This is a genomic window from Paenibacillus sp. HJGM_3 (assembly GCF_045062745.1).
GTDB lineage: Bacteria > Bacillota > Bacilli > Paenibacillales > NBRC-103111 > Paenibacillus_AA.
Genome location: NZ_JBJGED010000013.1, coordinates 1 through 189,544, shown reverse-complemented (window position 1 = coordinate 189,544; position 189,544 = coordinate 1). Strand labels below are relative to the sequence as shown.

The 189,544-nt window shown below is 55.6% G+C and carries 149 protein-coding genes, 1 pseudogene, 1 riboswitch and 1 other annotated feature; of the genes and pseudogenes, 26 read left to right on the top strand and 124 right to left on the bottom strand.

All coding sequences use genetic code 11. The annotated features are described in order from the left end of the window. The 20 genes from ACI5FR_RS16375 to ACI5FR_RS16280 form a co-directional block, all read right to left on the bottom strand. Positions 1-726 (bottom strand): hypothetical protein (locus ACI5FR_RS16375; RefSeq protein WP_405456113.1); only part of this gene is annotated, 726 nt, incomplete at its 3' end. 78 nt (positions 727-804) lie between these two features. Next, entirely contained in the window at positions 805-1,800 is a 996-nt protein-coding gene (locus ACI5FR_RS16370) for a glycoside hydrolase family 130 protein (protein ID WP_405456111.1), read from the bottom strand. 115 nt (positions 1,801-1,915) lie between these two features. Beyond that, entirely contained in the window at positions 1,916-2,611 is a 696-nt protein-coding gene (locus tag ACI5FR_RS16365) for a response regulator transcription factor (protein ID WP_405456109.1), read from the bottom strand. Beyond that, complete coding sequence (locus ACI5FR_RS16360; protein ID WP_405456106.1) at positions 2,608-4,092, bottom strand: sensor histidine kinase; 1,485 nt, start codon at positions 4,090-4,092, stop codon at positions 2,608-2,610. The genes ACI5FR_RS16365 and ACI5FR_RS16360 overlap by 4 nt, the downstream gene beginning before the upstream one ends. A gap of 12 nt (positions 4,093-4,104) precedes the next feature. Further along, positions 4,105-4,851 (bottom strand): ABC transporter permease subunit, encoded by a 747-nt coding sequence (locus ACI5FR_RS16355; RefSeq protein WP_405456104.1) that lies wholly within the window; start codon positions 4,849-4,851, stop codon positions 4,105-4,107. Then, positions 4,838-5,584: an ABC transporter ATP-binding protein gene (locus tag ACI5FR_RS16350; protein ID WP_405456102.1), complete on the bottom strand. Its 747-nt coding sequence runs from the start codon at positions 5,582-5,584 to the stop codon at positions 4,838-4,840. The genes ACI5FR_RS16355 and ACI5FR_RS16350 overlap by 14 nt, the downstream gene beginning before the upstream one ends. 84 nt (positions 5,585-5,668) lie before the next feature. After that, a complete protein-coding gene (locus ACI5FR_RS16345) occupies positions 5,669-6,577 on the bottom strand; it encodes a hypothetical protein (RefSeq protein WP_405456100.1) in 909 nt (302 codons plus the stop codon). A gap of 184 nt (positions 6,578-6,761) precedes the next feature. Beyond that, positions 6,762-7,583 (bottom strand): metallophosphoesterase family protein, encoded by an 822-nt coding sequence (locus ACI5FR_RS16340; protein WP_405456098.1) that lies wholly within the window; start codon positions 7,581-7,583, stop codon positions 6,762-6,764. A gap of 136 nt (positions 7,584-7,719) precedes the next feature. After that, the gene (locus tag ACI5FR_RS16335; protein ID WP_405456096.1) at positions 7,720-10,059 is read right to left on the bottom strand and encodes a glycoside hydrolase family 95 protein; all 2,340 of its coding nucleotides are present in this window, start codon (positions 10,057-10,059) and stop codon (positions 7,720-7,722) included. A 156-nt stretch (positions 10,060-10,215) separates the two neighbouring features. Then, positions 10,216-10,980, bottom strand: coding sequence for an SDR family NAD(P)-dependent oxidoreductase (locus tag ACI5FR_RS16330; protein ID WP_405456092.1), 765 nt, complete (start codon positions 10,978-10,980; stop codon positions 10,216-10,218). Positions 10,981-11,002: 22 nt separating this feature from the next. Next, a complete protein-coding gene (gene ilvD, locus ACI5FR_RS16325; RefSeq protein WP_405456090.1) occupies positions 11,003-12,724 on the bottom strand; it encodes a dihydroxy-acid dehydratase in 1,722 nt (573 codons plus the stop codon). Between the two features lie 169 nt (positions 12,725-12,893). Beyond that, positions 12,894-14,534, bottom strand: coding sequence for a glycoside hydrolase family 13 protein (locus tag ACI5FR_RS16320; protein WP_405456088.1), 1,641 nt, complete (start codon positions 14,532-14,534; stop codon positions 12,894-12,896). A 37-nt stretch (positions 14,535-14,571) separates the two neighbouring features. Next, a complete protein-coding gene (locus ACI5FR_RS16315; RefSeq protein WP_405456086.1) occupies positions 14,572-15,408 on the bottom strand; it encodes a carbohydrate ABC transporter permease in 837 nt (278 codons plus the stop codon). Continuing rightward, complete coding sequence (locus ACI5FR_RS16310; RefSeq protein WP_405456084.1) at positions 15,408-16,283, bottom strand: carbohydrate ABC transporter permease; 876 nt, start codon at positions 16,281-16,283, stop codon at positions 15,408-15,410. The genes ACI5FR_RS16315 and ACI5FR_RS16310 overlap by 1 nt, the downstream gene beginning before the upstream one ends. Positions 16,284-16,411: 128 nt before the next feature. Continuing rightward, positions 16,412-17,683: a sugar ABC transporter substrate-binding protein gene (locus tag ACI5FR_RS16305; RefSeq protein ID WP_405456081.1), complete on the bottom strand. Its 1,272-nt coding sequence runs from the start codon at positions 17,681-17,683 to the stop codon at positions 16,412-16,414. Between the two features lie 121 nt (positions 17,684-17,804). Next, positions 17,805-18,767, bottom strand: a complete 963-nt coding sequence (locus ACI5FR_RS16300; protein ID WP_405456079.1) for a LacI family DNA-binding transcriptional regulator — start codon at positions 18,765-18,767, stop codon at positions 17,805-17,807. A gap of 176 nt (positions 18,768-18,943) precedes the next feature. Continuing rightward, entirely contained in the window at positions 18,944-20,269 is a 1,326-nt protein-coding gene (locus ACI5FR_RS16295; protein ID WP_405456078.1) for a sulfatase family protein, read from the bottom strand. A 130-nt stretch (positions 20,270-20,399) separates the two neighbouring features. Beyond that, the gene (locus tag ACI5FR_RS16290) at positions 20,400-22,355 is read right to left on the bottom strand and encodes a hypothetical protein (RefSeq protein WP_405456077.1); all 1,956 of its coding nucleotides are present in this window, start codon (positions 22,353-22,355) and stop codon (positions 20,400-20,402) included. 17 nt (positions 22,356-22,372) lie between these two features. Next, positions 22,373-23,977, bottom strand: a complete 1,605-nt coding sequence (locus ACI5FR_RS16285) for an extracellular solute-binding protein (RefSeq protein WP_405456076.1) — start codon at positions 23,975-23,977, stop codon at positions 22,373-22,375. Between the two features lie 117 nt (positions 23,978-24,094). Next, positions 24,095-25,357, bottom strand: a complete 1,263-nt coding sequence (locus ACI5FR_RS16280; RefSeq protein WP_405456074.1) for a DegT/DnrJ/EryC1/StrS family aminotransferase — start codon at positions 25,355-25,357, stop codon at positions 24,095-24,097. Between the two features lie 157 nt (positions 25,358-25,514). Between ACI5FR_RS16280 and ACI5FR_RS16275 the strand changes: the two genes are divergently transcribed. Further along, on the top strand, positions 25,515-26,405 hold the full coding sequence (locus tag ACI5FR_RS16275) for a helix-turn-helix transcriptional regulator (RefSeq protein ID WP_405456072.1): 891 nt from the start codon (positions 25,515-25,517) through the stop codon (positions 26,403-26,405). A gap of 127 nt (positions 26,406-26,532) precedes the next feature. Here the strand turns inward: ACI5FR_RS16275 and ACI5FR_RS16270 are convergent, their stop codons facing one another. The 6 genes from ACI5FR_RS16270 to ACI5FR_RS16245 form a co-directional block, all read right to left on the bottom strand. Next, positions 26,533-26,847, bottom strand: coding sequence for a hypothetical protein (locus tag ACI5FR_RS16270; RefSeq protein WP_405456070.1), 315 nt, complete (start codon positions 26,845-26,847; stop codon positions 26,533-26,535). Between the two features lie 192 nt (positions 26,848-27,039). Continuing rightward, positions 27,040-28,740, bottom strand: a complete 1,701-nt coding sequence (locus ACI5FR_RS16265) for an extracellular solute-binding protein (RefSeq protein ID WP_405456068.1) — start codon at positions 28,738-28,740, stop codon at positions 27,040-27,042. 55 nt (positions 28,741-28,795) lie between these two features. Next, a complete protein-coding gene (locus ACI5FR_RS16260; RefSeq protein WP_405456066.1) occupies positions 28,796-29,413 on the bottom strand; it encodes a carbohydrate ABC transporter permease in 618 nt (205 codons plus the stop codon). A 289-nt stretch (positions 29,414-29,702) separates the two neighbouring features. Further along, entirely contained in the window at positions 29,703-30,686 is a 984-nt protein-coding gene (locus tag ACI5FR_RS16255; RefSeq protein ID WP_405456064.1) for an ABC transporter permease, read from the bottom strand. Between the two features lie 226 nt (positions 30,687-30,912). Continuing rightward, on the bottom strand, positions 30,913-33,624 hold the full coding sequence (locus tag ACI5FR_RS16250) for a discoidin domain-containing protein (protein WP_405456062.1): 2,712 nt from the start codon (positions 33,622-33,624) through the stop codon (positions 30,913-30,915). Between the two features lie 263 nt (positions 33,625-33,887). Further along, on the bottom strand, positions 33,888-34,700 hold the full coding sequence (locus ACI5FR_RS16245; RefSeq protein WP_405456060.1) for a phytanoyl-CoA dioxygenase family protein: 813 nt from the start codon (positions 34,698-34,700) through the stop codon (positions 33,888-33,890). 181 nt (positions 34,701-34,881) lie between these two features. Here ACI5FR_RS16245 and ACI5FR_RS16240 point away from each other — a divergent pair, with 181 nt between their 5' ends. Then, positions 34,882-35,739: a helix-turn-helix domain-containing protein gene (locus ACI5FR_RS16240; protein WP_405456058.1), complete on the top strand. Its 858-nt coding sequence runs from the start codon at positions 34,882-34,884 to the stop codon at positions 35,737-35,739. Between the two features lie 18 nt (positions 35,740-35,757). Here ACI5FR_RS16240 and ACI5FR_RS16235 read toward each other — a convergent pair whose 3' ends face one another. From ACI5FR_RS16235 to ACI5FR_RS16220, 4 genes are all read right to left on the bottom strand, one after another. Further along, positions 35,758-37,911: a Sip1-related alpha-galactosidase gene (locus tag ACI5FR_RS16235; RefSeq protein ID WP_405456057.1), complete on the bottom strand. Its 2,154-nt coding sequence runs from the start codon at positions 37,909-37,911 to the stop codon at positions 35,758-35,760. A gap of 30 nt (positions 37,912-37,941) precedes the next feature. Further along, complete coding sequence (locus ACI5FR_RS16230; RefSeq protein ID WP_405456055.1) at positions 37,942-38,382, bottom strand: enolase-like domain-containing protein; 441 nt, start codon at positions 38,380-38,382, stop codon at positions 37,942-37,944. Positions 38,383-38,489: 107 nt separating this feature from the next. Beyond that, positions 38,490-39,815 (bottom strand): alpha-galactosidase, encoded by a 1,326-nt coding sequence (gene melA / locus ACI5FR_RS16225; protein WP_405456053.1) that lies wholly within the window; start codon positions 39,813-39,815, stop codon positions 38,490-38,492. A gap of 200 nt (positions 39,816-40,015) precedes the next feature. Further along, positions 40,016-40,930, bottom strand: coding sequence for a phytanoyl-CoA dioxygenase family protein (locus ACI5FR_RS16220; protein ID WP_405456050.1), 915 nt, complete (start codon positions 40,928-40,930; stop codon positions 40,016-40,018). A gap of 302 nt (positions 40,931-41,232) precedes the next feature. On the opposite strand from ACI5FR_RS16220, the gene ACI5FR_RS16215 reads away from it, so the two are divergent. Then, the gene (locus ACI5FR_RS16215) at positions 41,233-42,114 is read left to right on the top strand and encodes a helix-turn-helix domain-containing protein (protein ID WP_405456048.1); all 882 of its coding nucleotides are present in this window, start codon (positions 41,233-41,235) and stop codon (positions 42,112-42,114) included. A 78-nt stretch (positions 42,115-42,192) separates the two neighbouring features. Here the strand turns inward: ACI5FR_RS16215 and ACI5FR_RS16210 are convergent, their stop codons facing one another. From ACI5FR_RS16210 to ACI5FR_RS16150, 13 genes are all read right to left on the bottom strand, one after another. Beyond that, positions 42,193-42,867, bottom strand: a complete 675-nt coding sequence (locus ACI5FR_RS16210) for a DUF4386 domain-containing protein (RefSeq protein ID WP_405456046.1) — start codon at positions 42,865-42,867, stop codon at positions 42,193-42,195. 224 nt (positions 42,868-43,091) lie between these two features. Beyond that, positions 43,092-44,801 (bottom strand): ABC transporter permease, encoded by a 1,710-nt coding sequence (locus ACI5FR_RS16205; RefSeq protein WP_405456044.1) that lies wholly within the window; start codon positions 44,799-44,801, stop codon positions 43,092-43,094. A gap of 17 nt (positions 44,802-44,818) precedes the next feature. Further along, positions 44,819-45,826 carry an ABC transporter ATP-binding protein gene (locus ACI5FR_RS16200; RefSeq protein ID WP_405456042.1) on the bottom strand — a complete coding sequence of 336 codons (1,008 nt, stop codon included), beginning with the start codon at positions 45,824-45,826 and terminating at the stop codon, positions 44,819-44,821. 93 nt (positions 45,827-45,919) lie between these two features. Further along, entirely contained in the window at positions 45,920-47,032 is a 1,113-nt protein-coding gene (locus tag ACI5FR_RS16195) for an extracellular solute-binding protein (protein WP_405456041.1), read from the bottom strand. 21 nt (positions 47,033-47,053) lie between these two features. Further along, positions 47,054-47,872, bottom strand: a complete 819-nt coding sequence (locus ACI5FR_RS16190; protein ID WP_405456039.1) for an MBL fold metallo-hydrolase — start codon at positions 47,870-47,872, stop codon at positions 47,054-47,056. A 21-nt stretch (positions 47,873-47,893) separates the two neighbouring features. Next, on the bottom strand, positions 47,894-49,039 hold the full coding sequence (locus ACI5FR_RS16185) for a GntR family transcriptional regulator (RefSeq protein WP_405456037.1): 1,146 nt from the start codon (positions 49,037-49,039) through the stop codon (positions 47,894-47,896). A gap of 298 nt (positions 49,040-49,337) precedes the next feature. Next, positions 49,338-50,039 (bottom strand): RNA polymerase sporulation sigma factor SigK, encoded by a 702-nt coding sequence (gene sigK / locus ACI5FR_RS16180; RefSeq protein ID WP_405456035.1) that lies wholly within the window; start codon positions 50,037-50,039, stop codon positions 49,338-49,340. 116 nt (positions 50,040-50,155) lie between these two features. Continuing rightward, positions 50,156-51,970: an ABC transporter ATP-binding protein gene (locus tag ACI5FR_RS16175; RefSeq protein WP_405456032.1), complete on the bottom strand. Its 1,815-nt coding sequence runs from the start codon at positions 51,968-51,970 to the stop codon at positions 50,156-50,158. Positions 51,971-51,981: 11 nt separating this feature from the next. Beyond that, complete coding sequence (locus tag ACI5FR_RS16170) at positions 51,982-52,791, bottom strand: hypothetical protein (protein WP_405456030.1); 810 nt, start codon at positions 52,789-52,791, stop codon at positions 51,982-51,984. Beyond that, positions 52,784-55,270 carry an FtsX-like permease family protein gene (locus tag ACI5FR_RS16165; RefSeq protein WP_405456029.1) on the bottom strand — a complete coding sequence of 829 codons (2,487 nt, stop codon included), beginning with the start codon at positions 55,268-55,270 and terminating at the stop codon, positions 52,784-52,786. Before ACI5FR_RS16165 ends, ACI5FR_RS16170 begins: the two co-directional genes overlap by 8 nt. Beyond that, a complete protein-coding gene (locus ACI5FR_RS16160; RefSeq protein ID WP_405456027.1) occupies positions 55,267-55,962 on the bottom strand; it encodes an ABC transporter ATP-binding protein in 696 nt (231 codons plus the stop codon). Before ACI5FR_RS16160 ends, ACI5FR_RS16165 begins: the two co-directional genes overlap by 4 nt. A 190-nt stretch (positions 55,963-56,152) precedes the next feature. Continuing rightward, positions 56,153-56,803, bottom strand: a complete 651-nt coding sequence (locus tag ACI5FR_RS16155; protein WP_405456025.1) for a response regulator transcription factor — start codon at positions 56,801-56,803, stop codon at positions 56,153-56,155. Continuing rightward, a complete protein-coding gene (locus ACI5FR_RS16150; RefSeq protein ID WP_405456023.1) occupies positions 56,800-58,983 on the bottom strand; it encodes a sensor histidine kinase in 2,184 nt (727 codons plus the stop codon). The genes ACI5FR_RS16155 and ACI5FR_RS16150 overlap by 4 nt, the downstream gene beginning before the upstream one ends. Positions 58,984-59,166: 183 nt before the next feature. Here ACI5FR_RS16150 and ACI5FR_RS16145 point away from each other — a divergent pair, with 183 nt between their 5' ends. Then, complete coding sequence (locus ACI5FR_RS16145; protein WP_405456021.1) at positions 59,167-60,297, top strand: class I mannose-6-phosphate isomerase; 1,131 nt, start codon at positions 59,167-59,169, stop codon at positions 60,295-60,297. An 11-nt stretch (positions 60,298-60,308) separates the two neighbouring features. Here the strand turns inward: ACI5FR_RS16145 and ACI5FR_RS16140 are convergent, their stop codons facing one another. Together ACI5FR_RS16140 and ACI5FR_RS16135 are read right to left on the bottom strand one after the other, a co-directional pair. After that, on the bottom strand, positions 60,309-61,145 hold the full coding sequence (locus ACI5FR_RS16140; protein WP_405456020.1) for an AraC family transcriptional regulator: 837 nt from the start codon (positions 61,143-61,145) through the stop codon (positions 60,309-60,311). A 19-nt stretch (positions 61,146-61,164) separates the two neighbouring features. Further along, a complete protein-coding gene (locus tag ACI5FR_RS16135) occupies positions 61,165-62,028 on the bottom strand; it encodes an AraC family transcriptional regulator (RefSeq protein WP_405456018.1) in 864 nt (287 codons plus the stop codon). A gap of 155 nt (positions 62,029-62,183) precedes the next feature. On the opposite strand from ACI5FR_RS16135, the gene ACI5FR_RS16130 reads away from it, so the two are divergent. After that, positions 62,184-64,859, top strand: coding sequence for an alpha-L-rhamnosidase (locus ACI5FR_RS16130; protein ID WP_405456017.1), 2,676 nt, complete (start codon positions 62,184-62,186; stop codon positions 64,857-64,859). 75 nt (positions 64,860-64,934) lie between these two features. Then, positions 64,935-65,700 (top strand): annotated as a pseudogene (locus ACI5FR_RS16125) (SDR family oxidoreductase). A 60-nt stretch (positions 65,701-65,760) separates the two neighbouring features. On the opposite strand, the gene recQ reads toward ACI5FR_RS16125, so the two are convergent. The 3 genes from recQ to ACI5FR_RS16110 form a co-directional block, all read right to left on the bottom strand. After that, complete coding sequence (recQ, locus tag ACI5FR_RS16120) at positions 65,761-67,575, bottom strand: DNA helicase RecQ (protein WP_405456015.1); 1,815 nt, start codon at positions 67,573-67,575, stop codon at positions 65,761-65,763. Positions 67,576-69,265: 1,690 nt separating this feature from the next. Next, a complete protein-coding gene (locus tag ACI5FR_RS16115) occupies positions 69,266-70,255 on the bottom strand; it encodes a Gfo/Idh/MocA family protein (RefSeq protein ID WP_405456013.1) in 990 nt (329 codons plus the stop codon). Then, the gene (locus tag ACI5FR_RS16110) at positions 70,252-71,244 is read right to left on the bottom strand and encodes a Gfo/Idh/MocA family protein (RefSeq protein WP_405456011.1); all 993 of its coding nucleotides are present in this window, start codon (positions 71,242-71,244) and stop codon (positions 70,252-70,254) included. Before ACI5FR_RS16110 ends, ACI5FR_RS16115 begins: the two co-directional genes overlap by 4 nt. Before the next feature lie 155 nt (positions 71,245-71,399). Here ACI5FR_RS16110 and ACI5FR_RS16105 point away from each other — a divergent pair, with 155 nt between their 5' ends. Further along, positions 71,400-72,278 (top strand): helix-turn-helix domain-containing protein, encoded by an 879-nt coding sequence (locus tag ACI5FR_RS16105; protein WP_405456008.1) that lies wholly within the window; start codon positions 71,400-71,402, stop codon positions 72,276-72,278. Between the two features lie 81 nt (positions 72,279-72,359). Here ACI5FR_RS16105 and ACI5FR_RS16100 read toward each other — a convergent pair whose 3' ends face one another. Genes ACI5FR_RS16100 through xylA form a run of 5 tightly spaced genes read right to left on the bottom strand, consistent with a single transcriptional unit; the run spans position 72,360 to position 78,228 of the window. After that, positions 72,360-73,478, bottom strand: coding sequence for a Gfo/Idh/MocA family protein (locus ACI5FR_RS16100; RefSeq protein WP_405456005.1), 1,119 nt, complete (start codon positions 73,476-73,478; stop codon positions 72,360-72,362). 32 nt (positions 73,479-73,510) lie between these two features. Next, positions 73,511-74,164, bottom strand: coding sequence for a ThuA domain-containing protein (locus ACI5FR_RS16095; protein WP_405456003.1), 654 nt, complete (start codon positions 74,162-74,164; stop codon positions 73,511-73,513). Between the two features lie 47 nt (positions 74,165-74,211). After that, positions 74,212-75,375: a Gfo/Idh/MocA family protein gene (locus tag ACI5FR_RS16090; protein ID WP_405456001.1), complete on the bottom strand. Its 1,164-nt coding sequence runs from the start codon at positions 75,373-75,375 to the stop codon at positions 74,212-74,214. Between the two features lie 31 nt (positions 75,376-75,406). After that, entirely contained in the window at positions 75,407-76,909 is a 1,503-nt protein-coding gene (xylB, locus tag ACI5FR_RS16085) for a xylulokinase (RefSeq protein WP_405455999.1), read from the bottom strand. Continuing rightward, positions 76,909-78,228 carry a xylose isomerase gene (gene xylA / locus ACI5FR_RS16080; protein WP_405455998.1) on the bottom strand — a complete coding sequence of 440 codons (1,320 nt, stop codon included), beginning with the start codon at positions 78,226-78,228 and terminating at the stop codon, positions 76,909-76,911. Before xylA ends, xylB begins: the two co-directional genes overlap by 1 nt. Before the next feature lie 180 nt (positions 78,229-78,408). On the opposite strand from xylA, the gene ACI5FR_RS16075 reads away from it, so the two are divergent. Beyond that, on the top strand, positions 78,409-79,569 hold the full coding sequence (locus tag ACI5FR_RS16075; RefSeq protein ID WP_405455996.1) for an ROK family protein: 1,161 nt from the start codon (positions 78,409-78,411) through the stop codon (positions 79,567-79,569). A gap of 62 nt (positions 79,570-79,631) precedes the next feature. Here the strand turns inward: ACI5FR_RS16075 and ACI5FR_RS16070 are convergent, their stop codons facing one another. The 11 genes from ACI5FR_RS16070 to ACI5FR_RS16020 form a co-directional block, all read right to left on the bottom strand. Then, a complete protein-coding gene (locus ACI5FR_RS16070; protein ID WP_405455994.1) occupies positions 79,632-82,730 on the bottom strand; it encodes a beta-xylosidase family glycoside hydrolase in 3,099 nt (1,032 codons plus the stop codon). Between the two features lie 182 nt (positions 82,731-82,912). Continuing rightward, the gene (locus ACI5FR_RS16065; RefSeq protein WP_405455992.1) at positions 82,913-88,138 is read right to left on the bottom strand and encodes an Ig-like domain-containing protein; all 5,226 of its coding nucleotides are present in this window, start codon (positions 88,136-88,138) and stop codon (positions 82,913-82,915) included. Between the two features lie 95 nt (positions 88,139-88,233). Then, the gene (locus ACI5FR_RS16060) at positions 88,234-89,340 is read right to left on the bottom strand and encodes a hypothetical protein (RefSeq protein ID WP_405455990.1); all 1,107 of its coding nucleotides are present in this window, start codon (positions 89,338-89,340) and stop codon (positions 88,234-88,236) included. A gap of 158 nt (positions 89,341-89,498) precedes the next feature. Next, entirely contained in the window at positions 89,499-92,045 is a 2,547-nt protein-coding gene (locus ACI5FR_RS16055; protein WP_405455988.1) for a hypothetical protein, read from the bottom strand. Positions 92,046-92,125: 80 nt separating this feature from the next. Further along, on the bottom strand, positions 92,126-93,811 hold the full coding sequence (locus tag ACI5FR_RS16050) for an extracellular solute-binding protein (protein WP_405455986.1): 1,686 nt from the start codon (positions 93,809-93,811) through the stop codon (positions 92,126-92,128). 38 nt (positions 93,812-93,849) lie between these two features. Further along, positions 93,850-94,731, bottom strand: coding sequence for a carbohydrate ABC transporter permease (locus tag ACI5FR_RS16045; RefSeq protein ID WP_405455983.1), 882 nt, complete (start codon positions 94,729-94,731; stop codon positions 93,850-93,852). A gap of 13 nt (positions 94,732-94,744) precedes the next feature. Further along, complete coding sequence (locus tag ACI5FR_RS16040; protein ID WP_405456126.1) at positions 94,745-95,605, bottom strand: ABC transporter permease; 861 nt, start codon at positions 95,603-95,605, stop codon at positions 94,745-94,747. A gap of 243 nt (positions 95,606-95,848) precedes the next feature. Further along, on the bottom strand, positions 95,849-97,396 hold the full coding sequence (locus ACI5FR_RS16035) for a response regulator transcription factor (protein ID WP_405455980.1): 1,548 nt from the start codon (positions 97,394-97,396) through the stop codon (positions 95,849-95,851). Then, positions 97,393-99,225, bottom strand: a complete 1,833-nt coding sequence (locus ACI5FR_RS16030; RefSeq protein ID WP_405455979.1) for a sensor histidine kinase — start codon at positions 99,223-99,225, stop codon at positions 97,393-97,395. Before ACI5FR_RS16030 ends, ACI5FR_RS16035 begins: the two co-directional genes overlap by 4 nt. 170 nt (positions 99,226-99,395) lie before the next feature. Then, a complete protein-coding gene (locus ACI5FR_RS16025; RefSeq protein ID WP_405455977.1) occupies positions 99,396-99,887 on the bottom strand; it encodes a GNAT family N-acetyltransferase in 492 nt (163 codons plus the stop codon). A gap of 25 nt (positions 99,888-99,912) precedes the next feature. Further along, positions 99,913-101,238 (bottom strand): Gfo/Idh/MocA family protein, encoded by a 1,326-nt coding sequence (locus ACI5FR_RS16020; protein WP_405455975.1) that lies wholly within the window; start codon positions 101,236-101,238, stop codon positions 99,913-99,915. Positions 101,239-101,380: 142 nt separating this feature from the next. Between ACI5FR_RS16020 and ACI5FR_RS16015 the strand changes: the two genes are divergently transcribed. Genes ACI5FR_RS16015 through ACI5FR_RS16005 form a run of 3 tightly spaced genes read left to right on the top strand, consistent with a single transcriptional unit; the run spans position 101,381 to position 105,030 of the window. Continuing rightward, positions 101,381-102,463 carry a GerAB/ArcD/ProY family transporter gene (locus ACI5FR_RS16015; protein WP_405455973.1) on the top strand — a complete coding sequence of 361 codons (1,083 nt, stop codon included), beginning with the start codon at positions 101,381-101,383 and terminating at the stop codon, positions 102,461-102,463. Further along, positions 102,456-103,874: a spore germination protein gene (locus tag ACI5FR_RS16010; RefSeq protein ID WP_405455971.1), complete on the top strand. Its 1,419-nt coding sequence runs from the start codon at positions 102,456-102,458 to the stop codon at positions 103,872-103,874. Before ACI5FR_RS16015 ends, ACI5FR_RS16010 begins: the two co-directional genes overlap by 8 nt. 1 nt (position 103,875) lies before the next feature. Then, positions 103,876-105,030: a Ger(x)C family spore germination protein gene (locus tag ACI5FR_RS16005; protein WP_405455969.1), complete on the top strand. Its 1,155-nt coding sequence runs from the start codon at positions 103,876-103,878 to the stop codon at positions 105,028-105,030. A 75-nt stretch (positions 105,031-105,105) separates the two neighbouring features. On the opposite strand, the gene ACI5FR_RS16000 is transcribed toward ACI5FR_RS16005, so the two are convergent. The 15 genes from ACI5FR_RS16000 to ACI5FR_RS15930 form a co-directional block, all read right to left on the bottom strand. After that, on the bottom strand, positions 105,106-106,059 hold the full coding sequence (locus ACI5FR_RS16000) for a YheC/YheD family protein (protein ID WP_405455966.1): 954 nt from the start codon (positions 106,057-106,059) through the stop codon (positions 105,106-105,108). A gap of 109 nt (positions 106,060-106,168) precedes the next feature. Beyond that, on the bottom strand, positions 106,169-107,986 hold the full coding sequence (locus ACI5FR_RS15995; RefSeq protein WP_405455965.1) for a peptidoglycan D,D-transpeptidase FtsI family protein: 1,818 nt from the start codon (positions 107,984-107,986) through the stop codon (positions 106,169-106,171). A gap of 177 nt (positions 107,987-108,163) precedes the next feature. Continuing rightward, positions 108,164-109,060 (bottom strand): carbon-nitrogen hydrolase family protein, encoded by an 897-nt coding sequence (locus tag ACI5FR_RS15990; protein WP_405455963.1) that lies wholly within the window; start codon positions 109,058-109,060, stop codon positions 108,164-108,166. Between the two features lie 3 nt (positions 109,061-109,063). Then, positions 109,064-114,250, bottom strand: coding sequence for a hypothetical protein (locus ACI5FR_RS15985; RefSeq protein WP_405455961.1), 5,187 nt, complete (start codon positions 114,248-114,250; stop codon positions 109,064-109,066). Between the two features lie 63 nt (positions 114,251-114,313). Beyond that, positions 114,314-115,207, bottom strand: coding sequence for a carbon-nitrogen hydrolase family protein (locus ACI5FR_RS15980; RefSeq protein WP_405455959.1), 894 nt, complete (start codon positions 115,205-115,207; stop codon positions 114,314-114,316). Then, positions 115,204-116,469: a DegT/DnrJ/EryC1/StrS family aminotransferase gene (locus ACI5FR_RS15975; RefSeq protein WP_405455957.1), complete on the bottom strand. Its 1,266-nt coding sequence runs from the start codon at positions 116,467-116,469 to the stop codon at positions 115,204-115,206. The genes ACI5FR_RS15980 and ACI5FR_RS15975 overlap by 4 nt, the downstream gene beginning before the upstream one ends. 52 nt (positions 116,470-116,521) lie before the next feature. Further along, positions 116,522-117,403 (bottom strand): carbohydrate ABC transporter permease, encoded by an 882-nt coding sequence (locus ACI5FR_RS15970; RefSeq protein WP_405455954.1) that lies wholly within the window; start codon positions 117,401-117,403, stop codon positions 116,522-116,524. 25 nt (positions 117,404-117,428) lie between these two features. Beyond that, a complete protein-coding gene (locus tag ACI5FR_RS15965) occupies positions 117,429-118,286 on the bottom strand; it encodes an ABC transporter permease (RefSeq protein ID WP_405456124.1) in 858 nt (285 codons plus the stop codon). Positions 118,287-118,412: 126 nt separating this feature from the next. Then, positions 118,413-120,092: a hypothetical protein gene (locus ACI5FR_RS15960; protein WP_405455951.1), complete on the bottom strand. Its 1,680-nt coding sequence runs from the start codon at positions 120,090-120,092 to the stop codon at positions 118,413-118,415. 37 nt (positions 120,093-120,129) lie between these two features. Beyond that, entirely contained in the window at positions 120,130-121,104 is a 975-nt protein-coding gene (locus ACI5FR_RS15955; RefSeq protein ID WP_405455949.1) for a polysaccharide deacetylase family protein, read from the bottom strand. A gap of 237 nt (positions 121,105-121,341) precedes the next feature. Next, the gene (locus ACI5FR_RS15950) at positions 121,342-121,935 is read right to left on the bottom strand and encodes a histidine phosphatase family protein (RefSeq protein WP_405455946.1); all 594 of its coding nucleotides are present in this window, start codon (positions 121,933-121,935) and stop codon (positions 121,342-121,344) included. A gap of 59 nt (positions 121,936-121,994) precedes the next feature. Continuing rightward, a complete protein-coding gene (locus ACI5FR_RS15945; RefSeq protein ID WP_405455943.1) occupies positions 121,995-123,410 on the bottom strand; it encodes an MBL fold metallo-hydrolase in 1,416 nt (471 codons plus the stop codon). A 34-nt stretch (positions 123,411-123,444) separates the two neighbouring features. Continuing rightward, a complete protein-coding gene (locus ACI5FR_RS15940) occupies positions 123,445-124,842 on the bottom strand; it encodes an FAD-dependent oxidoreductase (protein ID WP_405455940.1) in 1,398 nt (465 codons plus the stop codon). Between the two features lie 35 nt (positions 124,843-124,877). Next, complete coding sequence (locus ACI5FR_RS15935) at positions 124,878-125,726, bottom strand: sugar phosphate isomerase/epimerase family protein (protein ID WP_405456122.1); 849 nt, start codon at positions 125,724-125,726, stop codon at positions 124,878-124,880. 100 nt (positions 125,727-125,826) lie between these two features. Then, positions 125,827-127,113: an ABC transporter substrate-binding protein gene (locus tag ACI5FR_RS15930; RefSeq protein ID WP_405455938.1), complete on the bottom strand. Its 1,287-nt coding sequence runs from the start codon at positions 127,111-127,113 to the stop codon at positions 125,827-125,829. 283 nt (positions 127,114-127,396) lie between these two features. Between ACI5FR_RS15930 and ACI5FR_RS15925 the strand changes: the two genes are divergently transcribed. After that, positions 127,397-128,212, top strand: a complete 816-nt coding sequence (locus tag ACI5FR_RS15925; RefSeq protein ID WP_405455935.1) for an AraC family transcriptional regulator — start codon at positions 127,397-127,399, stop codon at positions 128,210-128,212. 147 nt (positions 128,213-128,359) lie between these two features. Here the strand turns inward: ACI5FR_RS15925 and ACI5FR_RS15920 are convergent, their stop codons facing one another. The 7 genes from ACI5FR_RS15920 to infC form a co-directional block, all read right to left on the bottom strand. Then, positions 128,360-129,553: a DegT/DnrJ/EryC1/StrS family aminotransferase gene (locus ACI5FR_RS15920; RefSeq protein ID WP_405455933.1), complete on the bottom strand. Its 1,194-nt coding sequence runs from the start codon at positions 129,551-129,553 to the stop codon at positions 128,360-128,362. After that, on the bottom strand, positions 129,550-131,304 hold the full coding sequence (locus tag ACI5FR_RS15915; RefSeq protein ID WP_405455930.1) for a carbon-nitrogen hydrolase family protein: 1,755 nt from the start codon (positions 131,302-131,304) through the stop codon (positions 129,550-129,552). Before ACI5FR_RS15915 ends, ACI5FR_RS15920 begins: the two co-directional genes overlap by 4 nt. A gap of 12 nt (positions 131,305-131,316) precedes the next feature. Further along, positions 131,317-132,240 carry a Gfo/Idh/MocA family protein gene (locus ACI5FR_RS15910; protein ID WP_405455927.1) on the bottom strand — a complete coding sequence of 308 codons (924 nt, stop codon included), beginning with the start codon at positions 132,238-132,240 and terminating at the stop codon, positions 131,317-131,319. Next, a complete protein-coding gene (locus ACI5FR_RS15905; RefSeq protein WP_405455924.1) occupies positions 132,234-133,808 on the bottom strand; it encodes a polysaccharide deacetylase family protein in 1,575 nt (524 codons plus the stop codon). Before ACI5FR_RS15905 ends, ACI5FR_RS15910 begins: the two co-directional genes overlap by 7 nt. Before the next feature lie 33 nt (positions 133,809-133,841). Beyond that, positions 133,842-134,837 carry a phosphotransferase enzyme family protein gene (locus tag ACI5FR_RS15900; RefSeq protein ID WP_405455921.1) on the bottom strand — a complete coding sequence of 332 codons (996 nt, stop codon included), beginning with the start codon at positions 134,835-134,837 and terminating at the stop codon, positions 133,842-133,844. A 141-nt stretch (positions 134,838-134,978) separates the two neighbouring features. Further along, the gene (locus ACI5FR_RS15895) at positions 134,979-135,815 is read right to left on the bottom strand and encodes a helix-turn-helix transcriptional regulator (protein WP_405455918.1); all 837 of its coding nucleotides are present in this window, start codon (positions 135,813-135,815) and stop codon (positions 134,979-134,981) included. A 234-nt stretch (positions 135,816-136,049) separates the two neighbouring features. Further along, positions 136,050-136,529: a translation initiation factor IF-3 gene (infC, locus tag ACI5FR_RS15890; RefSeq protein WP_405455915.1), complete on the bottom strand. Its 480-nt coding sequence runs from the start codon at positions 136,527-136,529 to the stop codon at positions 136,050-136,052. Between the two features lie 62 nt (positions 136,530-136,591). Between infC and ACI5FR_RS15885 the strand changes: the two genes are divergently transcribed. Together ACI5FR_RS15885 and ACI5FR_RS15880 are read left to right on the top strand one after the other, a co-directional pair. Beyond that, positions 136,592-136,900 (top strand): hypothetical protein, encoded by a 309-nt coding sequence (locus tag ACI5FR_RS15885; RefSeq protein WP_405455913.1) that lies wholly within the window; start codon positions 136,592-136,594, stop codon positions 136,898-136,900. A gap of 54 nt (positions 136,901-136,954) precedes the next feature. Continuing rightward, the gene (locus tag ACI5FR_RS15880; RefSeq protein ID WP_405455910.1) at positions 136,955-137,668 is read left to right on the top strand and encodes a YwaF family protein; all 714 of its coding nucleotides are present in this window, start codon (positions 136,955-136,957) and stop codon (positions 137,666-137,668) included. A 127-nt stretch (positions 137,669-137,795) separates the two neighbouring features. Here the strand turns inward: ACI5FR_RS15880 and ACI5FR_RS15875 are convergent, their stop codons facing one another. The 7 genes from ACI5FR_RS15875 to ACI5FR_RS15845 all read right to left on the bottom strand — a co-directional run bounded on the left by ACI5FR_RS15875 (position 137,796) and on the right by ACI5FR_RS15845 (position 142,313). After that, the gene (locus tag ACI5FR_RS15875; protein WP_405455907.1) at positions 137,796-138,608 is read right to left on the bottom strand and encodes an arsenite methyltransferase; all 813 of its coding nucleotides are present in this window, start codon (positions 138,606-138,608) and stop codon (positions 137,796-137,798) included. Between the two features lie 142 nt (positions 138,609-138,750). Continuing rightward, complete coding sequence (locus ACI5FR_RS15870) at positions 138,751-139,200, bottom strand: MarR family winged helix-turn-helix transcriptional regulator (RefSeq protein ID WP_405455904.1); 450 nt, start codon at positions 139,198-139,200, stop codon at positions 138,751-138,753. An 86-nt stretch (positions 139,201-139,286) separates the two neighbouring features. Continuing rightward, positions 139,287-139,547, bottom strand: coding sequence for a metal-sensitive transcriptional regulator (locus ACI5FR_RS15865; protein WP_405455902.1), 261 nt, complete (start codon positions 139,545-139,547; stop codon positions 139,287-139,289). Between the two features lie 73 nt (positions 139,548-139,620). Continuing rightward, a complete protein-coding gene (locus ACI5FR_RS15860; protein ID WP_405455900.1) occupies positions 139,621-140,100 on the bottom strand; it encodes a DsrE/DsrF/DrsH-like family protein in 480 nt (159 codons plus the stop codon). A 54-nt stretch (positions 140,101-140,154) separates the two neighbouring features. Next, positions 140,155-141,291, bottom strand: coding sequence for an MBL fold metallo-hydrolase (locus tag ACI5FR_RS15855; protein WP_405455898.1), 1,137 nt, complete (start codon positions 141,289-141,291; stop codon positions 140,155-140,157). A gap of 6 nt (positions 141,292-141,297) precedes the next feature. After that, entirely contained in the window at positions 141,298-141,873 is a 576-nt protein-coding gene (locus ACI5FR_RS15850) for a sulfurtransferase TusA family protein (protein ID WP_405455896.1), read from the bottom strand. Between the two features lie 221 nt (positions 141,874-142,094). Then, positions 142,095-142,313 (bottom strand): spore germination protein, encoded by a 219-nt coding sequence (locus tag ACI5FR_RS15845; protein ID WP_405455894.1) that lies wholly within the window; start codon positions 142,311-142,313, stop codon positions 142,095-142,097. A gap of 201 nt (positions 142,314-142,514) precedes the next feature. On the opposite strand from ACI5FR_RS15845, the gene ACI5FR_RS15840 reads away from it, so the two are divergent. Then, on the top strand, positions 142,515-142,853 hold the full coding sequence (locus ACI5FR_RS15840) for a hypothetical protein (protein WP_405455892.1): 339 nt from the start codon (positions 142,515-142,517) through the stop codon (positions 142,851-142,853). Between the two features lie 68 nt (positions 142,854-142,921). Here the strand turns inward: ACI5FR_RS15840 and arsC are convergent, their stop codons facing one another. The 3 genes from arsC to ACI5FR_RS15825 are packed head-to-tail and all read right to left on the bottom strand — an operon-like array spanning position 142,922 to position 145,092. Further along, on the bottom strand, positions 142,922-143,347 hold the full coding sequence (arsC, locus tag ACI5FR_RS15835) for an arsenate reductase (thioredoxin) (RefSeq protein WP_405455889.1): 426 nt from the start codon (positions 143,345-143,347) through the stop codon (positions 142,922-142,924). A gap of 2 nt (positions 143,348-143,349) precedes the next feature. Continuing rightward, the gene (locus ACI5FR_RS15830) at positions 143,350-144,753 is read right to left on the bottom strand and encodes an arsenic transporter (protein WP_405455887.1); all 1,404 of its coding nucleotides are present in this window, start codon (positions 144,751-144,753) and stop codon (positions 143,350-143,352) included. A 15-nt stretch (positions 144,754-144,768) separates the two neighbouring features. Then, a complete protein-coding gene (locus tag ACI5FR_RS15825; protein ID WP_405455885.1) occupies positions 144,769-145,092 on the bottom strand; it encodes an ArsR/SmtB family transcription factor in 324 nt (107 codons plus the stop codon). Positions 145,093-145,288: 196 nt separating this feature from the next. On the opposite strand from ACI5FR_RS15825, the gene ACI5FR_RS15820 reads away from it, so the two are divergent. The 3 genes from ACI5FR_RS15820 (at position 145,289) to ACI5FR_RS15810 (ending at position 148,375) form a co-directional block, all read left to right on the top strand. Then, positions 145,289-146,431 (top strand): sensor histidine kinase, encoded by a 1,143-nt coding sequence (locus ACI5FR_RS15820; RefSeq protein WP_405455883.1) that lies wholly within the window; start codon positions 145,289-145,291, stop codon positions 146,429-146,431. Positions 146,432-146,546: 115 nt separating this feature from the next. Continuing rightward, positions 146,547-147,239, top strand: a complete 693-nt coding sequence (locus ACI5FR_RS15815) for an SIMPL domain-containing protein (protein ID WP_405455881.1) — start codon at positions 146,547-146,549, stop codon at positions 147,237-147,239. Positions 147,240-147,496: 257 nt separating this feature from the next. Continuing rightward, positions 147,497-148,375, top strand: coding sequence for a metallophosphoesterase family protein (locus ACI5FR_RS15810; RefSeq protein ID WP_405455879.1), 879 nt, complete (start codon positions 147,497-147,499; stop codon positions 148,373-148,375). On the opposite strand, the gene ACI5FR_RS15805 is transcribed toward ACI5FR_RS15810, so the two are convergent. The 9 genes from ACI5FR_RS15805 to tyrS all read right to left on the bottom strand — a co-directional run bounded on the left by ACI5FR_RS15805 (position 148,358) and on the right by tyrS (position 157,979). Next, the gene (locus ACI5FR_RS15805; RefSeq protein ID WP_405455877.1) at positions 148,358-149,044 is read right to left on the bottom strand and encodes an aspartate/glutamate racemase family protein; all 687 of its coding nucleotides are present in this window, start codon (positions 149,042-149,044) and stop codon (positions 148,358-148,360) included. The two genes, ACI5FR_RS15810 and ACI5FR_RS15805, sit on opposite strands and share 18 nt — an antisense overlap. Continuing rightward, entirely contained in the window at positions 149,041-149,358 is a 318-nt protein-coding gene (locus tag ACI5FR_RS15800; RefSeq protein ID WP_405455875.1) for a hypothetical protein, read from the bottom strand. The genes ACI5FR_RS15805 and ACI5FR_RS15800 overlap by 4 nt, the downstream gene beginning before the upstream one ends. Before the next feature lie 16 nt (positions 149,359-149,374). Further along, a complete protein-coding gene (locus ACI5FR_RS15795; protein WP_405455873.1) occupies positions 149,375-151,150 on the bottom strand; it encodes an ABC transporter ATP-binding protein in 1,776 nt (591 codons plus the stop codon). A 127-nt stretch (positions 151,151-151,277) separates the two neighbouring features. Further along, entirely contained in the window at positions 151,278-152,492 is a 1,215-nt protein-coding gene (locus ACI5FR_RS15790; protein ID WP_405455871.1) for a KamA family radical SAM protein, read from the bottom strand. A 108-nt stretch (positions 152,493-152,600) separates the two neighbouring features. Next, positions 152,601-152,741, bottom strand: a riboswitch (cyclic di-AMP (ydaO/yuaA leader). A 101-nt stretch (positions 152,742-152,842) separates the two neighbouring features. After that, the gene (glnA, locus tag ACI5FR_RS15785) at positions 152,843-154,165 is read right to left on the bottom strand and encodes a type I glutamate--ammonia ligase (protein WP_405455869.1); all 1,323 of its coding nucleotides are present in this window, start codon (positions 154,163-154,165) and stop codon (positions 152,843-152,845) included. Between the two features lie 43 nt (positions 154,166-154,208). Next, entirely contained in the window at positions 154,209-154,931 is a 723-nt protein-coding gene (locus ACI5FR_RS15780) for an amino acid ABC transporter ATP-binding protein (RefSeq protein WP_405455867.1), read from the bottom strand. A 2-nt stretch (positions 154,932-154,933) separates the two neighbouring features. Beyond that, on the bottom strand, positions 154,934-155,608 hold the full coding sequence (locus ACI5FR_RS15775) for an amino acid ABC transporter permease (protein WP_405455865.1): 675 nt from the start codon (positions 155,606-155,608) through the stop codon (positions 154,934-154,936). A 45-nt stretch (positions 155,609-155,653) separates the two neighbouring features. Further along, positions 155,654-156,457, bottom strand: a complete 804-nt coding sequence (gene glnH / locus ACI5FR_RS15770; protein WP_405455864.1) for a glutamine ABC transporter substrate-binding protein GlnH — start codon at positions 156,455-156,457, stop codon at positions 155,654-155,656. Between the two features lie 256 nt (positions 156,458-156,713). Further along, positions 156,714-157,979 carry a tyrosine--tRNA ligase gene (tyrS, locus tag ACI5FR_RS15765; protein WP_405455862.1) on the bottom strand — a complete coding sequence of 422 codons (1,266 nt, stop codon included), beginning with the start codon at positions 157,977-157,979 and terminating at the stop codon, positions 156,714-156,716. A gap of 56 nt (positions 157,980-158,035) precedes the next feature. After that, positions 158,036-158,271: a binding site (T-box leader), on the bottom strand. 155 nt (positions 158,272-158,426) lie between these two features. Here tyrS and ACI5FR_RS15760 point away from each other — a divergent pair. From ACI5FR_RS15760 to ACI5FR_RS15745, 4 genes are all read left to right on the top strand, one after another. Next, positions 158,427-159,827 carry an extracellular solute-binding protein gene (locus ACI5FR_RS15760; RefSeq protein WP_405455860.1) on the top strand — a complete coding sequence of 467 codons (1,401 nt, stop codon included), beginning with the start codon at positions 158,427-158,429 and terminating at the stop codon, positions 159,825-159,827. A gap of 250 nt (positions 159,828-160,077) precedes the next feature. Then, a complete protein-coding gene (locus ACI5FR_RS15755; RefSeq protein WP_405455858.1) occupies positions 160,078-163,836 on the top strand; it encodes a hypothetical protein in 3,759 nt (1,252 codons plus the stop codon). A gap of 49 nt (positions 163,837-163,885) precedes the next feature. Beyond that, positions 163,886-165,472 (top strand): extracellular solute-binding protein, encoded by a 1,587-nt coding sequence (locus tag ACI5FR_RS15750; protein ID WP_405455855.1) that lies wholly within the window; start codon positions 163,886-163,888, stop codon positions 165,470-165,472. Positions 165,473-165,487: 15 nt separating this feature from the next. Then, a complete protein-coding gene (locus ACI5FR_RS15745; RefSeq protein WP_405455853.1) occupies positions 165,488-166,828 on the top strand; it encodes a hypothetical protein in 1,341 nt (446 codons plus the stop codon). 77 nt (positions 166,829-166,905) lie between these two features. On the opposite strand, the gene csaA is transcribed toward ACI5FR_RS15745, so the two are convergent. The 4 genes from csaA to ACI5FR_RS15725 all read right to left on the bottom strand — a co-directional run bounded on the left by csaA (position 166,906) and on the right by ACI5FR_RS15725 (position 168,584). Then, positions 166,906-167,235: a chaperone CsaA gene (gene csaA / locus ACI5FR_RS15740; RefSeq protein ID WP_405455850.1), complete on the bottom strand. Its 330-nt coding sequence runs from the start codon at positions 167,233-167,235 to the stop codon at positions 166,906-166,908. 27 nt (positions 167,236-167,262) lie between these two features. Next, positions 167,263-167,532, bottom strand: coding sequence for a YqkE family protein (locus ACI5FR_RS15735; protein ID WP_405455848.1), 270 nt, complete (start codon positions 167,530-167,532; stop codon positions 167,263-167,265). A 55-nt stretch (positions 167,533-167,587) separates the two neighbouring features. Beyond that, entirely contained in the window at positions 167,588-167,938 is a 351-nt protein-coding gene (locus ACI5FR_RS15730) for an MmcQ/YjbR family DNA-binding protein (RefSeq protein ID WP_405456120.1), read from the bottom strand. Between the two features lie 106 nt (positions 167,939-168,044). Beyond that, entirely contained in the window at positions 168,045-168,584 is a 540-nt protein-coding gene (locus ACI5FR_RS15725) for a hypothetical protein (RefSeq protein WP_405455846.1), read from the bottom strand. A 578-nt stretch (positions 168,585-169,162) separates the two neighbouring features. Between ACI5FR_RS15725 and ACI5FR_RS15720 the strand changes: the two genes are divergently transcribed. Continuing rightward, positions 169,163-171,496, top strand: coding sequence for a SpoIID/LytB domain-containing protein (locus tag ACI5FR_RS15720; protein ID WP_405455845.1), 2,334 nt, complete (start codon positions 169,163-169,165; stop codon positions 171,494-171,496). Between the two features lie 31 nt (positions 171,497-171,527). Here the strand turns inward: ACI5FR_RS15720 and ACI5FR_RS15715 are convergent, their stop codons facing one another. Next, entirely contained in the window at positions 171,528-172,532 is a 1,005-nt protein-coding gene (locus ACI5FR_RS15715) for a S41 family peptidase (protein WP_405455842.1), read from the bottom strand. Positions 172,533-172,665: 133 nt separating this feature from the next. Continuing rightward, positions 172,666-174,069: an FAD-dependent oxidoreductase gene (locus tag ACI5FR_RS15710; RefSeq protein WP_405455839.1), complete on the bottom strand. Its 1,404-nt coding sequence runs from the start codon at positions 174,067-174,069 to the stop codon at positions 172,666-172,668. A gap of 124 nt (positions 174,070-174,193) precedes the next feature. On the opposite strand from ACI5FR_RS15710, the gene ACI5FR_RS15705 reads away from it, so the two are divergent. Continuing rightward, positions 174,194-175,237 carry a LacI family DNA-binding transcriptional regulator gene (locus ACI5FR_RS15705; RefSeq protein ID WP_405455837.1) on the top strand — a complete coding sequence of 348 codons (1,044 nt, stop codon included), beginning with the start codon at positions 174,194-174,196 and terminating at the stop codon, positions 175,235-175,237. Positions 175,238-175,327: 90 nt separating this feature from the next. On the opposite strand, the gene ACI5FR_RS15700 is transcribed toward ACI5FR_RS15705, so the two are convergent. After that, a complete protein-coding gene (locus ACI5FR_RS15700) occupies positions 175,328-177,061 on the bottom strand; it encodes an AAA family ATPase (RefSeq protein ID WP_405455835.1) in 1,734 nt (577 codons plus the stop codon). Between the two features lie 163 nt (positions 177,062-177,224). Here ACI5FR_RS15700 and ACI5FR_RS15695 point away from each other — a divergent pair, with 163 nt between their 5' ends. Continuing rightward, on the top strand, positions 177,225-177,986 hold the full coding sequence (locus ACI5FR_RS15695) for a MerR family transcriptional regulator (protein WP_405455833.1): 762 nt from the start codon (positions 177,225-177,227) through the stop codon (positions 177,984-177,986). Between the two features lie 123 nt (positions 177,987-178,109). Here ACI5FR_RS15695 and ACI5FR_RS15690 read toward each other — a convergent pair whose 3' ends face one another. From ACI5FR_RS15690 to ACI5FR_RS15645, 10 genes are all read right to left on the bottom strand, one after another. Next, positions 178,110-178,799 (bottom strand): protein kinase family protein, encoded by a 690-nt coding sequence (locus tag ACI5FR_RS15690; RefSeq protein WP_405455830.1) that lies wholly within the window; start codon positions 178,797-178,799, stop codon positions 178,110-178,112. Positions 178,800-178,882: 83 nt separating this feature from the next. Beyond that, positions 178,883-180,244, bottom strand: a complete 1,362-nt coding sequence (locus ACI5FR_RS15685; protein WP_405455828.1) for a peptidase U32 family protein — start codon at positions 180,242-180,244, stop codon at positions 178,883-178,885. A gap of 28 nt (positions 180,245-180,272) precedes the next feature. Further along, the gene (locus ACI5FR_RS15680; RefSeq protein WP_405456118.1) at positions 180,273-181,169 is read right to left on the bottom strand and encodes a peptidase U32 family protein; all 897 of its coding nucleotides are present in this window, start codon (positions 181,167-181,169) and stop codon (positions 180,273-180,275) included. Positions 181,170-181,222: 53 nt separating this feature from the next. Beyond that, positions 181,223-182,296, bottom strand: coding sequence for an endolytic transglycosylase MltG (gene mltG / locus ACI5FR_RS15675; RefSeq protein ID WP_405455826.1), 1,074 nt, complete (start codon positions 182,294-182,296; stop codon positions 181,223-181,225). 93 nt (positions 182,297-182,389) lie between these two features. Beyond that, positions 182,390-182,695, bottom strand: a complete 306-nt coding sequence (locus tag ACI5FR_RS15670; protein ID WP_405455823.1) for a DUF1292 domain-containing protein — start codon at positions 182,693-182,695, stop codon at positions 182,390-182,392. Beyond that, positions 182,692-182,997 (bottom strand): DUF1292 domain-containing protein, encoded by a 306-nt coding sequence (locus ACI5FR_RS15665; RefSeq protein WP_405455822.1) that lies wholly within the window; start codon positions 182,995-182,997, stop codon positions 182,692-182,694. Before ACI5FR_RS15665 ends, ACI5FR_RS15670 begins: the two co-directional genes overlap by 4 nt. Before the next feature lie 8 nt (positions 182,998-183,005). Continuing rightward, entirely contained in the window at positions 183,006-183,422 is a 417-nt protein-coding gene (gene ruvX, locus ACI5FR_RS15660) for a Holliday junction resolvase RuvX (protein WP_405456116.1), read from the bottom strand. Next, positions 183,422-183,682 carry an IreB family regulatory phosphoprotein gene (locus ACI5FR_RS15655; protein WP_405455821.1) on the bottom strand — a complete coding sequence of 87 codons (261 nt, stop codon included), beginning with the start codon at positions 183,680-183,682 and terminating at the stop codon, positions 183,422-183,424. Before ACI5FR_RS15655 ends, ruvX begins: the two co-directional genes overlap by 1 nt. 100 nt (positions 183,683-183,782) lie before the next feature. Continuing rightward, positions 183,783-186,404: an alanine--tRNA ligase gene (gene alaS / locus ACI5FR_RS15650; RefSeq protein ID WP_405455819.1), complete on the bottom strand. Its 2,622-nt coding sequence runs from the start codon at positions 186,402-186,404 to the stop codon at positions 183,783-183,785. Positions 186,405-186,813: 409 nt separating this feature from the next. Further along, complete coding sequence (locus ACI5FR_RS15645) at positions 186,814-187,161, bottom strand: Hpt domain-containing protein (protein WP_405455818.1); 348 nt, start codon at positions 187,159-187,161, stop codon at positions 186,814-186,816. Between the two features lie 47 nt (positions 187,162-187,208). Between ACI5FR_RS15645 and ACI5FR_RS15640 the strand changes: the two genes are divergently transcribed. Then, positions 187,209-187,589: a response regulator gene (locus tag ACI5FR_RS15640; RefSeq protein WP_405455817.1), complete on the top strand. Its 381-nt coding sequence runs from the start codon at positions 187,209-187,211 to the stop codon at positions 187,587-187,589. Between the two features lie 26 nt (positions 187,590-187,615). Here the strand turns inward: ACI5FR_RS15640 and ACI5FR_RS15635 are convergent, their stop codons facing one another. Both ACI5FR_RS15635 and ACI5FR_RS15630 read right to left on the bottom strand, forming a co-directional pair. Beyond that, complete coding sequence (locus tag ACI5FR_RS15635) at positions 187,616-189,298, bottom strand: MDR family MFS transporter (RefSeq protein WP_405455815.1); 1,683 nt, start codon at positions 189,296-189,298, stop codon at positions 187,616-187,618. Then, positions 189,298-189,544 (bottom strand): MarR family winged helix-turn-helix transcriptional regulator (locus tag ACI5FR_RS15630; protein WP_405455812.1); only part of this gene is annotated, 247 nt, incomplete at its 5' end. The genes ACI5FR_RS15635 and ACI5FR_RS15630, both read right to left, overlap by 1 nt.

The following is a 189,544-nucleotide window of genomic DNA, read 5'->3' as shown; positions in this document are numbered from 1 at the left end:
CAGCAGCTTGTTGTTCTGGTCGTAAATATACGCCCCCGTCGTGCGCCCGGCCATCAGCGGATCGAGCGAACCCCCGAAAAATGTCTCGTCGAGGATCAGGATCATCATGCCGTACACCGTCTGCTGTTTGGTGGACTTGAGCCAGCGCGCCGCGACCAGGTTGCTCTTCTTTTTGGAAGGCTCCGACGAGTCCGTAATCTCCATGCGCCGCCAGACGATCTCCGCCGAGCCGGGCTTCATCTCCTGCTTGAGCTGCTCGTAGAATTCGGGGAATTGAATCTGAATCGATGCCGTGGATTGGTTGAAATAGACGTTCTGGCCTTGCAGGTCGACAATATAGAGGCCTCGGATCTGCGGCGACTCGTATTTCAGCGGGAACAGCACGGAAGTGAGCTCGCGCTCCAGCATGAAGTTCCGGTACGCTTCGCTCTCGCCCTGCGCCGGCGCGGCGTGCATGCTCTGCACGTACTGCTCCACCATCGGATGAAAAAACACGAAGTCGGTGATCCGGTAGATGTCCTGGATTTTGAAGCCGATCTGCTCCATCGTCTGCTCGCTCGTCTTCAAGTACTGCTTGCTGATCTCGCCTTCGAACAAGTTCAGGTTGATCCGATAGGACACATACCCGGTGACGAGGGAGCACACGATGATGATGATCGAGAGGCTCAGGATCAGCTTGACTTTGAAATGCTGATTGATGTAGCGGATGAGCGATGGATGCCTCATGGGGCCGGGATTCCTCCGATCTCCGATATGAAACGAAAGTAGAGAAGCCGCCTGTGCAGCTTCCCTATTCCCGCCTATTTACTTCGTCAAACACAGCCGGACCAGGTCGTCGACATGGGCGGTCGCCAAGCATTCTACCGTATCGGCCGCGCCATAATAGATCTTGACTTCGCCGTCGTCCTCCAGGATCATGCCGCCCGGGAAAATCACGTCGTTGCGGAAGCCGCCCTCCGTCTCGTAGCTAACCTCCGGCGCAAGCAGCGGCTCCCGGTACATGCCTACGATCTTGTACGGGTTGTCCGCGTCGAGCAGCATGATGCCCGCCGTGTAGCGCTTCCGCCAGAACGGCTCCCACCCGTTCTTGCCCCGGGCCGGATCGATGTCGACGGCATGGAACAACGTGAGCCAGCCGTAAGGCGTCTTGACCGGCGGAGCGGCCGGACCAAGCTTGTCGTTCGCGAACGGCACCTTCTCCAGGCCGAGCAGCAGTTCGGTGTTGCCCCAATATTTCAAATCCGGCGAGTCGGAAATCCAGATGTCGAAGCTGTCCCGGCCACCCTTGCCGTACACCGGGAACGGGCGCTCGAGCCGCACGTACTTGCCGCCGATCCGCTCGGGGAACAGCACCATGTTGCGGTTGTCCGGCGCCGACAGGCTTAGCACCTCGAAGCTCGAGAAATCGTCGGTCACCGCAATCCCGCCGCGAACGCCGTGCTTGGTGTCGACGGCGAAACAGAGGTAGCAGCGCCCGTCCATCACAGTTAGTCGCGGATCGTACGTGCGGATGATCTCGTCGTCCTCGATGCCGAAGGCCGGCTGGGGCTGCACGTCCCAATGCCTGCCGTCCTTGCTGAAGGCCAGCCCCATGTTGGTCGTGTTGTGCGGCAGCAGCGTCTCGTTCTCCACATCGCCGTAGTCGTTGCGAAACATCATGACGTATTGCCCTTCATACTTCGCAACACCGGCGTTGAACACGAGCGCCGGCTTATAAGGAACGTCGTTCGCCGTAAGCACCGGATTGCCGGTATAGCGGGTGACGACCGGGCTGGATGTCAGCGAGCCAATGAGAGTCATGGATGCGTCCTCCTCGATACCTTGTCTCCCTCATTGTAATCGGTTTCGGGATCGTCGACAGCTAGCAATAATTGAGAAACGGATAAAATCTTTAGATTTTGGCCGGTGCTGCACCCTACAATCGAAACCGATACCCGGCGCCCCAGACGGTCTCGATATATTGAGCATTCGCGGTATCGGTCTCGATTTTCTCTCGCAGCTTGCGGATGTGGACCGTGACGGTTTGGGCATCGCCCAGCGCATCCATGCCCCACACGCGCTCGAACAGCTGATCCTTGCTGAAGACATGATTCGGATGCAAGGCGAGGAAGTAGAGCAGCTCGAACTCCTTCGTCGTCAAGACGATCTCTTGGTCGTGCAAATAGACGCGCCGGGCGGTATAGTCGATATACAGGCCCCGGATGCGCACCTCGTCCTTCGATTGCTTGGACTCTTTGGCCCCCACCAGCCGCTCGTATCGCGCCAAGTGCGCTTTCACCCGAGCCACCAGCTCAACCGGCTTGAACGGCTTCGTGATGTAATCGTCCGCCCCCAGCCCCAGCCCACGAATCATATCGATGTCTTCTTTTTTGGCCGTCACCATCAGGATCGGGATATGGCGGGTCTCGCGAATTTTCCGGCACACCTCGAAGCCGCTAATCCCCGGGAGCATCACGTCGAGGATGATGAGGTCGTAGTCGCCGGTCAAGCCCAGCTCAAGCCCCTGTGTCCCGTCCGCCGCGATGTCCACATCGTAACCGTCGACCTGCAAATAATCCCGTTCCAATTCAGCAATAACCGTCTCGTCTTCCACGATCAAGATTCGCTTCATCCCGCATCACCAGCTTTATCAAGATTTAGTGGAAATCCGACCGTAATCGTGGTCCCTTCCCCTCTCGTACTGTCCGCGCGGATCCATCCGCCGTGCCCGTCCATAATCTGCTTGGCGATCGCAAGGCCGAGGCCGCTGCCGCCCGTGTGGCTATTCCTCGATTGCTCGGCCCGATAGAACCGTTCGAAGATGTGCGGCAGCGCCTCTTCCTCAATGCCCGGACCGTTGTCCGCAATCCGGACGACGACATATCCCTCCGACTCAAATGCGCGAAGACGGACGATTCGTTCGGGTCGATTCATATATTTCAGGCAATTGTCCACGATGTTGGAGAATACCCGCCGGCATTGATCGCGATCGATCGAAGCTTTCGCAATGGGCCTCAAGGTGATTTCCGATGAAAAGTGGACGCCTTGTTTGCTCAGATCAAAGTTCAATTCATCCGCCCAATCGGTCAAGAACGGCTTCATCTCGACGATTTCGAAATTGAACGGCAGCTTCTTCAAGTCCAGCCTCGAATACAGGAACAGCTCGTCGATCAGATGATCCATCTCCTGGGTCTTGGAGGAGATGATCGACAAGTAGCGCGCCCGTTTGTCCGGCGTATCCGCGATGCCGTCCCCCAGTCCGTCGACATAGCCTTGAATCGCCGTCAGCGGGGTCCGTAAGTCGTGGGAAATGTTCGAAATCAATTCTTTCCGGTTCTCCTCGTACTGGAGCTGAGTCTGGATGGAGAGCTGAAGCTGCTTGCGCATGCGCTCGAACGCCACGCTGAGCTGTCCGATCTCATCCTTCCCCGTCGCCTCGACCTGATAATCCAGATCTCCGGCCTCCAGTCGGGCCATGGCGTGCTTCAGCTTGTGCAGTGGTTTGATAATGCTTCTGGATACGAAATAAGTGAGCGTTGTGTGTGTCAAGATTAAGATGACGATGAGCGCCCCGAACAGCAGCGGGAAAAATTTTCGCGCAAACTGGGCGAACGGATCGAGCGAGGTCACTACGATGACGCTGCCTGGCGTCTGATCCGGATACGTAAACTCGTAATGCTGCAGCTGATACATCTTATTGCCCGATCGGATCGGCTCTTCCTCCTCCGCATGCCCGGAACGCTCGTAGGCGGGCAGCTCTGTCAGCAGCTGTTCCTGTTCCAGGGCAGGTGAAACGAATTGGATCGCTCCCCCTTTACGCACGATCAGGTTCGACTGAGCCTGCTGCAGCTCTTGATCCAGATCGGTCAAGTACGCGGTATCGGACAGCAGAGCCGGGTCCTTCTCGGTGCTCCGCTTCAATTCCTTCAGCAACCGCTCGCGACTGTGATTCTCGATAAATGGACGGTCCGCATCTTTCCAGTGTGTCTCGTGGATCATCTGGAAGTCGCCCCGGAATGCGGATAAGAGCAGCATGGCGGTGACGACCATCAGGACGACCGGGATGACGAGCATGGCCGCATAGGACAACAGGAGCTTGAGGCGTATGGACATGGAGATCGGCCCCTAACCTTCTTTTCGATCAAATATATAGTAACCGAGTGAAAAGAACAAGCCGCAGCACGAAAGCAGGAACAAGCCGGACGTCACTAGCTTCCCTGCGGATACGGTGCCGCTCAGCCACAACACGTGCCAGCCGGTGTAAGAAAAAGGGGAAAATGCCGAGACGGAGCCCACGAAGAAGGGAGCGATTTTGGCGGCAACATATAGAAAGATGGCGAAAACGATGAACCCGCCCGCACTGCGAAACCATTGGGAGACGAACACGAACAGTGCCGATAAAGCGAGCATGGCAAGGAAAGCGGCGGCATAGGCCAGCCCGATCTTAACCCACTCCGACAGGGGGATGGAAGATCCTGCGATGGCCTGAATGAGAAGCGTCACGATGCCCAGCACGGCTAGCTGCGCCGCGATTCCCGCTCCGAGTGCAGCGACCTTGCTCAGGAACACTTGAAGCCGCGTATTCGGACGCAAAAACGCGAGCTTCAGCGTTCGCGAGGCGACCTCGTTCGGGAATAGGTCCGCGGTCGTGCTGATGATGAAGAGCGGCAGCCAGAAGGCAGCGTAGAGACTGAGCATTTGAACCGGGAACGAGCCGCTGATCGCCATCAGACCCAAGTAGGGCTGAAGCCGGCTCAAGCCTAGGGCGAGCAGCACGGGCAGCAGCGCCGACACTAGGATGAATGCCGCCCCTTTCTTGCGGTATACCATCAACCACACTTCATTAACGAAACCGGCTCTAAACGATTGCACGGGTCTGCCCCTCCCTCGCGGCCTGCAGTTGGCCGATATAATATTGTTCCAGCGACTCGTTCATCTGCAGCAGCTGCTCGACGTACCCTTCCTTCCGCAATGTGCCTTCGACGACGATGCCGACCCGGTTGCACAGCTGCTCCAGCTCATGAATCATGTGGCTGGAAATGAGGAAGGTCGTACCCTGCTCTTCGGAGAGCCGCGCGATCAGCCGGCGGAACATAACCGTCCCTTCGATATCGAGGCCGTTCGTCGGTTCATCGAGAATGACCAATCTCGGACTCGGCAGGATGGCGGCGGCCAGCGCCAGCTTCATCTTCATCCCAGTGGAATACTGCTTGATCCGCTCGCGGCGCACATGGCTCAGCCCTACCAGCTCCAGTACTTCCTCAATACGGGAAGCCGTCACGTGAGGATGGAACCGGGCCACCAGCTGCAAATATTGGGAGCCGTGAAGGAAATCATGGAAATCGGCGGATTCGATCATGCAGCCTACATGGCGCATCCCGCGCTCGAATTCCTCGGCGAGGTCGGCCCCGAATAGGCGGACCGTCCCTTGATCCGGCCGGATCAAGCCGGTGACCAGCTTGAGGAACGTCGTTTTCCCCGCACCGTTCGGTCCGAGCAATCCATATACGTCACCCTCATAGAGCTCCAGGCTTATGTCCCGGATCCCCCGCTGATTGCGATACACCTTCGATAGCTGCTGCGTTGCCAAGATTGGATGGTTCATGCCTTATCCCTCCATGCGGAATGGGCAACGGATGAGCCAGGGTGCGTAGGCCCATCCGTTGGCCGGTTTTGTTGCTTGTTCTGTCTAGTGCTGGAATTTGCGGACGCGTTCGCGTTCTTGTTGGATCGTTTGCACCTGTTGCCCGGCTAGATCGATCGTATCCGGCGTCGTCTTGTTGAAGTTCGACAGGTCGGCTTGCACGTGCAGCGTCACTTGGTGCGCTGTGCCTTGATCGTCCTTGCCCGACACCGTAATGTCGGCTTCCTGATGCTCGATGTAATTGTCCGCGTTAATATGAGCCTTCACGGCGACCTTCTCGATCTTGATGTCCTGCGACAGCTGCGGTGCGGCGTCCTTCAGCGCGTCGTGATTGAACGGAATGTCCGCCTGATCATTCTGGTGCATGGCTCGGTGATCCGCCTGTGCGGCATGCTTGATCGCGATCGGCGCAATCGCATTGATGACGGCCGGGATTTGCGCGTTATCCAATTGGACCGCAATGTCCTTCGAGCCGTCGCTCTGCGTATCGACGGTCACATAGTTCTTCAAGTTCCCGACCAAGGCGTCGATGACGGTCTCGGCTTGCTGGGACATGTCGGCGCCGTCATGTCCTTTGTGCTTGAAGGGATGATCCTGGTTGTCGGGGTGGACATAGTAGACGTCGCTTGCGCTTGATTTCACCACGGTGCCTTCCGCTTGCTTGGCGAATCGGATCGATTGCGGCGTGCCGTTCGCGCTGACTTCCGCTTGGCCGCTGGCGGCCTCGTCCTTGGCGACCTTGAAGCTTCCGCTCGCCTGGACGAGCACGTTCCCGTTGTCGCGGAGGGAACCTGCCGCTTGGACCGTGGCGCTTTGCGCCGATTTTGTCGTTTTGAGCGCCGATTTGTACGCCTCGTAGCCGGAACTTCCGGCCAAGGCGCTGAAGCCGGTCGCGATCATCACGACGCTGCTCACGCCGATGGCGCTGCCTAATACTAGCCATTTCTTCTTCATACGCTGCCTCCTATACGAGTTGATGTGTTACACGCTTTATGTTAGGCGCTAAAAATAAACCCCTTGTGAACGATCGATTAAAACTTTCTTAAATCGCTTTATTCAATAGAAAAAACCGTCCGGGAATGCCCGAACGGCTGCTTAAGAACTATTAGGTTCATGCCAAGCCAAATAGGCGGATTGGCTAGAGCGGGATCTCCAGCTCGTGGTCCGAAAGTTCGCCATGTGCATCGGCGACCGGGGCGAAGCCTTTCATCCGCGTGTTGAATCCGGCGATATGCTGCGCGAGCTTGGGGTCGTTCATGTGCCGAAGCTCAGTACGGAACTTACCTTGCGCCAACTCTACGATGCGCACCGCAGGCACGTCAAGGCAGGCGGCCGTCTGGATATAATGCCAGCCGTCTCTCGCGACGATCGAATTCGCGTGGTTGTGGCCGCAGAAGTAGAAGCCCGGTCCCTTCTTCCGGTTCAGAACCGCCTGGATCGGATAATCCGGGTGAATCGACAGCTTGTCGAGCGTCGAGCGCCGTGTTGTATCGTATACCGGATGATGGGCGAAGACGAGTACCGGCTTGTCGCCAGCCTGCTCGAGCTCGTTCTGCAGCCATTCGATCTGCTCGGCGTCGATCTCCCCGCCCCAGTCGTCCTTGACCATCTCCTTGGTCGTATCGAGAAAGAGGAGCAGCGCTTCCTCCGTCTCGATACGGCTATATCGCTGTCCGCCCGTTATGCCCAGAATTTCGGCCTTCGGAATCGAATACGTATCATGGTTGCCCAGGACATGAATGAACCGGCGTCCGCTGCCGCCGATCTGTCCGGTTATGTGCCCGAGCTCTTCCGGCAAGCCTTCATGCGTCAAATCGCCTAAAGAAATATGGTACTCGCCCTCTTCCGCCAGGAACCGTTCCAGCATGCTCGCATATGCGTTGTCCCGCGCTGCCACCATGTCTGACGTGCCTTGCTCCATGCGGGAATAATGAAAATCTCCAAGTAAAATCAGTCTCATCCTTGCGCCTCCTCGACAAGCAAGCCTATACTCTTCATCGTCCCGGCCAAGTTAAGGGATTGGTCTTAGAATAAAGGGCTAGTATTAAGTGAGTATCAAGCTTATGTTAAGATCTTGTGGATTCCGATTTCCGATTCTAGAGCAAGCGGATGACGACCGAGTCCGCTACGAAGAATGTATACCGGTTGCCGCCGTACTCGGCCGGCACCGCTTCGCCCCGGGCGTCGCGGATGTCCAGCGGCGCCTCGCTGTATACGGCGCAAGCCCGTCCGCCCGCATCGGCGGTCAGGCGGGCATGCGCCAGCTTGCCGTCGGCCCAGTCGAGGTCGACGGTGAACCCGCCGCGGGCGCGCAGTCCCCGGACGACGCCCGCGCTCCATGCCGGCGGCAGCGCCGGCAGGAAGCGGAGCTCCTCGAGATGCGACTGCAGGAGCATCTCCGCGATCGCGGCCGCGCCGCCGAAGTTCGCGTCGATCTGGAACGGCGGATGATCGCCGAACAGATTCGGATGCACCGCCTTGCGCAGCAGCGTCTGCAGGCTGGCGTGCGCATGGGCGCCGTCGCCGAGCCGCGCCCAGAAGTTGGCGATCCACGCCTGGCTCCAGCCGGTGTGGCCGCCCCCGTGCGCCAGGCGCCGCTCCAGCGTGCGCCGTGCCGCCTGCCCCAGCTCCGGCATGCGGTGCGAGGCGATCTGCTCGCCCGGGTGCAGGGCGAACAGATGCGAGATGTGGCGGTGGCCCGGATCGACCTCTTCGTAGTCGACCGCCCACTCCATGATGTGGCCGTGCCGCCCGATTTGCGGCTGCGGCAGCCGGCTGCGCGCGCTCGCCCACTCCAGCCGCAGCGGCTCGTCCGTCTTGAGCTGCTCGGCCGCCTCTATGCAAGCGCCGAAGAGCGCGTACAGGATTTGCGCATCCATGGAAGGGCCGGCGCAGATGACGCTGATCTGGCCGCTCGTCGACACGTACTTGTTCTCCGGCGAGAGCGACGGCGATGTGATCAGCCTGCCGTCCTCGTCCTCGATCAAGTAGTCGAGGAAGAATAGCGCGGCCTCGCGAAGCACGGGATACGCCCGGTCGCGCAGGAACGCTTCGTTCCGGTTGTAGCGGTAATGCTCCCACAGATGGAGCGCCGTCCAGGCGCCGCCCATCGGCCAGAAGATCGAGGTCGGGACCGCTCCGAACAAGCCGGTCTCCGCCCACACGTTCGACAGGAGGTGGGCGACGAAGCCTCGCGCGCCGTACATCGTCTGCGCGGTGCTCCGCCCGTTCGCCGCCAATCGCTCGACGAAGTCGAACAGCGGCTCATGGCACTCGGCCAAGTTGCCGACCTCGGCGATCCAATAGTTCATCTGTAGATTGATGTTCAGATGGAAGTCGCTCTCCCACGGCGGGGTGAAGCTTTCGTTCCAGATGCCCTGCAGATTGGCGGGCAGACTGCCCGGACGCGAGCTCGCCATGAGCAAGTAGCGCCCGTACTGGAAGAACAGCGCTTCCAGCCCGGGATCGCCTTCGTCCGACTCGCGATACTGCTTTAGCCGCTGTGAGGTGGGCGGCTGCTCCTTGTCTTGCGTTGCCGATTGGGCCGAATCGGCGGCCGGCGCGAGCTGCAGCGAGACGCGGTCGAACAAGGCGCGGTGATCGCGCTCGTGCGCCGCCTTCAGCCGCTCGAACGGCTGTCCGGCGGCCGCTTCGGCCTGCCGCTCCGCTTCCGCCATCGGGTCCTCGCAGCGGAACGACGTCTGCGCCGCCACGACGAGCGTCACCGCGCTCGCCCCGGTGACGGACATGAAGTTGCCGATCGTCTCCGAGCGGCCGCCCTCGACGACAGCCTGCAGCACGGCCGCGTAGCGGACGCCGTCCGGCCCGCACTGCCCCCGCATCGTCAGCACACGGCCGCCCACTCCTTCGATCTCGCCTTCGAACGGACGCCGGTTGAACCGGGCCGTGAAGGAGAGGGCGCCCGGCTCTGATGCGGTCAAGCGCACGACGAGCGCGTGGTCGACCGCGCTTGCGAACAGCTCGCGGCGGTACCGCACGCCGCCCGCCACATACTCCACCGTCGCCACGCCGGTGGCCAGCTCGAGCTCGCGGCGATAGTCCGTCGCCGTCGCCGCGTGGTCGAACCGCAGGACCAGATCGCCGAGCGGCTGGTACGGACCGAAGTAGTGGGGCGCGTTCGTCATCGACACGAGCGCGAGCCGCTCGGCCTCCTGCACCCGGCCTTCCCGCAGCAGCCGGCGGATGGCGCCCAGCTGCTCGATCGCGGCCGGGTTGTCGCGCTCCCGCGGTCCCCCGTACCAGACCGAGTCTTCATTCAGCTGCAACCGCTCGGTCTGGATGCCGCCGAATACCATGCCGCCGAGCCGGCCGTTGCCGAGCGGGAACGCTTCCGTCCAGGTGCCCGCCGGACGCTCTTCTAACAATCTATTCATATTCGCAGTCGTCGTATTCGCAGCAGTCGTCGATTTCCCCATTTCACTCTCACTCCTATCCTATAGTGCTCGCGCATTCTAAGAATTCGACCTCATTATAGGAGATCGGGCACCATAGCGAAAGTGGGAAACTTACGTTTTAATGTTGTTCATTTACGATTATGATTATGGGCCCCTTCCACAGTTAGGAAATGTCCTCTAGTGCATCACCCAGCCGCCGTCGACGTTGAGCGTCTGCCCGGTCATGAAGTCGCTCTCGGGCGACGCCAAGTACAGGAACGCGCCGACCATGTCGGCCGGCAGCTGCCGGCGCGGGATCGACTGCTCCCGCTCCAAGTACACGCGCGTCGCCTCCCGCTCCGCCAGGTCCGGCATGTCGAGCAGCTCCTGCTCGGTCATGACTGCTCCTGGGGAGATGGCGTTGACGGTGATGCCGAATTCGCCGACCTCGCGGGCGAGCGCGCGGGTGAAGCCTATGACGGCCCCTTTGGACGCCACATAATGGACGAACCCTTTTTGACCGCGGAAGAAAGTAACGGACGTAACATTAACGATCTTCCCGTACCCACGCTCTTTCATATAAGGGAACACCGCCTTGCTCGTCAGGAAACACGATTTGGCGTTCACCGCCTGCACGTGGTCCCACTCGTCGCCGGTCAGCTCGAACCACGGCTTGCGCGGATAGATGCCCGCATTGTTGACGAGGATGTCCACGCCGCCCCAAGCCTCGTTCACGGCGCGAATCATTGCCTCCACTTGATCCTCCCGGCTGACATCCCCATAGACCGTCATCGCCTTGCCCCCGCCCGCTTCGATGCGTGCAGCGACTTCAGCCGCCTTGTCCGGGCTTCCGATATAATTGATCGCTACCTTGGCGCCTTCCGCCGCGTATGCAAGACATACTTCTCGCCCGATTCCCGTTGATCCGCCCGTCACGAGCGCTACTTTATTGGTTAACCGCATCCCGTCGCCCCTCCTCGTCCTCTCAAGACATCGAACCGCCGAGCAGAGCCGGCTTTGCCAATCGCGTATACTGCCCGAGCGCGCCGGCGTGCCGAATAGACGGCGGAGACCAGCGGGACCGGCGCTCCGCCAAGATCGCGGCGATCTCCGCCTCCGAGCGCGCCTCGCCTCCTGTGCCGACGACATCCAGCCTTCGCGTCGGAATGTCGATGCGCACCGTATCGCCCTCTTCGACGAAGGCGATCGGGCCGCCGTCCAGCGCCTCCGGGCACAAGTAGCCGATGCACGGGCCGCGCGTCGCTCCGGAGAACCGGCCGTCGGTCACGAGCGCCGTCGTCTTCGACAACACCGGGTCCGAAGCGATGAGCTCGGACATGAAGAACATCTCCGGCATCCCAACGGCCCGCGGGCCTTGGTAGCGGATGACGACGACGTCGCCGGGCGAGAGCTTGCCGCCGATGAGCGCTTCGACCGCCGACTGCTCGTCGTCGAACACGCGGGCGGGCCCTTCGTGCACCATCATCTCCTCGACGACCGCCGATTTCTTGACCGTCGCGCCCTGCGGAGCGAGATTGCCGGTGAGAAGCGCGGTCGAGCCTTCCTGCTTCAGCGGCTTGTTGAACGGATAGATGACGTCGCGTTTGTTCAGCTTGTAATTGGCGAGGAACATCTCGGCATAGTTCGGCATCTCGCTCTTGTCGAACTGCTCGAGATTGTCCCTCACCGTATGGCCGGTCACGGTCATGCAATCGAGATGCAGGACGCTCTTCAGCTCCTTCATGACCATCGGCACGCCGCCCGCGTACCAGAACAGCTCCGTCGGGTATTTGCCCGCCGTCTTCGTATCGACGAGCACGGGGATCTCCCGGTGGATCCGGTCGAACAGTTCGGCGTCGATCGAGATGCCCGCTTCCCCTGCGATCGCGATCAGGTGCATGACGGCGTTAAGTGAGCCGCCGATCGCGGAGTGCACCATGATCGCGTTCTCGAACGCTTCCCGCGTCAAGATGCGCGACGGCGTCAAATCCAGCTCGCGCAGCTTCATCACCTGCTGGCCGGCGGCACGGGCCATGCGCCGGATCTCGGCGTTCGTCGCCGGGATGAGCGCCGACCACGGCAGCGCAAGACCTAGCGCCTCCGCCATCACCTGCATCGTAGCGGCCGTGCCCATATATTGGCACGCGCCGCAGGTCGGGCAGCAGGAGCGCTGGAAGGCGAGGAACTGCTCCTTCTTCATCTTTTGCTCCTGCACCTCCACGCTCATGTGCCACAGCTCTTCGTTCGACTTGAGGCACGGTCCGGCGCCCATCGCACCTCCCGGCACGTGCAGCGCCGGTATATTGAGGCGGGCGATCGCCATCAGGTGGGCCGGTACCGCCTTATCTCCGGCAGAGCTCAGCACCATCGCATCGAACGGAGTCGCGAGCGTGTGGATCTCCACCATCGAGGCGATGAAATCGCGCGAAGCGAGCGAATAGTGCATGCCCGCATGGGCTTGGGCAATGCCGTCGCAAATGTCGGTCGTCGTATAGACCGCCGGCTTGCCCCCCGCCTGCAGCACGCCCTTCTCCATCTCCGCCACGAGCTCCCCAAGGTGATAGGAGCTCGGATGGCTGGAGCCGTTCGTGCTCTCCACGAGCACCTGTACTTTGTCGAGATCCGCCACCGTCCAGTCCATCGACATGCGCAGCGCGTCGCCTTCGAAGCTCATTTTCCTTACTTTTTGGCTTTGCAGCTTATCCATTGGCGGTACAGTCCTCTCCGGTATTGTAACAATCGCAATGATTGCCATAAGTCAACACCGTCAGTATAAAACACATCTCCGCGATTGTCTACAATCTTAATGTTAATCCAGAATACAAAAGCTCCCGGACCCGTCCGAGAGCTTTTGCATGATCGATTCGATTTGTAAACTAGGAACTTATATGATATACGAGCGCCTCAAAAGGTCTTAACCGGCGAGGCAATCCTTGATCGTTCGTTTCAAGCTCCGACTCGGAATAGTTGCCCAAAATCCGTTGTTCCGCTATTAGATGGGCCGGCAATACGAGCTCATGGAACTCGTCGGATTGATTCAATACGATGAGCCAGCACGTTTGCTCCCACTTCCGGATGTAGGCGTAAACATGAACGTCATCCGGCAGCAAATCTTCATAGTCGCCGTAAACCATGACCGGATTGGCCTTACGGAGTGCAATCAGCTTTTGATAATAAGCATAGATGGAGTCCGGGTCGTTCCTCGACTGCTCGACATTGATTTCCTTGAAATTCGGGTTTACCCGGATCCAAGGAACACCGGAAGTAAATCCAGCATTCGGCGAGTCGTCCCACTGCATGGGCGTACGCGAATTATCCCTGCTTAGCGGGCGCAGCATGTCCAGAACGCGTTCCGGATCGTTCCCTTTCCCCGCCAGCTCCTCATATCTGTTCTTCATCGCAATATCGTGGTAATCCTCGATTCGGTCGAACCGAACTCCGGTCATGCCGATTTCTTCCCCTTGATAAATATACGGCGTTCCCGGCAGCGTGTGGATCAAGGTTGCCAACAGCTTCGCCGATTGGAGCCGATACTCGCGGTCATTGCCGTAACGGCTCACTTGCCGAGTATGATCGTGGTTGTTCAGGAAGTGGGAGTTCCAGCCTTTTCCGTAAAAGGCGTTATGCCACTTTCGTTGTATGCATTTGTACCGCAGCATATCCCAAGAGGGCATTTCATCCGCAATTTCAAAATGAAACAGGGACTGCAGCTCGTTTCGGTCCTCTGAAACGTATTTCAAGCCTTCTTCAGGGTCTACGAAGGCTACCTCGCCAACCGTCATCACGTCATAGTGGCGGAATACCCGCTCATTCATTTCTTGCAAATACTCATGAACCCCCGGATTATTGGTCAAATACCGAATGTCCTCCGGATTGTCCGCATTCGGATAAGAGGCCGGTTTGGCCAGCAGGGCGATGGCGTCCAGACGGAAACCGTCAATGCCTTTATCGAGCCAAAAGCGCATCATCCGGTAAATTTCATTCCTCAGCTCCGGGTTTTCCCAGTTCAGATCGGGCTGCTCCGCGGCAAAGGAATGGAAGTAATACTGGCCGGTACGCTCATCCCATTCCCAGGTCGACGGGGAGAAATACGAGCGCCAATTGTTCGGCGGTTCGTGCGGATCGTCGCCGCGCCAAATGTACCAGTCCCTCTTGGGATTGTCCCGGGAGGAGCGGGATTCGACAAACCAGGGATGCAGGTTCGACGTATGGTTCACGACCAGATCCATGATGAGCTTCATGCCCCGCCGATGGACCTCCGAGAGCAGCTTCTCCCAATCGTCCATCGTCCCGGCTTTATTCATGATTGTGGTGAAGTCCGAAATATCGTACCCGTTATCTTTATCCGGGGATTCGTAACAAGGATTGAGCCAGATGGCGTCTACGCCCAGGCTTTGAATGTAGTCCAATTTCTCGATCACACCTATTAAATCGCCAAACCCGTCGCCATTCGAATCAAAGAAGCTTCTCCAGTAAACTTGATACACAACAACTTCTTTCCACCATGCTCTTTTCATTTCCTTCCACCTTTAGCCCATCATTTCTCGTGATGTGTTATTTTACCGCTCCCGCTGCTATGCCCTTGATAATATATTTTTGCGCCAACGCGTAAAACACCACTACCGGTATGATCGTGAGCGTCAGGCCGGCCATAGCCAGATTCCACTCAATGGTAAATTCTCCGAAGAAGTAGAACGTGGACAGCGGAATCGTGCGCAATGTTTTGTCGGATAGCGTCAGAGACGGCAGCAAGTAATCGTTCCACAACGAGATCACGTTCAGAATGGCAATCGTGATCGTGATCGTCTTGAGCATCGGGAACACGATTCGCCAGAACAAGCCGAATTTGCTGCACCCGTCCAGCGTAGCGGCTTCCTCCAGCGCAACCGGAATCGACTTGATGAAGCCGTGATACAGGAACACCGCCATGCTGGCGTGGAAGCCTACGTTCATATAGATTAATCCCCCGTGCGTATTCAGCATGGGAATGTGCAGATGCGAGCGAATCCAGTCCATGACCTGCATGAGCGGCATCATTAGCGTCTGGAACGGAATGAGCATCGTCGCAACAAACGTCATGAAGATGATTTTGCTCAAACGATTGTCTGTTCGGACCAGCATCCAGGCCGTCATGGAAGCCAGAACGACCACCAGCAGTACCGACAAAGCGGTTACGTATAACGAATTGCCGAAGGCCGTCCAGAAGTTCATCTTTTCCATCGCTTTCGCAAAGTACCCGAACCCGAAGGAGGAAGGCAGCGCTAGTACATTCTCATACATCTCCGCGCGGGTTTTGAACGAGTTGACCACCATGATATAGATCGGAGACAGGAACAGAAGCGCAAGAGCAACAAGCAAGATTTCGGACAACAGTCTGCCTGTTTTTCTCATTACATTTGCACCTCTCTCTTCTTCGTGATGGCGACCTGGGTCAACGTGAGGCACGCAACAATAAGGAAGAAGACGATCGCTTTCGCCTGACCGAGACCGTAGTGTCCGTACCCGAAGATTTCATTAAAAATATTCATGGCGAACATTTCCGTTGCATTGCTCGGACCGCCTTTGGTTAGCGACAAGTTGACGTCATAAATTTTGAATGCGCCGGAAAGCGTCATAAACAAGCAAATGGTGAATGCGGGCATGAGCAGCGGAAAAACAATGCGGGTAAGCCGCTGCCGCAGATTCGCTCCGTCCACCTTGGCGGCTTCCAACAATTCGTCCGGTATTCCTTGAATGCCGGCGATGTAGATAATCATCGTATACCCCGCCATTTGCCAGGTAAAGACAACGACCATGGCATAAAGCGCGAATTGCGGATTTAGCAGCCAGTTGAAGAAAATAGATTCAAAGCCCGTTTTCTCGCCGACATATTTCATGACATCCGTAAACACAAATTGCCAAATGTAGCCGAGGATCAAGCCCCCGATCAGATTCGGCATGAAGAACAACGTTCGCGCGGTGTTGCTCACCCTGAGCTTCGTAGTGACGAGCAGAGAAAAAGCAACGCCCAGCACGTTCACGGCCAGAAGAGCCAGTACGGTGAACTTGATCGTATGCCAGGCCGATGTTAGAAAACGTTCATCCTGGAACAGCTGAACGTAGTTGTCCATACCGACGAACACCTTCGGATTGGCCGGGATGCCGTCCCATTTGACGAAAGAATAATAAATCCCGATGACAAAGGGGATAATGACAACGGTTGTAAAGACAAAAACAAGCGGCACTGTAAATAAGGCGAACCAAGCCTTATCTTTTGTTTTTTTCATACCCCATCCCTCTCTCCGCTGAAATCCAGCCTTGAGTCCCAAACAAAAACGAAAGCCCAACGCTCAATGGTTGCCACGTCGGAGCTCGGGCTTTCGTTTCATTCATCTTATAGGCTGCGCATTTTTGTTTATTTTGCGGCTTTCGCCCACGCGGCGTCGAGTTTTTCCAGCAATTGCTGGCCGGTCATGTCTTTCTTCAGGAAATATTCCTGTGCTGCCGGAGCCAGATCGTTGACGACAATGTTGGCCGGGAAGAGTGGATGGGTCCATGGAATCGTTTGCCCGCTCTTCGTCGCTTCGAATACCACCTTGGACAGTGGATCGAGTTCATTGGCTTCCATATTCGTCATCGCCGGAATGAACTTAAACTCTTTTACGATGGCGTTCTTGCCGGAATCGCTGGTGAACAGCCAATTCAAGAATGCGCTGGCAGCCTTGATTTCATCAGGGCTCGCTTTGGAGTTGATCACCCAGTCGCTTGCTACGCCTACGGCAATTTTTTTGTTGCCCATCAGCGGAAACGCCATCATGCCGAGCTTGGGATCCATACTCTTGTAGTCCTTGAGCATCCCATAGCTCCAGTTGCCCTGGTGAACCATAGCCGTTTTCCCGGTTGCAAAATCGCCCATCTGGGTATCATATTTGACTTCCATCGGGTTTTTGCTGTTCGCTTTGATCACATCGAGAAACTTCGCCAGTTCCTGGAATTCCTTCGTAGTCGCCATCTTGACTTCGCCTTTATTCAATTTATCAATAAAAGCTTGAGGATCTTGCTGCAAGGCAAACGGAGTATTCAGGATGTGTCCGATCAGGAAGAAAGCTTCTTGAGACAAGCTGAGCGGGTTCTTTCCGTCAGCTTTCAGCTTCTCCATCGTACTGGTGAACGAAGCCAGGTCAGTCACGTTCTTCGGGTCAACCAAATCTTTATTGTATACCAGACCGAAGCCCTCTACGCCATATGGAATCCCGACGACTTTGCCGTCGACCTTCAATGCCATGTTAGGGGCAACAAACTTCGTATACGGTTCATTGCTCAAGTCGTAGAAGTACGATTTCAATTTCTCCGCGGTAGGTCCCGGACTCGTGCTGAATATAGTCGGGCCTTGGTTCGCAGTCAGCTTCGCTTGAAGCTGTGTCAGGTAAGCGTCGCCTGCAGAGCCCCACACTTCCACTTCGTTGCCGGTTTCTGATGTGTACTTCTTAGCCAGCGCTTCCAGCGGTCCGGCAATTTCGACCTTGGATTGGAAAATGGAAATTTTCTTCAGCTTTTGCGTTGCCCCCGGGGAACCCGGAGCCGGCGACGAACCGGAGGTGCTGCCATTCGAGGACCCACAGCCTGCCATAACGGCGATCAGTGCCGTTGCCGTTAATAAACCGACAATTTTTTTTACTTGTCTCAAGTTTACCCCTCCCTATATAGTAAAACGCTTACAGCATCATCATATTGCGTTTACTCCAAAAAGTCAATAAAAACCGAACATTATTCAGTAAAATGGACAAGTATTTACTTGGCATTTTTACTTATTTTACTGTCCTTCTCCATTTGATGGCCGCACTAAGCTTGAACGGTTCTTTCTTGGCTGTCCCATGGATCATTTCGAGCAGCTCTTTGGCGGCCAAATACCCGCTTTCATACCGCGGAATCGAAATGGTCGTCAAGCCTGCCATCGCCGCTGCATCAGAGTCATCGAAACCTGTAACGGATATATCGTCCGGCACTCTGATGTTGTGTTCTTCCAATGCCTTGATCGCCCCGATGGCCATGTTGTCATTCGCACAAACGAGCACATCGGGCAAATCATTGCTCAAAATCATGATTTTAGCAGCCTGATAGCCGCTCTTCTCGCGATAATTGCCATGAAAATACTGTTTCCGATCGAATGCAATTCCATTGTTTAGCAAGGTGTCGGTTAGCCCGGAAAACCGCTCTTTATTATCCAATGTCTCCAATCCGCCGATATATCCGTACCGTTTAAATCCCTTATCTACCAGCGCCTGCACCAATTCGCACATGGCGGGATAATTGTCGACGAGAACACTTTTCGTATTGGCGGTTTCATTGTCGATCAGTCTGTCCATCAGGACGATTGGAAATTCGGGCTTCGCAACCGAGACGATATAAGGGTCCGTTATGTTTCCATCCAGACTGATGCAACCGCTCGCAAAATGACTGTTCATAAAATTGCCGCTCGATTTGTTCGTGCAAATAATCAAATCATACCCGTTTTCCGTCAGGCAATCGCTCATTCCGTGAATGATTTTCATATAAAAATCCCGGTCAAAGTCGCTGAAATTAAAGATGACCGTTTTGGCTTTGTCTGTTTTCCCGGTTTTACCGGATGCATGGGTGTACCCGTACTCCGAACAAATTTGCAAAACGCGTTCCCTCGTGGCCTGCCCTACATTCTTGCGTCCATTCAGAACGTTGGAGACTGTAGAAACGGATACATTGGCAAGCTTCGCGATGTCTTTCAGTCCTATCATAATTGCCACTCCCCCAATGTTTATATATTTTACTATAACACGGTTTTGTGCAGCTCAAAATAGGATTTAGTAAATTACAAAGTAAAACAGTAAAAAATCCATAAAAAAAGACCGCGAGGCAGAGTATTCCCCACCTTGCGGTCTTTCTTCTGGTACCTTATGGTAATCATTATAACTTATTCGGGATCCTCGAAATCCGTCTCATTCGGTTCCAAACAGTCCAGCCTGTTCACTTTGGCACCAGGAGGTTTCGGCACCTTGCCTTTCAACAACGGATCTCGTGTCTCTTCCATCCAGCCGTCCAATCTTCGACTCAGCTCATTCCCGATCTCCCTATATGCGGGGTTTCCGATCAAGTTTTGCCTTTCATTCGGATCGAGCGCCAAATCAAAGAGCATCACCCGGTCCAGTTCATTGGCGAGCAGCCCGTGTTCTACGACATGCTCCTTGCTCAGGCCCGCATCGATATTGGCCGGAACAACCGAGTCATGTTCATCATAGCGACGGATGAGCTTGTAACGCTCCGTACGAATGCATCTCTTCGGTTCATAGGCTGCATGAAACGTTACCTCGCTGAAGATTTCGTCGCGAATTTTCTCCGACTCTCCGTTCAGAATCGGCAGCATCGAACGTCCTTCCAGCCACCCCGGCTTATCCAGGCCGATAAGATCGCACAAGGTTGGAAATACATCCAGATGAGAGACCAAGGCATCCGTCGCTTCCCCTTGCCGCTTCAGCCCGGGGTAACGCATGATCAAGGAAACCCCGATGCCGGCATCGTATAAACTGCATTTCATGAACGGAAATGCAATTCCGTGGTCGGTTGTGAAAAATACAAAGGTGTCCTTGTCCAACCCGCTTTGCCGCAAAGCGTCCAGAACGACCCCGACACATTCATCCATAACCTTCGCCGAGGCTGTGAATTCGGCCATGTCTTCCCGGTTTCGCGCGTTATCGGCCAGCGGGGACGGCGGGACGACGTATTGAGGTTTAACGTCTCCCAGATTTTTATTGAACGGTCGATGCGTATGCCTCATGCCGAATGATAGAAAGAAAGGCCGGTCGGATGGGCTGCGGGACAAAATAAACTCGGCTGCATTCTTAGAATTCGCGCGATCTTCAAGATCCGCCTGATCCGGACCGCCGGGGAAATGCTCCGTGAGTACTCGATCATAACACTTCTCGAAAATCACCTCCCCTTCATGACTCATCCCGCTAAGAGCCGTTTCATAGCCATTCTGTCTCAAGAATGCGCCCAAATGCCTCGACGGGTCCTTCATGGCGAATCCTCGGTGAGCCAGTCCGATCATGCCGTTCGTATGCGGACACATGCCGGTTAGCAGGGATGTGCGGCTAGGCGAACAGGTCGGACCCGCGCAATAGGCATGCCGGAACAGCAAACCTTCTTCGGAAAAGGCTTGCAGGTTTGGCGTTGGGACCGCGTGGCCGTATGGCTGGATGTAACGCCCGGTATCGTGCGTATGCATGTAAACGATATTCATCTTCCGTTTACCTCCTTTTTACCGGCATTATACCACAGCCTCCGTCACCACAAAAAGAAACTGCCATCGCTCTGCCCTTTGCAGAGCGATGGCAACCCATGCTCACCGCTAACCTTTTTAGAACCTATGATTAAAGCGTGTATCGCAACAAACGGGCGCCGCCGTCTGTGAAATATAGACGTTTCCTGTCGTCCTCCGCCAGAAGGAAGAACACTTCGCCCCGCTCCAATACCGTCACCTTTTTGTCAATCGGATGGATTCGGAACAACAACCCGGCACGTGATGTTCCATAAATGAATCCGTCGGATCCGGCCAACAGATAGGCGTCACGCCAAATCGCTCCTGTGACATACCGGATTTCTGGCAAGGCGTGCTCATACCACTCAAAGCTGCTTGTATGTGGATTGTACGCAAAAAGGAATCCCTCCGCGATACCCCAGACCAGCCCGTCAGGTCCGAGCGTGATCGCGGTGATCGCCGTAAATCCCCGCACCGGCAACGGGATCAACTCCGAGATCCCGCTTCTCGTGTCGTAAACGAATAACGGAGCCTCCGTCTCGCAAGGCTTGATCCCCAATCCGCCCCAGATCGATGTCCCTGCATACACTTTGCCGTCCAAGTACACGAGAGACAGAAGACTGAGGTTTCCGGCCGGCGATTCCAACACTTCCCTCTCGCCTGTAGCCGGATCGTATAGAGTCAAGGCTCCCCCAAGCTTACCGTAACTCGCTACGGTGCCGAAAAACAGTTTTCCGTCTCCGGCGGCGATTCCGAATGGGCGGTCCTGCCCATTCTCCTTCAAGGAGAACAGAAGTTTGGGATTCGTACCGTCCGCATCGGACCAAGGACGGGAAGGATCCACTTCGTAAATTCTTGCACCCGGATAAACGCCAAAATACAATTTATCCCCGAACGAGCAAATCCCTTCCGCTTGCCCCAGGCCCTTGAATTGTTTGTTTTCGGCGGTTTCCGGATTGAGCATGCCCATGCCCCCGACCAAATATCCGCTGGAATAAAGAAGACCGTCCGGGCCGATAAGGATACTGTTGATATTAGTCGGAGCGCCTTTCATATCCAATTCCGTAATATCCGCGAAGTGCTTCTCCGGATTGTATCGCACCATACAAGTAATGCCCCGGATATAATTGATTCCGATGAGCGTCATGCCGGGATACCGGGATTGATCGTCCAGCCTCTCCCACATCATGTACAAAGGGCAGATCTTAAGATCGAGTTCAAGATTTCGGATCGTCCCCTGTTCTATATCATAACGGTGCAGCACCGAGCCGACGGTGAAATAAACACAGCCGTCATACAAAGGAGAAACGCCGAATGACTGCACTTTGGGGATCGTTTGCTCGAGCGTCAAGCGGTTATCGGCCGCATTGTCATTCTCCTGAAACACCATTAGGTCCATGGAGCCCAGTTTCCGTACGAACAGCTTTCCGCCCTCGATCTGAATATCATGGACAAACGTATTGTCGGGATCCTCCGGAAGCAAATTTTCCGACTGCCCCGTCTTATGATCGTAGCGGACAAGATGGGCATGAGACCCGATTCCCAAATACGTAATCGAATGCTCCACGTCGTGATGCATCGTTCTTACATAATCTTCTTGGTCTCGTACCGGATCGCTTGGAAAAACCTTGAATCCGTTCTGTGGAGAATACTCGAAAAAACAGGCCCCATTGTAGGTGCCTCCATAAACAACTCCATCCGCTCCCGCCGACAAGCAGAATACGTAAGTTTCGCCTTTGACGGCTACACCCAGGTCCATCACGAAGCCGCTTCCCGGCACGTATCGGTACAAGTGACCGGTTGCGGTCGAACCGATATACACGGACCCGTCGGTCGCGGTAGTCGCCGCCCAGGACGAGATTCCTCCGGGGATCGGCAGCATCTCCAATACGTTGCCGGAGTTGATGTCAATACAGGCCAAATGAGCATTCGCCCCGTAAGCTCCATCCATTACGGCATAAAGGATATGACGATCATCCCGTGTAATTCCGCGGGTCGCCGAGTGCAGAGTTGCGTTCCAAACCTGAACGCCCAGTTCCGTCAGTCGCTTTGTTGTGTCCGATGTCATTTGCTTACCTCTCTTTTTTAGTTCCAGCCTTCTTTTGCATCCTTCATTTTAATGCCGGCGTTCATTTCTTTAATGATCTGCTCGCCGCCCTTCGCTTTCCACTCCTCTACCATTTTGTCCCAATCCGAGACCGGACGCTGGCCGGCAATCATCTTAGTCTGCTCGTCAATGAGATACTGGTTCAAATCTGCGCCTTTCGTCTGTTCCGTTTCCGAGAAGGCCGTATAGTTCGGGGAAGCGTAATATTTTAAACTGCTATACGATTTGGAGATGCCTTCTACTAAGGTTTTCAACGGTCCCTTATAGCTGTCTCCATATTTGATCTCCGTATCGGTATTAGGCCATGCAATGCCATCCGGCATATAGACAAGCGGATACTTTCCTTGGACCGCAGCATCTTTTTTCACGACCGGTTTGCCGTCCACCATATCGTAAGCTTGGCCTACATTCCCCATCAGCCAGTCATATTCAGCATTTTTGTCGTTCCTCTTGTCATCCGTAACGAATGTGCGGCCGGCTTCAACAAGGTCCAGCATGCGTTTCACTTTGCCCTTGTCCTTTCCCGCTTCCGCCGAGACGACCAGGAAGCTTAAGAATCCGCGGCCCGACAGCATGCCCTGCGAACCGTCCGGAGCTTTGAACTGCTCCAAGTGAACGAACTTGGCTTCAGGACTCAGCTGCATCAGTCCATCCATATAGGCTTGGGACATACCGCGAGGCGTGCCTATGAAAATACCGGCTTTGCCGGAATAAAACTCTTTGTTCGTGTTGGCCCAATCAATCGACGCAAAATCGCGTGTAAGGGCGTTTTCTTTGTACAGGTCCGCAAACAGCTGAATCATTTCCTTGCGGCCCGGTCCGATCATTCCAGGTATAAAGCGGCCTTGGGCATCCTTATGATACCACGCACCCGGATCCCAGTAGGCGCCCTGTGCGAACGTTGGGGCAATACCCTTTCCCAGCGCTAATCCGTATGTATCGTTTTTTCCGTTTTTGTCGGGGTCGTTTTTCGTGAAGGCGATCGCAACCTTTTTCAACTCCTCATAGCTTGTAGGCACTTGCAGGCCTAGATTATCAAGCCAATCCTTACGAATAACGGTAGTAAAACCGAACTTGGGGTAATAAGAAGGAATGGCATACAACTTCCCGTTTACGCGGAATTGATCGAGCACATACTTTGGAATCCGTTTAAGCGACGGATATTGGTCGATATACTCATCGAGCGCAAGGAAGGCTCCCTGCTTTACAAATTTGCTGTACTTGCCTGACAGGTCGCCGGCCGTGAAATATAACAGATCAGGCACAGATCCGGACGCGAGCAATGCGGTAAGTTTCTCATCGTACGTACCTTGCGGAATCAAATTGATTTTGTAATCGATATTGAATTTTTCATTGATCATTTGGACGCCCCGTCCGTCTGCCGGCGGCAAATCCCCGGAACCGCTTTTCATAATGGAAATCGTATGCTTTTTCGTCTTGTCGTCTAAGGCTTGCGTCGGTGCAGGCGTATCGGAGTTTTTCTTCGGTTCCGTGTCTTGAGTCGTTCCCGATGAACACCCGATTGTTCCTGCTGCCAATAAAGCTGCAATCGTAGCACTGATTAACACTTTGTTTCGAATCATGTTTCGAGAATCCCTCCATCCGTTTAATTACAAGTAACCATCACGAGCCTTCTTAACCCTTGATCGATCCGATCATCACCCCCTTTGCAAAATGCTTTTACAGAATTGGATCTGTTTCTAGTCCGCTTTGAAAGCGTGTTCGATTTTCTCGAATGCGGTTACAACGTCTGCCATTTCTTCATCCCCCCAGCTTTCGAAGAGGATCAGATTAAACTGCACATCTGTCGCTGCTACCGCATTAGGACAATCAAATTTACGTGCCGAATCTCCTTTATACTCGGGAGCTCTCCAAGGATACCCGCTTGTTCCAAATACGCTTCGGTTCTTAAACCAATCCATTTCATGCGGCATTGCACGATACTTGGGAGTGATCGGAATCCCTTCCGCGAGCAGCGCTTTGCAGTAAGTGTCCTTATCGCATGCAAGCTTCCCCGGGTTAATGGCAAGACGCCACCACCAATAGGAAGCCTCGGCGCCAGGAAGCTGCGGAGGTACGACAACGGTTTGCAAACCACTCAACCGCTCTGTTAATGTCTCCACAATCTGACGACGCTTGTCCACGATGCCCGGCAGCTTCTTCAATTGCTCACGGCCGATCACGGCGGCAAGATCGCTCATGTTAAAGTTAAGCGATGCCGTAATATTGCTTGATCCGGATGGGAGTCCGAACGGTTTGCCTCTGTCGGCGGTTTGCCTTACGCGCCAATATAGTTCTTCGTTCTTGGTGAAGACTAACCCGCCCTGACCGCCTGTGCTGTGGTGCTTCCCGGACATCGTGGAGAAGGCGGCGATATCGCCGAACGACCCGACCAGCTTGCCGTTCATTTTGGCCCCGTGCGCTTGGGCACAATCTTCAATGACCGGAACGTTGTATTTTTTCCCGACTTCTACTATAGCTTCGATATCTGCAGGCTCCCCGCCAATATGCGCAACTAGAATAGCACTAGTTAAGGGGGTGATCATTTTCTCAATTTGATTCGAATCCGTGTTATAACGACCCGGTGCGGAGTCCGCCACTACCGGAATACAGTTTAGCAAGGCGATCGGCATCATCCCGCCCGGATCGGTAATCGGGCTCACAATCACCTCGGTGAAAGGCTCCAAGTTCAAGGCACGAAGCGCTACATAAACGGCAGTCGTTCCTGAATTGACCGCATCGGCATACCCCCCGCCCATGTATTCCGCAAATTCCTTGCAGTAGGCCGTTTCTTGAACACCGTTATAGCCGAGCCCAGCACCGCGGGTAATGGCTTCATCGAGATAGGCAATAATGGCTTCCTTCTCCTCCGTACCAACATGCTGCCTGCTCGGAAACGGAGCCACTTTCACCTTCGGTCCACCGTTCATGGCCAAATGCTCCAAACTGCTTCTTTTTTTCAACAGTCCTTCCTCCTCTCTCGTCGCAACCTTCATGTAAACCGATACTAATGGAATAACAATCGGGCGATTGGCCAATTTTCCGAAATGTCTGGTCATTAAATCTAAGCGGTATAGATCTACTGGAATCTTGTGATATAGTGGAAGAAAGTACGGAGTGATGGAGCGATTTGCTATGTCCCCTTTCCCCACCCTGCAGGACTATTATCAACTGGCACACTTTCCCAAAGGCGTCCTGCCCCTTTATGTCTGCGAATCGATTCTCAAGTATAATTACTCTTACCATCATCATGAATTTGCCGAGATTTCCCTGACATTGGAGGGCACCGCGCAAGGCTTTATCAATGGCGTGATGCATCCTATTGCACCTGGTACCTTTTCGTTTCTTATGCCCTACGACATCCATGCCCTGGAACAATCCCAAGCATCCGGAATCAGAAAATACAGCTGTATGTTCGATATGTCCTTGTTGAACGCTTCCGAATTCAACGATCTCGGCAAATGGCTCGTCAACCTTGGTCAATCGATGTCCCACCATTATGTTCTGGATCCGGTCAGCTTCGAAAATGTAAAATCCATATTCAAAGTACTGCTCCATGAATTCGCTCAGGATGGAATCGAAAAAAATCACTTCCTCAAGCTCAAGCTCTTCGAACTCATCATGAATTTCATCCGCTGCCACACGGAATTACATAGGGCAGGCAACATTCAGCCCGTCGAGAACCCGGAATGGAAGATCATCGAGTATGTTCATGTCCACTTCCTTAATGAGTCCCTCTCGCTTAAACAGCTTTCGACGGTTTTCGGAATCAGCGAGTATTTGATCAGTAAAGCCTTTAAACAATTGCTGAACCGCAGCTTCATAGAATATTTACACAACCTCAGAGTCCGGCGGGCGTGCAGTCTGCTGACTTGCTTGGAAATGCCCGTTATTGACGTTGCTTATGAAGTAGGCTTTCAATCCCTCCGCACCTTCACCCGAGTATTCAAGGATCAGATGGGAATTACAGCCACGGAGTACCGGGCTAAAGTGCTGCATCGCGACTCCTGAACGTCGGGTACATACTAAGGGCTGTTCCATACGGACTCATCAAGATGAGTTTCGCGCAGGAACAGCCCCTTTTGATTTTTCCTTGACTATGGGTTCGATCTAGTAATCAATGCCCGAATATCGGTAATCAACACTGAGAAATTAAGAGCTGCTGCAAAGCAGGATTATGAATTTGCCCCTCCGCTGCATATCGTTTCACCAGCTGAATCACGGACTGAATGGACGTTTCTACAACAAGATTGAATTGGACTTCCGTCTTGTTGCCAGCTATGTCGGTCACCGTGACGTGAATCCAATGCGGACCCAGCTTACCGGCCCAATCCAGCCATGCGCCTTCCGTATACGGATTTCCATCCACGGTAATAGAGCTGCTTGCCACTCCCGACAAACGATCCAGCTTTTGCAAAGTTATGGAATACGTGTTCCGGGTTTTCCTTCGCATCCTCCGCACCTACCCTTGCGGGCTAAGCACTATGCGTCTCCTATGTACTTCCCGCCACCTCGCGGCGTACTGGAGACTTTCACGCCTTAGTCGATTGCGCTGCCAAGCACACAAAAAGCAGGGTATGCAATCGTCACGATTGCATACCCTGCTAAACAAAATTCAAAATATTAGTTACCGGCTTTTGAGACATTATTTACCTATCGCTTTATCGTACACATCCGTATATTCCTTCCAGGCCTTATTCATCGCATCCACTACTTTTGGCAAACCGGCTTTATCCATTTGAGCTTTGTAATCGTCCCATTGTTTGTTAAATTCATCTAGCGATTTGGCATAAATGATTTTCGGCGATTCCTTCAGCCATATCGATTGTACCTTGGCATTCTCGCTCTTTATTTCATCCGGCACGGAAAGCGTTGCGACATAGCCGGGAATGAATTCTACTTTAGGCAGGAAATCCGCCCATAATTCCTTCCCATATTTGGAAAGTACCTCTTTCGTCATCTCGTCATAATTTTTATTTACGGAATCGCGCGTAACCGTGGCTGCGTAATCGCCATCTCCTAATTTGACGCCGGCGCTCATAGCGAATGTCGCTCCGACAAATGGGGTATACATTTCTTTCCAAACAATGTTGGGATCCGCATTCATCTGTGCCTGATAGTCCGCTTTTACTTGACGTTTGCCATTTACGACTTCATAATGCTTTCCTTCAATTCCCCAGTTGAGCAAGATTTGCCCTTCATCGGAGAACAAATAGTCGTAAAGCTGGATAACGCGTTCCGGATGCTTGGATTTGCTGGAAACAACCCAACTCCATCCGACTCTTGTAGGTGTAACCGAATTAATATGATTTTCTTTCATATTTTCCTCAAACGTAATCGGCAGCGGGGCAAACATTTTATCCAGTTTGCCGGAGGCACGGATCGTATTGTTGCTGCCAGGCAGAAACCAGGAAGGAAAAAAGCCGGCTAAGACGCGATTTTCCGCCAATTTCGTAACCGATGCGTCCTGAGTCATCGTGAAATATTCCGGGTCGAGCATACCGCTCATTTGCAGCTTGTTCAAAAATGCATAATATTTTTTATTGCTGTCCGATACGAGGTTACTGCTGACCACGCCGTTATCGACACGCAAGCCGATCCCACCGTTGCCGACCTCCTGATTTCCGGAAGCTGCGAGGGACGGGGCGTTCAAAATCATTTGCCCTTCATTTCCGCCTATCCCTGACCATGCAATCTGCGATTTGCCGTCGGCGGATGTCGGATGCGCCTTATAATATTTCTGCAATACGTCGAACAGCTGATCCAACGTTTTGATTTGCGGATAACCGGCTTCTTTCAATACATCATAACGAATTGCGAATGACCCTTGCGCGTTTGCAATCGTTTCTGAGACCGGATTTGGCGAGTAAATCGAATAAATATGTCCGTCCTTCGGATCTTTCAGTAAATTATAATATTTCCCGAATTGCTTCTTGATGTTCGGCCCGTATTTGTCGATCAAGCCTTCAAGTGGAATGATCGCCCCCGCCTGCGCATATTTGTCAAGCTGCGTCGTTTTTTGAATGACGAAGCCGTCTTCGGGATACCCTTTCGATGCCAGCCAAAGGTCGAACTTTTGGTTGCGGTCGCCGGTAACCGGATCTTTCACCACCATCGTGACTCCTGTTTTTTCCGCAATTTTCTTCCAGACCGGGTTGTCTTGAACAAAAGTGGAATACAAACCCGACAACTCAAGCGTAATCGGCGATTTGTCTACCGCAGGTGTCGCTGCTGCCGGAGCCGGGCTATTCGTCGGAGAAGCCGCCTCATTGTTATTCTTGGAGCACCCGATTACCCCGCTAATGGCAAGCATAGAGATGACCATCAAGCTTACTGCTTTTTTCATCTAAACACCCTTTCCATTGTTTTTGGATATATCAAAGGATGGATTCCGTTTGATATCAGCCTTTGATCGAGCCGAGAGTAAAGCCTTTAATAAAGTACCTTTGCATAAACGGATAAACGAACAGGATCGGAACCGTAACGATGATGATCAAAGCGGCCCGAATCGATTGCGGGGAAATGGTTTTCAGCAGTTGCTCGTCAATATTGCCGGATGCTTCCGCTTTCATGCCTTCAATCGACTGCGTCAATATTTTTTGCAGCTGAAACTGGAGTGTCGTCAAGCGATTGCTGTTATTGAACAAATAATTATCGAACCATGCGTTCCACTGTTGAACGGCAATAAACAGCGTAATGGTAGCCAGGACAGGCAAGCTGACAAACACGATAATCCGAAAAAGCACTTGAAAATCCGTCGCTCCGTCAATCTGTGCCGACTCGATCAACCCATCCGGCAGTTGTTCGATGTAGCTGCGGACGATAATGACATTAAATGCGCTGATAAGGGTTGGAAGAATATACACAAAGAACGTATTCATCAGATGTAAGTTCGAGATCAACAAGTAATACGGGATAATGCCGCCGTTGATATATATACTGACAACAAGAATCGTATTGATCGTCTTTCGAAGCACGAAGTTCCTTCGGCTGAGCGCATAAGCAACCATCGTCGTCATAAAAAGGGAAAGACTTGTACCGATAACAGTTCTGGATATGGAAACAAATGTCGCCTGAAGCAACGTCTTGTCTTGAAAAATGATTTGATAATTAAGCCAGGTGAACTTTCTAGGAAAAAAATAAATGCCCCCGCGCAATGCATCCGCGGATTCATTCAACGATATGGCGAGCAAGTTGACGAAAGGGTATAATGTAAGCGCTCCCAATACAATCAAAAATATGTAGTTGCAAATAACGAACAGCACGGAGCCAAAACCGACGCTGCCTCTCATCTATATCCTTCCTCTCTCAGATGACTCTGGACTGGCCCATTCGCTTCGAAATCGCATTGACAATCAGTACGAGCGTGACGCTGACGACCGATTTGAAAATGCTGATGGCGGCCCCGTAAGAATAATCGCCAAGCTTGAAAGCGTAATTCAGTGCATAAAGATCAAGCACCTGCGAGTACTCGATGGTCAGATTGTTGCCCAGCAGCATTTGCATTTCATATCCGCTGTTTATGAGCGACCCTGTTGCCAAGATTAGCAGGATCATCGCGGTGGGCATGATGCCTGGTATCGAAATATGCCACATTTTGGAAAATCGGCTTGCCCCGTCCACTTCCGCCGCCTCATACAATTCCGGACTTATTCCCGACAAAACCGCGAGATAAATAATACTGCTCCAGCCAACCTCTTTCCATAGCCCGACTAAAGTATTGATCACCCAATACCAGTTCCCTTTGGACAGATAGAAGATCGGCTCGTCGATAATACCCATCCAAATCAAGAGATCATTGAGCAATCCATGGTCTGGGGATAACATGACCGTCACGATACTGGCAACGACGACCATCGATACGAAGTGCGGCAAGTATGTAATCGTCTGGATTGTCCGTTTGAACAGCATCAAGCGCACTTCATTCAGCAGCAGCGCGAGACCGATAGCGCAAACGAAGCCGAAAATCAAACTCATGGCGCTCATCGCAAGCGTGTTGCGCAGCACCTGATAAAATTCATCGTCCTGAAATAATTTACGGAACTGATACAGCCCGACCCACGGACTATCGAGCAACCCCTTCACGATTGAATATTTCTTGAATGCCATCAGCCATCCCCAAAGCGGTCCATATGAGAACACAACCACGGAAACAAAAGGTAAAGCCATCAATAAAAGCTGTCGTTGCTTTTTCCACAGCGCCCATTTACTTTTTTGGAGCCCTGCTTGCTTGACTTTAGGATAGGCGCCGTACTCTTCTGAAATGCCGTGTTGAATTTCGATGTAGTTCACCCCGCTTATGTGATCCGTTCGATAGATTACTCATTCATTGTACCCAAGAGGGGCGGAAGCAGAAATGGATTAGATTCTTGAACACATGCACGATCTTGCGATTCATTCACAAACTGGAAATCCGGATACCCTTGGTGCAAATCCGTATGCGCCAAGCGATGCGAGAGGCGGGGCTTGCCGCACCCGCCCGCTCGATCGAGACATCGGCTTAATCAAATTCTCGCTATCAATAACCGCCAAAGATGACATTGTCGACATAAACGTCATCGCCAACCGGGACAGTTCCTCCGCTTGTAAATTTAATTCCGTTCAGCTTCTGTACGTTCGCCGGATTGGCATACATACCTGCCGTTCCTATCCAGGTATCGTTCACATAAACGTTAGCGGCCGTGCGATTGGCTTCCACTCGAATTTTGTTCCATGCGTTTAACGCAACGGTGTTCACGCCGGCAATTGGGACCCAAGCGGATCCATTGTAATAATGGACGCTTCCGTCCGAAAATACGCCCAAGTGATAGACCGATGCAGTGCCTGATGTAACCTGCCCCAAGATGTCGAACAGAAAACTGCTCGCAAGTGCAGCTGGGGATAACTGGAACTCCAAGACCTTACTGTCGGCTGCATCCCCGTACTTGCTTACCGCCGCTATGGCGGTTGCGGAATTGTCATTCAGGTGCAGCGACTTCGTACCGGCAAAAGCTCTGTCCGTCGAAACGAAGGCGGTCAGGCTCGCATCCTGATAGCCTGCTGGCACAGTACCGACCGTTCCGTTTTCAAACGTATCGGTCGTCGAGTTGAACTCCCGGAACGAAACGTCGTCTACATAGAAAGTGTCTCCCGTCGTCCCCGTTCCTCCGCTTGCAAACGTATAACCATCGAGCTTCAATACATTGGCAGCCGGCACGTAGGTAGTTATAGTCCCTTTCAGCAAATCATTGACATACAAGCTTGCAGTCGTCAATTTGGCATCGAGGCGAACTTTGCTCCATGTATTAAGCGGAATCGTACCCGCGGTTCCGGCAAGGAGGTTCCATGCAGATCCATTATGGTACGACAAGCTGCCGTCCGTGCCAACCAACAGATGATAAATCGTTGTGGTGCCTGACGTGACTTGGCCCAAGACGTCGAAGAGGATTCCGGTCGAGATGGCGCTTGGATTTACGTAGAACTCCAGCGTTTTGCTCAGCGTGGCGTCGCTAACGATTTTCGTCGCTCTTGCCATTGCATCCGTACTGTTGTCATCCAACCGCAGCGACCTTCTGCTTTCATAGCCGAAACCGGCCACCATCGCAAGCGACAAGTTCGTATAGCCTTGGGGCCCGAGCGAATCGTTCTCGAACGTATCGTCCGCCGAGTAGAGCTCGATTTCGTTTAATGCGCTGCCCGCTCCCGGGCTTGTGCTTTCGAATTTCACGTAGCGGGCGGTAATCGGTACGCCGAACGTCGTGTACTCCATAGCATAATGCGTTTTGTTGGTGAACGTTTTAACCGGATCGCCCCAGTGAACGTTGTCCTGCGAGAAATAGATGTTGGCCGATTCGGCATACCCGGTTTTCAGGCTGACCCCCAGATTGGAGAGCTTGTAGTTTTTCTGAAGATCGATCGTGAATGTAGCGGTACCTGCCGTATTGTCCTTGAACGCGCTGGCCCAATAATTCGTGCTGCCGTCGAATGCCGCTTCCACCCTGGCTTCCGGGTGCGCCGCGTCCGTCAGGTTCATATTGGTGGCGACGGAGATTTTCCCCTGCTCGTATTTCTTTTTCAAATCGATTTTATTGAGCGGATTCCGCACAATGTCGATCGTCTTTTTCCATATGCTGAACGGATTCGGACTTGGAAACGGGGTCAAATCATAGTTCCAGCTCGCGCCGGTGTCGCCGACCTGAATCAGGCGGTTTGTATCCAGGACGGCGATTCCCGTGTTGTCGCTGGACGTAGCCGTATAGGTCGTTGTCATATTCGTCCAGGTGGTTCCATTGCCGTCCTCGGACACCAATATTTTGTTGTCCGGACGTCCGTAGCTCAGCACGAGAATGCCGTTCGGCATCAGCAGGAGAGCGGGATCGACACTATAAATATTGCTGTCCGGTTGACCGGGAAGCTTGACCGGGGTCGACCAGTTAGCGCCGTTGTCGTTGGAGCGGCTTTGGTAGAGCGGATATCTGGTGTTGCCGACCCGCATGACTGCAAGCAACGTACCGTCGGCGCAGCGGACGATGCTCGTTTCATCGAAGCCTTCAAACGCTGTGTCAGTCGTAACGTACAAATTCGGATTATAGGCTATGGTCGTAATAATATTCCAATTCACTCCGCCGTCCGTCGACTTGGCCAGAACGGAGCGGCTTTTCGTATCGCCTACATACTTGCCGTACAACGGCGCCAGCAACGAACCGTCATTCAGCTCAATGATTCCCCTGTGGAATTTCAGCCAATCAATTTGACTGCCCGAAGTCACAGTGCCTGTTAGCGGCACTACCCCGTCCGGCTGCTCCCAATTAACGCCGTCATTAGTGGAAGTGAAATACGTTGACGTCACTTGATACGGGTTGCCGGATACCGGAAAGGTATCGAATCGGACTGAGACAATGGAGCCATCCCGCTTCTTGATCATGTTCATGGTTTGGAGATCCTGGATAACGGTGGGAAACGTTTGTCCGCCGTCCGTCGAAACCCGGACTGCGTCAATGGACGGTCCCTGGGGAGGATCGGTATTCCTGGCGAAGGAAACGAAAACCTTCTTGACAATTTTGCCGTTTACGAGCGAATCGATCGAGTAGGCGTGAGGGAAGCTGCGAACTTGATTCCCGGTAGCTTGCTCGATTGTTGTCGCGCTGCTCGCATTGACGCTCAACACTTCACCTGAAGCGCTTACATAAGATGCAAACAATAAAGACGAGAGCAGCAGCGAAAGCCAAGCAAGAAATCCTTTTTTGTTCATTTCTACACGTTCCTTTCAATATGATTTATTGTGCCGATCTTTGCTGCACACCTCTGGAAGAACGAATCACCTCCTGCAGCTGAACTGCCTTGACGGCTAAGTAATCTGATCCGCCAAAGTTAATTCTATTTTAATTCATCAAAAAATCATTTAAATGAACGAGATTACTTTTCTCATACATGATCTTGCAAAAATGAAAAAAAGCCCCTGTAACCCAGGAGCTTGGAACTTGTTTGAGCCTGCTTCGAAAAAAAACGGGGAGCTCAGTGTGCTTCCCCGACGAGCGCCGTGCCGCATGGACCGGCATTGTCATTGCCTTCCCGCGATACTCTCTCGCCAGTGCGGGTATATAAATCCATATTAATGTGACGGCCAATTTTGAGTGTCGATTCCCCCACATAGTGGCAAATAAACGACCGGCGAAACCGATCGGAGGTTGCGTTCGGAAACGACCCGTGGATAGTGCTTCCATTGAAAAACAATACATCGCCCGGTTGCATAGTTACTGCAACAATAACCGCTCCTTCAGGGAGATCCACTTCTTCGTTGACAAAAGATTTCGTCAAATCAGCCTCATGCGGGCATTGAATTTCCAGCGTATTCGTTCTCGGAACGACGACCAACCCCCCGTTGCTTTCGTCGGTAGCATCGAGCGCCACCCAAGCGGCAATACAGGTTCCCGGCTCTACCCGCAAATAGTAGTTATCCTGATGCAGCGCCTGGCCTCGCGCTCCCGGAGGCTTGAAGTACATCATGCTTTGTGCGGCCAGCGGCTCTTCGCCAAATAAACCGCCGAGCACATGCATCACCCTTGGATGCAGCATATATTTATGCGCAACGGCGCTTTTGCGATGCGGATATAAAATACGGGGATACATGATGAGCGGATCGACTTGAGCGCCTGGAACCGAATTGATTTGTCCTTGAGGCCGCATCTGTTCATTCAGTCCCATCATTTCCTGCAGCAATTCCTCGACTTCTTCTTGACGAAGCAGCTGTCTGGCAACGAGATAACCTTCTCGCGCAAACTTTTCCTGTTCTTCCAATGATAGCTTCTTTACCGTCTGTTCATCCATCTTTCCAGTACCACCTTTCCCTCTGTTAAGTCAATTGTAGCTTAGTGAAATATGGCCGGGAATGGATTGGTTTCTTGGTTCCATGCATTATCTTGCAAATTATCTGAAATGGGCTTTTACCGCAGTCCGACCTTCGTGCTATAATCGGTTTGAACTTTCCGGATGAAAGATGGATTTGCTGATGAACCATTTTGAATTAGTCTCTATGCCGCCTGCAGATACGATCGGCAAGCTGCCGGATTATTTTTTCCCGCCTTATATAACGCTTGCCCACATGTTCCACGCTCCGAGGGGATGGTTGGTTCGCGACCGGGAATTGACTCAGTTCGTGCTGCAATATGTAGTTGACGGCTTTGCCTATTATCCGGTTGCCGGCCGGCATTACGAGACGCGGCGCGGGGATTTGTTGTTCCATCGTCCGCATGAGCGTCACTCTATCCTCCCAGTGGACGAGGTTCCTTATGTATGCATCTCTATTGTGTTTCATTTCGGTATGCAGCCGTTCCCTTATGACGATCTGTTCCGCGGAAATCATTTGCTCGGCAACTATGCCGACCATCCGGTCGATAAAATGCTCGCTCAGCTTGTCAGCCATTATCGCCAACCCGGACTCCTTCATCAAATCCTCTGCCAAGGGCTGCTGATGCAAATTTTTGCCGAAGCGGCGCGGTGGAACGAGAATGATGACGCCCGGTCGAGCAGCCATTCGCTCAATATTCCCAAGCTGGTGCTTGTAAAGAATTATCTTCATGACCATTTCAACCGCGACGTCCAAATCAAGGAGCTGGAGCAAGTGTCGGGTCTCAGCAGGAATTACCTCCTCGCTCTATTCCGCAAGCATGTAGGCATGTCGCCAAAGCAGTACTTGACGCGGCTTCGCGTCAACAAGGCGAAGGAGCTGGCCATTCAAAGCAACTATACCGTCAGCGAAATTGCCGAACGCGTCGGTTATTCGGACGTGCAGACCTTTGGCCGAATGTTCAAGAAAAAAACCGGGCAAACCTTAACCCAGTTTTGTTCCAATCTGGTTTATTCCTAGCTGATGATTCGCATCCGGTCATGTTTTATCGCACTTGATCGTGATGCAGGTTTCGCCTCTCTTGGCGGAACAATCGATCCGATATACGTTGTTAACGGTTCCGTCATCAAGCTTTTCAACACTAACCCGCTTACGGTCGATGCTTGCGCGAATCGGCTGCCGCACAGAAACGAACAAGAAGACCCCCCCGTCCCGAAGCCTGACCTTCACCGTACCATTGCTTTGGCGAACTTCCAGAACGGCATGACAGGCGACCAGTTTATCCATGAGACCGATCGCCGTAAAATCGCCGGTATCAGGCACCATAAGGAACAGCTTCGTTTCTTTTGAAGCAAGCCTTACCGTCATACGCTCATCGGCAGTCATGCGGCGCACCGTTTTCGCCAAGGCGTCGAATAGAAAAAACGATTGTCCGGCAAGATCGGGAATATCGACGGGCCCGACATCGCCTTCCACTATCTCCTCTCCATCATAAATGTGAAACGCGGCGATCACTCCGCTCCCGCCCGCCTTGTTCCATATTTTTAACGGCAAAGGCGTTTGCACCGGGTTGACGGTCAGACAGTCCTCCGTCGGCTGGCCGACCCCGTCGCATCGGATAATGCGCCCGTCATGGTAGATCAACGGGCGAACGAGATCGGGTTTCGTCTTTCCCGGTCCGTCGCTGAAGTAGAGCGGTCCGCCGCTCACGGCGCGCAGCACCGCATGCTGTGCAGAATCGTGATGTTCGGTCCAGAACATATCCCAATCACACCAATAGAAGGGCCCATGATAAAACGAGTTATACGCATTTTGCAGCGCATGCTCGCCGAAGCCGTTCGCCAGCTTGGGAAGAAAATCGTTGCTGCTGCGGGATACGGATGTGACGCTGCGATTCCACACATTTTCGGTTGCCATGCCCATGCAATTGATCGCGCTTCCTCCAAAATGCAGGGCAATTGACGCTTCCAGCCCGCCATGAACGGATTCGGCCGATTTAACGATCGATTGATCGCCGCCAATGTAGCCATGAAGCGAGCTTTGATTGTCCACCTTGACAAAATCGATCCCTTGCCGCTTCAGTCGGGAATGCCATTCCCGCCAAAAGGCGAAGCTTTTCCCTGCGTCGGGATCCGGAACCAGCAGGCCCTTCCGCGTCCTATGCAAATACTGGCCGTATTCCTTGTTAATGACGCTGTCCGGATCGATCCCGTTCCAGTATCCGGCAATATTTTGCCATGCGCCGACCCAGCGAACGCCGCATTCTTGCTTCAAACGGCGGACGGTTTGCCCCAAATCTCCGGGAAATTTGTCCGGGTCGGCCGCGAACGAACAAAGCTTTTTATCACGCGCGTCCGACCAGCCGTCATCGATCATGACCCAGAGCACCGGCAGTTCCATTGCTTTGAACTCCGCAACCTTCCTCGTTACTGCCTCTTCGTTGATGTCGCTGTAGAAGGCGTCCCAACTGCACCACCCCAAGTATTCCATGATCTCGGGATAAGCTTTCTCCGCTCGAGGCGTCCCGCCGCTCTCGCGTATGTTATAACCTTCCCGAACGGCATCGGCAGCCAGCCGATACGGATTCTCGTCCGCTCCAAGCACGAAGGCACAAGTGCGGATGCGCTCGTGACCCGCCTCAAGAGCGGAGACAAGAATGGACATTCCCTGATCCGTTCCGGCCAAATCCGTTCGGTACTTTCCATTGCACAAGGGGAGAAGGTAGCCGTATCCGCCGTCCGTTTTCCATAACAATGCTTGCGTTCGGGACGGGAGCTTGCGGATATCCAGTTCGAAATGGGGGCGCGTCCACCATTCCTTGTGCCTGGCAATCGCCATCAGCCCGCGTAGTCCTTCGATTCCTCCGATCGTCAGGCGGATCCCGGCTTCAGCCGCAAAATTGCGCTGCGTGTGATAGGCGGATAAGTTACGGATCTGTGCATCGACAGATACGGTCAATAAGCGGCCCGAGCCCGACATTCGCAGCTCGGCTCCGATATCACCGCTTTCATCTTCATAATGCAACCGGTATTCGACGATAGCCTCCGCAAGCGGGGTCACTTCCGTCGTTTTCAGCTTAAGCGCAATTTCACCTTCGACGTCGATAACCGCTGTGACTGCAAGACCGCGAAGAGAAACTGCCGGCGTACCCTGATACTGTATAGACGCTGTAGCCTTATGGAACAAGAACACATCAATGCTCTCCTTTGAAATTGGATTGGGTCAACCTGCCAATTTCATACGGCTTTCGTTTTCTCGAAGAAATGTTCCGGCGACCTTGGACCGCGATACCAACCGTTGGCATAGCACCGCAGATTTGTCGTGGCACCGCCCGCCTAACAATTTGTAAAGCGGCTGATTCACCGCCTTTCCCATAATATCCCAGAAAGCCGTTTCGATGGCGGCAAGCGCCGAGCCTTGAATTTGCCCACCGTCCGAATACACATCGCGAAGTAGTTTCAACCCGATCGTTTCCACATCGAACGGACTCGTCCCGATAACCAAATGCTTCAACTCGTGAATGGCCGCTTCCACGGTTTTGGCAAATCCGTTTAACGTCCCTTCCCCGAGCCCGATGATCCCTTCGTCGGTATCCATCTGAACGAACAACCAATTTTTCCACGGATTTCCTAGAATATAAGTTCGAATATCGGTAATCTTCATTTCGTTTCCACCCTTTCGCAAAGTTCTTGAAAAGAGCCGAGATCCCGGAAAGTCTGGATGGACGCCCCTTCGTCCTTCGAATGAAATCGAGAGATACACTTACTGGTTCATGACATATGCTTAAACTGCGGAAGCCAATCCTCGTTTGCTTTGAACATGTCATCCACCATTTGTTTGATCTCATGCAAGCTTAGAACCGCGGATGTCAGAGGATCATGGCAGATGGCATGAAATATTTTGCGCGGATCGCCTGACAGGGATCCTTCCACGGCGAGCTGCTCGCATTGGGCGTTAATTCCGTTCAGAATGGCCAGCTGAGGCGGAAGTGTTCCGACATGGTTCGGCTCCAGACCGCTCTTCGAGGCTAATATCGGCACTTCGACGCAGGAGTCCTCCGGCAGGTTTTCGATATAGCCGCGATTCAGAATATTTCCGTTAAATTTGAACATCGTACCGTCGCCGAGTATCGCGTTAAAGATGTCCGCCGCATACTCGTGTCCCCGGCTAATATCGATCGATTCCCGATCAAGCCATTTCAGAATTTCGTCCTTCCACGTATCCTTTCTTTCCAAATAATGATTTAAAATAAAAGCATGTTTTCCGGGGTTCCAGCTTGTGCCGATATCGCAATATTTTTGCAATAAATCGGGTCTTTTTCGAAACCAGGCGTTATATTCGGAATTGTGGCCGCTCGATTCCGTCACATAGTAATCGAGATGCAAAAACATTTCGTTCCGGACGGGCTCCTCGTTGTAAACTTCCTTACGGGACAATATGGCGTCGCGGATTAACGGGACGGCATCCTTGCCTTTCCACTTGTACTCGAGGAACCAGGCCTGATGATTGATACCGCCGCATAAATAAGTGATTTCATTCATCGGCGCGCCGATCCAGCCGGCCAGCATTTTGGCTGTGCCCTGCACGCTGTGGCATAAACCCGTTACATTAACATTGGTATAGCTCTGCATCGCTCCGCACAAAATCGTCATCGGGTTCGTGTAATTTAAAAAGACCGCATCCGGGCAATACCTTTCAATATCCCGGCAAATATCCAGCATAACGGGGATAGTTCGGAGCGCTCTGAATATGCCCGCCGGTCCCCTGGTATCACCGACGTTAATATCGACCCCGTATTTCATCGGAATTTCAATATCATGCCGCCATACGTCCACACTCCCGGAAAGGATGGTGCAAATGACACCGTCTGCATGCAGAAGCGCCTCTTTTCGGTCTTGTGTTGCGATTACCTTGGCAGGGTATTTGCCGGCCTCAACGATTTTGTCCACCGCCTGCTTGATAAATGATAGCCGTTCGGCGTCAATATCCATCAGCGCAATAGTACTGTCTGCAAATGCGGGAAACGATAAAATGTCACAAACCAATTTCCTTGTAAAAGCGAAACTGCCCGCGCCGATAAATGCAAATTTTGTCATATTGGAAACCTCCTAGTTTATCATAGCCCCTCGGCATTCGCGGTTGCTGCATAAGACTTTTTGAACTGCCCCGATCCCCCAGCGGAAAGGCGATCCGGTGTTGCGTCCGTCTTTGTAAACATCGTTGTATCGTCTGTCTATCATCGAACATTCCCTCACAATCGCTGTTAGTCTCTGGACGGCCCTTCATTTCGTGTGAGCTACCGTCGCCAAAACATTTGGTGCGGGTAGCGGAACGTATCCGGCTTGCGCACGCTGGAGACGGCATGGGCGCCTGTCGGACGATACTCGAACGACGTTTCATGCTGAGCGTAAGGCGCCTGCTTCCGTCGCTCGATGCATTCCAGCAGCACCTGCTGCTTGAACGGCAAATATTCGAGCGTGTGCGGGCCCCACTGGGCTTCGACCTCTCCCGGACGGAACTCGTAATAGATGGTGCGGCGAAGCGGATTGCCGTCGCCGTCCGGCGAGCCATGCAGCACGAGAGTATTATGGAAGATGACGTCTCCCGACTTCATCGGCACCGGAGTGGCATCCGACGTATCGAACCTCGGACGGCGGCAACGCTCGAGAGCTTCCTCCTGTGTCCACAAATTGCTGCCGGGGATGACCCACAGGCATGTTTTCAGATCGGCGTCGTCCAAATAAAAATCGACGTTGAAAATCGGGCGAGGATCGGTGCAGCCGTTAATGACTCCACCGTCGCGATGCCACGGCACGATAATGCCCTCGTTCGGCGCTTTCAGCACCATCGAATCCCACGTCGGAATGAAATTGTTGCCCTGCAGCTTCTCGACGGAACGCAAAATAAACGGATGACCGAGCAGTACCTTCATCGGATCGCTTTTGTCAATGACGTATTCGATCCGTCTGATCACTTTCTGACCGGTTTTGACGCCTGTGCCGTACGCGTAATCCGGGTCGTCTTCTACGCCCGCCACTCCTTTATCGTACTGCTTCGTCATTTCGTCCTGCACCAGCCTCAGTTCCTCGCCGACAAGCACGTTGCGGATGACGAGAAACCCGTTGTCGAGAAAAAACTGCGCTTGCTCGTCGGTCAGGCATGCCTGCTTAAGCGCATCCACATCCGGCATTTTTACGTTTTGCACTGCCATTTGATCAGCTCTCCCCAACGCATCATTTTTGCAAATCGGCCGATTTCAGCTTTAGTATAAGAGAAGCGTATGCGAAAGTAAGTAGCTTAAAGTAACAATGATGTTTCCGATTTCACTTTTCTGCCAAGCCTATAAGCGTTCCCTGTTGATCTCATGCAAGCTCGAGTGCTGCATGTCCAGGAATGAATACTACTTCGGGCAAGAAGTCAAACTCATACACAATCTTGCAATGCATTACGAGAATGATATTGACGGTCGCAAAAGAGTAGCGCTAAAATTTTTTAAGGGGGGGGATAGACAAGATGAACGATTATTTACACCGTTTCGAGAAAGAGACGGAGTCGCCGCTGCACGGCGTTTTGCTGGCCAGCCAGTTCCAAAGGGGATATGGATACTGTGGGCATCGATCCGCGGGAACCAAAGATTGGCTTCTCATTTATACCATTTCGGGTGAAGGGGAGTTTCGGGTTACAAAGGAGGTCATAACTTGCCGAGCAGGCGACGTCGTGATTCTTTCTCCCGGCATTCCGCATCATTATGCTTCAGCCAAAGACAGCCTTTGGGAGATTCAGTGGGTACATTTCGTTCCGCTGCCGGAATGGAACGAGTGGCTTCACTTGCCTAGAACGGCTGAAAAATTGATCAACCTCCATGTGAAAGACAACCAAACGAGGCAAAGAATACAGGTCGCCTTTCAAAAACTGATTTATGACAGCACTCATAAAGAAATGATGCACCACCAATTGGCGATGAACGCATTGTCCGAAATACTGATCCTGCTTTATCGCGAACACTTGATCATGTACGTCCCTGCTGTGGATGAAAGAATTGATCGGGTCGTGAAATACATTGCCGAAAAATTGCACGAGCAGCATTCGTTGGAGCAGCTCTCCAATCAGTTCGGATTGTCCGTCTCTCATCTATGCCATCTGTACAAGGAGCAGCTTGGTGAAACCGTCATGGGCTCCTTGCTTCGAATGCGTCTCGAGAAGGCGGCGAAGCTTCTGGAATTATCCGGGCGTCAGGTGAAGGATATCAGCTATGAAGTCGGCTTCGAGTCCCCCTATTACTTCTCCAGACAGTTCACATCCCGCTACGGAATGAGTCCGACCGCATATCGCGAAAAAGTGCTTAGACTGCCCCTGTGTCAGAATAGTTGTCGTACCCCTCATCAGGAATTATAGTGTGGAACTAAGAGGCTGAGGTGGAGAACGATGGCTAGAAATAGGGACGGACTCAAGCAAAAGGTATTGGTACGGATTTCATTCCTGTACCGCCCGATTGAATCCTTTAACGATTAGCCATATAGCCAAAACCAATTGTTGAAAGGCTATTGGAATGTTCAACATCATGTAAGTTGCATCCAGACCGATGAAGCGAATCATAAATAATAAGCTTGCCAATATGGACAATGTAGATCCAATAAGACCCCAAACAGACAACCAACGCGGAACTAGTTTTGTTTGGTAAAATATGCAGTTAAACAAGAGCATAGCCAAAACAAATGCCAGTGTGATGGCCACATGGTTCGCCAAATCACGTGCTGCCTGTAACAATCCACCTATGGTCTGAAAATACGATACATCCAGAGTTCCAAATTTTTCAAATTCGTAACTTAATGTCAATAGCAACAGAAGAATGATTACCCCAATAATAATGAATACACCCGCAATAGTGCCGAAAGCAACTGATCCAAGAGCTAAACCTTTATTATGCTTACTTAAAATCGGATACATCGAAATCGGAATACCAACGTATGCAACAACCATTAACAACTGAAAACATGCTCCTATTAGTACCTGATTTTCATTTGTAGAAGCCTTGACAAGGTAGTCTGCTCCATCTATAACAGGAACAACACTAAATATACCTGCAACCATCCCGGCTATTAATAACACTCCAGTAATTACTGCAGACCTTCTACCGTTTGATGGCATATTTAACCTCCCCTGTAATACCTACCTTTTGTAATAAAATAGCAGGAAAAGGGAAGATAAAATAGCTACTTTAGTATGGTTAGGCCAAAAGCCGACTGTTGTAGCGATGACACCATTCCATCGTTGAACGGGCATCAAACGACACAAACCCATCTCCGGTTATGCCGAAGATGGGTTTGATTCATTGTGTTATCATCAGTGCCGACGATATCGATTAACTAAGATTAAGATTTACTCTTTCTTCCATAAACGAAATATAACGTGATACTGGACATGATCATCAAAACTACGGAATAGACCAAGGTTAAGGCTTTCGTATCTGCCAAAGCCTGCGCATCCGTACTGTTCTTAATCACAATACCAAGCGGCTGGTACAGCGGATGATAGAGGAATACGGCCAAATCGTAATCCGCCAAAATTCCGTTGAAATTCAACGCAAGAACCGCAAGCGTTGAGGGAAGTATGATGGGTAGCAATACCTTCCTGAACGTATGGAAGGACTTGGCGCCCAAATTTTTCGCCGCATCCTCCAGGTTGCTGTCTAAGCTGAAGAAGGACGCTTTCACCATTCGCAGGGTGAACGGAATGTGGACGATCACATAGGCCAGAAACAGCATCCAGACCGTTCCCACTAAAATGGAGTTCCAAATGATCAGTCTTGGTGTGTTAAAGGTGACGATAAGCCCGATTGCGATTAAAGTGGAAGGCAGCATCCAAGGAATCAGCAGCGCATACTCCAAGGCAAAGGTCCATTTATTCTTAAACTTATGCAAAATTCGAGACGCGGCCAAAGCCAGAGCTACAACGGTTATCGATGCGGCAGCGGCATACAGAATACTCACAAGGTAAGGCTTGAACGCCGACATTTTGGAAAACACTTGAATGTAATTGCTCAAGGAGAAGCTATTCGAGTCCAGCGTTGCTGTAGATATGCTGTGTGCATCCGTGAATGAAAAGACCACAATAAGAACGACCGGAATGAGATAAAGGAGAAACAGGAAGTACGCCAGAACATGTGCGCCAATATTGCCAAGCTTATTGTTGATCTTCTGCTTGACCAGTTCCGACTTTACCTTGGAAACGGACATGAAGTTGCCTTTCCGTTCAAACCGGATCATGATGGTCAACAGAATTAAAGTAGCGAGACCGAGAATGAGCGCCAGCAGTGCAGCCAGGTCTCTTGATGCCACACTGTTCGAGAAGGTTAGAATCATCGGCGTGATCGTCTGGAACTCTCTTCCGCCCAAGATCAAGGGAGCGGACGTTGCGGCGAGACCGGTCAGAAAGATCAGAATCGTGAGAGCAAACATCGTAGGCTTCAAAACCGGAAGAACAACCCGCCATAAAATGTAAAAGGTAGAAGCCCCCATATTTTTCGCCGCTTCTACGGTTTGAAAATCGATTTTCCGAATCGCATTGCTGAGAAACAGGACATGGTTGGACGTACAGGCAAAGGTCATGACGAATAGTACGGCCCAGTAGCCATGAAACCAGGTCGTGTCAAAGGACGGAAACAGACTGGCGAGAAGCTTGGTCATGAAACCGTTCTCCCCATATACGAATTTATAGCCGGACACTAGTACGACGCCGCTATAGATTAGGGTAGAGCAATAGCCAAGCCTTAATACCTTTGCACCCTTGATATCAAAATATTCCGAGATCAATACTAGCGTAACGCCAACAATGTTGACCGTAAATACAAGGGATATGGCTAGAATGAAGCTGTTATACAAGCTTCTCATGGCTCGTTCGGATGACAATAGCTTCTCGGCCGCCTCGAATGAAAATTTGCCGCCCTTAAAAAAAATTTCATAATAAATGTTAATGTTCGGATAGATCAGGAATGCAACAACGAACCAGGCAATCAGAGCGTAAAAAAGCAAGGCAGTCGGATTAAAAGAGGCTATCGTTTTTTTCCATTTCTCTGCGTTCAACACATGTCCTCCTTCCCTTAGTACTGCAGAATATCTTTGCTTTGAATATAGACAGTAATCTCGTCACCGACTTGATTGGGAGCAAGCCCGCTTTCCTTCTCTATGGTCTTCAGCAGCCCTCCGCCGGAAACCTCGATTACATATTTGCTATACAGTCCATAAAACTCCTGATCGACAATCCTCCCCTTCAGTTGCACGGCATGTTGATCCGGCAAGGGAAGCAGGCTCACCTTTTCGTTGCGGATATAGGCTACTTTGTTTGGATCTATATATTCCTTCAATCGACTATTTTGAATGATCCGCGGATCGATCTTGTTGATATCGCCTATGAAGTTGCAAACAAATTCCGTCTGGGATTGGTTATAGACTTCTTGCGGGGTGCCGACTTGCTCTACGATTCCATTGTTGAACACGGCAATCCGATCCGACAACGTTAACGCTTCCTCCTGATCGTGAGTGACATAGATCGTCGTGATCCCGAACTTCTTCTGAAGGTTCTTCAGCTCATTGCGCAGTTGTACCCTAAGCTTGGCGTCCAAGTTGGATAAAGGCTCATCCAGCGCCAGAATACTCGGTTTCAGCACCAGCGCTCTGGCAATCGCTACCCGCTGCTGTTGGCCGCCGGACAGCTCTGACACTTTTTTGAAAAGCTGTTCCTCCTTCAGATCCACCTTCTGGGCGATGTCCCTCACTTCCCGGTCTACTTCGGCCTTCGAAGCCTTCTTGACTCGCATGCCAAAGGCGATATTCTCATAAACATTCATTGTCGGGAACAATGCATAGCTTTGAAACACCATGCTGATGCCTCTTTTTTCGATAGGCACATGGGTAATATCCCGGTCGCTCAGCTTGATTTGACCGCTCGTCGGAGTAATAAATCCAACGAGGCTGCGAAGAATCGTCGTTTTCCCGCAACCTGACGGACCCAGAAAGGTGAAAAACTCCCCTTCCTTGATTTGCAGATTGAGGTTTTGGATCGCATGGAAATGACCGAATTTAATTTGAATATCTCGAAATGTAATCATATATCCCCCATACCCCTATATCCCTATTTAAAATCGTATAGAACAACTGCATATTGGAGCCACCAATATGCAGTGTTTTTCATTTCCTATTGCTTATTTCATGATCTGCAATTCGATTTTCTCTACCCATTTGCCAATATTGTTAGCAACGAAGCCCCAATCCAGCGGCTGTGCTTTCAAATTGGAATACAAGGCCTTCACGGACTCATTGGCTTTGGCAGCTGCTTTCGTATTGGCAGGCATGGAATTAAACTTGGCCGCAAATTCGCCTTGAACGTCGGCCGTACCCATCCATTCGACGAACCGCTCTGCGCTGGCCATCTTCTTGGTCCCTTTCACAATCGCCGCATGCTCTACAATCATCGGTACGCCGATTTGTGGAGTTACGATTCCTGCCTTCACTTTATACTGCTCTTCCTTCTTGCCGAGTGTACCGGAAACTACCGTGCCAAGAGGCGTTTTTCCGCTTGCCAGGTTCGCGTAGAAGTCTTCGCCTTCAACGGCTCTCACTCCGTTGTCGAACAATTGCTTCACTTCATTCCAGCCTTCCTTGGAGATGCCTAGCTCCCCCTTCGGATCCTGGTGGCGGGTCAAAATTCCTGCCACGACGAGTTGAGGCGTAATTTGTCCAAGAAGGGTAGGAGCCTCATATTTGCCTTTGAATGCCGGATTTTTATAAAGGTCCGTCCAATCCTTCGGCGCCGTTTCGGGTGTATAATTTTTCGGATTATAGCCTAGCAGAATCGCTTGCTTCACAAGTCCGTGATAGTAGCCCTCCGGATCGTTCAAGCCCGGCTCCACTTCTCCAGCCCATTTCGGAACATATTTGGTCAACACGTTTTCCTTCTTCAGGTTTTCATAGAGCATATTGTTCAAGCCGAACACTACGTCTGCAATCGGATTGTTCTTCTCGGCAATCAACCGGTTTGTTAAATTGGCCCCGCCTGCTCCGACGAGCTCAATCTCGAAGCCGGCGCTTTTCGCTTTCTCGATGAGCCATTCGCCGCGACCGTCGGAATTCGCATTCGTATAAACAATCAGCTTCTCATTCTTCACCGGTACATTCGTTGCCGGCGCAGTTGCGGACGGCGTATTGGCCGGCGCGGGAGACCCTGTGGCATTTCCGTTCGTCTTGCCGCCACCGCAAGCGGTTACCGTGAGACACAGGATCGAAAGCAACGTGGTACCTACCATTTTTTTTAACATACTTTTTGACACTCCTTTTGGTTAGATGTGAACAATCATGCCGTCATAAGCCGCAACAATCCCGGCAGGTTTGAAGATTTCCTCAAATTCGTCGTGAAGCAGCTTGGAGTTATGGCTAAAATGCGTGGCGACGATGAGCCCTTCCTCTTTCAATATGTTCTCTTTCCGAAACTCGCGCTGAGCCTCCAGGATGGTCTCAATACACATATGATTGCGGTCGCGGGATTTTCCCGTATATCCATGTGTACAGTCGAGAATCGCACAGTCCAGCTCTTTACCCTTTAACCAGGCCCAGGTAGCTTCCGGAAACCACCCGGAATCATGTCCGTACAGCAGCTTTTTGCCTCCCTTCTCGATTGCGTACAACAAGCAAGTTTCCATGCGGTCATGATCCGCTAGCAGCGGCGTAACCCGTGCGTCACCCACATGGATCGTCTCGAAGGGGCGCAGCAGATGGAAGGCATAACGCTCACCTGCAAAGCGGCCTATCGCGACTCGCGTATGGTGCATCACGGCATCATTGCCGTAGATATGCATCGGATGCTGAAGGTTGTGAGCAATTCCTATCCTCCGGCATTCCAAGTCATAGGCATTAAAATGATCGGAGTGCGTGTGAGTGACAAGCAGGTGCTCGATTGTGGTGAAATCAATGTTGTCGCGAAGCGCCTGCATATACGAATCGGGTGAATAGTCGAATTTAATCACGTTGTCAATGATGGCGGAGCTTCGGGTTCGTATGTTTTTCCCTCCAAGCTCTCTTGCTTTCAGACAATGCTCACAGCGGCAAAATGCATTCGGAAATCCCTCCGCAGCCGCGGTTCCTAGAAAATGAATTTTCATATAAAACTCCTCTTGTCAAACCTAGAGAACCGATTTTCTCTCTATGATCGTCGTTTGAATTTTGATGGTTACCGGTTTCTCAAGAGAATGGTTAACCCGCTTCATAAGAAGATTAAAAGCCGAATGGGCAAGCTGTTCCGTATCCTGTCTGACGGTTGTAAGGGGAATCGGAGTTAAAGCGGCTAATTGAATATCGGAGAACCCAACGATAGAAAGCTGATCAGGGACGGAAATCCCCATGCGCAGGGCCGTATATAAGGTTGAAATGGCCACATGATCATCCCCGCCCATAAGGGCTGTGAGCTGGGGATTTTCCTTAATAAACTGTTCCTGCTCAGGGTCGCTCTCGTTAAACTTGCTTGGATCGCAGGCTACGCTTCGAAAATGAATGGATTCGACCTTCACGGGAATCGCATGATCGAGCAGCGCCTGAATATAGCCTTGATACCGCTCTTCTCTACTGGTAATATTTTCGATCGCATTCGAAGTATATCCGATTTCCCGGTGGCCCTTTTCGATCAAATACTTGGTCATCTGGTAAGAACCCAGGTAGTGATCGTGATATACGCAATCAATCTGAACCTCACGGAAGATCCGGTCGATAATCACAATCGGAAATTGCTGTAATTTCAATCTCAGCACCTGATCACTGCATGTCTTGCGTCCTTGGGGAAATAAAACGATGCCGTCAATCCTCCCTTCAACAAGCCTCTGCAGGCAGTTATCCTCATCCTCTTTATTCTTGCTGATTTTCAAAAGAAGATCGCAATCGTGCTTTCGTACTTCCGACTCGGCTGCTGCAATAATTCTTGAAGTGTAATCGGAAAGATGGGGCACGATAAGGGCTATCTGCCTGCGAGGCTTGTCCGCTACCGGAGCCGGGGCTCTTTGGGGCGGAGGCCCTCCGTCATCCGGCACACGGTCCTGCTGTCCGGATAGGAAGGTTCCCCTTCTCGGCAAACGATAGACCACACCTTGCTCTGCCAGCCGTTCCAGTGCCAGCTTACTGGTCATCCGGCTTACGCCGAACAGCTTCGCAAGCTCTCCTTCTGAAGGGACGGGGTCATGCGGTTGAAGCCTGCGGCTCTGGATGATGTCTTTGACTTTATCCGCAATCTGCATATACAATTGCTGACTAGGTTTTTTGGATGCGCGTACATTTTTCATCTAAGGTCATCCTTCGTTTTATTTAATCAATGCCTGCGTAGGATTCAGAGCATTCCTTGCAAGGAACTATCACCTGAGATGTGATCTAAAACGAGCTTAATTTATGTCACTGACATAATCAATGATATATAAATTAATATTTTGTAAATCCAGGTAGTGTAATTGTTTCCTTGGCAGGATATCAATGTTGATATATCAATACATACCAACAGATATGTGACATCTATTAAAAGTTTTGTACGTTGTATACAAATTAAAAAGGACCTGCCGCCACGACAGGCCCCTACAATTCTTTCCCTCAACGCTTCGCCTTATAAAACTCGTGGTACAGCTTCATCAGCGCCCGCTTCTCGATCCGGGATACGTACGAGCGGCTAATGCCGAGCTCCTTGGCAATCTCCCGCTGCGTCCGCTCTTCCCCGCCGTGCTCCAGGCCGAACCGGCCGACGACGACCTCCTTCTCGCGCTCGTCCAAAATGTCGAGGTTTTTATAAATCTTGGACTTCTCTATTTTCAACTGCACCTTATCGACGACATCGTCGGCTTCCGTGCCGAGGATATCGATAAGCGTAATTTCGTTGCCTTCCTTGTCCGTTCCGATCGGGTCGTGAAGGGATACGTCTTTGCGCGTTTTCTTGAGCGAACGGAGATGCATTAGTATCTCATTCTCGATACAGCGGGCGGCGAAGGTGGCTAGCTTCGTACCCTTATCCGGGGAGAACGACTCGATCGCCTTGATGAGGCCGATCGTGCCGATGGAGATGAGATCCTCCAGATCCTCGCCGGTGTTGTCGAACTTCTTGACGATGTGGGCCACGAGCCGCAGGTTGTGCTCGATCAGCAAGTTTCGGGACGTCTGGTCGCCTGCGGCCATGCGGCGCAAATGTTTCTCCTCGTCTTCCTCGGCCAATGGCTGCGGGAACGCGTTGTTCTTGACATAGGAGACGAGCAGCAGCAATTCCTTGATAAATAGAGCAAACGCAGTGAAAAAACCAGGCACCCATCATCACCCCAGCAAACAGTGTTACTTAAAGTGTATGTGGGCGAATAACCCGGCGTGCCTGTACGGGCGGAATAAACATCGGTCTGACCAGGTGCTTGGCTTGGCAGGACCGACTAACTCTCCCTCCCCGCCCCTACGGTAGCGAGCTGTGGAGCGGGACTGCTCGCAGCAGCCGCGAGCCCTAGCTCCACCGGCTGCTGCTGGGCATACAGCTCGCGGTAGCAGCCGCCCCGCTGCAGCAGCTCCCCGTGGGTGCCGCTCTCGACGATCCGGCCGTGCTGCAGCACGAAGATGCGGTCGGCGTGAATCACCGTCGAGAGCCGGTGAGCGATCATGATGACCGTCTGGTCCGGGTTGTGCGCCTGGATCGAGGCTTGTACGAGCCGCTCGCTCTCATTGTCTAGCGCACTCGTCGCCTCGTCGAGCAGCAGGATCGCCGGCCGGCGCAAGAACACACGCGCGAGCGCGATCCGCTGCTTCTGCCCGCCCGACAGCTTGACCCCGCGCTCGCCGATCTCCGTGTCGTAGCCGTGCGGCAGGGCGAGGATGAACTCGTGAGCGTAAGCCAGCTTGGCGGCACGCACGATCTCGTCCTCCGTCGCTTCCGGCTTCGCCAGCCGAATGTTGTCCCGCACGGAAGAGCTGTACAGGAAATTATCCTGCGTGACGATGCCCATCCGGCTCCGCAGACTCGCCAGGGAGTAGTCCCGGATGTTCACCTCGTCGATCAGCACCTCCCCAGCAGTCGCATCGTACATGCGGGTCAGCAGATGCAGAATCGTACTCTTGCCGCCGCCGCTCGCGCCTACGAACGCATACGTCTTGCCGCGCTCGATCGTGAACGACAGCTCCCGAATGACCTTGTCTTGCCCGTCATAAGCGAAGGACACGCGGTTGAACCGGATGGCCGTCCGGAACGCATCGAGTTCGAGAGGACGCTCCGCTTCACGGATATCGCTCGGGATGCCGAAAAAGTCGAACACCCGGCGCAGCGCCACATTGCCCTCGGCGATAGACGGCATCGCTTGGACGAGAGCGGCGACTGGACTTCTCATGCGGTCCACGTAGGCGAAGAACGCGACAAGGCTGCCGATCGTCAAGCTGCTGTCTATGACGTATAAGCAACCGACGAACACGACAATCAAAGGCGTCATGTCGCTCAACCCGTTCACCGAAGCCAAGGAGATCGAATGAATACGCGCCTGGCGATCGGTGAATCGCTCGTAGCGGTCGAGATGCCGCTCCAGCTCTTCCCGGTCCCGCTTCTCGGTAGCGAACAGCTTGGCGAGCACCGTGCCTTGAATTTTCTCGTACAGGAAGCCGCTCAGCGTGGAGCGGTATTGCATCAAGTCCTTCGAAGCGACCTTGTACTTCCGGGACAACCAGTGGGCGATCGCGAACTGAAGACCGACGAGCAGCACCGAGAGCAGAGTGAGCTTCGTGTTAAGCGTGAACATCGTCCCGATGACGAACAGGAGGACGATCAGTTCAATCCAGACGTTGGCGAATACCGCCGTCATGAAGCCCTTCGTTTTCTCAATATCCTCGAAGAACCGGGTGCCGATCTCCCCGCTTTTGTGATTCGAGAAATATTTGGCGTCCAGGGCATGAATCTTGCGGAACGTATCTTGGCGCAAATGTTTGATAATGTTGTTGTTGGCTTTCTGCATGCACGATTGCCGCACATATTCCATCGGGGAGCGGAGCAGTACGAAGGTGCTGAGCGAGACGGCGGCGAGGAGCAGCACCTGCTGCGTCTTCTCCCCTGCCGTCAGCGCCCCGTTCTGAAGCAAGTCGTCGAGCAAAAATTTCACCACGAGCGGGACGGTGAGGGGGATCAGAAATCGGAACAAGCTGCCGACGAATCCCCATACATAGCGCTTCTTCTCCTTGGCCGCATAAGCTAGGAACATTCGAATCACTTTCATGGGAGCTCTCCTCAGGCGACAGTCACGACATAGGCCACCGTGAAAACGCGATCGTTCCGCATGAACTGTCCCCAGATTTTGTATACGCCGCTCTTAGGGAACTCCGTCTCGAACAGCGCTACGGGACCCGAGCCTTGGCCCTCTTCGGCATGCACGTGCACATAGCGCTCCCCGTCCTCCGAGAGCACAACCACATGTCCAATTGCGCCGAGATACGGCTGCAGATCGGTGACTGGCTGGCCGGTACCCTCCTCCTCGATCGTGAAGGTTAAGGTGGCCGCGCGTTTCGCCTCAAGCCGGTCGATCGCCAGCTTCACCCGATTGCCGTCCGCGGTCTGCGCCAGTTCGGCATCCGGCACGACAGGCACAGGCAGTACGGTCGGTCCGTCCACCCGCATCCACGTCAGCTTCGTCATCGAATCTCCGCCGGTCGGCTTGAAATCGGCGATGAGCCGATAATCGCCACCGGAGGGAAACTCGTTAGCGATCTCGAACACGCCGGAGCCTTGATAGGCCGGATGGATGTGATGGAAGTAGGACAAATCCCGGCTGATCACCATCAGATGGAGCAGCTGCTCATGATTCCGGTCGAACGACTCGATCGGACGGCCGTCCTCCCGCTTCAGCTGGATGCGGATCGTGGACGCCTTGCCGCCATCCGAGGGAGGCTCAACCTTCCAGTCCGCCGCGACCAGGTCCGCCAGGAGCCGTTCACTCTCCACGTGGACGTGCTCCTCGTCCCATGACGGTTTCGAGCTGCAAGCGGTAACGAGCAGCAGCATAACCAGCACAAATAAACCTGCAGCATGGTTTTTATTCATATCGAAGCGCCTCGCTTAGTCGGGTTTTGGAGGCTCGAGTAGCCGGCGTGAAGCTGGAAATCAAGCTGATGACAAGGCCGAAGGCGGCGATCAGCCCGAGAATGAGCCACGAGACCCCGAATTGATTCGTTAAGGAAAAAATTTCTATGAAAGTGGATGTCATATAAAGCAGCACGATCCCGAACAAACAACCGATCACCGTAGAGGCGAGACCGATACCGAAACCCTCGAGCAGCACCATGCGCACCACTTGCTTGCGGGTCACCCCCACCGCACGCATCATGCCCAGCTCGCGGATGCGCTCCATAATGTTCATCAGCAGCGTATTCGTAATCCCCATCCCGGAGATTAGGATCGACAAGACGATCAGGAAGTTGACGACACTGAATGCGCCCGTTATATTCGCACCGACGACCGCCACCCAATCCTCCGGCCCGAACATACTCTCGATCCTTACCCCGAATTGATTGAAGACGTTCTCCCGCAGCTGCAGCGGCGACGTCCTCTCATCCTTAAGCACGAGTGCGTTCCGCTCGTATTTGAGCCCGAAGCGGGCCCGGAAATGGCCGTCGCTCATGAAAGCTCCGTACCCGTCGTTCTTCATCGTATCAACGACCGCCACGACCTTGAAGGCCTGTTTCCCGTTCAACGTCTCGAGCGTGACGGTGTCCCCGATGCGCCCGCCCCACACTTGGAAGGCGATGCGATCCAGCACGAGCTCGTCCTCCCCCAAGCCGCGGATCAAATCTCCCCGGGAGGCCCCCTCGTAAGTGAACAGCGGGAACCGATCGATCCAATCCGCCCCAACCCCGTATACCGGCAGCTTGCGCTTCTGCCCCATCAAGTCCCAGACGACGGATTGAAGCGGATACGTCTGTGCGTCGGCCACGCCCTCCGTGCGCCTCAACTGGTCCAGATCGGTATCCTCGATGTGGTGGAGCATAATGTCCAGGTTGCCGCCATAAGACGAATAGATCACTCTCTCGTACGTTTGTATAATGGCCGAGTTCAGCGAGCTCATCAGCACGATCATCGCGATGCCCAGACAGAGGATGACCGAAGTCATCGAGGTGCGGCCCAGATTCCGGTTCAAATTCCGCGACGCCACTTCTCCGCTGAATCCGAAGAGCAGCCGGTAAACCGGTTTGGTCAGAAAAATAAAGCCCCGGAACATGTACGGATAAAGAAGCGTGACGCCGATCAGCAATGGCAAAACGAGCAGCAAATGCTTGATCCAAAAGCTGGACACGATGAGCAGCACGCCGATGATGCCGCGCCAGCCATGCTTGAATTTAGGCTCGGCTTGGCTATTTTTCAGCACCGCAATGACGCTGGCCTTGCCCGCTTGGCGAATCGGGTACAACGCGGCCGCTATCGGGACGATCGTGCCGGCCGCCGCCGATATCGCGAAACCTTTGGCGAGCTCCATGCTCTCCTGCGAATGCACGCTGAACACCATGAAAATAACTGCCTTCAGTAAGGTTGCGAGTCCCAGCCCAATACTTAACCCGATCGCCGTGCCGATGACGGACAGCCCAGCAACCTCGAGCAGGACGGAAGTCTGCAATTGCGAGGACGTGTAGCCGATCGTCTTGAGCGTAGCGAGCTCGCCCCTGCGCTCCCGGATACTGACGTACATGGAATTGAAAATGACGACCGCGCTAAGCGTGATGCCGAGGAAGCCGGCGATGTAGAGCGCGAGGAAGAACGTATCCGCATCCTTGAACTGAGAATCGAAATCAAGGATGACCGGCTGCATGTAGAGGTCGTCATGCCGTTTCGCCAAGTCGTCCAGCTGTTTCCCTAATGCAGCCGCATCCGCGCCCTGCATGGCCTTGATCTGGATCGCCTCGACTTTCCCAGAAAGATTGAAGCCTTGCTGCACGAAGGAGAAGGGAACCGCCACGGTCCAAGGGTGATATTTCGCCATCGTCCAGCTGGACGGCCCCATGAGCTCCGCCGTATACTTCACAATCGCTCCGATCGGAATATCCCGATTCCCATTGTCCGTAACCAAAGAAATCGTATCTCCGACATGGGCTTTCCAGACTTTGGCGGTCCGGTCCGTAATAACTGCACCGCCGGACGATACATTCCCTTCGATTACGCGGAAGTCGAGCAGCGGAGTATCCATCTCGCTGTAGCCCTTCAGGTCGACTCTTAGCTGAATCGACGTAATCCCTTCTTGCGTGAGGTTCAGACTCGTAGCTTGCTTGATGCCGGCGATCGACTCCGCATGGTCCAGCTGCCGAACTTCATGGAGCACCGATTCCGAGTAATAAGCGTCGGTTCCGAATAGAGAGTAGTCCGCCTTGCCGAACGCCGATTTCAGATATAGGGGAAAAGCTTGCTTCGCGGTATCCACGGCGGCGATCACGCCGAATGTGGAAGCGACGCCGATCACGATCGACAGAAGCGTCAGGATCGTGCGGAGCTTTCTTCGCATCAGGTTGCGCCAGGCTAACTGCCACTGATTCACCGTGCCACCGCTCCTTCCCGGTCCCCGCTAGGGACGATTTCCCCGTCCTGGAGGGTGATGACCCGGTCCGCCGCCTGCGCCGCCACCCGGTCATGGGTGACCATAACGATCGTGATTTGCTCCTCCCGCTTGAGCCGCGACAGCAGCTGCAGCACGTCGTGCCCATTCTGCTGATCCAGGTTCCCGGTCGGTTCGTCCGCGAGGATCAAACTCGGCTTCATCGCGAGCGCCCTCGCGATCGCAACCCGCTGCTGCTGACCGCCGCTCAGCTGGGAAGGGAAGCTCGCGCCCTTGCCTTCCAGATTGACCTCTCGCAGCAGTCGGTGCACGATCGTCTCGATCTCGGCTCTCGGCGTCTTGTTCGCTGCGAGCGGCAGCGCGATATTCTCCGCCGCCGTCATCATCGGGAGCAGCTGATAGTTCTGGAAGACGAACCCGACTTTCCGTCGGCGGAACACCGTTCGCTCGATCTCGCTCAGCGTCTCCAGCTTGCAGCCGTCCACGACGACACTGCCCGCAGTCGGCAGGTCCAGGCCCCCTATCAATTGGAGCATCGTGCTTTTCCCCGAGCCGCTCGGCCCCATAATGGCGATGAACTCCCCTTTCTGAATGTGAAGATTGCTCTCCCTCAGCGCCGTGAAGCTCCCCGCTTCCATCTCGAATACTTTCGTTGCTTGGTGCAGCTTGATCATGGAATCTCCGTCCTTCTGTGGTTTGTTCCGAATACGATCGTTCGGCATGTATCCATCATAAAGCGGCGGAGACTTTGCCATCGCGCAAAGGTTGACGGAGCCGCCCGCATGAATTTGCGTAAATCGCGCAAAAACCGGGGGCTGGGCCCGCAAAAAAAGCCCGATCCTCACCGGACCGGGCTTAACCTGCTTACGAATATAAATCTTCCGTCGGCAGAATGCCGAGGCTCTTCGCCTTCTTGATCACTTCCACGCGCGAGCCGACCTGCAGCTTCTGGAACAGCTCCGTCAAACTGTACTCCAGCGACCGCTGGCTGATCATAAGCGTGACTGCGATTTCCTTGTTGCTCTTGCCCTTGGCCAGCTCCCGCAGCAGCTTGTCCTCCTCTTGGGTGATCGACGTGTCATGCTGTCCGCCCGTGCCCCGGACGAGGATCTCGTGACGCCGGAGCTGCTTCAGGAGCGACATTGGAATAATCGCTTCCTTCCTCGCGGCATAGCGAACCGCCTGGATCAGCTGCTCGCGGGTCGAAGTTTTGGCGACAAAGCCGGAGACCCCCGACTCCATCAGCAGATTGAAGTGCGGCGCGATCTCGAACCCCGAATAGATCAGGATCACCGCATCTGGAACGTACTCCAGCACTTTGCGCGTCAAGTCCGCTCCGTTCGTATTCGGCATATAGAGATCGAACAACATGACGTCGAATTTATGAAGCCGCACGAGATCCGGTACCGCGTATACGTCCGTCTCGATCGTAACCTGCATGTCCGGCTCGGATTCGAGCAGCATTTTCGTCCCTTCCACGACCGACCGATGATCATCCACCAATAAAATTCTCATGGCGTCCACCTCCCCCTCTCACTCGATTGTATGGGAAACCGAATCCGTACGCAGAACCCTGCATTCGGTGCCGACTGCAGCTCGACGCGCCCTTCCAGGCTGAGTACCCTCTTCTCGATTCCGGCCAGTCCCATATGTTGAAACGAGCCCTCATACGCCGACATATCCATCCCGACGCCATCGTCAGCATACGTGAATAGAAGCTGCTCGTCCGTGCCGGAAAGCGATATCTTCACCTGGCTCGCCTGAGAATGCTTGGCCGCATTATGCAGCAGCTCCTGCACGATCCGGTACATGCCCAGAAGCTGGTCCTCATTCAAAGGGATGTTTTGGGGATCGGCTGTAAATTCAATTTCGTAATTGGAAAACATCCGGGTATACGCGAACAAGCTTTTCAACGATTCCACAAGTCCCATCTTCAGCAAAAACGGCGGCCGCAGCTCGTTGCACGTAATGCGGATCTGATGGATCGCGTCGAGCAGCCCTTCCTCGATCTGTTTCAATTGGCGCTCCGTCGGCTCCCCGAGCGATTCGGAGGAGCGAAGCGACTCCAGCTTTCGATACCAGATGATCAAGTCCTGCAGGACGGAATCGTGCAGATCGCTGGACAGCGAAGCCCGCTCCTTCTCGGAGAGCTGGAACAGGAGCCGCAGCATCCATTTGGGAGTTTCATTGGCCGAGACGTGCGACTCCAACCGGGTCATCAGGTCTTCGATCCGCTGCAGGTTGTCGTACAGGAGCGTTACATAGTGAATCGCCGTTTCGAGCCATTCCTTCTCAATTTTGAGCAGCGGCTGGCTCAAGGCGATGCCCAGGTAGACGGGCTGCTGCTTCTCTCCGATGCGGACGCGGATCTTGTGTGGGTCGCCCTGTTGGACCTCCTGCCCGCTCGGCGCCTCCTCGATCGCCGCATCCTCGACTTTCAGGACGGCGTTCACTTCTTCGAGGAGCCGCCGTTCCAGCTCGCTCACCTTCATCACGTTCGCCAGATCGCTGGAGAAGCGGTTTAAGCTTTGCTGCAGGAATTTGTACCGCTCCTCGCTCTCGATCAGCTCCCGCTCTTCCCGCTTCCGGACCGTAATGTCCTTCACAATGCCGTGGATGCCGTTTAATTGACCGGCCAGGAAGATCGGGACGAGCGTAAGGCTGACGAACTTCTCCCCCGGTTGGACGGAATTGAGCCGGCATTCGCAGTCTCCAGGCTTCCCCTGCCGTAGCACCTCGAACAGCTTCTCGTACACGACCGTATGATCTTCGTCATGGACCATGCCGATGAAGCAGCGGCCGGTCAGCTGCGACATGGGGATCCCGGTAATCGTTTCGAAGGCGCGGTTTGCATTCACGAAATAAAAGCCGTTCAGCTCCATCGTAAACACGCCGTCCAGATTGTTCTCGAAGAGCGATGTATACCGCTGCTCGCTCTCTTCGAGCGCGAGATCGGATCGTTTCTTCTCCGTTATGTCCATGATGATGCCGTCTAGTCGCTCCATAACACCGGTATGCGTCACGTAAGGCTGCATAATGAGCCGCCCCCAGCGCGTCTCATCCGGCACATGAATGAACCGAAAATCTTGGACGACCCGCATCCCCCGGTCCAGCTTCTCCTTCGTCTCGCCGAAGAGCACCGCGTTGTCATCCGGATGAATATGATCATGGAGCCGAATCGGGCTGTTCATGAGCTCCTCTCTGCGGAGCCCCGACAGTTTCTCGATGCTGCCCACACTGAGCGAGTAGCGGCTGAAATTTTGATCCGTGGAAAAAACGACGGCATTGATGTTATCGAGAATTTGCTCCAACAGCTGCCCGGTTTTATGACGCTCGGTCACATCCCTGACTACAGCCACGACGTATTCGACCTGCCCGTTCGAATCCGGCACCGGCTTGACGCGAGCTTCGGCATAGAGGGTATGCCCTTCCTTATGAACGACCCGATAGTCCACGTCTGCCGGCCGCTTGGTCTTAAGCACCTCCACGAACACTTGATTGACCCGCTCCCGGTCCTCAGGATGGAGAATTTCGAACGCGTGCGCGTCCTTGTACTCTTCTATGGCATAGCCGCCCAAGGAGTAAATCGAGGGGGACACGTAACGGACGTTCGCCTCATGGTCGACCAAGACGATAATATCCTGCGTATGCTCGGCGATAATCCGGTACAGCTTTTCTTGCACCAATGCGTCCATATTCAAGTTCCCTTCCGGTAAGATCGGCGTTGAGGCAGTGCCATGGGATTCATTATACCGGATTTCACATATTGGGATCGCGCAAAAATAGGGGTGGGGACCGCAAATGATGGGGATTCACGCGCCACTCCGAAAAAGGTACAATGAGGACAGAAAACAGCGAGAAAACCTAGGAGGCCAATCATGGATAACATAACCCGGCAAGCAGGCGCCATTCCCCTCAAGCTGAGCGACGATCGAGTGTGGCGGACATATAGCGGCGGACAAGCCTTGGAGGCGTGGCGGGGGCAAGCCGACCCGCAGGACAGCGAGTTCCCCGAGCAATGGGTCGCATCCGCTGTGCAGGCCGTTAATGCCGGGCGGGAGCATTTGCCCGTGGAAGGACTGAGCAAGGTGCTGCTGCCGGGACGTGACGCGGGGGAACCGGTCACGCTCAAGCAGCTGATCGAGTCCGACCCGGCCGCCTTTCTCGGGGCGCGCCATGCGGCGAAGCACGAGGCCAGCCCCGCCCTGCTCGTCAAAGTGCTCGATTCGTGCGAACGGCTGACGATCCAGGTGCATCCCGACCCCGAGTTCGCGATGAGCGCGTTTGGGTCCCGCTTCGGGAAGACGGAAGCGTGGTACATTCTCGGCGGCCGGACGATCGGCGGAGAACCGCCTTACGTCCTGCTCGGCTTCAAGCCGGACGTGACGAGGGAACGGTGGCGCCAGCTGTTCGAGGAGCAGGACATCCCGGCGATGCTGGACGCCCTGCATAAGGTCGAGGTGAAGGAAGGCGAAGTATTCCTCATCACCGGCGGACTGCCGCATGCGATCGGGAGCGGCTGCCTCTTGATCGAGATCCAGGAGCCGACCGACCTGACGCTCCGCACGGAGCGAACTACCCCCCGGGGTGTCAAGCTGCAGGACAAGGCGTGCCACCAAGGGATCGGCTTCGAGCGGATGCTGGACTGCTTCCATTACGAGCCGACGGACTTGGAGGGTGCACTCCGCCGCTCGAAGGTCGAGCCGGAGGTGCTGGCCGAGCAGCCGGGCGGGCAGGAGATCGCCCTCATCCAGCCCAAGCATACGGAGCGGTTCCGCATGAACCGGCTGCGCGTGACCGGCACGTACGCCTACGAGAAGCGGGACGCCTTCGCGGTGGCGATCATCGCCGCAGGAAGCGGCCGGCTCGCGTATGGAGAGGCTAGCTTGGACGTGAAGCAAGGCGATACGCTGTTCCTGCCGGCGGGCCTGGAGCGGATGAGCTGGATCCGGGAGGGCGCGAGCCCGGATGCCGAGCTCGTCGTCGTGCTGTGCCACCCGCCGGAATAGAGTGCAGCCGCCTACGCCTCGACGGAGGCTCGGATTTGGGTCAAGAAGTGTGTCGGCGACAGGCCGAACGCCATCTTGAAGCATTTGCTGAACGCATACACATCGCTGTAGCCGAGCTGCTCCGCCACCTCCGTGACGTTCATGCGGGTGTGGATGAACAAGTCCTTCGCCGTCTCCATCTTCGTAACCGCGATGTACGACTTCAAGGTTTTGCCCGTCGCGGCCTTGAACAGCCGGCTCATGTATTGCGGCGACAGCTCCAGGCGATCGGCCAGCTGCTGCAGGTCGATGTCGACCCCGCCTTCCTGGCGGATGACCGCCATTAGCCGGCGGACGGCCTGCAGCTGCTTGCCCGTTACCGCAGGAGCTTGCGCCGGTGCGAGATGGTGGCGGAACAACCCGGCGAAGAAACATTTCATCAGCGCGTCGAACTCGAGCGCCTGCAGAGGCACCGGGATGTCCCGCAGGTCGATCATGCGGAACAACACCGTCTCCGCCTCGAACGACTCTCCGATCTGCGTATGCCGGGGAAATTCGAAATCCATGAGCGGCTCCGCATCCGCGCCCAGCAGACTGAAATGTATGAAAAGCACGACGAGCCTCTCCGTCTGGTCCTGCGTCGCCTTGGGCAAGTCGCCGGGGCGCATAATGATGCAGCTTTTCCGGCTCAGCTCGAACGTTTCCCCGCCTAACCGCATCGTGCCTTTTCCCGACACCACATAGAAAATATCGAAATCCGCGAACGGCGTCTGGTGATCCCAATACCACCCCGGGCGGCATCTCGTCTTGCCGCAGGAGCCGCTGATGCGGAAGGTGAGCCGCTCGAGCGACTGTGCCAGCTCATACATACGGATTCCTCCCGAACGATTAGTGACAACCTTTGCGATACTCCCCCGGCGTAGTCCCCACTATACGCTTGAAGACGCGGTAAAAGCTCTCCAAATCCGCATAACCGACCGTCTCCGAGATCGCTCCGACCTTCTGCGTCGTACACTGCAGCAGCTCGCAGGCGGTGCGGATACGGGCATGCTGGACGAACTCGTGGAATGTCTGGCCCGTGCGCTGTTTGAACAAGCGGAAGAAATGCCGTTCGCTCATCCGGCACAAGTCCGCGACTTCCCGTACGGTGATGGCCTCTCCCGCATGGGAGCGGACGAACTCGATGGCGTCGCTCAGCGGGTCCCCCGCCCGGAACGCAGGTTCATCGGGCAGCATGGACTTCCGATGCACGACGACGAGCAGTTGGATGAGCAACCCGTACAGCGCAGCGAGCTTCCCTCCGCGATTCGCGTGGTATTCCTCATGCATTGCAATAAAGTACTGCTCGCACGCCAAGTCGCGGTCCCGGATCCAGTAGCCGTTGTCGTTGCGTCCGGGCACCAGCTTCAGCAGAGCGCTGAGATCGAGATCGACCAACACATGATCGCGCAGATGCTCGAACAAGCTTTCCGTGAAGATGCAATTGTAGACGACGAGCCGATGGTCGCGCTCCGGCGTCGCGGGCCGGAAGACGTGCGGGACGCCGATCGGCAGCACGAACAGATCGCCCTTGCTCACCGGCTGCACCGTATCGCCGATATGATGGTAGCCGCGGCCTTCCGATACGTAGGTGATCTCGATGAAATCGTGCGTGTGGAAGCTGTTCTCGAAGCCTTCTTCGATCCGGTTGATAAAGATCGATCCGCTGCCGAACATCTTGTGCCCGAGCAGCACATTTTGCCTGGTCTCCATGCTCCCCCGCCTCCTGTTCCGTTCCTAGTGCTACTCCTCACATTGTCAGTCATACCGGATTAGAATGTCAAGAACGCAGGTAGGATTCGTGGGTCCGTCCTTTTACACTGAAAGCAGCAAGCGGCCTTAGAGCCCATGTGAAAAGGAGATCGACAATGTCCCCTAATTGGAACGTAACCGACTTACGATGCGAGTACAAGCGCAATCCGCTGGGCATCGGGGAACGTGAGCCGAGACTAAGCTGGAAGCTGAAGTCCTCTGAACGCGGCGCGCGTCAATCCGCCTATCAAGTACAGGTGAGCACAGACAATGATTTTCAAAGCGCATTGACTTGGGATACCGGCAAAACCGCCTCCGACCAATCGGTCCACATCCCGTACGGAGGCGATCCGGTTCAACCCAGAACCCGATACTACTACCGGGTAAAAGCATGGAACGCCCAAGATGAAGCATCGGACTGGAGCGAGACGGCATATTGGGAAACGGGGATCGACCGGTCCGAGTGGACGGCGCAATGGATTACCGCCAAGCTGCCGACAGCGGAAGGGGCTCCCGAGCCGTGCCACCAGCTGCGCACCGCGTTCAGTCTGAAGGGGCCGGTCGTGTCGGCCCGACTGTACGCCACGGCACTCGGCCTCTACCGGGTGTACGTGAACGGGCGGCCGGCCGACGATACGTTGTTCGCCCCCGGGTGGACCAGCTACAAGCATCGGCTTCAAGTACAGACCTACGATGTGACGAGCCTCCTCTTAGAAGGCGCGAACGCGATCGGGATTATGCTGGGCAACGGCTGGTTCAAGGGCAATTTGGGCTGGGTGGACGAGCGTAACCTATATGGCGAGGACCGCGCCGCTCTGGCTCAGCTTCACGTGCGATACGCCGACGGCAGTGAAGACGTGTTGGGCACGGATGACGCCTGGAAAGCAAGCGCAGGCCCGCTCCTCATGTCCGAGATTTACCACGGAGAGACGTACGACGCACGTCTGGAAACCGCAGGCTGGCTGGGGGCAGGCTATGACGATGCGGGATGGGCGCCTGTTGACATCTTGGACTATACGAAGGAAATTTTAGTCGCTCAAGAGAACGATCCTACGCGAGCGATTCAGGAAATTCGGCCGGTCAGCCGCTTCACGACGCCTTCGGGCGATCTTGTGCTCGATATGGGGCAGAACATGGTCGGGTGGGTGCGGTTCACTGTGGACGTTCCGGCCGGAACTACGGTCCAGCTGAATCATGCGGAAGTGCTCGATAAGGAAGGCAATTTCTATATCGGCAACCTGCGCAAGGCGAAACAGACGATCACGTACATCAGCCGAGGCGACGGACCCGCAACTTACGAGCCGTATTTCTCGTTCCAGGGGTTCCGCTATGTGAGAGTGACAGGCGTACCGGCCGAACAGCTGGACGGCAATTTTGTCGGGGTCGTCATTCATACGGACATGGAGCCGACGAGCCGCTTCCGGACGTCGAACGAGCTGCTGAACAAGCTGCAGAGCAATATCGTCTGGGGGCAAAAAGGCAACTTCCTTGACATCCCGACCGATTGCCCTCAGCGCGACGAGCGGCTGGGCTGGACGGGCGATGCGCAGGTGTTTGTCCGGACGGCCGCGTTCAATATGAACGTCGCGCCCTTTTTCACCAAATGGCTGAAGGACTTGGCCGCGGAGCAGCTGCCTGACGGCGGGGTACCGTTCGTCATTCCGCATGTGCTGAAGCCGGATTCGCACTCTTCGGCCGCCTGGGGCGACGCCGCCGTCATCTGCCCTTGGACGATTTACGAATGCTATGGGGACACGCGCATATTGGAAAATCAATACGAGAGCATGCAAAAGTGGATCGGCTATATGAGGTCGCAGGGGGACAACGAATATTTGTGGAACACCGGCTTCCACTTCGGCGACTGGGTCGCCCTCGACGCCAAGGAAGGCAGCTATATCGGCGCGACGCCGCGCGACCTGATCGCAACTGCGTTCTACGCCTACTCCACGCAGCTCTTGGCCAAGACGGCCCGCGTGCTGAACAAGGCTGAGGACGCGGCCGGCTACGAGGAGCTGTACGAGCGGATCGTGGAGGCGTTCCGCCAGGAGTTCGTGACGCCGAACGGCCGAGTCGCTTCGCCGACGCAGACCGCCTATGCGCTGGCGCTCGCCTTCGATCTGCTGGAGGAGCGGCATCGCCCACGCGCGGCATCGATTCTGGCCGAGTATATTCAGGAGAACAAGGGTCGGCTGACAACCGGCTTCGTCGGCACCCCTTACTTGTGCCATGCCCTGAGCCGCTATGGTTATACAGAGCAGGCGTATGGACTTGTGCTGCAGCAGGAATACCCGTCTTGGCTGTACTCCGTGCTGCAGGGGGCGACGACGATCTGGGAGCATTGGGACGGCATCAAGCCGGACGGGACGTTCTGGAGCGACGACATGAACTCGTTCAACCACTACGCCTACGGCTCGATCGGCGATTGGCTGTACCAGGTGGCGGCCGGCATCGAGACCGACCCGGAGCGGCCGGGCTACAAGAAGATTCGCATCGCGCCTACATTAACCTCGTCGCTCACGCTTGTCGAAGCGGCTCACGACTCGATGTACGGGGAAATCGCCTCCGGCTGGGAGACGCTCCCTGACGGGCGGATCGTCGTCGCCGTGACCATCCCGGCGAATACGGAGGCGGTCGTCACGCTGCCGGGCGCATCCGGGACGGGATCAGGTGTCCACGAGAGCGGCACCCCGCTGGCCGAGGCATCGGGCATCCTCTCGGTACAGCCGTCGGCGGCAGGACTTCAGGTCGAGCTCGGCTCGGGCACTTACCGGTTCGAGTATGCGACGGCTTAAGGAATAAGAGCGCAACATTCCGCTTGTCTCCCTGTGTTATAACTAATCATGAATTCGACATAGGGAGATGAGACCATGAGCAAGTTGGCAGGAAAAATCGCATTAGTGACTGGAGCGAGCCGGGGAATCGGCCGGGGGATCGCGTTGAGATTGGCCCGGGAGGGCGCCTTGGTCGGCGTCCATTATGGAACGAGGCAGCAAGAAGCCGAGGATGTAGTTCGTACGATTGAAGCACACGGAGGGGCTGCATTCGCAATCGGTGCTGACTTGTCCGCCTTGAACGGTATACATGCGTTGTTCGCGGCATTGGATGATGTTCTGCAGAGCCGGACTGGGGCTAAACGATTCGACATTCTCGTGAACAATGCGGGAATCGGACAGATGGCCACGCTCGAAGAAACGACGGAGCAATCATTCGACGAGGTGATGCATCTTCATGTGAAGGCTCCGCTCTTCCTGATCCAACAAGCTTTACCCCGGATGAGGGACGAAGGCCGGATCATCGCACACTTCGTCCGCGGTTACGCGCATCGCCTTCCCGAACTTGCTCGGCTACAGCATTTCCAAAGGGGCGCTCAACACGCTCACCTTCGTCCTCGCCCAGCATCTGGGCAGCCGTCGCATTACGGTGAATGCGATCCTGCCGGGTATCATCGATACCGAGATGAACGCCGGCACGCTGCAGGATGCGGGCGGACGGCAATTCGCCGCCGGTCTCTCCGCCTTCGGTCGTTGGGGACAGCCGGAGGACGTGGCGGACATCGCCGCCTTCCTCGCCTCCCCCGACGGCCGTTGGGTGACCGGGCAATTGATAGACGCGAGCGGCGGCTCTCGCTTGTGAACGAACGAAACCGGCTGTACGTGCGAGGGTGGTCCCGCATGTACAGCCGGTTTCATTGGTTTATCCGCCTAGCGCTTGCTGCGCCATATAAGCGCGAACCGCTTCGAGGAACGGTAGGCCGTACTTCGTCAGTTTCGCCTGCCCGACGCCCTTCACCGCTAGCAGCTGCGCTTCGGTCTCCGGCAGCTGCTCGGCAATCTCTCGCAGCGTGCTGTCGGCGAAGACGACGTACGGCGGCACGCCGTCGCGGTCGGCCAGCTGCTTGCGCAGGGCGCGCAGCTCGTCGAACAGCGCGTCGCCCGCACGCGCCACGCGCTTCTTGACCTCGCGCACCTTGCGCGAGACTTGCTTCTCGCCGCGGAGCACGTCCGCGGCGGGGGCCAGCAGACGCAGCACCGGATACTGGCTGTCGGTCAGCCCGATGTAGCCATCGGCGATGAGCAATTGGATCATGTCCATGATCGTCTTCTCGGAGTGGTGCTTCATGAGCCCGTATGTCGGCAGCCGGTCGAAGCGGAACTCCAGGACGCGTTTGTTCGAAGAGCCCTTCAGCACCTGGGCGACGAGCGTCACCCCGAATCGTTCGTTCATCCGGCGGATGCAAGAGAGAATCTGCTGCGCCTCCACGGTCATGTCGACGACCTCGCTGTCGTCATTGCAGCTGCTGCAATTGCCGCACTTCGCGCCGGTTTCTTGCCGTTCTCCGAAGTAGCCCAAGATGTAAGAACGCAAACAGTTTTGCGTATGGCAATAGTCGATCATCAGCTGCAGCTTACGGAACTCCTGCTGCTTGCGCTCAGGCGCCGACACCGACTGCTCGATCAGAAACTTCTGCATCAGAATGTCTTGCGGCTGGTACAGCAAGATGCATTCGCCCGGCTCGCCGTCGCGCCCAGCGCGTCCTGCCTCCTGATAGTACGACTCCATGTTCTTCGGCATGCTCCAGTGGAGGACGTACCGCACATTCGACTTATCGATGCCCATGCCGAACGCGTTGGTCGCGACCATGACCCGGACGTCGTCGCGCAGAAACTGGTTCTGCATCTCCTGGCGCTCGCCGTCGCTCAGCCCGGCGTGATATTTGCCGGCCGGGATACCTTTGCGCCGGATCATCTGATGCACCTGGTCCACTTCCTTGCGCGTGGCGGCATAGATGATACCCGCCTGATCCTCATGTCGGGTGAGATATTGCATTACGTAATCTTCCCGGTTCACGCCCTTCAGCACCGAGAAGCTCAAGTTCGACCGGTCGAACCCGGTCACGTGCACCTTCGGCGACTCGAGGCCGAGCAGCCGGACGATGTCGGTGCGGACGTTCTCGGTAGCCGTCGCCGTGAACGCCGCGATGCGCGGCCGGCGCTCGAGCTGGCGCAGGAACGGCGCCACCGCCAGATAGCTCGTCCGGAAGTCATGGCCCCACTGCGAGACGCAATGCGCCTCGTCGATCGCCACGAACGGGACGTCGATCCGCTGCGCGAGCGAGACGAACATGTCCGTCTCGAGACGCTCGGGCGCGACATAGATGAGCTTGTACTCGCCCGCGGCCGCTCCCCTCAGCCGGCGGCTCGTCTCCGAGCCGGTCAGCGAACTATTGATGTAGGTCGCCGGGATTCCGAGCCCGTCCAAGGCGTCTACCTGGTCCTTCATCAGCGAGATAAGCGGCGAGACGACGATTGTCGTCCCCGGGAGCAACAACGCCGGCACCTGGTAGCAAATCGACTTCCCGCCCCCCGTCGGCATGATGCCGAGCGTATCCTGATTGCGCAAAATATCTTGTATGATCGACTTCTGCCCTTCGCGGAAATCCGGATAGCCGTAGATGCGCTGAAGCACCCGTCTCGCCTGGTCGAGCGTTAGATTCGTATTGTTTATCATCTTATAGTTACCATCCAATCACCATGCTTGGTCCTATTGCCTACTATCGTAACCCGGATGGCCCCACAAGGCAAGGTTAGGGCGTTCCCGGTTCATCTATTTCACTCTAGGGACCGATTTTTCGGTGAGACCGACTAGTCCTGCACACCGGGCCCTTGACATCGACAGGGGTTTTCCCTTCCTTATGACCACTATCCCTTTCGCTCAGGGAATGATGGTGTTTATATGACCCCCTCCTGCTCACCTGTCACTTCTTAATGGTTGGGTTTTTCTTTCCTTATGGCCACTATCCCTTTCGCTCAGGGAATGAAAGTCAGTTAGTCGGTGTAGGGGCACGCCCTTCCGATAGACCCGACCACGGTTTTAAGCGAGAGGGATAATGGTTCAGGATCGTCAGGCAAGTATCTCGTTTTTTATTACCCCCTCCTACCTTCACACCGGCTGTTTCCCCTTCCTTATGGCCACTATCCCTTTCGCTCAGGGAATGAAGGTAGTTAGACGGTGTAGAAGTACACCCTTCAGATAGACCCGACCGCGGTTTTAAGCGAGAGGGATAATGGTTTCAGGATCGTCAGGCAGAGTGATCTCGTTTCCATGATCCTCTCCTACCTTCACACCGGCTATTTCCTTCCCTATGGTCACTGGATAGACCTAAACAAAGCCGTAGTTTTGAGTAAAAAAGATGGTGAGTTCGGGAAGACGTGAGTAGCCGGCACCGATCGGATCATCAGGCGATAGGTGAGGGTAGTGATGAGTGTTGACGTAGTTTTGCGAAAATCTTCAATGGGTGAAAAGGATAGTGGTTAGAGGTGGCGCAATGAATAACGTTTCGTGAGTCTCCTCCTTAGCGAAAGGGATAGTGGCTATAGGGATGCCGGGATGGTCTCGTTTCGTAAGACCTCTTCCTGAGCATAAGGGATAGTGAAACAGAGTTTGCGGAATGGACAACGTTTAGTGAATTCTCAACCTGAGCAAAAGGGATAGTGGCTATAGGGATGCCGGGGTGGTCTCGTTTCGTAAGACCTCCTGCTGAGCATAAGGGATAGTGAAACAGGTTTGGCGGAATGGACAACGAAAGTGAACCTTCATCCTGAGTGAATGGGATAGTGGCTATAGGGATGCCGGAATCAACTTGTTTCGTAAGACCACCTCTTGAGCAAAGGGAATAGTGAACCAGGGTTGGCGCTATGGACAACGTTTAGTGAACCTCATCCTGAGTGAAAGGGATAGTGGCTATAGGGGTGCCGGGACGATCTCGCTTCGTAAGACCTCCTCTTGGGCAAAAGGGAATAGTGAACCAGGGTTGGCGCTATGGACAACGATTAGTGAACCTCATCCTGAGTGAAAGGGATAGTGGCTATAGGGATGGTGGAATGGACTTGTTTCGTTAGATCCGGTGTTCACATACTGTTGCGAAACTTCTCACTGGGCGAAGGGGGGTAGTGGTCAGAGGGTGGCGCAATGGATAACGTTTCGTGAGTCCTCTCCTGAGCGAAAGGGATAGTGGCTAAAAGGAAGCCGGAGGGGTTCTCGTCTACTAACCACATCCTGAGTTAAGGGGAAGAGGCCATAGGGTTGGCGGCATTGCCATCATTTCGTGAAGCCCATCCTGTGCGAAGGGATCGTAGCCCGAGGGAGGAGAAAAAAGCCCCCGGCATCCGCCGGAGGCTTCACTAAGACGCAAACGCGATTACAATTGTACGGGTTGGCCGGACTCGACCGAGCGGTAACCGGCGAGCGCCACTTCCGCGGAGCGCAAGCCGTCTAGCCCGCTGATCGGCACCGGCTTCCCTTGCAGCACCGCATCGACGAACCCTTTGACCAAATATTCGTCCATCCCGTCGCCCCAGAAGCTGTAGACGCCCTTGCCCACATCGTTCGTGTACAGCTCGTTCTTCTGCGCGAACGAGTCGACCGTGATAGCGCCTTTCGTGCCGATGATCTCCATCGTCACGTCGCCCCATGTCGGGAAGGCCTTCGGCCGCGACCAGCTCGTATCGATGACGCCGAAGGCGCCGTTCGCGAACTTGACGTGAATCATCCCCGCATCGTCGATGCCGGCTTCGGGGTGGAACACGCTGGCAGCATATGCATACACTTCGTTCACCTTCGAGCCGATGATCCAGTTCATCAAGTCCATTACGTGAACAGTGTGATCGAGCAAGGCGCCACCGCCGGACAAGGCTTTGTCGACGAACCAGCTGCCTGGGAACGAGCCGCGGTTCGTACCCTTGATGGCGACGATATCGCCGATATCGCCGCGGTCGACCGCCTCTTTGGCCTGCACGACGGCGGTGATGTACCGGCACGGGAAGGCGGTCATGAGCTGCACGCCATTCGACTCGCACGCGTCGATCATCGCCTGCATCTCCTCGACCGACAGGCCGAGCGGCTTCTCGCACAGGACATGCTTCTTGGCGTTCGCCGAATCGATCGTAAGCCGGGCGTGATGCACATTCTCCGAGCAGATCACCACAGCGTCGATATCGGTCTTCAACAGTTCCCGATAGTCCGAGTAATAGGCGATGCCGTGCTTGGCCACGACGTCCGCGACACGAGCTTCATTCTCGTCCGCAATTCCCGCGACTTCCACCTCCGGAAGCTCCAGAAGCGAATGCAGGTAGGAGAACGCATGGCCGTGTGCGAAGCTGATCATCCCTACTTTTAATTTCTTACTCATCCTACGGCACCTCCCAGCAGTACGGCACGTCCGGTCCGAGCGGATTCTCTCGCCGCGTTCGCGATCTCCAGCGCTTTATAGGCGTCGCGTCCGGTCACCACAGGCTCGGCGTTCCCCCGGATGCAGTCGATGAAGTGCTGCAGTTCAATGTAATACGGGCTATGGATCGACGGGCTCTGCGGCACTTCGACGAACCGGCCGGCTTCGCCGTCGACCGCAGCCTTGCGTACTTGCAGCGAGCTGGAGGTCGCGCTGTCCGCGCGGACGACTCCGTTCGAGCCGGCGATCTCGGCGGCGGTCCGGAACGCGCCCGGGTACCCCCAATACGCTTCGAGGTTGGCCACTGCGCCGCTCTCGAATACGAGCGTAGCCAAAGCATAGTCCATGTTATTGTCGGTATGCTTCATGCAATACACCGATTTCACTTCGCCGAACGTCCAGCGTGCGAAGTCGATATCGTGCACCATCAAATCCACGATCACGCCGCCGCTTTTGTCCTCCTCTTTGAACCAAGGACGCACGTTGCCGGGATGACCGCCGATCCGCTTGAAGTGAGCCACGCCGATCGTGCCGAGCTTGCCGGCTTCGACCGCGTTCTTCATTTGTACATAATCCGGGAAAAACCGCACCACATGCCCTACGAACAGCTTCACCCCATGCTTCTCGCAGCTCTGGATTACCGCTTCCGCATCTTCCAGCGACAATGAAATCGGCTTCTCGCTGATGACGTGAATGCCCCGCTCCGCGGCTTTGATCGCATATTCCTTGTGCAGATGGCTGGGCAGCGTCAAGCTGACCGCTTCCGGCGACACCGCTTCCACCAAAGCTTCAAACGAAGGAAACGCTCGCGAGTTCGTATTGCGTGCCAGCTCTTCCGCCAGGGCAAACTCGATGTCGCATACCCCGACCAATTCGACGCCGGCCATCCGGGTATAGGCATGGGCATGAATACGCCCCATCCCGCCGGATCCCACTACGGCTACTTTCATTTCGATTCTCCTTCTTTGTGCTAATCTGAATTTCATGATACCCTACTAGTGACAAGATACAATGATTGCAAGGCATGTGACTATGCCGCTATTTGTCCCGTTTGTATCCAAATTTGCCATTGCCCCGAGCCCGATCGAAAGCGCGGTGAAACCCGATGGAAATTTTCAAAGAGCCGATCCACTACCAGAACCCGCAGCTGTGCATTAAAGTGATGGAATTCAAGGTGGTGGAGAAGGAGCAGCAGCTTCATTCGCGGTGGCATTATCACAAGGAAATCGAATTCGTCCTCGTTCGCGAAGGCAGGCACGAGATTCACACCGTGAACCGCGTCTACCGCCTGTACCCCGGGGACGTCGTAGCCGTCGGCTCCTCGCAGCTTCACCTCGGGCATAAGGTCGGCGACGAAGATATGCGGTGCGTTGTGTTGCATTTCGATCTGCAACCTTATTTCGATCCCGCCATGATGATGTATTATCGGCATTTTACGGAAATTTACCATCCGCTCGAGGCGCTCAACTATATTTTCCTGGAGAATGAACCGGTCAAGCAGGAAGTGGCCCGCATCATCCTCGCCATCCTGGAAGAGATCAGCGAGAAGCCTAAGGGATACGAGATTGCGGCGAGCATGCACATCAAACATCTGCTGCTGACGCTGCTGCGTGGCGATCGAAAAGGGCTCCTGCAGGGACATGAAGGCGTGGACGCCGCGGTTATGAAGAGGATTATCGACTATGTGGACGAGCATCTGGCGGAGAAGATCCGAATGGAGGACGTCAGCCGGCTGGTCGGGATGAGCTATACGTATTTCTCCAAGTATTTCAAAAAAGGGATCGGCGACTCCTTCACCGATTACGTGAATTTGCGGCGCATCCGCAATGCGGAGCGGCTGCTCGTCACGAGCGACCGAAGCGTCACCGATATTGCGGCTGAAGTAGGCATTCACAATATGGCGCATTTTTATGAGTTGTTCAAGCGACATAACGGCTGTACGCCAAAGGAGTATCTGCGGAGGCTGAGGCGGGGGCCTCTATAATGGGGAGGTATGTCCCGCAACGAAACGGCAAGAGTACCGTCCGACAACCAGACGGTACTCTTAGTAATTCTTAACGGTTCTTCATCGGAATGCCTCTAGCGACACTCCGATTGGCATCGGCGCCGGCTTGTCGCATGCGCTCTGCATTTCGTAGTGCTTCCCTTGGTCGGAAGCGTCGTGGAATCCGTGCATCGCCTCGAGCACGTGGTAAGCGAGCTCGCCGGACGCGCGGTGCGGCCGGTCTTCTGCGATTGCCCGCGCCATGTCGAGTACGCCGAGCCCCCGCGCATTTTCCGCAAAGCCATGCGTGAGCGGGATCTCGCTCCAATCCTTCGCGTCCTTGCGGCGAATGAACACAGGCCCTCCGAACGTGTTCGGGTCGGGCACCTTCAGCGTGCCTTCGCTGCCATAGATCTCGATACGCGGCAGATCCGCGCCGCCGAAGGCGTCGAAGCTCGTGATAATCGTGCCGGTGACACCGTTATGGAAGTCCATCACGCCCGTTACGTGCGTCGCTACTTCTACGTCGATCAGCTGCCCGAACTTCGGCTGGCTCAGCACGGTGCGCTGCGGATACGACGTCTTCACGGATCCGGTCACGCGCCGAATCGGTCCGAGCATCGCGATAAGCGCGGTCAAGTAGTACGGCCCCATGTCGAACATCGGACCTCCTCCGGCCTTGTAATAGAACGCCGGGTCGGGATGCCAATGCTCATGCCCGCGGCCGACCATAAACGCCGAGGCGCCGATCGGCTGCCCGATCCACCCGTCCTGGATCAGCTTCACGCACGTCTGAATGCCGCCGCCCAGGAACGTATCAGGCGCACTGCCGACGCGCAGCCCACTGTCGCGGGCCGCCTGCAACAGCGACTGGCCTTCCTCGCGGGTGACGGACAGCGGCTTCTCCGCATAGACGTGCTTGCCGGCGCGCAGCGCGGCAAGCCCTACCGGCGCATGCGCCTGGGGAATGGTGAGATTGATCACAAGGTCGATCGAAGCATCGGCCAGCAGCTCATCGACGGTGTACGCATGCGCGAGACCGTATTCAGCCGCCTTCGCTTGGGCGCGCGATACATCCAAGTCCGCCGCAGCGACGACTTCCAGCGAGCTGTACAGCTTGCATGTTTTGAAATAGGCGTCGCTTATTTTGCCGCAGCCGATCACGCCGACCCGCAGCTTCTTCGCAGAGATTGCGCTCAAGGAAACTCCTCCTTCATTATAACGGGTCCCGGTCAGCGTGCCGCCCACACCATGCCGCGCTTCATCAGCTCCAGCACTGGCGGCATCGCTACGATATTGGCCTGATGGCCTAGCGAGCAGTAATACACTTTCCCCGCTCCGTACTTCTTCGTCCAGACGACCGGCATGAGCACGTCGCTCCCGCCCGGTCCGTAGCCCTCGAACGTCGTCGTGGCCAGCACGTCGATCGCGGGGTCGACATGCATGTAATATTTTTCCGAGGACACTTCGAAATCTTCAATGCCCCGCACGAGCGGATGGTCCGGCTGCCGCATGTTGACCGTATAGCGGACGCCGTCGTTGCCCGGATGCGCCACCCATTGGCCGCCGACCATAAATTGGTACTCTACCTCCATGCGGAACGAATCCCCCATGCCGCCGTGACAGCCGGCAATGCCAGTACCATTCTCCTTCACCGCCTGGAGCAGCGGTCCGAGCTGGTCCTTCCCGATTGTACCCATCGTCCAGATCGGCACGATCAAGTCGACCGCCTTCAGGCTCTCCGCATCCTTGAACCGGTCCAGCGTGTCGGAGATTTCCACCTCGAACCCGGCGTCCTGCAGCAGACCCGCGAGCAGACCCGCCACTTCCTTCGGTTGATGTCCGTCCCAGCCGCCCCATACGATCAGCGCTTGTTTTGCTTGCATGTCACCGGTCCCTCTCTTTCTTTCTCGTTCTATTGTCAGACACTCGCTTACAGCTCGTTCACCCCGACCCAACGCCGCTCGGCGATGGACAGGTCGACCGCTTCCAGCACCTGCTGGCACTTGACGCCGTCATGGAAGTTGGGTACCGGCTGGCGGTCCTCCTTCAGCGCTTCCATCAGCTCCAGCACCTCATGCACGAACGTATGCTCATACCCGATCGTATGTCCCGGCGGCCACCAAGCCTCCGCATACGCATGAGCCGGATCAGTCGCGATCACGCGGCGGAAGCCTTGTACATCCTCAGCATCCTCTGTGAAATACACTTGCAGTTCGTTCATCCGCTCGAAGTCGAACTTGATGCTGCCCTTGCTGCCGTTGATCTCGAACGAGTTCGTGCACCGGTGTCCCGGCGCGAAGCGGGTCGCCTCGAAGCTGCCCAGGGCGCCGTTCTCGAATCGGGTCAGGAACAGCGTCGCATCGTCGACCGTGACGGGGCCGCGAGGGCCGTCCTTGCTGCCTTGGGCGCTCAGGCCGGTCATCGAGCTCGGCATCGGCCGCTCTTTGATGAACGTCTCGCTCATGCCGATCACCTCGCGCATATCGCCGACCAGATAATGGGCCAAGTCAATCAGATGGGCGCCCAGATCCCCGTGCGAGCCCGAACCGGCCACCTCCTTCTGCAGCCGCCAGACGAGCGGGAATTCGGGATCGACGATCCAATCCTGGAGGAACCAGGCGCGGAAGTGATAGATTTGGCCGATCCGGCCTTCGTCGACCAGCTTCTTGGCCAGCCGGACGGCCGGTGCGAACCGGTAGTTGAAGCCGACCATATGCTTCACGCCGGCTTCCTCCGCTACCTGCAGCATGTCGCGGGCGTCCGCCAGCGTCAAGGCGAGCGGCTTCTCGCAGAACAAATGCTTGCCGGCCCTGGCGGCCGCGACCGCGATCGCGTGATGCGCATCGCTCGGCGCGTTGATATCGACGACGTCGATGTCGTCGCGGCGGATCAGCTCGAACCAGTCGGTCTCCGCCGATTCCCAGCCGAATTGCCGGGCCGCCTGCTGCACGCCTTCGGCGTTCCGGCCGCAGATCGCCTTCATGACCGGCTTCGCCGCCTGCGGGAAAAACATCGGCAAATCCCGGTATGCATGGCTGTGCGCCTTGCCCATAAATTTGTACCCAATCATCCCGATTCGCACTTCTCGTGTCATCTCGATCCCTCCCTATGGGTTCTCGTTCTGCTCAGACTCCCGCCCGGAACGGGACGAGCGCCTCGTTCAATTCTCTCGTCGCCGCGTAGACGCGCCGATAAACGCCGTACAGCGCCTCGTACGTCTCGATCGCCTCCGGCCGAGGCACGTACGTGGCGGCGCGCTTCAAGAATGCGGCTGCGCACTCCGCGAGCGTCGGGTACCAGCCGCAGCCGACGGCGGCGAGCATCGCCGCCCCCATGCCGGGGCCTTGCTCGCTCTCGAGCTTCACGATGTCGGCCCCGAAGATGTCGGCCTGCATCTGCAGCCAGGCCTCGTTCTTGGCGCCGCCTCCGATGGAGACGAGCGAGGCGACGGGGTGCCCTGCCGAGCGGAGGATGTCCACCGACTCCCGCAGGGAGAAGGTGATGCCCTCCAGCACCGCGCGGGTCAGATGCGGCAGCGAGTGCGTAGCGTCGAGGCCGATGAAGCTGGCGCGGATGTTCGCATCCGCGTGAGGGGTGCGTTCCCCCGCGAGGTACGGGGTGAACAGCAGCCCGTCTGCGCCGGCCCGCACCCGGGCGGCCGGCTCGAGCAGCCGGTCGAAGCCGGCGTCCGGCGCGACCGTCTCCTTGAACCACTGCAAGCTGTAGCCCGCCGCGAGGGTGACGCCCATCGCGTAATACGCGCCCGGCTGGCCGTGGTTGAACAGATGCAGCCGGCCGCCGTAATCGGCGCTCCCGTCCGGCTCATACGCCAGCACGACGCCGGACGTGCCGATGCTCACGAGCGTCTCGCCGGCGGACAGGATGCCGGCGCCGATCGCGCCGCACGCATTGTCCGCCCCGCCCGCGAAGACGCGGGTGCGGGGCGACAGCCCCGCGCGCCGGGCCATGTCCGGCGCGAGTGCGCCCGTCTCGGCCGTCGGCTCGACGAGCGGCGGGCACAGCGCCGGGTCGATGCCGACCGCCGCGCAGATGCGCTCGCTCCAGCGGCCGCTCGCGACGTCCAGGAGCAGCGTGCCCGCCGCATCGGACACGTCCAGGGCGAGCGTGCCCGTCAGCCGGTAGCGGACGTAGTCCTTCGGCAGCACGAACACCGCTGCCCGCGCGTACACCTCCGGCTCGTGCCGCTTCACCCAGAGCAGCTTCGGCAGGGTGAAGCCTTCGAGCGCGCGGTTCTTGGCGATGGCGAGCAGCTCCCCGCCCAGCGCCGCCTCGATCTCGCGGCATTCCGCCGTCGTGCGGGTGTCGTTCCACAGAATGGCCGGCCGCAGCACCCGATGGTCGCGGTCCAGCAGGACGAGCCCGTGCATCTGCCCGGAAAAGCTGAGCCCCTGCACGGCGTCCGCCGGGACACCGCTCTCTCGCATCAGCCGGCCGAGTGCGGTCAGCGTCCCTTCGACCCAGTCCTCCGGGTTCTGCTCACTGTAGCCCGACTGGGGCTGGTGCAGCGGGTACGATTTGGTCGCTTCGGCCCGGACGCGTCCGGCTTCGTCGACGAGCAGCGTCTTGACCGCGCTCGTCCCCAGATCGACGCCAATGACGTAGCTCATTACTTGTCCGCCTCCAACAAATATTGGTTCAATACGGCCTTGAGCCTTTCCTGCCGGCCGGAAATGTTCGAGATCGGGCGATTCTCGAGCGCATACTGCTCGAGGCTCGCCAGCGTCGCGCGGCCTTCCGCGATATCGCGTCCGATGCCTTCGCGGAACGAGGCGTACCGACGATCGACCGCCTCGTCGAACACGCGGTCTTCGATCAGGCGAGCCGCGACCTTGAGCCCCTTGGCATAAGCGTCCATGCCGGCGATATGCGCATAAAACAAGTCTTCCGGCTCGAAGGACGCACGGCGCACCTTCGCGTCAAAATTGATGCCGCCTTTGCCCAAGCCGCCGTTCTTCAGTACCTCGTACATCGTCAGCGTAGTGGCGTACAGATCGGTCGGGAACTCATCCGTGTCCCAGCCGAGCAGCAGGTCGCCCTGGTTCGCATCGAGCGAGCCGAGCATCCCGTGCAGCCGGGCGACACGCAGCTCGTGCTCGAACGTGTGGCCGGCTAGCGTAGCGTGGTTCGCTTCCAGGTTCAGCTTGAAGTGAGCTTCGAGCCCATAACGCTGCAGGAAGGCGATCGTAGTCGCCGCGTCAAAATCGTATTGATGCTTGGTCGGCTCCTTCGGCTTCGGCTCGATCAGGAATTGGGCGTCGAACCCGATCTCCCGCGAGTAATCGATCGCCATCCGGTACAGGAACGCGAGATTGTCCAGCTCCAGCTTCATATCGGTATTCAGCAGCGACTCATACCCTTCCCGGCCGCCCCAGAACACATAGTTATCGGCGCCCAGGCGCTTGCCGATCTCCAGGCTCTTCTTCAGCTGCGCCGCCGAGTAAGCGTATACATCGGCATTGCTCGTCGTTCCCGCCCCATGCACGAACCGGGGGTGCGTAAACAGGCACGCCGTGTTCCACAGCAGCTTAATGCCCGTCGACTTCATATGCTGCTCCATCAGATCGACGATGACGTCGAGATTGCGGTTCGTCTCCTGCAGCGTCTCGCCTTCGGGCGCGATGTCCCGGTCGTGGAAGCAGAAGTACCGGAGCCCCAGCTTCTCCATTAGCTCGAAAGCCGCTTCCACGCGAGCCTTGGCGAGATCCATCCCGCTATAGCCGTCCCATGGACGGATCGCGGTCGCGGTACCGAACGGATCGCTGCCTCCTCCGGTCAGCGTATGCCAATACGCCATCGAGAAGCGAAGATGTTCCTCCATCTTCTTCCCGGCTATCACTTGCTCGGCTTGATAATGTTGAAACGCCAACGGATTGTTCGAACGGCTTCCCTCATAGGAAATTCGCCCGATCGATGCGAAGTAGCTCATGCCCAGCCTCCCGTTTATAAATGTATATAACCTCAATCTTGCTGCTATAATCATAACAAAGCGGCCCGACTTTGTATATCCATTAAACTAAGTTTCGCTGAATTATTATTGTACTTTGCTTCATTGTATTCTAAACTAGCTTTATTAGATCAACGGATATACTAAGAGGAGTAGACATTCGTGCGGACAACAGGCGATCAGCAGTTGGTCAAAAAAATTAACAAATCCATCGTGCTGGAGACGATCCGCACCGACTGCCCCTTGTCGCGGGCACAGGTGTCGGAGACGACGGGCCTGAACAAAGGGACCGTCTCGACGCTCGTGAACGAGCTGATCGAAGCCCATCTCGTCTACGAGATCGGCCTCGGCCAGTCGAGCGGCGGGCGCAAGCCGATGATGCTTCATTTCAACAAAACGGCCGGGTATGCGGTCGGCATCGACCTGGGGGTCACGTATATTCTAACGGTCTTGACAGACCTGGACGGCCACATCGTGGCGGAGCATCGTCTGCCGCTTGGCGTCCAGGAGCCGGAGCCGGTGCTGGAGCAGCTCGTGCGGCAAGTGCGCACCCTGATCGAGCGGGCGCCGGTCAGCCCGTACGGTATTATCGGCATCGGGATCGGCGTTCCCGGCATCGTCGATGCGGAAGGCACGATCCTGTTCGCCCCGAATTTGCACTGGGAGGCGTTCCCGCTCCGCGAGCGGCTGGAGCGCGAGTTCGGCCTGCCGGTCACGATAGACAACGAAGCGAACGCGGGTGCGCTCGGTGAGAAGCAATACGGTGCCGGGCGCACTTCCGACGATCTCGTGTACTTAAGCGTCGGGACCGGGATCGGGTCCGGCATTGTCCTGGGCGGGCATCTCTTCCGCGGGTCGCACGGATTCTCCGGCGAGATCGGCCATACGTCGATCGAGTCGAACGGGAAAAAATGCAGCTGCGGCAATCGCGGCTGCCTGGAGCTGTACGCCTCCGAGGGGGCGCTCATGGAACAGGCGCGCGCGATCGGCGCCGCCAGCTTCGACGCGCTCGTCGACATGGCGGAAGCCGGTCAGCCGGAAGCGCTCCAGCTCTTCCATCAGACCGGCGAATATCTCGGGATCGGCATCGCCAATATTATCAACACATTCAATCCACAGCTCATCCTGATCGGCAATCAGATGGTCCGGGCGGAGGCCTGGCTGCGCAACTCCATCCTTCGCGTGGTGAGAATGCGGTCGCTCTCCTACCATCGGGAAGGGCTCGACATTCGGTTCGCGGAGCTCAAAACCCACTCTGCCGTAAGGGGAGCGGCCTATTATGCGATCTCCGCCTTTTTGTTCAAGGACCGCGTTACCCTGTAGCAGTTGCAGACAAAAGTCCCCCTCCTATCGGTTATCGGAGTGGGGACTTTCGCATAGGTGGTTTAATTAATCGCAGTCACGACGACATTATCAATCGCGATCGTTTGACTATACGATCTTGCGCCGATTTGGCCGCCGCTAAAGCTCGTGTCCGTCAGGGAAATCTTGGCTGCGCCGTTCACATACCCGGTCAACGCCGAGCCGTTCAACTCCAGCTTAAGCGTATACGTGCTGCCTGCCGTTACGGCTTGATCGGCATCGCCGAGCAGGGTGTAAGTGCCGGCTGCTTTTTTATACAATTGCACTTTTCCCGACTGATGCAGCCTGAACATGTAATAATTGTTGTTGTCGACATAGCGGGCCAAGATGCCCGATCCGGCACTCGTATTATTATTGTATAGCTTGATGTCCGCTTTCACGGCGTAATTCGTCCACGCCGCATTGCCTGCGTAGACGAGCGCTTCGCCGCCGCTGCTCGAACTCGTCTGTTTGTATACTTTCGTTCCGTCCGTTACCACCGACCAGGCACCGCTCCCGGTGGTCCAACCGGTGGAATTGCCATCCTCGAAATCGTCGCTGAACAGAGTAGGCTGTGTAAGATGGAAATAGTCGAAATTCGCCGTAAGTCCCGTTCCCGCACAAGCGATCAACCCGACCTTCGGATTGGTCAGTTCGGCGGTTTGCGCGGTTCCGATCTGGTTATAGGTAACACCGTCTGCGGAATAGTACGCGCTGTAGCTGTTGCCGCTCTTAACAAGCCGGAGATAGGATACCGTCGAAGCGATCGTATCGGCCACCTCCGTATGCGTGCGCACACCGGCCACCTGTTTGTCGAACTGGAATTGATTGCCGCTGCCGTACAGCCGGGTCACGCGCAAATACGTGATGTCATCCACATAGACGATCAGACCGCCTTGCGACCATTGCGAGGTCGGCTTGCCGTCGAGCTTCGTTTCGATCGTCCAGTCCCCGCCAGGCGCGCCGGTGAGCAGGACGTTTTTCGCATCCGCCCTGCCTGCCAGATCCCCCGCTTCGCTCACGATCCGCATAGAGCCCGGATTCGCGCTCAAGGACCAGTTGGCGCTGTTCTCCCGGATCCAACGCCATTGCGAATTCAGCGTCGTGCTGCCAAACTCGTCGTTCGTTCCTTCGGGAAATACGGTACCCGTGCCGCCGGGCGCCGCGCTGTATTGGTACAATTCCAAATCGTCGAAATAAACCTCTCCGGTGCTGCCGCCTTTATACAAATATATCGTCGCGCTCGTATTGGAGCTGCCTGTCGTGAAGGTGATTTCTTTCCTCGAATACGAAGTCGATGTCACATGGGCGTCTATGATGCTGCCCCCGTAATTTTTCACGCCGAGCACCGCGTCGCCGCCACTTGCGCTGATTCCCCATCCGTACAATTTGTAGATCGTATTCGGATACAGGCCCACGACAGTTTGCTCGACCGACGCAGCAGCGCTCGTAAGCTTGGCGGCATACGTTCCGGAATGGGCGTTCACGGCTCCGATCGTCACCCCGCTGTTATGATTCGGCCAGTAGGTGAAATCGCCCGTTTCAAAGCCGGGGTTATTCAGCAGATTCACATCCGGCGGCGGCGACGGCAGTGGAGGAAGGTTATTCGGGTCGAGCCCAGGGCCGCCGTAAGCTCCGATATTCGGAGCGGCAGTCGCGGATACCGGATTGCCGTAATAGTCGCGCCCTCCGTTGTTAGTAATCACCTTGCCCGCCCCGATGGCCGGAGAGGTGTTTAACAGCTGGTAGCCGGCCAATGTAGTTTTGCCGATCCCGCCCGAATTCGGGGAAGCCAGCTGCGGATCTGCGGTAATCTTGTAAGGATCCGCCGGTTCGGTGGCCGGGTGGTTGCCGTAAAAGACGTTATGCTCGAAGACGTTGTTGGTACTTGTGGCGAAGGTGTAGCCGCCCGATCCCAGATTATAGATGATGTTATTGTAAAAATACGTGTTTTTGGCATACCCGCCCCAGTTGGAGTGATTGATCACCTTGGATTGGGACGTTCTGGGCAAATATACGGTATTGTTATACACATAAGTCGTATCCGGCGTTCCGTTGAAATTGAATACGGCGCCGCTGTCGTTCTGGCTGATGTTGTATCGGACGACGGCATTCGTATTGAAATTGCTCGTTTTCGTCCCGTCGTTCACCACCAGGAAGCCGCCGCCGGCGTTGTTGTGGCTGTAGTTGTACTGGATGATGGTGCCGTCGCTGTTATAATCCGCGTCAAAGGCCATGGCGTCGCCGCCCGCCGCCGTATTGTACACCTCGTTGAATTGAATCACATTGTTTTTGGCGGCAAATACCCACAGCGGCACATGGTAACCGCTCGCTCTGACGTGGGTGTCATGCACGATATTGTTCTCAATCAGACCGTTCGTCGTATTCAGCACGAAGGCTCCGTCGGCCGCCACATCGTAAATCAGGTTGTTGGTCACCTTCAGGCCTGTAGAATACTTGGTCTGGGCGCCGTTCAAATAGATGCCCACACTGTCCACCGTGTAAATTTTGCAATTGTTGATCGTTACGTCCGATACGTGGTAATCCCAGGCCGTTCCCCAGACGATAATGCCGCCGTTGTGGGCGTAGTCCGAGCCGACATTTCCTTTCACATTGTGAATATCCAAATTCTCGAACACAAAATGCTGATACACCTTCGGATTCGTCCAGGTGCCGCTGCTGCCGTCCAAATGAATGCCTCTGCGTACGCCTGCCGTTGCCGCATCGTTGGTGATCTCCAGATTGCGCAGCTCCCACTGCTCCTGGTTGTAGAAGTAGATCGCCGACGCAGCTCCCGCTCCAGCGATCAGCGGCTTGCTGCCGGTGCCGTACATGTCGATCTTGATCGGACTGCCCGCAGACCCGGAGCCTTGCGGGGACAGCGTGCCGGTCCACACGCCGCCTGCCTTGAACAGAATCGTGTCGCCCGGTTGAAACGTGATGGCGTTCACCTTGTCCAGCGTCTTCCACGCCGCCCCGGCTGATGTTCCCGCATTCGCGTCGTTGCCGCCCGCCGAGTCGACGTAGTATGCGGTCCCGGCGGCGAGCGCCGTTGCCGGAACGACTACAGGCGACATACTTGCCATCATGAGGAACAATCCCAGAAGCATACCCCAAAACCTGAACCTCATCTTGCCTTTCATCAACATGTCCTCCCTTATCCATTTTTTTATCTTAAAAAGCTGCCAACTCCCTTCTTGGAGAGACCGCTTTTAAGATCGGGATCTGTTTTCTCCACCCTCTCCTATCCGCTAGTAACCTTCCGGAACCGGAAGGAAGGAGACGTTCGTACGCCTTCCTTCCCCGATATCCGGAGTTTGATCGGCTATTCCAGACTCATGACGGATTCGATGGTTGCAACGGACTGCAGCCATGCATCCGCTTGACCGTCGTTAATCTTCTTCCCTCTTTGCGCTTCCACACTGTTGGCGAAAGCATGCAGCATGCCGGACACCGCCCGCTTATTCCCTCTGTTCCAGGAATCCATCGCATTGCCCAGCTTGGCGAGCAGCTCCGCCTTGACGGATGTTTCGAGATTGCGGCTCACGGATTCCGCGACTTCGGACATCAGATCGCTCGCCGTCACATTGCGAACGGTAATCGCGACGTTCTTGCCGTCCGTCAGTTCGCCGTCGCTCGCCTTGAACGCGACGGTGTAGCTGCCCGCCTGCGAATACCCCGGAGTCCACGTGAATTTCGCCGCTGCCGGATCGAATACCGCTCCTGCAGGCAGACCGTAAACGCTATAAGTCACCGTATCCTCATTCGGATCCGCTGCATGAATGACGATTTCAAGTGTCTTCCCTTCATTTACCGTTTGATCGCCGATCGGATCGAGCACGGGAGGAGTATTCCGTACGATTACCGTCATACGGGCCGTTGCCACGTTGCCGCTGCTGTCCTTAGCCGTGAAAGTGACAATGGTACTGCCTACCGGATACGCTATCGGAGCGTCATTCGTGACGGTCACGGGACCGTCAACAAGATCTGTCGCAGTCGCTTCTCCGAGTGTAACCGGAGTGAGCTTCGCCGTTGCCGTGACGGTGACGTCGGCAGGCGCCGTAAGGGTCGGAGGCGTCGTATCGATCACCGTGATTTTTTGCACGGCTGATCTCGAGTTCCCGTAAATGTCGGTCGCCGTCCAGGTTACAATCGTCGTTCCGAGCGGGAAGCCCGCCGGCGCGTCGTTCGCAATCGTGACATCGGATTCATCGGTTGCGGACGCACCCCCGATCTCGACCCCTGTTCGGGCCCCTGCCGCCTCCACTGTTTTGTCGGCCGGCGCCGTCAGCTCGGGCGGCGTCGTGTCCTGCTGAACTCCGTCCCAGATCAAGATATCGTCAAATTCTGCGTCCACCCGGCCTGCAAGAACCCCAATGGAGGATTTGTTCAGTTTGGTCGCGGACGACGTCGATAGGGTCGGGGTCCGGGAGCCGTTCACATATAGAGCGATGTTCGGTCCCGATGCTACAACCTTCAACGAATACCATTGCCCCACTTTTAGAGCGGCAGGCGCGGTTGCCAGTATGGTATTGACGGCGTTGACTCTTTCCCGTATTTCCCACTGGTCCGAAGCATGATTGTACCCGACCCGGATATATTGGCTATTGTCCGTATAGCGGAGAAGGAGCCAGATCTCGCCTGCGCTGCCGTTGAAGCTGTTTGCCTTGAACTTGGCTTCATAGGTGTAATCGGCGATTTTCATATTGACCGTACTGGATGCTCCGAAATTGGTATTGACCTTTTGCTGGTATACGTAATTTCCGTTATCGTCAGCCACCTGCCATGAGCCGGATAAAACCTTCCATTTGCTGGCGTTCGAGCCGACCGTTTCATTGGTGAAGAAATCGCTGAAAATGACACCCGAAGGCAGGGGGGTAACCGCTACGGAAGAAGAGGCTATCTTGCTTCCGTCTACAGTTGTCGCCGTAATGACAGCCGTCCCCGGTCCTACGGCCGTTACGGTGCCATAAACGTTCACGGTCGCCGCTGCAGCGTTGCTCGTGCTCCACGTCACCTGTTTGTTGTCGGCATCAAATGGCTCGACTGTGGCAGTCAGTGATGCGCTCTCGCCAACTCTCATTCTCACTGAGGATGGGGCCACCGTAACACCGGTTACCAGGATAGGAGCCGGTTTTTGGCCTTGCCGCATCACAAAGTCGTCAAACAAGACATCCGCTTTACCGGCATACACGGCAATTCGCCCCGCTTGCTTGACGGTTGCCAAGGATGTGCTCAGCGTCGGTGTTTCGGCACCATTCACATAGAGCGCGATTTTTCCCTCCCAGGCCGTCACCTTCAACGAATACCACTGCCCTATGTTCAGTGCTGCGGGGACGCTGGCCAGGCTGGTGTAAGCTCCATTCGCCTTTTGGCGGATTTCCCACCGATTGCCGGCCGCATTGTACCCGGCTTGAATCATATTATTGTTATCCGTCCATCGCAGACCCAACCAGATCTCCGATGTGCTGCCTCCCAAGTTATTTGCTTTGAATCTGGCTTCGTAGGACAAATTGTCGGCGCTCAGATTCACCGTGCTGTAAGCTCCGCTATTCGTATTGTTGGTTTGGCGGTACGCTTTGTTTCCGCCATCGTCGGCCACGATCCACGAACCGGAACCGACCGTCCATTCGCTGGCCGCCTTTCCGACCGTTTCGCCTTCCAGGTCATCCATGAAGAGAATACCCGGGGGAAACTCCGTAACTTCTACGGCACAATTCGCCGTCTTGCCTCCATCGACTGTCGTTGCGGTAATCGTTGCCGTCCCTTTGCTTACCGCCGTTACTTTTCCGCTATTGTCCACCGCAGCTACGGCAGGATTGTCCGAGCTCCAAGTTACCTGTTTATTATCGGCATACGAAGGCGTAATGCTGGCCTTCAGCACGGCCGTCTTGCCGGCTCGGAGGCTTAACGATGTTTTATCGAGCGCAACCCCGGATACCGGAACCGGCGCAGGTGGAGGCGGCGGCACGATACCGTCGGTGATCACATGGAAATAGTCGAAATCCGCGGTAAGTCCCGTTCCACCGGCTACGATCAGACCGATCTTCGGATTGGCGAGAGCGGCCTGCTGCGTAGACCACAGCTGGGTATAAGTGACGCCATCAGCCGAATAATAGCCGCTATACGTATTGCCGTACTTGATAATTCGAAGATAAATCACCGGCGAATCGATCGGATCGGACTCCTCTGCCGAAGACCGAACCAGATCGATCTGCTTCGTGAACTGAATCTGGTTTCCGCTTCCGTACAGCCGGGTCATTCGAAACCACGTGGTGTCGTCCACATAGACAATCAACCCGCCCTGCGACCATCTGGAAGTCGGTTTGCCCTCCATCCTGGTCTCGATCATCCAGTCCCCGTCCGGAGCTCCGGTTATCAGGATGTTCTTGGCCGTAGTCTGGCCGTCCACGATGTCCCCCGCTTCGCCGGCAATCCGCATGGATCCGGGCTTCGCGGTCAATGACCAGTTGGCGCTGTTCTCCCTGATCCAGTGCCACTGGCTGTTCAATTCCGCGCTGTCGAACTCGTCGTCCGTGCCCACCGTAAAGACCGGTCCGCCGTCTCCGCCCGGAGACGAACTGAATTGAAACAATTCCACATCGTCGAAGTAAACGTCGCCGCTTCCGCCGCCTTTATACAAGTAAATGATCGCGCTCGTATTGGAGCTGCCCGTCGTGAACGTGATTTCTTTCCTCGTATAGGAGGTTCCGTTGAAGTGGACATCTATGGCGTTGCCGCCGTAGTTTTTCACGCCGAGCACCGCATCGCCGCCGCCAACGCTCTTCCCCCAAGCGTACAATTTATAGATCGTATTCGGATACAGACTCACGACGGTCTGCTCGACACCTGCGGCGGAACCGGTCACCTTGGCTGTGTAAGTTCCGGTATGGGCATTGCCGTCAGCCGTAATCGATGCTCCGTTATAATGAATCGGCCAGTTCGTGAATTCTCCCGTTTCGAAGCCGGGATTTTTCAGCAGGTTCTCCTCCGTTGGCGGCTGGGGCAGCGGCGGAAGGTTGTTCGGATCGAGCCCAGGCCCGCCGTATGCGCCGATATTCGGAGCGGCGGTCGCGGATACCGGGTTGCCGTAATAATCCCTGCCGCCGTTGTTCGCCATCACCTTACCCGCTCCAATCGCCGGAGAAGTGTTCAGCAAATTGTATCCAATCAGCGTATCTTGGCCGATGCCTCCCGAACCGGGGGAAGCCAGCTGCGGATCCGCCGTAATCTTGTAAGGATCCGCCGGCTCATTCGCCGGGTGGTTGCCGTAAAACAGGTTGTTTTCAAATACATTGTTCGTGCTGCTCGCAAAGGTGTAGCCGCCCGATCCAAGGTTATAAATAAGATTGTTGTAAAAATACGTGTTTTTGGCATACCCGCCCCAGTTGGAGTGATTGATCACCTTGGCTTGGGAAGTTCTGGGCAAATACACGGTGTTGTTGTACACATAAGTCGTATCCGGCGTTCCGTTGAAATTGAATACGGCGCCGCTGTCGTTTTGGCTGATGTTGTATCGGATGACGGCATTCGTATTGAAGTTGCTCGTTTTCGTACCGTCGTTCACCACCAGGAAGCCGCCGCCGGCGTTGTTGTGGCTATAGTTGTACTGGATGATGGTTCCGTCGCTGTTATAATCCGCGTCAAAGGCCATGGCGTCGCCGCCCGCCGCCGTATTGTACACCTCGTTGAATTGAATCACATTGTTTTTGGCGGAAAACACCCATAGCGGCACATGGTAACCGCTCGCTCTGACGTGGGTGTCATGCACGATATTGTTCTCAATCAGACCGTTCGTCGTATTCAGCACGAAGGCTCCGTCGGCCGCCACATCGTAAATCAGGTTGTTGGTCACCTTCAGGCCTGTAGAATACTTGGTCTGGGCGCCGTTCAAATAGATGCCCACACTGTCCACCGAGTAAATTTTGCAATTGTTGATCGTCACATCCGATACGTGGTAATCCCAAGCCGTTCCCCAGACGATAATGCCGCCGTTGTGGGCGTAGTCCGAGCCGACATTTCCCTTCACATTGTGAATATCCAGATTCTCGAACACAAAATGCTGATACACCTTCGGATTCGTCCAGGTGCCGCTGCTGCCGTCCAAATGAATGCCTCTGCGTACGCCTGCCGTTGCCGCATCGTTGGTGATCTCCAGATTGCGCAGCTCCCACTGCTCCTGGTTGTAGAAATAGACCGCCGACGCAGCGCCCGCTCCGGCGATCAGCGGCTTGTTGCCGGTGCCGTACATGTCGATCTTGATCGGACTGCCCGCAGACCCGGAGCCCTTCGGGGACAGCGTGCCGGTCCATACGCCGCCTGCCTTGAACAGAATCGTGTCACCCGGTTGGAACGTGGTGGCGTTCACTTTGTCCAGCGTCTTCCATGCCGACCCCGGATCGGTTCCGGCGTTCGAATCGTCCCCGCCGGACGAGTCGACATAATACACATTGCCTGCCGCATGAACGACAGACGGTCCAGCCATCGGCATGATGCATGCCGCCACGATGGCCGCAATCAGGAGCATCGTGAAAAACTTGTACTTACCCACAAATCGTCCTCCTCAAGCTTCACATATTTATCTTGGAAAGCGACTGCATGCACTAGATTTTATGCAATCGCTTACAAGACTGAAAGAAAGGAATATCATTGCAAAGCGATCTGTCCATAATGGTTTTGGTTAATCTCGACCCGCGCTTCGTCAAGGAGCTTGTTCAGATACGCTTTGTAAGCACTGTCCATATAACTGTTCCAGACTGTGCGCTCGCTCTCTTCATAGCTTTGATACCCGGTTGCCTCCCTTACCGTCACCTGGATCAAGACAAATTCGCCCTGAGCCGCTTCATCGAATACGGGACTGGTATCTCCCGCCTTCATGTCGCCGGTCAATGCCGAATAAAGCGCCGGACGGGTTTTGAAATAACTTCCGGCCGTATCGCGGTTGAGTTCCTCTTCGCTGTATCGGACCGCAACCGATTCGCTTCCAGACTGAAGCTGTGCAACAGCCTCCTTCATCGACTTCCCCTGATCGACAAGCTGTTTCATCCTGCTCAGCAGCTTCTTCGCAGCTTCCTTCCGCTCATCGGTACTGGTCCCGGTTCTGGCTTCCCTGTAAGATACCGCAGCCTTTTGAAAGCGGACGGTTTCCTCCTTGACGAACAACGTATCCTTGAGCTGCTCATAATGCCTCCGCAAAGCTTCGCCGGTCGGCTTCCGTTCATTCTCGGACAGCTTCTCCTTCAGTGCGTTGCGAAGCTTGCTCATGTAATCGTTCATAAACGCGCTCTCATCCAGCCGGACGGGACCGTATACAGGCTGATGAGCTTTTACGGCGGCCGCCCTTCTCTTATTCTCCTTCTCCATCTCGCCCAGCAAATCGTCATAGGATGTTCCTTGGATCAGGCCATACCGCTTGGCCAACTCCAGCTCGAGCTTGGAAACGACGGTTTCGTCCAGCGCCCGTTTCTTGACCATTGCTCCCGGGTTTTCTCCGTTGAAATCGGTTTTCCAGAACTGGCTGTCGTATTCCGCGCCGTATGTTCGATGGAAATAGTCGATGACCGTTGCTCTTTGCCCATCCAGAGCCCACCTGAACTCCTGCTCCGTGATCGGAACGCCGTCCACCGTAGCGATGACCGTTTGCTGCGGGACCACCCATGCCAATGTATGGTAGCCAACAACGGCTATTGCCGCAGCAGCCGAACAGGTGAGAGCGATCATTACGGCAATAAGCGGACGCTTTCTGAACCTCATCAATCTCATCACCTCACTCCGTTTCATACTAATGCGCATCTATCTTGCCTAAATCGTATTACAACGAATCCAGCGGGGTAAGTGATAAAATTTTAAGAACATATCGAAAATATTTAAGATCCCGCCGGTTTCGGCCGGAACGCTCCCCAACACTCGTCTCACATATTGAAATTAAGAATCTTCTGGCGGCCGCCAAGCTTCAAGTACGTTAATCCGCTTCCGTAAGCCGCTTCAGCATAGCGGTTGCGGATCAGCGGAAAACCTCCCGGTTCCGGCACGGGCTTCCCTTCCGCCATACAAGTCTCCTCCCAACCGAGTTGCAATGGACCGGCCGCAGGAGAGCAATAGAGGATATCCTCGCCCTGCTCGGTCAAACCGGTAGTGGACACCGCCTGAATAAACGCTTCGAAAGACCCGTAGCTCTCCCGATCGCCCGCCTCGATGAGCCAAATGTTGCGTTTTTCCAGGCACAGCAGCTCCCTGTCCTTGTATTTGCCTGTTTTCGTCTTCGTGTAAGGCTTCAGCGAATAGAGGGCGACATAGGCATCGTTCTTGCGCCCGAATATCCATTTCCCCGCTTCGAAGATTTCGTCCATGTCTTTTGCCGGGAAATAACAGTGCGTATAACCTGCCGTTTCGTCGATTTTGTAAATGTAGGCTAATACATTTTTGTAAGCGATCGTTTTCGGCATGCGATATTGTCCGCCCCAGTAGGAAGGCCGGGTCGTCTCGGACTTGTTGTCGAAGCAGGTGACGAAGACCGGCACGCTGCCGTCCAGCAGCACTTGCCCGGCTTGCACTTGGTGGCCGAAGCGTCCCTGATGCGATTCGACCAAACCGGAAACCATATAGTTCTTCGTGCGGTACGTGGAGCAATTCACACCGCCTAACCCTTCATGCGGGAAAAGCCCCATCCGGGTCAAGGTATGGCACTCCTCCCCGGAATTCGCGATCGCTTCCAAGTACGGATCGGGCGAATAAGAGCTGTCCGTCAAAGCGGCTGCGCCGATCGACAGCCGGTCCCCCCGCAGCCATTCCCTCCCGCCGAACAGAAGCCAGTTGATGTGGCCCATCGACTCCAGCTCCGGATGAATGACCGTATCTTCATAACATCTGCCATGGGTTGTTCCCATGACTCCCTTATAGCTATGGGTGGCGACGATGATGCCGATCAGGTCAAGCAGCTGGCGGGCGAGTATCCGGATGTAGCTGTTCTCCTCGGCAAAATCATACAGATTGAGCAGCGCCAGCATATCTTCCTCGTAGTACGTGTTGGAGTGCCATTCCATAAAGCCGTACGTGCCCTTCTCCTTGATCCACCGCTCCGCCATCGCCTTGCCTTTCTGAACGTGAAAAAGCCCGTTCTGATTGCTGTTCGGAAAGTTTTCAGCCGGAAACAGCAAGCCTGCCAAATATTCCGCGCTGTAGAAAAGAATTTCGTGATTTTCCGAGCGGGTGAACATCATCGATGTACCGGGTTCGTCCTCCCAGTACTTGAAACCCAGAATGCATTGCTTCATGGATTCCTTCAAATGCGGCGGAAGCGTTTCACTATTGCGGTATCGGAAGTACATCCGCAGCAGCCCGTGCATCGCAAAGTCCGCGCAATCGTACCGGCTATTGATAAACTGAATCGTCTCTTCGACCGCTTGCACGTCGACTTCCTTGCCCATCCGCAATTTCATGAATTCGTGGTAAACGCCGTTCAACCGGCTACGCTTCATCTCTTGCGAAGAGGCGTACAGCTCCGCCAGGAACTGCTTGCGCCGCGGGAAGTCCGCTTCTGCAGGACGGTCGATGAAGCTCACATAATGGAACGTCAGCCGCACGCCTTCCACGCGACTCCCGTCTTCATGCTCATAGTCGATCTGCAGTGCGTATTCCCCGGGCGCCGTCAATTCGGTGCAGCCGCACAAGCCGACCTCGGATTGGTCCGCCGCGAGCGAAAGACGGGTTTCCCGCACGGACCGGTCTGCCTGCTTTCCCCCTCGGTCGATTTCGATGATGGAAAATACCCATGTGCCCCTTTGCGACAAAGGTTCGTCCAGGTGCACCGCAACATTGTCGTGGCGTTGCAAAACATGCCGTACCATATAAAATTTGAGCAAATCGGCCTCCACCGCTTCTCGGGTGGCGGCATCCAGCTGCAGCGGCAATTCGACTGCGAATTCGGTATCCTCCACCACTAGCATGAACGAATTCGTACAATGCAAGTGCACATTGAACAGCATAACCATACAAGGATTCGTTCCTTGCGACAGCTCCGCCTCGAACCGGAACTCGCCTTCCACTCTCCCCAGCTGCCGCTTATGAAATACTTCCTGGCCGTTAATCGTCACAACCGCACTGCCCGCAACCCATAACTGAAAGCGGTACGTCCCGCTTCGGTTCACGATGATCCGATTATACGCATACGTAGCGAGCAATCGGGCATGTTGTCCGTAACGCGCCCATGTCATTTTCGGCTCTGACGGGTCCGTTCGCTTGTATGCCCAAACCAGGGTTTGTCCGAACCTGTTCAGGGACTGCCCTTCTGTAGGCCGGCAATCGCGCATATCCTGCACCGCCTTCTCCATCAGCGGCAAATACGGCTCCACCGGGACCGCGTAATTCGTGCTGTACAGCTCCGATACATCCAGATCGTAAGGACCGGCGTAAATCCATTCCCGGACAGGCTGATTGCGGCTTTTATCAAACACGTTCAATACCCTCTCCTCCCCCATCTCCAATAAGAAAAATGGAGCGTACTCCATGACCGCGAATACGCTCCTGCAACAATGAACTTTTATTGCACGCTTTGCCGGATTTTCTTATACTCTTCATCCATCTTTTTCGTAACGTCCAATATGTCCTTGAACAGAAACGCCTTATCCTTGTCGGTCTTGTACCAGTTCTTATACCAATCCTCCACCTGCTTGCCGCCGGACCTGTTCCATTCGTTCTGCGAATCCTTCAGCGCCTGCTCGACCGTAATCTTGGAGCCGCCTACGATCGCTTTGAGGAATATATCGCCGATCGCCTTGTCGGCATTCGACTCGGTCGTAGCCAGGTCGTTCGGCAGCGACGGCATGTGCTCGGAAACCGTCAATTCCGCATATTCGCGGTCGTACGTTAAATAAGTGGATCGGAAAGCGTCGTAAGCGGCCTGGAATTCCTGCTTGCGGGGATCGCTCTTGTACTTGATCAGCGGCAAATCGCATTTGCTGGTGCGCAAGCCGCCGTTGTCGAGCATGCGAAGGTCGGAGGTCAAATCCGAGACTTCCTTCTTATGCTTGGCCGCATCGATAATTTCAGGACAACCGTTCTCCATTTTGTAATGGGTCCCTTCCACACCATACTGCAGAGCCTTCGCTGTGCTGTCCTTCACCAGAAAGTCAACATATTTCACAACGGCTTCCGGGTTTTTGGCTGTGGCGCTAATGGCGGCCGTCATTTGGATCGGATTCGTCAGCGTCGGGATGAACGCGCCCGCATTGCTCTTCGGATAAGGCATGAACTGTACCTCCCCGCCGGGAGCGTTCTTCTTCATCGGATCCACCACGCTTAGGATGAGGCTGACAGGATCTCCGCTCAAGAAGCCGTAAATCCCCAGCTTCCCGTTGATGAAATCTTGCTTCGCTTTCGCTCCGTTGCCATCCGTTGTAAAGTCTCTGTCGATCAAGCCTTCTTCGTACAGCCGTTTGGCGTACGTATTGAAATCCGCGAAACGCTCCCAGTCGATTACAAGCTCCCCGTTTTTCACCACCCATCTGGTCGTCACGCCGAACGCTTGGCGGAGGTTGAAGCCGGTGTCTCCACTCAGGGCCAGCCCGAAGGTATCTTTCTTGCCGTTGCCGTCCGGGTCCTGCTCCGCGAACGCTTTCGCAACCTTGTACAGGTCTTCCGTCGTTTGCGGCATGGTGAGCCCGAGCTTCTTGAGCCAATCCGTACGGATCAGGAACCCGCGATTCGGAGTGACGAAGTTCAGCCTGCCGAAATAATACAGCTTGCCGTCTTCTTTCGTGCCTGCTTTCAGCAGGGCCGGGTTTTCCTTTAAGATTTTCTTATACTCCACGCTATACTTTTCGATCAGATCGTTAAGCGGCAAAAATTGCTTTTGCTGGTAAAGCGGATCGCGGATTTTGGGACTGTACTCGAACAGCAGATCCGGAGCGCTGCCTGACGCATACAGTACATTGATTTTCTCGCCCGGATTCGTTCGCGGAATGGCGACGAACTTGGCATTTTCCGGCCCGTTCTCATTCAGCCACTTCGTCCAGCGATTGTTCTCGATCGTTCCTTCATCAGGCGACACATTGCCGCGGTCGTAGATCGAAACGGAAATGTCTTTACGCACATCAGGCTTGGGTTCGCCGGCTTTGCCTGGCGAGCTTGTGGCGCCGGTACCACCCGAATTCGAGCATGCGGCGATCAAGCCGACTCCGGCGACGGCGAGCGACAGCAAAGCGGTTACCCGCAATTTCCTAGTCATTCAACTTCCCCTCTCTGATCGTATGATTTATGTGCGGCTCAGCCCTTGATGGAACCGAGCATGACACCTTTCACAAAATATCGCTGGAGAAACGGGTACACGACGAGCATCGGCACCACAACGATCAGCACCCCCGCAGCCTTAAGCGATTCCGGAACGACTTCGATATCGGTCGTGGAAGCGGCGCCGCTGTTGACGATCTCCTGAAGCAGCCTTTGACTTTGTATCATGTTCTGCACGAGCACGATCAAGTTGAATTTGGCCGTATCGTTGATATAAATCAGCACGCCGAGGAACATGTTCCAGTACCCGACGCCATAAAACAACGTCAGCGTAGCGATCACCGGAAGAGACAGCGGCAGCACGATTCGAAGCAAGTACCCTAGCTCGGTGCAGCCGTCGATTCGCGCGGCGTCGTCGAGCTCGTCCGGGATGTTCATGAAGAATGTTCGCATCACGAGCAAATTGTAGGTGCTGATCAAACCCGGCAGCCAAAGGGCGAAATACGAGTTGATGAGACCCAGCGATTTGACGACAAGATAGGTCGGGATCAAGCCTCCGGAGAAGAGCATCGTAAAGACCATCGCGAGCGTAAACATCCGGCGTCCAATGAAAATGCGGCGCGAAATCGGATACGCCGTAATGATCGTGGCCGTCATGCTCAAGAGGACGCCTACGAGGGTGATGATCAAGCTATTCTGGAACGAATCGACCACGCGCGTTCCCTTCAGCAGGGAAGAAAATGCATCCGTGTTCCATCCGATCGGGTAAAACGTCACACGGCCCGACTCGATCTCGTGAATATCGCTTAGCGAGAGCGCAATCGTGTTCAGCAAAGGAAACAGGCAGGTTACGCCCAGCAGCGCTAGCAGGATATAATTGATGGCATAAAATACTTTCTCTCCCGGTGTCGCTTTCATCGGTGTTCACTCCTTACCACAGCCCTTTGTCGTATTTTCGCGCCACCGCATTGACGATAAGCACGAGAATGAGCCCGACAAGTGATTCGAACAAGCCGAGCGCTGTCGTCATACTGAACTGCGCGCCCTGCAGCCCGATGCGATAAATATAGGTGCTGATCACCTCGGCGACATTCGAGACCATCGGCGTTTTCAGCACGTACACATGATCGAAGCCGACTTCCATAATGCGTCCCATCGACAGGATGAACAGCAGGAAGATCGTCGAGCTGATCCCGGGAATCGTAATATGGCGCATTTGCTGGAACTTGTTCGCTCCGTCGATGCTGGCCGACTCGTACAAGCTCGGGTCGATCGACGTTAAGGCAGCCAAGTAAATGATAGCGCCGAAACCGACTTCCTTCCATATGCCCGATCCGACGTAAATCGCGATCCAGGAACCCGCTTTATACAGGAAGGGATAGGGCTCCCCGAACACAGCCCGGATCCAGTGGTTGATCGTTCCCGACTCGATCGAGAACAGCGTCACGACGAATCCGCCGATAATGACCCACGAGAAAAAGTGAGGCAAGTATACGATCGTCTGGATACTCCTTTTGAACCAAGACCGTCGCACTTCGTTCAGCATAATGGCCAGAATAATCGGGAACGGAAAGCCGACGAACACATTCAGTACGCTGAGTACAACCGTATTGCGGATGACGTCCAGCGTATGGGGCTGCCGGAAAATCGTTTCGAAATGCTTCATCCCGACCCAAGGGCTCCCCATGACCCCATCGAATAAGTTGTAGTTCTTAAACGCGATGATGAGACCGCCCATAGGCAAATACTTGAAAATGATAAAGTAAAGCGCGCCTGGCAAAAACAAGAGCATCAGCGGGATGTTGGCGAGCAGCACGCGTCTGTTCAGCGTACGCGACGGCCGTGTTCGCTCCGTTGCCGCCGGTTGGATCTTCAACGATGAAGCACTCCTTTCGTGAACCGAGCATAAACCGATTATAAGACAACCCGAGAGCCTCCTGCCTTCGCTCATCAACGCATAATCTTGAATAAATACAGAAAAAAGAGACTGTCGATGAATCAAGTCCGGATCGACAGTCTCCAGTAATCAAGTCCGCTATGAGGATGAGCGCCGCTTCCGGAATTCCGTCGGCGATAAGCCGGCCCCCTGCTTGAAGGCGGTGGCGAAATAGTTCGAGTCCGTATATCCGACCGCTTCGGCGATTTCCGCTATTTTCATCTCCGTGTTGGCGAGCAGCATCTTCGCTTTCTGAAGCCGGTATTTGGCTACATAAGCATTGAAGCTTTCTCCAGTCGCCTTTTTGAACAAATTCCCAAAATAGTTCGGGCTTAGATGAACATGGGCTGCAGCCGCCATCAAGCTGCACTCATTCATATAGTTCGCCTCGACATACCGGATCGATTGTTCGATCGAGCCGGTGCTATGGTCGTTCAGCCAGCTTTTGAATGCATGCTCGAAGCAGGTCAGCTGCTGTCCGAACCATGCATCGATCTGCTCGGGCTTATGAAGCCGGCTTAACTGGCCGATCTGATTCCCGATTCTCGTCTCGGCTGCATCGTCTTGCCCCAGCTCCTTGCGCATGACCTCATCGAACGCAATGGACGCGCAGAGCGCATGCATCTTTTGCTGCTCCAGAGCAGGCTCGCTGCGAATCGCTTCAGCCATCTTGGATAAGTACACTTGCAGCTCGGCTTGCCGTCCCAGCAGCAGGAGCGAGCAGATTTCGTTGCGAAACGTTCGCGCCTTCTCCTCATCGAACCGATTGTCCCAGCTGCCGGCATTCCGTTCGCCGGGAGAACGGCCTCCTTCTCCGCCGAACATCTCTGCTCCGTACAGAAGCTCCGCCTGTCCGGACGATTCCAGACGGCCGAGACGCGACATACTGCCCTTCAGCCCCAGCAGATTATTCAGCACATCGACAATCTCGCGCATCGTTGCCGCATTATCCGGATGGAACTCCAGAAAGAAGGCGTATTCGTTATATTCCAGAGGAAACCAGCGATGCCCTTTCGTCCGACTATTGAGCAGCTCCTGCACGATATTTCCGACAGCGAATTGAAGCAGCTTCATATCCTGGGCACGATAGCCGCGGTCTGTCGGTACGTAGCTCTCTATCCGCAGGAGCCAAAACTCATATCCGATCAGCTTCTGCTCGATCGGGCGAGACAAATCCAGATCGTGCGGCAGTCGCAGCAGCATCGAGCGAAGCAGCTGCTCTTCCCGCACCCTAAGCTGCTGCGCTTCCTTCTCCTTTCGCAACACTCTCTCCCGAAATTGATCGTACGCCTCGCGGAGTACACGGCACACCGTATCTTCCGGGCATGGCTTGAGCAGAAATTCGCGCACGCCATAACGGATGGCGGCTTGCGCATATTCGAAATCGCGGTGGCCGGTCAAAATCACAACCGCTGTGTCCGGCATATGCTCCGAAGCATAGCGGGCTACCTCCAGACCGTCTGCGAGCGGCATTCGGATGTCCGTCAGCACGAGCTTCGGCAGCATATCGGCCATCTTCGCAATCGCGTCGCGGCCGTTGCTGGCCTCACCGATTACGATCCATCCGAGCTCGTTGCTGTCGACAAGCTTCGCGAGCCCTTTGCGAATCGTCGGCTCATCGTCTACGATCAACATCGTCCCTCTCATGACGTCAGCTCCTCTGCGGCGGTTTTCCCTGCGTGAAGCGGGAGCGTAAGCCGGACGCACGTCCCCGCCTCCGGCTTCGATTCGATGGATACTCCATAAGGATCGCCGTATAGCAGCCGAATCCGGCGCACGACGTTCCGCAGCCCTATTGGGACCCTCCTCTTGCCGACGACAACGATCTGAGGATTGGACGGTTCGGTCCCCAGTGGTTCCTTTGCATGCATCAGCAATTTTCCGACTTCTACCTCGTTCATCCCTTTTCCGTTATCGAGGATCTCAATCCGGATGGCGTCTCCATCGGCTAGTGAAATCCGAAAAGCGCGGATGATTAGCACTTTGCCGTTGGCTTTATCCGCAAAGCCGTGGACGAACGCATTCTCGACTACCGGCTGAACAATGAGTCTTGGAACGGGAATCTGAGCGATGTCGTCCTCCACCTGAACGATTGTCTCCAAATCCTGTCCGAAGCGGGAATTCTGGATCGTCAAATAATTGCGGATTTGCGTCATTTCCTCCTTCAGCGTCGTTTGCGTGTCTACCGGCTCGAGCGCATACCGGAGCATATCCGATAAGCAGACGACTAAATTGGCGGTATCCTTGTCGTCCTGCAAATATAATTTCCAATAAACCGTATCGAGCGTATTATGCAGAAAATGCGGATTAAGCTGCGCCTGCAGCGCCGTCAGCTCGGCTTCACGCTCATTCAATTGGCGCATATACACTTCCTGGATGAGCGATTTGATGTTATGAGCCATATCGTTAAAGCTCGCGCTAATAAAGCCCAGTTCATCGTCCGTGCGTGTCGGCAGCCTCGTGTTGAAGTCGCCCTCGCGCATTCGCCGCATCGCGGTCACTAACTGGCGAAGGGGACGCAGCAGCCGAATCCCGGTCAAGTTGACGAGGACACTGGCCACGATCACGCCGAGCAAACCGACAACGATGGCTGCCTGATATATAATCGTGCTCCGATGCTCCAGCTCATCGAGCGAAACCCGGCTGATCAATGTAAAATCGGCCTGACCGGATCGGCTCTTCACGTACACATAGGATGCGCCTTCTTCGTTTACAATCGTGTTTTCCCCGATATCGGCGGGCGCCGGTATCGGTCCGCCTTCCTTGCTGTCCGTATACACAAGCCGGTCCTGTTTGTCATAAAGAAATACGTTGGCCTTCTCATCCCGAACCAACTCGTCCAAATCTTCCGAGAACAACGATTGCTCAAACAGTATGACCATGATGCCATATTGTTCTTGAGTCAAATCCTTCATGTAGCGGGCGGCCACATATACATTCCGGTAGGTGGAATCCGATCCGCGCTCCTTCACCCGGGCGGGGAACCAGATCAAATTGCCCATCGTCCGATCCAGCTTGCCCTTGATTTCATCAAAGACAGGCTGCTCAAGCGTCGTAGGCGCATTGCCCGACGTCGTGAAATAGAAGCCATTATCCTTCGTATCGAACAAGTACATCGTGTACAGCTTGACTTCATCATATTTCACTTGCATCAGCAGCTTGTTCAGCTCGTCCTGATCGGAAATTTGCGTAATGGTTTCCCGATTGTCAGTAGCGGCCGACCTCTTCAGCACTTGCTGTACGTAAGGGTGGAACACGACGAAATTGGAAATGCGGTAAATATCGCGGATTTGCAAATCGAGCCGGTAGGCGGCTTGTTGATTCGCTTTGGAAAATTGTTTGCTCACCTCGTCCTTAAATAAACGGACATGAATGAGATAGGAAATATAACCGGACAGCAGAAACGCCGCCATAATGACGAGGGACAGACGAACGACCAACCGGCGCGAAAAGCTTCGACGCGGCAACCTGTTCATGCGATACTTCCTTTCTCGCGGTTTGCATATTGCTTTCATACTAACACCGCCGTCAAAAAGACAGCAACGCTGATCGGCCCTCGCTGCGAAAGATGTGTGATTTTCCAAGAAAAAAGGGGAATTATTAAAGAACAAAAAAAGAGGAGCGCTCCGCTCCTCTTCCTTTATCTTTATTCTAACCCTGCCGTAGAGAGCTCCATATGGATGCCCACAATCGTCTCTCCCGCCTCGTTTTTCATCCGTTTCAAGTCGAACGGCTTGAACCCCAGCTTCTCATAGAACAGCAGGGCGGCCATATTCGTGTTATGACACACGAGCTTCAGCTTCGGCACGCGCAGCTCCTCACCGGCTTTGCGTACCATCTCGGCGAGCAGCGCTTGCGCCGCTCCCTTGCCGCGGTAGGCCGGATTGAGGATGAAATTGCCCAGCCAGGCATGCTGATCAGGCTCGTACCCGTACATATTGGCATAGCCGGCCACCTGCTCCCCATCCAGGACGACGGTCGGATGCCAACGAGTGGAAGCGATCTGCTCCAGCTTCTCCGGGGTCGGCGGATAGGTCATGCTGGGGGAAATGTAGAACGTCTCCTTCGCGTTCTGCGGAAAGGTGCTGACGATAACGAACTCGTCTGGCCCTGCATTTCGAAACGTATACGCGTCCATCTGCCCATGTCTCCTCTCGGCACCTTTACCGTGCCAGCTCCTCAATCTCAACTACACGGCGTTCCCGCATCGCCCGATCCGCCGAGAACCCGATCAAGTGGCCATAGATCGAATCCTCCAGCGTCGTGGACGACAGCGACGGAGCTTCGCCCCGGATGACGCGGACGAAGTCCTGCACGAGCCGGAAATCGCCGCCCCCGTGCATCTCGTTCGACACATTAAGCTCGACCTTTTCCTCCGTATATTCATGCCCCGGACGCGGATCCGGGTGACGGACAACGAAGTAACCGTCCTCCATGACCCCCTCGATCTCACCCTTCGTCCCCAGCAGATGGATACGACGGCATGGCTTGGACGTCCCGCCCATGAGATTGTGGGTCGCCGTCGAGCCGTCCTCGAATTCGATCGCCACCGCCTGGTGGTCGACGACATCGTTGTCGCACTTCCAGACGCAGCGGCCGTACGGATTGTCGGTACGCAGTGACTGCAGCTGCTCTTCCTCCGTAGGCACGACGCCGAGATGCTGATGAACCCAGACGTACGAGCCCCATAGCTTCTGCTCCAGGTAATGCTTCTTCGCCGAATATTCGCACTCCGCTTCGATCGGACAATCGAGCAGGCAGCGCGTGCCTGCTCCCTCCGGCGCCCGCTCCGGCCGGAAGTAGGACAGTCCTCCGAAGCTGCTGACCCCGGTCGGCCGAACGCCGCCCTTCATCCACGTCAGCAGATCCAGGTCGTGGCAGCACTTGGACATGAGCATCGGGGATTTGCACTTCTTCTCACTGCTCCATTTGCCGCGTACGAAGGCCACCGCCATATGATGATAGCTCACATTTTCCGACGTCTGGATGCTCAGCACATCCCCGATCTCCCCCGCCTTCACCCTGCGGCGAATTTCCGCATAGAACGGCGCGTATCGGAGCACATGACAGATCATTACCTTCCGGCCGTAGTGCTTCGCCTGGGAGAGCAGCTGCAAGACCTCCTCTTGGGAAGTGCCGATCGGCTTCTCGAGCAGCACATCGTAACCCGCAGCTAGAAGCGGCAGCGTCGTCTCCACATGCTGGGCGTCCATCGTCCCGTTGATCACGGCATCCGCCAGCTTGCCTTGCCCCGCGAGCTGTTCCACCGACTCGAAGCGGCGATGGGCCGGGATGCCGTACTGCTCCGCCGTCCGGTTGCGCCGGACCGGATCGGGGTCCGCTACGGCTACGATCTGCAGCTCGTCAGGATGCATGGTCGCATAGGAAGCGTAGAGCAAGCCTCGATGACCCGCACCTACAATGACAGCGGTTACAGGACCGGTGCCTTTCTGGACTATTGAGTCGGATACGTTCACTTGTGCATTCACGATGGATACCCTCCTACTGGTATTGAACTTGTATCTTTACTATAGCAGATATAAGCCAATCCGTCGTTACATATTCTGGTGGACGCACGGAAATACTTTCCTAAGATATCCCACATTAATAATGCTAATAGGAGACCTTCCTATGAACAAGATTGGCTTTCTGCAAGTTACGATGATCATCCTCTCCTCGGTCGGCTTAATCAATCATGTCTTCATCATTCCGATTCTGCTCGACCGGTCCGGCAGAGACTCCTGGATCTCCGTCATCCTGATCGCGATTCCTTTCGTTTTGTGGAGCTCTCTATTCTACTTCATTATGAAAAAAAGCGGCCAGCAGCATCTGATCGAATGGATTCGGAGCAAATACGGACGCTTGGCGGGATATGGGGTCGCCGTCGCCGCGAGCCTCTACTTGTTTTTCGCCGCCGCCATGACGATTCAAGACACGCTCACTTGGGCGGTTACGTCCTATTTGCCGAATACGCCCAAAGTCGCCCTCATGCTCTTCCTCGTCCTGCTCTGCTACGCCGCCTCCGTTCAGGGACTGCGGGTCATCGCGATCCTGGCCGGCATCCTGCTGCCCGGAATCGTGGCGCTGGGCTTTTTCGTCATGAGCTCGAATATGCCGAACAAAGACTACACGCGGTTATTCCCCGTCCTGGAGAATGGCCTCGCTCCGGTGTGGAAAGGCATGTTCATCTGCAGCTGCGGATTGATGGAGCTCACTGTCGTGCTTTTCATGCAGCACTACTTGACCCGCCCGATTCGCTTTTGGCAGCTGGCTCTGGTAGCTCTGATGCTCGTCGGCCTCACACTTGGACCGGTCATGGGGGGAATCGCCGAATTCGGCACGGCGGAAGTGACCAAGCTTCGGTATCCGGCATTCGAGGAATGGAAGCTGGTCGTCCTGCTCCGCAACGTCGAGCGGCTCGATTTTCTCTCGATCTATCAATGGCTGGCCGGAGCGTTCTTGCGCATTACGACCTCGATGTTCCTGCTGCAAGAGATGCTGAACCACCGCCGCAAGGTGCCGGTCGTCCGTTTTCTGTTGCCCTTTTACATTCTGCTCGGCATCATCTCTTTGCTCCCCGTTTCGGACGTAGTGTTCTATCGTTTTCTGAGCTCGATCTATTTGCCCGGCAATCTGATCCTGCTCGCGGCTTTAACGATCTTGCTGGCCTTGCTGGCCTTGAGAATACGGACAAGGAGGACGACCCGTGCTTGATCGGACGCAATTGACACAGATCTTCGCCCATTGCCATGACGTGGTACTCCGTACTGTAGGCGATACGCTGCTTATCTACGCGGAGGGCATGTGCGATACGCAATTGATGAACCGGCTGCTCGTGCCGGCCTTCGCCGAGCATGGGCCGAGCTTCTTCGAGCAGCAATCCCCTTCTGACATCCTTATGACGCCGTTTCCCGACGATGCCGGCGAGCAGGACGTCGTGAACGCCGTCTTCCTGGGCCAGCTCGTCATGTTCAATGAACGGACCGGCACTTTATTCGCAGCCGACTTCTCCAATTTACCGCAGCGGAGTCCCGAAGACTCCACGACCGAATCCAGCAATTTAGGCCCTCGCGATGCATTCACCGAGAGTATCGTGACGAATATGGCGTTGATTCGGAAGCGGCTAAGAACGGCATCCTTGCATGCCGAACCGTATGTCCTCGGGCGGCGCACGCAGACGCGCGTCTCGCTCTTGTTCATGAGCGATATTATTTCCTCCGACATCCTGAACGGCATTCGCCATCGGTTGCGGCAGATCGATATTGACGCCCTCTACAGCGGAGAGCAGCTCTCCGCTCTGTTGTCGGACGTGACGTTCACCTTGGTGCCGCGGCTCGGCATCACGAGCCGGCCTGATATGGTGCTGGAAGCCCTTTTAGCCGGCCGGTTCGCCCTGTTGATCGACGGCATTCCAATCGCCTTAACCGGACCAGTGGACATCTCCTACTTGCTATATGTCGCGGAAGACGTGCATTCGCCTCAGCGTTACGTGGCGTTCGTCAGCCTGGTCCGCGTCGTCTCCATCCTGATTACGCTGTTCTTACCGGGCTTCTGGATCGCACTGACGACGTTTCATCAGGATCAAATTCCGTTCCCGCTCCTGGCTACGATCACGGTGGCGAGCGACGGTACGCCATTCAGCGAGCCGGTCGAGATGTTCATCATGCTGCTCATGTTCCAGCTGTTCATCGAAGCCGGCAACCGGCTGCCCAGCTCGATCGGCAGCATGCTCTCCGTCGTAGGCGGCCTCATTATCGGGGACGCGGCGATCCGATCCGGTCTCTCGTCGCCGGCCACGCTGCTCATCGCCGCCGTCTCGAGCACGTCCTCGTTCGTCTTGATGCCGAATGCATTGGCATTAGGGACGATTCTGATCCGGCTCTTCATCCTGCTCTGCTCTTCGTTCATCGGCATGTTCGGCTTTCTTGTCTCGGTGTTCGCGGTTCTCTTATATGCGGCCAGCATCCGATCCTACGGAGTTCCTTTCCTGGTGCCCCTCTCGCCGGTCCGTTTTCCGGATCTGTTCCACTTCATCTCCTACATGCCTTGGAAAAAGCGGAAGCAGCGGCCGAAGTATTTGAATGTGAAGGACAAGGGCAAGCAGCCGGAAAAGGGGGATTCGTGAGATGAGGGGCCGAATTATGCGCTTTGTCTGCTTGCCGCTCTTCTTCATCGTCACACTCACCGGCTGCTGGGACGCCGACGCCATCGAGCTGCTGGATTATGTGAAGACGTTCGGCGTGGATTATGTCGACGATCAGTACGTCGTCTACGTGCAGTTGCCCAATATGTCCACGGTGGCCAAGAAGGAATCGCCCGGGCCGGAAACGCCGGCCAAAGCTTGGATCGCCTCTGGCAAAGGCCGGTCCGTCAATGAAGCGATCGGTCAAATCTACCGTAGCGCTCCGAAAAAAATCGTCTGGGGGCATTCGACCGTCCTGATTCTAAGCGAGCGCCTCATGCAGAGGCCCGATCTCGCCAGTATTCTCGAGGACTTGAACCGATTTCGCGAGCTTCGGTACACAATGTGGATCTACGGATCGAGTGCTTCGATCCCCGAGCTGCTCTCCGTCTCGCCTACTTTCGAAGCGTCCCGTCTGTATACGATCTTGCAGAACCCGATGGACAATTACAAAATGAATTCGATTGTGCAGCCGCTGAAGCTGCACGACTTTATGAATGACTATCACGATAAAGCCCGCTGGGCAATCATCCCGGCGCTGACGATGGAAAGTGAGATTTGGAAGGCCGGAGGCAAGACGCATGCGATGCAAGCGTTCGCCGGTGCATATGCGTTCCATCAGGAGCAATACTCCGGGTTTTTCCCCGATGCTCAAATCAAAGGCATGCGATGGTTGGATCGTCATACCGTCACGTCTACGCTAAGGCTGGTCGAAGACGGGAAAACGACCGCCGTCCTGAAGCTGAAGAAGCCTCGTTACAAGGTGGTCACGAAACCTCAAGGGGAGCGCGTCACGTTCGATGTGGAGGTCAATATGGACGCCACCCTGGTCGAGCTGCACGTACCGGTAACCTCGCAGCAAATCATGGAACGCGCCCAAAAGCTCGTAGCCGAGGAAATCCGGAGCACATACTTGGCCGGGCTAAAGAGCAATACGGATTTGCTCCTGCTGTCGCAGCATTTATACCGGAAGGAGCCTAAGCTGTACAACAAGCTGACGAACGACGGGAAAACGCTGGTGCTGACTCCCGATTCGCTCGGCCAGGTCAAAGTCAATCTCGATCTGGAGTATCTCGGCAAATACAAATTTGTGAAGTAAACCGAAGAAGCTTCCGGCCCCCTTGACGATGCGGGGTTGGAAGCTTCTTTTGTTGGGTCCGACAGGAGCGGCTTCCTATCTCGGAGCCGTATTCACCTCGAACATCCAGAGCTTGCCGTTCTGGTCGAAGCCGTAGTCGAAGCCGAGTCGATTGACGCCTGGGAAGGCCCGTTCCAGAAGCGAGATGCTCAAGCGGGTAATGTGCAGCATCTCGTTCTTCTTCGGCTGCACAGCGGCTGCCGATATGGAGCGGCGGATGCCGTCGGCCGACCTCAGCTGTGTCCCGCCTCGGCGCAGATTCGTCACGAAAAGTCCCGGCCGCGCCAACCGACCGACCATCGCCCTGGTGGACCAGCCTTTGCGCGATTTCTCCATTTTGACCCGGTAATCGATCGGCCTGCCGTGAATGGTCGCCAAGTTAACGGCGCGTTGGATCAAATACTTCCTTCGGCGCGCAATCCGTCTCACCGCCGCCGTAAGCGCCGGGAAGCCGGAATACCGCCGGATGGAACGTCCATGCCGAACGAGATAATGCCCTTCGGATCGGGTTACCATAATAAGCCCCGACCCCCCCGATCCGACCACGGGCTTGAGCACCACCTTGCCGTACGCGTCCAGCATCGCCGAGAGCTCAGCGCTCGTATAGAGGCGCGTATCCGGGATGTGGCGGGCCACTCGCGGATCCTTCCGCAGGACCGACGTCTTGAGCCATTTGCTGGCTACCCTCCGGGAACGAATGGATTGGATTTGAACGTCCAGGCTGCTGATGGACCCGAACATTTCGTCGGACGCGGCATCCGGCGACGGTCCGGCTAGCGGATGGGGCTCACTTGCCGGCCCTGCTCCCGCAACAGCTGCTTGGGCGGTAGAATGATCGGCGGGCGAACCGTCCGTCAGTACTCCGGCCAGTTCGAGCGGCTGGACGTCCGGCGAACTTGCAGACGCTGCCGAGACGGTTAGATTTGACGGGTCTACAGGCGCTCCAGATGCGGCATTCGCGCCGATGGCGGCATTCTGATCTTCCTCCATGCGTTCCCCTCCATGTAGCAAGATTGGTCGAAAACGAGCGTCTTCCCTGAGCAAACCTTGCCGTATTATATTCCCGGAGGGCTGGGACTTCCTGTGTGTTCGTCCGTAGTCACTCGCTCATCTTGGACGGATACCGGGCCAGTGCATCCATCACGCCACGGAACACGGCGACCGCTTGGCCGCCTTCCCGCTCGCTCGCGTTCGGCACGACGACCGCCACGGCGTAGGCCGGACGCTCCACCGGCCCGTAGCCGATGAACCATTGATTCACCGCCGGCTTGCCGTTCACCGTCACTTCAGCGGTGCCGGACTTCCCGGCGAGATGCCATTGCGCCTGCTGAAGCGCCTTGCCGGTGCCGTCCTGGACGACGTCCTGCATCCATTGGGTCAGCCGTTTCGCCGTTGTGGCCGAGATACCGTCCCCGCGGCCCATGAGCACCTGCTCGGAGAAAGTCTGCGCCGTGGCGCCGTTGCGAAAGCGGATGCTCTCGATGACGCGCGGCCGGCGCACCTCGCCCCGGTTCAGCAGCGTCACGACGAGATTGGCCGCCTGCAGGGGCGACACGAGCACGTCGCGCTGGCCGATCGCGGTCTGGACGCGTACGCCCTCGTCGTCGGACGGCATGTGGCGGTCGAAGATTTGCCCCGCCTCCTCCGAGTCGAATTGGGTGAACGTCTTGCGCCCCGACGCGTCCGTCCAGCCGACCTGCTGATCCAAGCCAAGCTTGTCGGCATACGCCTGCAGCTGGCTGCCGGTGAGCCGCTCGGCGACGCGCGCGAACGTGACGTTGCACGACACCGCGAATGCTTGCTCCAGCGTCAGGCTGCCGTGTCCGCTCTTCAGCCAGCAGGTGAAGCCGTACTTGCCGAGGAAGCCGTCGCAGCGGAAATGCTCGTCCGGCTTCACCACGCCTTCGTCCAAGGCGGCGGCCGCGACGACGGTCTTGAAGATCGAGCCGGGCGCGAACGCCTTGAGCGCCCGGTTGCTCCAGGCTCCCCCTGCGGGGTCCACCCGCAGGGGATCGTAGTCGGGCCGGCTCGCCATCGCCAGCACGTCCGCGTTCGCCGCGTCGAGCACGACGACGGCCCCTTCGCGGACCTGCAGCTTGGCGAGCACCGCCTCGACGTCACGCTGCATCGGGAGATCGAGCGTCGTGATCGCCTGCAGCGGATAATACGGGTTGTCCGGCGCGACCTGGCGGGTCTCGAGCCCGGGCAGCGGCCGGGACTCCGCATCCGTGAATTGGCTGATCGACGTATGGCCGACGCCCTGCAGGTACGATTCCAGCGTCTTCTCGAGCCCGGCGACGCCGATGCGGGACGTGATCGACAGCTGTCCGTTCTGCAGCTCGCGGGTATACAGCTGGGCGATCCGCTCCGGATTCTCCCCTATGTAGCCGATCAGATGCTTCGCCGAAGCATGATCCGGGTAGCGCCGAACCGTCTCGAACACCTTCACCCCCGGCAGCGCCAGCTGCTGGATTTGGCTTACTTGCTTAGCGGTTAACGCTTTCGGCTGCCCGGACAGGCCGTCCGTCCACAGCTTCGGCTGCAGCAGCCCCGTGTAGAACGCATTCCATGCGTCCCGCGTCGTGCCGAGCAGTCCGATCAGCTGCTCCACATCCTCATCGCGCCCGGCCAGCTGCGGCTTCATCGGGAAAACGACGAGCGCTTGGATGCGTTCTCCCGTGATGGCGGTCCCGTGACGGTCATAGAACTGGCCCCGCCCGCTGTCCAGCTCCACGCCGGTCTCGCGTTGCGCGACCGAGTTGCCGACGAGATCGACATCCCGGCTCGAATAGCTGCCGGAGTCCAGCACTTGGATGTGGAACAGCCTCCAGAGGAGGGCGCTGATGAACGACAGCATAAAGAGCAATCCGATGAACAATCTCCGCTTGAGGGACGTACGTGCGCCCAGTTGCTTCATGAAATGTCCCGACCTCCGATTAGCTGTTTGCGTGATCTACTGACCATTATGGGCTTCTTCGGCGCCGCCTAGTCCGACTCTTGAAAAGTAAAAAGCGCCCTTGTGGAGGGCGCTATGATATAAAGGAAAATGATCATCTCTTGCAATGGACTGGAGAGATAACCCCCTTTTACACAGTTATTCCTTATACAACACGGGATTTTGGATTCGCCACCTATTTTCACAGTCCGGACGCGTCAGGATGCCGTACGTTTCCGGACGCCGCATACCGAGGAAGCATTCCTTCAATGTCGGATATTTCTGCTTAAGCTCGCCAACCGCCCAGTATTCGTACGTCTCATCCAAATCCACCTCGGCGACAGCCATCCCGGGCCGGTGCCCGGTATCCGCTCGAGTCCGCCCGTACGGGTCTACGATGCGGGAATGCCCCATATACCTCCCGGACAAATAAGGCATTTTCACGAAATGGCTCGTCACCACATACACTTGGTTGTCCATCGCCCTGGCGTTGATCAAGGACTCGTTGAGATTCCCCGTATAGTCGATCCACCCCGCCTGATGCACGATGACGTCGGCACCCTGGAGCGCCAGGATGGTCCAAATCTCCGGATAGTGCAGATCCATGCATACCGTTACGCCGATTGTGCCGAAATCCAACTCGAACACGGGGTAGCTGTCTCCGCGCAAGACGTCGTTCTCCTCGGTGGGAGCCAGATGGGTCTTGCGGTATTTGCCCTTGTACCGCCCTTGGCGGTCGATGACGATACTCGTGTTGTACAGCCGGTCCTCCTCGCGCTCTCGAATGGAGAGCACGAGGTTGACACCGGCTTGTATGGCCGCCTCGGCGAACCGCATCATGATCGGGCCGCCGGGAACGGCCTCGCCCATCTGGTCGGCTACTTCCTTCGGAACGCCGCACAGGACATCGATTTCCTCCGGCAGCACGACCAGATCCGGCTTCCACCAGGTGCATTCGCTTATAAGGGCCAACGCCCGTTCGAGATTGACTCCCGCCCGGACCGATTGCTCATCGACGGGCAAGGAGATTGTCGCCAGCACCGCTTTTCGGCTCATGGTTCATCCTCCGTTCGACGTTCTAATCGGGACGACTCCATGGAAATCGGCGTTCGTCGTCATGATACTCGTCGTATCGTTAGACGCCGACAGCTCGACGCGGCCCGAGTTTACGCTTGCACCCGTCAAATCGATCGTTTGGTTCGCCGTCAAACTGATCTTCCCGCTGTTCTTGGTCGTAAACCTGGTCCCTATGGCGGAGATGGAAGTCCCGGCCTCCACGGTGATATCGTTGCTTCCTGTCGCCGTCTCGAAGGAAGCTTGATCCAGCACAACCGGCCCTAGGGAGGAGCGCAGGGTAATATCGGATTTGGCCGCTTTCGTCGTCAGGCTCCCGCCGATATACAGCCCCTGGGCGGCCGAATAATTCACCGCGGCCCCATTGCCGGTCTGGTACTGAAAGTTGGATGGGATAAATAAGATTCCGTCCGTAGCGATCGTCCCGCCCGCCGCCAAATCCCCATACGTATACGTGGTTACCGTTCCGTCATGGAAGCTGACCGCTTGCGTCGCAGCGGGAGCGGAGGTGGTAATCGCGTATGCTAGCGACGTATTCGTAACTGAATTCGCCGTGACTTGGAAAGCGTAGCTTCCGGCCGGTACCCGGCTCGGCACAATGAGCGGCACCGCCGCCCGGTTGTCCCGGATCGTTCCGCTTGCCGTAACGGCCGGCGACAGCGGAGCCCCGCCGTAAGTGACGAGCTGTACGGTAACGGGTGTATCATCGGCCATATTCGCCGTATTCACGGTTAAGACGACCAGCTGCATGGCGTTCGGCTGTTGGGCGTACACATTGGAGGTCACCGACACGATAGACTGCGGTTTCCCTATCACGTGAATAGCTCCGTCCGCCGCAGGCACCAAGACGTCGGAACGGCCGTCGTTATCCGCATCAGCCACGATAGGAACGCCTGCGGATACGCCCAGACCTACTTTCCACTGAATGCGGGATTGCCCGGCGGAGGCCAGTTGCGCATCGCTTTCTCCATTAACGGCCAGCACCCACCCGGTGTTCGTCGTCACGATGAACTCGCTTAAGCCGTCGCCATCGATATCCGCCGAGACGATGTCGCGCGCCGACACTCCTTTCCCTCCGAATTCGCCCTTCAAGTCGTATTTCCATTCTACATTCCCGTTCGTGGCGTCATAGCTGTACAGGAACCCTCGGAACTTATCGTCGCCCCGGTCGTCATCCGTCGTATATTGCAGCGCGATTTCTTTGATCCCGTCTCCGTCCACATCGGCGACACCTTGATTTCTCGTATAAATATCGTTGTCGCCATAATTCTTCGGTGTGTCGTCATCATTGTACTCCGTTACCGGCATGGTTACGTGCCACAGAAGGTTCGGATGGGCGAGCGGCTGTCCCGGCACCGGCAATGAATTGCCGAACACCGAGAAGCTGTTGAACCCGCCGGAGATGATATGCTCGGGACCCGCCGATACCCGGTCCTGATCGACATCCGTCACAATCGGAGTGTCATAGTAAATGATCGTATCCTGTGCCGACTTCTGCGCGACGTGATAATCGAGACGGGTGGTCTGCGTCGTTCGGTCATAGTCGAGCTTCACATAGGTCTCGAGCGCGATGAAGAAAATCTCCTCAGCCCCGTCGCCGTCGACATCGTAAGCGGCCGCCTCGCCGGGCATGGGCAGCATGGCGCGCTGCGTATGGTACGTGGGCGTATTCGAGTACGTGATCTCGATCGTCGGTTCCGTGATGTAGAGCAAGCGCCGGGTGGCCCCGTCCACGATCGCGGAACGGCCGGTCGGGTACGTGTTTTGCAAGGCCACGTATAGGTCCTTCACGCCGTCTCCGTTGAAATCGGCGGCCAGCCAATCGAGGATCGACCCGGCCGTAAACCCGAGGTCATTTCCCAGCAAATCCTTCGTGAACACGTAGGACCAGCTCACATGCCCGGCGTCATCGAACACTCTAATCTCGGGTTTGCCGTCCACGGAGCCGGCGGCGATCACTTCTTTACGGCTATCGCCGTTCATGTCGGCCACGACGACGGAGCTATTGCCGCCGGACGTCGTCTTGCCGTAGCCTGCCGCCTTCCACAACAAGACCGCGCCGTTCTTGCCCATCCGGTACGCATAGATCTCGCTGCCTACGGAGACGATCATCTCGTTCACGCCGTCCATGTCAAGATCGGCGACGACTGGAATGACGTTAAGCGGGCCTCCGCTCGCCCGGCTCCATATAGCGTTGCCGGCTCGATCGAGAGCGGTGAGGATACCCAGGCCGTTATCCATGAACAAGACGGGAGCGCCGTTCTTATCTGTTGACGCTGCAAAAGGCGAGCCGTAGCTGGAGTCGTAGGCTGCCACAACCGCATAGGCGGTTCCGTTAAAGCCGAGCGCCTTATAGCCGCCTCCGGAATAGACGAGCAAATCCTTTTTGCCGTCGCCGTTAAAATCGTAAACCAGCGGCCGGCTTAATCCGGAGTAGGAAGCCGCGCTTACATGATTGCCGACCGGTTGGCCGGCCAAGACGAACGAGCTGCCTTCCAGCCTCAAAATGGGCTCATAGGCGCCGCTCCCGTTCAAGGCCAACACCTGGATCGGGGCGGTCCCCGACGGTCGTTCCACCGTTTCCTCCGTTACGAGCAGCTCGAACTTGGAGTCGCCGTTCACGTCCTCGATTCCCCAGAGATAGTAACCGGGCAGCTTCATGTTGGCGGGATTACCCGGATTGGACGCATCCCACACATGAATGGACCAATTCCCATGAGACTCGCCCGGGACCGATTCATACATGCCGAACACAATCTCGGGTTTGCCGTCCTGGTTCACGTCGACGACGGGGTCGTTCACTACCTTCATGACCCGCTGCAACCCGTCCACCTTCGATGGCTGTCCCGCATACCCGAAGTAGCGATCCCACAGCAGCGACAGCTCGCCGGCCTGATTGTCGGCTGCACCGATATGGAACGAGACGCCGTCGGCCACGATAACCGCCTCGCGGTAAGGGTCGCTGTCGATGTTGGTGAGCGTGAAATACCCGTAGTTCCTGCCCGATTCCGCACCGGTCGGGATCCAATCGACCTTATGCTCCGGCGTAATCCCTTCATCCGCCTTGCCCGCCGGCTTGAACAATTGAACCTCAGTGAACTGGACATGGTAGGCTCCCGGGCTGCCGAAATTGCTGCCGCTCACGTACAATCGGAGCTTATCGGTCACGAGCGGCGCACTGCTGAGATCGATTGTGGCCGGATTCGGGCCTTGGGACAGATTGACGCTCGATTTCGTTTGCCAGGCGCCGTTCTCCATCGTCTGCACTTCCACGTTCGGAGCGAACAGCCCATGAATGACGATGGTGCCGATTACCGTCCCGGCGGGCAAGCCCAGCTCGACCCACGTGCTGCCGCTCGCCTCGTTTTTCGGCTGGCTGATGAAATAGGAGTTCGTGTTGCCGTCAACCAAGTTGGCAGCGGGATAAGACCCGCCCGGATACTCGCTCTCGGCGGTGACGGAATTCACGGTAATGTCCGTCGTCAGCTCATACAGCTCCATCTCCGACAGCTGGACGTGGTACAGGCCGTTCCCGTTCCCGAACGAGCTTTTTTTGACGCTGACCCGGACCTTGTTCGTTTCGATAGGGGTCGGGAACGTGACGACGCCTACGTTCACGGACGACGGTTCATCGACGGTCTTTTGGACCTCCCACATCTCTTTTTGGATATTCCATGTTTCCACGGTCACATAGGGCACGATCAGGTTATAGAATTTGATCGCCGTAAGCATCCGCTTCTTCGTCAGCTCCGTCAGGATGACGGCTTCGCCTTTATTGCCTGCGCCGGCATCCGGTTTTTGCGCGCTGATCCAATAGTCCGCAGTGTTGCCGTTCACGAGCAGCTCGGGTGTGTAGCCCGGATAGTTCGAATCGGCCGTTATCGATTTGATCCACGTCCGGTCGAGCTTGGTAGGCGTGACCGCCGACAGCAGATCTTCGCCGAAGGCTTTCACTTCGGTGAACTGAACCTGGTACGCATCCACGCCGTTCCCGTAGCTGCTGGACGTTACGTTGATTCTCACTTTATCCGTGAGCACGTAGGAGCCGAAATCAATGTCGGTTCTAAACTCGCCGTCCTGACTGTAATGGACGTCCGTAGAGCGGAAAGTGGCCCGGGTCACCCATCCCTCCAGCGAATCCCAAGTCTGCACCTCGAAGCCGCAGCCGTGCAGGCGGTAGACGGACAGCTTGCTCACGTTTTTCGGGCTACCGAAGCCAAGCTCCACCCAGCCTGAACCGGTTGTCACGCCGGGGCCCGACTTGATCTCGCTGATGTAGTAGGAGGTCAAATCGCCGTCGATCAGACGGGACGGCGGGTAGGCTCCGCCGGGGTATTCGCTTTCCGCCGTTACGGTTTGGAATGCAAGCGGTTCGTATAAGATCCCCGTCGTTTGCCGTTTCGTCCCTATCACTTGCCCGTCGTACAGATCAATCCCGCCATGCCGGATGACGGCCAGTTCGTCATAGGGGTCATCGTCCATATTCGCGAAGGCGAGGCCGGGATAGAACGCGGCGATATTCCCCTGGTTCTCGGAGCGGGTGTCCACGATTCGGTTGACGAGCTCGCCTGCGAAGGAGCCGTCCGCCGCCCGGGAAAACTTGTAGATATAAATAAACGGCTTCTTGTAGGACCACAACGCAGCTTCCATATTGCCGTCCTTATCGAAATCGCCGATTTTGAAGCGGGGCTCCGTCAGCTGGTCATCGAGCTCGGCGGTATAGAGTACCGCTCCGGACCCGGCCGACAAGATGACGAGCAACTTGTCGCCGAATACGACGACCTCCTTGCTCCCGTCCCCGTTCAAATCTTCGACCGCATACACGCTTGAGGCCAAAATCACATCGGACATCCAAAGGTCGGTCCCGTTCATGTCGACGGCGGCGACTCTTCCGGCGTCCACCATCACCATGTCGTTCGAACCGTCCCCGTTGACGTCGGCGAACACGGGCGCCCGGTCCACGGAGCCTTTGACGAACACTTTGCCGGTCTCTGCAGCTTCGGTCACAATCCCCGGATCCGGCTGGTAGCCGGTGTTGCCGTTGTCGTTTCTCCAGGAGGGCCATTGCCCTTTGGCCTCTCCGGGCTGCGGCGATGCCGATACGGAGCTTAGGGAAGTGAAAGGTAGAAGGAAGAGGGCCGTTAAAACGACAAGTACCCATTTTTTGAACACAATTGCCATCTCCTTTTTTGCCTGATCGGGGTATTCGGAGCGGGATGCGGTTCCCTTGAACGCTTACGGTTTGTACAGAACGGGTGTTTTCACTCTCCAGTTGTTATCGCTGTCGGGGCGGGTCAGGATGCCGTACGTTTCGGGACGGCGCATCCCGAGGAAGCACTCCTTTAGCGTTGGATACTTCTTCTTGAGCTCTCCAGTAGCCCAGTATTCATAGGACTCATCCAGGTCGACCTCTGCGACTGCCACCCCCGGCCGGTGCGACGTATCCGCCCGAGTCCGGCCGTACGGGTCGACGATCCGGGCATGCCCCATCGTTCTGCCGGACAAATACGGCATCTGGATATAATGGCTGGTCACGACGTAGATCTGGTTGTCGATCGCCCGGGCATTGACGAGCGATTCGCACAAATTGCCCGAATAATCCATCCACATCGTCGGATGCACGACGACGTCCGCTCCCTGCAGCGCCAGGATGGTCCACAATTCCGGGTAATGCACGTCCATGCACACGGTAATGCCGATCCTGCCGAAGTCCAAGTCGAACACCGGGTAGTCGTCTCCCTGCTGCACCTGATCGCACTCTCCCGGAGCCAGATGGGTTTTCCTGTACTTGCCCGCGTAATTCCCTTGCCGGTCGAGCACGATGCTGGTGTTGTACAGATGCTCCCCGTCACGTTCCCGGATGCAGAGCACGATGTTCGAGTTGGATTGGGCGGCTGCGGCCGCAAACTTCGCCTGAATCGGCCCTCCCGGCACGGGCTCTCCCATCCGGGCTACTTCTTCAGGCGGCAGACGGTAAATGTCGATTTCTTCGGGGAGCACGATCAAATCCGGCTTCCACTTCGCCGCCTCCTCGATCAAGGCCAGCGCTCTCTCGATATTGACACCGGGTATGGCCGACTGTTCGTCTACATGCAAGGAGACGGTCGCCAGCACCGCTTTTCTGCTCATTGTTCATCCTCCTCGATCCGATGACGGCTGCAAACTTCCTCAATGATGGACGCCATCAGCTCCACATCCTGGTCCGAATACTTCTCGGTCCACATCCAGCGGATCCACCGGTTCATGAATGCGACCGCATTCGGCACGATCTCGTCCGCGTCATAATTGACCGCCCTGGACGCCGTCGGGACGTTGAACGGATAGACGCCTTGGGCGACTTTCTCCGCGAGGAACGGGACGCCGGCCGGAAGCACGTAATATTTGCCCATGCCGCACGGGATGCCGGCTTCCAGCAGCTCGTCGGCCAGCTGATCGGCCGTGCAGGAGAGCTGCGACGGCTCGACGCTGAAGCCGTACATCCAATACGTGTGCGTGCGATCGGCAGGCACCTCGTACACTTGTACGCCGGGAATGGAGCGGATCTTGTCGTTCAGCATCGCCGCGGAGCGCATCCTGGCCTCCACTTGCCGGGGCAGAATCTCCCAGTTGCCGAGACATGTCGCGGCCGTGCATTGCGGGGCGCGCAGCGCCAGCCCCTGGTACACGTGCTTGCGGCCGAAGCCGGGGTAGTTCACGGCGCCGCGCGCGATCGAACGGTTGACGATCCGGTCGTACAGCTCCTGATCGTCGGTCAGGATCGCTCCGCCCATATCGGCGCCCATCGTCTTCTCCGAGTCGAAGGAGAACACCGCTACGTCGGCGAGCGTCCCCGCGAGCCTGCCTTTGTACGTCGACAGGATGCTCTGGCACACGTCTTCGATGACGACGAGGTTGTGCTTGCGGGCGAGGGCCATGATCGGATCGTAATCACACGGCAAGCCGAAGAAGTTCACCGCCAGAATGGCGCGCGTCCGCTCCGTGATGCAAGGCTCGATCGTCTCGGCGGAGATCAGCCCGGTCCCCGGCTCCGTATCGCAAAAGACGGGAATGTAGTTGTGGAACAGCAGGCCGGCCAAATCGCCATAGTCTGCGATCGGACTAACGATGATCTCATCGCCCGGCTTGAACTCCAGCCCGGCGAACAAGGCGAAGAGCGCGTTCGTGCAGCCTGGCGTCAGCATGCAATATTGCCGGCCGTGCGCTTCCGCCAGCACCTTCTCGAAGCGCGTTACCATGTCCGAAGCGAGTCCCGATTCGACAACTTGCTGCAAATACGAGAGCGTATTCGGCCCCATCTCCCGCGGGAAGACGGAAGGAAGTCCCCGCGTCGATCGGATTTGAGCCGCCGAACCGAATTTGGCGTTGCCTAGCTTTACATTTTGTTTGTCCATCTTCCCATCCACCCTTTGTCTGAATTTATTAAGAGGGCGCTCGTTGCCCTACTTACTGCTTGACGCTTCCCACTACGATGCCCTTGACGAAATACCTTTGCAAAAACGGATACACGATCAGGATGGGCAGCGCTCCGATGAAGATTTGCGCGGCTTTCACCGAACGGTCCGATACATATTGCATCAGGAGCAAATCCACCTGGTTTAGTACGTCCAAGTTTGACTGTACGATCACGGTCTGGAGGTAGCTCTGCAGCGGATAGTGCTCCGTGGAGTTCATGAAGATCAATCCGTCGAACCACGCATTCCAGTGCCCGACCATGGAGAACAGCGTGCACGTGGCGAGCCCCGGGAGCGATAACGGCACATAGATGCTGGTCATCGTCCGCCAATGGCTGGCGCCGTCCACGAGCGCCGCTTCTTCCAACTCCTTGGGCAAAGAGCGGAAGAAGTTCAGCATCAGAATGACGAGGAACACGGGAACGGCGCTGGGCAAGACGAGCGACCAGATCGTATCCATCAGGCCGAGCGCCTTGACGACCATGTAGAGCGGGATCAACCCGCCGCTGAACAGAATCGTAATGACGAAGAACCAGGCATAGGCTGTCCGCCATCGGAACACATTCACTTCTTTGGACAACGGGTACGCGATCAGGACGGTTAGCAGCAAGCTGATGGACGAACCCAGCAGGACCCGTTTGAACGAAATCAGCATCGCTTGGAGGAACGCATTCGACCCCAGCACGTATTCATAGGACTTCCATGTGAACCGGACCGGCCACAAGCGCACGAGTCCGGCCTCCGAGGCGGAAGCGGCGCTGAGCGAGACGGAGAACACGTTGACGATCGGGAGCAGACAGAGAAAGGCGAGCAGCGTCAAAAACACATAATTGCAAACGAGGAACACGGTTCTGCCTGTGGACGGTTTTATCATACGGGTTCACCTCCGAAGCTAAAGGCTAAAAAATGCGATAGTTGGTCAACCGGTAAGCCAAGAAATAGGCGGTGGATATGAAAACAAACGAGACGACGGACTTGAACAGGCCGATGGCCGTGGCGGGACCGAATTGCGCGTTGATCAAGCCGATGCGATAGACGAACGTATCGATGATGTCCCCGCTCTGGTAGACGACGGGGCTGTACAGATTGAACACTTGCTCGAAGCCGGCGTTCAACACGTTCCCTAGACTCAGCGTTGCTAGCAGAACGATGATCGGCCGCATGCCCGGCAGCGTCACATGCCACGTCTGCCTCCACCGGTTCGCCCCGTCCATGATCGCGGCCTCGTATTGAGTCGGATCGATGCTCGTCAAGGCGGCCAAATAGACGATCGTGTTGAAGCCGAACTCCTTCCACACCTCCGAGACGACGAGTACATATGGAAACCAGCGATTGTCGCCGAGAAAAAAGATCGGATCGATCCCTAAATGCTGCAGCGTCACGTTGACGAGCCCGGATTTCGGCGACAGCACGTCGATCAGGATCCCGCTCAGGATGACCCAGGACATGAAATGCGGCAAATAGATCAGCGTCTGGATCCCCCGCTTGAACCGCTCCTTGCGGAGCTCGTTCAGCAGCAGCGCGATCAGGATCGGGACGAGCTGCCCCGCGACGATCTTCATCAAGGCGATATAGACGGTATTCAGCAGCACCTGGAAAATATCCGGCAAATGCAAGATGTAGTCGAAGTTCTTCAGGCCGACCCAATCGGAGTGGAAAATCCCTTTCGCCGGAATGAATTTCTGAAAGGCGATGACGATTCCCGCCATCGGTCCGTAGCAGAAAATCAGGACGAGCACGACTCCGGGGAGCAGCATTAGGTGAAAAGGAAGCTGAGAGATTCTGTTTTTGCGGATCAACAACCGCACCTCCTTGCCGATTGCGGAGACGATGGAGCGAGGAGGCCACCCTAGGGCGCAGGGCGGCCACCGTCGGTCGGATCGTCATTTAAGCGTTTTGTACCAGTCGTTGACTTCCTTCGTAATTTGATCGCCGCCGGTTTTTTTCCAATCGTCCACGAACTTGTCGAACGAATCTATTCCGGCGCTGCCCGTAATGATGTTGATGAACGTCGTGTCTCTCAATTTCTCCAACGTCGCGAGCTTCTCCGACATGACCGGCGTTGAGGCGACGAAGAACTCGTTCTCCATCAGCATGTTGTTCTCGATGTACTTGATGGCGATGCTGCGTGCCCCGTTGATGCCGAAGCACTTGTTGATGCCCCAGTAAGCGTTGTTGCCGTTCTTGAACTCGATGATGCGGTTGTACCAGGCACGGTCAAGCGGGTTCAGGTCGGCGACCTGCTTCTTGCCCTCGAGGACGCTGGAGACGTTGGTCTGTGTGGTTAAATTGTTGTAGGGCATATACGAGGAAGCCGCGGTGAGCAAGTAGTTCGGCACGCCTTCCAAGGAAGAGATGTATGTCTGTGTGACCTTCTCGTCCTTAGTCAAGTAGTAGCTCTGAATGAAGAAATCGATCATTTTGAGGACCGCCTCGGGGTGCTTGTAGCCCTTCTTGACGACCCAGTAAGCGATCGGACCGGTGCTCGTCACCTGAGGCTTCGCGGGCTGGCTGTCGATGGACAAGAGAGGGTAGGCGTCCCACTCGGCGTTCGGATTGTTATCTTTGACCTTTTGCAGCACACCCGCGGCGGCGGAGGTATCAATGAACGTAATGCCTACTTTGCCCGCGGCGAGGTCTTCATTGACTTTGGCCGTGTCCTTGACGGGGAACTCTTTGTCGAGCAGCCCTTTCTTGTACAGGTCCTGCAGCTTGCCGAGCGCGTTCTTCATCTCGGGCTGCACGTCGCCGTAAACGAGTGATCCTTGACTGCTCTTGATCCACATGTTGCGATAGGCATGGTAGCTGTTCACGAAGCCGACGAAGCTGTGGTAGCTGAAATCTTTGTCGAGCGCGAACCCGAACGTGTCGTTTTTGCCGTTGCCGTCCGGATCCTGCGTTGTGAACGCCTCGGCTATTTTAAACAAGTCATCCATCGTTTTCGGCTCGGAGAGCCCCAGCTTCTTCAGCCAATCGGTCCGGATCCACACGACTTGCGTCGCTTCCTTGCCGTTTCCCGTGAATGGGAACGCCATCAGCTTGCCGTTCACCGTTGCGGCCTGCATCGGCTTCGGCCCGCTTTGCTGGATCATGTTCTTGTAGCTCTCGGGCGCGTATTGCTTATACACTTCCGTCAAGTCTTGGATGAGGTCCGCTTCCAGCAGCTGCTTGAACTGCACGCCGTCGACACTCAGGAAATCGGGCAAATCGCCCGATGTGAGCGACAAGTTCAGCTTCGTCGCGTATTGGGTGCTGTCGACGACCCAGTTGTATTTCAGCCGGATCCCGAGCTGATCCGAGTACGCTTTCGTCCAGGCGTTGTCCGTTCGGGATTCGCCGTTCGCGTACTTGATGACCGACCAGTTCTGCCCCACCGTGGTAATATCGATGGGCGGGTCGTATTTGCCGTTCACACTGGTCGGCGCGCTTGAGCCGGTTGGCGCACCTGAAGGGCTTGGCGCGTTTGAAGCGTTCGGCTCCGTCGTAGTGGACGACGAGCACCCGGCGAGCAGCGCGAACACCGTCGTCGCGGCGATTGCCATACGAAATCGGGAACTCTTCATTTCGATTGACCTCCTGCATTTCGAATTGGAGAAGCCATCATTGCGTTTTCGCGAGGTTCGCGGGTTGGCGGCTATACCCGGTCTCGTTCAGATGGGCCGCCACCTCTTCCAGGTCGGGGAGCCAGACGCCGCCTTCCTTCTCAAGCGCCCGGCGCAGCACGACCTCGACCGTCTGACAGAACGGATCGATCGCGGCCAATACCGCCGGATGCGTCGTCAGCGTGAAGACGAGGCCGTGCTCGTGCGCGTAGTCGACCCCCCGGGTCAACATGCTGAGCCATTCGGTCAAATCCGGCCGGTAAATGCGCCAGGCGACGACATCGGTGATGCCGGCGAGCGGCAGCTCGAGTAAACCGCTTTCATACCGGTATGGCTGAAGGACGTGCTGGGACCGGTTGAACGCTTCCGATAGCGTATCGAGGTCCACCTTGTTCGTAACCTCGGCGGACGAAGCTTCGTAATTCCGGTACAACGAATCGTTGTAGTGGGTCGACACCCACCAGAAGCCTTCCGCCTGGCACAGCTTCTGCACATCGGCGTCGTCCTGCAAGCCGTTCGCGAAGCCGCCGGGCGAACGCAGTCCTTTCGGTTCGACGCTTAAGGCCTGCCGGATCGCCGCGGTCGTCATCTGAAGCTCCTGCCGAACAATCTCCTGCGCGCTCCGGCCGGCCGCCCTCCATGGACAGCGGTCGTACACACCCGCGAGCCGCTCGACCTCTCGCGCTTTGAGATTGACGTGCGTGTACGTATGGTTGCCTACCGCGTGCCCCGAAGCTACCGTTTTCTTCAGGTAGTCGACATCCGGGTCCTCGAACAGACTGCCTACCAGGAAGTAATGCGCCTTCGCTCCGTACGCTTCGCACTTCGCATTGATCTTGCCGACGTACGTTTTGGTCGCCTCGTCGATAGCCCCCTTCCGATGGTTCCAAAAACTCGGCCAATACGGAAAATTCGTCACCATTTCCAGGTCGAAGCTGAGCTGTACAGCAAACCTTGCGCCGTTTGGATACATGCTGCCCCCCTTAACCTTGTTTCGATATGCGGTGCTGTTGATGGTGCCATTCGTGTCTTCACTATACAACAAGGCGTTTTTAGAAGATTTAAAAAATCTTGCTCATCTTTTGCAGATTATTGCTTTATTCCGGCTTGGGCCGGGAGCGGCGGACATAGAAAAAACCTCCGGAGACACAATGCTCCAGAGGTCATAGTTCATGGCGTTCAGTTAGGCGCGTGCGACCGACTCCTTAACTTAGCTACGACATGAATGGTCATGCAGGTGTTTAACGCAATCGTAAAGCAAATATTCCCGCTTCTCATCCTTATATGCGATAGTCGTTACCGAAGTATTGCGCAGTTCGTCACCGGTAGACTCGTCCTGCATCAGCTCCTTGAGGGTTTGCCCCAAAAAATATCCGTGCGTGACGACGAGAACCTTTTTACCGGCAAACCGTAAAGCGATATCCCTTGCAAAGCTCATACCGCGGGCACGCATCGACTCGTGGGTTTCCTGGCCCATATCAAGCTGTCTCCAATTTAGTCCCCACCGCTCGATCCGTTCCGATTCAATCGTATCGGCAATCTTGCCTACGTCCATTTCCCGCAGCCGTTCATCGAAGAAATCGATGGGCTTGCCTATTGCAGCGGAAATAATTTCTGCCGTTTCGCGCGCTCGCCTTAAATCGCTGGAAATAAACACATCCCATTGCTCTTCGGAGAGTCGCTTGGCCACTAATGCCGCTTGCGCTCTCCCCGTTTCATTCAGCGGATTTTGAGTGTGCCCCTGAGCTCTGTTCTCAATATTGTGATCGGTAATTCCGTGTCTGACGAAAGTGATCGTGGCCATGGAATCTCTTCTCCCTCTGCGATCTCTATATCGCTAATATTGCAACCCAGAATGCCGGATCATCCGTTTCCAGCGCTGACGGCGGCCGCAAGGATGGAAGACACCGATACCGTCTCCCCTTTTTTCGGATGATAAGCTTTAACGCCTCTCGCGTTTTGCGATTCCGGATAACGGCTGTGCAGCGTAATAACCGCTTTGGGCGCAATCCGTTCGATCATGTCGGATATCGCCTCGGGATGGGCGTGCCCCCCGTTGGACAATGAATGGCCGGTGATGCCGAACGTCTTCAAATATTTGGCCACATCGGCATGATCGAGCTTGACGCTGTAATCCGATTGAATGAAATGCGACCGCTCCTGCAAATCGCCGAGGGTTTCCAATTCTATCAGATGGGCAAGGTCGGGAAATTTGAAAAAGTATACATACTCGCACTTTTGTTCGGCCATTTCTTCCAGAGAGATCGTTTCATAGGGAACCGCCATGCCTTTCGTTACCGTGGCGTCGACGATTCGGATCGCTTCGTCAAGGGCGGGATGGCCATCGAGAATACGCAAGCCTTCGCGGTTCGCGGTATGCCAGATGACGGCATGAGAAGCCTCCATCACGACCTTCCGCCCTTTCTCCGTCGCAATAGCGATCATGTTGGCCATTCGCTCCAAGTCCCGCGGCGACATCTGCAAGTACACAAGCCCGTCTGCTATACCTACGATTTCCGAGAAACGGGACAGCAGCTCATCCTCCGTCATCTGGTAGGAAAGCACGGCGGACGGGTCGGAGGTAAGACGCGTTCCTTCCGTGATCAGCAAGTCGATCTGTCTGTCGCGGCACAACTCAATGAACCGGTCGATCCGTTCCGGATGCTTGCCTTGACGGCGCCAATCCCCTGTATAGGCGATTCTGTGGGTGCCGTCGTCAATAATAATGCCCGCCGCACCTGTCGCATTATGATCCATCTCGACAATTTGCATCGTAAATTCCCCGAAATCGATAACGCTCAAATCGTCGCAGGCTTTGATCTGTGCTTTGGTATCCGGGCTGTGGCCGCCCGCAACCATACCCCGGAACAAGGAATGGGCGTCGAAGTTCATATACACGGGGATATCGGGGTGAACATAAGGAAGTACCGCGATATGATCCGTATGCATGTGTCCGATGAACAGACTGAGACTTTCGAAATGAGGAAATTCACGGTCGCCCCATGCACGCCGCACCATTGCCGGATCCAGTCCATTCATTTGCTCGGGATCATACAGTTCAAGTAGCGGCGCCGTCATTCCGCCAAGCAAATATTGACGCAGCTCGCGCCCCGGTGTCGCGCCTACCGGTTCATATAGGGTCAGCTGTTTAGGGAACAGAAGGCTGCTGTGCTCGACTCCGAAATCGAATAAAACAGCCTGCTTCCCTTTACCGTAAAGAACCTGGACGCCCCCAGATTTCCCTACGCCGCCAAAAAAAATCAATTGCCCTTCATGCAAAACATCCGCCTCCCGATTCTTACGATTGCTAGAATTAAGATTTTATATTTTCTTCCAATGAAAGTATGGCTCCATACTCGCGTAATTTTTGTCTTATAATCTGGACATCTACATCTTCCGGAGCAATATTTTGTTGTACAGCTAATGCAGCCCCGATCCCTACTCCTTCGCCAACCGCCATACAAGTAGGCATAACTCGTGAAGAGCCGAACACAACCGGATCCACACTTATACAACGTCCGCTTAACATAAGTCGTTTAACATCTTTAGAAATAGTTGCCCCATAGGTTATCCCATAAGGACCCGCAAGTGACCTAATCAGGGTTGAATCCCCGGAACCGCTATGAATATCAATAATATAGGAACCTAAAGCGATGGTATCATTAGGAATGACTCCATTTACAGCAGCTTCTTCACGTATCATTTGCTTGCCTATTATTCGCCGTGTTTCCCGAATACCCAAAAATGGTGCTATAGAGGATAAATAAATATTCTCAAAGCCAGGTATATGTTCTTTTAACATATTAATTAGAGGTATAATTTGTAGGCTTGATTCAATTTCACCTCTACTCAACTCTTCAATTTTTGTGCCGTCAAAGTTCAATATTCGAATACAGTTTAAAGCAATATAGCCTTCTCTAGGCAAATTAATATAAATAATTGTATCCCGATCAATAGGGCACTTTCCTTCTTTTCTGAGTTTGGAAACCGTGTTTTTTAATCCGACAAACACATGATTTTCACTTGCTCGCAAAAACTCAGCCGTGTAACCAGGACGGATTTTCATGGATGATCCATGTTTTAATTCCTCCGGGTGTTCCTCCAAATAATCCATAAACTTTTCTAAATTAAAGCCTCCTACTGTAAACATTAACGTAGGCGGCTGGGTTTCACCATTCGCATATTGCCCTTTTTCGAATTCGGCTCCCGCCATATAGGCAACATCACCATCACCTGTCGCATCAACAAATACATCCGCAAAGATTTCTATTTCTTTTCCTTTTCCTTTAACAATAACTGACTTCAGTTCACCATTTTCAACAGTCGTTCCAATAATTTCACAATGCAATAATGGCCGCACCCCATATTGCTTCATTTTTTCAAAGACAACGATTTTCATCAAATTAGGGTCAATTACTGTAGTTGAATTATGCAATGGACATTCTCTATGTCCGAATGAACCGCCCAATTCTACCAAACGATCAACAATCTCTTGAGGAAGCCCCCTTGTTACCTGGCGACCTTGGGCATCCAAAAAAGCTAGTAATGGCAACCCTATAGTCATGTTCCCGCCTAAAAAGCCTTGACGATCAACTAAAATGGTCTCTGCTCCTTCACGCGCTGCTGAAATGGCTGCGCCAACCCCTCCGGAACCACCACCAAGAACAAGAACTTGAGTTTGAATTACTTGTCTTTCAGCACGATTTTCCATACTATACCTTCTCCTTCTTTTTCATTGTGCCTCGATCATCCGCCAGCGTCCAATAATGTCAGGCAGTATTGGCCGATTTCGTATCCAACCTTCGCTAACGAGTCTTTTAAAGGCTCGGGCAGTCGGTTAAACTCCTTATGCGTCTCATATGTAAAATCGCCCTCGTACCCGATCTCGACAAGCACCGGCATGATCGAACGCCAGTCTACGCTGCCGTGGAACGGAAACATGTGCTCATCCGATTTGCCGTAATTATCGTTTACGTGAGTCGCCTTGAGCCGCTTGCCAAGTGTACGGAGCGCCGGGCGCTGATCCTTGTACAGGAAATTGGCGTGACCGAAGTCCCAGCATGCGCCTACTCGGGGCTCGCCCCAGACGTCGATCAGCGCAGCGAGCTCGGCCGCGTGGCTGGCAAACCGCCTCTTGGACGTTTCCCTTTCGATCATATTTTCAAAAGCGATACCGACATTGTGACTGACGGCAAGCTCAACAATGGGAGAGAAATGCTCCACATTGTCCTTAATGCATGCATCCACGTCCAGGGCGGTTTTCGCCCTGTCCTCTTGAGGATGTACGACCGCCCATTTCACACCGAGAATGGAGCTCGCGATAATGGAACGGCGCATCATCTCCTGGTACACCTCCAGCCGCTCCGCCGTCTGATCATTCACATGACCCGGTAAAAATACTGGATGGGACTGCGTAAACTCGATACCCAGCTTCTCGGCCTCATCTCGGAGCTCATGCATCAATTGCTCCCAGTTGTCTCTGACAAGATCGGTTTGGCCCGTCAGCGCTCGGCAAAAATTAATGTCCACCACATCATATCCTGCTGTCTTTAACCTTCTAATCGATTCTTTATAGGGCGTATAGCCTCCTGACAAGGTTAGGCTGAAAGTGCCTGTTGTCGTTGAAAGCCTCAAGTTTGATCATCCTTTCGAGTGAATTTGCTTGACGGCTGAACGGCATTATTTTTTCGATCCGTTATTTTCCAATTGTTGCGGTTGCTTTATTGATTTCCTCGTCCAGCTCTTTCAACACCGTGTTCACATCGTCCGGGCCCTTCAGGAAGACATCAAACTTCTTCGTAGTGAGAGGTTCGGCGATTTCCCTGTTTAAGTAGATCGGGTATTTCACCGGTTTGCTTTTCACAATCCCCGCAATGTTTTTATCTTTCAAGGAAGGATCGCCCTGCCCGAACGCTTTCCTCACGGCTTCGCTCTTAAGCGGCGATATTCGGCCGGATTTGGAAACGTTCATTTGCACTTCATCGGAAGTTAACACCTCGATCACCTGAAACACTTGATCCATGTGTTTGGTTGTTGGAACTGCTCCCACCATATAAACGGTCGAATTTCCATAAATATTCGGTCTATCCTTGAAGAACGGAATCTGTACGACATCCCAATTAAGTCCCTCCGCCTCTTTTAGCTGTGAGAACTTGCTGGTTTCATTCATCATCGCAACCGTGCGGTCCTTGACGAACCCGTTCAATCCGTTCTTATTCGAATCTTTCGACGGTTCATTGCCGGGAATCGAATAGATTTGCTTCCCCAATTCGAACACACGTTTCCAGCCTTCACTTGACGTAATCGCCTTCTCCGTTTTGCGGTCCATATACTCCAGCCCGAGAGGTTGAGCCAGTCTCACGATATTCCCTACGTCCCAACCTCGATACTGAACGCCGTTATCGACCCGAGTCACCTTTTTGGCAAGCTCTAAAGCATCCTCCATGGTCATCCCATCCTTCGGATATGGGGCGCCGAATTTATCGAAAATGTCCTTATTGTAATACAACGCATGAAATCCTGTTTCGATCGGCAAGCCGTATAACTCGCCTTTTTCAGTCGCCGCATATTGAATATCGTCCAAGTAGTTTTGCTCGAACCGGTTCAAATCCACTTGATTTTTCTGAAAAAGCGGCTTCATATCCATGTTTATGGACCGCTCTTTTAATCCCGGCATATTGCCGTTAAATGAAATGTAGAGATCCGGAACCTGGCCGGAAGCAATTAGCTCATCGTATGCCTTAAACGAGCTGGCACTCAAGAGCTCCAGCGTAATATGGGGATACTTCTTTGTGACCGGCTCGATGTAGAGCTGCTTAAATTCTTCGGTAATCGGCAAATGTACGGCAAACTTGAGCGTAACGGGCGTCGTGTCCACGACCTTCGCAGGTGCGGGTTGCGGGGTGCCTTCGCTCTTCTGCTCCGCTTGTTCCTGCCCGCAACCTGCCAGTACTGCAGTTCCTAAGATTGACAGGCTCAGCAATAAAGAAATCCTCTTGCTTCTCAAAGTGCTCTTCAAAGTGATAACCTCCATTAGCAAAGTGTGAAGATTTGCCTTTTCCCCCATTGACAAATGCCCCATTCACTCATTTGTCTAATTGGCAGTTTGAGTATATCAATTCAATTCGCATATTCTGTTAATTCTACGTAAGGAAATTGTAAATCGTATTTTTATTTCATTAGAACAGCATCTTTAACTCTTGAACATACAGTAATCATTCATTTATAATATATTTTATTTCAACTCGAGGAGCCGATGCTGCATTATGGATGCGCAAGCTTTATGGAACCAGCAGCTGCTGCTGGCTTTTCACTTTTATTTCGAGCGGAAGGAACAATTTGAAATGCAGGCGGACACTTATCCTGTATGGGTGATGTTTGCCGTTGAATCGGGGAAATTCCGGTTTCGAATAGGTGCAGAAAGCGGAGAGGCAAGCGCCGGAGATCTTATTTATTGTCCTCCAGGCCACACATTTCATCGCGAAATGGTGTCGCCACTGGGACTCCATTATATCGGCTTCGAATTTGCCGCTAACCCACAATCGGAGCTCAAGCCGCTGCTGCCTTCCGTTAAATCGCATCCAACGGACGGTAGACGGCTGTTTTCTGACTTCGCCTACTTGCGCAAGCTCCACCTCGCGGTCGACCCGCGCAATGTCCAGCGCAAACAAATGATTCTCAATGATATGTGGCAACTCACATGCGAGGATTGGGAAGATGAGCATCTAAAAGATAAGCTTGATCATCTTCCGAATTCGGAAGATGATCTGATGAACCGGGCGATGGAATGGCTCTATCGGCACGCCTATACTCCATTCGGCATGAACGAGCTATCCGGCCTGCTTGGACTTAGCCCCGTCCAGTTTACACGCCGTTTCCGGAAATCGTTCCACATGAACCCGTCAGAACTCGTCCGATCTTTGCGCATCCGCAGGGCAGCAGGACTTCTGCTTGATACCGACATGACGCTGGATCAGATCGCGGGCCGCTGCGGCTACGATAACGGCTTCTATTTGAGCCTCGTGTTTGCTAAAAGTATGGGAATGAGGCCCACAAAATATCGCGAAATGAACCGGGTATAGAGCTCGTTACCCATAACAACTTGCAAAAACCTGCCTCAATACGCAAAAAGAACCGGTCATCATGTCACCATGGAACCGGCTCTTTAGACGCCAAAAAGATTAAGCTCGCTATAAAACGAAAGGAGCGAGGCCTAGAACTTAAGCCACTTATCTCCTGAAATAATCCGCGACCTTCTTGATCGCCAGGTACATGTTCTCGATGTCGGCATCGGAATACTTGTCGTGCCACACCCAGCGGATCGTGCGCGAGACGTACGACAGGGCGCCGGTCATCTCCTCGCGGCGGAAGGTCATCCGGTCCCAAGGCAAGTACTCGACGCTGTCCGGGAAAAAGTAATACGGCACGTGGCTCGCCCCGCCAATGCCCTCCGCCTCGATCGCCTCGCCGATCGTTCGAATATCCGCCTCGAACCGGTCCATCTCGAAGAACACCGGATATATCCAATACAAGCACGAGGACCCGTCCGGGATCCGTAGGGGGAGCACCCCGTCGATCGTCGCGAGCCGCTCCGACAGCCGGGCCGCGAGCTCCACCCTTCGGGCGTTCTGCTCCGGGAGGATGTCGAGCTGCGCCAGTCCGAGCGCCGCTTCCATGTCGCCATAGCGGTAATTGTAGCCGAACATGTCGTACTTCCGGCCGAAGCCTTCGACGTGATAGCCGCCCCGGTTGATCGAGAACTTGAACGCCCGGTCGTACAAGTCCGGATCCTGCATGATCAGCATCCCGCCATGCTCCGTGCTCAGATGCTTCTCCGCATCGAAGGAAAAGCAGCCGATATCGCCGAAGGTCCCCGCCTTGCGCCCCTTATACTCGCCTAGCGGACACTGGCAGCAGTCTTCTACAACCGGAATCCCCCTGGCCCGGGCCACCTCCAGGATCGGATCCATGTCACAGATCAGACCTTGCCAGTGCACGACGACGATCGCTCTGGTCTTCTCGGTCAGACATCGCGAGATTCGCGGGGCGTCCATGTTGCCCGTATCCGGGTCGATGTCGCAAAAGACCGGCACCGCTCGCTGGGCCAGAATGCCGGCGAGCGAGCCGTAGTCGCTGACCGACGTGACGACGACCTCGTCCCCGACACCCACACCTAAGGCCGCCAATGCGATATGGATCGCTGACGTACAATTGCTAGCGCTCAGTGCATGGGCGGTCCCGTGCTCCTCGGCGAACCTCCGCTCGAACCGAGACGCCATGCCGCGAATGGGCAAAAATCCGGAGTCGAGCACCTCCCGGATATAGTCATAAGCCCGGGGCGCGATCACTCTCGGGAACAGGCTCGGCAGCGCATTCCCGTCCCCGATCACCGGCTCACCCCCGTGCAAGGCTAACCGGCTCATAGGCGCGCCTCCTCGGCCGAACCGGTCAGCAAGCCATACAGCTCGGGTCTGCGCGCATGCATGATGCGCGACCGGTACGTGAAGTCTTGGCGGACGATCCCGTCCTCCAGCATATAGGAGGGCTTGCGGCGTACGGCCTCCAAGTCCAGCTGGAACGTATAAAGGCCGGCCCGGTCGTAGTTGGTGGCGAACACAGTCTCGCCGGTCGGATCGATGACGTTCGTACGGTGCGCGACCTGCGAGGTCGGGAAGTTGCTCATCACGACGAAGGCGCAGTTCTCGATGGCCCAGGCGCGCGAGAACCCTTCGTTTATGGCGTTTGCGTCGTACCCCCAGCTCTGGGACTGGATCAGGATGATTTCCGCCCCCTTGAGCGCATGGATTCTAGGGATTTCCTGACAGTAGGTGTCCGCGCAGATCATGAATCCGATCCGGCCGAAGTCGGTTTCGACCACGTCGATCGCGTCCCCGGCAGGCAGCTTTTTCTCATACATCATGTTAAGGGGGTTCACCTTTTGATGCTTGTGCACAAGCCCCCCGTCCCGGTCGAACAGAAGCGACGTGTTCATCCCCTGCAGCGCTTCGTTGACGGCCACATAGCAGCGATACGTCCGGGCCAGCTCGGAACAGCCTTGCAAAAACTCGGGCAGCCCGACCGTCTCCGCCTGGCCGTTATCGCCTCTCGAGTATTCGGAGCAGACGACGATGTCGGATCGTTTCGCCGCTTCTTCCACTTGGGCCAAAATGCCGACGTACCAATCGTCCTGCCGGCTCAGGATCGTCTGCTGATACCCGATGTGAACGAACCCGAATACGGGCTTCTCGACCGGATAGCGCTTCCCGTCGTACACCGCCGGTCGGCCGAGCTCGCGGAACACTCCCCTTTCGTTCTGATGCGTCAGGATGCAGCCGATGCCGAATAGGTAGCGGGAGGCATCGCGTTTTTTCTCCATCGGCAGCTCGCACACGGCATACCCGCTTTCCCGGCCCGTCGACGCGATCGTCTCGCCCCTGAGGTCGTACGCCGCCGCCCGGCCGGTATGCTTGCCGAGCCCGAACGCGTTGAAGGTGGCGCTCGCGTCTCCGGTTACATCGATATGGGCCGGATTGGCGTGCATCACACTGACATTGCTGGCCATGTACATCGGCTGGTCGCTGGCGTAAGCGGATGCGGCGACAAAGCAATAATTCGCCACCGCCCGCCCCTTCAGCTGTCGGTGGATCTCGGTGTCGTCGCGCAGCACCTGCGTGCCTAGCGAGCATAGGAGAAGTTCCGCCCCTTTGATCGAGTACATTTCCGCCACTTCCGGGATGAACAGATCCGAACCCGCCATCAGCGCGACCCGGCCGAAATCAAGCGCAAACACGGGTAGGTCGTCCCCTAGGCTTAATTCGATGTCCATTCCTTCCAGACGGTGCGTTTTCACATATTCCCCTTGAAACGATCCGTTCCGTCCGATGATGGTCGAGACGCATCGACGGCCCTCATCCGTCTCCCTGAGCGAATTGAAGACGATATAGCAGCCGTTACGTCCTGCGAATGCATAGAGCAGCTCAAGCTTGCTCTGCTCCGCAGGATCCGAAGATTCCTTCACGGCGTATTGCGGGAGCAGCACGAGATCCAGACGCTGCCCGTCCAGCTGTTCGAGAGCCTGCTGCACGGCAAGTGCCGAGACGTCCGGAACCAATGTGAACTCGTCGCTCAGAGGCAGCGAGAGGACTGCGATTCTAGCCTTGGGAGAGAGATTCATGGGAGAGCCTCCTCATCGGTTCATTTTCTGAAGCCTGTACTCGTGTGCAAACGCCTGTCCGTCATAGCCCGGAGTATGCTCGGTCAATTCGCGCAGCAACACTCGGGTCCCTCCGTTCGCTCTGGACTGCTTGACCGCCAGCGCGGCCATCTCCACCTCGAGCAGTTGTTCCAACGGCACCGGCGGCGCCTCGACCTCCCCGGCCAAGTAAGGCAGTACCCGGGTCAAAAAAGATTTATAGATTCGGCTGGAATCGACTTGGATGTGATGAATCGTTTTGCTGCACGTAAGCGTTGCATAGAAAGGCTGGTAGCCTGCCGTCCCCCCGATCGCCAGTACGGCCCGCTTCCCGTCCTCCCAGACGAGTTCCGTCAAATGCTGCCCATGGGAGCCGAGATGGCGCACACTGTCGATTCCGGGACCGAGCAAGCCGTGGGCCAACGAGTAGGCATGAATCCCGTAGTTGAAGTCGTCAACTGCACAGCCGCCGTACAGAAACAACGGTTCCCCGATCTCGTCCGCAGACAGCTCGCGGAAGCGGGCGACCTCTTCGGCATACCGGAGCGAAGAACCTCCGGTAATTCGGTACCCCTCCCCGGCCCATCGCAGAAGCTGCAGCACGTCCTTCATATGGCCGGCCAGAGGCTTATCGAGCAGCACGCTCTTCCCGGCCGAGAGGAAGGGCCGAGCCCGGTCGACATGTACGTCCCAATTGCAGCTGTGCACAATGGCTGTATCGACGTCGTGCGCCATCTGTTCAAGCGAGTCGTACACCCGCCCGATCCCGTGCCGATCGGCAAATTCGCGCGCGTACCCGGCCGGATATACAGCGCCGCTGTCGTAGACGCCGATTACTTCATGACCTAGCTCCCGGAGAATAGGCGTCCAAGAGCCGGGATGGGAGGTGTCCAGGTCGACAAGTCCGATTCTCAGCATGGGGCTCCCCGTCCTTTCCACCATTCGCACAATTCATCCATCCTCAAGAAGGCGATATCCTCGTGGGAAGCGATATGGGCGAGAATGTCCCGGAACGCCGCCTCCCGACCCGGGCCTTCCCTGAGCGAAATGTAGGGGTGGAAATTCACTTGGAACAACCCGCCGAGCCGATAAAATTTATCGAATTCCTTTTTGTAGAACTCGGCCGCTTGCTCCGGCTCCAACCGAAGAATCCGGTAGACGAAATGATCGTTTACGACGGAGTCCGGAATCTCCACCAGGTTCATGGCTCTGCCGCGGTAATCGATTGTCTGTTGCGGCAAGGCCGCATATGTAATCAAGCGCTCCGGATATTCGGGATAGTCCGGGATATGCTGGCCGACCGCTTCCCAAGCTTGCAAATCCGCTATATAGTCGTACTCTCTCCGTTCGAGCGCGCGTCTCGTGTCGTAGTTGCTGTTGTAGCCATGCGTGCGGAACCCTTTCGCATAGTCGTTATGCTCGGGGGCGATGGCGCGGAATTCGCGGATACAGCGATCGATGTCTTCCTTCTGCGCGGCATAGTCGAATCCGGCGCTGGAGTAGCACGTGTCCTTGTACGTATGCGGACACATCTCATAACCGCGTCGGAAGCCTTCCCGGATCTCCTCCGGGTGACGCATGGCGACCGCTCCGCTGATGTAGAACGTGGCGCGGCCTTCCAGTCCGAACTGTTGCAAAACGTTCATATAGTCGATCATGTCCTTGTATTCCCGGTCTTCCCGCTGGCCGAGCCCCAAGCCGACGTAATCGTGCACGTCCCCGGTGATGCAGACGGCCATCTTCGCACCGCTCGGCCATAGCGGCCGGACGGACAGCTTGCCCGGCGCAGCAGCCGACTCGAATAAGCTGCGCATGAACAGGAGCAGCGCATGGTTGTGCACTACGTAAGGGAATTCCTTGAACGTCGGAATTTGGGGTTGGGTCACCCATTCCATGCCGCCCAGCGCCAAGGGCACGTACAGCATCATCCCCGATCCGACTTGCCGGGCGATGATCGTAGGACTCGGATCTTCCGTCCAATCCCCCCACGAGTCTGACTCCGCGTCCGTCAAAGTCATCATCTCGGATTCGCCGAGTATGCGCCCTTCCAACCGTTCCAGCCCTTCCACGAGATAATCCGTTCCTGCGAGCTGGTACGTGTTCGTGAAGAACAAAATATCGCCCGCCTGCCAGCCGCCGAGTCCTTCCTCGGCCACGATCCGGATACAACGGTGCGTACCGGTTCGAACGATACGCCGGGTCCGGATGCCGCCGAACAAGTCGCACAACTCGGCCGGCAGAGGCCCACTTATGAGAACGCCGCCTCCCTCCGCGGCGAAGCTGCGCAGCTTGTTTGCAGCAGACGCTCCTATCTCTTCAGCACCTGCTACAAGGATGAGGCTGTAAGCGGTCTCATCCACTTGAGCGAACGTCGCCTCATCGGCCAGCTCATAGGGCAGCCCCCAGAACTCTGCGGCTTTCGCCCACATCTTCCATTCACGTGACTCCGCACCGGCTTCTCGACTTAACAACAGAACTTTGCTCACGGTTCCCCTCCGTTCCATCATTCATCACTCTTTTTAAGTCACGAAAAACGACTCCTGGTGTTCCGCCAACCAAATGAGAGGAGACTCCATGCCTTCCGTCAACATCTCGACATACCGCACGGACGGAATTTTGGGCAAGGCGAGCACCCGGCTGTTGATGAGACGCGCCGTCATTTGCCAAGGAAGACAGGCGAGTTCCCTATCGTCGAGCCGGCGGCTCGCCTCGCTCTGATAGGCCTGGAGGAACGCCCTGCATCGCTCCGGTGCGAACGTGCATGCTCTCGTCAGCGAGAAAATATCGCCGCCGTCGAGCAGGTCGTCCCGTACGCCGGAGAAATAGATCAAGCCGTCCGCCACATCCCGAATTCTCGGCTGAACGCCAACCCAGTCGAAGTCGAACAAGCCGCAGACCCGATTCCCAGCGTATTTGACGTTCGCCGGGTGATAGTCGCCGTGAATAACGGCCGCAGGCAACGCCCAATAGACCGTGTCCGAAAGCTGCGCTTGCAGGCTTTGCAGCCGGGCGATCAAAAAATCAAAGATTCGTTTCTCTTCCGGCAGCAGCACTGAATGCCGGTCGCTCCGAACGCTCTCCACCGCCTCCATCATGTCCGCCGGACGATCGTATCGGGGGAACGTTCTCGACGCGAGCGGCACGAAGCTTTCTCCGGCGTCATGCAGGGCCGCCAGGAACCGGCCTGCGTCCTCGACTTGCTCGATGCGCTCCCGGTCGAACGGCTGACCGCCGAGGAACGGGTACAACTGGTACACCCCGCCGTCGTTCGAGACGGTCCACAGCTGTCCCATCCGGTTGTGTAGCGGCGCGGGGACCGGGATGCCATGCGCGGCCATATGCCGCAAATACTCGGCTTCGTAGCGTAGCTGCGCTTCTCCGCTGTATTTCGAATTGCGTCTGCGCAGGACCCGCTCTTCTCCACCTCCTTGAATGATGAAATTCCGGTTGGCCGTTCCTCCGGGAATACAAGAGGATACGGAATCGGACAAGCCGTAAGCCTGTAATACCTCCATCGGGATTCCCTGCTCCGCAACGGTCACCTGGCCACCACCCCCAATTCGGATTGCTTGATGTAACTATACATCAGATCCAGCCGGAAGGATTTGTAGATTCTTGCTTCATGTTTGAATAATATTGCCGAACGGGAGATGGGCTCAATAGTTCAATTCGTCTAACATGAAATACAGATTCGGCTTGTGCTTCTTCAAATACTCTTGGGGACTCATCCGCTCATGCTTCTTGAATATTCGGCTGAAATAGTGGATGTCCGGGACGCCGACCTTGGCCGAGATTTGCGTAATATTCAGATCCGAATATAGCATCAGTTCCTTGGCGCGCGCTAACCGTTTCTTGTTCAAATATTGAATGGGAGAAATGCCATAGAGGCTCTTGAAGTTGCGGCAAAAATAATGCTTGGACATCCGGCTCAGCTTCGCCAGACGGTCGAGGTTGATCTCTTGATCGAGATTGGCATCCAGGTAAGCCAGCACCGGATCGAAATGGCCCAGCATGGCGGCCGGTTCCTTGGCGATCTCGATCTGAGGCATGGTCGGCCCAACGCTTGCACCGCGAATGAGACAGATCAACACTTCCATGACCTTCAGATGGATCATCTCGGAATAATATTGATTTTGGCTCATGCCTTCACGGATCAAATTTTCGAGGATATAGCGGATGGGGGTTCCTTCGGTCTGAATTCTGGCGTCCAATTCGGTCAATCGGCGCCGGAGCGGCTCGTCGTGCACATCGAATTTGATCTCGATGACACGCAAGCCTTCTTTGTCGATGGATCTGAGACTGTGCGTCACCCCGGCCGGCGTCAGGAAGAACTCGTCGGCTTGCACGTCGAAACGCTGCCCCCCGACCGTGAGATGGGCTTTTCCGCTTAGTACGAAAATATAATGAAAATATTTGTGGCTATGTACGGGTTGGTCGTCTCCTGGCAAATACTTCTCTTTCGAGAACCAAATCACGTTTATTCCGAAATCCACCAGCGCTCACCGTCCTGAACTTTAGAATGGATGCAGAATTAGCCTTATTTCATTTTACTACGTCGTTTCCGGATTAATATGATGAATTGTAATCAAATTGAAATGTTCGTTTTACGTTCGTTTAATGTTTATCGCCTATACTAGAACTCGACCCCCTTTTTGATATATAGCAAGCCTTGGACCCGTGGCCCGTTGCCAGGGGTCCCTTTTTTTCGCTGCGCTGACCCGCCTCGCTTACCCTTGCGCCGGATCGAGCTGCACGGCCGCCTGCTTGCCGCTCAGCTGGATGCCCGTCTTGGGCGTGCCGTGCGGCTTCAGCTCCCGCTGCAGCCGTTCCAGCAGCGCCCTGGCCTGCGGGCCCTCTTTGCCCTGCAGCCGCACGGTGAACAGCACCGCGTCGCCGCCCTTCAGCAGCCGCTCCGCCTGCTGCTTCTTCGTGTCGTAGTCGTGCTCTTCGATGTGCGGCGTGAGCCGGATCTCCTTCAGCTTCGGCGCCCGCTCCTGCTTGCGCGCCTGCTGCTGCGCCTCCTTCGCCGCTCCGGCGCCGATCAGCCTGCAGGGCGGCGGGCTCTGCAGGAGCGACTCGCAGACGAGGTCGACTTTCAGCCGGCGGGCCATAGCCAGCGCCTCGCTAGTCGGCACCACGCCGAGCTCTTCGCCGTTCACGCCGGTCAGCCGGACCTCGGACGCTTTGATTTTCTCGTTCATAATCATTGTGGTCCCCCCTTGCCTTCGCTATAATGAACCCATATTACCGTGCGCGAGGAGATTAAGCAATGAGTCGACGACAGATCGAAGAGCAGATCATCCACAATTACCAGCGGGACGAACAGATGATGATTCTCGTGTTCGCCCAATGGTGTGTCAACCACCATCTGGATCCGGCCGCGCTGTATGCGCTAGCCTATCCGGCGCAGGAGGCGAACCCGGCCCTGCAGCAGGCGATCGAGCTGACGGTGCCGCGTGAGGAAGCGGGGGACATCCCGGATCGGGCGGTGCTCGGCGTGCTGTCGTTGTATGACAACGACGCCCTGGCGTTCGTCGTCAGCGAAGCGATCGCCGCCCGGGCAAAGCGCAGAGCGTAAGCGTGCAGTTGGGCCTAATAGGCCATTCATGAATCCGTAGGAAGGGGGACGGCCATGCGCCGTTTCTTCGATGTGAACGATCCGGCTTCGTTCCTTCCATATTCCGTCTCCCATTGGCTCGTCCTGATGCTGTTCGCGGGATTGGTCGTTGTGCTGTATGCGGGGAGGCACTGGCTGCGGTCGGGCGGAAGGCGCCGCTATGTGCGCTACGGCTTGGCTGCCTTGCTGGCCGCTTGCGAGCTGGGACTCAATGTGTGGTATGTGGAGGAGGGCGTCTACAGCCTCAAGGAGTCGCTGCCGCTCGAGCTCTGCACCGTCTCGCTCTATTTGTGCGTCCTGATGCTGCTGCTGCGCAGCTACCGGATTTTTCAGGTCGCCTATTTCACGGGGATCGGCGGGGCGATTCAGGCGATGCTTACGCCGGTACTGGGGTATCCGTTTCCGCACTTTTTGTTCTTTGAATTTTTCGCGGCTCATATCGCGGTCATTCTGGCGGTGTTATACATGGTCTGGGTGGAACAATTCCGGCCTACGATGAGATCCATTGCGATCACGATGGGGATTCTGAACGTGCTGCTCGTGTTGGTGCTGCTAGTCAATTATTGGACGGGAGGCAACTACATGTTCGTCTCGCGCAAGCCGGAGACCGCCTCCCTCCTGGACCTGCTCGGCCCGTACCCGTGGTACTTGCTTTCACTCGAGGGCGTCGCGGTTGTGCTATTCCTGCTGCTGTACGCACCTTTCGCCCTCAGCCGGCGCCGAGCCTAATTTGTAATCAAAATGAAATGTTCCTTTCATCTGGGGTTAATGTTTCTAGCCTATACTAGAACTCGACCCCCTTTTTGATATATAGCAAGACTTAGGACCCGTGGCCCGTTGCCAAGGGTCCCTTTTTTTATTTCGTCCCTTTGATCACAGCCGATGCGATGTACTGATCTAGATTTGCCCCCGGCACCCAGTCTTTGATAAATTCTTTGGAGTCGTCTTTAGGTTCCACCACGATTTCTTTAAATCCACTCCGCGTCAGCATGGCCGTCAGCTCGCCGACCGACGAGGCCCCCGAAATGCAGCCTGCGTACATTTTGTCCAAGTCCTTTTTGATCTCAGGAGGAAGCTCGGCGGTTGTGACAATATCCGAAATGGCCAGCCGTCCCCCGGCTCTCAGAACACGAAACGCTTCATCAAACACTTGTTGTTTGGCTGGAGAGAGGTTAATGACACAATTGGAAATAATGACATCCGCGGTTCCATCCGGTACAGGCAAATGTTCGATTTCGCCCAGCCGGAAATCCGTATTCGTAAACCCGCCTTTGCCCGCATTGCTCCTCGCGCGGCTAACCATCTCCGGCGTCATATCCACTCCGATTACACGACCCGTCTCCCCGACTTGTCGGGACGCCAGGAAGCAATCGAAGCCTCCGCCGCTGCCCAGGTCCAATACAACCTCTCCGGGTTGAAGCGCCGCTATCGTCTGCGGATTGCCGCAGCCAAGACCCAAGTTGGCGCCGGCCGGAACGGCACCTAGCTCTTCGCTGGAATAGCCGAGCTGCGCGGATACATCCTCGTAACTTAATGACGTCGTGCAGCAACCGGAGTCGGGATCCGCGGGAGCGCAGCAGCTTGAGCCTGTACGAACGGTTTGCAAGGCCACCTCCTTGTACCGGCTGCGAACGTTTTGGCGAATTTGATCGTGACTTGCTTGCTCCATGTTTATCACTCCTTGGTGAATTTTATTGGTCTCGTTATCATGACACCCAATCCATCCTACATATTTCCCACGGCACCACCTCCTCTCCATTTGACTGACCCTTTATATTATTTGCAAATTGCAAGTATTATCGAAAAAGAAATTACCCGATTGGGGTCGTGCAGCACGAGCTGGATTTGGCCATGGCGGCGTTCAATAGCTTGATGGAGCGAATCACGGTCTCTTTTTCAAATTCATTCATGTGAGAAAACACTTCGTTCAAATACCCGTTCATTTGCTGGTCGATCGTGGTCGCCACGTATTTGCCCTCAGTGGTCAGGGAAAGGATGTACACTCTCCGGTCGTCCGGATCCGGCGTCTTTTTCACCAAATTCATTTTGATTAGCGATTGGACTTGCCGGCTGAACGTCGTAATATCGGTTCCCAATGCATCCGCCACTTGCTGAATGGAAGGTTTATGCTGATGGTCAATTTCGTACAGAATATGGCTTTGAATCAAGGAGATGTCGCAGCCGCCGGCCGTACAACAGTTTTTATTAAGAAACCCAAAACGGCGAGTCATAGTCTGAAAAAGCGCGCGTATGTTTTCCATGTCGATTCCCCCTGTGTTAGTTATACATGTTTTATTTGCATTTTGCAAGTGTTTTAATGGGTTGCCACTACGAGCAACCCTTCTTTTTATCTGCTTTTGATTAACAGCTCGACTGCTTCGGCAACTACTTTGCCTGTATCGCCGCCGTTGTCTTTTTCATCCAGAATACACTGCTCCAGGTTTTTAGCGACAATGTACGCGATCGCTTTGTCCGCTGCACTTCGGATCGCGGAGATTTGAGCCACCACTTCTTTGCAGTGCTTGTCTTCCTCCATCATTTTCAATACGCCGCGGACTTGGCCTTCCATTCGGCGAAGACGCTTTTTCAAATCATCATCATAATTCATTCAACCTCACCCCATTACGTTACTGGTATAGGTTCTATTATGACTATGTTAATCAGAATTAACAACGGAACGGTTATATGAACAAGTTCACCTTTGCATCCGTTGCATCTCCGAGGTAAGCTCCGACGCCTGCATATTCAATTCCATTTAGCAGTTCTTCCTTTTGCAGACCAAGCAGGTCCATCGTCATGGTACATGCCACGAGCTTTACCCCCTGCTCTTGAGCCAGTTCGATCAGTCCGGGAAGCGTGAGCACGTTATGCTTCTTCATCACATGTTTAATCATTTTAGGGCCTATGCCGCCAAAGTTCATTTTGGAAAGTCCCAGTTTATTAACGCCGCGCGGCATCATGGTTGCAAACATGCGCTCTAAAAATCCTTTTTTCGTAGGGACGACTTCATCCTTTCGAAGTGCATTCAATCCCCAAAACGTAAAGAAAATCGTCACTTCTTGATCGTAGGCGGCTGCTCCATTTGCAATAATAAACGCAGCAATGGCCTTATCCATTTCGCCGCTGAACAAGACAATCGTTGTTTTTTCCTTGTTCTCCACGAGGGTTCACTCCTCCTTATGCTTAATATCAAACGAGGTATCCGTTCCTTGTATTTACTCGTGAACCGCACAACGGTTAGGACCCACTTCCATCTCCTGCTGCTCGACCTCAGTAGGGTTCATTTGCCCCATGTTGGTTTTCCTAATGTCTTGATAAGCATTTGGTTGCGGGGGCAAATTAAGGGTGACGGACTCCCTGAATTGATCTTCGCTCGTTATATGGAATCCGGCATTGGTCTTAAACAAATCACCTAACCGAGCCGAGACCGTACCGTCATCATTCATTTCTGTCATGTTTCCAAAGTGCGCAGGAAGGACAATCAGGGTTTCGTCCATTGATTTATACTTGGAATACAAGGTGGTCCGCAAGTCATTCACCCAGTCTTCCGCTTTCCCGGCTAAGTCGGGTCGTCCGATCGATTCTACGAAAAGGATGTCTCCTGTAAGCAAGTATTGGCCATCGACGATCAGAGTGGTGCTGCCAATCGTGTGCCCCGGTGTGTATAGGGGGGCTACCTTCACGGTTGATCCGCCAATCCTGATTTCTCTGCCCTCTTCCAGCGCATTGTAAGCAAAAGTGACTTCCTCCGCATCTCTTGGAGGCAACCAGTAGGCGGCGTTTAACTTTTCGGCCATCATTCTTCCGCCAGAGATATGGTCCGCATGCAAGTGTGTGTCGATAATATGCCGAATGCGAATGTTTTTCTCTGTGGCAAACTGTTCGTACGCGGTAATCATTCGAGCTGAGTCGACGACCAGTGCTTCCCGGTTCGAAATCAACATGTAGGACAAGCATCCTTTACCGATTCGATTAAATTGATAAATTTCGCCCCCGTTTTGAAGATTGCCGATTTTAATGGGCTCCAAGTGCTCGCTCCACGCTCTCATCCCTCCTGCCAGGTAGAACAGCTGTGTTTTTACGTGTGCAAGCAATTGCTCCGCGACGAAAATCGAAGAGCCTTCTTTCGCACAGACTACAATCACCGGCTTATCTTCAGGTATTAGATGGAGGATGCCTTCGACGCCATCAAACAATTCAAAGTACGGAACATTGAGAATTTCCACGTTCTCGCCTTCGATTTTCCATTTATGAAAGTCCTCCTCGTTGCGAACGTCCAATACGAAAAGCTTTTTCTTCTCCATGATGTGACGAGTTAATTCGGCCGCCGTCACGGGGGTTAGCTTTGCCAAAACTCATCACTCCTCCCTGTTGACAGGCGCTGTCCATTGGGACATTCCCGGAATAATATTGGTTACTTTCGTAAACCCTTGATTCGAAAGCAGCTGTGCCGCTAAATCGCTTCGATTTCCCGTGCGACAAATCACATAAATGTTAAGGGATAAATCGAAGGTTTTCATTGTTTCTTCCAATGTTCCTAAGGGGACGGACAAGGCTCCCGGTATGTGCCCGAATGCATATTCGGCGGGTTCACGGACATCGATGAGCACAATATCATTGCCTTCTCGTTCCAATTTTTGAAGTAGTTCATCGTTCGTTACTGTAATGGGGTGCTTCGTTTCAGGTTTCACTTCAATGGGACTTGCTTTCCGAAGGTAATGAAAAATCACTTCTGCATCGACCCTGGTTCCCAAATAAGCATGGCCTACTTTTGCAGCCCAACTTTGAATATCCGCAATGGAACCTTTGTCCGTAGCCTGAACTTCCAACACACGCCCCGGCAAAAGGGCTTCCATGGCTTTTTTTGTTTTTACCATTGGCATCGGACAAGCCAGTCCTTTTGCATCCAAGATTTGATCCACTGGAATTGGCATTTCTTTTCCCTCCTGCATTTGAAATATCTCATTCTAATTATCCAGCCCCATATACCCATGGGGGTATAACAAAAACTAAAAATAATATACCCCATGGGGTATAAACAGTCAATTGGAATTGGATTCCAATATGGAGCCTTCCAGCACAAAAAAGCATGAGAACATGTTTCTCATGCGAACCCCAATGCAGAACGTCTTTTTGCGTACACATTTTACTTGCGTTACTTCACAGCATCCTTTATATCCATGTCATTCGTCTTTGTAAGATTAGCTTCATTGTTTGTAATACTTATTCCAAAAGTATCGCCTGTATTAGAGGAATTTGCTCCGGCAAACGTTTTTGAAGTACTTGCCGGTGAAGAAACAGAAATATCTCCAACCTGGAAAATGGAACTTGGGTTTAAACTCGATACTTCGATGTTTCCAACACATGAAGGCAATGTGCTCTCCCCTTCTTAACACTTTTGTTCCTTTCATGATATGCCCCCGTTATTTGTTCCGCCCCTCAATTGCGACCAAAAAAACCTTATCGCTTAAATCCAAGCAACCGCATGCTATTCAAGATTACTATTAACGCCGCACCGGTATTGGAAGGTGATGTAAATGAAAAAAGGGAATTGGCAAAGTGAAAGGGGATAAACATGAGTAAAGAAAAACCAGTCGCATGCTGCCATACGGTTTTTACGAAAGAACAGCGGGAAGAGTACAAGAACATATGGGGAGAGCTCGAAAGCAGAAGGCAAGGCATTACGGAGCTTGAAAACGGGTACCAGTATCAATTTCCAGGGGATTCGGAAACGCTGCGGCTTATCAATGAATGGGTAAGCATGGAGCGGAAATGCTGTCCGTTTTTAACGTTCACGGTCATTGCAAGCCATGCAGAGGAGCCGGTTTTGTTGCAGTTGACAGGCAACGACGAAGCAAAAGCATTCTTGCGCACGGATATTCAAACGAAAATAAACATGATTATTAACAATTGAATTCTATGTACGTGAAACTTAACAGAGTAAAAAAGAAAACCACTCGGATAAGTGGTTTTCTTTTCCCCTCATTTCCCTTCTCTGACGAACCGTTCGATCCGGTTCTTAATCGAATCCCGGACAGTTCGGAACTGGATCATGATTTCCTCTTCCGTTCCGGTCGCTTTGGCCGGATCATCGAACCCCCAGTGCCACTTCGTTACGCTCTTGTTGGAGATCACGGGGCAATGCTCGTCCGCGTGTCCGCACAGCGTGATCACATAGTCGGCCCGGTTCAGAATGTCCGGGTCGATGACATCCGAAGTATGACGGCTAATATCGACGCCGGCTTCCTTCATCACTTGAACCGCGCGCGGGTTCAATCCGTGGGCTTCGAGCCCGGCACTTTTCACCTCATAGTTGTCGCTGCCAAGTGCTCTCAGAAAGCCGTCCGCGATTTGACTTCTGCAGGAGTTCCCCGTACATAGAAAGTAAACCAAAGGTTTGTTCTCCATCGTTAATAGCTCCTTTTCGTTTGTTTGCTGCCCCATGCGGTTCTTACAATCCACGCGACCCCCACGATCCCGCCGATAAACGCAGCTATGCATAACCATACGTTTACGCTGAACGATTGTACAAAATCAAGCCACAAATAAAGACCGGTGAGCGTGATAAACAAGGTCGGGATGGTTAAAATCACGCCGATTTTAAAATAAGTCCCCCAGCTGATCTTTACATTTTTCGCGGATAGGACATGCAGCCAAAGCAGCGTGGCCAGCGATCCGATCGGGGTGATCTTCGGACCCAAATCGGAACCGATCACATTGGCGTAGATGAGCGCTTCCCGCACAACCCCTTGGGTGACGGTACCCTGGATCGCCAGCGCATCGATCATGACCGTCGGCATGTTATTCATAATGGACGACAGGATCGCCGCGATAAAGCCCATGCCTACCGTCGTCGCGAACAGACCGTTATCCGCAACCGCTTCAATGACGCTCCCTAATGCATCGGTCAACCCGGCGTTCCTTAATCCATATACGACCACGTACATGCCGATCGAGAAAATGACAACCGCCCATGGCGCTTCTTTGATGAGTTTCCGTGTATGAATAACCGGGCTTTTTCTCGCGGCGAACAAAAAGGCGATAGCGGCGATCCCGGCAATGAAGGAAACGGGGATGGACAGAAATTCGCTGGCGAAATACGCGATCAGCAAGGCGGCGAGAATGACCCAAGAGAACTGGAACAGTCTCCGATCCTTTATCGCTTCTTTCGGCTTCTTGAGCTGAGCAAGGTTGTACGTCTTCGGAAGGCTAGTCCGAAAATACAAATACAAAACGAGGAGACTCGCCATAATCGAAAAGAACGTAGGCACGATCATGCGGCTGGCGTATTCGGCGAATCCGATCTCGAAATAATCGGCGGATACGATATTCACCAAATTACTGACGACGAGCGGCAGCGAGGCCGTATCGGCGATAAACCCGCTCGCCATGATGTAAGGCAGTATCGTCTTTTCCTCGAAGTTAAGCGCCCGGACCATCGCGAGCACAATCGGAGTGATGATCAAGGCAGCGCCATCATTGGCGAACAGGGCGGCGACCGCCGATCCCAGCAGGATGATAAAGGTAAACATCAGCATCCCATTTCCTCGTGCCAACCGGGCCATATGTAAGGCGGCCCACTCAAAAAAACCGATCTTATCCAGCACGAGCGAGATTAGGATGATCGCTACAAAAGCCAAGGTTGCATTCCAAACGATGCCGGTTACGGTACCGACATCCGCGATACTGACCACGCCGCATAGTAAGGCAAGGATGGCGCCTGCGCCGGCCGACCAACCGATATTCAATCCTCTCGGCTGCCAGATGACGAATGTCAAGGTGATCACAAAAATAAGAAAGGCTACGTAAACCATCCAAGTCCTCCTGAATTAATTGCAGCACGTATTATCTTCACATGAAGCCGACTGAATCTTCTCTAATTGAGAGGGGATCTGCTTTAGAATTTCCGCAATATAAGGCCGGTCTAGAATGCTTAAGGAATAATAGATCCATTGGCCTTTCCTCGATTCCTTCACCAAGCCGCCATCCTTTAATTTTCGCATATGCTGACTTACGTTAGGCTGGCTCGTTTGCAGCAGTTCCACAATCTCGCATACGCAAAGCTCCTTTTCATTCAGCAAAGCGACGATCGAAAGCCGGTTTCGATCCCCCAACAGCTTCAGAACGTCGGCCATTTCTTCGATTTGGTTCATTGATTCGCACACTCCAATTTATTTGTAAATCATTATATAATTATTCCGTTATATATAAAAGTTAAGAAAATGTAAAAAACAGATTCAAAATCATTTCCTTAGGTTTGAGTCGCAAAAAATCCGTTTAGTATCATAGGGAGGACTAAGTAATACTTTATCGAAAATAGAAAAAACCTTACTGACAGGGGGCAAGAAAATGTCTGACCGGGAATTCCTGGAAATATTACAAAGCAACAAAAAAATCATTATATCCTCTTGGTACGAGCGGCTAGTCTTACATTTCCCCGGATTTCATAACCATGAACATCTTATGCAAGAATCCTATACATACTTCGATTATTTGCTGGAATTGAATACCCCGTTAGAAGAGCACCCGCTTCAGGCCGGCATTTCCCTTGTATGCGAACAACTTATTAAAAGAGACGTCTCCGTAGCCCATATTGTACATAGCAACCAGTTGATGGTCGATTCCATTTTGTATTTTGTGGCGGAACATCCTCTTGGTAAAGAGATCCCGCTCCGCTTGATCAGAAAGATCACACACCGCGTATTTGAGTATGAAAGAGCGGTTCTTGATGAATACCATGCGATTTTAATTAATCGTTTACAAAAAAATGAACAAACCATTACGGCTCTGCACGAATCGAGATTGACGATCATAGGAAAAATGGCGGCTAGTATGGCGCATGAGATAAGAAACCCATTGACAACCATATTAGGCTTCTTGAAGCTGCTGCGTAATGCAGTAATAAACAATCAAGCATCCAAATTAATATCTTATTTAGAAACGATTGAAAGTGAATTTAACAATATTCAATTGCAAATTACAGGTTTCCTAAGCTTCTCCAAGAAAGACTTGATTGAAGAGCCTTTTGAACAAATTTCATCCAACACGCTGATTAAATCGGTGATCGCCTTAATCACCCCTAGATTGATCAACGATCGGATTGATTTTCAATATATCGAGGGGACGGATATCCCTCTCCACATTCAAAAAATTGCGTTGCAGCAGGTTCTATCCAATATTATCAATAACAGTATCGATGCCCTTTCCGAGGTCGAGAAAGATAAGAAAATCATCGTAGCGAGTCGGCTTGCCGAGGATCAATACATCATCTCCGTTACTAATAACGGTCCTGAAATCCAGGAGGAAATCAAAGATTCCCTATTCGAACCTTTTGTCTCCAGTAAAAGGGACGGCACCGGGCTCGGCCTGGCGATCTGCAAACAAATCATGGTAAAAAATTCGGGCGATGTGACCTTTACATCGAGTGCAAGCGAAACAACATTTTTCATAAAATTTACGATTGAAAAAGAAAGCATTGCGCTTCCCTCATAACCCATAGCCGAAGACATATTCGGAAAATCTGCGTTTCCTCCTCTGTCGAGCATGCCGCCCGCCGCCTGCCCATACATTAGAGTAACTAATCGGATTTGGAGAGGAGATGGCCCACATGGTGAGCAGGTATTCGATCGAGAATGCGAGGGCAGGGCAGCAGCATGACGGGGGAACGGCGGCTTCGGCCCATGCGTACTCCACACTCGAGGTGTTCGGGGAAGGCACGGTGTCCGCGGCCGCCGACCGGGCGACGATCGTACTCGGGGTCGAGACGGAGAAGCCGGATCTGCAGGCGGCGCTTGAAGAGAATGCCCGGCAAATCGCGGACATCATTCAGGCGTTGTACCGGATGGGGATTCCGGCCAAGAACATCCAGACGAGCGAATATCGCATCGAGATGCAGTACGACTTCGTGGAAGGCAAGCAAGTGTTTCGCGGGTACCGGGTCACCCATATGCTGACCATAACCGCCGACCGTGTAGCCGATACAGGGCGGATCGTAAACGAGGCAGTCACTCATGGCGCCAATATTATCCGCAGTATTACGTTCTCGATCTCCAATCCGCTCGCCTATGAGAGTCAGGCGCTCACTCTGGCCCTGAGGACTGCGCGATTCAAAGCGGAGACGATGGCCACCACGATGGGAGTCCGCATCGGAGCGACACCGTACAAGGTGCAGGAGCTGTCGGCATCCACCGAGCCCATCCCATTCTACAGCGCCAAGGTGATGGCCGCAACGACCACCCCGATCCAGCCGGGTCAGCTGACGGTCAAGGCGACGGTGCGCGTCTGGTATTTTTTTGCCTGACCGGTTGTCAGCTTAGGCGGATGCCGCGATAATAGAGGTAATCTTGGCTAATCCGACAAAGGAACCGAACTTATGGCAGACACTACGCGTATCGACTGTATGAAATGCTCTTATTTCTATGTAACGTGGGATCCGAAATTTCCGAAGGGCTGCAAGGCGTTTGGCTTCAAAACGCAGACGATGCCGAGCCTAACCGTGCTGTCGTCCTCTGGGAGCCCCTGCTTGAAGTTCGAGCCCAAGACGCCGGGAGGTGTCCGATGAAACTCGCTTTCGTAGGCGATATCCACGGACGCGTGCTGCATACGATGGCCATACTGTGCGCTTGGCAAATGAAGCATCGGGTGAAGCTGGATGGCATCGTTCAGGTAGGCGATCTCGGTGCATATCCGGAGCCAAGCGAAGAAGTGCGGCAGGAAAAGTATGTCCGCCTCGACGCAGCCGAGCTTGATTACAGCCGGATGCTCCGCGCGACGGGTAAGCTGGCCGACGCGATCCGCTATGTAAGAGACCGGCATTTGAAGCCGATTCACTTCATTCGGGGCAATCATGAAGACTTCGATTGGCTGACCAGCTTAGAGCAACAATCGAGTCAAGGCGTGGCCGGCGCAGACCCCTTCGACATTTACCGGTACGTGGCAGACGGCACGATCCTGCGGCTGGGCTCCGTTACGATCGGTTTTCTAGGAGGCATTCAGACGGCCTCGGATAGTCCCCAATCGATCCTTCCGTCCGCTTATACACGGCTCCTTGGGCAATCCCCCGGAAGCTTGGACGTCCTGGTCACGCACGACGCCCCCTATGGCATCGCGACCAATTATCACGGCCATCTTCAAGGCTCTACGCTCATTACCGAGCTGATCGAGGCGATTCGACCGCGCTATCTGATTGCCGGCCATTACCACCACATGAACGGGCCCAGGCGCTACGGGGATACCACCTACTTGGGCTTGAGCGTGTTGGTCGATCTGAAGGAAGACGCGCTGGAGAAAAAAGTCCAGCCTGGCAGCCTCGCCATTCTGGACACGGATTCGAATGTTCTGAGCTATGTGACCGACGATTGGCTAGCGGAGTTTCGTGCGGGGTTCGACTTCGAGTCTTTTGTCGAGCAATTGAGGCGTTCAACGCCGGCGCTCTAGCTGAACCGCCTGCTCCAATCGGCTCATAAGCGCATCGAGCGGATTGCCGATCCGCACGCCGGTTGTCCGCTCCACCCGCCTCGCCGCCGTGGCCATCGACAACTGGGCGGCATAGATCGCCGCATTCGGGCGCTGTCGGACAAGGCGGCTCAGCCCATCGGCGACGGCCGTATGATATTCTTCGGTTCTCCCCCGCATGAACAGCTCGAACGTACCGTCCAGCATATCGTGCTCCGCTTGCACCTCGCTCCCCGCCTGCTTCGCATAGGACGACAGCCGCTTCATCGTACCCTCAACCGTGCTCGGATTCGTGAAGACGAACACCAGAGACCGGTTCTCTCGAGCTGCCTCCGCGAACAACGGCTCGTCTATCGCGATCACCGGGATCGACGGGAGCGCATCGTTTGCCGGCACCCGCTCCTCTTCCTTCAACATCGCCGCGAAGTACGTACACGTGATCAACAGCGCATCTGCATGACAGCGGGTCATCCAGTTCAGCGTCTCCACGACTTTACGCTCCGCCTCTGCCGTGCGGAAATCCGCATCCCGCTTAATGCGGTCGAGTCCGGGATCCACATAGTGGACGAGCTCCACCTCGTATTCCATCAAAGCTTGCTCGATCGCCTCAATATTGGCGTGATGCGCATGGTAGCATGCGATTGTCTTCATCTCCGATCCCCCTTAACCGGCCGCAGCAGCAACGCCCCGATCAGGAGGCATCCCATTCCGGCCGCCCATATGATCCCGGACCAAGCCAGCTTGAGCGAGTTGTGAATCGAGGAAGCCGCCCGGTCTCCCCGCGTGTCCAACACCTCGAACACGCCGATGAGCGCCCAGGCGAGCAGCACGAGATGCGCGAGCATCCAGCCGAACCCGCCGTTGCGGCTCTTCACCCACAGGATGAGCATGAACAGAATAGCCACCGTCATCACCGTGCCGACGCCGAGCTTCAGCAGCCCCGGTACTTCCGCTTCCATAACCATGTTGCCTGCCCTCCTGTCAAATCGCGAATTCCTTCATCTCCTGCTTGGTCCAGTATTCCATAAACCGCCCCTTCGAGTGCAGCAGTTCCCGAGGCGTCCCGTGTTCGCGAATCTCTCCGTCCTCCAGGAAATACACATAGTCGACATCCCGGATCGTAGACAGTCTGTGAGCTATAATAATCGTCGTACATTGGGACGCCCACTCTTTCAGGTCGGTCTGGAACATGGACTCAGTCTCCACATCCAACGCGGACGTAGGTTCATCCAGGATAAGAACCGAGGCATTCCTCATCACGGCCCGCGCGATGGCGATGCGCTGCTTTTGCCCCTGCGACAGCTTAATCCCGCGTTCGCCTACCTTGGATTCCAACTGCTCCGGCAATTGCGCAATGAACGAACGCGATTGAGACAGCTCCATCGCCCGTTCAATGTCCGCCTCAGCCGGAGCCTCCGCTCTCGAGCCTAACGCTATGTTATCCCGGATCGTCCCGTCGAACAAGTATACGTCCTGCGAGACCGCCGCCAGGTTGCTCCGGTAAGAGCCCAGCCGGTACGATTCAATCGCGGTCCCGTCTACCCGGATGGTGCCGGACTGCGGTTGATAGAATCGGTAGAGCAGCTTCACAATCGTACTCTTCCCTCCGCCGCTCGGGCCTACGAATGCGACCGAGGAGCCGGCCGGGATCGTGAAGCTGACGTTATTCAATACCCTTCGGCCTTCCTCATATTGAAAGCTGACGCCTTCGAACGAGATGGACGGAGCCGGCGTCGCCAGTTCCCGCCCATTGCCGTCGTCCTCCGGGTCCAGCTCCATGATGTCCAGCAGCTTCTCCGCTCCGGCGGATACCTTTTGAAGCGAATTAATGATCTCTACAATACTGGCGAACGGAGCCGCGGCCTTGTCGAGCAGCGTGATGAACGCCACGAGACCGCCCACCCCGATGTCCCCATTGACCATCATGAATGCGCCTACCGTAATGCCGATCAGGAAACCGAGTTTCTCCGGAATCGCTCGCACCGCTTCCCGGACCGCCCACATTTTCTCCATGGATATCCACAACGGGATACTGATACCGAACACTTGGTTCACCTTGCGCATGGTCGCTTGCTCCAGCTGATTCATCTTGATCTCCCGCATCCCGGCGAGCGTCTCCCCTATATGGAAAAACCACTCCCGCCCCATCTCTTGCTGCCGGGCGACGAGATCCTTATACCGCTCCTTGATGATCAAATTGCTGACCAGCTGCAGAGGGCCGACCGCTAAGGCGATCAAACCCAGCACCGGATGGACGACCATCAAATAGAGTCCGACGGACACGAACGAAATCGGCAGGGAGATCAGGCGAAGCACGTCGAACACAATGAAGTGCTTGAACACCTCAAGCTCGTTAAACAAAATATTTTTGGCGTGGGAGCTGTTCTTGTTCTCATGGTAGCTTAGCGAGAGCCGGGTGAGCTGGCCCAGTACCATCTCTCTCATCGCAAAGACGATATTCGTATTCACGATCTGGTTGAACACGCGCGCGGTCAGCGTGCACACGATACCAAGCGCAATGAAGCCGGTGAACGCGATAAGCAGATTCCAGAGGGATTCCTTCGGAATATTCGGCGCCAGATCGAACAGCCTGCGGTTCGTCTCCGCGAACAGCAGTGAAGCGGCAGTCACCCCGAGTTGAAGCAAGATAACCGTGATGTAGAGTCCCTTGAAGCGGCTGACTAGATGAAGGAACTGCTTGAAGCCTCTTCGCCTTACCAGCTGAATGACGCTGCGTTGTTTGGAACTGGACTGCACATATTCACGCTCCTTTGGCTTATGGTTGCTCATTTTTATGGAATTCGATGGAAACGATGGATTTCCTTTAACCAAAAAAAGAAGATCCCTCTCGGTAGCTCGGGATCTTCTTTTTCGCCATGAACTCTTAGTGACCTTGGGATATCGGCTGCTTTCCCTCCCTGGTTGCGGCTTTGACGATTCGGATGTTCGCTGGGAGTTCCGGCATGGCATTGACGGATTTGACTGCGTCGGTCTTCTTCTTCGGCTTCTCCCAGTACTTTTTGTTACCGGGCAAATCGTCGAACCATGAAGCCTCGTCCGGGCAATCCAGCGTCATAAATTTACCGTAGTCTCCGTCACGGGATTGATGGTATTTCAGGTAAGCTTTCCCATTCTCGATCGCCAGAATCTCGATTTTGCCCGAGGTATGGCTCATCGAGAGCCTTACCTGTTTGCCTAGTCCGGATGTGAGGGCTTTCGCTTTCTCGACGATCTCGTAAACCTCTTTCAATGGCAGGACGAACGCCTTGTTGCCCGCCACCGGCCGGTTTACGAAGAAGTAGTACGGCGTGACGCCGGCCCAGGAAAGCCGATCCAGCAGCTCACCAAGCACCGTCGGATCGTCGTTGATGCCGCGCAGGACGGGCGTCTGGTTGACCACGATCGCGCCGGCCTGGTGGAGCGCCTCGAATCCCTTTATCGCTTCGGCCGTGATTTCGCGCGGATGGTTGATGTGAGCCATGACGTAGATCCGTTTCTCAGGTGTGGAATGCTCCCGGATAAGATCCAGCAGGCCTTCGTCTTCATAAATGCGCATAGGGTTGAAGACCGGGAGCTTCGAGCCGAGGCGGATGATTTTGACGTGGTCGATCGCGCGCAGCCGCTCGAATATCGTCCTTAACTTTGGTGTGCCGAGGATCAGGCTGTCGCCTCCGGTTAGCAGCACGTTGCTGATCTCAGGATGCTCCGCGATATACTGCAAGCCGGGCTCCACATCCGACACGGCTTCCTTCACGTCGTTGCGGAATAGGCGTTTGCGGAAACAGTATCGGCAGTATGCGCCGCAAACCTCGGACACGATCAGGAGCGCGGTAGAACCGTACTTGTGCTGGCAGCCGGGCACCACATAATTGGTATCCTCGTCCGAGGCGTCCCATCGGCCGTACTCCCCGAGTTCGTCCTCGTTAGGGATGACCAGCTTGCGGATCGGATCGGCAGGATCGTTCCAATCGATCAGGTTCAGGTAATAATCGTTTACTCGGAATACGAACTTCTCCGTGATGCTTTTGAGCTTTTGGCGGTCCTTCTCCGGAATATGCGTTAACTTGTCGATGTCGGTGATGTACTTCGGTTGTGCCATATGAACCCTCCTCTTTGTGAATTTCTTTCCCGGCAATGCTGTATCAGGCAATAAAAAAGACCCGCCGCACGGGTCAATAGACAGCGGAGCAGAAGTCCGCCGTAAAATGCCTGACCCATCCAAAGCTGACGAGGTTAGCTGACGGACTCGGGATAGATGGTTCCCTACGGTCCATATGGACCGATACGCCCCAATAAAAAAATGGTTCCCCCGCTTTCCGGTCACCCGGAAATTAAGCTCGGTTATAGTTCTAGGAAAGAACTTACATAGGATTACATTATCAAAAGAATATGCATCTGACAACTTTATTTTTTTGTACAAGTTGTCTGTAAATAATTTGTAAATTATAATTACAAATACTTTCCGATCTCCCAGGGATGCACTTCGGCAGCGAAGGCATCCGCTTCAGCCTGTTTGTTCTGAACATAAAATTCGAACAAGTGGTTGCCCATGACGTCGCGGATCATCTCGTCCTCCTTCATGTGATCCAGGGCGGCCCTCAAGTCGCGCGGATAATTCTCGAGTCCGCCGGCTCCCTGATCCGCCACATCCCTGTTGTAAAGGTTGCCGACGGCTTCCGGCGGCAGCGGCGTTTGACAGCGGATTCCCTCCAAGCCGGCTTTCAGCATAACGGCGAACAACAAATAGGGATTCGCGGTCGGATCCGGCGGCCGGTACTCTACGCGGGTTTGCGGTCCCCGGGCGCCTGGAATCCGGATCGTCGCCGTCCGGTTGCTGCGCGACCACGCGATGTTCGTCGGCGCTTCATAACCGGGCATTAGGCGCTTATACGAATTCACGGTAGGATTAGCTATGGCAGACATTCCTTTCGCATGCTGGAGCAGGCCGGCGATGAAGCGGTTCGCCGTCTCGCTGAGCCCGCTAGCGGAATCCCGGTGGTAGAAGGCGTTAATGCCGTCCGCTCTTTGCAGGGACAGATTGCAGTGCATGGCATTGCCATTGCGGCCGGAAAACGGTTTGGGCATGAAAGAAGCAAATAACCCGTTGCGGCTCGCCACATGGAGCACGATTTGCTTAAAGGTTTGCCACCGATCGGCAATCTCAAGGGCGTCGCCGAACCGGAAATTGATCTCGTGCTGGCCGGGCGCGACCTCGTGATGCCCGGCTTCAATGCGAAAACCATGGTTACGCATCACCTCCATGATCTCCATGCGTGTCCGTTCTCCACGGTCCAACGGGAATACATCGCAATATCCGCCCGTATCGTGGACGTCTACCGTTGGGTTTCCCTGGGCGTCGAGCGGAAACAGAAAGAACTCGCCCTCGATCCCGACCTGCAGCATGAAGCCTAATTGTTCTGCTTCCTCTAGCGAGCGCCTCAGCATGCTTCTGGTGCAGCCCTGCGCCGGTACACCTTCCATGTCGCACACGTCGCAAAAAACGGCAGCGACAGGCCATTCCCCTTCTGCCGACCGCCACCGCTGGAGATGCAGGGTGCGCGGGTCCGGTATCAGCAGCAGGTCCGATTCCTCGACACCACTGAAGCCCGCGACGGACGACCCGTCGAACAGAATCCTCCCTTCCATTGCCGTATCCCATTCCTCACGGTGAATCATGAGTTGTTTCGCCGCACCGAACAGATCGGTAAATTGAAGGAGCAAGTATTCGACTTCCATCTCCGCCAGACGTTCCTTCGTCAATCCTCGATTCATGCGTTCCTCCTTAAACACCGAGTTTTCTTTCAAACGTGCTAACCTAGAGAATCTTGCTCAGAAACTCCTGGGTGCGTTCGTGCTGCGGACGGTTGAACATATCGTCGGGAGAGGCCTCCTCGACGATTTTTCCCTTGTCCATGAACACGACTCGATCCGCCACTTCACGGGCAAAGCCCATTTCATGCGTAACAACGATCATGGTCATGCCCTCCCTAGCCAGCGTTTTCATAACGCTCAGCACCTCGCCGACCAATTCAGGGTCGAGGGCGGAGGTCGGCTCGTCGAACAGCATGATCTTGGGGTTCATTGCGAGCGCGCGGGCGATGGCGACCCGCTGCATTTGTCCGCCGGACAGCTGATGCGGGAAGACGCCTGCCTTGTCTTGCAGACCTACCTTCTCCAGCAGCACCAAAGCGATATCGCTCGCTTCCTTCTTCTTCAATTTCCTGACCTTGACGGGTGCCAGCATAATGTTGTCGATCACGCTCTTGTGGCTGAACAGGTTAAAGCGCTGAAACACCATCCCGACCTCGGTACGCAGCGCATTGATGTCCGTTTTCGGATCACGAAGGTCGTGTCCATTCACGACCGCTTCTCCGCCGCTGATTTCCTCCAGCAGGTTCAGGCAGCGCAGAAACGTGCTTTTCCCCGATCCGGACGGACCGATGACGCACACCACTTCGCTTTCCGTGACGTCGCAGTCAACACCGCTCAGCACCTCAAGCTCATCGAACCGCTTAGTCAGTCCTTTGACGTGAATCATCGTTATCCAATCCTCCTTTCGATCGATCGCAGAATGAAGGAGATGGCGAGAGTGAGGAGGAGATACATGACGGCGATAATCGTATAAATCTCGAATGCGTTAAATTCGGTCGACACGATCTCCTGCCCGTTCCGCATCAATTCGCCGACGGCAATGATCGATAGCAGGGACGTATCCTTCAGACTGATGATGAATTGATTGCCCAGCGGCGGAATCATCCTCTTGAAGGCTTGCGGAAATACGATGTGTACGAAGCTTTGCGTCTTGGATAAACCCAGCGAGCGGCCCGCTTCGTCCTGCCCTCTGTCGATCGATTGGATCGAACCTCTCACGATTTCGGCGATATAGGCGCCCGCATTTACGGCGATGACGATAATCCCCGCCTGAACCGAGGAAATCCGAAATCCGGTCGTTTGCACCAGCAGCTGGTTCAAGCCGAAAAACAGCCACACCGCCTGCACCAGCAGAGGTGTGCCGCGAATGGCCTCGACATATACCGTCGACACCACTCGAAGCAGTCGTTTCCGGGATAACCTGGCCAAACCCGCCAGCAGTCCGATGGCAAAACCGATGATGAGTCCAAAAACCGCGATCAGCAGCGTAAGCTCCAAGCCTTTCATCAGGTAGGGCAGCGAGGCAATCGCACTGGCAAAATCCAGGTCAATGCTGGCTGTCATCCGGTCGCCCTCCCCTTTGCTTTCTCATAATAATAAACGGCTTCCTCATTTCGACGGCGCTTTACCAAACCATTTCTCGTAAATCTCGTCGTACTTGCCGCTGTCCTTGAGTTCTCCTAGCACCTTATTCACCTCGGCGACTAGCGGGCTTCCTTTGGGAAAGGCGATGCCGTACTGCTGTCCTTCCAGAATGTCTCCGACGGCTTTCACTTTGTCATTGCCTTTGGTTTTGATGAAGTAGAGCACGTTCGGAGAATCGAAAACGACCGCGTCTACCCCTTTGTTGATCAGCTCCATGTACGCCCCGTCAATGTTCGGGAATGGTTTGACTTCCTTGATGCCGTCAAGCGCCTTGACGTAGTCGAAGCTTGTGGTGCCGGACTTGGTCGCGATCGTTTTCCCTTTGAGGTCGTTCACGCTTTTGATGTCCTCGTTGTCGGTGCGGACCAGGACCAGGAGGCCGGCATTGTAATACGGTTCCGCGAAATCGACCTTTTCCTTCCGCTCCTCCTTGATCGTCATGCCTGCCAGAGCCGCGTCTATGCTCCCCGACTGCAGTGCCGGAATGAGACCGTTGAAATCCATCGGCTTCAGCTCATACTCCAGGTTCAGTTTGGCGGCGATCGCGGCCCACAGATCGATGTCGAACCCCTCGTATTTTCCGGTGTCCTTGTTCAGGAACTCGAAAGGGACAAAACTGGTGTCGGTGCCGACGGTTAACTTACCCGTCTCCGACGCGGATGCGGCTTGCGCTTCCGGCTTCTCATCGGCTTTCCCGCAGGCAGAGAACAATGCAGATGCCGCGATCAGCAGACAACCCCCAACGTTTACCCATTTGGTTTTTTTCAACTTTTCTCCCTCCTTCACTTTTTCAGTTGAAAAAGAACGCAAAAAGGGACCCTACCAACCAAGGCCCTCTTCGCGTTCCAATTCAAGAAACGGACCCATCTTCGCTGCGGCGTTCGTGCTTTTTGCATTATAACAAAACAATATGCATCCTACAACCCAAATATGCGAATTAAGTTGTTTGTTTATATCTTCCACACATTCTATTCAGAAAAAAAACTGCCGACCCTCACCGGGTCGGCAGCCTTCACGCTTAGCCTTATTCGAAGCGAACCAAATAGTAATTTTTCTTCCCTCGCCGCAGCACGACGTACCGGCCGTGCAGCCGCTGGCCCTCGCCGACAACGGCGTCGATGCTCGTCAGCTTCTCGCCGTTCACATAGACGGCGCCGCTCTCGATGTCCTGCTTCGCCTGCCGGCGCGATGGAGCCGCCTTGGCCTCGACCAGCAGGTCGATAAGCCCGGTCTCCTGCCCGCCCGGGAGCACGGTCGTCGGCATGTCCTGCAGCGCTTCGATCAGCTCGCTCTCGCTCAGCTGTACGACTTCGCCGGAGAACAGCGCCTGCGTGATGTTCTCGGCGCTCTCGACCGCCTCGGGTCCGTGCACGAGCTTCGTCACTTCCCGCGCGAGCTCGCGCTGGGCGACGCGCTTCTCCGGCCGCTCGGCCAGCTCGGTCTCCAGCGCTTCGATCTCTTCGCGCGACAGGAACGTGAAGTACTTCAGGAACTTGATCACATCGTTGTCGTCGGTATTGATCCAGAACTGATAGAACTGGTACGCCGACGTCTTGTTCCGGTCGAGCCAGATGGCCCCGGACTCGGACTTGCCGAACTTCTTCCCGTCGCTCTTCGTCACGAGCGGCATCGTCATGCCGAAGGCGTCGCCGCCGCCCATCTTGCCGATCAGGTCGAGCCCTGCCGTGATATTGCCCCACTGATCGCTGCCGCCCACCTGCAAGGAGCAGTTGTGCTCCGCATGCAGCTTGTGGTAGTCGTACGCCTGCAGAATCATATAGCTGAATTCGGTGAACGAGATCCCGTTCGCGAGACGGGAGTCGACCGAATCTTTGGCCAGCATGTAATTGACCGTGAAATGCTTGCCCACGTCGCGCAGGAACGAGATCGCGTCCAGCGGAGCGAGCCAGTCGTAGTTGCTGACGAGCTTGGCCGGATTGTCCGTGCCCTCGAACTCGAGGAACCGGGACAGCTGCCGCTTCAAGCTATTGGTCCACTGCGCCACCGTGTCGGCCGTATTGAGCGAACGCTCGGTCGAGCGGCCGCTCGGGTCGCCGATCAGGCCGGTGCCGCCGCCCACGAGCGCGATCGCCGTATGGCCGGCCAGCTGGAACCGGCGCAGGCATAGGATCGGCAGCAGGCTGCCGATATGCAGGCTATCCGCGGTCGGGTCGAAGCCGCAGTACATCACGATGCGCTCGGCATCCATCTTCTTCGCCAATTCATCGCGGTTCGTCATTTGGTACACGAGTCCGCGGTATTCCAGATCTTCCAGTAATTTCGTCGTCATGCTTCAGCGCTCCTTTTTTCACATCATTATACGCAAAAAAGACCCCTCCCTGCCGGAACAGGGACGAGTCATCGCGGTACCACCCTATTTGAAGACGAGCCCAAAGAGCTGAGCGTCTTCCACTCGTATCGGATAACGGCCGACAACCGTCTTGCCCTTCCGCTGCAATCGCGGGTTCGGTGCAACATGCTCCAGGCTGTATTTCGCGTTCGCTCCTGTACCGGCTTGCACCTGCCGCCGGCTCTCTGGGACGGGATCGTCGAGCGCTACTTTTACCCTTCTTCGCTTATGAAGTATGCATTTGATACCCGTTATACCATTTTCGCGTCAGCGTGTCAATTTCTCGGCATCCCGGCAATCTCGCGGCCGCCCGACCAACTGGACACGCTTCCCGAAATGGATGATAATGGAGAGGCGAATTTCAAATCGTAATGGAGGCCATGTGGGTTGACTAGGGAAGTTAGCAGAACGACGTTCCGGGAGCGTTATCACATCTTGCTTCAACATTTGCATAAGAAAATCAAGTCCGGCGAATGGCCGCCCGACACCTATATTCCGGCCGAAAACGACTTGGCGCAGCAGTTCCAGCTGAGCCGCCCGTCCGTGCGCAAAGCGCTGAGCGAGCTCGCCGAAGCCGGACTCATCCGTACGCTGCACGGCAAGGGCTCTCTCGTGAACGATCCCGAGCAACGCCCCGCGACCCTTCACTTGTCCTGGTATACGCCATCCTACGAATATGAAGCAGTGAGTCGCCTGATCGACCGGTTCAACCGGACGCAGACTCGCATTCGGGTCGAGATGATCCCTACTCCGAACGGGGCGCTCAAAGCCTCGGCGCGGGACGGGTTCCGGATCGGACACACACAGCCGGATTTGATCGGGATTTCCAATACGAGCTTTTTTCAATTCACCGGCGAGGAGCCCGACAACTGGTTCCGCCCGTTGCAGCTCGAATCGGCACGCGAGCTGTATGCGCCCTGTCTCCGGGCGTTCACGGTGAACGAGAAGCTGCTAGCCGCGCCTCTGACGTTCACGCCGATCATGCTCGTCTACAATAAATCGATGTTCGATCACGCCGGTCTCGCTTATCCGGATGCCTCATGGACGTGGGATGAGCTGCTGGCGGCAGCCTCCTCGCTGACCCGGCACGAGGGCGACCATGTGGAGCAGTACGGATTCAGCCTCTCCTCGTCCTACAACCGCTGGCCTCTCTTCGTGCTGCAGAACGGCGGGGTATTCCGCCGGGGAGACAAGCTGCTGCCGGATGAACCGGCGACGAAGGAAGCTTTGCAGTTTGCCGTCGATTTGATGTATAAGCACAAGGTGTCGCCCATTTTCTCGACCGACAATTTCCGGCTGGGCGAGATGCTGTTCCTCCGCGAGAAAGTGGCGATGATTCTCACTTCTTACTTGTTCCTTGAGGAATTTCGGGATATCGAATTCGATTGGGACCTGGTCCGCTTCCCCGGGCGAGTCGCCGACACGGGATACAGTCTCGCTACGGGGATCGGGATCAGCTCGCATTGCGAGCAGGTGGAGGAAGCGACGGAGGTCATCGAGTACTTGCTGTCGGAGGAGGCGCAGCGGTTCCTGAAGCAGCATGGGTGCTCGGTGCCTTCGCGTAAGACGGTAGCGGAGGATCGCTCCGCCCCTCATCACCCGAAGGCCGGGCCGGGCTACTATATGTTCGAGTCCATCAAGGACAAGGCTCAGACGGTTATCGACTTCGGCTTGACCAGCTTGCAATTCAATGCGCTCAACCGCGAGCTGGGGCTCGTGTGGGCGAATGTCGCCTCCCTCGACGAGGTGTGGGGCACGTTGCGGACCAAGTGGGCCGAGGAACCATAATAATGGGGGACACCTGGAATACAAGGCGCGGCAATCCATCGCAGGATGGGGAGCCGCGCTTTCTATTTGATGCGCCGTCTCACCCTCTTCCTATTCTTGACCGCCCATTTTCTTTTTTCACATCAATCTGTTCAGAAAAAACCATATTGTAGCAAAAAATAACATATTCAACCCTACAAACCGCGCGTACGATCAAATCAAACGCACCGTCACAAATTAGACAAATTTAACTTCGTTCCGCGGGGGCCCTATGAGTGAATGGCGCAAACATTTGTACCCGATTTACCTGGTACATGAGCTCGACACGGTGACGCAGGCCGAGCCGGCGGCCCGGTTTCTGATCGCCGACATGCTGTTCCGCAAGCCCAGCCTGATCCTCGAACCGACTGACCAGCAGATGACGTTCCGGATGTGCACCGAACGGGACCGGCTGCACATCGAGTTGCGCTGCGAAAAAGTGAAGCCGGGCCAAGCCGGAGAATTGACCCTGCTCTTCGACGTGGACTTCTCCCGCCGCAAGCGGAGGAACGCCATTCAATTCCGGCTCCGGGAAGACGGCACGCTCGAGTACGACGAGTACCGGTATGAGATCGAGACGTTGCCGATTCCGCCTCAAGTGCAATCCCTCTATGATTCGGATGGGAACACCCACAACATCCGGCTCTCCCTCCCTTTCTCCCTGCTTCGCCTTGATACTACTAACCCGAATGAGTTTACGAAACGCGTACTTGGCTTTAATGTCATCCGGACGATTACAGGTGCGGGCAACAAGCAAGTGCTCACATGGTCCGGCATCAAAGGGGACAAAACCGACGTCGGCCAAGGCGCCGGGATGCTGCTCTTCACCCGCGGCCTCGCTCCCGCCGAGTACGAACATCAAGCCGACCGGCTGAGCGCGGACGCCGACTTCTACTTCATGGACTGGACGAAGCGTAAGGTCCCGCCGGAGCTGTACGACTTCCTGACCGACAAAAAGCAAGGATTAACGGTGCGTATGAATGCGGACGATGTGCGCTTCGCCCGCGACAACGCGGAGAACACGAACTGGGGGCGCGAGACGAAGGCCGCCATCCTCCGGATCGCGGATTATTGGGCCGCCAAGAGCGACGATGAGCTGTTCGAGCTCGTGCCGTTCGGCAATCCGAGGGCGATGTCCGTCGGCCAGTCGTTCGGCGATCCGCTCACCGGCGGGCGTAGAACGGCATTCCAGGTATGCCTGGAGCGGCCTTACGAGTATTACAACCCGAGTACGGGCGTATGGTGGCGCAACGGCATGACGATCCGCAATCCCACGACCGGCGAGGATCTCGTTTTGGACGACGACGGCCGGGGCTTCCTGGCGCCGGAGGGCTTCCCGAATCCGGGGGTCCGGTACATGTTCACCGCCTCCTATCGCTCGTTCCTCCTCGCCATGCTCATGGCCCATCCGTACTGCGAAGTAATGGAGAACAAGGACGTGCTGCCGGAGACGAGCGGCGACGCTTATGCGGGGGCGATCCCGAACCTCGCCTACGCCTACCAGCTGACCGGCGATACGAAGTACGCCTACAAAGCGCTGCTGCTAGCCGGCCGTATCGCGGAGCTCGCGCCGTACATGAACGGCAATTATGGTAACGCTTACTGCGATACGGTGCTGATGGCGGAGCCGTCCACGACGGAATCGCATTGGCTCTCCAATTATTTCGACGCGCTCGATCTGGTGTACGATGCGATCGGGGACGTGGACGCGGCGCTGGCCGCATTCTTCGCGGGCAAGCCCGATGCGGAGAACAAGCCGCGGACGAAGCCATTTTCCATCAAGGAAGCGATCTACGAATTCATCCCGCAGGTGCTGTTCAGCTGCGAGGTGGAGCGCACGCGGGATGCGGACTGGTCGATGCGCTGGATGCACGTGGAGCTGCTCGTGGCGAGCTTCATGGGCAGCGGCAAGCTGATGCGGCACCTGCTGTACGAGGGCAAGCACAGCCTCGTCTCGCGGATGCGCAACTCGTTTTTCCGCGATGGCCGATACAGCTACGATTCGTTACACTACATCGACCATATCTGCGAGCAAATGTGCTTCATGGCGAACAACAACTACCGGTTCCGCGACGACGAGCACTATCCGGATGGCCTCGACATGTTCGAGAACCAAGCATTCGGCCTGCGCCAAGTCATCGACTTGTACGTCCGGCTCCGCTGCGGCAACCTGATACCGATGTTCGGAGACAACGGATTCGTCAACAACGTCCAACCGATCTCCGAGCAGAGGAAGAAGGGCAAGATTACGTACAGCCCCTCCTTCGAAATCATTTACCGCCGTATGCCCTCCTCCCGGGCCGTCGTCGGCCAAGTATTGGCGCAATACGAACGGGAAGAGCTCGAGCGGTATCGGGTGGAGACCGTCCAGTGGAAGAACAAGCGTACGCTCCTCGCGAAGCAGAAGCACGCGCTGCTGCTGCTAGCCTGTGCCGCGGATTGGCAGGAATACCAGGAAAACAACCGGTACGGCGGCGCGATCCAGCCGTCCTTCCTGCTGCAGGATTCCGAGACGAGTGTGTTCCGGACCGGCACCGACGCCCATAACACGAAGCATGTGGTCTTGTACGGCCAGCCGTCCGCCGGTCATATGCACGGCGACAAGCTCGGGCTGTGGATCGGCGCGTACGGGTACCATCTGCTCGCCGGAGCCGGCGGCTATCCGTCCTCATGGGTAAGTCCCAAGTGGCAGGCTTGGGAGGTACATGCGGCGGCATGCACGATCGTCGTCGTCGACGGGAAGGATCAGCAGCTCTCGTATTCGCGGCTCAAGTGCCATTACGAAGGCGGGATGCTGCAAGTATCCGGGATGGACAATCGAACCGCCTACCCCGGGACGCATCTGGAGCGCTGGTGTTGGGTCGTGCAAGCCCCGAACCGGGCAGACGCCTATGTGTTCGATCTGAGCTATGTCACCGGAGGCGGCACGTTCGACTACAATACGCCGGCGCTCGATATCTCGTTCGACGAGATCGAGTTCGAGGGCGTTTCGGAGGCGAGCTGGCAGCCGATGCAAGGGACTTTGGCCGGCGCTGACGTACCCTTGTACAGCGAGCCCGGCTACGGCTGGATGAAGGCGGTGCGCAAGGCGCCCGTGCACGGTCCGGCTGCCTGGACGATGCACTACTCGGAGGCCGGGCTGAAGGTGCACGCCATGCCTCCGGAGCAAGGCAGCCGCGAGCTCGTGTGCAGCCTCGGCGAACGAGGCGGGCGCGAGATGGGCCGGTCGCGCTGGGAGCCGTTCGTCATGTGGCGCGACACCGCCCCCGAGGGGCAAACCGACACGCATAAGGCGGTGTTCGTCTCGGTCTTGGAGCCATTCGAGCATCGGCCGTTTCTGACGGGAGTCGTGCCGCTCGCGCGCGTCGGCGGTGTGTCCACGGACGAGTCCGACTTTCCGGCTGTCGGAGTGGAGGTGCGCTATGCGGACGAGTATAGGGATATTTTGATCAGCGTCTATGAGGAAGGGACGACGGCGACATTCCGCGATACCGCGGGCCGGGAATACCGGACCGACGCGCGAGCGTTATTGCTGCGGTACCGCGGAGAAGAGAGGGTCGCTGTCCAGGCGATCCGGTGTACGCACATTAGTGCGGGAAGCTACACGATCCGGAAGTCCCACGCCTCCTACCGGGGGACCATCAAAGACGTCAATCCGGACACCGGCGAGATTCATGTGGAGCTGGAAGAGGACTACGAGGACTTCCCGGAACGGCTGGACGGTCAGGTGGCGCTGATCGATTCCCCCGACTATCTCAAGCCGTCGTCTTACTATATGTTCGACCCGCGGCGCAGCGGACGGTCGTTCACATTCCGGTCCAACATGACGCTGTATAAGCTGGAGACGGACTGGAAAGCCCCCCATAAGCGCAACGGTCTAGGTGTGAAAGCAATAATAGAGCGGGACGGGAAGCCGATTTTCGTCGATATTCAACCAGGCGATTCGTTTCAGTTGAGCAATACGATCCGGTCGGTAATTACGGGAGCCTGATGCCCGTCATTATAGAGAACTTATTTTATGATAAAGGGGAAACGATTCCATGAAGAAACCGCTTCTCGTCTTGACCGCTCTGACCCTCAGCTTGACCGCCGTGCTCGCCGCCTGCAGCAAAGAGACCACCACGACCGAGCCTCAACCGACCGCTACGACGAACGCGCCTGTACCCGTCAGCTTCAAGATCATGCACGGCGACGGAGGCAACGCCTACGCCAAGACAGTCACGGCCGACGATCCGTATATCAAGGAGATGAGCCGGCTGTTCAGCGAGTATATCAAGCAGCCTACGACGATCGGCTTCGAGCTGCTGAATCAGACCGATTACTCCCAGCAGCTGACCGTCCGGTTCGTCTCCAAGGATGTGCCGGAAGTCGTCTCTACGACGTCCATCATGGACAAAGGCCACCCTACGGCGGTCGAGAATGGCGTCTTCCTCCAGTTGAACGAGCTGCTCGACAAGTATGGCCAGAACCTGAAGAAGAAAATTCCGTCCTACATCTGGGATTCGCCCAAAGTGAGCAAGGACGGCAAAATATACGGCATCCCTTCGCTACTGAACCCGGTCAGCCCTGCGGCCATCTATGTGCGTCAAGATTATATGGATAAACTGGGCATTACGAAAATGCCGGAAACCCCGGACGAGTACTTGGCTTTTTTCGAAAAAGTGAAAAACACCGATCTGAACGGCAACGGCAAAGCGGACGAAGTGGGGTACGCGATGCGGGGCGGCTTCGGCTTCAGTAACCTGTTCTTCGCTCCGTTCGGGGTGTATCCGGGGGCGTGGCAGCTCGTAGACGGCAAGTACACCCCGGACATCGTCAATCCTAAGATGAAGGATGCGATCGCGTTTTACAAGAAACTTTACGACAACGGCTATATCGACAAAGACTTCGTCTCCGCCAAGGACGTGGATTGGACGAACATGATCAAGAACGGGCGGGCCGCCGTCTGGACGCACGACCTGCGCAACATGGGGTCCAGCTGGGGTCCCTCGAACTTCGCGGACAAAAACGTCAAGCTGGGCTTACTGCCCGGATTCAAGATGCCGGACGGCACCTACCGCATTCAGCCCAAAGCGTCGGGCATCGCCAAGGTCGCGGTCATCATGGCCGGTACGAAAAATCCGGAGCGGATCGTCCAGTTCTATGATTGGGCCCTCTCCGACGATCCGGTGAAGACGAAGTTCTTCGAATTCGGCATCAAGGATCGCAACTATACGGAAGAGAACGGCAAGGTGAAATGGGACGGCAACGCGGATCGGAACAAAAACGGCGAAAGCGGCTTCTTCCAAGCGCTGATCAATCAAGCGAGCGATACGCGTATGGATCTACCGGTCGTCGAATCGGGCGGTATTATCGACACGAAGGTGCTATCCCGAGGGTTGGAGTACGCGGAGAAAAACCAATGGGTCGACCCAAGCGTGAATATGCCGCAGCTGGAAGCGGTCAAGACGAATCCGGAGCTGGATTCGGCCGTCGGCAGCTTGTTCGTCGAGATGCTGCTTAAGACGATCACCGGCAAAGAGCCGGTTGAGTCCGGGTTCAACAATTTCGTGGCGGCGTGGAAGAAGCGCGGCGGCGATCAGGCGATCGAAGAAGCGACGAAGTGGTACAACAGCCAGAAAAAGTAATCGGGAGGTTATACTATGAGTCTCAGTACGATGCTCGGAGCTGCAAAAGTTAACATCACTCCCGATTTCCCGGTAGAGCTGCAGCCCTTCCATCCGCGTCTCCGTGCGGATGGCCAAACTTCGGTCGTGAATCGGCCCCTGCACGTGCGCACGCTTGTGTTCCGGCAGCAGACGGCGGAGGGTGACAGAAGATATGGCGTGTTGATCTCCGCCGACATTATCTACTTCGTCGACCAACGGGTGCATTCGCTGCGGAGGAAGATGGCGGAGCGTTGGGGGATCGAAGGGAACGCCGTACTGTTCCAGGGCACGCATACGCATTCCGCGCCGTTTCCTGGCAGCCGGGTCGACGCTTCGGAGGACGAAGCGTACATGGACTACATCGAGCTGCTCGAAGCCCGCATCATGGAGAGCGTGGAGCAGGCGATGGCCAACCTCGAGCCGGTCGTGCTGGAGCGCGGCACCGGCACATGCGGAATCGGCACGTACCGCAGGCGCATCGTCGACGGGAGCTGGACGATGAACCCGGATCTCACCGTGCCAGTCGATCAAGAGCTGATCGTGCTGCGATTCCGACGCCCGGATGGGATCGGTGCGGATGGCGGCACGGCCTCGCCAGGCTCGGTCAAGGCGCTGCTCGTCAACTTCGCCTGCCACCCGACGACGACGTGCGACAACGCCATATCGTCGGATTTCCCCGGCGCGGCAATGGATGAGCTGGAGCAAGAGCTCGGGGGTGGGGCGGTGTCGTTCTTCCTGCAAGGCTGCTGCGGCGACGTGAAGGTCGCGACGCTGCGCGGGGACCGGTATTACGACGGGAACGAAGAAGATGTGGCGCGGTTCGGGCATGAACTCGCCGCCCAGGTGCGGGTGGTGCTCGAGGCGCCGATGGAACACCGCGCCTTCGTGCCGTTCCGGTTCCGGCACAAGCGGGTGCAGCTGCCGTTCCAGTCGTTGCCGTCGCCGGAGGAGCTGCTCGAAGCCTTGAAGGCGACCAATATCCGCGAGGAATGGGCCGGCATTCTGCTCGGCTTCCCGCACCTGCTGAGGGAAGCCGACCCGCTCGAGATTCATTATTATGAGCTCGGGGAGTCGTTCTCCATCGTCGCGATGAACGGCGAAGTCGTAGGCGAGTATGGCCGGTTCATCAAGACGCAGTACGGGGAGCGGGTGCTCCCCGTCGGCTACAGCAACGGCCATACGACGTACATTCCGACCGCCAGGCAGCTGGCCGAGGGCGGCTATGAGGGAGATTACGTGTTCTACCGGCACGGCAAGCCTTCGCCCTATGCGCCGTCCATCGAGCGCATGATCAAGGAAGGCATGGTCGAGCTGATCGACGGCCGCCAAAACTGAAAAAAGTCCGAATGTCCCGGTTTCCGGCCGGATGCATTCGGACTTTATTTTATTGGACCAATAATAGCCGCATAGAGCTAAGCGACCGGCGTCCCGTTCGCGACGGGCTCGTCTGGGCGAAGCAGCACGACGTCTCCGTCCTCCGGCGTGCCGCCCAAGACGAGCACCTCGGAGCGGAAGCCGGCGATGCTGCGGGGCGGGAAGTTCACGACCGCCGCCACCTGCCGCCCGACGAGCGCGGAGGGCTCATACCGGCGGGTAATCTGGGCGGAGGATTGCTTCACGCCGAGCTCGCCGAAGTCGATGCGCAGCTTGATCGCGGGCTTGCGCGCCTCCGGGAACGGTTCGGCGTGTACGATCGTGCCGATGCGGATATCCAATTGGTGAAAGTCATCTATTGTTGCCATGCAGTTGTTCCAACTCCACTCCTGTCTTTACTTGAACGATTTCCAATCCGTCTTGCTGTTGTTGAGCAAATATTCGAAATCGTTCTCCAGCCTCTTCTGTTCGGCCTTCCGCGCTTCCTCGGCGGCTTTGCGGCGCTCTTCCGCCTTCTTTGCTTCTTCCGCTTTCATGCTGTCCGCTTGGGCCTTGAGCTTGTTCACCACGTCCGGGTTGAGCAAATCCTTCAGCGTGGAGCGGTTGTCATCGACGTCCGGCTTCGTTTTGGTATATACGGGCTGCCTCTGCTTTTTATGTTTCATCCTGTGCGATCCCTCCGTTAGCGTTCATCCCCACATTATACCACGCTCATGCGGATTAAGCCCTCCGGGACGCGTCGTAGGCCGCCACGATCCGCTTGGGCGAGACGAGCCGCCATGATTGTACGAGCAGATCGCGGCATTCTCCCGGCTTCACTCGATCCATGCGGATGAGCATGTAGTTCAAGGTGGAATAATTCGCCGGCACGGCATACACCTCCGGATCCAGCGTCGTGAACGCCGCCCGCTCCTCCTTCGTCGTCTTGACGAGCAGGGAAATCCCATCCTCCTGCAGCACCGCGTAAATCTTGTTATTAACCCGGAACGAAGGCTTGTCCCAATGCTCCTGTTCCTCCGTACCCGGCAATGCGAGCGCCAGCGCACGCACCTCTTCAACCGTTATCATCATGGCCACCTCGCCTTCATCCTATGAGCATCAATAGACAAGCATACTTTTATTGTACCTATTATTTCCAAAGCAGCAACAACCAAAAGAAAAAGGATGAACATCGCGTTCATCCCTTCTCCTTTTCCATATCGTTCCCGGATACGGGCAACTGCCACCCTTGGAGCGCGTGCAGTTCCCGGTACAGCTGCAGCAGCTCGGATTCTCGTTCCATGATCAGTCGGGACAGTTCCTCGATCCGGGACGCCCCTTCCTTTTGGGCCGTCAATTGCCGCTGCAGGGACGCGGGTTCCATTTCAAAGGTCTCGACGACCCATTGATCCGCCATCGAGCGTCCTTCCATCCGATACACGTCCATATAGGTCTCGAAGATGGCATTGATCAGCCTCCGTCGTTCCCAGCTCATGATGCCCATCGAATCCTTTGCTTTCGATACGGCCAGCATCAGCTGGAAGTCGTTCAGCTCTCCCCGCAACGCTTCAATCCGGTCGATCTCCTCGAGCAAGAGCGGGTACACCTCGTGAAACTGCTTAGCCGCCTGTATCATGTCTCGTTCCGTGATGGAGGTGTGGTCCAACGTGGCTTCATCCCTTCTAGGTGGAGTGAACGGCCGGCTGCACAACCGGTAATCGCCTATTCCCCACACCATTCGTAGTCCGAGTCCGATTTCAGTTGGTTGCGCCAATAACCCGAAGAATGACCGAGTAACCGAAAGCTCACTCCCGTGCGTTGTAAGGCAAACTTAACTAATAAGCTACCAAACTTTACAATTTTCACGCCGAATGCCTCATATCTCCGCTATAGTAAGCCAATATTTACAATTAGCGTTAGCCGACCTTACTATTAAGCAAGGTTTGCCTTACTATTGCGCAGAATCGCTCGAATCTATCACAATTTAGTAAAGGTACCCCTGTTAATAGTAACCTTCCCTTAAAGCGCCGCACCCATCGCCCCTACCCCAAGAGCACTCCATGAAAAAATGGATCTTAGCTTATAAATCGCGTGAAATCGAGGCATTTAGTCCCATCATCCGACAAATTACTCTCCACCGTCCTACCTTTTGACTCAAAGGGTTGCCCTAATTCTAGTAAAAAAGACATATAGGCAAGTAGTAGAAATCAACTTATACTGGTTATGAAACAAAATTTCATGTAAGCCCTTAATTAATTGATTGTCATGAAAAATTGTTTCATAACCTGCCCTGCGAATGGAGTGAGTCAAAAGTCAATGAAACGAATGGTCATCCGTCCTCTTCTCATGCTCATGTGTATGCTTCTGGCTTTCGGTTCTGTAAGCGCTGTAGCGATCGCCAATGGCGAGACGGCGGCATCCCCGCTGAAAGAAAAAATCGTCTCCAAAAATACCGCAACCCGCACGCTGGAGCTGGAATACTCGGGCACGCTCCCGGTAGCCGATGGGGCAGAAGTGCTGCAAAACGTGAACGGGCAATGGTTTACGAAAAGCTTAAGCGACGTGATGGTCGGCGCGAAAAATGCCGAGGTTTACAAAAATGCGGCCGGCCAAATCACCAAGATCGTGCTCCAAGGCGAAACTCCGATGAACGTGATGCGGGTCGGCATTCGATTTGACATCACGAACATCGCCGATATGACCCAGCTGAACCATGCCAAGGTCGATCTCCAATCGGCGCAAGGCTTCCAGTTGGCCGATAAAATCGCCGGACAAACGCTGGACATCCCGGCCGGGAGCTTGCTCTCCGTGACCCCGGACAGCGGGAAAATGAAAGTAACCGTGAATAGCGTAGAAGTGTATCGGACATCCAACCGGCTCTATGCCATTCCGGCCAGCAGCACCTCCATGCTGCAAATCGCTTCCATTAAAAGAGCATTACCCGCCGCTCCTCAATACCGGGGCGTCATCGAATTGTTCTTGAACCCGGAGAAAGACAAGCTGCGCGTCATCAACGAAGTGGGCATGGAAGAATACTTATATCAAGTCGTCCCAAGCGAAATGCCGTCCAGCTTCGGCCTGGAGGCACTCAAGGCGCAAGCAGTCGCAGCAAGAACTTACGCGCTGACGGACTACTTGTCCAGCCGGTTCGCCGACCAAGGCTTCCATATCGACGACAGTACGCTAAGCCAAGTGTATAATAACCAAGCCGAGAATGCCTTGACGACGCAGGCGATCAACCAGACAGCCGGCCAGATTATGAAGAGCGGCCAAGAGTTGGTGGACGCGCGCTTCTATTCGACGTCCGGCGGGTTCGGGGCTTCCAAGCATGAAGTATGGTCAGACAGCGTGACGAATAAGTTCCCCGGTACCCCGATTCCGTATTTGACGGCGGGCAGCTACACGTTCGATCCGAACGACAGCACCAAGCTGCTCGAATTGAATACGCAGGATGAAGCGGCGGTGGCTGCTTTTTACAAAAACCTTTCGTATAAGGGCTACGACTCCGATTCGTTATATTTCCGCTGGAAGGTAGGTATGACCAAACAGGAGCTGGAAAAAACGATCAACGCCAATTTGGGAGCGAGGTTCGCGGCTGATCCGAACTTCATCCTCACCCGCACCGCAGACGGCTCGTTCCAAAGCCTCCCGATCCCCGCTGAAGGGATTGGCACGTTCAAAACGATGTACGTAGCCAAGCGCGGCGCCGGTGGCAACATTACGGAGCTTGTCGTCGAAGGCAGCACCGGTACGTACAAGATTATCAAAGAGTTCAACATCCGGTTCACGATCCGCCCGAGCAAAACGTATACCGGAGGCCCTGACATTTCGGCGTACCGGGCAAAAGGCGGCTCTACGGATTACGATCCGACGGCAACGCTCAAAAATCCAAGCATCCTCTATTCCGCTTTCTTCACCTTTGACATTGCCCAAGATGCGAGCGGCGCCGTGACAGGCGTAACCTTCTATGGTGGAGGGAACGGGCACGGCGTAGGGATGAGCCAATTCGGCGCCTCGATGCTCGGAGGCAAGGGCTGGTCGTACGACAAGATCCTGAACGCGTATTACCCGAATATGCAATTCCATAATTACAACGACAGCAGCTTGGTGTTGACCGGGATTACGGCAACCGGGCCAAGCGTCCTAACGGCTGGACAATCTGCGCTGTTGCAAGTACGCGGCCAATATACCAACGGAACGACCTCCAACATCGTTTCTGGAGCAAGCTTTACTTCCAGCGCCTCAGAGGTAGCTTCCGTTGCAGCAGACGGCACCTTGACGGCGCTCAAAGCCGGCAAAACATCGGTGACCGTCACCTACAACGGGAAATCAGCTCAGCTAGAAGTAAAAGTGGTACCGGCCAAACCGGTCAGCATCCAGATTAAGGGGTTGCCTGACAAGCTGAAAACCGGAGAACCGGCGCAACTGTCGGCCATCGGAACTTATGCGGATGGCAGCACGGTCGACTTGACCGCCTACGCTACTTTCACGACGAGCGATGTTGAGAAAGCCGTCGTAACGGCCGGCGGTGAATTGCGTACCTTGGCCAAGGGAGATGTGACCGTCGTCGCTTCTTATGCCGGTGTAACGAGCCCTGCAGCGACCGTGAAAATCCACGGCAACTTCAACGACAAAGAGAAAGACCAGTAAGTGTAATTAAAAGCAGCCTGCCAATCGTTCTTCAAGAACGAGTTGGCAGGCTGTTTTTGTGCATTGCTATTTTCAATTCATCCATTACTCTTTCATATCCGTCGGGGAGAGGATGGCTGGAGAGACGATCCATTTCACTTTGAAGAAGCTTCGCATAGGCCACCTCGAATGCTTGGTCTTGAGGAACCTCAATATCGGGACACACGCCTACTCCTTCCCAGTTGCCCTTCGTGATCGGGTTGATGGCCCGGCCATCTGGGATGAACACTTCAAACTCCTTGTTGATTCGATGTACTTTTCCAGGATGAGCCCCGCCTCCGGTGCGTTCCCCGACAATGACCGCTCGTTTCATGGTCTGTAAATTATAAGCGAACTCCTCCGCTGCCGAAAAGGTTTTCCCGCTCGTTAATATATACAACGGCTTCGTCCCGCCATATCGCTTACCTGGCACATAGGGGAGACTCCAGAACTGCTGCGTTTCGTCATTCTTTCTCCAATACAAGCTGTTCAGATGCGTGGGGGATGGGTCCAGCAAATAGCTGGATAGGAAAGCGACCATGTGCGGAGAGCCGCCGAAATTACTCCGCAAATCAATGATTAGACACGAGGTGTTGGCAAGAAAGGTCATCGCGCTGGCAACCGTCTCTCCGGCATGCTCAGGCGGTAAAAAAATGTGAAACTCGAGCAAACCGATATTCCCGGGCAGTCGCTCGACTTTGGTGAATCCGTAGTTATCCTGCTCCGCCATCGGTAAGAATGGACCGGGCTGTGCGTTCCGCTCCGAAGGAGCATTGTCCGCATGAGCTTTCTCCACCTTATACGTCATCCGCAAATGCTTGTCCTTTGATACATTGTACAGGTGAGTGGTGATCAATTCCGCAAAGGCACTATGGTTACTCGTTTCCTCGTATTCATGGTCGATTAAGCGCTGGGTGAGCTCTCGCTCCAAGCTGGCAGCCGTTTCGGGAAACACATAATGTTCGTTCAATAGCTCGATTAGTGCATTTACGGTATCCGTTTTAAATTGGCGGTCCATAATCGGCCTCCTGTCAAAATGATCCAACAAAATGTTACATAACATTTCGACACAGCCAGTTTATTTTCCTCCATTCAGCAAAAAGCCCAGGAACGCCATATCGGCGCCACCTGGGCCTCGGATTGGATACACTTTACGTCTCCGGATCGAATTGGACCGCACCGGCACCTACCAGCTCCACATGGCTCGCTTGCCCAGGATGCTCGCCGAGCCAGGCGCCCTGCTCTATCAGCTTCGCCTGCAGCGCCGGAATCGGCACGTCGCGGAAGCCTCCGCCTGCTGCACTCAGCATCGCTGCGGCCGTACCCGCCGCTTGCCCCATCGCGAAGCAGTTCGGCATCACACGCAGCGAGCCTTGCACCGGACGGTCAGACGAGACGGAGCGTCCGGCAACGATCAGATTCGACACGCCCTGCGGCAGCATGCAGCGGTAGGGAACGCCATGCGACTGGCCTTTCGGCAAGTGCTTGACCGTCATCGTGCTGCTCGAGTTCGCGAGATGGATATCGATGAAGTACGAGTTCCGGGCGATGTCGTCCTCGAATGTCCGCATCGTCAAGAAATCTTCGACGACCAGCGTATAGTCGCCGGCGATGCGCCGGGTTTCCCGGATGCCGATCTGGTCGCCGGAGTGCACGAGGTGGATGTTCTCGAAGCCTCCAACGTATTTTCGCAGAAACGCGATCTGCCGCTGGATCAGCTGCCGGCCTTCGATCGCGGCCCGGGTCAAGTCCTCGGCCTTCGTGCCGTCGATTCCGAAGATATGGCCGAAGTTGAAGCCGGCGATCGAGTCGGTCACCCAGGCGATGCCGGAGATCCGCTTGCGCCCTTCCGGCAAGTCGCCGTTCTGCTGGGCTTGCATGACCGCCTCGGCCAATTGACCGTTCTGGCCGGTCTCTTTCAAGTACTGGTCGAACTTGGCCTTATCCGCTCCCGCCACGAGATAGCACATCGTGCCCGGCTGCAGCTCGCCCTGCTCCCCTCCGACCTGGAACGGCACGCCCGCCAGAGCGGCCAAGTCCGCGTCCCCCGAGGCGTCGATATACAGCTTCGCCTGGACGACCGAACGGCCGGATTTGTTGCTGATGACGAGGCCCGTGATTCGGTCCCCTTCCTTTAAAATCTGGTCCGCCACCGTGTGGAACAGCACCTTGGCGCCACTCGCCAGCACCTCTTCGTCGTACACGCGCTTCAGCGTCTCCACGTCGATCGGCACCCAATCCAGCTTGTCCTTGTTGCGGCTCAGGAACGCTTCGCCCGATGCCCGCTTCATGCGCTCCAGCAGCTCGAGACCGATGCCGCGAATGACGGGCTTCTCGCCGTCCGTATAGGGGCAGAAGGCGGGGACTAGCGCTGCCGTCCCCATCCCGCCGAGATACCCGCGCTGCTCGATGAGCAGCGTATCGGCCCCGCCCCGTGCGGCCGCGATAGCGGCGGCGATGCCGGAGGCGCCGCCTCCCAGCACGACGACGTCCGGTGTATGCGAGACGGGCAGCTCGGTCGTAATTTGTATCGTGCGAACTCCTTGCTCAGCCATATTGAAATCCCCCCACAGTAACTTTGTTACTCTCATTATTAGGGAGCGCGACTTAGGGAACTAGTTTAATTTTTGTTTAATGAAAAAATCGGTTCGTGATATGATAGTAGTGGAGGTGGTCCGCATGCCGATCCGCAAACCGGTCACACAACGCACGATCGCCAAGCAGCTCGGGGTAACCGTGCAGACGGTGTCCAAAGCGTTCAAAGGCAAGCCCGGCATGGCCGAATCGACGCGTCAGCTCATTATGCAGACCGCCGAGAAGCTCGGCTATTTCACGAACGAACAGATCCGCAGCCTGAAGGCGGAGACGATCTCCCCCTATCCGAACGAACGGAAGCGGTTCCTGCTCGTCCAGACCGAAGAATCGCTCAGCTATAATCGCAAGCTGCTGGAAGGGCTGCACGAGCGATTCGCTTCGTTCGGCCACCAGGTAGAGCTCCACCGGCTGCCCAAGTCGACCCGGGAAGCCGACATGGCGGAATACATCGAGCAGCACGGACTCGCTTATGCCGATGGGATCTTCATCGCGCCGAGCATCGTGCCGAAAGCCTGGGAGCAGGCGCTGTTCCGGCTCGAGATTCCGACCGTCCTGCTCAACTTTCCTCCGCCCGGCGTAAGAGTGGACAGTGTCATCTGGGATATCTATGACGCTACATACCAAGCCGTCGCTTACCTGCGCAGCCTCGGCCACCGCCGCTTGATGTATGTCGGCGACACGTATGAGCAGCGTGGCTTCATCCTGCGCTGGCAGGCGTTCCAGCAGGCGCTGCGAGAGTTCGGCGAGCTCGTCGATCCCTCCGCCCACTCGATCGGCGCTCGCACCGATGAGTCGTGGATCGACGATGTGAAGAGCAAGCTCGTCCGCTTCACGCCGACGGCGCTCGTCTGCGGGGTACACCAGGAAGTGCGGGCCGTGTACCGGCTGTGCGAAGCGATTGGCCTTCGGGTCCCGGAGCAGCTGTCGATCGTCGGCCTGCTGAACGAGCAGCCGGACGGCCTGCCGCTGTTCACGCGGCCGCTGCTGTCGATTCGCGAGACCGGCTACCGCGCGGCCGACCGGATGCTGTGGCGGCTCGCGAATCCGACGCTGCCCCACGAGCATACGCGCATCCAAGGCGAATTTCTTGTCGGGGCTACGACTGCGCCGTACCGTGAATCTGTGTAACCGGAAAATCTACGTCCGTTCTTTAACAAAAGAACAAAAGCCCGCCGTCCACTCCTTCGAGTGAGCAACAGGCTTAGATGCATATAAAATTTAAGAGGATTCCTTCGAATCGTCGTCCTCCTCCGCCATCTTGGCCGGCGCCACTTCCGCGACCGCGTCCGCGAACACGCCGGACTTGATGACCGGCGGTACCGGACGGGTCTCGCCGTACAGCCGCTCGTAGATGCCCTCGATCTCTTCGCCGGTCAGATCGCCGCGCAAAAGCAGCTCTTCCGCGATCGCATGCACGAACCCGGCGTATTCCCGCACGAGCTGCCGCACTTGCTGCATCTGGTCCTTCAGCAGCTCGTTGATCTTGGGCCGGAGCGCCTTCAGGCCATCAACCCTCGTACCGGCGGCGAGCCAGCTGAACAGCTCGTCGCCCATCCCGACCATGCCGAGGTAAGCGCCGGCGAGCTGCGTCGCCTGCTGCAGGTCGGAGGTCACGCCGTTCAGCTTTTTGCCGAGGAATTCCTCCTCCGCCGCCCGGGCGGCGAGACACACCTGGATCTCGCCCAGGATCTCGCTGTCGCTCCGATTGTACCGCTCGGTCGTCGGCTTCGTCGCCGCGAGCCCCAGGGCATCGCCCCGGCGAATAATCGTCACCTTCCATACGCGGGAATGCGGCTTCAGCAAATATTGGGCCACCGCATGGCCCGCTTCGTGGTAGGCCACGTTCCGCTTCTCGTCCTCGCTCATCGAGCGGAGCGGTTGCTTCAGCCCCCACTCGTACGTCTCCATCGCCGCGCGGAAGTCTTCGTAGCTCGCTTCCTGTGCGCCCCGTTGGTGGGCGATGACGACGGATTCGTTCACGATATGCTTGATCTGAGCCGGGCTGTAGCCGATCGTATCGAGCGCTGCCTTCTCAGGCGTGAGCGAACGGTCGTGCCTGACCTTCTTGAGGTAATACTGGAACACATCGATTCGGCCATCATAGTCCGGCGAGTCGACCCACAACTGCCGGTCGAACCGGCCCGGCCTAAGCAGCGCCGGATCGAGCACGTCGGGCAAGTTCGTCGCCGCGACGGTAAGAACCGCCGGCCGCTCGGCCTTCTTGCGCCGCAGGCCGAGCGAGCGCAGCGACTTCGCGATCCAGGAGCCGTCGAGGTTAGGCGGATCCATCTGCAGCAAGAGCTCGTTCAGGAGGCCCGAGCCGCCCCCCATGCCGAACATCATGCCCATGCCGCCTCCGTCTCCCTGCCGCTTCATGCCGATCGCGTCGATCTCGTCAATGAAGATGATGCAGGCGCCGTACACTTTGGCCAGCTTGCGCGCCTTCTTATACAGCCGCATCACCTTCAGATTGCCTACGCCGAAGAACATGTTCTGGAAGCTGGGAGCGGAGGCATAAGCGAAGGGCACTTGAGCTTCGTTCGCGATGACCTGCGCCAAGTACGATTTGCCCGTCCCCGGAGGCCCGCAGAGGAGGAACCCGCGAATCGCTTCGCCCCCCATCTCCTTGAACTCCTTCACGCCCTTCAGGAGCAGGACGATGCGTTTGGCATTCTCGACGATCTCGGGATTGCCCCGATAATCGTCCCAGGTGGCGCCGGTCTCGCCTGGCAGCACCCAGTACGTGCGTCCGCGAGCGAGGAACCAGAACAGGGCAACGAACTGGATGATGATGAACACGACCGCGAACAGCAGCTGGAACGCCAAGCTGAGCACACTATAAGCGATATAAAACGAGGTCGGTCTTCCTACCCATAACAGCAACCCGAGAATCGCCAGGATGCCGAGCCAGAGGAGGAACTTGCGCCACTTAATCCATCGATATCTCCTCACGGGCACACTTCCTTCTCAGACAGTTTGATGAGTAAAATTTTATTACGCTTTCAAGAAGCCCGTCAATGAAATTTTATATTCCATCGGCCAAACTATTCGCAAAATAACGTTTGACATTGACGTTCCGTTAAGGTGTACGATGAAGTCGTCAGGGGGAATGAACATGGAATATACCGTGCAAAAGCTAGGGCTCCTGGCCGGTGTCAGCACCCGAACGCTCCGCTACTACGATGAGATTGACCTTCTCAAGCCGGCGAGAATCAATTCATCCGGGTACCGCATCTACGGTCGGGCCGAAGTCGATCGGCTGCAGCAAATCTTGTTCTATCGGGAGCTCGGCGTGAGCCTCGAAGAGATCAAGGAGATCGTCACCTCGCCGACCTTCGACGCGGATCGGGCCTTGAGAGAGCATCGGGACAAGCTCATCGAGAAACGCCTTCAGTTGGATCTGCTAATTGCCAATGTCGACATGACGCTGGCGGAAAGAGAGGGAAAGAAAACCATGAGCGACAAACAAAAATTCGAAGGCTTCAAGCAGAAGCTGATCGATGACAACGAGAAAAAATACGGCCAAGAGATTCGGGCCAAATACGGCGACGAGAAAGTCGACCGGGCGAATCGGAAGGTCAAGAACATGACGGAGAAGGAGTATTCGGAGCTCGAGCAGCTCGCGACCGACATTCACACGACGCTGGCGGAAGCCTTCGAGACGGGCGACCCGGCGGGTGAGCTGGCACAGAAGGCGGCCGACCTGCATCGGCAGTGGCTGACGTTCTATTGGGACCAGTACAGCAAGGAAGCCCACGCGGGCGTCGCCCAGATGTACGTCGACGACGAGCGGTTCAAGGCGTACTACGACAAGGACCAACCGGGCGTCGCTGAGTTCCTCCGTGATGCGGTGCACATTTATACCGGGCAGAAGTAAAAGTACCCCACAAAGTGACGCAGGCCTTTGGAGCCTATTCCTGTTACTTTGCGGGGACCCGGATTTAAAACAATAGAGGGTGGCGCAGGAGTTCCTGCCCACCCTCTATTCAGCCCAAAACCGTTATCTAAGAAACCTGGAGATCAGCTCGCTCACGCGTCCGCCGAATTCGTCCAGACTGTGACTGGCCTGATCCCACTGCGCGTACCCCGTTTTGATCGTGTCGAGTACCCACATCGGGAGCTTCTTGCCTTCCAGTGCCGGGTAGAAGACCCGATACGCCCACACCAGATGCTCCCAACGCTTATCGTCGCCGTCCAGGGCGTACTCCGAGACGTCCAGCACTTTGGCGCGCCCGTCTTGCAAGAGGACGTTCTTCAAATGAATGTCGCGCGGATTTAGGCCCCGGCTGCGCACGAGCTCCCGGGCGGTCTCGACATCCTGGACGGCTTGCTCCGGAATCGGAATGCCCTGCAAGAGACAATCGTGGAGCGTCACGCCCTCCTCGTAGCTGATGACGAGATAATTCAAGCCTTGCCCGTAATAATGAGGGAAGAACGGAAGGCCTTCCAGCTTTTCGTACACCATTTTTTCCGTTTCTTTCTTAGGCAGCGCCACATCGGAATACACTTTGAACGCGTACCCCGGTGTGCCGTCATAAGTAAAGACGGCGGCGTCTGTCCCGATCCCAACCAACTGAAGCCCCTCCGCGCGGCCGGATACGAGCACAGGTTCGTTTCGATCGCTGCCGGTCACCTGAATAGAGCGCAAGGCGGCGTCCGCTTGGATCCAATCCGAGTTCACCTGGTCCATCCCTCCCGTAAAGCGAAGTGAAGGCCGATCGAGTATCGGTCGGCCCTCTTCCTTGTAATACGTATTGACGGGAGGTATGGTTCCTATAGCTTCTTCCCGATCCGCTTGCGCATCATATCGTAAGGCTTGACCGGGTGGTCCACCCGGAAGCGAACCGGCTGCAGAGGATGGCGCGCGGCGTCCAGCTCGCGGCCTTCCTCGTCCTGGATCGCGCCGACTTGTTGGCGGAAGAACGTTCCGCCGGGGCCGAAGAACTCCACCTCTTGCCCCGGCTTGAAATGGTTGCGCTGCTGCACGGTGGCCATCCCGGTCTCTTCGTCGTAAGCCAGCACGAGCCCGGCGAAATCATAGTCCGCCCGCTTGTCCTCCGGCCCGAAGATGTGGTCGTCATGCCCCGGGTCGTCGAAGAAGAAACCTGTGTTCAGCGGCCGATTCGCCGCCTTGTAGATTTCCTCAACCCAGGCCGGGTTCAGCTCGTAGTTGTCCGGATCGGCATAATACGCGTCGATCGCCTGCCGGTACGCGTTCACAACCGTGGCCACATAGTGGATGCTCTTCATCCGGCCTTCGATCTTGAAACTCTCGACCCCGGACTCGATCATCTGCGGGACGTACTCGATCATGCATAGATCCTTCGCGCTCATCATGAACGGATCCACGTTCGGGAACAGGGCGACTTCCTGCGCCCCCTCCCGGAACCGGCGCAGCGTCTCATCGGCGAGCGCCGCCTCCTCGGAGACGAGCTGTTCCACGTTCATGCCGCCTTCTTCGAACAAATCGTACTTCCAGCGGCACGACTGGCAGCATCCCCCGCGATTCGAGTCGCGGTCCGTGAAATGATTGGACAGCACGCAGCGCCCGGAATACGAGCTGCACATCGCGCCGTGGATGAACGTCTCGATCTCGATGTCGACCTTCGCCTTGATCTCCTCGATCTCGGCCATGTTCGCTTCACGCGCCAACACGACGCGGTGAACGCCCTCGTCCTTCCAGAACTGAACCGCCTGCCAGTTCATCGTAGACTGCTGCGTGCTCAGGTGGATCTCGAGCTTCGGCGCCGCCCGCTTGCACGTCTCGATAATGGCCGGATCGGCCACGATGATGGCGGCAATGCCGACTTCCTGCAGGTTGCGCAGATACTCCTCGATTCCCTCAATATCCTCGTTATGTGCATAAATATTGGCCGCGACGAACACTTTGGCCCCATATCGCTTCGCGAACTCTACGCCTTCGCGCATCTCCTCGAACGTGAAGTTGTCCGCACTCGAACGCAAGCCGTACTTTTGACCGCCTATATAAACCGCATCCGCCCCATAATGGACGGCAAATTTCAGCTTCTCCAGACTGCCTCCCGGGGCGAGCAGCTCCGGCTTAGGCGGCAGCCTGCGCTTGCCGCTTCCGGCTAACGCGCCTTCGGCCGGTCTTTCTTTTACCCAGATTCCCATTACCGTTCACCTCCGTCATTCCGGTCCATCAATATACTTGTTCCTTATAGAAAAAGCCGAACGACAATTCCCGCTCCGGATGCTGCAGGGCGCGGATCGGCTCCAGCCAGGCGTCTTCATCGAACTCGTAGCCCGCTGGATTCGCCATATAATCGTCGATCGCCTGCCGATAGCAGCGCACGACCGTCTCATTGTATTCAATCGGCTTGAGCAGCCCTTCGATCTTGAAGCTGTCGATGCCGCCCTCCATAAGCTCATGGATATTCTCCACCATGCAGACGTCGTCCGAGCTCATAATGTGTGTCCCGTTGCGGTCCTCGTACACCGGGTACCGCTCATCCTGCCGCTCCTCCTCGATCAGGAACAGCTTGCGCCCCGCGCCCAGCTCCTCGTCGGTCGGATCCTGGCCTTGATGCTCATAGTAGTTGCTGACGAGCGCCCGTTTGGAATGATAAATATTCGTCATCCCATGCACCTGCACTTGCACCTCGAGCTTCGCCTGCCGCTTGAACTCGAGCACCTGCTCCATGTTCAGCTCGCGAGCCAGCACCACCCGGGTGGCGCCTTTCGTCGCCCAGTAGTTGGCCGTGACATAGTTCGTCGATGTCATTTCCGCGTTCCAATGCAGCGGGAGCGTCACGCCGGCTTGGCGCATCGCGATCAGCACCGCCGGATCGCCGAAGACGACCGCATCGACGTCCGCCTCCGCCAGCTGCTGCAAGTAGCCGGGCAGCTCAGACAGGATCGCGTTGTCCATAATGTTGTTGCAGACGACATACACGCGAGCGCCCTTCCCATGCGCATAGCGGACCGCTTCCGCCACCGCTTCGATCGGGAAATGGCCCGCGAGTCGCATCCCAAAACGCGGGTCGCCGATCTGCACCGCGTCCGCACCGGCGTCGATCAGCCGGACGAGCTCGTCCATGGAGCCTGCCGTCACCAGCAGCTCCGGTTTATATTCGGTCCCTGACAAGGGAATCACCTCTTCTTGTTGCTCAGTTCAATGTTAGCCAAGTGCTGTTCATACGTCTCGGCAAAGTAGTGCGATTGGGTCCCGTCCTTCTTCGTCACGTAGAACAAGTAACGGGTCTCGGCCGGATATAAGGCCGCTTGAATCGACTTGAGGCTGGGGCTCGCGATCGGGCCCGGCGGCAACCCTGATGCCCAATACGTATTATAAGGGTTCTGAAGCTGCAGGTCTTTCTCGAATAGCCGTTCCTTCGGCTTATCGAGCAAATACTGCACCGTAGCGTCGATCTGCAGCTTCATCCCTTGCTTCAGCCGGTTCAGAATGACACCGGCCACAAGCGCGCGCTCCTCGTCGACCACCACTTCGCGCTCGACGAGCGACGCCACCGTCAGCATTTCGTGGAAGCTCAGCCCGCTCGCCGCTAGACGGTCCGGCCAGTCCGCAGGCAGCCCGCCCAGCTTGCGGTCGAGCTCCACCAGCATCCGGTCGATCATGTCGGTCTCGGTGCTGCCCTTCTTCAGCTCGTACGTCTCCGGGAACAAGTAGCCCTCCAAGCGGTGCTTCAGCAGTCCGCCAGCCGGTATTTGAGCGACCCATGGATGCGCGCCCGAGAACCCGGCCGGAGCGTCCGCCGCCTGCAGGAACGCCTCCTTCTGCACGATACCTTGTTCGCTCAGCTTGTCCGCTATCTGCAGAACGGTGAACCCTTCGGGGATCGTGAAGCGGAGCATGTCCTCTTTCACGATATCGCCCGCATTCAAGCGGGCGATGATCGTATCCGGCGCTTCCCCGGGCTGGAACCGGTACTCGCCTGCCTGAAACCTGGAGCCTTCGCCCTTATACTTCAAGTATACTTGAAAAATGAACGCATTACGAATGAGGCCCTGCTGCTCCAGCAGCTCTGCGATTCGCGCAGACCCGGTACCCGGCGGGATGACGAGCGTCCGCTCTTCCCCGGTTGCCTCGACCGGCTGCAGCTGAGACGCCGCGTACGCGCCGATCCCTACCGCCGTGCCAAATCCCACCAGCAGAAGGATGGCGACGGTCCAAAGCGTCCACTTGAGTTGTCTTCGTATTGTCATCGCTCTCCCGTCTCCCGGACTCTAAAGCCGCATCAGAGTAAAACAACCCCACGAATGATCGCGGGGTCGTCGAAATGTCGAAAACGCATGTGTTCAGTTCGAGGGAAACATCCGATCGTCGACAATCTCGGAGACGGTCTCCCATTCGTCGTCGTCTTCAATCGTTTCCAGTTCCGGCTCTTCCCCCGGCTTCACATTCACCTTGAACAGGGCCACTTCCTGCTCCTTGCGGAGCGCTTCCGACTGCAAAGCCGCATACACTTGAGCGTCCAGCTCGAATTCCGTCACGATCCGGTGTACCGTTGATTCGCCTTGCTCGTCGAACAGAACGATGTCGTTCCCGTACAGATCCCGAAGCACCCGAACCTCGACCGCATTCGGGAAGGCGTTCGCACTCATGATTTTTTGTCCTCTTGCTCCAGTTCGGCTACGAGCGTGTTGAACGTTTCTTCCACCATGTCCCACTCGGCTTCGTCTTCAATCGTGAACAGCTGCAGGTCGTCTCCGTCCTCTTCATAACGGAACGCGTACACCTCGTCGGTTTCCTCGTCGCCGTCTACCGGGACCACCATCATATATTTTTTGTCCGAATCGTCGAGCTCGAACTTCATGATCACTTCGAACTCTTCTTCGTTGCCGTCCTCGTCCGGGATGAAAATGATTTCCGGTTCATCCACGTGCTGCTTCTCGTCCTTGGCCATGGTACACCTCACCTCTTCGATTTGTAGTCCAGAAACCCTTGCAAAATGAACACCGCGGCCATCTTGTCGATGACCTGCTTGCGTTTCTTGCGGCTCACATCCGCTTCCAGCAACGTACGCTCCGCGGAAACGGTCGTCAGCCTTTCATCCCATAGGTGCACCGGCAAATGTAGGGTTTCCTTAAGCGTATCCGCGAATGCGAGGCAAATTTCGCCTCTCGGTCCAACCGTCCCGTCCATGTTCTTCGGGAGGCCGACGACGATCTCGGTGACCTCGTACGCCCGCACTAGCTCACCAAGCCGGTTCATGTCGTCTTCGGGCTTCTTCCTCCGAATCGTCTCAATCCCCTGCGCCGTCCAACCGAACGCATCACTGACCGCAACCCCGATCGTTTTGTCCCCGTAGTCGAGACCCAGGATGCGAATCATTTGTTGTGCTGCAAGTAGCTCCGGACCAACTCTTCGATCAGTTCGTCCCGCTCCCGTTTGCGAATCAAGCTGCGGGCGTTGTTATGGCGCGGGATGAAGGCCGGATCGCCCGAGAGCAGGTAGCCCACGATCTGGTTGATCGGGTTGTAGCCTTTCTCTTGAAGCGCGTCGTATACCGTCAACAGGACTTCCTTGGACGATGTCTCGATTTCTTCTGCTTTCACGTCGAATTTCATCGTTTTGTCCATATGGTTCATCGCCCAGCCACCCCCCAAAACTAACACGAATAGTACGTCTATTAACTGTATTATTCTCTATAGCGGGTAAAATTCCTTTCCCCGCGAGAAAAATTCACAATTACTGTCCCATTAACATCCGTTCGACCGTCTCGAGCGCGGCGCCCAGCTTGGAAGGATCCTTGCCGCCGGCCTGCGCCATATCCGGGCGCCCGCCGCCTCCGCCGCCGCATACCGCCGCGGCTTCCTTCACCAGCTTGCCGGCGTGGTGCCCCTTCGCCACGAGGTCCGGCGTGACCGCCGCGACCAAGTTCACCTTGTCGTCGCTCACCGCGCCGAGCACGATGACGGCCGAGCCGAGCTTCGCCTTCGCCTGATCGACGATCAGGCGGAGCGAATCCATGTCGGCCGCATTCACTTGGGCAGCGAGCAGCGTGACGCCGCCTACCGTCTTGGCGCGGTCGGTCAGCGAACCGGCCTCGACCGCGCTCAGCTTGCCGCGGAGCGACTCGTTCTCGCGCCCGAGCTCGCGCAGCTGCTGCTGCAGCGATTCGACGCGCTTCGGCACGTCCGCGATACCGGCCTTCAGCAAGCCGGCCGCTTCCTTAAGAAGCCCGAGCTGTTGCTCCATGTACATGTACGCGCCCCGGCCGGTCACCGCCTCGATCCGGCGCACGCCAGAGCCGATGCCGCTCTCGCTCACGAGTTTGAACAGGCCGATCTCGGCCGTGTTGCGCACGTGGCAGCCGCCGCACAGCTCGATGCTGTAGTCGCCGACCTGCACGACGCGGACGACGTCTCCGTACTTCTCGCCGAACAGGGCCATCGCCCCCATCGCCTTCGCTTCGGCGATCGGCTTCGATTCGATCACGACCGGCGTTTGCTTCCAGATCTGCTCGTTCACCCGGCGCTCGATGTCGGCCAGCTCTTCGGCCGTAATGCTGCCGAAGTGCGAGAAGTCGAACCGCAGCCGGTCCGGCTCTACGAGCGAGCCGGCTTGGTTCACATGCTCGCCCAGCACTTGCTTGAGCGCCCGGTGCAGCAGGTGCGTCGCGGTGTGATTCTTCACGATCGCTTCGCGGGCGGCTCCGGCGACCTCGGCGGTCACCGGCTCGCCTGCGCGAGCCGTGCCGCTCGTGATCGTCACCGCGTGCACATGCTGGCCGTGTGGCGCCTTGAACACATCCTCCACATTCGCCTCGAAGCCATTGCCCCGAATGACGCCGCGGTCGCTCACTTGCCCGCCGCTCTCCGCATAGAACGGAGTACGGTCCAGCACAATCTGGCACGTCTCGCCGGTACCGATCAGATCGACGAACGTGTTATCGTGGACGATCGCCGTCACTTTAGCAGTTGTTACCAATTCAGTATAACCAACAAACTCGCTTTTAACCGTAAAATCGGCCAGCGCTCCGCCTTGTACCTTCATGCTGCCCGTCTCCTGGCGGGCGGAACGCGCGCGGCTGCGCTGCTCCTCCATCTCGGCTTCGAACCCTTCGCGATCGACGCCCAGATCGTTCTCCGCCGCGAAGTCCTCGGTCAGATCGAGCGGGAAGCCGTACGTGTCGTACAGCTTGAACGCGTTCGCGCCGCTGATCTTGTCAAAGCCGGCTGAACGGGCTTCGGCGATCATGCCGCTGAGGATGGCGAGTCCGTCCGACAGCGTCTCGTGGAACCGCTCTTCCTCCGTGCGGATCACCTTCTCGATGAACTCGCGCTTCTCGACGACTTCCGGGTAGTAGACGCCCATGATATTGCCTACGACCGCGGTCAGCTGGTACAGGAACGGCTTGTCGATGCCGATCACCTTGCCGTATCGGACCGCGCGGCGCAGCAGGCGGCGGATGACGTAGCCGCGGCCTTCGTTCGACGGCAGTACGCCGTCGCCGACGGAGAACGCGACCGTCCGGATGTGGTCGGCGATCACCTTCAGCGCCACGTCGAATTCAGCCTTCTCGCCGTAGCGAATGCCGGCGAGACGGCACGTCTCCTGAATGATCGGCTGGAACAAGTCCGTATCGAAGTTCGAGTCGACGTCCTGCAGGATGGAAGCGAACCGCTCTAGGCCGGCGCCGGTATCGATGTTTTTATTCGGCAGCGGTGTATAGCTGCCGTCCTTGTTATGATTGAATTGCGAGAAGACGAGGTTCCACACTTCGAGGAACCGCTCGTTCTCGCCGCCCGGCCAGCATTCCGGATCGTTCAGGTCGCCGTACTTGTCGCCCCGGTCGTAGAAAATTTCCGTACAAGGGCCGCAAGGGCCTTCGCCGATGTCCCAGAAGTTGTCCTGCAGCTTGTAGATGCGGTTCTCCGGAATGCCGATCTTCTTGTTCCAGAACGCAAACGCCTCTTCGTCCTCCGGATAGACGGTGACGGACAGTCGGTTCGGATCGAAGCCGATCCATTGCGGGTCGGTCAGAAACTCCCAAGCCCACGTTATCGCTTCTTCCTTGAAATAGTCGCCGATCGAAAAGTTGCCCAGCATCTCGAAGAACGTATGGTGACGGCGCGTCTTGCCCACGTTCTCGATGTCGTTCGTGCGGATGCACTTCTGCGAGTTGGCGATGCGCGGATTCTCCGGCTTCACGCGCCCGTCGAAATACGCCTTGAGCGGCGCCATGCCGGCGTTGATCCAGAGCAGCGACGGATCGTTATGCGGCACGAGCGAGGCGCTCGGTTCGATCTTGTGGCCTTTGCTTGCGAAGAACTCCAACCATTTGCGACGAATCTCACTTGCTTTCATACCCGACAGCCTCCATTTAAATCGTATTTGATTCCTACTGACCCAATTGGGAAAACAACAGAAAAGCCCGCCCCTGATGAACAGGGACGAGCTCGACTCGCGGTACCACCCTGGTTATTGCCCGACCGCGCCTGAGCGCTCACGGACAATCGCCTTGAGAAGGAAGATAACGGCCCCATAACCGGCGGATTTCTTCGGAGATCGCGATGATCCCGGCTTCGCCCGCACTCGGAAATTAGCGTTCAGCCATCCTTCTTACGAAAAGCTCTCTCAGCACAGCTCCGCCTGCAACAGACGGTCACCGGAGCTTTCTCTCTAGCGCAAGGACTACGGCCTACTCGATTTCGTCTACGTCTTGCCCTATAAACAAATGTCGGTTGATATCTCTTTATTATAAGGAAGGCCGGAATCAATTGTCAACTTCTTCCCCCATGATCGCTTGACAGGACTTCAGCCGGTCGGGGAGCTGACGGAGGAGCGGCTCCGCCTCCTGCAAATTTTGCTGTTCCAGCAGGAAAATGATTGCTTCACAAATATGATGCATTGGTTCAAAATGGATAGTAAGCGCCACGCCCTTCATCGCATGGACCTGCATGTGGATGGACTGTACGGCAGCCGCCGTCTCGGAAGCCCCCGCTTTCCACGCTTCTAAGGCCTGAAGCACGTTCTCGATGCGCTGAGCGGCGTCCACGATATACAGCTGCTGCGATTGTTTGATAATCCGTTTCATCTTGCTCTCGAATTCGGGAGTCGACATCTCGGCATGCCTCCTAGTGGCCATTTATCCAAGGAAAGGAATTCGCCATGAAGCCATTATACCGCAAAATCGCTGTCATTGACGACAGCCCCCCGTTCCGCTTGCTCGTCAAGCAAATGCTGGAGCTGAACGAGGATCAAGTCGACCTGTTCGAGGACGCCGAAACGTTCTTCAAGCAGCGCGCCGCCCAAGCCCAATACAACCTCATTATCGTCGATTGGAACTTGCCCGGCATGAACGGCTTGAACGCTCTGGAGAGCTTGAAGGCGTCGCCCCTCACCTCTTCGATCCCCGTGTTGATCGTAACGGGCGATTCCAGTCTTAACCATGTGCGTCAAGCGATTCATGCCGGGGTGAACGACTTCATCTCAAAGCCGATCGATCCGCATCAATTCATGGAGCGGGTGACTAAGCTGCTTGGCAGTTGACTCCCTCCCGAACGCGGCGCGGCAGATTAGCCGCCTGCATTCGCTTGTGTTGCCCCTGTGCCCGCACCGGCAGGAGCCGTAGGGGATGTCGGGGATGTCGGTGTGGGAGCTGGTGCCTGCCCCTCTTCGCCTTTACGCTTCATCGCGCTACTGAGCGGCACTTCCTTCAGGAACAGCGTCAGCACGAGCGCCCCCGTCACGATGAAGCAGCCGGTCAGGAATACCCCGGATAACCCGTAGCCGAGCGCATCATGCAGCTTGGCGACGAGGTTGTCGAACATTCCGCGCATCGATTCCGGGAACGTCTCGCGCAGCTCCGCCAGCTTAGGCGGATCGAGCAGCAGCTGCGGGTTGCCGAGTGCCTTCAGTCTCTCCGCGACGTCCGGACTTACGCTTGGCGCCGGCCCGGCAGCCGCCTCCGTTCCGCCGAGCTCCATCATCCGTGTCGCGATCCGGTGCGCCAGCACCGTCCCCATAAGCGACACCCCGATCGTCCCGCCGAGCGAGCGGAACAGCTGGGACGATGCCGTCGCTACGCCGAGCAGGCGCGGCTCCGCCGCATTTTGCACGGTGAGCGTGAACACCGGCATCCCGAAGCCGACCCCGGTGCCGACCATAATCATGTAGGCAACGATGAGCCCCATCGAAGTTGACGCCGTCATGAACGACATGAGCAGCAGCCCGACGGTCATGAAGGTCATGCCCGCGAAGGCGAGCCATTTGTATTTGCCCGTCCGAGAGATGATCTGCCCGCCCAGCGCGCTGCCGATCACCAGGCTCAGCATCATCGGCATCGTGACGAAACCGGAGTTCGTCGCCGACGTTCCGAGGACACCCTGCACGAAGAACGGCATATACATAATGGCGCCGAACATCCCGGCTCCGAGCAAGAAGCCCGACGCATTCGAGACGGTGAAGATCGAGCTGCGGAACAAGGATAGCGGCAAGACCGGATTGCGCGCCGCCCGTTCGATGAACAAGAAGACGAGCAGGGCGATAACCGCGGCGGCGAACAACCCGAGCACTTGCGCCGATCCCCACGCGTACTTCGAGCCGGCCCAGGAGAACGCGAGCAGCATAGGCACCATCGTCAATGTAAGGAAGAGTGAGCCCGCGTAGTCGATGGACGCCTTCTCCTTGCGCGGCACGGTGGGGAACAAGCTCCAGATAAGCCCCATCGCGATCAGCCCGACCGGGAGGAACACCCAGAACACCCAATGCCATTCAAAGTGGTCGACGATGTATCCGCCCAAGGTCGGACCGAATACGCTGGCCAAGCCGAACGAAGCGCTCATCAGCCCTTGCCACCGGCCCCGCTCGCGAGGGGCGAACAAATCGCCGATCGAAGCGAACGCCGTCGACATGATCATCCCGGCCCCGAAGCCCTGAATGCCCCGATAGACCACCAGTTGAATGATCGTGCCCGACGTCCCGGATAAGAACGACCCGGTGATGAAGATGGCGATGCCGGTCAGGATGAACGGCTTGCGCCCGTACATGTCGGACAGCTTGCCGACCAGAATCGTCGTAATGCTGGACGTCAGCATGTAGATCGTGAACACCCAGCTGTAATATTCCATCCCGCCGAGCTCGGCGATGATACGCGGCAGCGCGGTGCCGACGATCGTCTGATTCAAAGCCGCGAACAGCATCGTAGCCATGATCGAGATCATGATCGTAATCTTTTTCTTTTGATCCAGATGCTCCATTAGCTCTCGTCCGCTCCTTTCTCCCGCTCTTCGTAATTGTGCAGCACTTGCTTGAAAATCCGCACCAGGTGCCGGATATCCTCATCGGGCAAATCCTTGAAATACAAGTTGCGAATGTCGGACCGCTTCTGATGGTACTTCTCGAGCGCCTCCCTTCCCTGAGCCGTGATCTCCAGCATCACCACGCGCCGGTCTTCCTCGGTGCGTCCCCGGGTCGCGTACCCGTAACCGGCCAGCTTGTCGGAC

Coding starts and splice junctions, on each gene's coding strand:
- ACI5FR_RS15840 (WP_405455892.1), top strand. CDS start 142,515: ATGAGTAAAGAAAAACCAGTCGCATGCTGCCATACGGTTTTTACGAAA.
- ACI5FR_RS15720 (WP_405455845.1), top strand. CDS start 169,163: ATGAAACGAATGGTCATCCGTCCTCTTCTCATGCTCATGTGTATGCTT.
- ACI5FR_RS16130 (WP_405456017.1), top strand. CDS start 62,184: ATGTCCCCTAATTGGAACGTAACCGACTTACGATGCGAGTACAAGCGC.
- ACI5FR_RS15655 (WP_405455821.1), bottom strand. CDS start 183,682: ATGAACCATATGGACAAAACGATGAAATTCGACGTGAAAGCAGAAGAA.
- ACI5FR_RS16060 (WP_405455990.1), bottom strand. CDS start 89,340: ATGAGGTTCAGAAAGCGTCCGCTTATTGCCGTAATGATCGCTCTCACC.
- ACI5FR_RS15670 (WP_405455823.1), bottom strand. CDS start 182,695: ATGAGTGCGAACGCCTTCCCGAATGCGGTCGAGGTTCGGGTGCTTCGG.
- ACI5FR_RS15970 (WP_405455954.1), bottom strand. CDS start 117,403: ATGATAAAACCGTCCACAGGCAGAACCGTGTTCCTCGTTTGCAATTAT.
- xylB (WP_405455999.1), bottom strand. CDS start 76,909: ATGAGCTACGTCATTGGCGTCGATCTGGGGACGAGCGCGGTCAAGACG.
- ACI5FR_RS16285 (WP_405456076.1), bottom strand. CDS start 23,977: ATGATTCGAAACAAAGTGTTAATCAGTGCTACGATTGCAGCTTTATTG.
- ACI5FR_RS16140 (WP_405456020.1), bottom strand. CDS start 61,145: ATGTATGAGCTGGCACAGTCGCTCGAGCGGCTCACCTTCCGCATCAGC.
- ACI5FR_RS16095 (WP_405456003.1), bottom strand. CDS start 74,164: ATGCAAGCAAAACAAGCGCTGATCGTATGGGGCGGCTGGGACGGACAT.
- ACI5FR_RS16230 (WP_405456055.1), bottom strand. CDS start 38,382: ATGAAGATTACCGATATTCGAACTTATATTCTAGGAAATCCGTGGAAA.
- ACI5FR_RS16110 (WP_405456011.1), bottom strand. CDS start 71,244: ATGAAAGTAGCCGTAGTGGGATCCGGCGGGATGGGGCGTATTCATGCC.
- ACI5FR_RS15745 (WP_405455853.1), top strand. CDS start 165,488: ATGAGTCTCAGTACGATGCTCGGAGCTGCAAAAGTTAACATCACTCCC.
- ACI5FR_RS16025 (WP_405455977.1), bottom strand. CDS start 99,887: ATGGACGCGTATACGTTTCGAAATGCAGGGCCAGACGAGTTCGTTATC.
- ACI5FR_RS16335 (WP_405456096.1), bottom strand. CDS start 10,059: ATGGGGAAATCGACGACTGCTGCGAATACGACGACTGCGAATATGAAT.
- ACI5FR_RS16360 (WP_405456106.1), bottom strand. CDS start 4,092: ATGTCCATACGCCTCAAGCTCCTGTTGTCCTATGCGGCCATGCTCGTC.
- ACI5FR_RS15910 (WP_405455927.1), bottom strand. CDS start 132,240: ATGCTGAGAATCGGACTTGTCGACCTGGACACCTCCCATCCCGGCTCT.
- ACI5FR_RS15870 (WP_405455904.1), bottom strand. CDS start 139,200: ATGGAAAACATACGCGCGCTTTTTCAGACTATGACTCGCCGTTTTGGG.
- ACI5FR_RS15925 (WP_405455935.1), top strand. CDS start 127,397: ATGGATGCGCAAGCTTTATGGAACCAGCAGCTGCTGCTGGCTTTTCAC.
- ACI5FR_RS15820 (WP_405455883.1), top strand. CDS start 145,289: ATGTCTGACCGGGAATTCCTGGAAATATTACAAAGCAACAAAAAAATC.
- ACI5FR_RS16315 (WP_405456086.1), bottom strand. CDS start 15,408: ATGAGAAAAACAGGCAGACTGTTGTCCGAAATCTTGCTTGTTGCTCTT.
- ACI5FR_RS15955 (WP_405455949.1), bottom strand. CDS start 121,104: ATGTATCCAAACGGCGCAAGGTTTGCTGTACAGCTCAGCTTCGACCTG.
- ACI5FR_RS15990 (WP_405455963.1), bottom strand. CDS start 109,060: ATGAGCCGAAAAGCGGTGCTGGCGACAATCTCCTTGCCCGTCGATGAG.
- ACI5FR_RS15725 (WP_405455846.1), bottom strand. CDS start 168,584: ATGGTGTGGGGAATAGGCGATTACCGGTTGTGCAGCCGGCCGTTCACT.
- ACI5FR_RS15695 (WP_405455833.1), top strand. CDS start 177,225: ATGGAATATACCGTGCAAAAGCTAGGGCTCCTGGCCGGTGTCAGCACC.
- tyrS (WP_405455862.1), bottom strand. CDS start 157,979: ATGACGACGAAATTACTGGAAGATCTGGAATACCGCGGACTCGTGTAC.
- ACI5FR_RS16260 (WP_405456066.1), bottom strand. CDS start 29,413: ATGACGACGATGGTTGCTTATGCGCTCAGCCGAAGGAACTTCGTGCTT.
- ACI5FR_RS15980 (WP_405455959.1), bottom strand. CDS start 115,207: ATGAGCAGAAAAGCGGTGCTGGCGACCGTCTCCTTGCATGTAGACGAA.
- ACI5FR_RS16240 (WP_405456058.1), top strand. CDS start 34,882: ATGAACCATTTTGAATTAGTCTCTATGCCGCCTGCAGATACGATCGGC.
- ACI5FR_RS15635 (WP_405455815.1), bottom strand. CDS start 189,298: ATGGAGCATCTGGATCAAAAGAAAAAGATTACGATCATGATCTCGATC.
- ACI5FR_RS15775 (WP_405455865.1), bottom strand. CDS start 155,608: ATGACAGCCAGCATTGACCTGGATTTTGCCAGTGCGATTGCCTCGCTG.
- ACI5FR_RS16210 (WP_405456046.1), bottom strand. CDS start 42,867: ATGCCATCAAACGGTAGAAGGTCTGCAGTAATTACTGGAGTGTTATTA.
- ACI5FR_RS15640 (WP_405455817.1), top strand. CDS start 187,209: ATGAAGCCATTATACCGCAAAATCGCTGTCATTGACGACAGCCCCCCG.
- ACI5FR_RS16320 (WP_405456088.1), bottom strand. CDS start 14,534: ATGAAAAGAGCATGGTGGAAAGAAGTTGTTGTGTATCAAGTTTACTGG.
- ACI5FR_RS16160 (WP_405456027.1), bottom strand. CDS start 55,962: ATGATCAAGCTGCACCAAGCAACGAAAGTATTCGAGATGGAAGCGGGG.
- ACI5FR_RS16170 (WP_405456030.1), bottom strand. CDS start 52,791: ATGAATAAAAACCATGCTGCAGGTTTATTTGTGCTGGTTATGCTGCTG.
- ACI5FR_RS16090 (WP_405456001.1), bottom strand. CDS start 75,375: ATGACACGAGAAGTGCGAATCGGGATGATTGGGTACAAATTTATGGGC.
- ACI5FR_RS16365 (WP_405456109.1), bottom strand. CDS start 2,611: ATGAAGCGAATCTTGATCGTGGAAGACGAGACGGTTATTGCTGAATTG.
- ACI5FR_RS16275 (WP_405456072.1), top strand. CDS start 25,515: ATGGAGCGATTTGCTATGTCCCCTTTCCCCACCCTGCAGGACTATTAT.
- ACI5FR_RS16040 (WP_405456126.1), bottom strand. CDS start 95,605: ATGCTCTTGTTTTTGCCAGGCGCGCTTTACTTTATCATTTTCAAGTAT.
- mltG (WP_405455826.1), bottom strand. CDS start 182,296: ATGACAATACGAAGACAACTCAAGTGGACGCTTTGGACCGTCGCCATC.
- recQ (WP_405456015.1), bottom strand. CDS start 67,575: ATGATAAACAATACGAATCTAACGCTCGACCAGGCGAGACGGGTGCTT.
- ACI5FR_RS16005 (WP_405455969.1), top strand. CDS start 103,876: ATGAGGGGCCGAATTATGCGCTTTGTCTGCTTGCCGCTCTTCTTCATC.
- ACI5FR_RS15915 (WP_405455930.1), bottom strand. CDS start 131,304: ATGAATCTCTCTCCCAAGGCTAGAATCGCAGTCCTCTCGCTGCCTCTG.
- ACI5FR_RS16045 (WP_405455983.1), bottom strand. CDS start 94,731: ATGAAAGCGACACCGGGAGAGAAAGTATTTTATGCCATCAATTATATC.
- ACI5FR_RS16350 (WP_405456102.1), bottom strand. CDS start 5,584: ATGAACCATCCAATCTTGGCAACGCAGCAGCTATCGAAGGTGTATCGC.
- ACI5FR_RS15800 (WP_405455875.1), bottom strand. CDS start 149,358: ATGGTTATGGAAGCGGAAGTACCGGGGCTGCTGAAGCTCGGCGTCGGC.
- ACI5FR_RS15875 (WP_405455907.1), bottom strand. CDS start 138,608: ATGGAGCAAGCAAGTCACGATCAAATTCGCCAAAACGTTCGCAGCCGG.
- infC (WP_405455915.1), bottom strand. CDS start 136,529: ATGATTATGAACGAGAAAATCAAAGCGTCCGAGGTCCGGCTGACCGGC.
- ACI5FR_RS16050 (WP_405455986.1), bottom strand. CDS start 93,811: ATGACTAGGAAATTGCGGGTAACCGCTTTGCTGTCGCTCGCCGTCGCC.
- ACI5FR_RS16000 (WP_405455966.1), bottom strand. CDS start 106,059: ATGGAGGAAGATCAGAATGCCGCCATCGGCGCGAATGCCGCATCTGGA.
- ACI5FR_RS15825 (WP_405455885.1), bottom strand. CDS start 145,092: ATGAACCAAATCGAAGAAATGGCCGACGTTCTGAAGCTGTTGGGGGAT.
- ACI5FR_RS15715 (WP_405455842.1), bottom strand. CDS start 172,532: ATGGACCGCCAATTTAAAACGGATACCGTAAATGCACTAATCGAGCTA.
- ACI5FR_RS15750 (WP_405455855.1), top strand. CDS start 163,886: ATGAAGAAACCGCTTCTCGTCTTGACCGCTCTGACCCTCAGCTTGACC.
- ACI5FR_RS15730 (WP_405456120.1), bottom strand. CDS start 167,938: ATGATGATAACGGTTGAAGAGGTGCGTGCGCTGGCGCTCGCATTGCCG.
- glnA (WP_405455869.1), bottom strand. CDS start 154,165: ATGAATCGAGGATTGACGAAGGAACGTCTGGCGGAGATGGAAGTCGAA.
- csaA (WP_405455850.1), bottom strand. CDS start 167,235: ATGGCAACAATAGATGACTTTCACCAATTGGATATCCGCATCGGCACG.
- melA (WP_405456053.1), bottom strand. CDS start 39,815: ATGACAAAATTTGCATTTATCGGCGCGGGCAGTTTCGCTTTTACAAGG.
- ACI5FR_RS15850 (WP_405455896.1), bottom strand. CDS start 141,873: ATGCCAATTCCAGTGGATCAAATCTTGGATGCAAAAGGACTGGCTTGT.
- ACI5FR_RS15780 (WP_405455867.1), bottom strand. CDS start 154,931: ATGATTCACGTCAAAGGACTGACTAAGCGGTTCGATGAGCTTGAGGTG.
- ACI5FR_RS16295 (WP_405456078.1), bottom strand. CDS start 20,269: ATGAATATCGTTTACATGCATACGCACGATACCGGGCGTTACATCCAG.
- ACI5FR_RS15865 (WP_405455902.1), bottom strand. CDS start 139,547: ATGAATTATGATGATGATTTGAAAAAGCGTCTTCGCCGAATGGAAGGC.
- ACI5FR_RS15975 (WP_405455957.1), bottom strand. CDS start 116,469: ATGGACAAACAAAATGTAAAGCTAGGCAACGCCAAATTCGGTTCGGCG.
- xylA (WP_405455998.1), bottom strand. CDS start 78,228: ATGAGCTACTTCGCATCGATCGGGCGAATTTCCTATGAGGGAAGCCGT.
- ACI5FR_RS15710 (WP_405455839.1), bottom strand. CDS start 174,069: ATGGCTGAGCAAGGAGTTCGCACGATACAAATTACGACCGAGCTGCCC.
- ACI5FR_RS16270 (WP_405456070.1), bottom strand. CDS start 26,847: ATGCGAAGGAAAACCCGGAACACGTATTCCATAACTTTGCAAAAGCTG.
- ACI5FR_RS16195 (WP_405456041.1), bottom strand. CDS start 47,032: ATGTTAAAAAAAATGGTAGGTACCACGTTGCTTTCGATCCTGTGTCTC.
- ACI5FR_RS16105 (WP_405456008.1), top strand. CDS start 71,400: ATGGAAATTTTCAAAGAGCCGATCCACTACCAGAACCCGCAGCTGTGC.
- ACI5FR_RS15790 (WP_405455871.1), bottom strand. CDS start 152,492: ATGGCACAACCGAAGTACATCACCGACATCGACAAGTTAACGCATATT.
- ACI5FR_RS16190 (WP_405456039.1), bottom strand. CDS start 47,872: ATGAAAATTCATTTTCTAGGAACCGCGGCTGCGGAGGGATTTCCGAAT.
- alaS (WP_405455819.1), bottom strand. CDS start 186,404: ATGAAAGCAAGTGAGATTCGTCGCAAATGGTTGGAGTTCTTCGCAAGC.
- ACI5FR_RS16330 (WP_405456092.1), bottom strand. CDS start 10,980: ATGCGGTTAACCAATAAAGTAGCGCTCGTGACGGGCGGATCAACGGGA.
- ACI5FR_RS16220 (WP_405456050.1), bottom strand. CDS start 40,930: ATGGCAGTGCAAAACGTAAAAATGCCGGATGTGGATGCGCTTAAGCAG.
- ACI5FR_RS16340 (WP_405456098.1), bottom strand. CDS start 7,583: ATGAGACTGATTTTACTTGGAGATTTTCATTATTCCCGCATGGAGCAA.
- ACI5FR_RS15680 (WP_405456118.1), bottom strand. CDS start 181,169: ATGGACGAGCTCGTCCGGCTGATCGACGCCGGTGCGGACGCGGTGCAG.
- ACI5FR_RS16185 (WP_405456037.1), bottom strand. CDS start 49,039: ATGAAAAATGTACGCGCATCCAAAAAACCTAGTCAGCAATTGTATATG.
- ACI5FR_RS16030 (WP_405455979.1), bottom strand. CDS start 99,225: ATGAACAGGTTGCCGCGTCGAAGCTTTTCGCGCCGGTTGGTCGTTCGT.
- ACI5FR_RS16215 (WP_405456048.1), top strand. CDS start 41,233: ATGAACGATTATTTACACCGTTTCGAGAAAGAGACGGAGTCGCCGCTG.
- ACI5FR_RS15950 (WP_405455946.1), bottom strand. CDS start 121,935: ATGGCCACGATCACTTTCGTCAGACACGGAATTACCGATCACAATATT.
- ACI5FR_RS15920 (WP_405455933.1), bottom strand. CDS start 129,553: ATGAGCCGGTTAGCCTTGCACGGGGGTGAGCCGGTGATCGGGGACGGG.
- arsC (WP_405455889.1), bottom strand. CDS start 143,347: ATGGAGAACAAACCTTTGGTTTACTTTCTATGTACGGGGAACTCCTGC.
- ACI5FR_RS15900 (WP_405455921.1), bottom strand. CDS start 134,837: ATGGAGGTATTACAGGCTTACGGCTTGTCCGATTCCGTATCCTCTTGT.
- ACI5FR_RS16155 (WP_405456025.1), bottom strand. CDS start 56,803: ATGAGAATTTTATTGGTGGATGATCATCGGTCGGTCGTGGAAGGGACG.
- ACI5FR_RS15940 (WP_405455940.1), bottom strand. CDS start 124,842: ATGGAAAATCGTGCTGAAAGACAAGTAATTCAAACTCAAGTTCTTGTT.
- ACI5FR_RS16015 (WP_405455973.1), top strand. CDS start 101,381: ATGAACAAGATTGGCTTTCTGCAAGTTACGATGATCATCCTCTCCTCG.
- ACI5FR_RS15995 (WP_405455965.1), bottom strand. CDS start 107,986: ATGAAGCAACTGGGCGCACGTACGTCCCTCAAGCGGAGATTGTTCATC.
- ACI5FR_RS16135 (WP_405456018.1), bottom strand. CDS start 62,028: ATGGAGACCAGGCAAAATGTGCTGCTCGGGCACAAGATGTTCGGCAGC.
- ACI5FR_RS15965 (WP_405456124.1), bottom strand. CDS start 118,286: ATGCTGCTCCCCGGAGTCGTGCTCGTCCTGATTTTCTGCTACGGACCG.
- ACI5FR_RS15705 (WP_405455837.1), top strand. CDS start 174,194: ATGCCGATCCGCAAACCGGTCACACAACGCACGATCGCCAAGCAGCTC.
- ACI5FR_RS15885 (WP_405455913.1), top strand. CDS start 136,592: ATGAGTCGACGACAGATCGAAGAGCAGATCATCCACAATTACCAGCGG.
- ACI5FR_RS16245 (WP_405456060.1), bottom strand. CDS start 34,700: ATGGATGAACAGACGGTAAAGAAGCTATCATTGGAAGAACAGGAAAAG.
- ACI5FR_RS16200 (WP_405456042.1), bottom strand. CDS start 45,826: ATGATTACATTTCGAGATATTCAAATTAAATTCGGTCATTTCCATGCG.
- ACI5FR_RS15815 (WP_405455881.1), top strand. CDS start 146,547: ATGGTGAGCAGGTATTCGATCGAGAATGCGAGGGCAGGGCAGCAGCAT.
- ACI5FR_RS16300 (WP_405456079.1), bottom strand. CDS start 18,767: ATGATAGGACTGAAAGACATCGCGAAGCTTGCCAATGTATCCGTTTCT.
- ACI5FR_RS15685 (WP_405455828.1), bottom strand. CDS start 180,244: ATGGGAATCTGGGTAAAAGAAAGACCGGCCGAAGGCGCGTTAGCCGGA.
- ACI5FR_RS15755 (WP_405455858.1), top strand. CDS start 160,078: ATGAGTGAATGGCGCAAACATTTGTACCCGATTTACCTGGTACATGAG.
- ACI5FR_RS15810 (WP_405455879.1), top strand. CDS start 147,497: ATGAAACTCGCTTTCGTAGGCGATATCCACGGACGCGTGCTGCATACG.
- ACI5FR_RS15665 (WP_405455822.1), bottom strand. CDS start 182,997: ATGGCCAAGGACGAGAAGCAGCACGTGGATGAACCGGAAATCATTTTC.
- ACI5FR_RS15735 (WP_405455848.1), bottom strand. CDS start 167,532: ATGAAACATAAAAAGCAGAGGCAGCCCGTATATACCAAAACGAAGCCG.
- ACI5FR_RS16070 (WP_405455994.1), bottom strand. CDS start 82,730: ATGAAAGGCAAGATGAGGTTCAGGTTTTGGGGTATGCTTCTGGGATTG.
- ACI5FR_RS15645 (WP_405455818.1), bottom strand. CDS start 187,161: ATGTCGACTCCCGAATTCGAGAGCAAGATGAAACGGATTATCAAACAA.
- ACI5FR_RS15805 (WP_405455877.1), bottom strand. CDS start 149,044: ATGAAGACAATCGCATGCTACCATGCGCATCACGCCAATATTGAGGCG.
- ACI5FR_RS15830 (WP_405455887.1), bottom strand. CDS start 144,753: ATGGTTTACGTAGCCTTTCTTATTTTTGTGATCACCTTGACATTCGTC.
- ACI5FR_RS15880 (WP_405455910.1), top strand. CDS start 136,955: ATGCGCCGTTTCTTCGATGTGAACGATCCGGCTTCGTTCCTTCCATAT.
- ACI5FR_RS16035 (WP_405455980.1), bottom strand. CDS start 97,396: ATGAGAGGGACGATGTTGATCGTAGACGATGAGCCGACGATTCGCAAA.
- ACI5FR_RS16150 (WP_405456023.1), bottom strand. CDS start 58,983: ATGGACGCATTGGTGCAAGAAAAGCTGTACCGGATTATCGCCGAGCAT.
- ACI5FR_RS16310 (WP_405456084.1), bottom strand. CDS start 16,283: ATGAAAAAAACAAAAGATAAGGCTTGGTTCGCCTTATTTACAGTGCCG.
- ACI5FR_RS16265 (WP_405456068.1), bottom strand. CDS start 28,740: ATGAAAAAAGCAGTAAGCTTGATGGTCATCTCTATGCTTGCCATTAGC.
- ACI5FR_RS15690 (WP_405455830.1), bottom strand. CDS start 178,799: ATGGACCAGGTGAACTCGGATTGGATCCAAGCGGACGCCGCCTTGCGC.
- ACI5FR_RS16345 (WP_405456100.1), bottom strand. CDS start 6,577: ATGAAGAAGAAATGGCTAGTATTAGGCAGCGCCATCGGCGTGAGCAGC.
- ACI5FR_RS16175 (WP_405456032.1), bottom strand. CDS start 51,970: ATGAAAGTGATTCGAATGTTCCTAGCTTATGCGGCCAAGGAGAAGAAG.
- ACI5FR_RS16145 (WP_405456021.1), top strand. CDS start 59,167: ATGGATAACATAACCCGGCAAGCAGGCGCCATTCCCCTCAAGCTGAGC.
- ACI5FR_RS16250 (WP_405456062.1), bottom strand. CDS start 33,624: ATGAACAAAAAAGGATTTCTTGCTTGGCTTTCGCTGCTGCTCTCGTCT.
- ACI5FR_RS16290 (WP_405456077.1), bottom strand. CDS start 22,355: ATGACATCGGACACAACAAAGCGACTGACGGAACTGGGCGTTCAGGTT.
- ACI5FR_RS16370 (WP_405456111.1), bottom strand. CDS start 1,800: ATGACTCTCATTGGCTCGCTGACATCCAGCCCGGTCGTCACCCGCTAT.
- ilvD (WP_405456090.1), bottom strand. CDS start 12,724: ATGGATAAGCTGCAAAGCCAAAAAGTAAGGAAAATGAGCTTCGAAGGC.
- ACI5FR_RS15960 (WP_405455951.1), bottom strand. CDS start 120,092: ATGAAGAGTTCCCGATTTCGTATGGCAATCGCCGCGACGACGGTGTTC.
- ACI5FR_RS16115 (WP_405456013.1), bottom strand. CDS start 70,255: ATGAGTAAGAAATTAAAAGTAGGGATGATCAGCTTCGCACACGGCCAT.